Below are 230,686 nucleotides of genomic sequence, written 5' to 3' on the forward strand. Positions count from 1 at the left end.
ACGGAGCCTTGTTTGGCTACGGGGGCTGCCCAATGGCTCAGGACGAATTAGTTGGAAATATTTCTACCGAAAACCTGCTGGACTTTGTGCAGGAGAATCAGGAACTCATGGCGCTGGACTACGATACCCTGGGCGAGGCAAAACGCTTGTTCTCGTCGCTTATAATCTCTTAGCTATATTTTATGATCTATCCTGACTACTACTTGTGTAGATCTGTGATAGCCCCTTAGTATATATACCCAAGCTAGTAGCTTACAGGTGCTAACAGTAACTGATCTAATACTTACCCTACTACCTGATTATGCGCTTTTATACAAGAGAAGATATTCAGTCATTCAGCCAGATCGCTTTCAACTATATCAGGACCGCCCAGGATGGACACACTTTTCGGATTACGCTCAACCGTCCGGAGAAGCGGAACGCTTTCACGCCTACTATGGCTAATGAAATCACCTATGCCCTGGCTCATGCTCATTATAATGACGATGTGTGGTGCGTAGTAGTGGATGCCGAAGGGCCGGTATTCTGTGCGGGTGCTGATCTGAATGCCTTTCATGACCCTACCGTAGATCGGACAAATGATAACCTGCCTGCTCCCCGCGTACCTGTCACTTTAGGAGATGCGTTTGCTGATCTGTCTAAGCCTTGTATTGCGCAGGTAGAGGGAGCGGTGCTGGCGGGTGGCTTCCTGATTATTGCCGGCTGTAGCTTTGTGGTGAGTGTACCCGAGGCTACCTTTGGACTACCCGAAGTTAAGCGGGGTATTTGGCCGATGCAGGTGATGGCCTCATTGCTACGAATCATGCCTCCCCGTAAGGTACTTGAGGTGTGTATTACCGGTAAATCTTTCTCCGCTGATGAGGCCCTGACTTTAGGTCTGGTGACACAGGTAGCCGAAACTACACAAATCAGGAATGAGGTAGAGGGACTGGTCCGGCAGATCTGTCAGAATGCACCGCTGGCCATTAAAGTAGGTATGGAGACATTCAATCAGCTGTTCAGTATTCCGGAGGAAGAAAAGCATACCTTTCTTAAGGCACAACTGGATAAAGTTGTGCAGTCGGAGGACGCAAAAGAAGGTATTGCCGCCTTTAAGGAAAAGCGACAACCTCATTGGAAAGGAAAGTGAAACGAAGTAACAGGTACTAGCTGGTACCTGCCGCCTTAGCTGATCTGAGCCAGATCTATCTCTTCTCCGAACTTATTATGGAATTTGAAATCCACTACCCCCAGAGAGCTGTCCTGCATCAGCTTTACCCATGTCTTGTATTCAAAGAACCACTTCACCTGCTGTGAAATCAGGCCTTTGGTAAAGTACGAGTGCAGGAAGGGGTGCAGAGATATGCTGATCCCGCGTTCGTTCTGCTTGGTCAAGATGTAGTCCAGATTGTTCAGGATCACGTCCGATACCAGAATACTTGCCTGAATAGTACCCGTTCCACCGCAGGTAGGGCAGGTTTCGCGAGTAACAATATTGAGTTCGGGACGTACACGCTGACGCGTGATTTGCATCAAACCAAACTTCGACAGGGGCAGAATAGTGTACTTGGAGCGGTCGGTTTTCATTTCCTCCCGCATGACATCATGAAGCTTCTTCTTGTTTTCAGCTTTCTTCATGTCAATGAAGTCTACCACGATAATACCCCCCATATCGCGCAGACGGAGCTGGCGGGCTACTTCCTTGGCGGCTTCCAGGTTAACGCTGAGAGCGGTAGCTTCCTGGTCTTCTTCGGTATTGGACTTATTGCCACTGTTGACGTCAATAACATGCAGCGCTTCGGTATGCTCAATGATGAGATAACCGCCACCGGGCAGGCTTACTGAGCGGCCAAAGAGCGACTTGATCTGCTTCTCGAGTCCGAACTGTTCGAATATCTTGTTCTTACCGGCATGCAGTTTTACAATATGCTCTTTTTCAGGAGCAATCGACCGGATATAGTTCTTGATATCCTCGTATACATCTTTGGAATCTACGGTGATGCTGTCAAATGATTCATTCAGCATATCACGCAGGATGGACGAAGCACGGTTCATCTCGCCGATGATACGTTCGCGGGGCTTGGCATCACGCAGGGCTTTGATACCCTTGTCCCACTTTTCGAGGCAGTTCTGAAGATCTCTGTCAAGTTCCTCCACGTCGTGACCCTGGGCTACCGTACGAACGATTACTCCAAAGTTGGCGGGCTTGATAGAAGAAATAAGTCTTTGCAGACGCGTACGTTCCTGCTTATCGGTGATTTTCTTGGAGAGGTTAACCGAGTTGGAGAAAGGTACCAGTACTATATAGCGTCCGGCAATGGAGATGTCACACGAAAGACGGGGACCCTTGGTCGAGATAGGTTCTTTAACTACCTGCACCAGTATGGGCTGATTCTTGGAGAGTACTTTATCAATTTTGCCCAGCTTATCAATTTCGGGCTCCATTTTGAAGTTGTTAAACCTCCCCGTATTGACGCGTTTGGCAATGACGTCTTTAGTGAACTTATTAAGGGAATTGATATTAGGACCCAGGTCAAGGTAATGCAGGAAGGCATCCTTTTCGTATCCCACATCCACAAATGCGGCATTCAGCCCCGTTACCAGTTTTTTAACCGTACCAAGATAAATATCTCCTACGGTAAAACTCTGATCGGGTTCTTCGACGTGGTACTCTAATAGGCGTTTACTCTGCAAAAGGGCTATACGTTCCCCTTTTTGAGTTGAATTTATTATTAATTCGTTACTCAATGTACAACCAATTAACTGGCCTGAAATAGTTGTTAACTGTACACACGGTGTTGTAGTATGGGTGTGTAAACAGGAAGTGCTGTATAAAAGAAGGTAAAACCGGACCGTGGCTTAGCCTAACCAATCCGGTTTTACATATAATTACTTCTTCTTGTGTCTGTTCTTTCTTAGACGCTTCTTTCTCTTATGGGTAGCAATCTTGTGTCTTTTTCTTTTCTTTCCGCAAGGCATAGCTTTTGACGGTTATTAGGTTAAAAAATAAAAATAAATCAATCAGTGAGCACCGGCAGGCGGTACCTTATTACTTTAGTCGCTGTTCCAGTTCGCCGATAGCTTGCTGGATCACCGGATCAGTTTCATTCTTCTTTACATCGGCCAGAACCTTACGAGCTTCGTCGTTACGTCCCAGTTCCACAAGGCTTACACCCAGATAAAACTTCGCCTTCGTATTGGAAGGATTATTTAGGATAATCTGCTGAAAACGTTCTACCGCTTTGGAATACTGGTTGGAACGCATTGACAAAATTCCTAAGTTAAACAACGCTAACTCATTGGTAGGATCGGTATCTAGGATTTCCCTTAGCATCATGATACCCTGCATGGGGGAAGCAGAATTGACATACGTCATGGCCATATTAGCCTTCGCTGCCAGCAGGCCAGGGTTTTGATCCAGGGCTTTCTGATAGTATTCCCGGGTTTTTTCACCCATCCTCTTTGCTTTCGATTCATCTACGGCAAATCCAAACGCCTCGTAGTAACGATCACCTGCACGTAGCCAACTTTCAACGGTCGGGCTAAGCAGGGCGGCCTGTTCGGCATAGTATGCAGCACTGTCAAACTTCTGATACTGTGAAAAAGCGTCTGAAAGCTTGGCGGCAGCCGCTACCCGGTCACTCGCGGCAGCCTGATTGTAGCCCGTCCGGAGTGTCTCGATTTTTTGTTGCTGTTCAGAAGTTAAGGCCTTATTGGAATGGTCATCGTTAGCGGTTTCTGCCAGATGTCCTTCACTTGCCGGCTCCTGAGCGGCGGTTTGTTCGGTACTCACTTCCTGGCTTTTGCTGTTCACTACTACCTTGGGCAGGCTATACAAAGTACCTACCAACGCAACAGCTGAAACACAAACCAGAATGATTGACCTTTTCATAGTTAACTTATGGATTGACCTTACAAAGGTAAGGCAGATTACTTTTCAACGACAGCTTTCAGCCGATCGCTGGTCTTTACCTGCTCAACGAACACTTTAGCCGGTTTGAAGCTTGGTACGAAGTGCTCATCAATAATCATAGAAGTACCCTGCGAGATATTGCGGGCTACTTTGCGGGCACGCTTCTTGTTGATGAAGCTGCCGAATCCTCTCACATAAAGATTTTCGCCTTCAGCGAGTGAATCTTTAACAACGGTGAAGAATGTTTCGAGGGTTTGCTGAACGTCAGCCTTGTCCACACCGGTTTTCTCAGAAATTTGAGCGATTACGTCTGCCTTAGTCACTGTGTTTACTAACTTTAAAGTGTATTACTTTATTTAAAAAAATTACCTCTGGTTTTTTTGGGAGTACAAAGGTAGCGCAAATTTACTAAAACTTAAAAGGGTTACTTTTCCCTTTTTTTTATAAATCACTAAAAAACAGCAAGTAAAAGTTGAGAATGAGCAGCAAGGATGTCGCAGGATTCAGAGATTATAGTACTAAACTAATAAAGTGGTATCACCGTCACCATCGCGACCTGCCGTGGAGACGTACAAATGATCCCTACAAGATATGGCTCTCGGAGATCATCCTGCAGCAGACCCGGGTGGTGCAGGGGATGCCCTACTACCTGCGGTTTGTGGAACAGTACCCTACCCTGCAGGACCTGGCGGCAGCGGATGAAAAGGAAGTACTGCGACTGTGGCAGGGGCTTGGCTACTACTCGCGGGCCCGCAACATGCACCAGACCGCCCGGCTGATCGTGGAGGAGCAGGGGGGACAGTTTCCGACATCATACTCGGAGCTACTCAAGCTAAAAGGCATAGGTGCCTATACGGCCGCAGCCATTGCGAGCTTTGCCTATAATGAAGCCGTGGCGGCTGTGGATGGTAATGTATACCGGGTACTGGCGCGTATATTTGGCGTAGAAACCGACATTACCAGCAGCGCGGCTAAGAAGGAGTTTACAGCACTGGCGCAGCAGCTACTCCCACCTGATGATGCCGCTACCTTCAACCAGGCCATGATCGAGTTCGGGGCCATACAGTGTCAGCCCGTGGCGCCCGACTGCCTGCTGTGCCCGTTCAATGACGTATGCTATGCCTTTCAGCACGGAGCGCAGGCACGACTACCTGTCAAAGGCAAAAAGAACAAGGTACGCGACCGGTACCTCAACTACTTTGTAGTCGAGAAGGACGGGCAACTAGCCATGCGGGAGCGGACTACAAAGGACGTATGGCAGGGTATGTACGACTTTTATCTGGTCGAGTCACCTCAGGAGCCTGCTGACCTGGACGACCTGGTATCGGACCATGTACTGGCTCACTGGCTGGAAATGGGGGAGGTAGTACGTACCGCCGGGCCTTACGTACACCTGCTCTCCCACCAGCGTATTTATGCCCGCTTCTGGCACATACGGATGTCGCCGGAGCGGAGTATATTGCTGCCGGATGAGATGTCATTCTATGACGCGGATGAAATAGAACAATTACCCAAACCGGTATTAATAAATTCCTATTTGACCGAAAATTTCTTTAACTTTATGTAGTAGTTTGGTCAAGGAGCAGGACCTTACTTTGTACCTAACTACCTCCATCGCCTATCCAGGTATAGGGGCTGTATAAAAACATTAAATCATAAACTTATCTGAAACCAACAACATGGCAGGAAGTGTAAACAAGGTAATTCTGATCGGTAATCTAGGGAGCGATCCCGAGGTACGTTATCTGGAAGGAGGCTCATCGGTAGCCCGGTTCAACATAGCCACATCGGAGTCATACACCAACAAGAGTGGTGAGCGTGTAGAGCAGACCGAGTGGCACCGGATTGAACTATGGGACCGACTGGCTCAGATTGCCGAGAAGTACCTACGCAAAGGCAACTCGGTGTATATCGAAGGCCGGATTCGTACCGAAAACTGGACCGACAAAGACGGGCAGCAACGCTCCGGGGTTACCATCCGTGCTAATACGCTGACTCTGCTGGGCGGCGGCGGTAACAGCGGTGGAGGAGGCTCTGACTCAGGTAGCTCCGACGCCGGAAACAGCTCGTATGCGTCTCCTAGTCGTCCGGCCAGTGCTCCGGCGGCTCCCCGTCAGCAGGATCCGGTACCTCCCTCAATGGCATCCGGATCTGACGAAGACGATCTGCCTTTCTGACCTGATACAACTACCTTAGGACGAGGCCCCACCCCGGTGGGGCCTTTGATTTTTAGCCGGATTTCTTAATTTTATTTTCTTTTCCCAACTACTATTAAAGAAAGATTGTCATATTTCGAGCTGAAATGGACGTGTGGAATGATTTTTAAATAGTTTTCAGAAGCGGAAAGGCCACCCTTTTCATCAGATACTAACCCAGAAAGCACAGTACAGCCAGTGATAGACTTACCCGATAGTGACGATCCCTTGTCCCGAACGCACGTTGCCAACCCACTTTTTCGTCGTGACTTTATTTCATTTACGACTCTGACAACACCTGTGTGGTTTGAAGCATTCGCTCCTGAGGTAGCCCTGGTTTTTGCCCTGTTGCTTGTTTCTCTTTTTATCTCCGCTCTTAGGGCCGCTTATGCCGCTACTGCCCTGATTGATGCTCCCTGGGAGCGTAAGAACACAACTGATCTTATTCATCTGGATCGCTCGCAAAAGCTGACCCTGTCGGTAGTACAGCGAATGTCTACGTTGCTGGCTTTCCTGCTGGCGGCCCGGCTGTTATGGCTGATTTTCTGGGCCAATGAAGACACCAGCTTTCGCTGGATACCCATAGTCATTCTATGCTTCTGGCTGTGGTGTGATGCGCTGGTACGTTATTACGCAGGGCGTAATGCTCATAGTTTTACCCAGCGGATGACTCCTGTAGTTAGGCCTGTTTTAAAGTTGATGGCACCCCTGACCCGCACCATCCATTCAGCAGGTACCAGGTGGGGAATACTATTGCCCGAAGGGGTAGAGGCCACGGCCGAACGCCTGGAAGCGCAGTCCGATAGCGAGGAGGAGCGGGATCTGCTACGCGGACTGGCCAACTTTGCCCAGACGGCCGCTCGTCAGGCTATGCGTCCCCGGCTTAACATTACCGCCTTCGATATAGAGCTGGATTTTCACGAGCTGATGGATAAGATCAATAAGTCAGGGTACTCGCGGGTACCTGTTTATCGGGATACGCTGGATTCGGTAGAAGGAATTCTGTACGTCAAGGACCTGCTGCCCCACCTGCACCGCGACGAGCACTTTGTCTGGCAGAAGCTCCTGCGTCAGGCGTATTTTATACCGGAAAGCAAGCGGCTCGACGACCTCATGCAGGAGTTCCAGAACCGTCGTGTACACATGGCGATAGTGGTGGACGAGTATGGTGGTACCAGCGGACTTATCACATTGGAAGATATCATAGAAGAGATATTCGGCGATATCAATGATGAGTACGACGAGGAGGAGGAGGTCAATTTTACGCAGGTAGACGAAAAGACCTTTGTATTTGAAGGCAGGGCGGCTATCAGTGATTTTTGTCGTATTGCGAATTTGGATCAGGACTACTTTGAAGAGGTCAATGGCAATAGCGAATCCCTGGCCGGACTGCTGCTGGAGCTGTTTTCCCGCCTGCCCCGGACCGGCGATCAGGTGACATTTCGTGATGTAACTTTTAAGGTACAGTCGGCTGACAAAAAACGAATCAAAAAAGTGAGGGTACTGGTGGCTTAGCGAATTCTTAAAAAAATAATATTTGTAGTTCACTAAAAAACTTTGCCAAGTCCAAACTTCTATGTAATTTTGCCCGGCAAATAACGATAGATTATTTGCTATGAGCACATCCCCATCCAAAGTCCTCTACGAGGCACTCACCTACGACGACGTTCTTCTATTGCCTGCCTATTCGGAGGTTTTACCACGCGACACTCGTACCAATACCAAGCTTACCCGCAACATCCAATTGAACATACCGCTCATTTCGGCGGCTATGGATACTGTTACGGAATACGAACTGGCCATAGCCATGGCGCAGGAGGGGGGGATCGGCATTATACACAAGAATATGAGCCTGGAAGCACAAGCTGAGCAGGTACGTAAGGTCAAGCGTTCGGAAAGTGGAATGATTCTGGATCCGATTACCCTGACCAAAGGAGCTACTCTCAGCGATGCGCACCAGATCATGCGTGAACATAAAATTGGTGGTATACCGGTAGTTGATGGAGACAACAAACTTATTGGTATCCTGACCAACCGTGACCTGCGCTTTCAGCGTGACATGACTCGCCCCGTTACCGAGATCATGACCAGCGAGAACTTGATTACGGCTTCCGAAGGAATTACGATGGAAGAGGCCGAGACCATCCTGCAGGAATACAAAATTGAAAAGCTTCCGATTGTTAACGGCGAGAATCAACTCACCGGACTTATTACTTACAAGGATATCCTGAAGCGCAAGTCGCACCCCAATGCCTGTAAAGACCAGTATGGTCGCTTACGTGTAGGAGCCGCGGTAGGTGTTACGCCTGATCTGATCAAGCGGGTAGAAGCGCTCGTGAAAGCAGGAGTTGACGTAGTTAGTCTTGACACGGCCCACGGCCATTCGCGCGGAGTACTTGACGCCGTAAAACTAATTAAAGAACACTTCCCCAAACTTGAAGTCATTGCCGGAAACGTAGCTACCGGAGAAGGAGCCCGTGCTCTGGCCGACGCCGGTGCCGACGCTGTAAAGGTAGGGGTAGGTCCTGGTAGTATCTGTACTACCCGTATCATTGCGGGTATCGGGGTACCACAGCTGTCGGCCGTTATGTCAGCAGCCGAAGCTCTGAAAGACACCGATGTGCCGGTAATCGCCGACGGTGGTATTCGCTTCTCGGGTGATGTGACCAAGGCGCTGGCCGGTGGTGCCAGCACGGTCATGATCGGATCAATGCTGGCCGGTACCGACGAGGCTCCGGGCGAGATCGTCATCTACGAAGGACGTAAGTTCAAGATCTACCGCGGTATGGGTTCCATCGAAGCGATGGGAGAAGGGTCAAAAGACCGCTACTTCCAGGATGCCGAAGATGACCTGAAAAAGCTGGTACCTGAAGGTATCGTAGGACGTGTACCTTTCAAAGGCAGCGTATCGGAGATCGTGTACCAGATGGTAGGCGGTTTGAAAGCCGGTATGGGTTACTGCGGTGCCGGTGATATACCTTCCCTGCAGAAAGCTAATTTTGTGAAGATCACCTCAGCCGGTGTAAAAGAAAGTCACCCGCACGATGTAATGATCCAGAAAGAAGCGCCTAACTACTCATCACGGTAGTCGGACTTTTATATAAATCAAAGAAGCCCCGGAGGTACTACCTTCGGGGCTTCTTTGATTAATGTACTTGCCATAACTTATTCGTACAAATAACTATAAAAAACTTTGGGTAGCTGAAAACTGCCCTGGGTCCGGGTAATCGTGACGTTGCCCACCCGGTTTTTATTATCCATTTTATAGTCAAAGGTCAGGGTATGGGTTCCGTTAACGACGGCCTCCTTAAGAAGATGCTGGCTGTACCTGCCCAAAATGTCGCTCCGGAAAGCAAAGTGAGGAGCCTCCCACCGGTCAACTTCCTGCCGAATGGCGTTTGGAATGTCTGTATATTGGTACCTGGCATCGTGCTTAACCTGACCGTACTGGTCTACTACCTGTACCTGTAGCAAATCCCCTTCGTGGGAATAGACGCGGGTAGTCAGGGTACCGTCGGTGCCGTACGCGCTAACCCAGTACCCGTTTTTATAGATATATTGTATGTCTTTGAATTTTGCTTCGTAGGTCTCGGTTGCTTTTTCACCTCTTCCATCACTGTTCAGGGTATAGTTCCGAGTCAGGCCGCTGTAGCTGAGAGTAGCTTGTTTATCCACAAGATCCAGATTCCAAATAAGCTCCGAGTCCTTTAAAATACTAACCAATTGGTTTTTATCATTGTATTTCAAATCATACTTCATTACACCCGTCTGTTGTCCAGACAGGAATGTTATGATTGTCGATTTTATTCTGCTTTGGGGTACCTCTGTCGCTTTAATAGGTACCTGTTGGGCGGCAATCGCCTCTGCTTTTTCCTGCAAAGCTACCAAAGGGTCAATCGGCGCAGGAGTATCAGATTTGGGCTTACAGCCTACGAAGAAAATCACGCCCAAAAGAAAAGGAAGAAGCTTTTTCATAGGGATGGAAAGTTAGGTAGGAATAAGTGGGAAGTACGTAGGTACAACGCCAGAGCTCTTTTTTTAAATATAGAAAAGGGGACCAATTAAATAGAAGTTTTTTTCAATGCATTTATATCTACTCTAAATAGAGGTGGCTGAGAGAAGAGCCGTGACTGTAGGATGATACTAGACCGGCGAGAACGTGATTAATGCCGGTCAAAAAAAGGAGTAGCCAACATTTCAAATGGGCTTTAGTTGATAGAGCTACAGTAGTTATGAAGTACTTGATTTCTTCCCGCGTTCTGTTTTTTTGGTGCTGGGTACTTATGGTGCCGGTTATGGGGGCGTGTGAGCAGAAGGAAAACGCGCAGAAAAGAACCCAGGAGGAGGAGCAAACCATTGCAGTACTGGGAGCGCTGCCCCAATACGTTACTGATCCGCCGGATAATCCCAATACGCCGCCGAAGGTTGAACTGGGGAGACTCCTGTTTTATGATCCTATCCTTTCCGGCAACAAAGATGTAGCCTGTGCTACCTGCCACCAGCCGGAGTTCAACTATGCCGAGTTTCTGGAAACCTCTATTGGAGTCAATGGGGTGGGGAGCGGGAGCAAGAGGCACTTTCTATCGCCCAATGATATCCCCTTCGTCAAGCGTAATTCACAGAGTATCCTGAATACAGCATTTAACGGGATACGAAATGGTGAAGACTACGATCCCACTGTGGCTCCAATGTTCTGGGATAACCGGGCTAAAGGTCTGGAAGAGCAGGCGCTGCTACCCATTAAGACGTTTGAGGAAATGCGGGGGCATAGCTTTACGGAAGAAACTATCCTGGAAGAGGTAGTGAAGCGGCTACGTACCATCCCGGAGTACCGTACACGCTTTGCCGAGGCTTTTGCGGGTGAGCGCGATCCCGTTCATGCCCAAAACCTGGGAAAGGCCCTAGCCGCCTACGAAAGAACCCTCATCGCTGCCAATAGCAGATTTGATCAGTACATGCGGGGGGATCATGACGCGCTCTCCACCAGTGAGCAGGAGGGACTGCAACTATTTCTGAAAACAGGTTGCGCCCGGTGCCACTCAGGACCTATGTTCTCTGACTTTAAACTTCATACGCTGGGAATACCAGACAGCCCCAATCACAAAGAGTCGGACGATGGCATTAACCACGACTATGCCTTCCGTACCCCTACGCTGCGGAACCTACGTTATACGGCTCCGTACATGCACAGCGGCAGGATCGCTACCCTGGAGCGGGTACTTGAGTTTTACGAGGATGTTTCTGGCGGTGAAATCAGTAATCCGCACGTGAAGGCCAGCCAGATGGATCCGCTGGCGGTCAGGATGAACGTGAGCTTTCAGGATATATCCCGAATCGTAGAGTTTCTGAACACGCTCAATGATGACTCCTTTGATAAGACGGTCCCCGAGCGGGTACCTAGCGGGCTGCCGGTAAAAGGTAATGTGAATTAATAAGGTAAGTACCTATATTGCAGAATCATCGAAATCACCACCATACCTTATCCTTTATGAAAGCACTGCACCTAAAACCTCAATTGCAACTCCTGCTCATCAGCTTTGTAGTAGTATGTTTGGGCTGTCTGCTGTTTATATCTGATGTAAACCCCCTGGGGCAGGTACTATTAGTGGCAGGTAGTGTTATTAAGGTATATGCTGTGATCAGGATATTCCTGAAGGTATATAAAGCAGCCTAGATAAGTAGCCATAGAAATAGCAAAGCGGATGCAGTTAAACTGCATCCGCTTTTTGTATAAGTTTAAAATAGAAGTTACTTCTGCCTGACCTGCTCGGCCAGTATGGCGATACCTTCCTGAAAGCTGCGGGGTTCGTAACCCAGTACATCCCGTGACTTATCCAGTATAAAGCCGGTACGGGCGGGACGGCGGGCGGGTTGGGTAAAGGTAGTAGAGTCAGCCTCAGTAATGAGCGACTTGTCCAGTCCAAAGTAGTCAGCTGTCATAATCGCCATTTCGTAAGGCGTGAGCAGATCTTTGCCCGAGATATTAAAGATACCTTCGGCCTCCCCGTCGGCAATGAAGTAGCAGCCCATGGCCAGGTCCTCGGCCAGGGTAGGGGTACGCCACTGATCCGTTACTACTTTGATACTCTTACCCTCTTCCAATGATTTTTTTACCCATAGGATAATGTTGCTGCGGCTCATGTCATGTGCAATACCGTAGACGAGTACCGTACGGGCTATAGCCCAGCGTACCGGAGCGCCGGACCGTCCTGAATGAATGACTGCTTTCTCGGCGGCGTACTTGCTCCATCCGTAAAAGCTTAGTGGATTAGGATCGGCATCCACATCATAGGGGCCATCAGCTCCATCAAATATAAAGTCGGTAGATACGTGCAGCAGGAACGCGTTGGCTGCCTGGCAGGCATCTATCAGATATTCGACTGCTTTAACATTCTGCGCCCAGCAGGCCTCTTTCTCGGATTCACACTGGTCCACGTTGGTCATGGCGGCCGTATGGATCACTACCTCCGGACGCGTCTGAAGTACCACCTGCCGTACCTGTTCGGCGTCAGTGATATCCATGGGATAGTACTCGTAGCCCTCCGTAAAAGGCAGACGGTTATCACCGCGGGCGGTAGCAATCGGATGAATGTGTGGCTGCTGTATCAGCAGTTCGATGAGCTTCTGGCCCAACAGACCGTTGGAGCCGGTAATGAGGATACGTTTCTTTTCCAAATTAATCAGTTATAGCTATGTACCTGAATTATGATTCAAACTGATACCCGTACTTCTTCGTTATTTTTTTCTTTCGCATCAGATCCACCGATACCTTCATAGGAATATCCTTTTCGGGACGATTACGGGCATCGCCGACCTGGGCGGCAATGGTATCGATGACCGGAATACCGTCAATCACCTGACCAAATACTGTATAAGCACCATCCAGATGTGGCGCACCGCCCTCGGTCTTATATACCTGCTGCTGTTCGGGAGTAGGTTTGCGGGCGGCTCGGCCCATCTGACGATTCAGCTCCGCTTCTGTCCACGTACGACCATCTACAATATAAAACTGACAACCGCTGGATGCCTTCTGGGGGTTATTGTCACGCGCGGCAGCGAGTGCTCCCTTGCGGTGGAACAGTTCTGGTTTAAACTCCGCCGGTATGGTATAACCAACGTCGCCGTTACCCAGGGCTACGCCCGGTTCTGCCTTGCGCGAGTTAGGATCACCCCCCTGAATCATGAAGTCGTCAATGATCCGGTGAAAGAGGAGGCCGTCGTAGTAGCCCTGCTTAGCGAGCTTGATAAAATTAGCCTTGTGCTGGGGCGTCTGGTCGTGCAGGACCAGGCGCATGGTACCAAAGTCGGTAGTGATGGTGACGAGGTAATCTTTTCTCTTTTTTTTCTGAGCGAGGCAATCGGGTACTACCAGGACCAGGAGTCCTGCCAGCACTACACTTAAAATTTGTTTCATTTGTTAGAGGCAATCACTGTTTTATCGGAGGGTGCAAAAGTCATTTTGAGGCCATAGTCTTTACCGGTCGATACGTTATCGATCGTTACCTGCGCCGGTGTCTTTTTCCAGGTTATGCTTTTGGCGGCTTCCTGCTTGGGGGCTCCGTAGCGTTCGGTAAAGTTTCGTTTGGCGGCATTCCATAGCTGCTGCGTAGCAACGGGGCTATTCAGGTATACATCAACGGTAATCCGGTTGATGCGGTTGTTGGTATGGTAGTACTGGATATCAATCGTTTCGAGCTGTTCGGTGTCATGGGTGAAGCCGACGTGGTCAGTGGTATCTTCGAACATCTCAAACTTTTCGCCGGATCTGATCTTACTGACCGGATCGCCAAATGATACTCCTCGTATGATACCGGTATTGGTTTCGCCCATAATCGTCTCGAACAAGGCTGACTGATCGCTGTTCAGATCGGCCGGAGCGGGATTAGACATGTTTATAGAATCCACTACTACCTCATTCACATCATCCGTTTTGGTTTTGGTACTGCAGCCAGCTATAGCTACTCCTATCAGTAACGCTACTGCCAGGAAGCGTAAGGCCGTAAAAGAATTCATATGATTATAAAAGCTTTAGTTTAGGCAAAAGTAAAGATTCAGGAGGTAAATGCGCACAATTGCCGGAATTAGAATTGTCTTCCAAAGTTGAAAAAGAAGCGTTGCTCGCCATTACCGTTAACGGTAACATTGAAACGAGCCGTCATGTTATAAAAAGTTACCACATCCAGCCCCATACCGATCCCGTACAGCAGCTTGTTGCCCAAGTTGGTGTTGCTCCGCTCGGGGTAGAAGTTCCGTACGTAGCCGGCATCGGCGAAGGTGTTGAGGTAGGTAGCCAGCGGTATAGTGCTGAACTGCCGGATGGGTATCCAGGAGAAGTGCCTCTGAATATCAAATATTTTGAATTTTAGCTCATTCTGCCACAGGGCATAGTGCTGGCCATCCACCACGTACAGCTCGTAGCCACGTACCAGATCGGACCGGTACCCCAAGCCAAGTGTCTGTAGGTAAGGCTGGCGACGGGGCAGGGATAGTCGCCCGCGTACACCACTGTTGGCAAACCAGCGCTTGCTGATGGGGATGTAGTGCCGGTACCAGCCATACAGGTACGCCAGATTAACATTATCACTGGGAATAATACCTAGTTTGCTAACCTGAATCCCGCCGATGCGCCCACGCAGGGGGTACTGCACGTTGTCGCGCCGGTCGTAGCTGAATATGTACGAAAGCTGAAAGTACTGTTGCTGGTTACGCCCTCCCAGTAGGTAGTTGGGGTTGAGGGCGGCTATGGTATCCGAAAGCTCAATGTAATTCCAGCGGAGGTCTACGGAGTGGAAGGTATAGAACTTATTACGGCGGGTCAGGCTGATGAAGGTATAGAAGCGCTCCCGGTTCAGATTTTCACTGTTGAAGTAGTCGAGTTTGTCCCGCCAGGTACGGTAGGGCAGGCTCTTGTTGGTAATGTAGGAGATACCTGTTGTAATACCTAGTTTCTGAGCTTTATCAATGTACGGTACCGAATAGGTCATTTCGTACTTGGGAATAAACCCAAACTCAGCCAGAAAGCGGAGGCGGTCGGCCCGGCCCGTCAGGTTGTTGTAGCTCAGGTACAGCCCATAGGTTACGCGGCGCAGGTCCCGGTCCCGGTCGTACCACCACTCGTTAAAGTTACGATCGGCCAACTGGAATACGGGTATCGCCAGAAAGTACCATCGCTCCTTGACCACCACCCGTATGTCTACTGCCTCGAGCGAACCCTCTGTAGTGGTTTCCTCGGGAAAGGTCTGCATCTCAACGGTCACAAACAGATTGGTATTGACAATCTTTCGGCGGTCTATCTCCAAGCGATTAGGCAGATCAACCAGGCGTAACGTATCGCCCGGCTTAAGGGCCATTTCGCGCAGGATAATAGGGGTGCGGGTGCGGTAGTTCCCTTCTATACTTACATTACCAACTACTACCAGCGCGGTTGTATCAGCCGAATCAGCGGGTAAATTCTGAGATTGTACGGTACCCATCAACAAGCAAAGTACTCCAACTAAACAAATACCGTAGTATCGCAACATAAATGTGAACCCTTACTGGAAGACTATTGGAATGTAAAATGATTAAAATGTCTGAAAAAAGTAGTATCGACAAGAATAATACTATAATGACTACCAGCTATCATTTATTGTTTCCTGTACATACTAGCTACTTGTGTCAGATTGGTTCTTCTGGCAGTGGCTGTTCGCGGCGTTTGTAGGGTTGCTTACATCAGCTGTAAAGTGCCAAAGCTCTCGGGGCGGTGGAAACAGGGCGTAGTGCCGCTCAGGGTAGAGTTCCAGCAAAGGAACGAGCAGTTGTCAGGAGTACACTCCCAATCAGTAGCAGGTTGTTCCCTCAACACAATACGATAAAAATTAAGCCGGTAAGTAGTAGTACTCTGGTCGCCGATCAATTGTCGGGGTATTTCGATCCGGCCTTTCCAGTTTTCCTGTTCGGTCTGTACCTCGTGGATGATACCTGCCTGCTCGTAAGGTACCATGTCCAGTGTCATGGCATCACCCTCTTTGGTAGGGTTGTGTATACGGCCTACAAATAGCGCATTATTGGGGTTAATTTCGAGCTCTACGTAGCGGGTGGGGGTGTCGGCTCCCGCGGCTATGAATACTTCAAATACTTCCTGCCGCCATAGCTCGGTATTGTGTTCGGTGTAGGTATTAGACTGCCAGTAAGGATTATCCAGGCACTCAAACTCCACCCGCAGGTACTTATCTTCGTAGCTTAGCCGGACCAGGGTTCGGGTAGATGATTCACTCCCGTTGGTAGCTTCACAAAAGTGCTGCCGGGAAAGCGTAAGCCATTCGTTTTGGGGGAGAGTCAGGGTATAATCGGTGGCAGATACTTGCATGAAGGTTTAGGTAAGAATGACAAATAAGTAAATAATCCAGGGTGGTAATAATACGGATTAAGTCTAAAAGGATCAAAACTTACTTGTAAGTACCTGGTCAGTAAATAGCATCGTATATACCAGCGCTGATGCCGGTATGAGGACTTATCTCAAGGACTTCTATCAGATCGAAGATCGATACTATGCTTTCTCCTGATTGACTTCCGGCGAGAATTTACGATTCACTCCCATGCGGATAAAGTTGGCAGCCATCAGCAAAAGCCATAACTGTGCCATAGGCTCAGCGGAGGCAAGAGATGTGGGCATCAGGGCCATAAGTATGAAGGGCATGAATATAAAGCCACAGGCATCCAGCAGGGAAGAGCGGCGGATATAGTAAGCGGTGTAAAAAGCCGTCGCCGTGGCTACTACCTTGACCAGCAGATAGTACCATTCGGGGAGAGTCAACTGAGCCAGGGCTGTAAAGAACAACAGCCCGGCAGTACCAAACAGGAAGATGTTTTTCATAGGGAGTGGATTTTTAGGTTCAGGAATAAGCTAGGACGAGCTCTGCATCCTGTTCAGCTAATATGAAAATAGTTTTTTATTTAGGCAAAGTAAAGTCACTGGGAGGGACAAGATTTAACGGATGCACGGAAAGGCTGCTACAGTGAAGTATAGCGCGAAAGGTATTATATTTCTGACTTCTCGCCTTTTTATATAAAACGAAGTACCTCCATCTGTCACTATGCGTCTTTATGTACATCTGCTTGTTTGTCTGATGGTACTGCCGTTTATGGCTGGTGCACAAACAGCTACTTTGCGCGGCCAGGTTTTCGATGCGGTGAGTAACCAGCCTCTGCCTTTTACCAATGTATTCCTGACAAACACTACCCGAGGTGCTACAACCCAGGAAAACGGCAGCTTTGAACTCACAGGAGTACCAGTCGGTAAATTTGACCTGGTGGTATCGTATGTGGGTTACCAGCCTCTTCGCTTTACCGTCCAGACCGATGATAATAAGTTTTACCGCATAGGTCTGACCCCTGATGCTCAACAGCTGGCAGCCGTGACTGTGCGGGCGAAGAGCCGCCGGGACGCTGATTGGGATCGCAACGTAGAGCTATTTAAGAAGTACTTTATCGGGAATAGCGACAATGCTTCCCTGTGCCGTCTGCTCAACCCGGAGGTACTGTACTTTAAGAACACAGACGATAGCCTGATCGCCCATGCCGATGAGCCTCTCCTGATTGAGAACCGTGCTCTGGGTTACCATCTGAAATACTTTCTGCGTTCTTACCACTACGACCACCGGCAGCACCGCATCCAGTTTGAGGGAGAGGTAGTGTATGAGCCACTGGAAGGTACGGAGAAGCAGGTCAGCCGCTGGGCCGAAAACCGACGACGCGCTTATCGGGGATCAGCCATGCATTTCCTGCGCGCCCTCTACCTCAACCGGCTCACCGAAGAGGGCTTTGTGGTTCAGGAGATAAAGGAGCAACCCCGGCAGGATGGTGGCATTCGCCGTCTGGGGCTGCCCGGTGACACAACGGTAGTACTACCCGCCCTTAACGGCAAATACGACGTTACCTACCAGACCCTGTCCGCTACTAAATTATTAGATTCCCTACACTCGACCCCTGAGAAACCAGTAGTGGCTTTTGAGGGATTGCGTCAGGTTACCTACACCCGTGAGCCCGAATCGTACCGGTACATCAGGACACTCCCGATCAGCCAAAAAACATACCGGGCCCGGCCGCAACAGACGCTGATCCGGATGACGCAGCCCCGCGCTACGCTGGAGCGAAACGGATACGTATCCCCGTCGATGAGCTTTAACTACGAAGGCTACTGGACCTGGAAGCTTATGGCCGAGGAGCTCCCGCTGGATTACGAGCCCGAGTAACAAGTACCTCTTACCAGGTTTGAAAAGCAGAACTTCATGAAATAAAAAAATCCAGCGACACACTAAGTATCGCTGGATTTATAAGTACTATGGCTACTAACCTACCTGCTAAATTTTGGCTGGCGGGCGTCATTAGAATGAGAAATGCCTTGATTGGCTGCGTTTTGTCTGGATTGCCACAGGAAGTATATACCCAGAAGCACTGCCGGAATACTCAGGATCTGTCCCATGTTCAGAGCCAGGTTATCTTCGAATGAAACCTGATTCTCTTTCAGGAACTCATAGAAGAAGCGGAGTGTAAAGATCCAGATCAGGAAAATACCCAGCATACTTCCTGCGGGCGTCTGGCTTTTGTTACGATTCCAGTACCAAAGCAAAATGAAGAACAGCAACAGACAGGTAATTGACTCATATAACTGGGCCGGGTGGCGTGGTATCTGCACATACTCGGTATTGCGCATAAACACAAATCCCCAGGGTAGATCGGTAGGTCTTCCTACAATTTCATGGTTCATGAGGTTGCCAAACCGGATAAACGCGCCGGCCAGGGCTACCAGAATCACAATGCGGTCAGTTACCCACAGGAACGATTGGCCTGTTGCTTTCCGGGAGCGGGAGTAAAGCCAAAGTCCCGTCATGATACCAATGATTGCTCCGTGACTGGCCAGTCCGGCGTAAGGAGGTAGTATTACTTCAAGCGGACGGGTAAAGAATACTTCGGGTTCATAAAATAAAAAGTGCCCCAGCCGTGCGCCCATAACGGTAGAAATTACCATAACGAGAGTCAGTGTGTCAATATCCTCAAGAGGTTTGCCTTCTTTCTTGAAAATATGAATCATGATCTGCTGGCCAATCAGAAAAGCGGCCGCGAATAGCAGCCCGTACCAGCGGACAATGAAGGGACCAAAGCCCCCGATTTCGGGAATGGTGAACAGTTCAGGACTGGCGTTCCAAATGATGTAGGCGGTCATGGGTAATAGCTAAGGTGAAGAAGGGTTATCCTCATTAGTAAACTTAATACTCTTGTATCTGGCAAAGTTAAAAGGGTGTTTCTAATAAGATAGAAAAGGAGCCAGATATTTTATAGAACGCCTAAAATATCTGGCTCCTTTTCAGGAAGTTTGCATAAATAGACCTACTTCGGCAACTCCACCTGTGCCTGGGTGCGCATATAGGCTATCAATTCCGTTATTTCTTTGTCCGTGAGGGACTCCAGTAGTCCGGTGGGCATCATGGAGGCCTGATTGACCTCCCGCGTCTGAATATCCGACTTGTTCACTACCACAGCATCCTGCCCCACTAGCCGCAGTGTAAGCTGGCGTTCCGTTTCTTTGGCTACGTTGCCAACGTAGGTACGTCCGTCGCGGGTTGTCACTACCACCATTTTATAATCATCCTGTATTTCGCCACTGGGGTCGAGTATGTTGCCGAGCAGGTAGTCAAGATTAGCGCGGTTGGAGCCCGTCAACTCAGGACCCATGATACCTCCTTCGCCGTACATTTTGTGGCAGGGGGCGCAGGTACGTTGGAATATGAGCCGGCCGTGACCTGGATTAGCACCCGCTACGGCTTTGTCGGTGAGTAGTTGTCGGTACTTGTTGTAAGCTTTCTCGTCGAGGGCTACGTGGTCAATGGGGCCCCATACCTCCACAAAGCCACTGCCCACCACCCGGCGTAGCTGGCGAGCTACGTAGGTAGGTACCTCCTTTTTGGGAACGGTACCTTTGGCAATAGCCTGCGTCAAATGCCAACCGGATTTGGAGCGGGAGGCAAGCGTCTGGATGGCTTCGGTCTTCTCAGTGGGGGAGAAGGTAGAATAACGATCCAGTAGTAGCTTAGTCAGTAGCTCACTGTCGTAGCTGGCCATGGCTCGGATAGCATCTAAGCGCAGGTCTTTATCGTTGAGTAGTGTTGGAAGCTCTTTTACCAGTTCGGGCCACTGGCGAGAGGCTAGCGCCAGCAGCGCCTTGCGCCGCTGCTGGGCGGTAGCCTGTGCTTTTTTGAGCAGTGCCATGTTTTGCTGCGAAGCTTCAGCATCACCAAAATGCTGAGACAGTTCCTGCGCCAGTTGGGCCGTCTGTGCATCCGACTGCTTGAGCTTAGCAAACACAGGACTCCAGTTGGCGGGCGTTTTGATATCAGTGCGGCCTTCCAGCGCGTCACGCATACCTAGCAGCAGGTCTCCTTTTACGGTGGGCAAGGTACCGATGGTAGCTACCAGCGCCTCAGCCGCATCGGCATCCACCGTGCGGCGGGCAATGAATTGCGTTACCAGTGGTAGTTTGCTCTTTTGCACCATGGTGAGAGCCCGCGCCGGATTTTCCTTTACCAGCGGCTCTATACCGAACCAGATCATCTTGGGTAGGTTATGGTCGTTGGCGTCTTCGGCGTGAGTCAGTAATCCTTCGGCTATGGCCCAGCGGCTGGCTGGTTCCATCCGTTGCAGGGCTGAGGCCAGGTACAGACGCACCACGGGCGAAGCATCTTCCCGAGCTAGCTGGGCAAAGCGACTAAGCGCCGGTGCCGACGGCTTTTGATCTTCACTCAAAAAATGAATAGCCCAAGCTCGTACATGTGGATCTTTGTCATTCAGCGCTCCCAGCAGCTCTTTTTCCTCCAATCCATTGGTAACTTTTAGGGACCACATAGCCCGTAGACGCCAGTCAGCGCTGGGACTGCTGCGGTAGAGCTGTGTGAGCTTGTCCTGAGCGGCTTTGGCCAGGCTCTCTTTGGTAGCGCGGTGCTGCAGGATAAGGCGGGCGCGGCGGGCGTGCCACTCGCTGGGGCTCGTCTGCAGGTCGGCGAGTTGGAGGTCGGTTAGTTTAGTTAAATCAGCGTAGCGATCTTTCCACTGCTGGGCCTGCGACTGTCTAGGCATAATGCGGAAGATGCGCCCGGTCTCGGAGTTGAGTACATCGGAACCACAGATGTCGGCGTCGTGCCAGTCAAGTACATACAGCCCACCTTCGGGACCTATCTCCATGCTGAAGCCTACCCATTGGGCGTTGTTGGCCATCATGAAGTCGTCGCTGTGCTTACCCCGGAAGCCGGAGCCCGCCGGTACCAGCTCGTCAACCAGCACACCGTGCTCGTGGATATTAGCCATGAATATCTTGCCGCGTTCCGAGGCCGGGAAGGCATCCGACTGGTAGATGCGGGCGCCGCCGTGGGCCGAGCGGTGGCCGTGGTCGGCGATAGTCTTGATGTCCTGGTACACGTAGGGGTTGAAGTGCTGCCCACCCTGACGGTGGTAAATCCCCCCCGGAATGACGTGCCACAGGTGCGGTATCACGCAGGCCGTAATGAAGAGTTGTCCCTTGGCGTCATAGTCGATACCCCACGGATTGCTGAACCCGTGTGACACTACCTCAAACTGGTCTTTGGTCGGATGGTACCGCCATACACCGCCGTTTATGTCTACGCCCTCACCTTCCAGGATATCCTCAGGGAAGGGATCCTTGTGACGGTAGAGTTTACCTTTCCCCTTGGGCTTACCGACCTTGGAAGGGGTAGCAAAGCCCTGCAGGCCGTACAGCCAGCCGTCCGGTCCCCAGTGAAAGCTATTCAGGGTTTCGTGGCGGTCACGAATGCCCCAACCGGTCAGGCGTACTTCTATGTCGTCTACATCGGCTTTGTCGTCGTGGTTGCGGTCCGGTACGAACAGCAGGTTAGGCGGAGCGCCCACAAATACCCCGTCAAAGCCCACCGCCAGGGCGGCGGGAAAGGCCAGCCCTTCCATGAATACCTTACGGCTGTCGGCTACACCGTCACCGTTGGTATCTTCCAGTATCAGAATCCGACTATCGCCAGCATTGGAAAATCCTTTGCCTCTGGACTCATAGTCTTTGTTTTCAGCTATCCATAACCTTCCGCGGTCGTCCCAGCAGAAGGCCATCGGTTGAGTCATCATCGGCTCCGCCGCCCATACATTGACCTGATACCCATCCCGGACGGTCATAGCGGCTACGGCCTCCTGCGGCGTCAGAAATTTAGCCTCCCGGCCCTCACGCTGCGCAATGCCCCACAGGACAGACGTATTATATGTACCGGTGTTGCCACTAAACTCCCCGAAAGTTTTATTCATTTCTACATCATTCAGCTCACCCGTGTACACGACCAGTTGGTGCTTGATAGTCTCGGTTTCGCCCTTCTTGATGTGCCAGTCGGCAGTACGGGCACGGGCCGGACCGGCTCCTAACTGGCCGTCTACACGCCAGTACTGCGGGTACCCCTTGTTCTCGGGGTGGTCTAGGATGGCAATATGCGCCAGGTTGTCGCGTCCAGGTACCTGCATAGCTATGTCGACCCACATGGCGCGCTGGCCTTCGGCCTTCTCGTTGCGCTGCCGGGCCGCATTGATGACCTCGCCCTTGATGCCTTCCTTCCAGGGCATCCTGATAAATAATCCACCGTAGTCGTACTTGCCGATGGTTACGTCCGTCTGGGCTTCACCGTTCCATTCCAGGTCCAGCAGGTACTTGCCGTCCTTTAGGCGCATAGTCCAGGTCTGGGTTTCGGTCAGTACTGCTTTACCCGTTGAGTCCAGCAGGTCGTATACCGTCTGCCACTTTACCTCCGGCCCTTGGGCCTCGAGTACCTTGACTGACACCCGTCGCCAGTAGTCACCCTCAGGATGGTGGAAGTAGTCGCGGCCATTCACACGCGTGTAGCCCCAGTAGATACCCGTCTGGTGTTTGTGGTGACCGGGGCTGTACTCAGTAAGTACTCCTTTTCCGTCAGGAGCTACGAGAGGGTGCAGGTAGGGGCGGAACTTAGCCTTGGCATTCTGGGTCAGGATGGGCTCCGTTTCGTTGCCCCGGAAGATGCGTATAGTTTCCTGTGCCTCGTCCTGCACGGCCCGCAGTTCTACGGGGGCGGCAGGTGTCACGTTCGTGTGATCAGAAGCAGGATCCAGGTAAAAAAACAGGTTGAACAGCAGTAGGAATAGGAAGAGTGGTAGCGATTTGGCCATAGCGCTTCAAAGGATTAGCTGGACTATATCTTTGAAAAGGAACGGGATAGGGGCAGCTACTCACCAGAGCTGATTTGCAGGTTGGTCGGTAGAGACACTGGCGGTAGTAAGAGGAGCTACTGTGCTGAGCGGGAAGCAACTTTGGGTGTGGTAAAATTGTATTTTATTGATAGTTAACTGGTTATGGTTAATTATGGTGTAGGTAACAAAGATTTGGCTACTAGTAGTTAAAACCGTTTACTAACTGACAGTTACAAAAGTTTGCTACTGGTTTGTATTTCGTTACATTGAAATTTTAAACCTCGTATCAACGCAACAAAAACCTTTTACACATGAGACACTTTAAATCACTAGTGACGGCGGCTGCCGTTTCCTTTGTTATGGTTACTGGCTGTAAAGAAGATTTCAGAACCGACAGCGGAGTAGCTCCACACGATTTGCAAAGTAGTACTGTATCAAGTAAGTCGGCCCGAACTTCTGCCGAATTAGAAGCAAAGCTAGCCCGGCTACGTGCCTCACTACCAGCTGGTTTTGAGGAGGGCCTAAAACAAAATTCTGCTCTCTTATTTAAAACACATCCACAGTATCGCAGCATGATTCTGAAGGCACTTGCCATTGAGCCTACTGCTTGTGATGATGATACACAGATCAACCGATGGCTGGATCAGGAACTTAGTGACTGGGACAGAACGCTTATTGACCATGTCATTGGCACTGCAATGCTGGATGTGCCGACCTATGACGCGTTGGTATTTGAAAACAGTTCGGCGAATCAGTCTTTTGGTGTCAATGGAGAGTACACTCAAAAGCTAACCAAAGCATTCAAAGACTTACAGCGCTTCTGGAATATTGATTCGGAAAACATTGTACTGGCTGCCATGCATGGTAGCGTGCTTGGTGACCGAGACAAACTTATACGAACTTACAGAACTGTATACGGATTAAGTGATGCCAGTGCAGCCTACTATGCCGACTATGTACTTGCAGTACTCGAGGCATATCCTCAATTAGAAAATGGCAATCATCCGATATTTACCTTTAATGCTTTTGCTCTTCAGGGATTTTTCTTCCCGCCGGTAGGACAGATTCCCGATAAGATCATCATGGGTGATGGTATAATGGAAGGGTTTGCGGCTATTGGTTTTGCTGATGTAGCTCCACAGGCTATACTAGCTCACGAATTTGGTCATCAGATCCAGTTTCAGCTAGATTTATTCGAAGAAGTAGAAAGCCCCGAAGCTACCCGCCGAACGGAGCTTATGGCAGATGCCTATTCTGCTTACTACCTATCCCATGCCCGAGGTGCTTCTATGCAGTGGAAAAGAGTGCAGCAATTTTTACAGGTATTCTTTAATATAGGCGATTGCTCATTTACCAGTGATGGCCACCACGGCACACCGACCCAGCGAATGGCTGCGGCTGAGTGGGGCTATAATCTGGCAAATAGTGCCCAGAAGCAGGGGCACATACTGACAGCTGAGGAATTTGCAGAGCTTTTTGATGCACAACTACCCACACTAGTCTTACAGTAAGCTGTTTATATTATATAAAATAACACAAGAGGGTGAATCATTGATTCACCCTCTTGTGTTAAACTGCCATTTGACCATAGCGCTTCGAAGGATTAGCTTAACTATATTTATGTAAAGGATCGGACAGGAAGTACTTCCCTCATGGCTAATTACCGGGTGGATCACTAAGAGGTACCAACAATCCTATAATGATAAAAGGATTGAAGTTGTCAGGCACACTTAGATTTCGTATCTTCTCAAATCCTATCAATCTCATCACTCACAGTGCTTTAAATCCCGGTCCTATGGATATCATCATTGTAGTACTTGTTGGCTTGGTTGTATTGTTTCTGCTCTCCGGAATACGTATCGTGTATGAGTACAAAAGGGCCTTGAAGTTCAGGTTTGGAAGCTATATCAAAACCCTGCAGCCGGGCCTTCGCTGGATTATCCCCATCATTGAGACCATTCAGTTGGTAGATATCCGGGTCATTACCATCAATATTGTATCTCAGGAGGTGATGACCGAAGATAACGTACCCTGTAGCATTGATGGAGTAGTGTTTTTTAGGGTGGATAACCCCGAAAAAGCGGTTATCGAAGTAGAAAATTTTCAGTTTGCCATTAGTCAACTGGCCCAGGCGGCACTGCGTGATGTGTGCGGTAAAGTGGAGCTGGATACGATCCTGTCAAAGCGCGAAGAAATGGGTAAAGACATTAAAGCAATCGTGGCCGAAGAAACGCTGCATTGGGGCATTGTAATCATCGATGTAAAAATTAAAGACATACAGCTGCCGGAAAACATGCGGCGCATGATGGCCAATCAGGCCGAAGCAGAGCGGTCGCGCCGGGCCAGGATCATCCTTTCGCTGGCCGAGGAGCAGGCGGCCGAAAACCTGCTGGCCGCCGGACGAATCATCGATCAGTCACCCTCTGCAATCAAGCTTCGTCTGTACCAGACCCTGGCTAACATAGCCGCTGAAAAGAATTCAACCATTATTTTTCCATTCCCGGAGGAGATTTTACACCGGGATACAAAGAAAGATTGAGGTAAGTGAAAGAGGGTGCCAGGGCGATAGGAGATAAAGCAAGAACGGGAGGCGCTATATCTGTGTTAGGGATTAAAATAGTAGTACATGAAAACCATCCTCATAGCTTTTGTTCGTGTGTACCAGGCGGTACTGTCGCCATTCCTGCCCAATGCCTGCCGCTATACCCCAACCTGCTCGCAGTACATGATCGAAGCGGTGCAGAAGCACGGTGTACTGAAAGGCGGGCGACTGGGGCTGCGTCGGTTGTCGCGCTGCCACCCCTGGGGCGGCAGCGGCTACGATCCGGTACCCTGATTAGCCACCAATGGCTACCTTGCGCAGGATAGAATCAATGATAGTTGAAGTACGTACCCCGTCGGCCTCGGCTTCGTAGTTGAGCAGGATGCGGTGGTTCATTATGTCAGGAGCCAGTTCCTTAATATCCTCAGGTAGTACATAGTCACGACCTTCCAGATAGGCCAGGGCCTTAGCGGCCAGGTTGAGGTAGATTGTCGCCCGTGGCGATACTCCAAACTGAATGTAGCGGGCTTCGTCACGCAGGTTGTAGTCGAGCGGTCGACGGGTGGCGAATACCAGTTCAATGATATATCTCTCCAGCGTTTCCGATATATTGACCTTGTTTACCTCATTCCGGATCGCGAATATCTCTTCCTTGTTCAGCACAGGCTGTACCTGGTGGTTGAAGTTCAGGTCGGCCATCCGGCGCATTACCTCCAGTTCCTCGGGCTTATCCAGGTAGTCTACATATACCTTCATCATAAAGCGGTCAAGCTGGGCTTCGGGTAGGGGGTAGGTACCTTCCTGCTCTACGGGGTTTTGGGTAGCCAGTACCAGAAACGGGCGATCAAGCTTATAGGTATGGTCGCCAATCGTAACCTGCTTTTCCTGCATGGCCTCCAGCAGCGCTGACTGTACCTTGGCGGGAGAACGGTTTACCTCATCGGCCAGGATGATATTGGCAAAGATGGGTCCCCGCTTTACTTCATAGTCGCCCAATTTAGGCTTATAGATCATCGTCCCGACCAGGTCGGCGGGCAGCAGATCAGGTGTAAACTGAATCCGGTGAAAGTCAAGTTGAAGTACCTTGGCCATGGTATTGATGGTAAGCGTTTTGGCCAGGCCGGGTACTCCTTCCAACAGCACGTGTCCTCCCGTAAACAGGCTGATGAGCAGTCGGTTCAGGAGTTTTTCCTGACCTACTACCACCTTGCCCATCTCATCAAGGACTTCCTTTATCTTCGGTAAATACATGTTAGCTTTTAGGTATTAGCTGTTAGCTCGTAGCCTTTTCTTCACGGTGTCTACAAAGGCACTAGTTAGTTATTCAGGGCTGTGTATAAAAAAAATCAACTACTCCCGTATAGCCCGCACAAAACGGTCTTTTCCGTGAATGTCACGTAGCAACTCTACGCCTATATATCCTCTTTCTTCAAATACCTGCTTTGTTTCTGCTCCAAAATGCTCGTTGATCTCGACGTAGCAGCGTCCCTGTGGTTTGAGGTGGTGACTACCAAAATCAGCAATGGCCTTATAAAAGAGCAGCGGGTCTTTGTCCTCTACGAACAGGGCCTCATGCGGCTCAAAACGCAGTACGTTGGGGCGCATCTGGTCTGCTTCGGAGTAGGTGACGTAAGGAGGATTGCTGACAATACAGTCAAACTGCTCGGGGGCTTCGGGGAGAGGGAAGCTCACATTAAGCATATCCTGCAGGGCGAAGTGTACGTCGGCCATGAGCTGACGGGCATTTTCGCGCGCCACCGCCAGAGCCTCTTCGGATACATCCCAGGCGTGTACATTGGCGTGGGGTAAGAAACGCGCCAGTACAATGGCAATACAGCCACTACCGGTACCAATGTCCAGGATGGAAGGCTTCTCGTCCGGCTCTGCGTAGTCACGTGTAACGAGCTGTACGAGTTCCTCAGTTTCGGGACGGGGAATCAGTACCGATGACGATACCCGGAAGGAGAGTCCGCAGAATTCCGTAGAACCGATAATATGCTGAACGGGCTCATTCTGATTGAGACGCTGTACGATATTGTCCCAATCGGGCTGTACCTGCGAATCCGGAATAGGCCTGTCTACCAGAACATCTACATTGCGCAGGCGCAGGTAGTGCTCAAGAAGCATGAAGACAATTGCCTGGGTCTCTTTGGGCGGATATACAGTAATCCGGCTGGTTAATTGTTGATATAGCTGACGCGCCGAAGCCATTCGTAACTCTAGTTTCGTTTCTTAGGTGGGAAAGTTAAGAAAATTATAAGAACTGCGAGTAAGAATTAGTGGCTAAAAAGGGAATAGAGCCTTGTAGTATAGCTCGGTTGACTCTTATTCTAGCTTATAGTATATATTATGTGCTACTGCTGATTATCAGGCTGAAAGGCAGGTGTATGGGTGGAAAAGGGAGCTAAAAATGTGTTTTATAATGCATATTATTTACTTTCAAGGCTTCATCCTGAATGGTAGTAAATAGTATTTTTTGATTCCCCGGATCATGGACAACGATCAACTTTACATGCGCAGAGCCCTGCAACTGGCTGAGTACGGACGAGGTTATGTGAGCCCCAATCCGATGGTAGGGAGTGTAATCGTGCACAACGACCGGATCATTGGGGAGGGCTGGCACCGGCGCTATGGCGGACCACACGCCGAGGTTGAGGCGGTGCGCGATGCGGAGGTACGAGGTAATGAATCACTACTGGCGGAGGCTACTGTATACGTAACGCTAGAGCCCTGCTCGCACTACGGCAAAACGCCCCCCTGCGCCGACTTACTGGTTGAGAAACGGGTGAAGCGGGTGGTAGTATGTAACGATGATCCTAATCCGCTGGTGGCAGGGCGGGGCCTGCAGCGACTGCGTGATGCCGGCATAGAAGTAGAAAGTGGACTACTGGCGCAGGAGGGCCGGGAACTGAACCGGCGATTCTTTACCTACTTCGAACAGAAGCGCCCCTACGTCATCCTGAAATGGGCCGAAACAGCCGATGGCTTTATGGCCGGTATAGATCGAAAGCCGGTAGCAATCAGTGGCGAGTACTCTGGAGTGCGGGTACACCGCTGGCGCTCCGAAGAGGATGCCATACTGGTAGGGGCTACCACGGCCCAGTCAGATAACCCCCGGTTGAACGTACGCCACTGGGTGGGGCTGGATCCGGTTCGGATTGTACTGGATCGCCAACTGCGCCTGTCGGATGATTTATATTTGTTTGATCAAACTCAGCCTACAATCGTATACAATCACCTGCGCGCTACGCCCGTAGAGGGTTTTCCCATGCGGTACATGACCGAGGCGGCTGACAAAATAGCCTATTCGCAGTGCCTGCCCGACGGGGATGAGATGCACCAACTGCTGACTGACCTTTACAACCGCAAGATACAGTCCGTATTTGTCGAAGGGGGGGCGGCAGTGTTATCGGCCTTACTGGTGAGTGGACTATGGGATGAAATACGGCGTTGCCAGAGCCCGATACGTCTGGGTGATGGGGTAAAGCCCCCCGCACCGCAGGGCGTACTGGTAGCTTCGGAAAAAGTACAGGAAGATCTCTGGACCTACTATCGCAACGCCTGAGGCTTGCCTCATACCCACACATTACGGCCCCTTAGCAAAGCTACTGCACTACTCATCTTTCATCCTCCTGGTTCCATATTTCCCAGGCCTTTTCGGCCTGCAGATGCAGCATTTTCATTCCATTATGGGTAGCGGCGCCTTTTTCCATGCCTTTCTTCAGGAATAGTGTTTCTACGGGATTGTACACCAGGTCGTACAGCATGTGGCTGCGGTTCAGCAGGTCATACGGGATGGGAGGGGCAACATCTACTTTGGGGTACATTCCCAACGGAGTAGTGTTGATGATGAGCCGGTAGTCGCGCATCACCTCTTCGGTTAGGTCATCATAGGTGAGTGCTCCATCAGTGGCCTGACGCGATACCAATCGGTAGTCTGCTTTCAGATCATCAAGTGCCACCATTACGGCTTTGGCAGCTCCTCCATTTCCCAGAACTAAGGCTTTAATGTCTGCGCAGGATTCTCCGCGGTGATCTACCCACTCGGCCAGCGATTCTTTAAAGCCATAGTAGTCCGTATTGAAGCCCTTGGTAGAGCCGTCGGGATATACTTTGATGGTATTGACAGCCCCGATACGTCCGGCCGAAGCTTCATCCAGATCATTGAGTAGTGGTACGACCGCCTGCTTATGAGGGATGGTTACGTTAAGGCCACAGATATGGGGAGTATTGATGAGCAGACCAGGTAAGGCCCCAACCGACTCCATCTCGAACAAGTCATACTGGCAATCGCTGATGCCTTCTTTTTCAAATTTGGCACTGAAGTAGCTTTTAGAAAATGAGTGAGTCAGGGGATAGCCAATGAGACCGTATCGCTTCATGTTGAATAGTGTTTTATTCGGCGGAGGGGTGGTAAATAAGATTCAGGCTTGAAAATTATGCAAAAAAATAAACCCCACCTAAGGGTGGGGTTCTGATAGTATGATCTTTATAAACTAAGCAGTCTTGGGACTTACCATACGGCTCTTTAAGAACTGCCAGATAATAGGGAGCACTGAAACGAAGATGATACCTAAAACAACCTTTTCGAAGTTGTCCCGTACAAAAGGTATGCTACCCAGGAAGAATCCTGCCAGGGTTAATCCGATCACCCAAAGAAGTGCACCCACTACATTATAGGTAAGGAAGATCCGGTAGTTCATTTTGCCAACTCCACCCACAAAAGGTGCCAGCGTGCGGACAATAGGTACAAAGCGGGCAATTACGATGGTTACAGCGCCATATTTCTCATAAAAGCCCTGAGTTTTTTCGATGTGCTCAGCTTTAACAAACCGTTTACCAAATATCTCCACCTTCAGAGCCTGCATGCCAAAGTACTTACCAATTAAATAATTACAGGTATCACCCAGGATGGCAGCTATAATCAATAAGACAATAACAGCCCATACATTTAGAGAATCAGGATATTGGGCTGCCAGCATACCTGCCGCAAAAAGTAAAGAGTCACCCGGCAAAAAAGGCATGAATACAACGCCCGTTTCTATAAAGATGATCAGAAAAAGGATAATGTAGGTCATAGCCCCATACTCCGTAATAATTTGCCCCAGGTGTTTGTCCAGGTGCAGGAAGAAGTCCATGAATTGGGCGAGTAGCTCCATCTTGAATAATTTAAATTAAAGGTGTGACGCGTTGTTTGAATAATTTGGTTTTAGTGTATCGGCCAGAGACGAAACTCAAAGTTAATACTTGAATTGTAAACCGAGGTAGCCAAACACTAACTTGTTGATGAATATTTACTTATTGGCAGCAATCTTCCACTTCTGGCGGGTTTTTTGGTTCAGGAAGTGAGAGAACGTATCTCCTCGAAGGCCAAGGCGGATGGTTTCCAGTGGAATGATCTCATGTGGAGCTATATTACCCAGGTTAACATTAGCGCCCAGTAGTTTTACAAACCATACCTGTTGTTCTTTCTGGGGTGCTTCCCACAGTATTTTCTCAAAGGGAATCTGTGTCAGAATTTCTTCAACAAGTCCCTGGCGTACTTCACCGCTGGAACGGAATAGTCCTACGTTACCGGACTCCCGGGCTTCGCCGATCACCTTCCAGGCACCGGCTTCCAACTCGGCTCTCATAAGCTGAATCCACTTGTAGGGCGGGATAATTTTTTCTTCGTCTTTGGATCCTACCTCAGATAATACGGTCACCTGCTTAGCCAGGGTGCTGATGTACTCACATTTTACATCAGGAGCCATTTCCAGAGAGCCATCGGAAACTTCGGCATGCTGCAGGCCATACTTATCAAGGAGGCGACGGTAGTCATCAAACTGGTTCCGGACTATAAATGCTTCGAATAAAGTACCTCCAAAATAGACTGGTACATTGGCAGAGCGATATACAGCCAGTTTATCGGTAAGATTGGGCGTAACGAACGAAGTGGCCCAGCCTAGCTTTACGATATCAATATAGCCGCTGGAAACTGATAGCATATCTTCGACCTCGCGTATGCTGAGGCCCTTGTCCATAACCATAGTGATACCTTTCTCGCGGGGTTTAGAGGAGCGGTCGGGTACTTGGGATAGTGTAAAATTCATATATTGGGTCGACAAAAAAGAGTGTCAAAACTGCCCAAAGGTAATGATTACCTTGAATACGTAGCAATAAAATACAGGGAATACACTGGGTATGACTGCTAATTCTAGATTTATTCCTATTTTACTAAAAAGAATCTCATTAGTACATCCAAACCAAAATGACCTATGAGTGATGTCGCTGAAATAAACCCCCGCCTCGAATTTTTGCGTACTCAGATCGGTAATGATATGAGTAAAAGTATTTCACCCATAGGCCGCTGGCTTAGCGGTACCCTGCGCGAAGTCCGGTATGGTGCCATGAGTGTGGATTTTACCATTCGGGAAGATATGACCAATCCCATGGGAATCCTGCACGGGGGAGCGGCTTCGGCCATCATGGACGATGTGATAGGCACGATGGTATTTGCGCTGGGCCGTGAGTTTGCCTATACCTCCGTCAACCTCAATTGCGATTTCCTCAATCCGGCTCGCCTGGGCGAGACCATCACCGCTCATGCCAAGGTCATCCGGGCGGGCAAGAACATTGTACACTGCGAATGTGAGATAATCAATGCGGAAGGTCGCATTGTAGCAAAGTGTGCTTCTAATCTTATTCAGACGGGCCTGAGGCTGACGGTCTAGCTTTGTCAGTGACTAGTGATCAGTTACCAGTGATCAATTTTCCAGATGTAAACGTACGCTTTGGTCGCTGGCGTTTATATAATCTATTCAAATACAGGTCCATTGGTGGTGGGTGAATGACCACTCATCACAAAAATGGATGAATTTCTTGTTTGGTAAACACTGTTTAGTACATTTGTACTGTTCATTAATTGTAACTATGGGTATTGCAGAAAGAAAAGAGCGGGAGAAAGAGGAAATGCGGGAGCTGATCCTGCGGGCAGCCAGTAAGATATTCATGGAAGATGGGTTCGAAAAAACCAGTATCCGGAAGATAGCCGATGCCATTGAGTACAGTCCGGCTACCATATACCTTTACTACAGGGACAAAAATGAGTTATTGCACGGCCTGCACGTAGAAGCATTCCAGAAGATGATGCAGGAGTTTGCGCAGGTAGTTCCTATTAGCGATCCGTTTGCCCGATTAGTTGAAATGGGCCATCAGTACATCAAGTTCGGTACGCACAATCCAGAGCTGTACAACCTGATGTTCCTGATGGATGCTCCAATGGAAGCGATAGCCTGCCGAAACGAAATCTGGGATGATGGCCTGCGGGCTTTTGATGCTCTGCGGGTAGTGGTGGCCGATTGTATCAAAGCCGGGTACTTTAAGGAAACGGACGTGGAAACCATCTCAATGACTATCTGGAGCTATATACACGGGCTAGTGACCATCTACCTGAAAGGACGGATGAAGATGTTTGACGACGACCGCGAACTCGAGCGGATGCAGCAGTCTTTTTCCTTGTTTATCAAGATGCTTAAAGCCATATAATACTACCACTAAGTCTATTAGCTATGAATCAACTTTTGAAGCTCGAAGAAGCGGCCCAGTGGGTACTATCCATCTTCCTGTTTAGTCAGTTGCCCTTTGCCTGGTGGTGGTACCCGGCTCTGATTTTGCTCCCCGATCTTAGTATGATTGGTTATGCCTTTAATACCCGTGTTGGCGCTGCTATGTATAACTTATTTCATCATAAAGCACTGGGAGTAGCGCTGGGGGTACTTGGTTTGAGTATAGGTAGCTCTGCACTTATGCTGGCCGGGGTCATTCTTTTTGGTCACTCAGCTATGGATCGTATGCTTGGCTATGGCTTGAAGTACAATGATAGTTTTAAACACACGCATTTAGGTATGATTGGGAAGTAGTTTTTATTTGCCCTATAACTAAACACTGTATATTATGTATACTATGGTTATAAAGCCATAGCGTATTAGTTAAAATAGCTAGTAGTGGAAGCCCGCAGCCGGATCTGTTGTAATTTCATCGGCTAAAAAGTAAGCTTCTTGCCTTAAAAAAGCCGCTTGGAGAAAACTAAATGGTGATAGCTACAGCAGCAGTATAAATTTGAATCATTATCCGCATTAAAGGAGCCAGTAGTCCCTATGTAGCACCAATTCATATCAACAGCCATGAAAACACCACTATCTTTTTATTATCTCTCCCATACTTTGACTAGCCTCCCGGTTATTTCTAAACAAGCGACTTTTAGCCTTAAAAGAGGTTCAGCTTCTACTGCCTGATTACGTTACTTAAGCCATAAGAATTTACCTACGAAAGTACTTCAGCTACTTGTAGTCTTTTGATAAACAATGTTCATTTTATTATAACTGGTTATGTATCGATTATACCTCATCCTGCTCTGCCTACTTCCTGGAGGAATGGTCAGTGCCCAGCATTCACCGATTCTTGAAGCTTATATTCAGGAAGGTTTGCAGAATAACCTGTCGCTGCGGCAGGAATCACTTGAAATAGCCAAGGCTACGGAGAACATCCGGCAGGCAAAAGCGCTGTTCTACCCGCGTGTTACCTTTTCACCGACTTACTCCCTCGCGGCCGGGGGACGGAGGCTCCAGTTCCCGGTAGGGGACATGCTGAACCCGGTGTATGCTACGCTCAATGCGCTTACGGAAACTAACAAGTTTCCCCAGATCGAAAACGTAGACGAGCAACTGGCGCCTAACAACTTTCATGATACCAAGGTAGCGGTACAGTACTCTATCTACAATCCGGAGATACAGTACAACTACCTCATCCAGCAGAACCTGCTGACGGCACAGGAAGCAAAACGAAAGGTGGTGGAGAATGAACTGCGCTACGCCATTGAAGGCGCCTACTACCAGTACCTGCAAACGCTGGACGCCCTGCGCATTTTTGAGAATAGTCGTTTGGTACTGAATGAACTGGTACGGCTGAATCAAAAGCTGATCAGTAACAATGTACAGACCAAGGATGTCGTCTTTGCGGCGGAGTATGAGGTAAGCAAGCTGGAACAGCAACGAGCCGAAGTCCGCAGAAACCACGAGGTAGCCAGGGCATACTTCAACTTCCTGTTGAATAAAGACCTTAAGTCGGACATACAGGTAGATGAAACCCTGACCGGGCAGGAGCCGCTCGTGACCGAATCACTGGATCAGCTATCGGAGCAGGCGGTGACCCGTCGCCAGGAACTGACGCAGCTAGCCAGCTCAATCCAAGCCTCTCAGAATGCCGTACGACTTAACGAAAACGCTGCCCTGCGTCCATCGGTATTTGTGGGTGGTAACGCCGGGTTCCAGGGCTTCGGCTATGAGTTTAAGGGGCAAGGCTACGCGCTGGGGCAGGTAGGTTTGCAATGGGACCTCTTCAAAGGCTACGAGCGGAAGTCAAAGATACAGCAGGCCCGCATCCAGACTGACCTGCTCCGCACGAAGAAGCAGGAGGTGGAAAACCAGATCGAACTGCAGGTAACGCAGGCCTACTATGACCTCAATACCACCGGAGAAAGCCTGCGTGCCGCTACCAGCGCCCGCAACAGCGCCGAACAGTACTTCAGGATAATCGACAGCCGCTACCGTAACGGCAACGTCCTGCTCATTGAATACGTAAAAGCTCAGAACGATGTGCTGACGGCTCAGCTTCAGCAATCCCTGGCGAAGTACGACCTGCTCATCAAAAAGGCCCAACTGGGCAAAGTAACGGCTATGCCTTAGTCATACTCAACTCCGTGACCTGTGGGGACACAGGCCACTGAAAAGAAAATATTAATCCCCAAAGCTAATTGCTAACACCTAATAACTAACAGCTAAACATATGAAAACGACCATACAAATAGCCCTGCTGGCACTCGTGCTACTGAGTACCAGCTGCGGTAAAGAGGAAGCTCCCAAAGAATCTGCTCTGCCCGAAGAGGGTACTATCCCTGTGCAACTGGCGACTGTCGAAACAGCCGTACGTACTGAGCCTGTATATGTATCGGGAACAGTGGCTTCCGAAGAGGAAGCCCGACTCTCCTTTAAGATCGGAGGCATTGTGAGCCGTATCTACGTCAAAGAAGGCCAACCCGTACGCAAAGGCCAGCTGCTGGCGGTACTGGACCTGACCGAGATCAATGCGCAGGTAAGCCAGGCGCAGTACGCCACCGAAAAAGCCGAGCGCGATATGAAGCGAGTCCAGAACATGCTCCGCGATACGGCCGCTACCCTCGAGCAGATGCAGAACGCGACTACGGGCCATGATTTGGCGCAGCAAAATCTGAAGATAGCAAAGTTCAACCAGGCCTATGCCCAGATTACTTCGCCCATTGACGGTACCGTTACCCGCAAACTCATGAACGAAGGCGAACTGGCCTCGGCTGGCGCACCGGCTCTGCTGGTTTCATCGAACCGTAGCAAAGATTGGGTAGTACGGGTAGGGGTGTCGGATAAAGATTGGGCGCGCCTGAGGGTAGGAGATAGGGCAACTGTTCACCTGGATGCTTATCCCGATGATGCTTTTAAGGGTACCGTCACGAAACTCGCTCAGGCGGCTGATCCTATGAATAAGCTCTACGAAATAGAAGTACGTATAGACCCCGCCGGCAAGCGATTCGCCACCGGCCTCTTCGCCAAAGTAGAGCTCATCCCATCTCAAAGCCGCAGCTACACCGTAGTTCCCGTAGAAGCCCTGGTCGAAGGCAATGGCCGGGAAGGCTTTGTGTATGTCAATGAGAGCGGCAAAGCCAAGCGTGTACCCGTCACCATCGGCTACCTGGACGGCGATAAGGTACTTGTAACGAATGGACTGGATGGTGTGAAGGAGGTCGTCACCGCTGGCAGCGCTTTCCTGACTGCTAATAGCAGTATTGTAATTAAGAATTGATAATGTAGAATGTATAATTGAAAATCAAATAGATATATACCATGAATAACGAAACACCCAAGCCGAATGTCGTTCTGGATAAGTCATTTGCATTTTCAATTTGTATAGTTAAGGTTAATCAATACCTCTACAAAAACCACAAGGAGATTCTCCCGCTAGCTACCCAACTTCTAAAGAGTGGCACTTCCATCGGTGCTAATGTGGAAGAAGCTGTAAGTGGCTACTCTAAGAAAGACTTTTCTTCCAAGATGGGAATCTCTCTGAAAGAGGCTAAAGAAACACGTTACTGGATTCGCCTTCTGTACGAAACTGGATACCTGGATGAGCGCCAGCACCATAGCCTGCTACAAGATGTAGAGGAGCTTATCAAGTTGCTAACTTCTATTCTGAAAACTTCGAGAGCTGAATAATTCTACATTATTCATTCTCCATTATACATTAAGCACATGCACATATCAGAATTTTCCGTTAAAAACTGGCAGTTCATGCTGGTGATGTTTATAGGGGTAGTGGCCCTGGGGCTCAACTCCCTCTTCAATATGCCCAGGGGCGAAGACCCTGAGTTTTTTGCCCCCTCGTTTGCCGTAGTCTACGTATATCCGGGCACCGATGCCCTTGATATGGAAGAGCTGGTGGTGGACAAGGTAGAGGAGCGTTTCAGTGCGCTCGAAAATGTTAAAAGTATTAAGACCAGCATCGACGATGGTCTGGCGGTAGTCGTGGTTGAATACGAGTACAAAGAAGACCCCGACGAGAAGTACCAGGAGATGGTACGGGAGGTAGGGGCACTGCAAAAGGAGCTGCCACAGGATATATTCCGGACCGAGATCCGCCGCTTTTCACCTACAGATGTGAACATTGTACAGGTAGCTCTTATCTCCGAGACGGCTTCCGATAAGGAAATGGGTGACCAGGCCGACCGCCTCAAAAACGAGCTGACCAAGGTAAAGAGCCTGAAAAACGTGGAAGACTGGGGCTATCCGGCCAATCAGGTGCGGGTATCACTCAACATTGAGAAGATGGCGCAGGAAGGCATACCTGTCAATCGGGTACTGGGGGCTTTGCAGGCCGAAAATACCACTATACCCGGCGGAAGTATCCAAGCCGGTGCCCGTAAGTTCAACGTCAAAACTGCGAGCGACTATCGTTCCCTGGACGAGATCCGCAGCACCATCGTTGGTAGCAATGGCCAGAAGATTATCTACCTGCGCGATGTAGCCGAAGTAGAGTATAACTACGAAGAGCCTACCCATATCACCCGACTAAACAGCCACCGCTCAGTATTGGTCACGGCGGCCCAGAAAGAAGGGCAGAATATAGAGCAGGTAGGAGAGGCACTCAATCCGGTAATAGACCAGTTCGCTAAAACGCTACCTGCTAACATCAAGCTGGTCAAGAACTTTGACCAGTCGGTAAGCGTGAGTAAGCGTTTAGGGCGCTTTGCCAAAGACTTCGCTATTGCTATCTTCCTGGTGTCGCTCACGCTGTTGCCGCTTGGCTTTCGGGCGGCAGTAGTGGTGATGATTTCTATCCCGCTGTCGCTGGCTATAGGTCTGGCCGCTATTGACTACCTGGGCTTTAGTATTAACCAGCTCAGTATCGTGGGGCTCATTGTAGCGCTGGGTATACTGGTAGATGACTCCATTGTAGTAGTAGAGAATATAGAGCGTTGGATGCGCGACGGTACCCCCCGCCGTGAGGCCGCCGTGAAGGCTACCAAGCAGATCACACTCGCCGTAATTGGCTGTACCGTTACGCTGATCCTGGCGTTCCTGCCGCTCAACTTCCTGCCCGAGGCTTCCGGTGATTTTATCCGTAGCCTGCCCATGGCAGTAACGATGACTATCCTGGCTTCGATGCTGGTGTCGCTGACCATTGTTCCCTTCCTGAGCAGCCGCCTACTCAAAGCCGACCACAACCCAGAGGGCAACCTGTTCCTGCGCGCTCTGAAGAAAGTGATCAGTGGTTCGTACAGCCGCCTGCTGCACTGGTCGCTCCGGCACCCGGTACCAACGCTGCTGGTAGCGCTTGTCCTGTTCGTGGCTTCGCTGGGACTGACTAAAGTAATCGGCTTTGGCCTGTTCCCCAAGTCGGAGAAGCCGATGTTTATGATCACGGTAGAGACGCCGGATGGTACTGCTCTGACCGAGACTGACCGCGTAGCCCGCTCTATTGAGGCTGAACTCAAAAAAGTACCCGAAGTCAAATATTCCACTACCAATGTGGGTAAAGGCAATCCGCGCATCTACTACAACGTGATCCAGCGGTCCGAAGCCTCCAACTTTGCCGAGTTCTTTGTGCAGTTGCACGATGTTAGTCCGGCTGAGAAAGGTACCATTATAGATCAGCTGCGGGAGCGCTTTGCGGAGGTACCTAATGCGAAGGTAGAGGTCAAAGACTTTGAGCAGGGGCCCGATACCGAAGCCCCCGTGGCTATACGAATATTTGGCGAAGACCTTGAGAAAATGCGTACCGTAGCGGCCAACGTGGAAGCTACCCTGCGCAGTACACCCGGTACTATCTATGTCAAGAATCCGCTAGCTAATCGCAAGACCGACCTGCGCGTGACTGTTAACAAAGAAAAAGCTGGTATGCTGGGTATACCCAGTGCCGATATCAACCGGACTATTCGTCTGGCAGTAGCGGGGCTTAACGTAGGTACCTTTACCGATACCAACGGTGACGACTATGCGATCAATGTGACACTGCCTAAGGGCAAAGTAGCCGATCAGGATGCGCTGAACAAACTTTATGTCAATACCATGACCGGCGCCTCAGTACCCCTGCGCCAGATTGCTGATGTACAATTTGAAAGTGCTACCAACCAGATCCGCCACTTCGATAAGGACCGCTACGTAACGGTGACTGCCTTCGTCAAAAACGGCCACCTAGTCGACAATGTGTACGGTGAAGTACTCAAGAAGCTGGATGAGTATAAATTCCCCGAAGGATTCAGCTACGTAGCAGCGGGTGAGATCGAGGCCCGTTCCAAATCATTCGGTGGCTTGGGTACTATCATTCTGATTACGGCCTTTGGATTTCTGGGCGTACTGGTTTTGGAATTTGGTACCTTCAAGAGCTCCCTCATTGTACTCTCCGTCATTCCCCTGGGTATGATCGGGGCGCTGACCGCGCTGTACCTGGTAGGGTACCCGCTCTCGTTCGTAGCCATCATTGGTCTGATTGCCCTGATCGGGATTGAAGTCAAGAACTCCATCCTGCTGGTGGATTTTACGAATCAGCTTCGGGCGGAGGGAGTACCTCTCATCGAGGCCATTCAGCAGGCGGGTGAGATTCGCTTTGTACCCATAGTACTTACCTCACTGACCGCTATCGGTGGATTGATACCCCTGGCTATTGAAGGCAATCCGCTCTATTCGCCCCTGGCGTGGGTACTGATTGGCGGCTTGATCAGCTCCACGGTACTTTCCCGCATCGTGACGCCGGTACTTTACAAGCTACTCCCACCGCGGGTAGAAAGCAAAGCCGAAGAAGTACCTCCGGTAGAGGAAGTGCTGGAAATGGCGTAGGATATGTTAATAACAGACAGGCCCGGCTTAGATCCGGGCCTGCTTGTTTTCAAAAAGCTAATAACTAACGCCTGTCAGATAATCACTAATAGCTCCTATTCGTATATATCCTTTGTATCCGCCTGGGCTAGCTCTACCAGGAAGCCTCCAATCTTCTGCGTTACATCCTCAAAGTACTTCTTGCCTTTTTCAGCGGTCGCTTTGCTGGGGTCACCTACGCCGGTATCGGCCGTTACCTGTGACCATTTGCGTTCGGCCCAGGCCCAGCCTTCGCGCAGGGCTTTCACCTTGAATTTTTTGGCACTGCCGTCACCCGCTTCTTCCAGGGGTAGTACCAGGTCGGGGCGCAGGTGGAGCAGCAGGCTGGTTTCCATCTCGTCGGCGTGGTCACCGGATTCTTCAAAGTACTGCTTTTTGTCCAGCACCTGAAACCACGAACAGGTACAGATAAACATCTCCGGGTACCTTACGCCCAGCTCCCTGATCATGGTCTTAAAATCATTACCGCCATGGCTGTTCAGGAGGAGTAGTTTGTGGATGCCCTGCCGGTTCAGTACTTCTACGACATCTTTCAGGATGGCTAGCTGGGTACTGGGGTGCAGGTTCATGTCCAGCAGGATGTCGGTCTGGCCGGTGTTGACACCAAAGGGGATCGTAGGTAGTACCATTACTTTTGCTCCCTGTTCCCAGGCCACCCGCGCCGCCTCGGCGGCTATGTGATCGGCTTCGATCACATCCGTAGCGTAGGGCATGTGGTAGTTATGAGCTTCGGTCGCTCCCCAGGGTAGTATGGCTACTTCAACGGTGGTATTTTTAAGGTCTTTCCAGTTAGTTTCGGCGAGTATATAAGGGCGCATAATTGACTGTTTTTGTTAAAAAGCAGATTCGAACCATAATTTAATAATCTACGTTGGAGGTTATCTGGTAAAGCAGTAGGTAGTGTGCAAGTTTTATTTAACAAACAACTCCTATATTTAGGCCCGGAAGTAAAGCAATAAGGGCTTTGCGCGTACCCATTAAATAACATTTACTCTATCTATAATACATGAGGTTTTTTAGATTTCCTCTTAGAGTTCTGGCAGCTGTAGGAGTTGTGTTGCTGATTGCCATCCTTTGTATGGTTACGGTTGTCGACAGATCTCACTACGAAGAAAAGCCTTTCTATAAGGAGTGGAAGCAGATTATTGCACAGACAAAAATAGATACAACGGCTCCCGCAGGACCCCTGCAGGTCGGCTGGGCAAAGATCAATATTACCCCCAATCAGCCTACGCCCATGGCAGGGTACGGCAACCGGCGTGGCAAACCGTACGAGGTAGTCCATGACTCTGTATACGTGCGGGCTATGGTACTGGACAACGGCAGCACCCGGGCGGCTATGGTTGCGGCCGATCTGCTGATCGTACCGCCCACGGTGGTAGAGCGGCTGAAGGCTAAGCTGGCCGCTACCGATATTTCTTTTAACCAGGTATTTCTGGGAGCTACGCATAGTCACAATAGTATCGGAGGTTGGGGAGATACCATAACCGGTGAACTGTTTGCGGGAGAGTACAATCCTGACGTGGTGGAGCGTATCGCGCAGGCCATGTTTCAGGCTATTATCCGGGCTCGTGATACCATGAAGCCGGCTCAGATGACCTATTGGGAAACCATTGATTCTCTCAATGTAAGAAATAGGCTGGTCGGGGAGGAAGGAGAAGTGGACCCGGAGGTACGTACCATACAATTTACTACCAAAGAGGGGGAGAAAGCCATTTTGACTTCGTACGCCGCCCATTCAACCCTATTAGGCTCAAAAGTCATGCAGCTGTCCCGCGACTACCCCGGTCTACTGGTTGACTCGCTGGAGCGTAGTACGGCTAACTTTGCCATGTACATGGCTGGTGCAGTAGGCAGTATGGGCCCGGTAGAGAAAGGAAAGGATGACTTTGAGGAACTGGTTAATCAGGCGAATGGCGTAAAGCAGTCCATAAATTCTCCGGAAGCTATTAAAGAGACGCAATCCAGCGCGATCATTCAGGCTATAACGCTGCCCCTGCCTTTGCGTGACCCGTCTCCCCGCCTTACCAATATATTTGTCCTGCGGCCGTGGGTGTTTCGCTGGGCCTTTGGCGACTACCCGATCTATGTCAAAGCCCTGCGTATCGGTGATGTACTGATGATAGGGATGCCCGCTGACTTTTCGGGTGAATTGGTGGCGGAACTGGATGCTTATGCCACGCAGCGGGGATTGAACCTGATGATCACCAGCTTTAACGGGGGCTATATCGGGTACATTACGCATGACAAGTACTTCAACCGGGATACCTACGAAACGGTGACCATGAACTGGTACGGCCCCTACAACGGAGCTTACCTGCAGGAAGTGGTGCGGGACATCGTAGATAAGTTCAAGAAGTAGTAGTAAAGAGGGCGGAGGGTGCTTTTAGATAAAAAATCTTAAACTATGAGTACTTGTTCCAGCTTCTCTATAAGAAGATTGTTTCTTCTGTTACTATTACTTGGTACACTTATGTCGGACAGTATAGCCCAGCAAGCCGTAAGGGTGGCCGTTGCTGGCATTAGCCACGGTCACGTTGGCTGGATATTTAACCGAAAGGACAAAAAAGACATTGAAATCGTCGGTATCTACGAAACCGATAAGGTAGTGGTTGATAAGTACATCAAGCGCTATGGTCTGGATCGCAAGCTATTCTACGATGATCTAGATAAAATGCTTGTTACCACTAAGCCCGAAGCCGTCACTGCCTTTGGACCTATCAATGAGCACGTACAGGTAGTAAGAGCAGCGGCGCCCCGCAAAGTACACGTCATGGTAGAAAAGCCACTGGCTACTACGGTGGCGGATGCCCGCGAAATAGCTTCGCTGGCCCGGCAGCATGGGATCAAGGTACTTACCAACTACGAGACCTCCTGGTACTCCAGCAATCAGCACGTATATAAGCTGGCTCAGGATGGAAAGCTGGGGCAGATCCGTAAAGTGATGGTCAACGACGGGCACCAGGGACCCCGTGAGATCGGCGTAAGCGATGAGTTTTTCAACTGGTTGACCGATCCTGTTAAGAATGGCGGCGGGGCCCTGACCGACTTTGGTTGCTACGGGGCCAACCTCATGACCTGGCTCATGCAGGGCGAGCGTCCCCAGTCAGTAGTAGCCGTTACCCACCAGAATAAGCCGAATATTTATCCTAAGGTAGACGACGAGGCTACTATCATCCTGCAGTACCCAACGGCACAGTGTATCATACAAGGGTCATGGAACTGGACCTTCGGTCGCAAGGACATGGAAGTATACGGCACCCAGGGCTACGCTGTAGCTGTAGACCGGACCACCGTGCGGCAGCGCCTTCAGGAGAAAGCACCGGAGGAGAAACTCACCCTGTCACCACGTCCGGCTCCTTTTGAAGACCCATTCTCGGTACTAGCCGATGTAGTACGGGGGCGCTTGGTGATGGATCAAAATGACCTGTACGAACTTCCGATCAATGTCACGGTGGTAGAGATACTGGAAGCCGCCCGGGAGTCAGCCAAATCCGGCAAAGTAGTTTCACTCAAATAAGCTTCGTATATACTTTATACGGTACAGGATGTACCTAGATATACCCGATGACCCTCTGTCAGTAGATAAGGGCATCGGGTATTTTATGATCATCAGTTGTGGATTTGAGGAAACACTCTAAAATAGCTGGTACAATAGCTTAATAGAACCATCCGCGATATTTTTCACGCACAATGTAGAAATAGTTCTACGGTTGTTTGGGAGCCACTAGAGGGGGAATAGGTGGCATACTTTTCATAGGATATTCAAAAGTTGTTTACTCTTTAAATCTACAAATAATCCCTATGAAAAAATCTATTACCGTATGCCTTCTGGGAGCGACACTGATGCTCGGAGGCTGTGCCCGTCAGTACCCTGTTTTCAACCAAATGCCTACTAATGCGTATATTCCTCAGGCAGAGAAAGCTAAACCGGCAGAGGCTCCAATACAAGCTCAGGAAGTTGCTGTATTTAACGAGGCACCTTCTCAGGTTACTGTTCAGCAGACAGAAGCTCCCAGCGTAAGCGAAAATCTGCAGGTATCCGCTGTACTTGAGAAGAATACTCCTAAGCAGATCGACAAGCAGCTTGACAAGGCGTTAGCTTCGGCTGCCGGACAGAAGCTAATGGCTAACCCAGCCATGGCCGAGCGTATCCAGAAAGTACGTACTATGCTGGCCCAGCCCGAAGTGCAGAATATGCAACCAAACCAGGCTGAGATCAGCAAAGCACAGAAGCTGGCCGACAAAACAATCAAGAAGCACATGAGCCCCAGCGCTGCTAAGGCGCTCAACCGTAACCTGACCCTGGGTCTTATCCTGATTGGTGCCGCGGTTATTCTGGCGCTGATTCCTGGCCTTGGTCTGGTATCTACCATTGTGGGGGTAATCGGTCTGGTGTTCCTGATCCTGGGTCTGATCAATATGGCCTAGCAGGTAGCGTACCGCTTACAACTCAAAATTGTTAAAAACATTGACGCCGGTTTGGGCTTTTTGGTCCGGACCGGCGTATTTAGCTTAAGGTAAAGACTATTTATCCTCCCCTGGTGCTGCTTTATGAACTTACTAGTACTGTTTTTATTTCTGAACTATATTGGGCTGGCGCCTGCTCCTGTGTCTACACTAACTGTTGAAATCACCAATGTGAAGCGATCCGGTGGTAAACTGCGCCTGGCGGTATTCAGGCCAACTGATACGTTTAGCACTGGTAAGCCCTATATGTACAAGATTGTATCCATGGAAAAGCCGTCGACCCAGCGGATTGAATTTGAGCTGGATCCGGGGCAGTACGCCGTGGCGGTATATCATGATGTAAATGGGAATGATAAGTTGGACAAGAACCTGGTGGGATACCCCAGCGAGCCATTCGGATTTAGTAATAATTACCGCCCGATCGTATCAGCGCCTAAGTTTGAAGACTGCAGCTTTGAAGTAGGTGGTACTGACAAGCAGATATCTATCAAGCTGCTGGACTAGTCCCCTTCTGAATTTATAATTATTGTATTAATCAAAGTTTCCGAAGCTTAAAAGCATCTGTAGAGATCAAAGTTTTCACGTACCTTTGCGGCATGAAAACTTATTGGCGACTACTATCCTACGCTCGTCCTCTGCGGCAGTTTATCGTTCCATTTTTTGTGACCTCTCTGCTGGCGAGCGTATTTGGGATTTTGAATTTTACGCTGCTCATTCCCCTCTTGAATATACTGTTTAATCAGGTGAGTACTGCGGAAGCGGAGCAGATGACCCGGCTGCCCGAGCCTTCGGCCAGCCTGGACTACCTGATTGATGTATTCAACTACTATTTCGGGATGATCATGCAACAGTACGGGCGCATAGGGGCGCTGCAGTTTGTATGTGCCATTATTATCGCTTCCGTACTGTTGTCGAATATATTCAGGTACCTGTCGGCCCGGTTGCTCGAGAGCTTCAAGGTCAATATGGTGGCGCGGCTACGGCAGGCGGTCTTTGATAACGCGGTGGATCTGCATTTGGGCTTCTTTTCCAATGAGCGCAAGGGTAACCTCATCTCTCGTGTACTGACTGATGTACAGGAAGTAGAAAACTCCATTGCGAATACCTTCTCGGCAGCATTCAAAGAGTTTTTTACCCTGACGGTGTACCTGCTTGCCCTTTTCAGAATATCAACAAGCCTCACGCTGTTTGCTTTTCTGATCATACCTATTACAGGTACCTTTATTGCCTTTATCGTAAAACAGATGCGCAAGGAAGCCCGCGAAGGTCAGAACCGGCTGAGCGGCCTGATCAGCTTGATGGATGAGGCTTTTGGTGGAATGCGGGTTGTAAAGGGCTTTAACGCCGAAGCCTTTATCAAAGGCAAGTTTATGACGGAGAATAATGCCTACAAACGGGCTATCCGCTCCATGGCCAACAAGCGCGAGATGTCGGCTCCTTTCTCCGAATTTATGGGGGTGACGGTAGTAGCTATAATTCTTCTGTACGGAGGTACCCTGGTGCTTTCCAATACTTCGGATCTGACGGCTTCACAGTTTATCTTTTACATAGCTACCTTTTCGCAGGTCATGCGTCCGGCCAAGGAGATTTCCAACGCCTTCAGCAATACCCAGCGTGGTATAGCCTCGGGTGAGCGGGTACTTGAGCTGGTTGATACCCGCAACGCAATCGCTGACCGACCCAATGCCAAGCCTCTGGACCAATTCAGGGATAAGATAGAGGTGAGCAATGTATCATTTGAGTATGAGCCAGGCGTACCGGTGCTGAACCGTATCAGCTTCACCATGCACAAAGGCCGGACCATCGCACTGGTAGGTTCGTCGGGAGGAGGAAAATCAACCATAGCCGATCTGGTACCGCGCTTCTACGACCCCTCACAGGGACAAATCCTGATCGACGGGCACGATCTGCGTGATATCACTACCGCTTCATTGCGGGATAAAATGGGCATCGTGACGCAGGAGTCTATCTTATTCAACGATACTATCTTCAATAACATAGCCTTCGGCTCGGAAGCCAGTGAGGATCAGGTAATAGCAGCGGCTAAGATTGCCAATGCGCACCAGTTTATCACGGAGCAACCCGAAGGGTATCAGACGGTGATTGGTGACCGGGGTACTAAGCTATCCGGCGGCCAGCGCCAGCGGATCAGCATTGCGCGCGCTATTCTCAAAAATCCACCCATCCTGATTCTTGACGAAGCCACTTCGGCACTTGATACAGAGTCAGAGAAGCTGGTGCAGGAAGCGCTTACGCATCTGATGCAGAATCGTACGGTACTGGTCATCGCGCACCGTCTAAGTACCATTCAGCACGCCGACGAGATACTGGTGGTACATCAGGGGCGTATCATCGAGCGGGGTACCCACGACGAACTACTGGAATACAACGAAGGATTCTACCGCAAGCTGACCCTGATGCAGGGAATGTAAGCAGGTATCTCTAAAGTTGATAGCGCCAGGTAGTACCCTTCCTGAGGAACTACCGGGCGCTTGTACTTGCGGCTACTCTATCTGAAGTATTGCTCCAGTACTTTATCTTCCCCTCTCCACTGAGCTATTTTGGCCATACCTTTGATAAAGGGCTCCTGAATCATCGGAGGAACAACCGGAAAGTAACTCTCACTGTATCCCAGGAGTAGCGCCATGTGCCAGGGATTACTGGGAATACCATTGGCATCAATCTGGCCGCTATTGGAAAGTCCGTATCCGATCCGGATCGTTTTTTCGAGGCCACGGGCTGGTATTGTCTTTACTATCAATATTGTTTTGGTAGAAGAGGGGTTCTTGAAGAAATGCATTTTGGTTTTGGGAGCTGTAGCGGTCTGCCCTTTGGAGAGCAGCAGTTCCTTACCTTCCAGACCTATGGTTATTGTTCCCTCCGCCACCGTAAATTGCTCATCAAAGGTCTTATGGTAGTGCCAGCCGTTGCCTCCCTGAGGTTCCAACTCTACGCGGATCAGCTCGTAAGCACCGCCGGTTTCGCGTCCTGTTTTCAGGAAGGTAGTGGCATAGTTGCCTACTTTATTGATTACCGTTCGGTCTTTACGATCACCGATGCTCATATCCAGTTCGGGTAGGAAAAGGGCGAATACCACTATGCCCACATAAATAGAACCCAGCAGGAACAGGGGCAGACCCAGCAGAGTGTAGAGCAGTCGTGCCCAGAGGGGGTAACGCTTCGTCCAGATCCGGTACACGCCGGTGGGGTAGAAGAGCAGTGATACAGTGGCTGATAGAGTAGATTTTTGGGGTACGGAGGGATTAACCACCGCGGGTGCTTTTACGAAAGTTTCCATATATTTACTGGCTAATAGTGATATAATTACTCTGCAAAGGTGTGGCGGATGTGGTGGATTTTGTTTGGGCAAAACGGAGCATGATTTAGGGAAAATGGATAAAGTCATTACCGCCGAAGACTGGGCTTCGGCTTTTAGTCAGGTGGAGCACCTGCTTATACATCAAAGTGACCGTTACCAGGAGGTAGTTAGTACGCTGGCCGAACCTGGTTTGGCTACTGCCCGTTTTTCCCTGATTAGTACTCCCAGCCTCGATATCCGGCAGATCCAGATGCAGGTTGAAGAACGTCTTGTTCTGAGTGATTTTGACGCCAGAGAAGGAGTAGAGTCGATGTTCATCCTACAGGGCGACATGGAGTCACGGTTTGAGGTGCTTCCGGCACCCGTTAGTTTTGAATCGCTCCGGCATGGATTTCAGTATAACCCTATGATGCGGGCCCACCATATCTTTCACCCCGGCCCGCTCAATGTATTGCAGGTATCTTTCCATTTGGACTACTTCAAGAGTCTGGCGCAGTCGGCCGAAACAGCGCCGCTGGATACCCTGTGTCAGCGCATGGAGCGTAAAGAGGCTATTATGCTGGCGTCGGGCCAGCTCGTGCTGCAGCCCCGCATGACCGAGATCATTCAGGCTATCAGGCAGTGCAGCTTTCAGGGGGCTATGAAGTACCTGTTCATCGAAGCCAAGCTGCTGGAGCTGTTTACCCTGCAGCTGGACCACCTCGCTACCGTGGCCCAACCCGCGCCCAAAGAGCAATGGAGCCCGGCTGATCAGGCGAAGCTGCGGGCTGTGCGTGAATACATTGAACTCAACTACCTCGCGCCCCTCACCCTTACGCAACTTTGCCAGGACTTTGGCCTCAACGAATACAAGCTCAAGAAAGGCTACAAGCAGCTCTTCAACACGACCGTCTTTGGTCATATTCATCAGCTGCGTATGCAGAAGGCGCAGCAACTCCTGGCTGATAAGCAGATGAATGTCTCCGAAACGGCCTTCTACATCGGCTACAACAACATCGGCAGCTTCTCAGCCGAGTTCAAAAAGCGGTTTGGGTACTCACCCAGCCGGGTGTAGGGAGTGCTACTCCTAAGCGTACTGAGGCAATTTACAAAAATAAGCGAGAGGACATGAGCGGTGGCGCTGTTAAAAACAGTGACCGTTAATAGCTATAAGACTACATTTTACTCATTACTCGCTACTCAATTAGATCTTTTCCCGCTCTTGTTTATAAGAAAACTATAAAAACAGTTTGTAAACTACTTTTATAGTTTTAGCTTTAAGTATGGAACTGGAAAAGCTAACCAACAAGGAGGAAGAGGTAATGCAGGTACTGTGGCAGATGCAGCAGGCATTTGTTAAGGACATGATGCCCCACTTCACCGACCCGCCGCTGCACTACAACACTCTCTCAACTATAATCCGAAATCTGGAAGAGAAGGGATACGTGACGCATCGCCAGTATGGCAATACGTACGAGTACTATCCGGCAGTAAGCAAGGAGGAGTATCAGAATAAGTACGTACTTAATAAAGTAGTTAACAATTACTTCAATAGCTCCTATAAGGACCTGGTTGCGTACTTTGCCCGGCAGGAGAAAGTAAGCCCCGACGAGCTGCGGGAGATTATCCGGATGATTGAGAAAGGCGAGTAGTTGCTTGCTATATACTATTCACACCAAAATCTAAGACCCCATGCTGCTGCCCTACCTGCTCAAAGTAAGCCTGCTGCTGGCCGCCCTCACGCTGGCTTACCGCTGGCTGATCCAGTACGAGTCATTTTCCGGACTGAACCGGGTACTGTTGTGGCTGAATGTACTGGCCGCCTGGTCGCTGCCGCTCATGCCACTGCCCGACTGGGGGCCCGTAGCGGTGCAGCAGGAGTTTCACCGGGCCGTACCAGCAGTAATCAACCAGGTACCTGCCCTGGCCCGGGAGGTGGCACCGGAGGTAGTGGTCCCCATCGTCAGCGCTACGGCAGCAGAGCCGCAGGGTATACAGGTGACGGAGGCGCTGCTCCTGCTGTACCTGCTGGGGGTAGTGGCGCTGGCGGGGCGCCTGCTGTGGCAGGTAGGCCGGATGCTCCATACGCTCCGGCAGCTGCCGTCGGAGCGGCTGGAAGGCGGCATCCGGCTGGTACGCGACCCCCACACCGACTCTCCCTACTCCTTTTTTGGCTGGATCGTCTGCAACCCCGAAAAGCACGGCGTACTTGAACTGCAGCATATTCTGGCGCACGAGTCGGAGCACGTACGGCAGTGGCACAGCCTGGACCTGCTGCTGGCGGAGGTGCAGCGTGTGGTGCTCTGGTTTAATCCGTTCAGTTGGGTACACCAGCGCCTGGTGCAGAGCAACCTCGAGTACCTGGCCGACCGCGCCGTGCTGGACGGCGGCTACGACCGCAAGCAGTACCAGGTCAATCTGCTGAAAGCCGCCCTCCGGACCCACGACCTCCCCCTGACCAACTCCTTTGCCCAGTCTTTACTCAAAAAACGCATCCGGATGATGAACAAACAACCTTCGCGCCTGTGGGGCAAGTACATGGGCCTGCTGGCGGTGCTGTACCTGTCGTCGGCCTTTGTGGCCCCTTACCGCGCGCAGCTCGTGGCGCTGGTGCCCGCGTCCATTCAGCCGGTAGTAAGTGCTATGATACCTGAGAGTACTCCGGTGCAGGAGATAGCTCCGGAGCCTGCGCCCGCCGAAGTGCCGGAGGTGGAGCCAGCTCCCGAGCCGACCTTACAAGTACCAACCGAGATAAGAAACGACAGCCTCAGGCGGGGAAAGCACAGCAAATGGACGCTGGTAAGTGGTGATACGCTTTACTGGGTTATTTCACCGCTGGCAACCTTTGACGACATTAACAATATCAGAAATGACATCCTAGAATATGAGGCTGAAATGAAATTTAACAGCTTTCAGTACGATCCGTTAACTCTTTTTCTTACAAACATTATTGTAAGTATTAAACTACCAATAGCAAGTGGACAAGGTAAGAGTGAAGGAAGTACTTATACTCCAGCAAAAGGGTTTTCAGGTTATATTACTAGACAATTTGACCTTGGAATGGGTCACTTTCCCCCTGAACCTTTACTCAAAGCTATGAAGCAAGATTATGAAACAGCTTTGAAACTGAGAGAGGAACACTTTCCAGAATATGTAGAGGACAGTCTGAATAAAATCATAATCCAAAAGGAGGGAAGCTTTGGTACCAGAACATACCTTAAAAAATCACTGGAAGGGGAGTATGCACCAAAAGTCCGGGATAACATGGGCATTGGTAAATCTCCTTATGGTACCTTGCTAATAGCGGATAGGTACAAAAACGCCGAATTGTATTTAAACGGTCGCCCCTCCGGGTTAGCCGAGGTGAATGAGGTACCTTTTGAGAAACTGTATTCGGTTAGTATCAAGAGCGTGGCTAACGTAGATAAATACGTGCTGGTATTCACAAAATAGCTATCAATGTATGAAAATAAACTTTGCCCTGATCGGGCTTTTTCTCTGCCTGCACAGCCTGGTACTTCACGGGCAGGATACGTTGCATCTGGAATTTAAGGCCGAACCTTCCTTTGTGACTTCTGCATATCGTCCAGGAGCACTACTAAAAAATACAGAAAAGTTTACTGGCATACCTGATGCTGCGGAATGGGGGGTGTTTCTATTCAATCTGCAAAGGAAGCAGTCTTCTCATACCAGCTATAAGAAAGGATATTTATCAGAGGAAGAGTATCAAAGAATAACGTCATATAAGTATGATTCGCTAGGATTATATAAGGGGACTGATATTAACAATTCCTTACCTGTTTTATCAGCCTTACTACCCGGAAACCGAAAGCTGATAATACCTGACGTGAATTTTAATAATGACTTCAGTGACGATAAGGTCTATGAGCATGTCGTTACTGATTTTGATAAAAGAATACCTGTCGATTCTCTTGAAACTATTGAAATTGACTACGACTATTACCTGGTTAACAGGCTAATCAGAAAGAAACTTTTATTAAAGTTGTCACCAACCAGCAAAGGCTACGGAGTACCAGATAGTAAAGTAAAGCGACTTTTTATTTTGGCTTTAACCGACGAAGGTCGTGTAGCGCGTGTCAAGCTCAAAGAAGCGGAATACGAATTCAAGTTAAACCATCCGGATGACATAGCTGCCAACTATGCCCTTGCTGATGGATTATCGATCAGGAACGTTAGTACGGGTGAAACATTAGAGTTCAATCCAGAACTCAAACCTAATCAGTTCTTTCCCTTAGAAGGAAAGCTAGTAAAGATTAGCAATGTCAATTATTTTGGTGATTCTGCCTCATTGATTATTCAGCAAGCTGCTTCTGATTTGCTGGGTGTACGGCAGGGGGAGCTACTGCCCGATTCTACGCAGCAAGTACTTCACAAGGCACTAAACAAACAGGCCGACTACACCCTCATTGACTTCTGGGGGAGCTGGTGCGGGCCCTGCATCAAGGCGCTGCCTGACTTAAAGAAGGTATATATCAAGTATAAGGAGAACCCCAACTTTCAGTTGGTCAGCGTAGCTTACGAGCAGTCACGGGAGCTGAAAGCGCTCAACAACCTGGTGGAGAAGCACAACATCACCTGGCAGAACATCGTAGAGTACCAGCAGAAACAGGGGGAAGTATTTGATTACAACCGGCTGGTGAGCCACTTCTCCGTGAATATATTTCCGACCACGATTCTGCTGGACAAGCAGGGACGCATCGTCTACCGCGACTCCGGCTCGGATAGCTTTGAGCGGCTCAATGAGGTACTCAGGCGGGAGCTGGGGTACTAGTTGGAGCAGAAAAGGGAGTAGAGGGTCGATTTTGTTAGAATTTTTATGAATAATAGTGCCAGTGACAAAGCGCGGAGTAGTATTTTAGCCGACATCCTTCGCGCTACACAATGAAAAAACTACTACTGCTGTTTGTCCTCCTATCCGCTTCGGCCTTTGCCCAAAAACAAAAAGTATGGCTGGACGCCGATACGGGCAATGAAATGGACGACGTATACGCCATTGTCCGGCTGTTGTGGGCGGCCGACCGGCTGGATATTACGGGCCTGAGCTCGGCTCACTTCAACAACGCCGACCTGCTGGCCTTTGAGAAATGGAACCAGTACCCTACCGCCGGTATATCACCTGTCCGGATCAGCCAGGAGCTGAACGAGGAAATTCTGGCCACCATGGGCCTGCGGCACATTCCGCACCCGCTGGGTGCTGACCGGCAGATGGGGCGCGCCTGGGGTGGGTTTGAGCCGCGTCCCTCAGCAGCTACCGAGGGTATGCTGAAAGCCATAAAATCCTTAGGAGCGGGCGAGAAGCTGGACATTCTGACCCTGGGGGCGCTCACTAATATAGCCTCGTTGATAGGGCTGGATCCGACGGTGAAATCCCGCATCCGGGTATACTCGCTGGGGGGCGGCTACGACTTTGCCCGAAAAGCCTGGAACAAGAACGAATTCAACGTACGCTGCGATCTGAATGCCTACGATTTCATGTTGAACCAAGCCAACCTGGACTGGACCGTCATGCCAATCCATTCGGTGATGCATTACAAATTTGACCGGGAGATGGTGTATGAGAATTTCGCTGATAACAATCCTGTGGAGCAACTGATGGAAAAGCGCTGGCGCGAAACCAACCCGCAGGACAAAACGCGTACGCTCTGGGACCTGGGCCTGGTGCAGGCCTACCTGCTCCCCAGGCTGGCGCCCGTAGCTACGGTACCCGCCCCGCCCGAAAACACGCAGCCTACGGTTAAGATCTTTACCAAACTGGACGCCCAGGGCATGGACGCCGATTTCTGGCAGCAGGTAAAGAAGCACCGCTAACCCCGATTTGAAATCGGGAGTTGACTCTGATCGCGTTTAAAACGCTAATAGATGTCGCCCCGATTATAAATCGGGGCGAGCATAGTGATTAAGAAGCACCACTAGAAGAAACATGCTAACCTCGATTTGAAATCGGGACAAGCGTATGGTGAGTGGTGGCACTGTTGAAAAACGGTGCCACCACTCTAAATATTACTCTACGAGTATTTCTCAAATTTGTCAAAGTCCGGCTTGCGCTTTTCTAGGAAAGCATCGCGGCCTTCGCGGGCTTCTTCGGTCATGTATCCCAGGCGGGTCGCTTCGCCGGCAAAGATCTGTTGACCCACCAGTCCGTCGTCAATGAGGTTGAAGGCAAATTTGAGCATCCGGATGGCCATGGGACTCTTTTCCAGAATCTCCTGCGCCCACTGGTAAGCGGTAGCTTCCAGTTCGTCGTGCGGTACTACGGCATTGATCATACCCATCTCGTAGGCTTCCTGCGCCGAATAGCTACGTCCCAGGAAGAATATCTCACGCGCCCGCTTCTGACCCACTTGCCGCGCCAGATATGCTGAGCCGTAGCCCGCGTCGTAGCTAGCCACATTGGCATCAGTCTGCTTAAATATCGCATGCTCCTTACTGGCCAGGGTCAGGTCACATACCACGTGCAGGCTGTGTCCACCGCCAACAGCCCAGCCGGGTACTACGGCTATCACAGGCTTGGTCATAAACCGGATCTGGCGCTGAACCTCCAGGATGTTGAGCCGGGCTACGCCGTCTTCACCCTTGTAGCCACCGGAATCGCGGGCGTTCTGGTCGCCGCCGGAGCAGAAGGCATATATGCCATCCTTAGGCGAAGGTCCCTCTCCTGACAGCAGTATTACCCCGATAGAGCCATCATTACGGGCATCTTCAAAGGCATCGTACAGTTCGAATACCGTTTTGGGACGGAAGGCATTGCGTACCTCGGGGCGGTTGAAAGCAATCCGGGCTACACCATTCAGTTTCTTATAGGTAATATCTACGTATTCTTTGGCGGTTTTCCACTCTAGTGCTGACATCTTTCTATCGTTTGTTTCACAAGAGCAAACTGACCAAATTTTGGTGAGTATTCAAACTCTTTTCTAAGGAAATATACGTATTCCTTTCAGGGTAGTCTGTAATTATTTACGCCTATATCATCCGGTATCGGTGGGGCTGATCTTCATCAATATTCCTTATTACCTATTGGTACAATTTTAGTTTCTGTGAACGAAGGCCTAACTTAGGCGCTCAGTAATTCTAATGGATTAAAACCAACACCACTATGGCTACAAAGGCAGTAAAACCCATTGTAACGCTCACAATCAACCCGGCAGTAGACAAAAGTACTACCGTAGGACGTCTGGTACCGGATGAAAAGCTCCGCTGTGATCAACCTCGTTTTGAGGCTGGCGGCGGTGGCATTAATGTGGCGAAGGCCATCCATAGGTTAGGAGGAAAACCCCTGGCAGTATTGACTTCCGGTGGTCCTACCGGGCAGCGTCTGCAGTCGCTCGTAAAAGCAGAGGGGGTGGATATAGAGGTGATCGAGACAAAAGAGTGGACCCGCGAAAACCTGAACGTAGTAGAGTCTGCCACCGGGCTACAGTACCGCTTCAGCATGCCCGGATCCAAGCTTATGCCTACCGAGGTCGATGCTATTCTGGATACATTGCGGGAAGTAGATACTCCTTCTTTTATTGTAGCCAGTGGAAGTCTTTCACCGGGAGTACCCGTAGATTTTTACGGCAAAGTAGCCGAAATCGCCCGTGAGCGAGGTGCCAGATTTGTGGCTGATACGTCGGGAGAAGCCCTGCGGCTGGCCAGTGAATCGGGGGTATACCTCATGAAGCCCAACATCACGGAGCTATGTCAGCTGGTAGGTACCGAAAAGCTGGAAATGGATGAGGTGGATGATGCCGCCCGAGCACTCATCATCAGAGGCCATTGTGAAGTAGTAGTGGTATCCATGGGCCCTATGGGAGCTATGCTGGTTACGGAAGACCAGGTAGAGCATATACCGGCTCCACCCGTCAAAAAGAAAAGTACCGTGGGAGCAGGAGATAGCATGGTGGCGGGTATGGTGTATACCTTATCCCAGGGAAAATCCATCCGGGAGGCAGTACGTATGGGAGTAGCCTGCGGCTCGGCGGCTACCATGAATCCCGGTAGCGAGCTGTTTAAGATGCCCGACGTAAGCCGCCTGCTCGACTGGCTCAACCGCTACGGCAAGCGTTACGCTGTGCAGGTGAATTAGATAAATAGGCGTTAGATCGTAGCTGATAGCTTCTTTTACCAGAGAAGCTATCAGCTTTCTTTATGATTAGTCATTACTGATTTTGATAGTAATCCTGTTTGTCGAATACTAAAACTCTAACTACTAATTACCTCTCTATGCCTGATCCCCACGTAATAGGTATTGACTTCGGCACTGATTCGGTGCGCGCCCTGGTGGTAAATGCCCGAACGGGTGAGGAAGTAGGTACTCATGTTCATGAATATGCCCGTTGGAAGGCTGCTAAGTACTGCCTGCCGCAGGCGTCGATGTTCAGGCAGCACCCGCTCGACTACCTCGAAGGTCTGGAAGCCTCGGTGAAGGGTGCTCTGGATAAAGTGCCGGCTGAGGTCAGGGAAAGTGTAAGGGGGATCGCCATTGACACGACGGGCTCTACGCCCTGCGCCGTAGATGAGCAGGGTACACCGCTGGCTCTGCTTCCTGAGTTTGCCGAGAATCCCAACGGGATGTTTATCCTCTGGAAAGACCATACGGCCAATGCCGAAGCTGAGGAGATCAACGTCCTGGCGCGCCGGTGGGAGGTGGACTTCACCAAGTACGTAGGCGGCATTTACTCTTCGGAATGGTTCTGGGCCAAGATACTGCATACCCTCCGCATGGATGAGCAGGTGCGTGAGCGGGCTTACTCCTGGGTAGAGCACTGCGACTGGATGTCGGCTGTACTGACGGGTGACACCGATCCGCGTACCATGCGGCGCAGCCGCACTGCCGCCGGACACAAAGCCATGTGGAACGCGGAATTTGACGGTCTGCCTTCTGATGAATTCCTGACTACGCTTGATCCCCTGCTGGCAGGTCTGCGCGACCGTCTCTTCCAGGATACCTATACTTCCGATCAACCAATGGGCAAACTATCTGCTGAATGGGCCAGTAAGTTAGGGCTTTCGGAAGAGGTAGTGGTGGGCGTAGGTGCCTTTGACGCACACATGGGCGCCGTAGGGGCACATATCGAGCCTTATACCTTTGTACGGGTGATGGGTACCTCTACCTGTGATATGCTGACGGCCCCCAACGAAGATATGACCGGTAAATTAGTACCAGGTATTTGTGGGCAGGTGGATGGATCAGTACTACCCGGTATGCTGGGCATGGAAGCCGGACAGTCGGCCTTCGGTGATGTGTACGCCTGGTTCCGGAATCTGCTGGCCTATCCGATCCGTGAGCTGTTGGCGCAGGAGGTAGGGGAGGAGGTGGTAAATAAAGTCATAGACGGTATTATACCTTCTTTGTCCAAAGCAGCCGAAGCCCTTCCCGTTACCGAGCAGGATATCATAGCGCTGGACTGGCTCAATGGCCGCCGTACCCCTGACGCCAACCATGAGCTGAAAGGAGCTATATTCGGGCTGAATCTGGGGAGTGATGCGCCTCGCGTATTTAAGGCGCTGGTAGAGGCTACTGCTTTTGGTTCCAAGGCCATTGTTGATCGCTTTGTTGAGGAAGGAGTACCCATCCGGCAGGTAATCGCTATCGGAGGGGTAGCTAAGAAATCTCCTTTCGTGATGCAGACGCTGGCTAACGTCCTGAATGTACCTATCAAAGTAGTGGTATCCGAGCAGGCCTGTGCCTTGGGGGCCGCCATGTTCGCCTCGGTAGCGGCGGAAATTCACCCTACGGTAGAAGCCGCTCAGGAAGCCATGTCATCAGGGTTCGATGCCGAGTACCAACCCCGACCTGATCGAGTTGAAGTATATAAGACCTTATATCAGAAGTACTTGGAAGCAGGTAAACTGGTGGAGGAGGGACTTTAATTGTCCACTCATTCACTCAATATTATATTCACTCATAAACTCATAGACCCTTGATTCATATACTCAAAAAATACGAAGTCTGGTTTGTTACCGGGAGCCAGCATCTGTACGGAGAAGAAACCCTGAAACAGGTAGCGGAGCACTCACAAGCGATTGCATCGGGGTTGGACCAGAATGGTAAAGTACCGGTACGGGTGATATTCAAGCCCGTAGTCACTACCCCCGACGAAATATATAAGGTATGCCAGGAGGCTAATGTAGCCCCTGACTGTATAGGTATCATAGCCTGGATGCACACCTTCTCACCAGCCAAGATGTGGATTGGTGGATTAAAAGTACTTCAGAAGCCCCTGCTGCACCTGCACACGCAGTATAACCGTGATATTCCCTGGGCGACTATAGATATGGATTTCATGAACCTGAACCAGTCCGCCCACGGCGACCGGGAATTTGGATTCATGATGTCACGGATGCGCCTGAACCGCAAGGTAGTAGTAGGGCACTGGCAGCAGGAGGATGTAATCAATAGCCTCAGTATCTGGACACGAGCCGCTGCGGCACGTTATGACCTGCAGGGCGCACGTTTTGTTCGCTTTGGCGATAATATGCGTCAGGTAGCTGTCACCGAGGGCGATAAGGTAGCCGCCGAAATGCAGTTTGGCTATTCGGTTAATGGGTACGGGGTAGGCAGTCTGGTGCAGGTAATCAACCAGATCAGTGATACCGCCATTGATCAGCTATGCGCCGAGTACGCAGATACCTATACCCTGGCCGGTACTCTCCAGAAAGGAGCCGAACAGCACAACTCGCTGCGCGATGCGGCCCGGATAGAGTTAGGGATAAGAACGTTTCTGGAAGAGGGCGGATTCAAAGGTTACACCAATACCTTCGAAGACCTGCACGGCATGGTACAGCTACCGGGTATAGCCTCCCAGCGACTGATGGCCGCCGGCTATGGCTTTGGCGCCGAAGGCGACTGGAAAACCGCCGCGATGCTGCGGGCCATGAAAGTTATGGCAACCGGACTCCCCGGGGGCAACTCATTCATGGAAGACTACACCTACCATTTCGCCGATCCGGCCAATCCTGCTGATAGCAAGTTGGTACTGGGTGCGCATATGTTGGAGATATGTGAGTCTATCGCTGACGGCAAGCCTGGCTGTGAAGTACATCCGCTGGGCATTGGCGGCAAAGCCGATCCGGTACGCCTGGTATTTAATGTGGCCGGTGGTCCGGCTCTGAATGTATCGGTGATTGATATGGGTAATCGTTTCCGTATTCTGGCCAATGAAGTGGAAGCCGTAGCTCCTCAGCACGATCTCCCCAAACTACCCGTAGCCAGGGTACTCTGGAAGCCCCAACCCAATATGCAAACCGGCTGCGCCGCCTGGATACTGGCCGGGGGAGCGCATCATACCGTATACAGTCAGAACCTCTCCGTTGAGTACATTGAAGACTTTGCAGATATGGTAGGCGTGGAGCTGGTTACTATAGATCAGGACACCCGCTTGCGCCAGTTCAAGAATGAGCTACGCTGGAATGAGGTATACTACCAAATGAAAGGAGGATTCTAAGTATGTCAGCTTATAAGTACCTGAAAGAAGAAGTATACGAAGCGAACATGGAGCTGCCCCGCAAAGGGTTGGTCCTGTATACCTTCGGCAACGTGAGTGGGATCGACCGTCAGGCGGGCGTAGTAGCCATTAAGCCGAGTGGGGTACCTTACGAAGAGCTCCGGGTGGAGGATATCGTAGTGGTAGACCTGGACAATCAGCTGGTGGAAGGTGCTATGCGACCATCTTCTGATACCAAGACCCATACGCTGCTGTACCGCCACTTTAATACCGTTGGAGGCATTTGCCACACCCACTCAACCCACGCGGTAGCCTGGGCGCAGGCGATGCGGCCTATACCTAACCTGGGTACCACCCACGCCGACCACCTGGTAGCATCAGTACCGGTTACGGATGTTATGTCGGATGAAGCCATTAAAGGAGACTATGAGCACGAAACCGGGCTGCAAATCCTCGATAAGTTCAAAGAGCTCGATCTCTCACCCGAAGAGGTAGAGATGGTACTGGTAGCTTGTCACGGCCCCTTTACCTGGGGAAAGACTCCCGCCAAGGCGGTATATAATTCAGCCGTTCTGGAAGAGCTGGCACGCATGGCCTACCTCACCCTCACCATCAATCCCGCTACTCCTGCCATCAAGCAGTCATTGGTAGATAAGCACTACTTCCGTAAGCACGGCAAAGATGCCTACTACGGGCAGGGCTGCTAGTTTTTCATTTAAGATATCTGATAGCACGATTCCCTCATAAGTCGGTATTACCGGCTTGTGAGGGAATCGTGCTATGTCTGATTACAGGTTTTTGCAAAATATCTTACATTAATTTATTAATTTGTAAGGATATAGTTGCACTTTGCTCGTCTTCCTCTAAAGCGTCAATAAAGTCATCAAGAATTATTTCCCGGATCAGCATTCTACAATAGGAATTCTTTAGGAGTAACCGCTGGTCATTGTACTGGTTATAAAAGTAGAAACAAACAGGATTACGACTTATAGTATCAAATACCTAGCTATTACCACATTATGCGGTTAAGTTATATTATTGCCCTTTTAACAATTGTCATTTTGACACTGAGCGCCTGGCAGTGGTGGGGAGGGAATAGGGTTGACTTTAACACCCAGATCCGGCCCATCCTGAATACCAACTGCACCGGCTGTCACGGGGGAGTAAAGCAGCAGGGTAATATTAGCTTGCTGTATCGTGAAAAAGCATTAAGTAAGGGCAAATCAGGCAAACCCTGTATAGTACCCGGTCACCCAGAGGATAGTGAGCTTATAGCCCGTCTCAAATCTACCGATCCGGACGATCGGATGCCGCTCAAGGCTCCACCACTTTCTGATGAGCAGATCAGCCTGCTGGAGCGCTGGATTGAGGAGGGGGCCGAATGGGAAACGCACTGGTCCTACATAGCTCCCGAACCTCAGAGCCCCCCGCTGGTACTGTCTTTCTGGCCCGAGAATGACATTGATAAATTTGTATATAAGAAGCTAAAAGCCGAAGGACTTGATCCCGTCGAAGAGGCGGATAAAGCAATACTGCTCCGCCGCGTTACGCTGGACCTGACGGGCCTGGCCCCAACACCTCAGGAGTTTGATGATTTCCTAAACGATAACTCAGATAACGCCTACGAAAAAGTAGTAGATCGCCTGCTGGCTTCGCCGCATTATGGAGAGCGTTGGGCAGCCATGTGGCTGGATTTGGCCCGCTACGGCGATTCGCAGGGCTACCAGAAAGATCGTCACCGCGATATATGGCAGTACCGCGACTGGGTTATTGATGCTTTCAACAAAGATATGCCCTTTGATCAGTTTACGGTGGAGCAACTGGCGGGCGATCTCTTGCCTGATCCTACCGTAGACCAGCGCATAGCTACTGCCTTTCACCGCAATACCAATACTAATGATGAAGGTGGTACCGACGACGAAGAGTTTCGGGTCGTAGCTGTTATTGACCGGGTCAATACAACCATGGAGGTGTGGCAGGGTACTACCATGGCCTGTGTGCAGTGTCATAGCCATCCCTATGACCCATTTCCGCACAAGGACTACTACCAGTTGATGGCTTTCTTTAATACTTCGGCCGATGCCGACCACACCAGTGATGTACCGGTCCTTAAGGAACTATCAAGCATCCAGAAGCAGCAGATGGAGGAACTGGCAACATTCCTGAACGCTCATAATGATACTACGGACCATAGGTACCTCGCAGCCCGCCAGAAGCTGGAAAAGATAAAGCCTTCGCGTACGCCTATCATGGAAGAGCTACCGGCTGATAGTACTCGTAAGACTCATGTATTTGAGCGCGGAAACTGGATGGTGCACGGGGAAGAGGTACGTCCGCAAACGCCCAAGACACTTACTCAGCTTGCCAAAGACCATCCGGCCAACCGCATGGGACTGGCCAAGTGGCTGGTAAGTCCGCAAAACCCACTGACTGCCCGGGTAATGGTAAATCGTTACTGGGAGCAGCTTTTTGGTCGGGGACTGGTAGAGACTTTAGAAGATTTTGGAACGCAGGGAGCCAAACCGGTACATCCCGAGCTACTGGACTGGCTGGCGCTTCGCTTTATGAACGAAGACCAGTGGAGTGTCAAAAAGCTCCTGCGTGAGATAGTACTCTCAGCCACTTACCGCCAGAGTTCGGAGGTTGGTGAAGAAGCACTGGAGAAAGACCCTTATAATACATTACTATCGCGTGGTCCCCGGGTACGCCTTACCGCTGAGCAGGTACGTGACCAGGCGCTGACTGCGTCCGGTCTGCTTTCACCCAAGCTGTTTGGCCCCAGCGTGATGCCACCTCAGCCGGACGGCGTGTGGCAGGTAATCCGGAATGTGGTTAAATGGCGTACGGCTGAAGATGAGGATCGCTACCGCCGCGCTCTGTACACCTACTGGCGTAAGTCAAGTCCTTATCCCTCATTTGTAACATTTGATGCGCCGAGCCGGGAGTTGTGCCTGTCGCGTCGCGTACGTACCAACACCCCTTTGCAAGCGCTGGTGACACTTAACGATCCGGTGTATTTGGAAGCATCCCAGGGACTAGCCTGGCAGATGAAGCAGGCCACTGGCTATAACCCTGTCGAAAATATCAAGATGGGCTATAAGCGGCTGACTGGGCATATGCCATCCGAAGAGCGGCTGCGGCTACTGCTCAACTATTACCAACTATCTATTCAGCACTACCGGACTAGTTCGCATGACGTTCAGAAATTCCTGACGATGGACTACCCAAAGACGCCTCACCTGGCGGCTCTCGCTGCTACGGCCAATGTCATGCTGAACTTGGATGAGGTAATTACGAAGCAGTGATCTAATTAAAAATGTATAATGTATAATTGAGAGTGAAGGGTAACTGGCTTCGTAGCGAGGTATTTTAGAGAAAAGCAAAATGAGGTCCCTGGGGTCAAACCTTAGTAGCCCAGGCTCCTTAACTCAGTTTTAAAATTCGACAATCTGAAATCGACATTCGACAATAAAATAGATGGAAAAGCTACTGAAAGAACTGGAACAGACGGATAGGGAGGTAACGACCCGACGCTATTTTCTGCAGCAGAGTATAGGTCACCTGGGAGCGATGGCGCTGGGTGGCATGATGATGGGCTGCGATATGTTCAAAGGGAGCAATACGGCTCCTTCCAAAGATAGCTTTCGTCTAAGCCACTTTGCTCCAAAGGCCAAGCGGGTCATATTCCTCCACATGTCGGGAGCGCCTTCCCAGCTCGAGCTTTTTGAAAATAAGCCCCTCCTGCGTGACCTGGACGGCAAGGACTGTCCACCCTCGCTGCTGGAAGGAAAACGCTTTGCATTTATAGTAGGTACGCCCAAGATGCTGGGTCCTTATGCCGAATTTAACCAGTACGGACAGACCGGTAGTTGGGTGTCCCATCATATGCCTTATTTTCAGAAGGCGGTAGATGAGGTGACGTTCCTGCGGGCTATGCATACCGACGAGTTCAACCACGCTCCGGCGCAGCTATTCATGCATACGGGGGGGCCGCGTACCGGGCGCCCCAGCTTTGGCTCCTGGGTAACCTATGGACTGGGCTCCGAAAATGAGAACCTGCCCGGCTTCATCGTACTGGCCTCCGGCGATGCCATACCTAGTGCCGGTAAGAGTATCTGGGGGAGTGGTTTTCTGCCGTCGCAGTATCAAGGCGTGCAGTGCCGCTCTGAAGGTGATCCGGTACTATATATCTCTGATCCGGATGGTATGCCCCGCGACCTGCGTAAGGCAGCCATCAAAACCATTAGTGATATCAACCGCGTACAGCACGAGGAGATGGGGGACCCCGAGATCCTGGCCCGCATTGAGCAGTACGAGCTGGCCTTCCGCATGCAGACTACCGTGCCCGAAGCCATGGATATTACCCGCGAGCCGGAGTACATCCACCAGCTCTACGGTACCACCCCCGGTCAAAACTCCTACGCCAACAACTGTCTGCTGGCGCGACGCCTGGCGGAGCGGGGCGTACGGTTTATACAATTGTATCACGCCGACTGGGATACCCACGGTAGTAACTCTAATGAGGCTCTCGAGATTGGTTTTGTTAATCGTTGTAAGGAAACCGACCAGGCTACCACGGCTCTGCTTACTGACCTGAAACAACGCGGTATGCTGGACGATACACTGGTCGTGTGGGGTGGTGAGTTTGGTCGTACGCCCATGGCCGAAAACCGGGGTGGTAAAAAAGCGCCTTTTAAGGGCCGCGATCACCACAAAGAGGCCTTTACCATGTGGATGGCCGGTGCTGGCGTGAAGCAGGGATTCAGCTTTGGCGAAACTGACGAGATTGGTTACTATGGTACCAAGGATCGCGTCCACGTTCACGACCTGCAGGCTACGATCCTGCACCTGATGGGACTAGACCACGAAAAACTAACGTACCCGTTCCAGGGGCGAAATTTCCGCCTGACCGATGTACACGGAAAGGTTGTGCATCAGATTTTGGCATAGAAATAGCTTTAGAAGAAGAAACTGACGCAGTAGATAGTAAGAGGTAGTTGGCAACAATCTTTGTAGCTATATTAGTCAGTAAATCTTCGTCTTATGAGCCAAAGTAACTGCCCTAACTGCGGGACGCCCCTCCATCCTGAATACAAGTACTGTGCAGGCTGTGGCCAGTCAGCTCAGATACATCGTCTGGACCTGCACCATATTCTGCATGATATGATGCACGCGGTACTGCATGCCGATACGGGTATCTTTCACCTGACCAAAGCAATGCTGCTGGGACCGGGCACAGTAGCCAAAGAGTACATCAGCGGCATGCGCAAGAAGTACTTCAATCCCTTCAACTACCTGGTCATTACGGTAGCTATCTCGGCTTTTCTGACGGCATACTTTCACTTGATGGAGGCCGATGTCCAGGCGCAGAATCCAGTTTCGGCTATGGTGACCCGGCACATCAACCTGATATTCTTCATCGGAGTACCTATCTCGGCCTTCTTTACCTGGCTCCTCTTTCGCAGGAGTGGCTATAACTACGCCGAGAACCTGACCTTGCATGCCTTCCTGGGCGGCTTCCGGATCGTCTTTTTTATGCTGATCTATACGCCACTAATCGTCTTTTTCCGGGAGCACTACTACACTATGCTGATGATTTACATGGGTGCCTGGGCGGCTTTTACTACCTGGGCGTACTATCAGTTTTATGAAGGAAGGTTGTGGGTAGTTATCCTCAAAAGTATTCTGACGCTGTTTCTGACTCAATTGATCATATCTCTTCTTATCTTAGCTGTAATAAAACTTTTTATTTTCAGGTAAGGCGAGCCTTATTTTACTACCTAATGTTAATAGATTACTATAAATGAAACCTGCTAAAATAGCTCTCTATCTCGTTCAACTCCTCAGTCTGCTTACGCTTATCCCCTGGTACGATGCCGCTCAGACGTCATTTCTGGCGCTTGATACTGTAGACCCTGCCAAGAAGATGGGGGCGTACCTTTTCATTGGGATGATTCTATCTTTCCCGCTCATCGTTCTTATCTGTATCTGGTTGTCGTGGAAGTGGTGGCGTAAAGGAAACAAAAAGTCGCCCTTTGTACCCTCGGCCCTGCCTATTCTGATCGCCATTATGGCTTTTATATTCGTGAATATGGTTAAGTAGAGGCTGGTTCAGAAGATAGTACTAGTCTTTTGATTATAAATCTATCTCTGGTGTCTTTCCTATAAAAAAAGCCACCAGAGATCATGGAAAAACCTTCCCGTCGTCAATTTGCCAAAGCTGCTGCGCTTACCACAGCCGCCATAGCTTTCAAACCATTCTACATTCTACAGGCCCGCCCTAAGCTGGATGGCGAAGTGATCGGCCATGGAGGGCATCGCTATCGGTTGCAGCAGGGCTGGGGTAATCTGGATTCGTCAAAATTCCCGGTGAAGAACTGCCACGAAATGGTGCAGGACAAGCAGGGACGGCTCATTATGATCGGTGATGAGACTAAGAATAACATTCTCATCTACGACCGGTCGGGTAAGCTGCTCGATAGCTGGGGGCACGACTTCCCGGGCGGACACGGCCTTACGCTCTGGAACGCCAACGGTGAAGAGTTCTTATTCATCACTGATCCGGGCCTGAGCAAGGTGTTTAAGACCGATATGAAGGGCAACATCCTGATGACCATCGAGCACCCGTCCAAAGTAGGAGCCTATAAGGAAGATGCCGCTTTCCGTCCTACCGAAACGGCCATTGGCCCAGATGGTACTATCTACATAGCCGATGGTTACGGATCGCAGTGGGTACTACGCTATACGGCCAAGGGAGAATATATAGATAAATTTGGTGGACCCGGTGATGAGGAGCATCAGTTTGCTACCGCTCACGGTGTAGCCATTGATAATCGTGACAAGGCCAATCCGACGGTATTGGTTACTTCACGTATACACAATTCGTTCAAACGCTTTACGCTGGATGGTAAGTACCTGTCCAGCATATTCCTGCCCGGTGCTTATGTATGTCGCCCGGTTGTTAAGGACGATAACGTGTATGCCGGCGTGTGCTGGTCGCGGTTAAAGTACCTTAACCAAACTCCCAATTCTGGTTTTGTAACAATCCTGGATAAGAACAATAAAGTAATTTCCAATCCGGGTGGTACCAAGCCTGAGTACAAGAATGGGCAGCTACAACTAATGGTGCAGGAAAAACCGCTCTTTATGCACTGCCATGACGTATGTATCGATGAGGATGAGAATATCTATATCTGTCAGTGGAACGCCAAGCAAACCTACCCGGTGAAGCTGGTACGCGTGTAAGAAGTCTGCTGAGAGAATGAGTGAATGATGATTCGATATATTCTATGTATAGGCCCGGAAGTGTTCCGGGCTTTTTTGTGAAAAAGAAATAGGAGGAGCCCTCCTTGATAAACTACCGGATTACTGTAATTTAGCAAAGCACCAACCATTACTATTTTGAAAACCCTTAGTCTTCGCGAACCCGGACAATTTGAATTTATAGATACCCCCTTTGACGCTAGCCTGCAGGAAGGTGAAGCTCTGGTAAAAGTACTGCGGGTAGGTATATGCGGTACCGATCTGCACGCTTACCGTGGCAAGCAGCCTTTCTTCTCGTACCCACGGGTACTGGGCCACGAACTGGCCGTGGAGGTAGTTGAGATCAAAGGCGATTCGTACGGCCTTAAGATTGGCGATCGCTGTGCCGTAGAGCCCTACCTGGACTGCGGCGAGTGCCAGGCCTGTCGGCGTGGCATGACTAACTGCTGCGAAAACCTACGCGTAATGGGTGTACACATGGACGGGGGAATGACCGAATACCTCAAAATACCTACCGATAAGCTACACCCTTCTAACCGCCTGAAGGATGATCAGCTGGCTATCATAGAAACGTTGGCTATCGGCGGGCATGCCGTGGAGCGCGCTGACCTAGGCCCGGAGGACATCGTTATGGTGATTGGCGCAGGACCTATCGGATTGTCAGTTATAGAATTTGTGAAATTGGCTGGCGCTACCCTTGTGGTCACTGACCGGGAGGAGCACCGCCTCAGGTTCTGTGAGGAGAAGATGGGGGTAAAGCATACCCTGCTGTCTGATGAGTGGTTTCACGAGCGGCTCCTTACCCTTTTTGACGGACATCTGCCTACTGTGATATTTGATGCCACGGGTAACCCGGCTTCCATGATGAAAACCTTTGAGTACTGCGCTCATGGTGGTAAGATAGTCTTTGTGGGGCTGTTTCAGGGAGAGGTGACGTTTCATGATCCATCATTCCACCGCAAGGAGCTCACCCTGATGGCTAGTCGTAACGCTACGCACCACACGTTCCGGACCATTATCAACCACATTGAAAATGGCCGGATGGGGCCTACGCCCTGGATTACCCACCACCTTTCATTTAATGAGCTACCCGACCAGTTCCCTACGTTGCTTGATCCCGCCAGTGGAGCCATCAAAGCGGTAATAAGTATGCAGTAGTTACCGGATCAGGCGAAGCGTAAAGGCATTTAGGAGCATGGTACCTACCATCAGCAGGGCATAAGCCCACCCGATGGGCATGAGAGGCACCAGGTAGAATACCCCCACCAGAAAGGTAGTAAATCCGTAGCCGGCCAGCATTAGGCCGTACAGGATGCGGGAAGTGGCGTCGCTGCCTTGCTGGGAGTGGGTAAACACCGCCAGCGTGGAGGTCATGATCGGAAAGGGTGTCAGGATACCGCTCCATTCAGGCCCCAGTATTTCAGCAGCTTGTGTAAGGCCTACTACGAATAGTGTAGCTACCAGCATACGCAGGGGAATGTCGTACTTGGGCTGTTTAATGATAGCTGGGATGTTTTTGGGCTTCGGGAAGAAGTAGAGCGTCAGTGAAAGAACTACGACATTCAGGAGGGTAGCTACCACCAGCGTAGGAGTATGATCTAACGAAACAAAAGCGATGGCAAAGTAAACGGCGTAGCTGAGCAGTAACGTCGGTAGCCACGACAGTCGGTACGAGAGCCCTGCGTAGGTGAAGGCAAAGAGTATAGTACCCGCCGATCCCATAAGCGCCGAAGGGATAGTGGCCGCCACAAAATCAGTGCCCTGCTCTAAGGCCATAAAAAACGAGATAGGCCCTGCCACCCAGGGGAAGCCGCCAATCCAGCCGCCCAGGCCCGCCCCCCACCGACGCACCGCTAGTGTGACACCCGCAATCAGAACCGGAACAAGTACTATTTTGAGGAGAAGTATATAGCTCACTGCAACTCTTTTAACGTATGGTAAAATCAGCCGCAAAGGTACGGGCTTTTCTCATTGTGTCGTTTCGCCTCACAGGTTTTAAATCTATATTTGTAAAGTGCTGCCTGAGGTAGTACATTAACTATATTGCCCTTGTCTCCCGGACTGAACTACTTCCGTTTTGACCTATATACAGCCATCCTGCTGGTGGGAGTGGTGCAGGGCTTTTTTCTGACCCTGCTGTTTCTGGTCAGGCGGCCCCACCGGCAGCCCTACCACCACCTGCTGCTGGCCGGGTTTGTGTTCACCTTCGCCTGCATCGTATTGGAAATTTTTCTATGCTACTCGGGACTGATGTTTCAGGTGTTGCCGCTGGTGGACTTCTCCGAGCCTCTCAATTTTGCCGTTGGTCCACTCACATACCTGCTTTTCAGGAGCCTTGGCGGAAGAGACTGGACGCCCAGGCAGTGGCTGCATCTGGCACCGTTTGCGATTTACTTTCTGTACCACCTGCTGTTTATGGTACAGCCCGATGCCGTAAAGTACAATGCGTATCTGGGAGCCTACTTTCCGGATGCCGCGCGTATCCCTGCCCGTTTTCTGGTCAATCCGGACCCACTGTACCTGTCGGGTTATGATGGTTGGCTCACGCTGGTACACGTTACCTCTTACATCATTGCCTGCTACTGGCTGATAAAACAACGGCCCGGTACTCAGGTCTCCAACGCCTATTTTCATTCCTGGACCCGGGTCCTGCTCTACTTCTACGCTGCCATGTTGCTGCTATTTCTGTTGATAAAGTTTAACTTTCAGGAAGATCTGGGCGATCATTTTCTGGCAGTACTTCTGGTCGTGCAGCTTTTCTTCATCAGCTATAAGCTGCTTACCGGATCTGCTTTCTTTCAGCCGGTAGTACAGGTCAAGTACGAAAAGTCGGCCCTGAGCGAAATCGCCAAACAGGACCTGCTACAAAAGCTGAAATGGGCCGAGGAAAGCAAGTTCTTTATTCAGCCATCGGCTTCTCTTCCCGGTTTGGCCCGACAGCTTAGTACCTCGCCACACTACCTTTCGCAGAGCCTCAACGAGTGTTTGGGCAAGAGCTTCTTTGAGTACCTGGCCGAGTTGCGTATTCAGGAAGCCAAAGCCATACTTTCAGACCCTTCCCATCAGCACCTCAAGATCGAGGAAGTAGCCGAGCAAACGGGCTACCTGTCCAAGTCGGCGTTCAATGCGGCATTCAAAAAACAGACCGGTCAGACACCGGGACAGTACCGCAGCAAGGCCATCGCCGGAGTGCTTTGAGTACTTCCCTATAAGGTAGCACCTCACCCTTACCGGCAGATTCCGCTCTATTGAGCCTCCATAGCGACTTTTGACCAAAAAAAACGCTATGGAAAATCAAACCAAGATCAGACGTTACGAATTTGACTGGCTGCGCGTGCTGGCCTTCTCCCTCCTTATTTTTTACCATACCGGTATGTACTTCGTCGAATGGGAGTGGCATATCAAGAATCCCGAGATAAGCGACGCCATAGAGTGGCCTATACTATTCCTGAGCCAGTGGCGTATGTCGCTCATCTTTCTGGTATCGGGGGCGGGGGTATACTTCGCACTAGGCTACCGGAGCGGTGGTACCTTTGCCAAAGACCGGCTGAAGCGCATTCTGCTACCCCTGGTGGCGGGTATGTTGCTGGTGGTACCGCCACAGGTATATTTTGAGCGCGTAGCGCAGGGGTACAGTGGTGGCTATTTCAGCTTTTATCCTTCCATCTTTGAGCTGGAGCCGTATCCTAAGGGTAACTTCAGCTGGCACCACCTGTGGTACCTGGCCTATATCTTTACGTACAGCCTGGTGCTGCTGCCTCTGCTGCTTTTCCTTCGTCGGGCTACTATAGGGGAGAAAAGTATCCGTGCCTGGGTTATCCTGATACTGCCCGCCCTGTGGCTGAGTGGGGGAGGTGTATTGCTCAATGAGCGTTTCCCTGGTACCAACGCGCTGATTGATGACTGGGCCAATCACTTTCTGTACGTGACTATATTCCTGCTGGGCTTTGTACTGATGAAGCTTCCTGAGTTACAGGCTAAAGTCCGCCGGATACGCTGGTACAGCCTGGCCGCAGCCTTGCTGACTGTAACTCTCCTGTATGTGAAGTACTGGATGCCAGATGACGTAGAGTTGGCAGGAGCGGAGCTTGACCTGTACTTTATCATCAAGCAGAGCAACCGCTGGTTTTGGCTGATGACGATCCTCGGCTTTGCGATGCAGCACCTCAACATCCGGAGTAAGTATCTCGCCACAGCCAACGAGATGGTGTACCCTTTCTACATCCTGCACCAGACGGTGATCGTTACTTTGGGTTTTTACCTGCGTAATGCAGACTGGAGTATCGGCAGCAAGTTTACATTCATGTCCCTGGCTACGTTCCTGATCTGTTTTGTGCTGATCCGGTACGTGATCATGCCTGTTAGCTGGTTGCGCCCCCTCTTTGGTCTTAAATCGGAATCTAAGCCGGTAGCCTTGTCAGCGCCTTCAAACATTCCTGACGCAGTATCGTCTTAAGTAAGATTGTATCGCAACTGCCACTTCTTCCTATATATGGGTGAAAGTACCGGAATAGGTATAGTATTTTTTAGCTGACAACGTAGATCCTGGAAAAGTTGTGGCTATAATACTTGCAACGACGTTGCATAAAATATACTTTTGCAACGTTGTAGCATAAATGGAAGATGGCGATATACCGCAATAGATATAAATCAGTGATAGTACTCAAGGTAGTAACCTTCTGCCTGCTGCTCCTAGCACCTGTTCCGGTGGCATGGGCTCAGAAAGAGGCGTGTGACTGCTTTGTGAAGGGAGTAGTGCGGGATAAGCATACAGGGCAACCCATTCCGGGAGCTACAATAGCCGTATTAGGAGAGAATAAAGGTGTCTCAACGGATATAAATGGTCGTTATCAGATTGAGCGGCTGTGCCCCGGGCAGTATGAGCTGGAGTGCCGGATCATCGGCTATCAGCCCTATACAGAGACCATAGACCTTGTTGCTGGTCATGAGGAAAACTTTACGCTGGCTGAAGACGAGATCCACCTCAAAGACGTGGAGATTACTGCTCATCGTACCGATGCCCCCCTCTCACAGCCTATATCTACCCTTACCGGAAGCGACCTGGCTCAGACACGCGGACAGTCCCTGGCGGAAAGTCTGAAAGGTATCACGGGGGTAACTACCCTACAGACCGGATCAAACATTGCCAAGCCCGTCATTCATGGTCTACATAGCAATCGTGTGTTGATTATGAACAACGGGGTACGGCAGGAAGGACAGCAGTGGGGGTCGGAGCACGCTCCTGAAATAGACCCATTCGTAGCTACCCGGGTGACCGTGGTGAAAGGGGCCGCCGGAGTACGCTTTGGCTCGGATGCCATCGGGGGAGTGATCCTGGTGGAGCCCGAAGAGCTTCCCATCGGAAAGGCCCTAAGCGGAGAGCTCAACACGGTGGGTTACTCCAACGGTCGTCAGGGCGTGGTATCTGGTACCTTGCAGGGAGGTGTTAAGGGAGTCGAAGAGCTAGGCTGGCGGGCGCAGGGTACCTTCAAGCGGGGTGGTAATATACATACCCCTAACTACTTCCTGGACAATACCGGTAGCCGCGAGCGGAACTTCTCCGTTGCCGCCGGTTATCGTAAAAAAGGATTTGGCGCTGAGGTATTCTACAGTCATTTTGATACGCAGCTGGGTATATTCTCAGGAGCACACATTGGTAGTGTGACGGATCTGCTTCAGGTGATCAAAAACCGGGAGCCACTGGTCAAGTCAGGATTCAGCTATACCATCGCGCGTCCCTATCAGGATGTAGCCCATAACCTGGTAAAAGGGGAGGCGCATTACCACTTTGCCGATGGCCACCGTATCCAGTGGGTGTCGGCCTGGCAGCATAACGAGCGCTCCGAATACGACCTTCACCGTCCGCGTAACGACTCATTGGCCGGACTCAACCGTCCTGAGCTGACATTCCGTCTGACGACTTTTACAAACGATATAGTGTGGGATCATAAGCCCATTGCCAATAAGATGGCCGGTCAGGTGGGCATAAGTACCCTGTACCAGTACAACCTCATGAACGGTCGCCCGCTGATTCCCAACTTCGACCAGTTGAATGTAGGTGCCTTCCTGATCGAGCGGCTGGTGCAGAATGGCTGGGAGTGGGAGGCCGGTATCCGCTACGACTACCGCTACCTGACTACCTACCGCCTGGTCAACCGCGTTACGCAAAGGGATGAATTCCGCTTCAGTAGTGCCTCAGGTACCCTGGGCGTAACCCGCTCAATCAGTGAAAAACTCTCAACCCGCCTCAATGTAGGTACTGCCTGGCGTGCACCCAATGTGAGCGAACTATTCAGTGCCGGAGTGCACCACGGAGCCGCTTCCTACGAAGAGGGCGATCCGACGCTCCGTCCCGAGCAGGCCATCAATACCGTGGCGAGTGTGGTATATGACAATGACAAGTTTAACTGGGAGATCGGTGCCTATCACAACTACATTGCCCGCTACATCTATCTCAAGCCACAGCCGGAGCCCATTCTTACGGTGCGGGGCGCGTTTCCTTACTTTCGCTATACCCAGACCGACGCCACCTTTACGGGTATTGACGCTTCACTAGGCTGGAAGCTTACCGACCGCTGGTCGTTGAAGAGCAAGGGCTCGTACCTGCGGGTATATGATCAGAAAAACGACCAGTACCTGGTGATGATACCGCCCAACCGCTGGGATAATCAGCTGAGCTTCAATATTGGTGAAGTGGGTAGGTGGCAAAAGCTTTTTGTTTCGGCCGGCAATCTGTGGGTGGGTGAGCAGCGACGCGTGCCTGCTAACAGTGATTTTGCCCCGCCGCCGCCCGCATACTCATTATGGAATCTAACAGCAGGAGGTACTTTATTTATTACCCAAAAACAGCAGGTAGAAGTAGGGGTGACGGTGCATAACCTGCTGGATACGGCCTACCGCGACTACCTGAACCGCTTCCGCTACTATGCTGATGAAATGGGACGTAATATCTCGCTACGGCTAAAATGGAAGTTTGGCGCCTGAACAGAAAGCCTTTAATACATATACTACATCATCCTAATTCAATTCGTAATTATAATCAACACAACATGCTTATGAAAGTAGAATGCAGAATGCTCGGCTGGGGATTATTGATGAGTACAGCCCTGTTATTAACGGATTGCCGCAGAGCGGATGAAGTGGATCCACAGGATGAAAATGAACTCATTACTACGGTACGTCTGAACTTTACAGAGCAGGGTACTACTACGGTCAACACATTTGAATTCAGAGATCCTGATGGTGAAGGAGGAAATGCCCCAACCCGCTTTGACCAGATTAAGCTAAAACCTAATACTGCTTATAATCTGACGGTTGAGCTTCTGGATGAGAGCAAGACTCCGGTTGTTGATTTGACGGAGGAAATTGATGAAAAAGCCGATGAACACCTGATGGTCTACACAGCAACTCCTGCTTCGCTTCTAACGTATACCTACGGTGATAAGGACAGCCGCAACTTCCCAATCGGACTTACCGGAACCGCCCAGACGGGTACTGCCGGTATGGGTAAGCTGAAAGTGCAGCTACGTCATCAGCCACCGGTTAATGGTACAGCTGTGAAGAACGGTACGGCTGCTCCTGGTAGCGACGACGTGAACCTGGATTTTGAACTAATTGTGGAGTAAGCTTATTAATTAGTGAATGAGAGATTGTGTGAATTAGTGAGTTTTTTTGTCCATTCACTCATTCACCACTCACTCATTCATTATTAAGTACAAGCCGGGCAACGACCCTGAATGAGCAGATTTACCTCGCTGGCCTGATAGCCATCGGGGAGTTGTACTGACGGAATATGGACATTGGCCAGGCAGTTGGTCTGGCCACATTCCACACATTTGAAATGGATATGGTCGTGGTGGTGGTCCTGTTCGGAGCAGTTGTCTTTGCAGAGGGCATAGCGTATCCCTTCGTCATCCAGTACCTTGTGTATAAGTCCCTTTTCGAGGAAGGTTTTCAGAGTACGGTATATCGTTACACGGTCGAATCGTTCGCCCAGCGAGTCTTCGATATCACCATGCGAGAGGGCTACTTCCTTATTCAGAAAAGTACCCAGGATGTCCTCCCGGCAGGAAGTACTCCGCAGGTTGTAGTCTTTAAGGGTATTTCTGATTGCTTGTTCCATACTTCACAAACTTGATTTTGTACGCCATCCGGATGTCACACAGAAAGCCGGATAGCTTATTTATCAGGTAAATTTACACTCTTCCCTGTACTTATTTATACATGATCCGGAAAAAGGAGTTGAAGGTGTGCAACATTTTATAATGCAACGTTGTTGCAAGAGATATAGTTTCCGATTACCTTTGTAGCTGTTATGAAAACATCACCGATCCATACACACGGACGCGCCGACTACGTAGGGATAGCAGGATCGTTACTCTGTATCGTACACTGCCTGCTAACGCCTGTATTGGCCGTAGGTTCCTCGCTTACCGTTGAGCACCACGTGGTGGCAGGCTTTCTGCACCTTGACTACCTGTTTATACTGGTTAATGGACTGGCTGTATACTACGCCACGCGTGATCATAAGTTCCCGCTGGTAAAGGGGCTCCTCTGGCTGGCTTTCGGGCTGTTTGCCGTTTCGCTACTGCTGGAAGGTAAGGGGGATATGTTTGTGTGGCTGGGCTACGTAGGCTCGGGGTTGTTGGTGGCAGGGCACGCTATTAACCTGCTGCTGTGCCGCACCTGGATGATGGCGCACAAGTAGGTAGCTTACTTGTCGTACTCTACTTCGTAACGACTCAGGTCGGGTCGTCCCCGACGCTTCCGCTGTACTTCGTACTCAAAGATGGTCTTGCCCAGATCCGCCATGAACGGAAATCCTACGCTTTCGTACTCGTAGTGGTCGTCATTGAAAATCTGGTTTTCGTTGCAGTAGATAACCGCCGTCAGCATAAACTCAATACCCCGCTCAAAGTCTACGATGTAGGCGTTGTCGAGTAAGTACCCGTAGGCATCACCAACTTTGTTGAAGCTGCGGATGTGGCGCGGTGCGCGACGCTTGCTGGCCCCGAATAATAAGAACTTGCAATAGCTGTCGTAGTAGTCTTCGGCGTAGTGTTCCGGGTAACTGGTCTCGATGGGTAGCTGCGACATATACCGGTACATAAACTCGTAGTCATCCTCTTTCAGGTTAAAGCGTCGCCGCGGTTCCACGCTCTCCGGAAACATAATGGCCTTTAGCAGTTCGTGCTGATCTTCCAGCGCAAAGTAGTTCTTCTCCTTAAAGTCAAAAGGCTCATTCACCTGGGTTTCTCCCTGCACATATGCCTTTCCTCTCAGAATAGGCGCCGTAGCTGTATAGCTCTTGCTGCTCTGCATCATGGGTTGCTCATAGAGAACCTCCCCATCTTTCACAAACTTCACCGGATTGGTATAGCGGTTGTTCTCAGTACTCATCGGGAGCTGCAGACGGTGGGAGATGCGGGTGTGGGTATAGCCCTTGGCCTGCATGGAATCATTAAAAGCCTCCTGCCCCACAAATTCATACAGCCGGTTAAAGGCATCATTGTCACTTACGAGCAGGATTTTACGGGCGTAGTGGGCTACCGAAGGCAGACCGTTCTCGGCGGTAGTATCCTCCATAGCCGCCGTTTGCTCCGGACGGGCCGCTTCGGTGAGCATGGGCGTATATTTATCCAGTCCCGGTACATTCAACTTGTTTAGCTTTTCCAGCGCCAGCAGTACGGCCGGTAGCTTTACGGTGCTAGCCGGATAGAAATAACGATTCGGGTCAACCTGGTAGCGGTAGGTGGTAAAGCTAGGCTCATTTTTCCTATTACGATCTATCTTGGTATATAGGATCTGTACGTCATATTTGGCTGGATCAGCGAGTATTTTATCAAAGCGTTCGGGGTACTTCCGTAGTAGTTTTTCAAGAAACTGATCTGTTTGGGGTTGTGCCGCCGCCGGGGTAGAAAAAGCCATGTACAGTGAGAGACAAAAAAAAAGGGTCAAAAGAGGCAGCGCAGAGAAGGTCTGCCGTGAGTGGGGAGCCATCACTCGGCAAAAAGAGGATGATATCAGCTTCAAAGACATGTTACAAACGCTTTCGGGGATTCTACTACAAAGCAAAACTTTACGATGTACTACTCGGTAAAGCGGCCAGTACGTTGTCTTACTCAATAGATTACATAGTAGTTTAATCTTAAAGTAAGATAAATGTTTGGCTGATTCTCTTTTTTGAAAAATTAATAAGAATTTTAGAGCGCTAATTACATCCTGACTTATTTCAGGAATTTGTAAAAGGAATGCTTTAATCGGGTTAGAATCGGTTAAAACTACCCGGCCTTTGTCTTTCTAGTACATACTACAGTCTAAATCTTCAATAATCGAATACTAATGGATAAAAATGAACTACGTAGCCGTGGCTGGTTCGGCAAGACAGGAAAAGATGGCTTTATCTACCGTGCCTGGATGAAAAACCAGGGTTTTCCTGCTGATGAGTTTGAAGGTCGCCCGGTCATAGGTATTTGTAATACTTTTTCAGAACTAACTCCCTGTAATGGTCACTTTCGTGAACTGGCCGAATCCGTAAAGCGGGGTGTGTGGGAGGCTGGTGGCTTTCCGCTTGAGTTTCCGGTGATGTCATTGGGCGAAACCCTGATGAAGCCGACTGCCATGCTGTACCGCAACCTGGCCAGTATGGACGTGGAAGAATCCATTCGGGCCAATCCGGTGGATGGTGTCGTGCTGCTTTGTGGCTGTGACAAGACTACGCCTTCGTTGGTGATGGGTGCCTGTAGTGTAGATATACCTACCATCGTGGTATCGGGCGGACCTATGCTGACTGGTCGCTACCGGGGCAAGAGTATCGGTACCAGCGACGTATGGCGTTTCAGCGAAGCCTACCGCCAGGGACAGATCACGCAGGAGGAGTTTACGACCGCCGAGGCTTGTATGTGCCGGAGCCAGGGCCACTGCGCCGTAATGGGTACCGCCTCAACCATGGCCTGTATGGTGGAATCGCTGGGACTTACCCTGCCCGAAAACGCAGCCATACCTGCGGCGGACTCACGCCGTAAGGTAGCCGCTCACCTGTCGGGACGGCGGATCGTGGATATGGTCAAGGAAGACCTGCGCCTGTCGCAGATACTGACTCGTGAAGCGTTTGAGAATGCCATTCGGGTCAATGCCGCTATTGGTGGCTCTACCAACTTTGTGATTCACCTGCTGGCCATTGCCGGTCGTATAGGCGTAGACCTGAATCTGGATGACTTTGATGCCCTGTCGAGAGATATACCTCTGCTGGTGAACCTGCAGCCGTCCGGAGGCTACTTCATGGAAGATTTCTACTATGCAGGAGGTCTGCCGGTGGTAATTAAAGAAATGCTGGCTAAACTACACGGGGATATCATTACGGTCACCGGAAAAACTGTAGCTGAAAACTGTGCGAATGCGGAGTGCTTTGATCCGGAGGTAATAGCTACGCTGGAAAAGCCGGTAAAAGATCTGACCGGACTGGCCGTAGTAAAGGGCAACCTGGCCGAAAACGGAGCTGTACTGAAGCCGTCGGCCTCACTGAACCCTGACCTGATGAAGCACCGGGGCCGGGCTATCGTTTTTGAAGATATAGATCACTACAAGTCACGTCTCGATGATCCTACCCTGGACATCGATGAAAATACCGTACTGGTCCTGAAAAATGTAGGTCCCAAGGGTTACCCTGGTATGCCCGAAGTAGGAAACATGGGTATACCTAAGCGCCTGCTCGAAAAAGGCGTCATGGACATGGTACGTATCTCGGACGGACGTATGAGTGGTACGGGCTTTGGTACCGTAGTACTGCACGTATCGCCGGAGGCTGCCGTGGGTGGTATGCTGGCGTTGGTACAGGATGGCGACTACATCGAGCTGGACGTAGACGCGCGCCGCCTGCACCTGGACGTATCAGATGAGGAGCTGGAGCGCCGCCGGGCTAACTACAAACCACTGGAGCTGGGCTACGACCGTGGCTACGTCAACCTGTACATCAACCACGTAACTCAGGCGCACGAAGGGGCCGATCTGGACTTCCTGAAGGGTTGCTCGGGTGATAAGGTGACACGCGATTCTCATTAAGCTGTTTATAATAAGCTTGGATTACAGGCGGAATAGGTCGTTTTCATAGGTTCGGTAACGGATCTTTGAAAACGACTTTTTTCAAAAGATAGACATCCGGGGCTAACAATCTAGCCCATAGGCTGTATACATAGGAAGATTAGTTATAAATGAAACAGGCTGCTGGTACTAGCCCGCAGCTTCTACGTAATAAAGCTCTTTTATCTATGACTGATAAAGTTTTTAAAGACCAGGTAGCCATTGTTACCGGCGCTGGGCAGGGAATAGGTTTTGAAATAGCTCGTCAATTAGCCGCGCAGGGCGCCTCCATAGTATTGAATGATCTGGATGCTGGACTGGCCGAACAGGCTGCCGCTGAAATACGGGATGGGGGTGGTCAGTGCGTAGCCGTACCGGGTGATTCGGCGGATGAGGCTATTATTGATGATATGGTGCGGGTGGCGGTGGATACCTACGGGCAACTTACCATAGCCGTGGCTAACGCCGGTATTACCCTGTTTGGCGACTTTTTTGACTATAAGGCCGATGACCTGCGCCGGGTACTCGAAGTGAATATCATGGGTACCTTCCTGCTGACCCAGGCGGCAGCCCGTCAGATGCGCGAGCAGAAAAGCGGTGGGCGTATCCTGCTGATGTCGTCAGTAGTGGGGCATCAGGCGCATCAGTACCTGGCTGCCTACGCCATGACCAAAGCGGGTATCGAGATGCTCGCCAAAAACCTGGTGCTGGAGCTATCGCCTTACGGCATCACCATCAATACGGTCGCTCCCGGTGCTACGCTTACCGAACGTACCTTACATGAAGATCCTGAGTACCCCAAGGTGTGGTCGGCCATTACGCCTATGGGCCGTCCGGCCATTCGGGAAGATATCGCCCACGCGGCGCTATTTATGCTTTCGCCCTTATCGGGTCATATCACGGGGCAAAGCCTGGTAGTAGATGGAGGATGGACCGCTGTAAGTCCCCTGCCGGACCTGAGCAATATGAAAGTAGCTAAAGAGCAGTAGCCTGTTAAAAGTCAGTATCTTCCTCGCTGAAAAGCTGCGATTCCAGATCTTCCACGCTGCCTTCCTTAGCTACGTATAGTTCACGAGGCTTGGCGGAGCGTTTGGGTTTGACGGTCACGAACATCTGGTACTGTTCTTCAGAAATAATCTGAAGAGCCAGTGCCCGCCTGAGTACGATCGGAAAAGGTACTTTGAAGAAGTCGGCTATATCAGCCGCCAGAAATGGAGGTATTTTAGAGATTCCCTCACGGAAAAAGCTGCTGACGTCAGAAGCAGGAAGCAGCGCATCAAAAACCAGCTGCTCCGTACGGGCTGCCAGCATAGCCGGGTCAGTATAGGCCGTATAAAGCCCTAGAGAAGCCGTAAGCAGACAGGCTAGATAATGACGCTCATTCACATCAACGTGCGCGCTGACAAACACCCAACCCCTTTGGTGGTAAATAGCCGAGAAGCCAACAAAGTTGTCGTCAACCTGATGCAGATGGGCAATTTTGATTATTTCAGGATAGGGAAGCCGGTGCCCAAGCACATTAATAATCTCCTGCGCGGAGGAGATATCAGCTCCTTCACCCGCCGGTTCTACCCGCCATTCACCCCGTACCAATCCCTCAAAAAGCTGATCCGCTTTCTGCTGACTTTCTACCTGCCCCAAATGCAGTACGATCCGGTCTCCTCGCACTGAGAAGTCGAGTGGTAGCTGATTTTTGGGTTGCCTCTTAGCCATATGCCTGAAAAGTAGGTAAGTAATTGTAAGTCAAATATACACGCTTAGGCAGTTCATGCCAATAGCCACTCCGAAATTATTGCCACTGTAACGTATTGAGCATCCGCATCACGTCCTGCTGGATGTACTCAATAACGGGTGCCAGCGAATCATTTTTGGTAGCCGTAGGAAAATAAATAGCCCCCCGCAGAAAGTGCGTCGTGGTATCGGTAGTATAAAACTGGAAAGGTGTGGGTACATCACCCTCCAGACGAAACAGCGTAGCTGTACGGCCGCTACGGGTCTGGACGGTTTGTTCCTGAATAGACGACGCCCGGATCTGGTGCTTGCCCGCCAGCCTGTACGCATCATCAATAAAGCCCTTCAGCCGGTTGGGGTCATTCTTTACCTGCTTGTAGGTAAGTTGTACATTGGCCTTCAGCTTAGGGTAATGGATAAATATCCAGTGAGGCTCCGCATCCGCGAAGGTATCGGGCAGTATGGTAGCGGACTGGGAGTACATAAAGTTATACGGGTGCTTCTCGTCCAGTGGCTGGTAACTATGAGCAGGTAGATTGATTCGGTTATACCCCTTGGGCTTGGGTACATACGTCTGATCTTCGGATGAATTACAGGCTCCCAGTAGCAGCAGAAAAGAAAACGCAACTATCAGGGTAAGGGTACTAAGCAATGAACGCATGGATATATAGGCAAAATAGCGTGAGCCGGATGTACTATGGAATTTGAGCATCAGCAAAACTAACGAAATAGGGCAAATATTATTATTAAGCTACATTCTGAAACAAAAAGCGGTCAGGAATAACTCCCGACCACCTCTTAATGCTTCAATTAATTATTGTACCTGTTACTTATAGCTTATTTTTGATCTGTTCTACCATCTGCCCACTCGGGTGCTGACTCTGCCTTATGGTTTATTCTCTGCTACTATCAATCCTGCTGCTGGTCGGTACGGAGCTACACCAGCCTTCTACTCCCACATCTCAGACCAATTTTGAAAGTGTTGTTTTCAGGAATGGTGAAAATGGGTACCTCTGCTACCGTATACCCGCTATTGTGCGGGCTCCCAACAACGACCTGCTGGCTTTTGCGGAGGGGCGGCGTACCGACTGCGGCGATTTTGGAGACGTGGATATAGTACTCAGAGTAAGTCACGACAACGGTACTACCTGGGAGCCTATACAGGTAGTGGCTGACTATACATCGGCACAGGCAGGTAATCCGGCTCCGGTTTTTGATATGACAGATCCGGCCTATCCTGGAGGTAGGTTGTTTTTATTCTACAATACCGGAGTAGCCTCTGAGCAGGAGGTTCGGGAGGGGAAGGCCATTCGGGAAGTGTGGTACAAAACCAGTACCGATGGGGGCCGAAGCTGGTCAGAGCCGGTCAATATTACTACGCAGGTATCACGTCCTAATAAGCCTGAGGTCAATCCTGCCTATGCATTCAGAGAAGATTGGCGCTCCTATGCCAACACCCCCGGTCATACTCTGCAGATCAGCAAGGGTCGGTACCGAGGGCGGATATTTGTACCTGCTAATCATTCAGAAGGGGCACCACAGCCCGATTTTAAAGATTATCGGGCACATGCCTTTTATACCGACGATCATGGAAAGACCTTTAAGCTATCGCCTACGGTGGAAGTTCCGGGTGGCAACGAAAGTATCGCGGCCGAACTTCCTGAGGGAGGATTGCTGATGAATATTCGAAATCAGTCAGAAGAGCCGCGCTATCGGTTGCTAGCCTTTTCCCCTAACGCGGGTACAAGTTGGGACCATGTAGAGGTGGCACGTGCACTCCCCGATCCGGTGTGTCAGGGAAGTATGATCAGCTACCACGAGCGGGGTAGAAAGCCAGTACTGATCTTTTCAAATCCGAATAGCCAGACCAAACGTGAAAAATTAACCGTGCGCGTAAGCCGGGATAGCGGACAGACATGGTCAGCAGGTAAGGAGCTATACGCCGGAGCGGCCGCTTACTCCGACCTGGTAGAGCAGGGCGATGGACAAATAGGGGTACTCTATGAGAAGGATGACTACCAGCGTATAGTCTATACACGCTTCACCTACGACTGGCTGACAAAGTAGTAGGGGAGGTCCTCATAAAAACAGCGCTGCTGCCGAAACTCACGGCAGCAGCGCTGTTTTTATAAATCAATATGATCCTACTCCACGGTTACAGACTTGGCCAGGTTACGTGGCTGATCTACATTACGACCGCGTAGTACCGCTACGTAGTACGAAAGCAGCTGCAGGGGTATGACCGATAGCAGCGGAACCAGTACATCGTGTGTCCGGGGGATTTCGATGACGAAATCAACCATGCCCTGTATCAAGGTATCGCCTTCGGTTACGATAGCGATTACGCGTCCCTTACGGGCCTTTACTTCCTGAATGTTGGATACGATCTTTTCGTAGGAGCTGTCTTTCGTAGCCAGAAAGACTACCGGCATATCCTCATCGATCAGAGCAATGGGGCCGTGCTTCATCTCGGCTGCCGGGTACCCCTCGGCGTGGATGTAGGAGATCTCTTTCAGCTTCAGGGCTCCTTCCAAAGCAACGGGGAAGTTAAGCCCACGGCCCAGGTAGATAAAGTTGCGGGAGTAGGTAAAGATGGAGGATATTTCCTTAATCTTATCGGCACTCTCCAGTACCTTTTCTACTTTCTCCGGAATATTCTCCAGCTCAATGAGCAACTGGCGATACACCTCCTCGGATATGGTTCCTTTGCGTTTGGCAGCCGCAATGGCCATGAGCGTAAGTACTGTCACCTGCGCGGTAAAGGCCTTGGTGCTGGCTACGCCTATCTCAGGTCCGGCGTGGGTATAGGCACCAGCATGGGTAGCGCGGGCAATCGATGAGCCTACCACGTTACACACACCAAAGATGGTAGCTCCTTTGGACTTAGCCAGCTCAATGGCCGCCAGCGTATCGGCCGTTTCGCCCGACTGAGAGATGGCTATGACAATGTCATCTTCATTAATTACCGGGTTACGGTAGCGGAACTCCGAGGCGTACTCTACCTCTACGTTAATGCGCGCCAGCTCTTCAAACAGGTACTCGGCTACCAATCCGGCGTGCCAGGAGGTACCACAGCCCACGATCACGATCCGGCTGGCCGCGGCCAGCTTGTCAATGTGGTTACGGAGTCCTCCCAGCTGGAGGTGTCCGTCATCAGCCCGTACCCGGCCGCGCATACTATCGCAGATGGAGCGGGGCTGCTCAAAGATCTCCTTCAGCATGAAATGGTCGTAGCCACCTTTCTCAATAGCTTCCAGTTCCAGCTCCAGCTTATGGATATAAGGCGTCTTTTGGGTGTTGTCGAGGCTTAGAATATTCAGCTCATTATCACGTACCACGGCTATCTCGTAGTCATCCAGGTACACTACGTCCTTGGTATACTCAATGATAGGGGTAGCATCCGAAGCAAAGAAGAATTCACCCTCACCGATCCCAATCACCAGCGGACTGCCTTTACGGGCTGCAATGAGCTGGGTAGGGCTGTCTTCTTCCATTACCACGATGGCGTAGGCACCTACTACCTCCTGTAGGGCTAGTCGTACAGCCTCTTCCAGCGATTTGCCGGTTTCTTTGCGGATGTCTTCAATGAAATGGATCAGTACCTCCGAGTCGGTCTGGCTTTTGAAAACATGCCCTTTCTGCTGGAGCTTCTGCTTAATGGTGGAATAGTTCTCAATGATACCGTTGTGGATGATGGCTAGCTTGCCGTCGTCAGAGTAGTGGGGGTGTGCATTGATGTCATTGGGTTCGCCGTGGGTGGCCCAGCGGGTGTGGCCCATACCTATTTTGGCAGTAAGCTCTTTGTCAGCCAACTCGGCTTTTAGATCAGATACCTTACCTTTTTTCTTGTAAACGTTCAATCCATGGCCGTTTAGCAGAGCCACTCCGGCACTGTCATATCCTCTATATTCAAGGCGCTGTAAGCCCTTAATAACAAGGGGATAAGCTTCTCTATGTCCTACATACGCTACAATTCCACACATACAGTTTTTAAATTTATTTAAAAATGGAACTTGGTTAAGTGCAAATAAAGGAAATGAAAGTGGGTGTGACAAACCTATAAATAAAAAACCCGGCAATTGTTCAATTGCCGGGTTTTGGAAAGATCTGTTGCTAAACCTATTCTTTGGCAACAGTGTAGAAAACAATCAGTTTTACATCACCCGGCTTATTACCAACTACCAAACGGCTTACTCGGTTATTAAGCTGTGACTCAAATCGTGTACCTTGTTGCCCTAATGCATTGGTATAGATGGGGGTCATCAGGAAGCTATTGTTCTTTTTAGTGCCCGATAGTATAGCTTGCAGCTGAGTAGTCAGGAAAAAAGTATAGTCTTTGGTATTAATATTGTAGGTAGATACCTGCGGACTAACGGGGCTAGTACTCTGTCCGAATTCATCCGTATTAATAATTAGTTCATACCCTGAATTACGCTTGATCAGATTGGTAGAATCTGTTTCGAGCAGGACCATGTAGGGGGGAATCGTTATGCCCTGCCGGTTAAAACTCAGATCTGGTTTGATCGTGAGTTGAGCCCGGTTGATGGCAGTCGGTCCGTTAGCCCGGAGCTTGTTCAGATAGGGTATTTCAATTTTTGTCATAATACCCAAGGCATCCTGCACATACGTATAACCATTGGTAGTAGCGGCTGGTATAGGTTGCAGAGGCTTGATACCTTCCAGAGGAGTGCCGGTACGATCGGCTACTACACGGTTGAAACCAGCACGATAAGTGGCGCCGCTGGCCTGATTTATGTGGGCAGCCAGTGAGTAGGCTTTGGTTACCGTATCAGTAGGTGAGGAGCGGTAGTAAACTTGCAGCAGGACCCCGTTGGTACCCGGTACACCAATGATGGCCGTATTGTTCTCGCCAGGTACCAGCGCCAGCCCTTTTAGAAGACTGTGTATTTTATCATTTGTCTGATTGGCTGGGGTCGACAGCAGCGTGAACAGCTCACTACCCAGGTTATCCGACAGACGTACCCGAAGGGCACCTACACTGCCGGGGCGAGCCTGGAATGTCTTTTCGCCGAGTGGAGTAGCTTCGTAAGCGACTTTACTGGTGTTGTAGTAGGTAGTAGTTCGGGAAAGATCTTCGGTAATACGGTGTACCGCGAGCTTCTGATTAGGTAGTGTATCACCATAGGCATAGGCATAGCCCATCAGCAACACCAGCGAATCATAGCGGGCGGTACTGCCTAATTCCACGGCAGTAGTTGCAGGAGTATTTACCCAGAAATGGCTTGAGGCCGTGATTTCACCAAATAGTGGGTCCTTGTATTTACCTACCAGTAGTATGTCCGGATTACTGGTACGTACCGAGTCAGCAAGTACGGTAGAGGTGCGAACAGTAAGGGTATCCGTGTAGAAAGTGCCGACGGGGGCAAGAGGAGTGAGGCCAATGTCTTTGGGCGGATCACAGGCCACTAAAAGGGTGGTCAGTAAGACCACCCCTATGGCAAGATTTTTAGCTAACCAGGTCGTTGTACAAGTTGTAGTACGCTTCTGAGAAATTGTTGTCTTCTTCGACAAGGTCGACACGTTTGGGTGAATCATTAAAAATTTGGTTTAAACTACCGCTAATTGTTTCGTCGGCTTTCAAAACGGCATCAGCGTAGGCGCATCCGAGCTTTACAAAACCTTCAAAATCTGCTGAGTTAAGGTGAGCCAGGGCTTCATCACTTACGTCCATAGCTTTAGCCTTGTTCAGCAAATCCGCATCAAATTTATAATTGAAAGCGTTATTATGCACAGTAAATACGCTTTTTGTATCCTTAAACATGGGATCATTCCGGTAGGTAGTCTTCAGATACATAGGTATCAGGGAAGTCATCCAGTCGTTACAATGTACGATATCAGGGGCCCAGCCTAGCTTTTTGACGGTTTCCAGTACACCCTTGCAGAAGAAAATTGCCCGCTCGTCATTATCGTCAAAAAAGTTGTTCTCTTTGTCAAAGAAAACGGATTTCCGGTGAAAATAGTCTTCGTTATCTATGAAATATACCTGTAATTTGGCATTGGGAATAGAAGCTACCTTTATAATGAGAGGCTTTTCTTCATCGCCTACTGTAATATTGATACCTGAAAGACGAACTACCTCATGGAGCCGGTTCTTACGCTCGTTGATGAGGCCAAAGCGGGGGACTAGAATTCTGATTTCAGCACCTCGTTCTTGCATTGCCTGGGGAAGCCTTCTTACATAATCGGCAACATCGGTAGTTTTGAGGAAGGGGTTGATTTCACTGGCGACATACAAAATTCTTAGTTTGTCCATAGACTTTTAAGCTGTTTGTGAAGAAAAAGATTTGCAAAATTATACAAAAAAAAACCGACTTTCAATAAAATATGCCAACTAATTGTAATATTGCGCAGAGTTTGGCCTATACTGTGCTTTTATTTAAGCATATCCAGCAATCAAGAGGCTCTTTTGCTTCTCTCCCCTCTTAGTAAAATGCAACTGACAATCAGCCCGGCTCCCTTGCTGAGCGGCTACAAAATCCTTATTTAATGCAAGTTTTTTCTTCAATCACCGAACTGCGTGCCTATCTGGCTGCCCAGCGTAGCGAAAAGAAAACAATAGGTCTGGTGCCTACTATGGGTGCTCTGCATGAGGGACATATGTCACTTATTGAGGCCTCCCGTGAGGCTAATGATGTGACTGTGTGCAGCATATTTGTCAATCCAATACAGTTTAATAATCAGGATGACCTGGTCAGGTACCCCCGTACTCTAGAGCAGGACTGCGCCTTGCTGGAAGAGGCAGGCTGCGACTTTGTATTTGCTCCATCCGCTGACGAGATGTACAGTACGGCTCCTTCGCTGGTGCTGGACTTTGGAGCACTGGAAACAGTGATGGAGGGTGCCTTTCGTCCCGGACATTTCAATGGAGTAGGTATAGTAGTGGCCCGGCTGTTTAATATAGTACACCCGGACCGGGTGTACTTCGGGCAGAAAGACCTGCAGCAACTGGCTGTGATCCGACGCCTGGTAGAGGATCTGGCTTTTCAGCTGGAAGTAGTTTCACACCCAACGGTACGCGAGGAGGATGGCCTGGCCATGTCGTCCAGAAATCGCCGCCTGGGCCCCGAAGAGCGAGCCATAGCACCACACTTATACAAAGCCCTTACTGAGGCAAAAGAACGGCTTCTGAACGGAGAACGGGTGGACGATGTAAAACAGATTGTAGAGGATTATATAGCTACCATACCTGCTTTCAGCCTTGAGTACGTCGAGGTAGTAGATATGTATACCATGCAGCCGGTAGATGAACTGCAGTCGGAGGGGAATACCGCCATCTGTATAGCTGCCCATCTGGGTGCCGTGCGGCTGATCGATAATATAGTGTTCTGATGGTAATAAAGTGAAAGAGCGAATAAGTGGTATCTGAGTACAGGATTTAGGAGTATACAAAACAGAGAACCCCGGCTTTTGACCGGGGTTCTCTGTTGTTAAGGTACCTTATGCTTACACAAGCTTCCAGTTGCCGCGGTAGTCGCGCTTTACAAACTGGTTAGCCTCGTCGAAGTTGGTAATCTTCATGCTCTTACCATCCCATAGCATCTTCTTACGGCCAGGGTAGGTGAAGCCCTTACCATCGGCATTGGCTGTACGCAGGTTGTAGCTGCGGATCGCCAGGTTACCCATGAGTACAGTTTCGGTAAGCGGACCGGCGTAGTCAAACGACGAAGTCAGTGCTTTATGCTCCTTGCTGTTAAAACCGGCTTTGCAGGCATCCGTCCAGGCTACCTGGTGGCCAAACTCAGGCATTGATGTATACTTGGTCTTGAAGCTATCCTTAGGCATTTCCATCTTGGTACCATTCTTCAGGTAGATCTTCGGGTTAAGACCGTACGTAGCGCAGGTCATAACTCCTTTGTCTCCGATCAGCATAGCACCGTTGCTGCTGTCAGGCTCTCCCAGTGGCTCGTTGGCCGGGATCCACTCGGGGTGGAACGGACGCAGACCACCGTCGTGCCATACCATCGTTACTTCTGACTTGTTCTTAGCCGTAGCCGGGAACTTAAGCTGTACACGTGATGATGGCGGGCAACCTTCGGGAATATACTCAGGAGTCCAGTCCTTAAGGAATACCTGTCCTACGCTGGCCTCTACTTCGGTAGGGTAACCTAAGCCAAGAACCCGGAACGGAGGATCGATCAGGTGACACCCCATATCACCAAGGGCACCGGTACCGAAATTCCACCAGCCACGCCACTTGAAGGGGTGCCAGGCCGGGCTGTAATCCACCCAGTCGGCAGTACCTACCCACAGGTCCCAGTCGATGTCCTGAGGTACATCGGCCTTAGAGGTAGGCACGGGTATACCCTGAGGCCACACAGGACGGTTGGTCCATACCTGTACTTCTTTTACGTTACCGATCAGGCCTTTGTTAAACCAGTCTACCATCTGCTGCTGTCCGGGGTTAGAGGCTCCCTGGTTACCCATTTGTGATACTACCTTGTATTTACGGGCCGCCTCGGTCAGCATACGGGCTTCATAGATATCGTGCGTCAGGGGTTTCTGTACGTATACGTGCTTGCCCAGTTGCATGGCAGCCATGGCGATAACGGCATGCTGGTGGTCAGCGGTAGATACCGTAACGGCATCGATGCTTTTGCCCATTTCGTCAAACATAACCCGGAAGTCTTTGTACTTCTTGGCGTTCGGGTGCTTTTCAAAATTTCTCTTTCCCTGGATCCAGTCTACGTCGCAGAGGGCTACCATATTTTCGGCGCCGTTGTTCCAGGCGTTGTTGGTATCCGAAAATCCTTTGCCTCCTATACCAATACCGGCTATATTGAGCTTATCGCTGGGAGCGCGGTATCCTTTACCCAGCACATGGCGGGGTACTATAAAGAAGCTTCCTACCGCAGCAGCGGCGCCTTTCTGGAGGAAGTCGCGGCGTGTTACACCGCTGTTTTCAACTTTCTTACTCATTTTGATTGTATTAAGTACGTAAAGGGTCAAGAATATTACCAGTTGTAAAAGTACATCGGATTCTCAAAATACTTGAAACCTTTGGCTAATATTGTACAAAAGGAGTAGAAAGTAGGCCTTATCTACTTGATGTATTCTTCTGTATTTATGAGGCTACCGGAGGGGGCGTAAGTACTGAGTAGAAGTAAAAGTGCCTTGAATCTACTTCCTGCTTAATAAATAGGAATAAGTGGGCTGATACAGGATTGTGACTATTCACTACCCTGGAACCGGGAGGAGCAAAGCGGTGTTTTGATGGGTGAGTACAAATACCCTAACTTTGCACGCGTAAGGGAGCAATACCTGTCAGGTAGTCCCTCCTGAAAGCTCTTTAACTTATTTGATTGATGCAAATTACATTGATGAAATCGAAGATCCATCGGGTCAAGGTAACGCAGGCTGAACTTAACTATGTCGGTAGCATTACAATAGATGAGGATCTGATGGATGCGGCGGGTATATTTGAGCACGAGCAGGTCCATATTGTTAACAATAACAACGGTGAGCGGCTGGTAACCTACGTAATCAAAGGAGCCCGTGGTTCGGGGACCATTTGTCTGAATGGAGCCGCGGCCCGCAAAGCCCAGGTAGGTGATATTATTATTATCATTACCTACGCCAGCATGAGCCCTGAAGAAGCTAAAGACTTCAAACCCAAAGTAGTATTTCCCGACGATTCCAACCGACTGGTGTAATAATCAGTACAGATCTGAAATTTGTGCAGCAGACAGCGACAATTGTTAGGAAATTGTTCGATGTCTGCTTTTTTTTGCTTTGTATATTCACTATTAAACTGCTTCATGAAGAATCTTCTCCGATACGCCATCTCCCTTGGACTAGCAGGTGGCTTGCTCTGGTTTGTGTTTAAGGATATTGACCTGGGAGCGATGCTGGAACGTCTTCAGCAGGCCGACTGGCGCTGGATAGCCGTGTCATGTCTTATTCTGATGGCGGCGCATATCACCCGGGCGTGGCGCTGGCAGATGCTTATGGAGCCCCTGGGGTACAAGCCCAATTTGTTTGATGCTTCTATCGCGGTATTTACCGGCTATTTTGCCAACTATATAGTACCCCGTATGGGTGAGGTGACCCGCTGCGGTACCTTGTACCGGCTGGAGCGCGTGCCGGTCAACCTTAGCTTTGGTACGGTAGTCGCCGAACGTATTTTTGATGTGATTACACTAGTCATCCTGATCGGACTGAACTTTATACTGGAATTTGACCGGCTGAGTGGATTTTTCGGGGAGCTGTTTGGTAGTAAAGTTGGCGGAGAGGGGGAAGGTAGCGGGGCTACTAACTGGCTGCTGATACTGGTACTTACAGGAGTTGTAGCCGTAGTAGTATTGGGGTACCTGTTCTTTAAGAATAAAGCTCTACGGGAAAAAGTACTCGCCAATGCCCTCGTGCAAAAGATAGTAAGCTTTTCGAAGGGTATGCTGGAAGGTCTGCTCAGTATTCGTAAGCTCAGCAGCCCCGGCCTCTTTATAGCCAGTTCATTGCTCATCTGGGTATTTTACTACCTGAGCTCCTACGTGTTGTTTTACTGTATACCCGAGACATCCGACCTGGGTATGCTGGCCGGCCTGACGGTATTGGTCATAGGGGCTATCGGGATGGCTGCCCCTACGCAGGGAGGTATCGGAGCTTATCACCTGCTGGTAGGCAACGTGATGTTACTATATGGACTGAACCAGAAAGACGGTATTACACTGGCTACATTCATACACGGTACCCAGATGCTGTTAATGCTGGTAGTAGGCGCGCTGGCTTTTCTGGTAGTACTATTCAAGAATAAGGCGCGCAAGGAAGTGGTAGAGGAGGTGCAGCAGGTCTGAGGAGTTGCCCGATGGGCTCCATATTGTAGTGATTACCCTAACCCATACTACTATGATTTCTACCGAAAGCAAGATTATGCGCCTGGACGAAGCCGTTACGCAGGTGCAGGATTGGCAGCGTGCGGGGCAAAAGATCGTCTTTACCAACGGATGCTTTGATATTGTACACCTAGGGCATATCGACTATCTGGAGAAGGCCCGGGCGACCGGCGACCGGCTGGTACTGGGGCTTAATACTGACTCCTCGGTAAGCAGGCTCAAGGGGCCGCAGCGCCCGGTCGTGAACGAGCACGCGCGGGCCCGGCTGGTGGCGGCGCTATTATTTGTAGATACTGTCATTTTGTTCGATGATCCAACCCCAATCCGTTTAATTGAGGCTGTAAAACCTGACATTTTGGTCAAAGGTGACGATTATACCGTTGAAACAATCGTTGGCGCAGATTTTGTACTGTCTAATGGAGGCGAGGTCAAAACAATACCCCTTGTAAAAGGCTATTCGACGACTTCATTAATTGAAAAGATCAAGCAGAGCTACTAAATCAGCGATGCTATTTTTAGTAGAAAATTCGTTCTACTAGTAATGATTTTAACCCATAGCAGTTCACTTAAAACGATTATAATACAATGGCAGGTGCATATTTGATTGGTATCATCGTCATGATCGTCAGCTTGTACGTTCAGTGGCGACTCAAAAGTAAATTTAATGAATATTCGCAGGTAGGGCTGAGCATCGGTCTGAGCGGTAAAGAGATCGCTGAGAAGATGCTTCGCGACAACGGGATCTTTGATGTACGGGTAGTATCGGTGGAGGGTATGCTTACTGACCACTACAACCCACAGGATAAGACCGTCAACCTGAGTTCAGATGTATACTACGGCCGTAGTGTATCGGCGGCGGCGGTATCGGCCCACGAATGTGGTCACGCGGTGCAGCACGCCACGGCTTACTCCTGGCTGAAGTTTCGCTCACAGATGGTTCCCTTCCTGAGTGTGTCTTCGCGCTATATGCAGTGGATTATTCTGGGGGGTATCCTGCTGATCAACACGACTATTATTCCTCTGGCCATTGGAGTGGCTCTGTTTGGAGTAACTACGCTTTTCTCGTTCATTACATTGCCCGTAGAATACGACGCCAGCAACCGGGCCTTGGCCTGGATTCAGAGCAATCGCGTGGTGAATGAGCGCGAATATGGAATGGCTTCGGATGCGCTCAAATGGGCGGCCCGTACCTACCTCGTAGCGGCACTTGGTTCACTGGCTACCTTGCTCTACTACGTGAGCCTGCTGATGGGTAGAAGAGAATAGTATCAATTAGTGATTGAAAGAATTAGAGAATGAGTGAATAGATAACCAAATGAGCGATTGAGGTATTTTCCTTCAATCGCTCATTTTTTATTTCCAATTGAAGGTCAATCTCTTCCCGCTACGGTTGTCGACTAGGACCAAAAATTAACAATCTACATTTGACAATCGATCTCTGATTCACTATCCTTCATTCTCTCATTCCCTATTAATTAGTCACCCCTCCACAATATGTCCCACAAACTGGGCAGTATTATCTAGAATACGACCTCCCCGCCTGAATCCAAGCGCACAAGGCTCACCGGCGTAGAATACACCCGCCTGATACGAATTGCCCTGCGCATCCTGCGGAAACTCTACGTATTCCTGATAGATGCGTGGTTGTTTATCATACTCACCTTCAACTTTCTCAAGAGCTTCTCCTCCTTTTTCCAGAATGGCTACGTTAGCGCCTTCCCGACCGAATAAGACCTTACTTACCGAACGCTTGTGCGGCAGGGCGTACCGCTCGGTCTGGAGCAGGTGCGGATGGTAAGGGTACAGGTCCCAGAGTACCTTCAGGATGTACTTGGACTGAAACAGCAGTGTATAGGCCGGATTGAGTACTACTACCCTGCGATTACGGACCAGCGTAGTCAGGATGCTGGCCAGCTCAGGCTCTTCCCACCCGATGTACTCCCAGGGTACTAATTTGAACCAGAAGTCGAAGCGCACGAAGTGACCATGCTGTGACTCCTGCATGAATATGCCTTCCTCGGCCGAAAACTCTACTTCATCAATAAAGGCGAACTCTACCTCAAAACCCGCTTCACGGGCTGCCTCACCTAGCAGGGCTACGTTGGCGTCATCCTCGGGGTAATCACGCATGGCAGACAGGAGCAGGCTGGGCGTCAGGTCGCTATTGGCTTCAAGAATATACCGGAACTGCCCGACCAGAGTTTCATACAGCGTATTGAACTGAAGGGCGTCATCCATACCGTTGGCACGCAGGTGAGCCCACTGTACCACCGCTGTTTCCGGCAGGCAGGTGGCAGTATCCGCATTAAATTCAATGAGCTTTACCGGTTCACCCCCTATACCACCGGCCAGGTCGAAGCGGCCGTACAGGTGTACGTGCCGATCATCCTCCCAGGAGGCTTTTATCAGATCGATCAGGTTATCCGGAATTCCCATGTCGCGGAACAGGTTGTTATCTATCACATGCTGACCAGCCTCAACGAGCATATCGTAGAGAGAACCGGCCGCTTCGTAATAGGCATTAGCCTCTGTTTCATTCAATACGACGGTATCCTGTACCAGATAGGGGATAGTATCTTCCCCCAGCATCCAGTTCCAGCCCAGCGAGCGAAGCGCTTTCTCAGGGTGCTGAGACAATGGTCTTAACGTAATCATACTAAGCAGTAATAATAGCTAAATCAGTAGGTAAGTGTATAAACAGGGCTGCCTGCACTCACAAGTGGTATAGGCAGCCCTGATGTAATAGTCAGATCAGCTTAACCTCCAACGCGTCCCGACGAACGGTTGAAAAAGCCGGAACGACCGCCCGATGGACGAGAGGTCACTACCCGTGAGCGACTGACATTTGAATAGGCACTCTGTGATTGCTGGTAGGTAGCCGGATTGCTGTAGAAACGGCTGGGATTGTTGTACCGGTTACGGTAGGAGTTGATATAGCCCATGTTCATCATACTGCCCAGCATGTACCCCATACCGCCGTAAAGAAGTACACTTGATAGCCCGCTGCCTATTCCTGCTGACTGGTTGGTCTGGAGCTGATCGTCGATCAGGGCTTTGGCGGCCTGAGGGCTCAGGGTATCACTGTGGCCATCCTGGTACGAAACAATAGCCGCCGACTGGTTAAAGGGAACGGTTTCCTCATTGGTAATCTGAAACTCGCCCGGTGATACCTCTTTGATATGAGAGCGAATACCCTGGCTGTACGAAGTATCGGCTTCGTAGCTGTATTGATCTTCGTTGCTGTTGGTATTGCAGCCGGGCAGGGCTATTCCGCCGGCCATGATTGCCAGGGCCAGGGTACTGCTAATGGTTATATCTTTGGCTCGCCGGATGAAGGAGCCGGTGCGTAAAGGTGTCATGACTTTAGGTGTATTGGTAGAAGTATAAGAACAAATATAGCACCTAGATGTTTGGCCTTCGATAGGAACCGGGCCGAGTGGTAAGTCTATCTTAGCGAGCCGTATGCAGGAGGGATAAACGGTTCATATAATAATACCCATCCTGAGTACTTCCCCTGGTGAGTGTTTTCTTGATCAACAGGCGGGGATGTACTCAGGATGGGTAGGTACTTATTCTTAGGATTTTTACTTTTTAGGTAGTGTAGTCATGTGTACGATTTTCCAGTTGCCTCCCAGTTTTTCCAGATACCGGCTTTCCAGATTAGTGTATCGCTCGCCGTTGGGTTTCTGGAAGGTCTGCTCGAAGGTCACCCAGGCAGCGCTTCCGTTAGGTCTTACCTCATACCTGGTATTGCTGAATGTAATACCTGGTTCGTTAGGCTTCTGAGCCGACAAGCGCGCGATCTGGTCACTCATTTCGGGACCTGATACGACGTAAGCTTTGCCACTTTCGTCGGTAAGGGTGTGGGTGGCATAGGACAAGTCGGCCCAGCAGGACTGCATCTGTTTTCCATCATTGCGGAGCCAGGCAGAGGTCTCGTCTTCGATTACTTTCTTGATCAGGTACAGTTCAGGGTCCTGGTCAGATGAAAGTATCGTGTACCCAAGTTTGTCTTGTGCACTGACCCGGTTAAAGTACATGTAGGTATTTTTGAGTTTACCATCCACTACCTGAGCTGTCACCTGGAAAGGAATGCTCATTACGGGGCCGCCGTTGCGCTCCCGCCAGTTGTATACGCCCCGGCTCATTACCCATTCTCCCTGATCGGTGCCGGATTTAGATTGAAATGATAAGGTTGTACGGTTGCTGATGCTTTGCTCGGTGCGGTCATGTGCGGCTCGTTCCCAACTCTCTGTCAGCTGATTCAGATTCATGGATTCACTGGCGCCCGGTCCGTATTCGGTGTAGTCGGGGCGGAGCTTTGCTTTGGCTCTTTCAAAATTGCCGGAAACCAGGTCATCCAGATAACTATCTAGTAGTTGTACGTTTTTGTCGGCGTTCGGGGTCAGCGCGACAAGGTCATTGTGTCGGGGTGTTTTCTGGGCTGTCGCATCTATACATAGCAGCAGCAGCACTATTCCTAAACCCTGTACCCATACTGAAACACTATTTGCTGGTCTCATACTTGTGGAGGTTTAAAAGGTGAAATTTAATCCAACTAACCAACCATCAAGAAAACACTGTTACATATGGTACGAAGATAAGCAATATTTATTATTCTAAGAATACTATTTCGGTTACATTTTTACGTATGAAACTACTTTTTCTGATTCCAGTAGATCACTACGTTGCGGGTGGATCGGCCGGCAGCTACCAGGTCCAGGTCACCATCACCATCCAGATCAGCGGCTCTTAGGTCCTCACAGGCCATTTCCACCTTTTCGTCCAGCGCGTATTCCTGCCACTGGATACCCTCCTTATCGGTTCCTACGTACAGCCGCACCCCCACTTGCTTGCTATCATTAGGTTCCCGCCAGCCTACGGCAATCTGGTCCCGTCCCTGACCCAGAAAATCAGCGCAGACAATGGCATGCGCCTGTTTCATATTGTCAGTCACTACGGTACGTCTATCCTTGGTATATACTACCAGGCTGGTGCCGTGCATGGGCTCAATGGTAGCGGTCATGAGCTGACCGTTGCCCAGGGTACCCGTTCTTACTTCGCCTATGCCCTGATTGTTTACCATCCAGGTACCCGATGGAGCCCAGCCGTCGGCACCATTCAGAAACACCTGCACGCCTTCTTTGCCTCCGACAGCCAAGCCCAGAAAGCCACTCTTTGCTTCCAGCGGATGGAAGTTATGCGTCATGTGCATCTTGGTGTCCAGCAGTTGGTAGGGCCATAGGCCTCGGGTATTTTCGGGAACGTCGAAAGCGATCATCTGAACCGGAGTTCCTTCACCATTGCTGTTGCCCTCGCCATGCAGCGGAAGTACCACCAGTTGATACGCTCCGTCAGACTTCCGGACCCAGTGCATCCGGTGAATAGTAACCTCATGGTGCAGACGCACCGGCTCCCAGGGCTGGGTACGGTCATCGGGTGGTACCAGATAAAATACCGCCCCCGACTGCTTCAGATCCCTGGTTTCACCGGGATTCCACTGTGCCCCTACGGCTACCTCTACTTTACCGTCGCCATCAATATCACGGGCCGCTATGCATACATTATCGCGCTCAGTTAAGTTTTTAGCGAGTACGTGACGTACCCAGGAGCCCTTGGCTCCGGCGGGGTTACGGTACCAGACAATTTCTTTCTGATCGGCCATCAGGATATCCTCTTTGCCGTCGCCGTCTACATCTCCAATGGCCAGGCCGTAGCCGATATCAATCTTTGGGTCTATAACTTCTGCCTTGAAGGTAGCTTTCTGAGCCAGAACGGATGAGCCAGCCAGCAGAAGAGCCATCCATATAGTATATCGCTTCTTCATAAATGTATGTTCAGTAGGTGCCAATTTACTAAAAAAGGGCACCCTAAGGTGCCCTCTACTCATTAGTGGATAGGGGAGGCTCTTAACTCATCTGTTTTGCCTCTTCCTTGGTCATGATTACCTCTATGACTTCCTTTTTGCTCCACCAGCTGGCCAGTACCGATCCGGTGATGTTCATGATCGGGCCAAACAAGGCCGGCGCTAAGCCTACGGTGGCTACTTTGCCCATCTGTAAAGCTATACCTGAGGCCAGTCCGCCGTTCTGTAGGCCTACTTCCAGGGAAATAGTGCGGCAGTCCTGCTCGGGTAAGCCCAGCAGGCGGGCCGATAGGTATCCCAGGACATATCCCAATAAGTTATGAATCAGTGTACAGGCTACCAGTGCGACCCCAATGGTCAGCAAACTATCGCGCCCGGCGGCGGTAATAATGCTGATGATCAGGGCTATACCTACCATGGATACAAGGGGCATATAGCGGTTGAGCCAGACGGACTGCTTACGGAATATGTAGTTGACCAGCAGACCCAGCCCAATGGGAAGGATGATCATCTTAATGATGTCAACCATCATTTTCATAAAATCTACCTGTACAAAGGTACCCGCCAGCATTTTCATCAGCAGGGGCGTCAGCACGGGAGCCAGCAGCGTAGCTACGGCCGTGATAGTGAGCGAGAGCGCTACATTAGCTTTAGCAATGTACGACATGACATTAGAGGCCAGGCCACTGGGCGAGGACCCAACCAGAATAACTCCGGCCGCTATCTCGGGGGGGAAGGCAAAACTACTGGCTAATATATAGCCAATCAGAGGCATAATAGTAAACTGACATAACAGCCCGATACCTACGCTTCTGGGAGACTTGACAACTCCTTCGAAGTCTTTGAGTCCCATGGTAGTACCCATACCAAACATGATGATCTGCAGGAGGGGGACAATGAGGGTTTTAAGTTCAAAATCTCCAAGGCGGGTAAAAGGCTCCGGGAAGATCATGGCCAGGGTAGCCGCCGCAATGATGGATAGCGTGTAGAGGTAAGAGCGCACGGAACAGGTATTGGTTAGAGGTTCAGGAAAACTGGAATACGTCCTGCCCGGTGAGCAGGACGTATTGTATTACAATCAGCTTTAGTCTAAAATCTACTTATCCCACCATACCCTCGTATCCAGATCGTCTGCTCCCATTCGGGCGGTAGCTTCTTTTACATTGACGCTATTGACGGAGATCTCGGAGTTAGGGTAGGTCAGGCGGCGGATAAAGTCGCCCTTGATCCCTTTACCTGGAAACGGGTTTGGGGCCAGGACAGGGAAGCCGCTCCGGCGGAAGTTCGCGAAAGCCTCGGGGCCGTTCATGAACGACGAAATCCAGTACTGGGTGTTGATCTGCTCGAGGGCCTTACTGGCATCGAAAGGATTGGCCGCCAGATAGGCCTCAATGGCCGCCGCCGGTACCGCGCTACCCGGATCATACTCAGCCATTTGCTCCATGTGGGCGCGCACGCCACTAGTAAAGTAGCTTTGAGGGGAGCCCTGTATCCAGCCACGCTGGGCGGCTTCGGCTAGTAATAGCTGAGTCTGGGAGTACGTAACCAGGAACATCGGGCTCTGAAGCTTAGCCATGCGGGTACGGTCCAGCTGGCTGTAGTCATAAAAGCTCGCCAGTCCACTCGCCTGTGCCTGGGCACCAATGGTACTGTTGTCGTAGCCCAGCGGCATACCGATCTGAACGGACGGATCAGTATTGGCGCGTGAAGCTACCTGCTGTGGCCCGGAGGTGGCACCTACATAGCGTACAGCAATGGAGCGCAGGCGGGGGTCATTGGTACTCTTCAGGTAGTTGACAAAGGGCGCCGCCAGGTAGAAGTTATTAGCTTCGGTAGCATTGAGGGTATTGCCCAGGCCGTTGATGTAGTTGGCGTTGTGACGTACTACGGCATTATCCGCATTGGACTGCATCACCCCGCCCTGAAAAGCTTTTTGCACGGTTTGCTGAGCTATGTCAGGCTTTACTTTAATCAGGCGCATACCCGCCCGGAGCAGGAGTGAGTTGCCCAGGCGTTTCCATTTAGTGATATCACCCATATACAGGATGTCGGTGGTTTCGATAGGCTTAGAGGCATCCAGGGCCGCTGTGGCTTCTGTAAGCTCTTTGATGATATCCGTATAGATCGCCTCCTGCGCATCGTACTTAGGAAGTACCGCCTGCTCTATAAATCCCTTGCCCGCCTGAAAGTAGGGTACATCGCCGTACGTATCAGTAAGTACCATAAATCCGTAGGCCTGAAAGATACGGGCCATGTTCAGCAGGTTGGTGCGGTTCTGATTTCCGGTGGTGGCATGGATCACATCAGCCGTATTCCGGATCACTGATCGGTAGTAGCGCTGCCAGATCTCCAGGGTTACGTTGCGGTTGTCCTGGTTGAAATTAGCACCGGCAATAACCCCGGAGTTGGGAGTTGTGACCTGCTGTACAATGCCCATGTCATAGATAAGGGTACCTGCCGGAAAGGAGGCATTGACTACGGCGTTGTTCAACAGGAACACCGGGTTGAGGGTCGTAACCGCGGTCCGGTTCGTGTTCAGGTCGTCAAACCCATCATCACATGAGCTAATGGCTACAAACAGGAGCGCCAGCAGGGGGTATACTAGTATCTTTTTCATGATGATGGCAGAGTTAGAATTTGACATTTAGGTTGAATCCCATGCTTCGGGTAGTAGGCAGACCCGTAGCTTCCAGACCCACAATGTTATCGGAGCCAAAGCCAAATGACTCAGGGTCTATGTTGGGTACCCATTTCTTGAGAATAAACACGTTGTTAGCCACAAAGCTCAGACGCAGGTTTTTGAGCGGAGAGCTGGTTGGCAGGAAGCGGGAGAAGTCGTAGCCGGCCGTAATCTGGCGAAGCTTCCAGAAGCCCGCGTTGTATACGATAGGTTCGATCAGTGCCTGGGTACGTACTACTTCCCAGTAGGGTTGTACCTGGGCCCGTACGGTATTAGGCTCACCTTTTTCATTCACACCATCACCAAGCACACCACCTTCGCGACCTTCCAGCGTTATCTTGTGCAAACCGTGGCGTACCGCATTGAAGTTGGTTCCCGAAATCATCTTATGGCCCAGCTTGTAATCGATCAGGAACGACAGATTTACCCCTTTGTAGTTGAAGGCGTTGGTGAAACCGCCCACCCAGATCGGGATAGCGGAGCCAAAAGAGATCAGATCAGTAGTACGCAGGGGTAAACCATTAGCCCCAAATACCTGGCGGCCCTGATCGTCGCGGCGGTAGCCAAAGCCATATAGCTGGGCCATAGGCTGCCCTACGACCTGTCTTAGCTCTCCGTTGAATACGTGACGACCTACGGTAATACGCTCACCGGGTGTGTCAGTCAGCAGACTCAGTACCATGGTACGGTTGTAGGAGCCGTTAAAGGTGAGGTTCCACTCAAAGTTATTGGTCCGGATAGGTACCAGATTCAGGAGCAACTCGAGGCCACGGTTGCGGCTGCGTCCGCTGTTGATGAGCGTATTGGTGTAGCCCGAGGCATCCGAAATCTCAGCCGATACAATCTGATCAGATGTTATTTTTTCGTAGACCGCAAAGTCAATGCCTACACGGTTATCGAAGAGCTTCAGCTCTATACCTACTTCCTTCTCCGACGTGCGCATCGGTTTCAGGTTGGCATTTGGTACGGTATTCCCGTTTATAAATCCAACCGGCTGCAGAGCGCCCAGAGCATTAGGAAACAGGTTAGCATTGATACCGTAGAACAGTGCGTTAGAGTAGGGCGATACATCCGTATCACTACCTACCTCGGCATAGGCGGCGCGTATCTTACCAAAGTTGAGCCAGGTAGGCATCTGGTCAAAGGCCTGTGAAAACACGAAACTACCCGAAATAGAAGGATACAGAATGCTGCGGTTGGCGGGCGCCAGGGTCGAGAACCAGTCGTTGCGGGTGGTGACGTTCAGGTACAGGTAATCCCGGAATGACAATTCGGCTGCTCCGTAAATAGAGTTAACCGAGCGCTCCGAAAGTGCATACAGGGGGTCTTTAACCCGTCCGTTCATCACGGTATACAAGCCCCGTACAACAAAGTCAGTTACCTGTACACTGTTCAGGTCGGAGCGACGGTACATCCTATTGCCACCGGCCGTAATATCCAGCCCAAAGTCCCCGAACCGTTGGGTAGCCCCGATCAGAATGTCCGCATTGGTCTCCCGGAAGCGGCGTGTCTCCTGGGTATACATCCCATTCACAAAACCTTCGGGAGCCGGGGGGCGGGTAGCGTGGCCGGTCGGGAAGTTGTTGTAATCCTGATCACGCGACCAATAGTCCTGTCCGATGCGGCCCTGCGCGTACAGCCAGGGCAGGAAATTGTACCGTACGGCTACGTTACCAAAGATGCGGTCACGACGGATGTTCTGGAACTGCTCAGCCAGCGTAAAATAAGGGTTGGTACGGTTGCGGAAGCGGGAGTAAACATACTCATTACCATCGGCGTCATACTTCTTTTCATCCAGTAGATCCAGCGGCATGGAGTTAGCCAGATTATAGATACTGGTCGGAATAGAGTTGTCCTGATCGGCTATGACGGGTGGGTTTTTGTTGTACTCATTGGAGTAGTTGATATTACCCGTCGTACTCAGCTTCTTGGACAGATCGTAGCTGAAGCCCAGGTTGATGGTTTTGCGGTTGAAGGTATTATTGGACACAATACCCTTGTTATCCATATTGGCGAGGGAGAGGTTAAAACCTCCCTTGTCCGAAAGCGACGAGAGCGATATGGTGTTGTTGAAGTTGGTACCTTCGCGGAAGAAGGACCGGATGCGATTGTAAACCGGCACGTAGGGGACAGTAACTCCGTCAAAGAGTACCTGCGTCATACCGGGCTGGAAACGCTCTCCGAATGACCACTGGCCCGAGGTAGGATTGGGGGCCGTAGGGCGAACACCGTTTTCGCCTTGCCCGTACTCATACTGGTAGTCAGTGAAGTCCAGAGGGGTATCCACCGTGAAGTTGGAGTTGAATGATACGCCAATGCCCCGGCTGTCGCCGCGCGTTTTGGTCGTAATCATGATCACCCCGTCTTTGGCGCGTGAGCCGTAGAGAGCGGCGGCCGTGGCTCCTTTCAGAACTGTCATGCTTTCAATATCATCCGGGTTAATACTCGAAAGACCATCTCCACCATCCGAAGTATTACCACCACCACCCCGTACACCTATGGAATTGTCCGAACCGGCGTTGTTGGGGTTTGTACCAAAGTTGGTGTTATCAATAGGGACCCCGTTTACTACTATGAGAGGAGAGTTTTGACCGGAGAATGACGACTGGCCCCTGATCCGGATCTTGGATGAGCCGCCCGGGCCGGTACCGAGGCTGGTGATATTTACCCCCGCTATTTTGCCCTGTAAAGTATTAATAAAGTTGGGCGTGCGGTTCACCGTAATCTGTTCAGAAGATACCGTAGAGGTAGCGTATCCCAGTTTTTTTGCTTCCTTTCGGATACCAAGGGCCGTTACTACCACTTCATCCAGCGCCGTAGCGTTTTCTGACATGGATACATTGATCGTAGAGCGGTTGCTCACGGCTATTTCCTGCGTAGTATAGCCGATAAAGCTAAATACCAGGGTAGCGCCGGCGGGAGCGTTAATTTCATAGTTTCCATCGGAGTTGGAGGTAGTACCTACGTTACTACCTTTTACCAGAATAGAAACTCCAGGTAGAGGCTGACCATCTTTTTCATTCGTAACCTTTCCTGTTACTCGTGCTTGGGCCAACAATACAGTCGAACTTACTAAGACTGTAAGCATGGCAACTAAACATAATCGTAAAGTTCCCTTATTCATGCTGTATGGATTTAAGTTTCAGCTGCAATAAGCGAAATCTTTAAATTATCTAATTAAAAACTTACATATTTTTATTTCAATCTTTCTAGCTGTGTATCAATACTATACATGGTTATTTATTAATACATTTTAATAAGTAGGATTAGATTAAGATAAAAATTAATTTAAATAGTCATATTGAGTAGTAAGACAGGCACCTTTGCTTATTCTCAAAAAATAAGCACTATGAAAACACTACTTTTACTAACTCTTTGCCTGTATACGCTGCTCCAGATTCCTGCTCAGGGACAGCAAATTTCCAAAGCCGACTTGTTGTTTCTGACTCCCGAATGGAAGGGCGAGAGATTTCCGGACGGGCGTCCCAAAGTATCAGATGAACTCCTCAACCGACTTAAGCTGGTGACGCACGAGGAGGCATGGGCCGTAATGAAAGGCCAGAACTACAAGTACCAGTACGCTGAAGGCTGGAAGACCATTAACCCGGACAGTGTGCTGGTTGGGCGGGCGGTTACCGCCACTTTCATGCCCGGCCGCCCCGATGTGCATCGGGTCATTGATAAGAGAGGCCATGAAAAGGACGGGCGCGTGAAGTCGCAGAACTCCTGGCCAATAGATATGCTCGTCAAGCGCGATGTATACGTAGTAGATCAGTTTGGGATGCATGAGGATGGCCCTACTATTGGTGATAACCTGGGGAACTCCATCTTTGCCAAGACCGGCAACGGCATCGTATATGAGGGAGCGGTCAGAGATATAGCCGGTCTGAAAGAAATCGGCTCCTTTACCTCCTTCTTCCGGTCCTACCATCCTTCCCACCATCTCAACAACCCTGATGGTGAGCTTAATACTACGCTGGTCGCTATCAACCAGCCTACCCGAATTGGTAAGGTCATGGTCTTGCCCGGCGATGCGGTACTGGGCCGTGACGGAGCCGTGACCTTTATTCCCCCCCATCTGCTGGAGCAGGTTGTGACTACCTCAGAGATCGTACGGCTACGGGATATGTTTGGGCATCAGCGGCTGCGTGAGCAAAAGTACACACCGGGACAGATTGACAACCGCTGGTCGGCGGACATAGAAAAGGATTTCTCGCAGTGGCTCAACGCACATGCTAATGAACTGCCGGTACCTAAGGAAGCTATTCAGAAGTACCTGGAGAAGCGTACCTGGTAAGTAGCTACTAGCTTTTAGCAGTCAGCAATTTGTTATTAGCCATACCTTCTGGTGTAGGCTTTTGGGGCGCATCTTCTGATGCACCAGTCCTCTTACTCATAATCCAACCAATCAATCTTTACCTCTATATGAAATCAAATTTATCCCGCCGCTCTTTTTTTCAGAAGGGTGCCCTGGCGGCTGCCATGAGTACTACTGCAATCAATTCCTTTGGCAGCGGTCTGGTCGAAGCCGTTGAGCGTACTCCTCAATCCTCCAAACCCTCCGAGCTGCGTATTACGGATATCAAATGCGGCTATATACGCAACGGGCACAGCCTGTTTGTGAAGGTCTATACCAATCAGGATATATGGGGGTGTGGTGAAGGAGTAGACGCCACGCCCGGTACGTACCACCTGGTGAAGATGATGGGGCAGCGGATCAAGGGAAAGAGCCCGTTGAACGTGCACCGGCTGTTTGAAGATGTACGCCGATCTGGATTTTTTGAGGGGGCACAGTCGGGTATGTACATAGCCGTACTGACGGCCGTCGAAACGGCCCTCTGGGACCTGGTGGGAAAAGCCTACGGTATGCCCGTGTACCAGTTGCTGGGCGGGAAGTTTAGGGACAAGATCAGAGTGTACTGTGACACCGCCGCCTACCGGACAGAAGGTCCCAGGCCCGAAGACTTTGCCAAAGCGGCCAAAGATGCGGTTAATGCGGGCTATACGGCCGTGAAGTTTGATATTGATGAACGTAATGATCCGGCTAAGTACGACGCCTATAACTGGACGGCCAGTCCGGGCGAACTGGAGCGTATGTACAACCAGGTAGCGGCGGTGCGCAAAGCTGTAGGACCAAAGATTGACATTTGTATTGATATGCACGGGCGCTATGACCTACCAACTGGAAAGAAAGTAGCCAAACTGATGGAGCCCCTGAACCTGATGTTTCTGGAAGAGCCAATACCGGCCGAAAACGCTGAGGCATACAAATTGATCACCGACTCCACAAGTACACCGATCTGCGCGGGCGAAAATCACTACCTGGCCCATGGCTTCCGGCGGTTGTTCGAGCTGGGCGCCGTCGACATTGTGATGCCGGACCTGCAGAAGGCCGGGGGACTCGGTGAAGCACAACGGATTGCTAATCTAGCCAACCTGTACTACGTACCCTTCGCTCCGCACATGGTTGCTTCGTATCTAGGAGCTATGGCCTCCAGCCACGTGTGTGCCTCGGTACCTAACTTTCTGATTCTGGAGTGGCAGGTTTATTTTGACGAAGATCCCATGTTCAAAGAAATTGTCACTTTTAATGGGCCGATGATCGAAAAAGGATACATCCCGCTGTCCGAAAAGCCGGGGATAGGGGTGGAGATCAATGAGGAGGGAATGCGTAAGTATGCCACCCCTGGTATGCCTTTTTTTGAATAAAATGTCGATTTGACACAGTACAGCGCTATATACCAACAAAAATGCCGACCAAGCGGTCGGCATTTTTGCCATCTATTAGCCATGAAAAATTTTCATCTACTGCAATTATACAAACGAGTTTTGCAATTACCAAGTTCTGTTTTTTAAGAAATTATCTAATTGCTGTTTTGTCATCGGTACTTTATCCGGATTTTCATTGATCCATTTCAGGAAATCGGCCTTTATTGTATCATTCCAGGCCTGATCAATTTCGCCCGGCGTATATTTTTTTTCGCGCAGGCGCTGGTGTCCGAATGTATCTTTTAAAGCAATGAATTCAGAGTTCACAATGACCTTCTCGGCCAGGTGCGCCGGGATAAAAACAACTCCTCCTTTTTTAGCCAGTACGAGATCACCGGGTAGAACTGTTGCATTACCAATTCGGGTTGGGCAGTTGATACAGCCTACTACCATGTTCTGAATGTAAGAGGGATCGAAACCCCGTACCCAGGCGTTGAAACCGTCTATTTTGGATAGCCCCTCAAGGTCACGAACACTTCCGTCAAATATTACCCCATTCTTGGATTTGGTATAGATGGAGTTGCCCAGGTTGTCGCCGATCAGGGTACCCCAGGCTATTTTGCCAAATCCGTCGGCTACGTATACATCCCCCTCGTTCAGCATATCAATAGGCCAGGAGTTGTTGCCCCCTTTGCGGCCTTCTTTTTTTCCCTGCTCCTTGATTGGTCCTTCCATATCCGGGCGGGATGGTAGGTAGGTAACAGGTAACGCCCGACCGGCCATTACCTGGTCTGGATGAATGATCTGCCAGTTCCCCTCGTACTGTGTGTGGTAGCCTTCATTACGCAATACCCCCCATGCCTCTTCAATTGATATATTCTTTAAGCGCTTGATCAGATCTTCCGGAACTTTGGGTCTGCCGTCAGGATAGCGCTCTCCCTTCCATTCACCAGAGTAAGCCATAACCTGGTCTTTGGTAGCCTGCACAGACTGAGCGAGTAAGGTAGAGGTGGTAGTGTAAAAACTGCAAAAGGTAAAGAGTAGGAACAAGCGTTTCATAGGCTTTCTAGGTTTGTATAGTCATATTATAGCTTACTATTTTCATATAAAAGCAGCGTGTCCTTTTTTTTACCCTAGTCGCTTACTTTTTTATTCATACAGTTATCCACTTTTCAAAATCAGGTTATAATTATGAAAAAACGACTGCAAGAGCTATTTCAAAAGTTACCTCCACCTTCTCAAAAAGTAGAAACACCTGCCGAGGGTACAAATACCGACACTCGTCGGGACTTTTTCAAGAAAGCTACGCTGGGTGGATTATCACTCGGCATGATGCTGGATGGAAAGCCGGATGCCGAAATGGAGTATCTGACGCAGAAAGTGAAGCGTGCTTCCAAGCCTGCCGATCTTAAAATAACGGATCTTCGGGTAGCTACCATTGTGGGGGCACCCATGACCTGTCCGATCATACGTATTGATACCAACCAGGGGCTGGTAGGCTGGGGCGAGGTACGCGATGGAGCCAGCGCCAATTACGCGCTCATGCTCAAGAGTCGTTTGTTGGGTGAGAACCCCTGTAACGTAGAAAAGCTATTCAAGAAAATAAAGCAGTTTGGTAACCACAGCCGCGCTGCCGGTGGGGTGTGTGGCGTAGAAATGGCCCTGTGGGATCTGGCGGGTAAAGCGTATAATGTACCGGCTTATCAGCTACTGGGAGGTAAGTACCGCGACGAGGTAAGGATCTATGCGGATACACCGGAGGTGAAAACACCAGCGGAGTTTGCCAAGAAAATGAAGGAAGAGCGGCTCGATAAAGGATTTACATTCCTTAAAATGGACTTTGGTATTCAGCAGGTAGCCGATATACCGGGGGCACTCATTGGGGCGAAGGGATGGGATATAAAACGGCAATGGAGTACTGAATCAACCAAACTCGGTAGTTACGGGCAGACCCGTCACCCCTTCACCGGTATTCAGATCACTGATAAAGGCCTCGATGCTCTGGCTGAATACGCGCATCAGGTACGTGAGGCGATCGGGTATGAAGTACCTCTGGCCGCCGACCACTTCGGGCACTTTGATGTCAACGCGGCCATACGATTCGGCAATGCCATCGAAAAGTACCAGCTGGCATTTATGGAAGACCTGGTGCCCTGGTTCTATACAGATAAGTGGAAGCAGATTACGGATTCTATCAACACACCTACTCTGACGGGTGAAGATATTTATCTGAAAGAAGAATTTATAAAGCTGATTGATAAGCACGCGGTAGATATGATTCACCCTGACCTGGCTACATCCGGGGGACTATTGGAAACCAAAAAGATCGGTGACTACGCTGAAGAACACGGTATACCCATGGCCATGCACTTTGCCGGTACTCCTATTGCCTACCTGGCCAATGTACACTGTGCCGCGGCCACCGAGAACTTTATCGCACTGGAACACCACTCAGTAGATATACCCTGGTGGGAAAGCCTGGCCAAGACTAGCAAGCCCCTGGTGGTAAATGGCTTCGCACCGGTACCCGATGCACCGGGACTTGGACTCGAAATGGTGGAAGAGGTAATCAAAGCCCACCTGAAGCCGGGTACAAAGCTATTTGCCCCGACGGATGAGTGGAATACCCGCGATTCTGCCGACCGTACCTGGAGTTAATCAGGTAAGTAGATATAAAAAGCAGAGCGGAGGTGCTATCAGTACCTCCGCTCTGCTTTATTAGTAGCTAGTTAAGCTAAATCCCGTTCAGAGATCTTTCCGGTAGTTTTATTTTTCAGGATAAGCTTGTTGCGACCGTCATGAGTCATTTCCTGCTTGATGAGGTAGTGCTCTTCGTCGTATTCCACCAGGGTTGAAGGTTTGGTAAGTCCCTCCTGACCGCGCCACACGGGCAGTTGTACGGGCTCCCACTGCTTTGATTTGGCGGAGCGGTAGCAGGCATCAATGACTGCATTGACCACATAGCCGTCGTAAAACGTCTCGGCAGGCTCGCGTCCGGCCTCGACCGCTTTGAACATATCCGTAAACATGTGATTGTAGCCGAGGTCATTGACTTCATCCCCCACCGGGAACAGCCAACCTGTATTGCTCTCGGCTTTTTCGGCTACGTAGTCGGCTCCTTTGCCCGAAGTATACATTTCAAAACCCGTCCGTAGGAAGTTATTGATCCAGATGGTACCCTCAGTACCCATCACCTCATCGCGCAGGTCCATACCACCCCGGAACGTCCAGCTTACTTCCAACTGACCGATAGATCCGTTTTCGTACTTCACCAGGGCTATGGCGTGGTCCTCAGCTTCGATTGGCTTCACCTGTGTATCGGCCCAGCACATGACTTCGATAGGCTTAATGTCTTTCCCGATAAAGTTACGGGCGATCTCAATGCAGTGGCAACCCAGGTCCAGAATACAACCCCCGCCGGCCTGCTCAATATCCCAAAACCACTCACTATGCGGGCCGGGGTGTGTTTCGCGCGACTTAGCCCACAGGATGCGGCCTAGCGCTCCGCTTTTCACGCTCTCAATGGCTTTCAGAAACTTGGGTGTATAGCAGAGGTCTTCGAGGTAGCCGGCAAAAATACCCGCTTCTTCCACGGCCTGCATCATGCGCAGGGCTTCGTCAGCATTGCGACCCAGCGGCTTGGTACATACTACCGCTTTTTTGTGTTTGACGCACAGCATCACCGCCTCTTCGTGAACATTATTAGGAAGGGCTATGCAGACCATCGTTACGTCAGGATGAGCTATAACCTCTTCCATATTCGTAGACCAGAAATCACAGCTATAATCAGCCGCAAATTTTCTGGCGCTCTCTTCGCGGCGGGCATAGATGGCTGTAACACGATCACGGCTGCGCTGGCCGTGGAGGGAGTCGGCATAGAAGCGTCCGATGAATCCGGACCCTAGCATGGCAATCTTTTGCATATTAGGTTCTTTATAAGGGATTAGAAATAAATTTTAAATAGAAAGTTACTACTTGCTGATAATTAGATACTACTACTACATAACTTATTAGCGATAGGTATAAGCGCGGTAGTAGCAGAGCAGTTATCAGATAAAAGGGAAGAGACAGGCCTATCTAACCTAACGAACCGGGTAGTGAAGATACCGGGGCTTTTATCTGAACAGTACCTTATCCAGTGAGTATCGCCCGGGACCAGTTAGTAGTAGAGTCAGGTACGGGATCAGGAACAGGATCGGATGCTCCTGCTTATCAAAGGGATCATGGGCGTGTATGATCAGTGCCGCTACCAGCATGGTAGTAATAAGCGGAATAAGTGCCAGACGAGTAGCCAGGCCCAGGATAAGAAATATCGAACAGAAGAATTCAGCGAAAATAGTCAGTACAAGGGAAGCTTCTTCTCCGATGCCAATTGGATCAGCGAAGCCCCTTTCACCGGAAAGGTAGCTCTGTAGTTTTGAGTACCCGTACTGCATCATCAACAATGACATTCCAACCCGTAGTACTAGTACCCCCCAGTCAGCCGGAGCAGGTAAGATTAGAGGTTTTAGGTACTTTTTTAGCATGAGTAAATGAGGATAAAGATGAATGAGTAACTGCTGAATTAGTCAAAGTAAGTAAACATTCTGGGGTAAATGTATTGACAATTAAAATTATTTTTTAGGTTTGTCTAAAAATATATTTATAGTTGTTTCATTAGCTACTTATGAAAACACACCTACTTTGGACTATCATCTGTTTCCTGCTCGTGTCTCAGGCTCAGGCTCAGTATATACTATCGGGGAAAGTCCTGCATGAAGAGAATCAGGAACCTGTTATCGGAGCCGCGGTATTCATACCCGAACTACGTATGGGATCAACCACCGACGTAGAGGGCAAATACCGCATTGGCTCTATACCTAAGGGGAACTACACCATTCAGGTCAGCTACATGTCGCACCGGACGCTGATTGAAAAGATTACAATGGTGCACGACAGCGTGCGCAACTTCACTATGCAAAATGCGCCCAACGCCCTGGAAGAGGTGATCGTAACCGGAGCCGCTACCCGTACCCTCGTGCGGGAAAGCCCGGTACCTATAGCTACCCTGTCGCGGGTACAGTGGCTGCGGGGCTCGTCTATGAACCTGACCGATGCTATCAGTAAGTTACCGGGGGTATCGCAGGTCACTACCGGAGCGGGGCTGTCTAAGCCGGTAATCCGGGGGCTGGCTTTTAACCGGGTCATTACCATGCACGATGGCGTCAGGCAGGAAGACAATCAGTGGGGAGCTGAGCACGGGATCAACCTGGATGAGTTCAGCATTGAACGCTTCGAAGTAATCCGGGGGGCCGGTAGCCTTATGTACGGCTCGGACGGACTGGGAGGAGTGATGGCCGTATACTCGCCCCGACCGGTGGAAGAGGGCAAGCTGGAAGGGCGCCTACTGACCAACTACCAAACCAACAATGGCATGTACGCCGTTTCGGCGCAGGCAGGGGGGACGCGTAATGGTTTTACCTGGCTGGCGCAGGCCAGTCGGCGCAACGCAGGCAACTATCGTAACGCTGTTGATGGGCGCGTATATGGTAGCAACTACCGCGAAAGCCTGAATCTGAACGGCTTTGTGGGAGTGAACCGGGCGTGGGGCTATACCCGCTTTTACGCCCTGCGAAGTACTCAGGAATATAATATTACCAATGGTACTAGAGACTCGCTGGGCCGATTTACCAAAGAAGTATACCGGAATAATGATGTGCGGGAGGTGGCCGTTTCAGAAGCTGATCTGCTTAGTCGCAGCATGAACCCTTCTAACTCGCAGTACCTGCTCAACTACAAGCTGACTTCCAGTAGCTTCCTGCAATTTAACCAGCGCAGTAGCCTTACTGTTACAGCTTCCTACGCTCAGAACCGCCGCCTGGAGTACGGTACAGTTGAAGCGCCCTGGGTACCTGATCTGTCGCTTTTCCTAGAGACCGGCTATTATGATGTGCGATATAACGTGGCTGCCAGTGAAAAGTGGGAGCTCAATATGGGTACCAACGGCATGTACCAGTCGATGGAAAACCGCGGTACCGAAAGCCTCTACCCTAACTACTCCATGTTCGACAATGGGCTCTTTGTATTTTCAAAATATAGCCTGGATCGCCTCAAACTCAGCGGTGGGCTCCGCTACGATATGCGTAAACTGGATATAGCCAAGCTCTACGTAGACGCCGAAGGCCGTTTCCAAACCTCGCCGGAAGGGGCCGTGAGCGTTCGTTTTCCAGGCTTCGACCAGTTGTACAAAAACCTTTCGGGGAGTATGGGGGCTGTGTACACTATTCACAAAAAGCTATTGGTGCGGATGAATGCCTCCCGTGGCTTCCGCGCTCCGATCGTCCCGGAACTTTCATCCAATGGCGAGCACGCAGGTACCTTCCGCTACGAGATCGGAAAGCTGGACGCGGTACCCGAAGTGGCCTGGCAGGGTGACCTGGGCTTTACCTACGAAAGCAACAGCTGGTACGCGGATGTAAGCCTATTCCAGAACAACATTCAAAACTTTACGTATAGTGAAAGAGTACTTTCACAAAGCGGCGCTGACTCTATTATAGCAGGAGTACCTGTATTCAGGTACGTACAGGGCGACGCCCGCCTGCGGGGCATTGAGGGAACCCTTACTTACAATCCTGAGCAGGCCCGCTGGGTGAGCCTGACACTGAGCCACTCAACCGTCATTGGTCGTAACCTATCGGCCCGGGAGGCAGATGCGGAGTACCTGCCACTTATGCCCGCTCCCCGCTGGTTTGTACAACTCAGGCTCAGCAAGGACCGGCTTGGTAACCGCTTCCGGAACCTGTATGTAAGTATGGACTGGGAACGGTTCCTTACGCAGCGAAAGGCCCTGCTGGCTTATAATACTGAAACCATTACTCCCGGCTACGGATTGGTACACCTTGGATTTGGGGGGGATGTAATAGGCAAAAGCCAACGGACGATCTTCTCGGTGTACGTAGTGACGACCAATTTATTTGACCGGGTGTACCAGAGTCACCAGAGCCGATTTAAGTACCTGGACCTAAATCCGCTGACGGGAAGGAGGGGTGTTTTTGATATGGGACGCAACCTGAGTTTGAAGCTGGTGGTGCCATTTAGTACCAACTGGAAATAAAACAATTTCAGCGTATAGCAGTTGTCATAGATAATTACAATAAATAAAATTAGTATAAAAATCTGCTTATTTATTTATTGTTTATAAATATTACAAGATTGTGTCAATTTACAACATTGATTATCATTGAATTGTAAAACACTTGATTGTATATTTGTTGCGTCACTCAAACACCACTTTACCTATGGCATTGTCAAAACAGTATCTCAAAAGCAAACCTATTTGCAAAGTAACGTTCTCTTTGCCGGCAGACGCTGTCTCCGATGCGAAACAAGTAGCTCTGTTGGGCGACTTCAATAACTGGAATTCGGAGGAAGCTACTACCTTGAAAAAACAAAAAGACGGTTCATACAAAGCTACTCTTGAGTTGGAGCCTGGGAAAGAGTACCAGTTCCGGTATTGTATAGACGGCGATACATGGATGAATGATTCAGAAGCTGATAAATACGTACCCGCCGGTGTAGCCAGTGAAGAGAACTCGGTTGTAACTTTGTAATCTACACCTGAAGAGACTAAAAAAGCGGTCTGGATCAATCCAGACCGCTTTCACTATTTATACTGGTTAGCTATGAGCTGTAGACTACTGCCCGTGTCTCAGTGGGAGCTTATACCGTAAAGCTGTCGCTTTCGATGTAGGCTTTTATCAAAGCATCTTCGCCGTCTTTACCGGGGCGGTAGTTACCGTGCTCCATACCCATGATAAAGCTTTTGTTTTCGGCTTTGCTGCGGTTATAGATGTGCTTGAAGATATTCTTATAGTTGATCTCTCCCGTAGTAGGCTCCTTGCGACCCGGGTTATCACCAATCTGGAAGTAGGCGATTTCGTCCCAGGTGTAATCAATGTTCGGGATGATGTGTCCTTCGTTCTTCTGCATGTGGTAGATATCAAACAGCAGCTTACACGATGGGCTGTTTACACCTTTACAAATCATATAGGTCTGGTCGGAGTTGCGCAGGAACAGGTTGGGCGAATCACTAAGAGGCTCCAGTACCATTACGATTCCGTGTGGTTCCAGAATTTCGGCTCCGCGACGCAGTGCTTCTATGACGTGACCGGTTTGCACACCTATAGGTAAGCGGCGCTCGAAGTCGCCGGGTACTACAGTTACCCATTTGGCATTGACGCGCTTGGCTACATCTACGGCTCTGCGGCATCCATTCAGGAATATATCGATATACTCTTTCTTACCGGCGGCCAAAGTATTTTGGGAGTTGCCTCCTTTATCAACTACAAATACCCCCATCTCCATACCCAGGCGACTCAGTTCTTTACCGATCTTTTCCTGCATCTCTACGGGGCGGCCCATCATACCATTATCTTCCAGCGCCTTGAAACCCATGTCGGCCATGAATTTTAGCTGGTCAATGGGATCTTTACCCGCACTGTTCTCAAACATACCAAAATGCGGAGCGTATTTTAGCTTAAAGTTATTCTTGGCTAGTGGAGCAGAGGCAAGGGCATCTCCGGCCGCAACGGCCGCTCCCGCCAATCCGAGGGTTGACTTTACAAAATTTCTACGAAGCATGGTTTCCTGTATGAATGTTTTTAGGTAAAAGAGTATAGAACGGAAAATTTACCTTAGGCGTACCCGGTAAAGTACCGTTCTATACTAGGAAGAGCAGCAGAGGGCTCTTTTAACCATTTATCGCACGATGCTTTTCTTATTCGAAGGCTTTTTTATCCACCGAGGCTTCCGTGAACTCTATGTACTTGTCAGCAGCGTCTCTGATCTCCTTTCGGAAAGCATTACTGATGCCATCTATGGCGGCTGCTTTGATGTCGCCATGCAGGCGGCCGCTATTGAGCAGGTTGACGACGGTATCTTCACCCTCCCAACTACCTCCCATGAAGCGGGCGGCAGAACGACGTACTTTACCCGGATAAGATGGATCAACGGCTATTTTGGCCAGGATAGTGAGTGATTCACGACTACCTACACCTTTGATAGAAGCCAGAAGGGCCGTTTTGGTATCATCATCACTGTTATAGAACTTATCCCAGAAGTAGCTTTCATCGGCCTGTTTCAGGAGCTGGCGTCCTGCATCGCGGCCAATGTCGGCATTAGGACGGGTAGTAGCCAACCGGAACAAACGGTCATTCTCATAGTCGGGCTCGTAACGTGACACTAGCTCTATGTAATCTGAGGTACCGTAGGTTTTGTTCAGGAGCCTTTGCAAAGCCTGTCGCCCCTGGTACGAATCCCTTACAAACTCCCGCCCCATGTGCCAGAGAGCCAACTTACTGATCTCAGTTTGTTCAGGAGCATTGCCTTCGGTCATTTTCAGGAGAGCGAGGGACTTTTCGTAGCCACGCGGCAGGAAGTCAAACGCCCGGAAGTACCGTAGCCGTTCTTTCAGGCTGGAGGAGGTATCAGTAGCCAGGGCCGATAAGTAAGGGATAGCCTGGTTGGTACGTGCCCGCCATACGATGTCACGCCCGGCGGGAGTAGCAAGCGGATCACCTTTCTGCGTCCGGAGCCAGGCTTCAAACAGGCGGTCCCACTGACCTTCGGCCCCGACGCCCAGGGCTTCAAGGTACCAGCGGTCATTGCCCTTGTACTGTCGGGCCAGTTGTACCCACACATGTTCGGCTTCGTAGGTATGGTTATGATTAATAGCCAACGCGCATTCGCGACGTACCTGCGGATCGCGGTGGCCGGTTAACAATTTAATGTATTCAGTAGGATCGCTGTTGCGCTGACGGACCGCCCGCAGGGCTGTAATGCTCAGGTTGGGGTTGATCTCACGAAAAGCTACTTCGAGGTGGCGTCGGTGTACTCCTTCGATTTTATTAAGTACCCACAGTGCCCGTGCCCGCAAACGTGGATTGGTAGTAGGAGAGCGGAAAAGATTTTCCAGAGCAGGCTCGGCTGCACGGCGGTGGTCCAGTAAGGCATACCAGGCTTTATAGCGCACTGACATGTTGGGGTTTTGTAGAGCGGCTACGGCTCCCTCGGGGCTATTGTAGTCATAGCTGGGTACTTTGTAAGGAGTCTTGGGAGGAGCTATGCGATATATGCGACCACGGTTCAGGTCGGTGTTGCTGGCTTCTTCACCCGTACCCGGATCGTACAGATCCGCTACAATGAGTGAACCATCCGGCGCTACGCATACATCCGATGGACGAAACCACTTGTCGCGCTTGCCTTCTACTATGGGTAGCATATTGGCCTTATAACCCGCTCCGTCGCTTTGAACCGGGTAGGATCGTACTACATTGGCTCCGGCATCGCAGTGAATAAGCTGATCCCAGAATGGACGGGGAAGGGTAACACCTTCGTAGACTACTATACCGGTAGGCTGCCCTGAGCCGGTATTGAGTAGGTTAGGTACCACACCGGGGTCATTCTGGTGCCAGTGCCGACGGGATATTTCATCTTCAAGGTTGGTCCTGACTACCCGCCAGGTAGTACCTTTCATTTCGTCTACGTAGCCAAAGTTACCACTCTCCATGACGTAGTTGATCCGGACGCTCTCGGTACCTGCTTCGTCATGGTCTGACTGCCACACGGTACCGTAGCTATCTACTGCCAGCTCCACTGGGTTACGGAAGTTCTGACCCAATACCTCAATGGTTCTGAAATCTTCGTCACAACGGAATACTAGTCCCTGCTTGTATTGGCGGAAGTTGAAGGGACGCTCCCATCGGTCGAGAAGTCTGCCACCACGTCCGCTTTGTAGCTGTCGGCCCTCATTCCCGAAGTTGAAGTAAAACTTCCCATCCGGTCCGAATACAAACGCATGTACACCATGATCGTTTTGCACTCCACGGATTCCTCTGAATATAATTTCTTTTTTATCGGCCTTGTCGTCGCCATCGGTATCGGTGAAGAGCCATACATTGGGACTCTGCGAGACGAGGGCTTTATTACCCATGACCAGTATACCCAACGGAGCATTCAGCTCCGGCCCCTGATAGAATATCTTAGTCTTATCGGCCTTCCCGTCCCCGTTTGTATCTTCCAGGATCAGGATACGGTCACCGGCCAGCTTGTCTTTGTTGGCTTTGCGGTTGCCGGTACCGGGGCGGTAGCCATAGGCATCGCATACCCATACACGTCCCCGATCGTCAATATCAATACTGGTAGGGTTGGACAGGGTAGGTTCGGAGGCGAATAAAGTAGCCTCCAGCCCATTGGCTACGGTAAGTCCCGCAACGGCATGTTCAGGAAAACGTTTTTCCCGTTCGGAAAGGGAATCATACACAACGACAGTATCCGCAGGCACGATAGTCGTATCCACGGGAGTCGTTACCACGGTGGCTATGGTGGACTGCCAGCCTGCGAAGTGGGGTGCACTGCGGTAGGCACCGGTTAATAAACTTATTGATAGAATACTTCCAGCTACTGCTAACGAAGATGTAATGCGCCTCATGGATCTCAACACGTACTTTTATGACTTCTCTGATGTGATATATCTTTGAAAGGGGAAAATTACGAGTTCTTTGGCACTATCACGAAGTATTTATGAGATTCTAAGATAATTCTAAATACAAAGCCACTCCTTGCGGCTATGCAGGGATGTCTGTGAAGTAGAGCAGGGGCGCATTACACCTCCCTACTTATGTCAGTATGCGGTTGTGCTGCTCCGTTTAGCAATGATCCACACGGCATGTATGATACCCGGCAGGAAACCCAGTAGGGTCAGGACAATATTGATCCAGAAATGTTTGCCTAATCCAACGGTCAGAAAAACCCCCAGGGGTGGTAGTATGATGGCAAATAAAATTCGTATGATGCTCATGGCTGTTCTTAGTTATAAATGTTGCTTAATAAATGATTATCTGTTTTAATCCTTAAAATTATTGTACCAACGAGCCTGCGGCTTACCAATAAAAATGCCCCTGCCGAAAAAACATCGGCAGGGGCATTTTTATATGAATTGTAAAACCTGGACTTATTTCCGTTTCAGACTAGCCAGGTACTCTACCAGTCCGGTCAGCTCTTCGGTACTCATGGCTTCGTGGAGGCCCGGAGGCATCATCGACTCATCCAGTTGCTTGATGGACTTCACGTTCGACATCTTGTACTCCTGGGTAGTACCACCCGGGAACTTCATGATCAGGTCGGTTTCGGTTTTGCTGGAAATGATACCCGCTACGGTTGAGCCGTCTTTGAACTTCACCTCGTAGCCTTCGTAGCCAAAGCTGATACCTGCACTGGGGTAGTACACGGCCATGTACTGTCCTTCCTTGGGCAATTTGCTACCAATTTCGGACAGCTTAGGACCAAAGTCGGCTCCTTCACCATTGACCTGGTGGCAGGTCGAGCAGTACATCTGGAATACCTGCTTGCCTTTAGCAGCGTCACCTTTCACCGCGATCAGTTGATTGACCGGCGGGTGTTTCTGACCGGCAGTAGTAGTACCATTCAAATAACTAGCCGCTTCGGTTCGGATGGCCTTGCGCCAGGCACCGCTTACTCCCTGTACCGCTGCGGCTTTCAGTTCACCGTCAAACTTACCTTCTTTAAGATAAGCCAGTACCTGATCCTCACCGTTCATACTGCCACCCAGTGAGCGGGTTGCTTCACGACGAACACTCATCGGATACTTGTTATCAAGAGCTACGCTACTCAGTATGTCCAGGGACTCCTTACTGCCCACACCACGGATGGAGGCGAGTGCAGCGGCTGCTTTATCAGATTCCTTGCCTTTCACTGTGGTCCATATGAGCGGGGTACCGCCCTGCTTCAGGAGCAGACGACCGGCTTCGCGACCAACACCATCATAAGGCTTGGCCACAGCCAGTTGCAACAGGCGGTTATTTTCAGATGGTAGTTCATAGCGCGCTACCAGCTCCATATACTCAGGGGTGCCATACGAAGCATCCAGTAGTTTCTTGAGAGCTGCCATTGCTTCCGGCGACTGCTTCACAAAAGCCGGATCAAGGTGGCGTAGTACCAGCTGGTTGATCTCGTTCTGATTGGCGGCACTACCTTTCATAATAGTTAGCAGCGCCATGGATTTCTCTTTACCACCGGGGTTGAAGTCAAAGGCCCGGAAGTACCGCAGACGCTGTTTCAAATCTACCTTAGGATCACCGGCCAACGAAGCCAGCAGAGGTACAGACTCTTTGGTACGAGCCCGCCACACGATATCCTTACCGGCATCGGTAGCGATCGGGTTGGCTCCGGCTTTGGCCAGCCAGGTTTTAAAGAAGCGGTCCCACTGGCCTTCGGCGCCAAGTCCTAAGGCTTCGAGGTACCAGCGGTCTTTGCCGTCGTACTGCTGAGCCAGGGTAGCCCATAGTTCGGGCGCCTGAGCGGAGGTATTACCACGTAGCGCCAGCGCCGCCTCACGACGTACCTGCGGATCTTCATCCTTAGCCAGCATAACAATGGTACCCGTAGGGTCTACATTCTGCTGACGAACCGCCCGCAGGGCCGTAATACGAATATCAGGATTAGCGTCTTTGAGAGCAGTGCTGAAGTACTTCTGACCTACACCTTCCAGTTTGCTAAGGGCCCACAGGGCACGGGCACGCATACGTGGATTAGCCGAAGTATTGTTGAATAGCTTGGCAAGTTCAGCTTCCGCCTGCGCTCCCTGCTTCATCAGCGCATTCCAGGCCTGGTAGCGGACAGACAGGTTGGGATTTTGCAGGGCCTCTACGGCACCGGTGGCGGTGGATAGGTCTACCTTCGGTATACGATAAGGAGTATTGGGAGGTGCTACACGGTACACGCGGCCGCGGTTGAGGTCACCGGCCTGGTGCCCACCTACACCCGGATCGTACCAGTCGGATACGAATAGGGAGCCATCGGGGGCTACGCATACATCCGACGGACGGAACCACTGATCACGGGTACCTTCCAGTACATTGACGATGGTAGCGGTAAAGCCGGCACCGGCTTTCTTCACCGGATAAGAGCGTACCACATTCGGGCCCGCATCAGTATGTATCATCTGGTTGTGGTATACCTCGGGCAGCAGGCGTCCTTCGTATACAATCATACCCGTGGGTGAGCCCGCGCCGGTCTGCAGCAGGTTAGGTACTACACCCGGGTCGTTGAGGTGCCAGTGGCGCAGGGGTATTTCCTCCTCCATGTTGGTACGGTTGGCACGCCAGCCGGCTCCGGTCATTTCGTCGGTGTAGCCGTAGTTACCGCCTTCCATCACGTAGTTAATACGTACACCTTTGTTACCGTCGTCGTCGTTGTCTGACTGCCACATGGTACCGTAGCTGTCCACGGCTACTTCATAGTTGTTACGGAAGTTGTGGCCGAGCAACTCTATGTTGCGGAAGTCAGCATCACTCCGGAATACCATCCCCTGCTTGTACTTTTTGAAGTCAATAGGCTTGCCCGTTTTGTCCATTACCGGTTTGCCTTGGCCATCCAGAAGTTGACCGCCTTCGTTTCCAAAGTTGAAGTAAAACTTCCCGTCGGGTCCGATCGTGAAGGCATGCATACCGTGGTCGTGCTGCTCACCCTTTATCCCCTGGAATATAACTTCTTTCTTATCAGCCTTGTCGTCACCATCGGTATCCGTAAAGAGCCACACGTAGGGGCTCTGTGATACTATGGCGCGGTTGCCCATCACCCAGATCCCCAGCGGGGCATTCAGCTCCGGCCCCTGGTAGAATACCTTGGACTTATCAGATTTGCCATCTCCGTCCGTATCTTCCAGGATCAGGATGCGGTCTCCCTCCTGGTGGGTGCCATTGCCCGTAATGGCCGGACGGTAGTTATAGGCTTCGCATACCCACACGCGGCCCCGGTGGTCCACATCTATGTTGGTGGGGTTAGTCAGCGTAGGTTCTGAAGCAAACAAGGTAGCTTCCAGGCCTTTGGCTACGGTAAGACCCGCAATCGCGTACTTAGGCGAACGTTTCTGTTCCTCAGTCAGATTAGCATACAGCGTATCCAATTGAGATCCCGATACAGTACTCGGATTGGTATTCTGGTAGGCTGCAATGAACAGACCTACGGATAGAATGCCTCCGGCGGTAAGTAGAGTGGATTTTTTGGGATTCATGGTTTATTGTAAATACTTTGTAAAAGTTCTTGCACTAATATCAGATTAAAAGCATGAGAATAGAGGTTTTCTTACCCTTTATACTAAAATAAATTTCAAGCTTATCCCCAGATTGTACCACTTATCGTGGTACCTAGACTCATACCACTAACCTACAACCAATGCTAAACTGGAATCTGAAAGGTAAAAAAGCCCTCGTAACCGGAGGAACAAAAGGAATTGGAGAAGCCTGTGCCCGTATGCTGGCCGAAGCGGGAGCCGAAGTGATGGTCATTGCCCGCAATACCGAAGATATTGAAAAACTAAGCCGGGAGGCTGCTGCGAAAGATCAATCCATCATTGGGAAAGCTTTTGATATGCTCAAGCCTGAAAGTATTCCCGCTATCATAGAACACGTCAAAGAGACCTGGGGTACGCTGGATATCCTGATCAATAACGCTGGCATGAATATCCGTAAGCCTACTATCGAGTACTCGCAGGAAGAGTATGAGATGATCATGCAGGTGAATATGACGTCTGTATTTAAGCTGAGTCAGGCGGCCTATCCGTTGCTGAAAGCCAGTCAGGGCAATATTGTCAATATATCATCCGTATCGGGCCTTACCCACATCAGTAGCGGCTCTATCTACGGTATGACCAAAGGGGCCGTAACGCAGCTAACCCGTAACCTGGCGGTAGAGTGGGCTACCGATGGCATCCGGGTTAATGCGGTAGCTCCCTGGTACATCGAAACGCCGCTGGCTGCTCCGGTGCTTAATGATCCGGCGCGTATGGAGAAAATCCTGGCCCGCACTCCCATGAAGCGCATTGGGCAACCCGAAGAGGTAGCGGCCGCGGTGGTGTTCTTCTGTCTGCCCGCTGCCAGCTACATCACCGGTCAGTGCATGACCATTGACGGAGGCTTCTTTGTGTACGGATTCTAAGAGAATTCTGATTGAGTGAATTTTGAATGAGTGACTACCATAGTGGGGGATATCATTTGCTATGTTAATGTAGGATGTATACTCAATGTATGGTTGAATTTATATCGGAGTGATACCTGGCATCTGTACTAGTTAAAAGGAGGTACCTATTGCTTTGGAAGTCTTACTGCCTTACCTTTAAAATATCTGTTTTCCTAAACCACAAATAGAACTGATATGAAAACTACGTTATCACTCAGCCTGTTGCTGCTGACGGGCCTTGCTGCGAAGGCTCAGCTTTCTGCTCCTACGGCGGACATTCAGATCAAAACGGCCGTACTGGCGGCTCCCAGCGAAAAGCGTGACGGGGCCATGGTATATGGCTATGGTCAGGATGGGAAGTTTACGGTACTTCGTAAAGGGTCTAATGATATGGTATGCCTGGCCGATGATCCGAAACAGAAGGGCATCAACGTGTCGTGCTACCATAAGGACCTGGAACCCTTTATGGCGCGGGGCCGGGAGCTGAAAGAGGCCGGAAAATCATCCAAAGAATCGTTTGATACGCGGGAGGCGGAGGCTAAGTCAGGTAAGCTGAAGATGCCCAAGCAGCCCACCTCACTATATGTCTATTCCGGAACGGATGAAAACTACGATGCTACTACAGGCGATGTAAAGGATGGCTTCCTGCGTTACGTGGTATACATACCTTACGCTACGGCCGAAAGCACCGGATTGCCTCTCAAACCCGACGCCCCCGGTATGCCCTGGATCATGGACCCGGGTACGCACCGGGCACATATCATGATTACCCCGCCTAAGCCGCAATAGCTTTTTCAGAGGCCACGATCCAATCGTGGCCTTTTTTATTCTACCTTCTCCACCGAAACTACCGAAAACGCCTGCGGCTTATCGGCGAAGAGGGCTTTGGTCCGGCTCCACGTATCCTTGAATAGGTCTGAGTCGCGGTAGCTGTTCAGGGCTTCCTCCGATTCCCAGTGGCTGTGCGTGACAAATACGTAGGGCTGATGCAGGTCCTGCCATAGTTCAAGGTACTGGCAACCGGGGCGGGCGCGAATCTTGTGCTTGGAGTTTTCAAAAATGAGTCGGAACTCTTCTGTCTTATCAGGCTGGAACGTCATGCGTACTATTCTTATCAGCATATTGTAGCTACTTTACAAGTTAACTGCGGGTAAAACTAAGCAGCAGACGTCTTATTTTTATAAAATAATATCTGTCAATGAAAACAACCTTACGTACGCTGCTGACGGCTGGACTGTCGGTACTGGCACTTACTGCTATGGCACAACAAGAAGTAGTCTCTCTCTGGCCTGAGGGGAAAGTCCCTAATGCAATTCCAAATTCAATAGAGGAGAAAACCGCCACCAGTGGGGGGATTATGCGGATCAGTGGCGTGACGGTACCTACTATGACTGCCTATATTCCGGCCAAAGAAAAAGCGACCAGCGCGGCTGTTATGATTTGTCCGGGCGGCGGGTATTCTATTCTGGCGGCGGAGCACGAGGGCAGTGACCTGGCCGAGTGGTTCAAGGAGCGGGGGATCGCGGCTTTTGTGCTGAAGTATCGCCTGCCTAACGCTAAAGCCATGACTAACCAGCACGAAGTACCCCTTATAGATGCCATGCAGGGCATGAAGCTGATCCGTCAGAACGCGGGAAAGTGGAACATTGATGTCAATAAAGTAGGCGTTATGGGCTTTTCGGCGGGAGGTCACCTGGCGGCTACGCTTTCTACGCACTTTAATAAAGGAGCGGGTGCTTCCGAAGCGGCCAAGCCTAATTTTTCTATACTTCTGTATCCGGTAATTTCGTTCCAGCCTTCTATTTCACACGGCGGCTCGCGCGATAACCTGCTGGGAGCAGCCAAGTCCGATGAATTGATCCGGTATTATTCTAATGAGTTGCAGGTCGATGCCAGTACCCCTCAGGCCTTTCTGGTACATGCCGAGGATGATAAAGGAGTACCCGTGGAGAATAGTATTGAGTACTACCTGGCTCTGAAAAAAAATAATATCCCCGTAGAGATGCACCTGTACCCAACCGGAGGTCATGGCTTTTCGATGCGGACCGAGGGCAAGGGCTCGGTAGCTAACTGGCCCCAGGCCATGGAAGGCTGGCTGCAGGCAATGGGCTGGATGAAATAGTCAGAGGAAGAAGGGCGGCCGCCGCGCGGTAATAAAGGAGGAAGGGAGGAAAGCAGTACAGATATAACTCCTTAGACTAGTGTGTGCTTAGCAAAAAGGTGGCGGGTACCTGAAAGTCAGGTACCCGCCACTTTGGCTTTATTTTAGTGCTAGTTTACAGCTACCAGTGTACGGGCCGGCATTTCGTAAAGAGCCAAGGTAGCCAGACGAATATCTTTTACGATTTCGTTAGTACCATTCGTTACTACCACGGTATAGTTTCCATCCTTAATTTCAGAAAAGTCGAGTTTGCGGCCATACTTCTGTTGTCTTTTACTAAGTACATCTTCAAACAATACCTTCCCCTTCTGATCCAGTAGTCTTACGATTACCCGCTCTCCTAGTTTCTTTTCGACCATTACGTTCATTTTAAGTGAATTGATCACCCGGTACATTCCTACCTGAAAGGAGGCTTTCTTAGCAGCGTCCTGTGGTGTATCTACTTCTGTTTGTGTCAGTGGTGCTGTACCGTTGGCTGATACCGCTCCGCTCATCAGCACGCCACACAAGGCGATCATCAGGGATTTTGTTACAATTCTCATGGCACTTGAAGGTTTTGGGATGGGAAATATGTTTTGGAATACATCTCAAAGAAGCCTCCTGCACCTGCTGCGTGACATGGATTAAGGTGAACGGTAAAAAAAAAGGATGAACGGATTCAGGGCTCCGATTATCCCCTTTTACTTAGTGTCGCTTACTTTCTATTGTGACCACTCGGTAGGAGTACGGTCCCAACGGTGATTTTTTAGCTCATTAGCCAGGGCATCCGACAGACGCTTACCGTCGCTGGTAGCAATGTTGGCTTCTACGTGGTTCAGCTTGCGCATACCGGGTATGGTGGTATGTACATCCGGGTTGTTCAGGATAAAGCGCAACGCCATTTCGGGCATGGTCATACCCTCAGGAATAATAGGTTTCAACGCTTCGGCATGGTCTACGCTGCTGTTGAGGTTTTCGGGTACAAAGTAGGTAGAGCGCCAGTCGTCGGCCGGGAAGGTAGTTTCTTTGGTGAGCGTACCGGTGAGGGTACCTTCATCAAAGGGTACCCGGGCAATAACGCCAATATCCATCTGGCGGCAGAGCGGGAACAGGTTGTCTTCCGGAGCCTGGTCAAATATATTATAGATTACTTGTACAGCATCGATCAAGCCGGTCTTGATGGTGTTGAGCGAGTTGTCCGGTTCCCAGCGGTTCACGCTGATGCCCCAGCGCTGTACCTTGCCTTCCTGCGTGAGCTTTTGTACCATCTCCTTCCATTCATCACGATCAGCCCAGTGGTCTTCCCACACGTGGAACTGTAGCAGGCCAATGCTATCGGTTCCCAGGTTCCTTAGGCTTATCTCGGTATATTCCCGGATATAGTCGGCCGGAAAAACTTCGTCCAGTGAGAATTCAGATTGCGAAGGCCAGGTGCGGTTCTTGGGAGGGATCTTGGTGGCGGCGTAGATACGCTTGTCCGGGTAGCGACGGATCAGATCGCCCAGTATCCGCTCGGATAAGCCTTCACCGTAGCCCCAGGCGGTATCAAAAAAGTTACAGCCCAGTTCTACTGCTTTATTCAGGGAGTTCTCTACTTCTTCAAGGTCAGAGCCTGTCCAACCGGCCAGTCCCCACATGCCGTAGCCTATTTCGCTGACTTGCCAGCCACTACGACCAAATCGACGGTATTCCATAGTTAGTAAGGTTGTATGATATAAGAATTTAGATTGCGAAGATGATTTTTTTTATAATCAATATAAAACATCCATCGTATAAAAGGTTGTTAGAAATTTTAAATCGATTCATCAGTTCTGCTAAGTATAAAGTGGATAATTTAGTGGCAAAAGTTGAATGAACAGACACAATGTGTACGAGTAAGATGAGGAGTCGAATGGTGAGAGGTAGTAAGATGTGGGAGAAGTTGATTAAGCAGGTAGCAGGAATAGTAGTACTAAGTACTCAGGTGTGGCAGTCGGCATCGGCTCAGAGTACTGCGCCATCAGAGAAATTACTTATGCACTGTCAGCAGTTCCAGCAGGTGTATGACGGGATCAGCCAGCAGGTGATTACTCCCGATTCGGCCACTCGAGCCTTCCAGCAAGCGATGCTGGGCCTGCGCGAAACAGTAGGCAAGGACTCGTGCCAAACTGGTACTGCCGGTACCTATGTGTATCCGCTGCGGGGGCAACTGCCCCGGTACTCTATCGGATCAAGAGGACGCGGCTACCGGGCTACTGGCTTTGACCTGTTTGACTCAGATGTACGTGGAAGTCACCCGGCGCAGGACCTGTTTATCCGGGATGGTGATCAGGATGAGCTTGATGACAGACTGGGGCAACCTATAGATGTATTAGCTTTTACGAGTGGTGTGGTGGTAGCCATGGAAACAGGCTGGGGGCCTAACAGCAAAATGCGGGGCGGAAACTATATATGGATCTATGATCCGTGTCTGGATGGGCTGTTTTATTACGCCCATAATAAATGTGTGACCGTAGTACCCGGCCAATGGGTAAGGGCCGGTGAGAAAATAGGCGAAGTAGGTCGTACGGGCTATAACGCCTTCAAAGAGCGCTCACCTACACACCTGCACCTGATGTTCCTGCGTATCACGCCCGAAGGATTGCCCAAACCCGAAAATACATATACCTGGCTGTCGGGGGCAGAAGTAGTACATTAACAAACTGAGCTACTTATCATGAAGAAATGGTTGCTGTTCTCTCTTTTTCTGATAGGTACTCTGGGGCCTTCTGTGGGGCAGGATGAGGCGGATACCACTTCAATAGCGCCCGTTGAAAATATTAGCACCCTTACTCTCTGGGGCCACTACGGCTCTATATTCGCTCATTCAGTAGAGGTACATAATACGGCTGGCTCCCATCCTGCCGGTGTACATCTGGACTGGGGAAAGCAGTGGTACGGAGCCGGTAGCTGGATGCGGTACGGATGTCTGCCCCGCACGGGCGTGACGCTGGCCTACTACGATTATGATAATGCCGTGCTGGGACGTAGCCTTACCGCCGCCTACTATCTGGAACCTACTTTTCCGCTTTCCTCCCGGGTACTACTGGGAGTGCGGGGGGCAGCTGGGCTTTCGTGGCTCTCCAATCCCTACCATCCCGAGCGCAATCCTACTAATATGTCATATAGTACCGCGCTCAGCGCTTACTTATCACTGGGAGTAAGTACCTATTATCGAATTAATCAGCAGTGGGCCCTAGCACTCACGGGCGACTATCAGCACGTATCCAACGGTGGTTTTAGACAGCCAAATAAGGGGATCAACTGGCCTACGGTTGGCCTGGGGGTAGATTACGCAATCAGACCTGTTGTGCTAAAACGACCTGCCAATTTGAATAGGCAGCAGAATTGGAGAGCAAGCGAATCCCTTAATGACTTGTATGTATTCGGAGGTGTTCAAAATGTAGCAGCAGGTGAATCACAGCAATATCCTCTGATAGGGGGAGGTATTACCATTCGCAAGCAAATCGGAAGAACCAACACCATTACAGCGGGAGTAGAAGCTTACAAGGATTATGCGCTTAAAGAAAAGCTGGCGCGGGACACGCTGACACATCTGAGTTCCCTACGGGCAGGAGGGCTACTGGGCCACGAGTTTCTGTTGGGGAAGGTAACATTCAGTCAGCAACTGGGAATATATCTGTTCAGGCAGGCGCCTTACTATCCGTTGCTGTACCATCGCTGGGGGTTGCTTTACCAGCTCAATCGCTCGTACTCGGCAGGAGTCAATCTGAAAGTACATGGCCACGTGGCTAACTTCTGGGACCTGCGGCTGGTAAGGCATTGGTGAAGCCAGCCCGTGAGCCAGCTTCACCAATACATCTATTTTATACTACGTCTACTTTTACTTTCAGCAGGAACTCGTCCATTTCTATCTCTACCGCTTCACCGTTCAGGTCGTTGGTCAGGTCCAGTCCGGTGGCCTGTACTTCCTGACAGATGTACTGCTTATTGGTAGTGATGGCGTCGGCCAGTAGCTCGTCGTTATTCAGCAAGAGGATCTGTATCTTATCCGTTACCTCAAATCCTTTGTCCTTACGCAGGTTCTGGATCCGGTTCACGAAGTCACGGGCGATACCTTCACGGCGCAGCTCGTCGGTAATGGTCACGTCCAGCGCTACGGTCAGTCCGCCTTCGCTGGCTACCAGCCAGCCCGGTACGTCCTCCGCAATGATCTCCACGTCTGAGAGTTGAATAGTGACCGCTTCTTCCTTTACGGTAAGAGCTATAGTACCCGCTTTTTCAATTTGCTTGATGTCGGCTTCGCCCATGGCCTGGATAGCCGCGGCTACATCCTTCATCTTAGGACCAAAGTGAGGACCCAGCGCCTTGAAGTTAGGCTTGATCTTCTTCTTGAGAATGCCGCTGTCGTCATCAATGAACTCAACGGTCTTGATATTCACCTCCGACAGAATGATCGGCGCTACGGCTTCGATCTGGCGGCGCGTCTTCTCGCTTAGTACCGGTATAAGTACCTTCGAAAGCGGCTGACGTACCTTGATGGACTTGCCTCCGGCAGTAGTGTTGCCCTTGCGAAGCGCGTGTACCAGCGAGCTGATATTCTGCGCGAGCTGCATCGACTCTTCCAGATCCGGATCGATCAGCGCTTCCTGAACCTCAAACCATTTGGTCAGGTGTATAGAGGCCTGGTCGTAAGCGCTACCGTTTGCGGCACCTTCGCGTAGCGAATCCGTAAGATTCTTGTACAGCCATTCTCCAAAGAAAGGCGCAATGGGCGACATCAGCTGCGCTACCGTTAGCAGACATTGCTGCAGGGTTTCATAAGCGGCACGTTTGTCTTCCGAGAGTTCTCCTTTCCAGAAACGCCGACGGTTCAGACGTACGTACCAGTTAGAGAGCTGGTCACTAACGAAGTCCTGTACCAGACGGCCCGCCTTCGTAGGGTTATAGTCGTCAAGCTGCTCAGCTACTTCCTTAATGAGTGTATTCAGCTTGGACAGGATCCAGCGGTCCAGCTCGGGAAGCTTCTCGTGAGGTACCCGGTTAGCTGGGTCAAACTGGTAACCGTCCAGGTTGGCGTACAGCGCAAAGAAGTTATAGGTATTGAAGAGCGTACCAAAGAACTTACGCTGGGCTTCTACGACGCCGTCGAGGTTGAAGCGCAGGTTGTCCCAGGGCTCCGCGTTGGTGATCATGTACCAGCGGGTAGCGTCCGGACCGTACTTAGCCAGCGTCTCGAACGGATCTACCGCGTTACCCAGGCGCTTAGACATCTTGTTACCATTCTTATCCAGTACCAGTCCGGTCGATACTACGTTCTTGAACGCTACGGAGTCAAACAACATACCGGCTATGGCATGGAGCGTAAAGAACCAGCCACGGGTCTGATCTACCCCTTCGGATATGAAGTCGGCTGGGTAGCTACCATTGAATGTATTCTCGTTTTCGAACGGGTAGTGCCACTGCGCGTAAGGCATCGCACCCGAGTCAAACCACACGTCGATCAGGTCCGGCTCGCGGAACATGACATTACCCTGTGACGATACAAAATAGATACGGTCGACGTAGGGACGGTGCAGGTCAAAGTCTCCTGCATCCAGCTTGGTCAGGTACTCTTCGTTGGCTGCGGTCTGCTCATCCGTTAGCTTACCGGAGGCATTCGCCTTACTGATCAGACCTTTCAATTCTTCTACAGAGCCCACACATACCTCTTCACCATCCTCACTGCGCCAGATTGGGAGTGGCGTACCCCAGTAGCGGCTACGGCTCAAGTTCCAGTCTACCAGGTTTTCGAGCCAGTTGCCAAAGCGACCGGTACCGGTCGACTCAGGTTTCCAGTTGATGGTCTTGTTCAGCTCTACCAACCGGTCCTTTACAGCCGTAGTACGGATAAACCAGCTATCGAGGGGATAGTACAGTACAGGTTTATCTGTACGCCAGGAGTGTGGATACGTATGCTCGTATTTCTCAACCCTGAAAGCTTTGTTTTCTTCTTTCAGGATGATGGAGATAATGACATCCGTAGTTTTATAATCCGGATGACTTTCATCTTCATTGGTATAGTTCTTCACATAAAAGTCATCGGGGCCCAACGGTTTATGTGTTTTGATCGTATACTTCTCAACACCTTCCAGCAACTTCACCCCAATTTCGTGGATAAATTTACCTCTCCTATCAACCGTTGGAACCTCACCGACCAATTCATCTTTAATAGTCAAAGCAGGAATACCATGTTGTTTAGCCACTCTGAAGTCATCTGCCCCAAACGTAGGAGACAAATGCACAATACCCGTTCCGTCTTCGGTAGTCACGAAGTCTCCTGCAATTACCTGAAAAGCTTTATCTACATCATAGTAGGGTTGCAGGTAGGGCATCAATTGCTCATACCGGACGCCCAATAGTTGGCTGCCCGCGAATTCCTGAACAACTTCATACGGAATTGCTTTGTCACCCGGTTTATAATCAGCTAGCTGGAGGTCTCTGTTTTTTTCTGAGAAATACTTTCCTACCAGCTGTTTTGCCATAACCACACTTAAAGGCTTGTGGGTATAGGGATTGAACGTATTTATCTGCACATAGCTCAGCTTTTCCCCAACGGCCAGCGCTGTGTTAGAGGGCAACGTCCAGGGAGTGGTAGTCCAGGCCAGAATAAAAACATCACCTGTTGGATGGGAGAAAAGGAATTCTGATCCTGAATCTTTGATTACTTTGAACTGCGCTACTATGGATGTATCCTTTACTTCTTTATAACAGCCGGGCTGGTTCAATTCATGAGAGCTCAGTCCTGTACCATCTGAAGGAGAATACGGCTGAATCGTATAGCCCTTGTAGAGCAAGCCTTTATCGTACAGCTTTTTTAGCAGGTTCCAGAGGCTTTCTATGTAGCCGTTCTCGTAGGTGATGTACGGGTCGTCCAGGTCTACCCAGTACCCCATTTTTTCGGTAAGGCTATTCCACTGGTCTGTAAATTTCATAACGGTTTCGCGGCAGCGGGCGTTGTAGTCCTCTACCGAGATGGTTTTGCCAATATCATCTTTGGTAATACCCAGTTCTTTCTCTACCTGTAGCTCTACCGGCAGACCATGAGTGTCCCATCCCCCCTTACGCTTTACCTGAAAGCCTTGGAGAGTCTTATAACGACAGAAAATATCCTTGATCGAGCGGGCCATTACGTGGTGAATACCCGGCGTACCGTTGGCCGACGGCGGGCCTTCATAGAAGGTAAAGGAAGGTGCTCCCTCACGTACTTTTATGGAAGCCTCAAAAATCTGGTTCTTCTTCCAGAAGTCCAGTACCTCATCAGCGAGCTGCGCGTAATTGAGGTTTTTATACTCTTTGTATTTCACGGTAGTATAGATAAACGGCTTGCGGTAGCAATGCCAATAGTATAGTTCATCCGTTCCATCACTAGATGGTCCTTCTATAACACTAGCAGTCCTAGATTAATTTTAAGACCGCAAATTTAGGGATTTTTTGAGGAATAGGCGTGCCTGGCCCGCATGATTATGGGGCTGATGTGCAGTGAGGTGTGCAAAAAGCGGGAGTTATTTTTTCTGGTATACTCGTACGTAGTCTACCTCATAGCGCGACGGAAATTGGGTCGCTGACGGATCGCCGCCGTTCATACCCCCGATCGCCAGGTTGAGGAGGAGGTAGTGGGGCTGCCGGAACGGATTCTTTCGTTCCTGGTCCCCGTTATAGGTTTCTTCCAGATCTACCTCGTTCAGCAGCTGATCATCTACGTACAGCTTGATGCTCTTTTCGTCCCAGTCCATGCGCCACACGTGGAATTTCTTCGACCACTCCGGATCATTAAACTCTGTCAGAGGCTTTTTCAGATCATCCCACTTCGCCTTATAGCGCTGGTCGGTACCCCAGGCAAAATTGGCCAGGAGCATACCGCGGTAGTACTCCATGATGTCGATCTCGCCGTTGCTGGGCCACTCGCCCTGTACCCCCAGCGTCCAGAAGGCTGGCCACAGACCAGGACGAGCGTCTATACGACCCCGCATCTCGAAGCGGCCGTACTGCCACTCGTGCAGACCGCGTGTCTGCAGGCTGGCGGCGGTGTAGTCAATAGTAGGGCGGCTTTCCTTCCAGTTGGTGCTGTTGGGCTTGTAGTTCGGGTTAGGCTTTTGTTCTCGCTTGCCCTCAATGATCAGCATGCCGTTGCGGCAGTAGGCGTTTTCGGGCTGGTACCATTGCAGTTCCTGATTCCGGACAAAGCCCTGTTCAAACTTCCAGTTCTTTGGATCAGGACGGCCGTCGGTATTAAATTCATCCGCCCATACCAGCGTCCACTGAGCCCGGACCGAGTGGGAGAAAAGCAGTAGCAGGAACAGGTTAAGCGTAATGTTCTTCATAGGTACTTTGTTTATTTTTTTGTAGAGGGTACTAATACCAGGGATTTCAACTCGGCGACCTGCTGCGACGCTACGCGGGGAGCCATCAGTGCGATTCGGCTTTTTCCCTGCGGCAGGGATAGACGCCCTAGTCTGAGAAGTCCCCACTCCTTTTCATATACTTCTTTCCGCACGAGGCGGTCCGGACTAGGGGTCAGGGGCGGATCAATGGCCTGGGTGATTTTTTGCTGAATAACATGCTCGCCAGTATGTACCTGTACCAGTGACCCGGTTTGTTCAACGGGAACTGAATAGCGCAGATACACCTCGTAAGTAGTTGGGGCCTTGCTTTCCAGCGTCCACCAGATGGTGTCAGCGGGGGAGGTCCAATTGATGAGCCAGTCGTGAGCCCAGCCGTGCCCTTCCTTGTACTTCAAATTCCCAGTAAAGTCAGCCTCGTGAGCAGCGAGTTCAACCTTTTTCTGCGCATAGCCGACCGGTACCGGCCGGGCTGCCAGCGTGAGGGATTGGGTTGCCTCTGTGAACCAACGCTGGTAGGCTTCTGACAGTTGGGTAGTCAAGGCAGGATTTTCGGCAGCGATGTTATACTTTTGGGCAGGATCGGCCACCATATCGTAGAGTTCCGGTGCCGTACCTTTCCAGATCCAGCGGTACCGACTCGTACGTACGGCTCCCGGTTGCGGGCGCAGTGTTTTATCCAGATGTGCCACGTGGGTGAACAGAGGGCGGTCAGTTAAAATAGCCTCCTGAACAGCAAGTAGCTGTTTAGCCAGGCTTCTGCCGTCGAGGCGTAGTTGCTCAATATGCTGCAGCGAACACAATTCTGCTAATGTGGGGAGCAAATCTATATGCGCCGCCAGTGACTGGATGGTTTTTGGGATTATTTTTCCAGGCCACTTTATAAAAAAAGGTACTCTTACTCCACCTTCGTCCACGTGGCCTTTTATTCCTTTCATGTTGCCATTGTACCGGACGCCGTTTGGACCATTGTCCGTCGCGAAAATAACAATCGTATTCTCTTCCAGTCCTTCCTGTTTCAGCTTATCCAACAGCCTGCGCACATTATCGTCCACGTTTTCTACCATGCCATAGACAGCAGCCACTTCGTCACCCAGGCTCCGCTTTTTGTATTTATTAAAATAAGCATCGGGTACCTGGTGTGGACTATGTGGGGCATTGTAGGGTACGTAGCAGAAGAAGGGACGGTCTTTATTCTTGTCAATAAATTGCAGGGCCGCGTCGGTCAGTACATCGGTAATGTACCCTTTGGTCCGGACCATTCTGCCATTATGTTCCAGTTCAGTATCAAAGTAGTTGGTCCAGTGGCCGGCGCAGAAGCCAAAGAAATCGTCGAATCCCTGGCCATTGGGATGGTTAGGGTAATGCTCGCCGTTGTGCCACTTGCCGTAGCAGCCGGTGGTGTACCCGTTTTGCCTGAAAAGTTCGGCCAGGGTAGTCTCTTCGGCATTCATCACTTCCAGCCCCCTCGATACGGATACTGTACCCGTCCGGAGGTGGTAGCGGCCGGTCAGGAGGCTGGCCCGCGTGGGGGCGCAGAGCGGACTCACGTAAAACCGGTCAAACTGAGCTCCCTGCCGGGCCAGGCTATCGAGGGCGGGGGTTTCCAGATGAGGGTTCCCGTGCAGGCTCAGATCACCCCAACCCTGGTCGTCGGTTAGGATGAAGAGTACATTGGGCCGCGAATTTTCCTGAAGGACTGGAGGTACCTGCATGAACCCGATGAAGAGAAGACCACCCAACAAAAGGATCAGTATAGGAAATAGTTTCATTATAATAGTTAAATAGCCGTTTTTTGTAGCAGTCAAAAAAATGAAATAAAGCAGAGCTATACTCTGATTAACAAAAAGGGTGAAAGATACAGATTCTAACAGGTGGCAACGCATACGAAATACCGCCAGGCGATTCGGACTGGATGATTTTCTGCTGGCTCTGATCGGAGTAGTCATTCTGGCGTACCTCTGGCCGTACCCGGGTACGGACGAAAGCCCGGTGCCGCTGGCCGAAATTGCCAACTATGGTGTATCAGTGATTTTCTTCTTCTATGGCCTTCGCCTGAGTCCGCAGAAGCTGCGGGCGGGACTTACCAACTGGCGTCTGCACATCGTAGTACACGTAGCTACTTTTATACTTTTTCCCCTGCTGGCGCTGGGTATACGTCCCTTTTTTGCGGGGGAAGAGTACCACATGCTCTGGCTGGCTATTTTCTTTCTGGCGGCCTTGCCCTCAACGGTGTCCTCTTCGGTGGTCATGGTTTCCATGGCGGGAGGTAACATACCGGGGGCTATATTTAATGCGAGTATTTCCAGCTTGCTGGGAGTATTCATCACACCACTCTGGATGGGGCTCGTGCTGGAAACCGGACCGGGTGAATTTGAACTGACAGAGGTCGTGATCAAGCTGGTCCTGCAGGTACTCCTGCCGGTGGTACTGGGGGTACTGTTGTATGGTCGTTGGGGCGCTTTTGCCGAACGAAATAAGACTACTTTGAAGTACATAGATCAGTTTATTATCCTGCTCATCGTCTATACCTCCTTCTGCGAATCCTTTGCCAATAATCTTTTCAGTCAGTTTAGTGGTGTGGCTATGATTTGTCTAACTCTAGGGATGATGGGGTTATTCTTCCTGATTTACTACCTTCTGATGGTACTGTGCCGGTTGCTGGGCTTTAACCGGGAGGATCAGATCACGGCCGTATTTTGTGGTTCGAAGAAGTCGCTTGTGCAGGGAGCGGTGATGTCCAAAGTACTATTCGCGGGAGCGGCCAGTGCAGGTATTATCCTGTTACCGATCATGATCTACCATGCGTTTCAGCTGTTGGTGGTGAGTATCATTGCCCAGCGGCTGGCCCGGCAGAATGAGGTCCGGGTATAGTTTTAGGGGATTATGTTCGTTATAGTAAGTACACATACACTCTGTCTATATGCGGTTCATTCAGTCACTTTTCAGGTTTGTCATATTTATCCTCATCATAGCCGGTTCCATAGCTCTGTGGAGTAAGTTTGGTAGCACAGATCTATGGCCGAATTGGATGGGCGGGGAAGACCGTACCGAAACCATGCATATGGTGGTACTGCAGGAGATAACGTCGATGGGGAAGCTGGAGCTGGTCAAGTATAATTTTAAAGATATTGTAGAGCAGGAGAAGAAAAATACGTTTCTTCCCAATGCCAAGGCGGTACTGATCGTACAGGGGGAGGCTATTGGCTGCGTAGATCTGACTAAACTGAGGCTGGCCGATGTAATCAATGAGGAGGATACGCTGGTGGTAACCTTACCCGAGCCGGAGCTGTGTGTATTTAAGATTGACCATGAGCGCTCACGGGTATATAATACGGAGTACGCTTTTACGGAAGAGGCTCAACTGGTCCAGGATGGCTACAAACAGGCCGAGCAACAGATCAGACAGTCGGCGCTGGAAATGGGGATTCTGGAGCAAACGGAAGAGAATGCCCGCAAAATGTTAACCCCTATTCTCGAGAAGATATCCGGCCGGAAAGTGTTTGTCAAGTTTCCGATGCGGGGCCGGCGGGAGCGACTGCGGTAGCCCTTGCTACTCTGTCAGGAGCGGATCATCGTTCATTTCATCTTTCAGACCCACGCCACTGAGCCGGTGCTGTTTCATCTCTGTTAGCAGGTAGTACAGTTTCTGGGCGGCAGCCTTGTAGTTCAAGCCTTCCGGTCGAATATTGGACACGCAGTTCCGGCTTTCATCGGTCAGGCCGGGGCGGGGGGCGTAGGTCAGGTAAGCTCCCAGGCTATCGGGAGAGGAGAGGCCGGGTCGCTCACCAATCAACATAAGTACCATCTCCGCTTGTAGCAAGTACCCTATCTCATCGGCAATGGCCACGCGCCCCTGCTCCACTAAGCACACCGGCGCCAGTGTCCAATTTTCTTCTTTTGTAACAGCTACCAGTTGCTTCACTACTTCCACCGCATGTGTATTAACAGCCGTGGCCGATAAGCCATCCGCTATTACAATGGCCAGTGTACAGGGCGAAGCCTGATAATCCTCAAGTACCTTCTTCGACTCTTCACTCAGTTGCCGTCCCAGATCGGGGCGAAGCAGGTACTCGTGTCGGTCTGTTACCCGGCTGGTTAGGAGGAGTGTCGGCAGGTTCAAGTCTTCTAGTTGCTGAGCCAACCCTTCCTTATTGAAATGAGCATAAATGGCGTCACGGGCCCGGGCATGGTCGAGGTTAAACTCCAGTAAAGCACGGGTGGGTAGGCTATGGCCGGAGCGGCCCAGCGCCAGCCGGGCGGGTGTATACTGTCGCAGAAACTGCCAGTCGTCGGGATGGATCAGGTCATTCATGGATAGTCAGGGTAAGAAATTACAACATCTACAAAAGCTCCAGCAGTCGTCGGTTCGCTGAGGGTATGGGTTTCAATCCTTCGTCAAATAAGCCCATCTTCAGCAGCCAGGCCTCAAACTCCGGTGCGGGCCGCAGGCCCAGCAGGTCCCGGAGGTACAGCGCATCGTGGAAGGAGGTACTCTGGTAGTGCAGCATCACATCGTCGGCTCCCGGCACGCCCATGATATAGTTAGTTCCCGCGGCTCCCATCAAGGTCAGTAGGATATCCATATCATCCTGATCAGCTTCGGCGTGATTGGTATAGCAGATATCAATCCCCATGGGCAGCCCTAGCAGCTTACCGCAGAAATGGTCTTCCAGTCCCGCCCGGATGATTTGTTTGCCGTCGTAAAGGTACTCTGGACCTATAAAGCCTACTACCGTATTAACCAGTAGAGGAGCGTAAGCACGTGCTACGGCATAGGCCCGGGCCTCGCAGGTTTGCTGATCCAGTCCGTGGTGCGCGTTGGCCGACAGGGCTGATCCTTGTCCAGTCTCGAAGTACATGACATTGGTACCTACGGTACCTCTGTTGAGCAAAAGAGCCGCTTCCTGCGCCTCCCGGAGCAGAGCCAGATTTACCCCAAAAGAAGTGTTGACCGCCTCGGTACCCCCAATCGACTGGAAAACCAGATCTACCGGCGCTCCCTGTCGGATTACCTGCAGAGCAGTAGTGACGTGGCAGAGGACACAACTCTGGGTAGGTATGTCAAAGCGTTGCCGGATGGTGTCCAGCATGTCGAGCAGGCGGGCGACAGTCGCGACATTGTCCGTCGCAGGATTGATACCTATCACCGCATCTCCATTTCCATAGAATAGTCCATCAATGACCGTAGCCGCTATACCCTTATAGTGGTCAGAGGGGTGGTTGGGTTGGAGGCGGGTAGATAGGCGGCCTTTCAGGCCGATAGTATTCCGAAACCGGGTCACTACCTCACACTTGGCCGCTACCGTGATGAGGTCCTGTACACGCATGATTTTGCTGACGGCGGCTACCATCTCAGGAGTTAGGCCCGCCGCCAGGTGCTGCAGGGTGGAGGTAGTAGTATGTTCCGAAAGCAGGAATTCCCGTAGTTCTCCCACGGTTAGGTGGCGTATGGGCTCAAAAGCGGCCTGATCGTGGGAGTCGACAATTAGTCGGGTCACCTCGTCCTGTTCGTAAGGAATGAGGTGCTCGGTCAGGAAGGTCTGGAGGGGCAGGTCGGCCAGTACCATCTGGGCCGCTACCCGTTCCTGGTAGCTTTGGGCGGCTACGCCGGCCAACTGGTCACCCGATCGTAGGGGCGTGGCCTTGGCCATCACCGACTTTAGATCTTTGAAGTCATACGTAAATCCGCGAACGGTATGCCGGTAAGCCATGGGTAGATCAGCTAGGATGTTTGGGAGCCGGTATGTATATTTAATAAAGGCTCTTTGCTAAAATAGCCAATGAATCGTTATAAAAGCTATAAATTTGTCCAAAAGTCGCAGTAGATTGCAAATGAAAGTTTAGACCTATGCCTGTATCAACCCCTACCTCCCGTCATCAGATTCTTACCTCCGAACAGACCCGGCAGAAAATCCGTCGTATTGCCTACGAAGTGTACGAACAGAACTTCGAAGAGCAGGGTATCATTGTAGCAGGAGTGACGGGCGAAGGCTACCAATTTGCCCGGCGGCTGGTGGAGGAATTACAGGCTATTTCTCCCCTAAATGTACAGTTGGTAGGGCTAAACTTTGATAAAGAGGTACCGCATCAGAGTTCGGTGGAGTTTAATGGCGATGCCATTACACTGGAAAATCAGGTCATTATTGTAGCCGACGATGTACTTAATACCGGTCGTACACTGGCTTTTGCGTTGCAGCCTTTTCTGAAGGTACGCATCAAGAAGCTACAGGTGGCTGTTATCATAGACCGTAGCCACCACCGTTTTCCTGTTTCGGCGGACTACGTGGGGTACTCGCTCAGTACTACCATCAACGAACACGTTGAAGTCATACTGAGCGATACAGATAATGAAGGTGTTTATCTGAAATAAGTTACTGCTCCTTTAATCCAGCAGAGCCATTACATCTTCACGGGTGAGGGATTTGATAAATCCATCCTCATTAGAGATTAATTCATCCGCCAGCTGGCGCTTGGATCTTTGCAGCGCCAGTATTTTTTCTTCTACCGAATTCTTGGTAATAAACTTATAGGTAAATACCGTACGGTCCTGCCCGATGCGGTGGGCACGGTCAACAGCCTGTGCCTCAATGGCCGGATTCCACCACGGATCCAGAATGAAAACGTAGTCGGCGGCGGTGAGGTTAAGACCAAGACCACCGGCTTTAAGTGATATCAGGAATACCTTGATAGACTCATCGTTCTGGAATTCCTCCACCTGCGTCTGTCTGTCTTTGGTAGACCCATCTAGGTAGGCGTATGATATATGCTTGCGGTCGAGGTACTTCCTGAACAGATCCAGGTGCTTAACAAACTGGCTGAATACCAGGATCTTGTGATTTTCTCCGATGGCTGTTTCCAGCTTATGTAGTACATCCTCAAACTTGCCCGAATTGCTTTCGTACGTCTCGTCCACCATTTGTGGGTGGTTAGCCAACTGGCGTAGCTTGGTCAGGCCCTGCAGTACCATCATCTGAGAGCGGGCCATACCGTCCTTATCAATACTTTGCAGGATGAGGTTACGGTAATACGACTTAGCTTCTTCGTACTTTTTCTCCTGTTCCTCAGTCATCTCACAGTAGTGCGTACTTTCCACCTTTTCGGGTAGGTCCGTAGCTACCTGTGATTTGTGCCGGCGCAGGATAAATGGCTTGATCAGGTTATAGAGCCGCTGGGTCTTCTCTTCATCGTTCCGCTTTTCGATAGGTACCTGGTATTCATTCCGGAAGAAGGTCTGACTGCCCAGCAGGCCGGGATTGGCAAAGGTCATTTGCGACCACAGGTCCATGGTACTGTTCTCGAGCGGAGTACCCGTCAGGATGAGACGGTAGGCCGAGTTGAGCTGCATGACCGCCTTGGTAATGTGTGACGAAGGATTCTTGATCGCCTGCGATTCGTCGAGGATCACGTAGTTAAACCGGAATTGTTTCAGCAGATCCACGTCCAGCCGTACAATCCCGTACGAAGTCAGGATCAAGTCGTAATCCTTGAACTGCTCGGTATTTTTATCCCGGTAGGTACCTGTGTACATAAATATCCGGAGGTCAGGTGTAAAGCGCTGCGCTTCCAAGGCCCAGTTGTAGAGCAGTGAAGTAGGCATCACCAGCAGGGTAGGCTCCTGTATACCAGCTTCCTTCTGCGATTGTAATAGCGCCAGCGTCTGAACGGTCTTACCCAGACCCATGTCATCGGCCAGGCAGCCCCCAAAGCGGTACTGGTTGAGGAAACGGAGCCAGTCGTACCCTGCTTTCTGGTAGGGGCGTAGCGTACCCTTAAATTCGGTAGGTTGCTCGTACTGCTCTATCTCTTCAAAGTTGCGCAGACTTTCGAGACGGCGGCTGATAATAGTAGCGGCCAGGCTCTCTTTCTGTAGCTCCTGCACCAGCATCAGGTGGTGCTTGCGCAGCATCAGTCCCTCTGACTCGGTGTTGTTCTCTACAAACGAAAATAACTCGGAGTACTTGGTAAACCACCACTCCGGTATAACGGCTATTTCCCCATTGGGCAGTGCAAACTCCCGCTTCCGGTTCAGGATGTACTGACGGAGTTTGATAAACGGAATCTCAAAATCACCAAAGCGCACGCGGGCATAGATATCAAACCAGTCGCGCCCCTCGGTAATGGAAACATCCAGTGAAGAGTAGCCCAGGAAATAGCGCTTGGTGTCGGTAGTACTCTGCCGGATGGTAATGCCCTGCTCGGCCAGCATGATAGCATGGCTTTGCAGCCAGCCAAACGCCTGGGACTTAGGCATGACGTGCCGGCCATTGCGCAGGTCCAGTCCCAGCTCTTTCAGTTGGTTAATGCGCTGCCGCTCCGTGATCAGATCGCGACGTACTTTATGAAATATGTAGTCTTCGCCTTTCTTTTCAAGCTCTACGTTGGAGGCATTGGCAAAGCTGTCAAACCGGAAGGAAAACGAGCCGTACTGAAAAGAAAGATCAAAAACTACCTCTCCCTCTTCGTCGGTACTTTCATCCGGGCCGGAGTCATCGTTCCCAAAAAGAGCCGGTACGGGGGTACTCGCTTTGCTGGAGTACATTTCTGACAGGGTAAGCAGGGGTAGGGGGGACAGGGTTTCGTTCCTGATTTCAAATTTATGTTCTCCCTCGGCTACTACGTCGTATGAGGCAATGAGCGCCGTCACAAATTTGCGGAAGTACTGATCTTCCACTTTGCGGGGCACAAATATGGACTTCTTGGTCATGAACGGCTTCAGCTTTTTGCCATCAACATTCTCGGCAAAATGATACAACCCCTCATCCACTACCAGCCAGGCCGGCTCGTCGCAGATGATCATTCCACCCTTGTTCTGAAACTCTATCCTTTTTCCATCGTACTTAATAGTGGGGTAGTATAGAGTATTAAATTCGGTCCGTTCAAAATGGAAACGTACACTGGCTTCTCTGGGCATCCATTCAATCCGTTTCCAGGTGGGGTTCCCGTCACTACCCATGATGAATATCTCCTTACCGGCCAGTTTGGAAAGAATTTGGGCTTTCATGGTCTCCAGGTAGCCAGCAATAGTCTCCTGTATCAGTTTATCCCCTTTCTGAGCATCATATACTTTCAGAAAGAAATCAACGGGTGATAACTTGCGGCTATTGAACTTCTTCAGAATGACATCCTGCTGAATATCATCAATTAGTCGTACGAGTTCAAAATCCTTCTTATCAAGGCCCGAAGCAAATTCATTGACGTTTTTAGAAGATATATTCTGGATTTGCAGGGTCAGATCTCCCCGCGCATCGAGCTGGACAACAAAAGACTCGAAGAGGTAACCCAGAAACTCATGCTCCAGGAGCGAATAAATGATACGAAAGGGGGCGGCGGTGGAAACCTTCATACAGGAAACAAGATATTAGGAAGCAGCCGCTTTTCAAGACGTTGCTACTGAGTTAAAAACAAATTGGATAACGTAGCCGAAAGAGCTGTTCCTGAGGGTTTTGCTTTGATTTTACAAAAAGCGGAATCAAATATACGAGGATGCCATTCAAAAACAAATAAAAAGACCTTCCGGAAGAAGGCCTTTTAGTGAGTGGCTATTTCATAAAAAGTGGGAGAAGGCTTTCGAATTGCCCGGCCGATTCAAAGTTCCTACAGGGACACATAAGTGGGCTTCGCTTCACCATAAAGAAGTGCTCTCTTCAACCCCTGCTTGCGCTCTTGGTAGTAGTCAGGGCTAACCTTCTTCAGCTCCATCAGCATTTCAAGTTTCCCCATTTCCTTGTAGAACTCTTCCTCCCTTGGCCCTTCAGTAGGCTGCTTCGACGTATGCTCCCGGTTCCATTCCAGCATTTGCTTTTGAAACTCCAATACGTCTTTTCTCATAGAAGCAAAGACAACTGCTAACCCTATCAAAGGCGAAAAAAGGAGGGATACTATAAAGGCAGTACTAAACCCGCAGGTTCTGTCATCTCCAAGGGTGCCCACTAATGCAGATAGAGCTATCCATATGAAAGAGAGTAGCAGCATAATTCAATAAGGTTGGTGTGGTATATACTTACACAAGTATACAACTTTCTATGAGCGAAAACTAGCAATATTTATCGAACGGTTACAAGTTGTCTACCAGTAACATAGCGCTTGAATATCTATGGTTTAGGAGACAACTATACCATCATTATTCTAATAGAAAATAATGTCTTTAGCACAGTAAAGGAGCTAGGTGTCCGGCTGGGATACCGTACGATAAATACTTTTACCATTAGATAATAGCAGATAGCCACAGTTGTTAAACTATAGAATACCTTACTCTTTGAAAGTAGTAAACCCACGTTCTCAATTTAACTCCACACTATCAATGAAGGCAACCGCAACTAAAGGAGCCTTGGCTCTGATTCCTATCTTTTTATTTTTTATATACCTGTATTGCAATGCAGTCAACGTACCATACATTGATGATTTGGATCTGGTATCTACCATAAATCAAATACAGGCCAGCCCTTACGATCTTTTTGGAATACTGGTTCGCCAGCAGAATGATCACCGGATACTGTTCCCTCGTTTAGGTGTACTGGCTGTTTACTTTTTTACTGATCAAATTAATTTTAGGTACACCATTCTCTTAGGATTCTTTAATCTTGTTTTGTTAGCTTATGCGTTCTATCTGGTATATACGTCCTTCCGAAAGGGTATTGGTCTTTTTATACCGGTAGTTATTCTACTCTTTTCTCCTAATGTATATGCCAATCATATTTGTAGTATTTCTTCTTACCAACATACCCTATCAGTCGCTTTTTCTATAATTAGTTTATACTTTCTTCGCGAAGAGAAAAAGGCTCACTGGTACTGGTCTTTGCCTTTTGCAATGGCCTCTACCCTGACCATACTGGATGGGTTAAGTATACTACCGGTAGGTCTGTTATGGCTGTTTGTTCAGCGTCGCTACCGGGAAGTGCTACTTTTTGCGATCTTTTCTATAGTATGGCTGGGTATCTATTTTATAAGTTTTCAGTTCTCCGGGGCCTCTGCAAAAAGTTTTTCCGTAGCCTCCATATCTACCATACTTAGTAGCTTTGTAGCTTTTGTTGGATCTTCTGCCAAGGTACTATCCGATACCAATGCGGTAACTTTATCTATTATTCTGGGAGGATTTATCCTGGTTGGCTACGCAATTTTGCTTTTATACCGGACCATTGACGATGGCTTCAAACTACACGTAACTTCCTGGCTGCCTCTTCGTATTGAATTTATTGACATCTGCTTTCTGAGGTTACTCGCGACTAGTGCCATGGTTGCTATTGGAAGGTCCTACAACGGGGTGGAAGAGATGATGGCGGTTCGGTTCCAAATCTTTTCGATCAGTATCCTGATCCTGTTTTACCTGCTGCTGATTCGTACAGTTCGGGTCAATGGTACTTTGGCTGTGTTCTTTGTTGTGGGTAGTATCTTTATAAATATTTACTCTTACTTAAAGTACAAAAAAGCAATAGTTATCTGGAAACAGGAATTGAAAGCTGATGCTTACAACTACAAGTACAACCAGACTTTGTTACACCAGAACTTACCTGATCCGCCCAAAACTTTCTTTAAAAATTATGACTTTCCTGACTATTTCCACCAGGGAGTTATCCATGCCTGGAAAAGTGGTTTGACACATTCTTCTGCCATCAAAATTACTGCGAAAGAAGTATCAGAGAATAAGCTGTACGGTGACTATGTACATCCCATTTTAGATCTGGAAATTCACAATGCACCTAATACTATACCACCTGACGAAGCATTCTTATTATTTCAAAGCCATCAGGATACATCAAAGTGTTACTTAGTTGGCCTGCATGATAAAGATAGCTGGTTAAAGGACATTTTTAACGACTCTACGCGTACCTTTTCAGGTTACCTCCCATTAAAAATTCCCAGAGATTCATACAAAGTAAGCCTATGCTGGATAGATAATAACCGCCCACAAAGTATACTTATTTCAACTAAATATACGCTTTGAATAGCTACTGGTATAGAGTAATAGAGTACATCAATGGTATGTTATAGCTTTTCATTCAAAAGAAAGGTCTCTACCGGAGACCTTTCTTTTGAAATAAGTGAATAGTAAGTTTCAAAGAATTAAGCATATCGGATGGAAGGCCTTTGCTAGTTTGGCGGGAGTAGACAAAGTACCCAAAGTACTTTATTATTGTATTTTGTATTCATTACATGAATAGCAGCTACTCTAACACCCTCACAGCTTGAAGGTAATGGTGGATACTTTCTAGTTTCAAAAAAGCTTTATGCAAGTATTTGTAAGCGTAATAATTAAGTTGAGTATATGCCTGGCGGTGCTTATCTGCCTGATTAGCTGGACCAGAGAGAACGGTACCAAGCAGGCGCCGAAACAGCCTAATGTGGTGGTGATTCTGACGGATGACCAGCGCTGGGACGCGCTTAGTGTGGCAGGCAACCCTTACCTCAAAACACCTAACATTGACAGGCTGGCCGCAGAAGGTACTTTCTTCAAAAACTACTTTTGTACTACCTCGCTTTGCTCCCCCAGCCGCGCCTCTATCCTAAGTGGCAAGTACGCTCATGCCCACGGGGTGGTTAACAACTTCACAGAGTACCCTACCAACCTGCCCAGCTTTCCGGCGGTATTGCAGAAGGTGGGCTACGAAACTGCCTATATAGGTAAGTGGCACATGGGGGAGGAGAATGATAATCCGCGTCCCGGCTTCGACTACTTTGTCACCCATAAAGGCCAGGGGAAGTACTGGGATACCGAGTTTAATATCAATGGGCAGGGGAGTAAAGAGATCAAGGGATACTATACCAATGTAGTTACCCAGATGGCCAATAGTTGGCTGTCTAAGCAACGCTCGAAGCCTTTCATGCTGATACTGGGCCACAAGGCGCCGCATAGTTTCTATATTCCTGAACCTAAATATGCGAATGCTTTTGACGCAGTACATATTCCCTATCCTCAGAGCGCCTTTGAACTGCAGGATAAGCCGAAGTGGATTCAGCAGCGGTTGAATACCTGGCATGGTATATACGGTCCGCTCTTCGACTGGCGGAAGAAGTTTCCCGACTCATCCCCCGTGGCTGTAAAGGATTTTGAGAATATGATACATGCCTATTGGGGTACTATACTGTCGGTGGATGATAGTGTAGGGGAAATCTACCGTACCCTGCAGGAGATGGGCGAGTTGGACAATACCATCTTTGTATTTACATCGGATAACGGTCTGCTCAATGGGGAGCACGGTATGGTGGACAAGCGCACCATGCACGATCCCAGTATCCACATTCCGCTGGTCGTTCGGTATCCGGGACTGACTCCGGTTACTAAGCCGGTGGTGGTAGATAAGCAGGTACTTACGCTGGATATCGCTCCTACCATACTGGACCTGTGCGGAGCACCTGCCCTGAAGGATATTCATGGGCAAAGCTTTAAGCGTCTGGTACAGGGCGATGACAAGGGGTGGCGCAAGGCCTGGTTCTACGAGTATAACTATGAGAAGCAGTTTCCCTATACCCCCAACGTACGCGGTCTCCGTACTGATAAGTGGAAGTACATTCATTACCCAACCGGCGACAGCCGCCCCGACCAGCACATGTCGGAGCTGTACCACATTGCGGTTGATCCGGGTGAAGACCATAACCTGATCAACGATCCGAAGTACGCCGTCAAGCTCAAAGAACTAAAAGCAGAACTAGCCCGACAGCTCAATAAGACGGGTGCGAATCCGGACAGGATGCCGTTGGATGAAGGGATTAAATCAGAGCTACCGGAGCAGTCGGTTCGATAGCATGCGTTTATGACAATAAAATTTAAAGTAGTAGTAAAGAGTAAAGGATACAAAAAAGGAGAGCAGGAAGCCTGCTCTCCTTTTATATGTTTATTCCATCAGAAAAATTTCAGTTCTAGTAGCTGTCTGCCTGCTACCGCTTAGCTTCAAATAGCTCTTAGTATTAATTGCTTGATTTGCTCTTCAAGCCAAAACCGGTTACTCAATGCGTTATTAAAACACAATGATAGATAAAATTCTTAATATTGTAGCTACTGGAGTCACTGTATATTTTACATATTCATTCAAAAGATAGTAAATGACGTAGTGGCACTGCACTATTGCTGATACCATACCCATAAGTAATAGCAAAGTAAGTTTTGAGAAAGGCAATAAGTAGGAATTTATTTCATTATTGCTTTGTCATTAAACAAGCTTTTAATCCCTCTGAATCAATAATTTATTCTTGATATGTTCATTGCTCCTTTTTTCAAATCCTCAAACTCTCTCCTCCTGCTGCTACTAATCAGTACGGGCATAGGCTGTACTACTGAAAAAGCAACTCAGGAGTCGGCTGGTGAAACGGGCCAAAGTCTGGTAAGGGCGGTAAAGGGTGATACCACGGATATGGTATGGATTGGTGGTGGTAGCTATATGATGGGTAGTGATGAGTTTACTGATTCCCGGCCCGTACACTCAATTGAAGTGGATGGTTTTTGGATGGATGCCCATGAGGTAACCAATGCTGAGTTTGCCCGATTTGTGGAAGCGACGGGGTATAAGACGGTAGCCGAACGTCCTCTCAATCCCGCGGATTTTCCGGGAGTACCGACTGACAAACTGGTACCTGGTTCGGCGGTATTTACGCCTACGGCTCAGAAAGTCAATCTGGCTAATCCGCTTCAGTGGTGGACCTACGTACCGGGTGCTAACTGGCGTCATCCCGACGGGCCGCAGAGTAGTATCCAAGGTAAAGAGAACCTACCCGTCGTACACGTAAGTCATGAGGATGCCGCTGCCTATGCGGAGTGGGCCGGAAAGCGTCTGCCTACCGAAGCTGAATGGGAGTACGCCGCCCGGAGTGGTAATGGCAACCAGACGTACTACTGGGGAGAAGAGCTGAAGCCTAAGGGGCAATGGGTAGCCAACATCTACCAGGGCAGCTTTCCTGATAAAAACACGGCCGAAGATGGATTTGCGGGCATAGCTCCGGTAAAGACTTTTCCTCCCAATACCTACGGCCTCTATGATATGGATGGTAACGTATGGGAGTGGTGCAGCGATCTGTATCGTCCCGATTACTACATGAACTCCGCTAAAAAGAATCCTACCGGACCTACTGATAGCTATGATCCTGATGAGCCGGGGGCAGTTAAGTACGTGCAGCGGGGAGGATCATTCCTGTGCAGCGATGAGTACTGCATCCGCTATAAAGCCGGGAGCCGGGGCAAAGGTGAAGTAACCAGCGGTAGCAACAACCTGGGCTTTCGGTGTGTCAGGGACAAGGGAGAATAGGTTAAGTATGTACAGGCTTAGAACCTAACTAAAAGAAGCTCGGGATACTTATCTCGAGCTTCTTTTAGTTAGGGGTATATCTACTTAGAGCAAAAGAATTACTTGCCTGAGGTAACGGCTAGTATAAATACCAGGTTAGCACCAAAACCAACGGCCCAGTTAGTCCACGATTTGCGAGATTTTATCTTTTTCGCCTTTTGGGTGTAGCCAAGGTAGTACTCTTCCTGAGCCAGTAATTCCGGTTTAGGAGCTCCCAAGTTAACTTCTTTGGGAGTAGTAGACGAACAGGCAATGGCTGGTATAAGACCAACCAAAGGAGAAAACAAGCTGGCTATTAATGTACCAGTACCCGCTCCTTTGTACTTTTTGTAGTGCATTTCTGCATCTCGCTGACCTGCTACATACATACTTTTAGTAATTACCGGGGCGGCACTTGTACTATCTGCGTTGGCGACAGCCTGAGAAAATGAAGGGAGTGCAGACGCAACGAAAAAAAGGAAAAGTACAGTTTTAACAATTCGCATACAGTTAGATAGAGGTGAAATTGAAACAATGCATTTAACTAGGTGTATGTATTGCAAATTAGGTGCCGTATTCGACGTATTGTCTATCTAAATCCTGGAAATTTTATCGTACGGGAACATCAGAATGGTATCCCGAAAGGATTAACTTTCTTGCTATGTTCAAGCTCCACCATTTTGTAGGCAGGGTAAAATCCAGCAAAATCCTACATGGACTTACAGTAAGCTCATTATAGTTTGACTCTGGAAAGGCAGGTACTTCGTGGGCTAATTAAAGAATAGGGAGACAAAGGAGTCTATTGGGAATCTTAGTTAGAGGAGGCGAAAAAACAAAAAGACTCCTATATAGCCATGCGTGCTATATAGGAGTCTTTACTGTACCGGGGACGGGGGTCGAACCCGTACGAGCGTTTCGGCTCACAGGATTTTAAGTCCTGCGTGTCTACCAATTCCACCACCCCGGCCTCACAAACGGACAAAAGTCCGATGCTATCTTAAAAGAAAAGCACCGTTTCCGGTGCTTGCCTTTTCTGAGCAGAAGACGAGGTTCGAACTCGCGACCTCAACCTTGGCAAGGTTGCGCTCTACCAGCTGAGCTACTTCTGCGTGACCTTGTTCCTTTATTGTGATGCAAAGGTATGGGCTCTATCTATTCTACGCAAGTGTTGTCTGCAAAATTTTTTCTTAAAATTTAGTTTAAAAAATTAACAGGCTGTAAATCAGAAATGATACAGGCAGAGCGCTCCGAAAAAAATATTCAGGCCTATGCCCGCGAACAGATTCATACGCATGGTATGTCTGAAATTTGCCTCTTCCTGGTTCTTCAGGACAGCCCTCCACCAGTATCCAAAGTAGGCCAAAACCGGCCCCATGCACAGTACAAGTACAATCAGACTATCGGCGGAGCCGTACGTGGGGAAGTAAAACAGGAAACCTACAAAGGATAGAAGGAAAAAAAACGCTGCGTTGAGAAAGGTACCCCTGATGCCTACCAGACGACTGAAGGTAAGATCGCCGCGGCGGGCATCTTCCTCGTGCTGGTACACCTGCGTAAGGGGATATACCGCCCACAGATTAGAGGTACAGATGAGAGCAGGAATCAGGTACTTAGCCTGCATAAGCTCCGCTACCGGCAGCCTGCCCAAGACCTGCACCGTAGCCAGGTACGTAAATGCCCCCTGAAACAAACCAACGATGAGCCAACTCAGCAGGGGGTACTTCTTCAGGCGTATGGCCGGATAACTGTACGCTTTGGAGATAGAACCATAAATAATCAGATACAGTACAAACGGCAGCCCCAGTCCAGCCCACAGGGCAACAAATACCGCAATGATATCAAGGAGCCAGGCCGTGTAAAGCAGCTCCTTACTGACGGGAGGAGGGACCTCCAGCAGGCCTATGCTGCCTTCATCCTTGTCGTAGTAGCTGTTGTAGGCGTTGCTGGCCGGATACAGGAGCAGGTGGATGATCACGAGTGACCACAGGGCTATGAGCAGATCGGGAGCGGGAGTCTGGCTCAGGGCAAACAGGAAAACGGGAAGCAGAAACACCGAAAAGGGGATTCGCAGGTGTAGAAAGACATTCCGGATCATAGGCGGGCAATTCTTTAAAGGTGGGACTAAGAAAAGCAGAAAAGCACTCTGAACCAGTTGAAAACATACTGTTTCCACCAAAGGTTATGGTGGCACGTGTTTTTTATGAAGTTACAACATTTTATAAACAAAATCAATATAAAGTGACCATTAGTACTCAGCAACTTGCCTATATAACCTCCATAGGAACGGCTACGCCTCCTAACCGATTTGATCAGATGAGCATTGCTGAGTTTATGGCTAATGCCTTACACCTCGACGCTACGGGGCAGCGCCGTCTGCGGGCTTTGTATCGTAGTACTCGTATTCATCACCGATATTCGGTGTTGGCGGATTACGGAAAGGAGGTTGGAGATTTTACTTTTTACCCTAATACACCCGATCTGGAGCCCTTCCCTACGGTAAGCCAGCGTATGGATCTGTACCGCGAGCATGCCGTTCCCCTGGCCGAGAAAGCCATACGGGACTGTCTTATTCAGCGAGCAGTACCTATAGCCTCCATTACGCATCTTATTACGGTAAGTTGTACGGGTATGTATGCTCCCGGGCCTGACATAGAGCTGATTGAGCGGCTTGGTCTGCGTACCTCTACGCATCGGATGGCCATCAACTTCATGGGATGCTACGGAGCATTTAACGGTATGAAGGCCGCCGTAGCCATAGTCAAAGCCGATCCGGCGGCGAAGGTACTGATGGTGTGTACAGAGTTATGTACCATTCATTTTCAGAAAAAAAACGAAGAAGACCATCTGTTAGCCAACGCGCTGTTTGCGGATGGTTCGGCGGCTATACTGGTGGAGGGTGAGCCTGAAGAAGGTGTCCCAGCTCTTGAAGTAGCACAGTTTGCCTGTGAAGTACTCCCCGAAGGGAATCAGGATATGGCCTGGCACATCAGTGATTTTGGGTTTGAAATGAAACTTACCTCGCGGGTACCGGACGTACTGAAAAAAGGTATCCATAGCGTACTGGACAGAGTTATCGCGGCACAGGGTATTCAGCGCTCAGAGGTAGCTCTGTATGCCATTCATCCGGGAGGACGTCGTATTCTGGAAGTAATAGAACAGGTACTTGGTATTTGTGCCTGTGATAATGCACCTGCCTACGATGTACTGCGTGACTACGGCAACATGTCGTCGGTAACAGTCTTATTTGTTCTTAAGAATCTGTGGGAGCGCCACTCGGAAGCTGATGGGCGTTGGATTTTTACGAGTGCGTTTGGTCCGGGACTAACCGCCGAAACAGCTTTACTCCGGATAAAAGGGGTATAAAAGCGGGCTTTAATTTTCAGTATAAAGGATTGTATTACATGTACATACACAGACTCAGGTAGTACTACTAAAAAAGAGGTAGAAGCCCACTTATCAAAATTTATTTTTTCGGTAGAGCTAAAATAAGAACTTTGTATTTGCCTGTAAGTTTAGCAGGGAACACAACACAACTTTTCAATTTTTTTCGACCGACGTAACTTTAAAAAATGTTATCTAACGAAGTTCTCTTTTTTGTAGGCTTTATAGTCGTTATCGGCTTTATGCTACTGCTCGACCTGGGTGTTTTTAATAAAAAAGACCATGTGGTTAAGTTCGGTGAAGCAGCTGCCTGGACCGTAGCCTGGATAGCCCTGGCCCTGGGTTTTTATGTCATTATTAATACCCATGGTGATCTTATTCATGGTATTGAAAATTATGCTGATCTGGAACGGGTTAAAGAGCAATATGCTCCGCATCTGACGCTAATACCGGGCAACTTTGAGGAAAGTCTTGATATCTACCGGCGCAATATGTCGCTCGAGTTTATCACAGGTTATCTGCTTGAGTACGCGCTTTCCATTGACAACATCTTTGTAATCATCCTGATCTTTGCTTCTTTTGGTGTACGTGAGAAGTACTTCAAGAAGGTACTTTTTTGGGGAGTACTGGGCGCCATCATCATGCGCTTTATCTTCATATTTGTAGGCTCGGCCCTGATTCAGCGTTTCGAGTGGATTATCTACATATTTGGTATCATCCTGGTATACCAGGGAGCAAAAATATTCTTCCAGGGGAATGAAGATGAAAAGATCGAGCCCAATAAGCATCCGGTAGTTCGTTTTACATCCAAGTACCTGCCTGTGTACCCGCGCTACGTGAGGGAGCACTTTGTCGTTAAGAAAAATGATAAGTGGCTCTTTACACCGCTGTTCGTGGTAGTACTTATCATTGAGTTTACGGACCTTATATTTGCTGTGGATTCGGTACCGGCTATATTCTCTATTACCAAAGACCCCTATGTGGTATTCTTTTCGAATATATTTGCCATTATGGGTCTGCGTTCCATGTTCTTCTTCCTGAGCAACATCATGGGCTTATTCCGCTTCCTTAAGTATGGCCTTGGGGTACTGCTTATGTTTATTGGTGGAAAAATGCTGGCGCATCACTACCTTGAAGGAATTGGTTTCAAGACTGCCTACTCATTGTACATCATACTTGGTATACTGGCCGTTAGTATATTGGCATCAGTTGTTTTCCCCAAAAAGAATGAGGAAACAGCCAATCTGATCAATGATAATGAAGAACCACAGGAACAGATTAAAAAATAAAAATGAATAAAATCCTCAAAGCGTACCTCAAGCGATTAACTAATCTTAGTAGTAGGAATAAATCACTGCTGTTGACACGTTTGCCGGGGGAACAATTTGTGGATCTGCACGAGGGAGACTTCCTGCTGGGGAAGTACTCCTTTGAGCTGGTTCGGCAGCTTATTCAGCGAAAGGCACGCATCCCACTTTGCGATGTGCAGGACCCCCGCTACGACCGGGTGAATGAGCTAAGCCGTAAGCTACGGAAGATAACCCGAACAGAACGATTTATTGAAGAAGAACGAGGAGCCCGCGACCTGTACGTGGGCTATCCTTTTATCCGGGGTAAGCTATCGGATGGTTCTGTTATACATGCGCCGCTGCTTTTCTTTCCGGTAACGCTCCGGATGGACAGAGAGCAGTGGTGCCTCTTTGGGCGCGACGATGCCGAAGTTACGCTCAACCGCAGCTTTGCCCTGGCCTACGCCTACTTTAACGAAACTACCATACCCGATGAAGTAGTAGAGAAATCCTTTGATGATTTTCCGACGGATGCGCTGGAGTTCCGTACCCAGCTGTACGAGTGGCTGAAAACTACTCCATTTCGTATCAACTTCAATCAGCAACTCTTCGAAGATAAGATTCAGCCGTTCGAGGTACTGAAGAGCAGTGATCTGCAGACGCTGGAAAAAACCGGAGAGCTAAAACTATACGCGGAGGCGGTGCTGGGGATATTTCCGCAGGCTGGCTCTTACCTGGTACCTGATTATGATGTCCTGCTGGAGGTAGGGGAGGATGATCCTGGTTTTAATCTGCTTTCGCCTTATGCTGATGAATCTATTCAAAAAGAACCACCAGCTACGATCCTGCGCGAAGAGCAGGTACTGACGCCTTTCCAGACGGATGTTTCGCAGGAGAAGGTAATCCGGGCGGTCAAAAAAGGAGAATCGGTCGTGGTGCAGGGGCCTCCGGGTACTGGTAAGTCACAGCTGATCTGTAACCTGATGGCCGATTTTGCGGCTCAGGGCAAAAGGGTACTGCTGATATGTCAGAAGCGGGCCGCTCTGGACGTGGTGTACCAGCGCCTGCAATCGGTAGGACTGGCGCCTTTTGCCGCCCTTATCCATGACTTCCGCAACGACCGCCCTGAGCTATACCGTCAGCTGGCTAATCAGATAGAGCAGGTAGATGCATATCGTAACCAAAATTATAGCCTGGATGCCGTGGTACTAGAGCGGCAGTTTACGCAGGAAAGCCGGCAAATAGATCGGGTCGTAGAGGAGCTGGAAAGCTTTCGCAGCGCCCTATTCGATGAATTAGAGTGTGGAGTATCCATCAAGGAGCTATACCTTTCCAGCAATCCGGCTGCTCCCCACATTAGTCTGACGGATGTAGAAGGTAAGCAACTTTACCGGTTGTTCCGGCTGGATAGTGTTGAGGATTTCCGCCGTCGGCTCAGGCTTTATGCGGCTTATGCACAACGCATAGGTCCGGAGCATGGGTGGTACCAGCGCAGGAGTTTTGCCGACTACAGCATAAGTGAGTTGCGTCGTATGGAGCAGCTACTACACGACTGGCCCCTCTTTATGCAGCGCCAAAGGGAGCAGTTTGAAGCTGTAACAGGTGCTCCTTTCGCCGCTGAGTTCATAGAAGATCGGGATGAGGTACTTGAGCGTCTGTCGGATGTTCGTGAGCTCCTGCAGGACGATACTATATTCAAGCTATTTCAGGGATACCTCCGGGATACAGATCAATCCATCAGACGATTGGCACTGGTCCGGCAGATTGTCGCTACGCTGGAAGGGTGGGAGGGGATGGAAGCCACCTTACCCGCCACGGATCTCACACCATTCAGAGGGCAATTGATGAAGGCGGTTTCGGCTCGTCAATCGTGGACCAGCAGTCAGTGGTGGGAGTGGTTTGGCAGTGATAAGGATGTAATCCGGCGTGTAGCCGCCAGTAATGGATTAAGTACCCGGCTGGAAGATCTGGAAAGGTTGAGTCTGCTGCTTCGTAACCGCCTTCAAATGGAAGAGTGGTTACAGAATCCACTGGTACATTTTGAGGTAGATTACTTAGATAGAGTGCTCCCTAATGAAGAACAGTATACGCTATTTTTTCAAAAGAGTGAAAAAGCGTCAGATGCGGTAGTCAGGCTCCGCATTAAGCAGTGGAGTCAGGTACTGCATACATTGGCATTGAACGCATCTTCCAGAAGTACCTTTATAGAAGCCATTGATGCGTTGATCCAGTGGGTAGAGGCGTGGGAAGGTTCAGTTCATGCGTTGAGCCCATTTCTACTGCCGGAACAGATAAAAAGACTGATAGAAACACCGCAGTGGGCAAGCCAACTGCGTGACCAGTTACAGGCAGATTTTGACTCACTGGTAGAAATGGATCGGCTGTGGCAGCAAATGGCTCTTCATGAACAAGCCGTTACCACACAGGTGCTTAAGAAAAGCCAGGAAACAGCCAGTACTCAGCCCGAGGCGGTGGTGGCTCTGTTTGATAATAGCCTGCGCCTGGCCTGGATCGAATATATTGAGACCCGATTCCCGGACCTGAGGGCGGTATCGTCGCTCCGGATGCAGCAGTGGGAAGAACAACTCCAGGGTAGCATCCGTAGTAAGCAGAGCCTGAGCCGGGACATAGTACTTATAAAGCTGCGGGAGGAGACTTACCAGGACGTAGAGAATAATCGCCTGGGGAATCGGGTAACGTACCGGGAGCTGTACCATCAGGTCACCAAGAAGCGGAAGATATGGCCCATCCGGAAACTACTGGAAGAGCATTCCGAGGAGGTGTTTAGGCTAGTACCTTGCTGGATGGCTTCACCCGAGTCGGTGTCGGCTATGTTTCCGATGCAGAAAGACTTATTTGATCTGGTGATATTTGATGAGGCTTCGCAGTGTTATGCCGAGTATGGATTACCCGCCGCCTACCGGGGCCGTCAGATCGTGGTGACCGGTGATAGCAAACAGCTCCCGCCAAGTGACCTGTACCGGGTACGTTTTGAAGAAGGAGCCGAGGAGGAAGATGTACCCGTTGCACTGGAAGTGGATTCTCTGCTGGATCTGGCGGCGCAGACATTGTTAAAGTACCAGTTGGCTGGCCACTACCGGAGCCGCTCGCTGGACCTGATTGACTTCTCGAACCAGCACTTTTATAAAAATACACTACGCTTATTGCCTGACTTCCGGCACGTCAACGATGCGGAGCCGGGTATTAAGTACCTGAAGGTAGAAGGAGTATGGGAAAAGAATACTAATATAGCCGAAGCGGACCGGGTAGTACAGCTCTTGAAAAACCTGAGTACTACCGGGCAAAGCGTTGGAGTAGTTACTTTCAATTTTCACCAGCAGCAACTGATCCAGGAGCTGATAGAGCAGGAGAATGTCGCACTACCGGAGCTGTTTGTCAAGAATATTGAGAATGTACAGGGGGATGAGCGGGATGTGATCATCTTCTCGGTTGGATACGCTCCCGATATGCGCGGCCGGCTGGTGATGCAGTTTGGCTCGCTCAATACGCAGGGAGGCGAAAATCGCCTGAATGTGGCAATAACCCGAGCCCGCGAGCGGGTGTACATAGTTACCAGCCTGTGGCCATCACAGCTACAGGTAGAGCAAACGGCCAACGAAGGACCAAAGCTCCTGAAGGCTTATCTTCAGTATGCACTGGATGTGTCGGAGGGGAACTACCGTCCGCAGCCACTTCCAACGAAGACCTACCGTACCGACTGGCTACTGAAAGATAAACTGGCTCATAAGGAGCAGGGGCTGGTCAAAGAGCTTCCTTTTGCAGACCTCACCATTCGATCAGGAGGTACCTACCAGGGGCTTATTCTGACGGATGATGATCTGTACCACCAGAGCGCTTCGTCCAAAGAGCCCCACGCGTACTTGCCTATGATACTACAGCAAAAGAACTGGCCTTATAGCCGGGTATATAGCCGGGAGTACTGGCGAAGTGAAAGAGGAGTTGAGGTAAAATAAAAAGGCTGCCGCCGCGCGGCGACAGCCCTTCCTTCTTTTCTTATTTACAAACTACACATCACAAATCTGCACGCCCTGCTTGAGGGAAGTAAGCGGATCGCGCTTCGGGATAAACTCCTGACCTACGTAACCTTTGTAGCCTGTATCTACAATGGCCTTCATGATGGTCGGATAGTATAGCTCCTGGGTCTCGTCAATCTCGTTACGTCCCGGTACTCCTCCCGTATGGATGTGAGCAATGTACTGGATATTATCTTTGATCGTCCGGATGATATCTCCCTCCATGATCTGCATGTGGTAGATGTCATAGAGAAGCTTGAAGTTCTCCGAGCCGAGGCGCTTGCAAAGTTCTACTCCCCAGGCGGTATGGTCGCACATATAATCCTTATGGTCCACTTTGCTGTTGAGTAGCTCCATGACTAGCGTTACCTTATGCTTTTCGGCCGTTTTGATCAGACGCTGCAGGCCTTTCACACTATTCTCAAGACCCTGCTCATCACTCATGCCCCGGCGGTTGCCCGAGAAGCAGATCAGGTTTTTATAACCAGCAGCAGCTACCTTAGGTATATGTGCTTCGTAACTGGCTACCAACTCATCATGAAATTTAGGATCATTGAAGCCATCGGACAGGTTTTTATTAGCACCCCAGGGCATAGCGCAGTCCAGACCGTATTTCTTCTGAATAGGCCACTCTTCCGGACCCGTCAGTTCGATGGACTTAATACCCATCTCCTTGGCTGCTTTGCAAAGCTCCTCGAATGGGATCTTGCCGTAGCACCAGCGGCAAACGGAGTGATTTATACGTCCTTTCAGTTCAGCACCAAGTACTCGGTTAGTAGCTTCCATATGTTCACGTAGTGATTCGGCCACAGGCATTCCTACGGCCAGTCCGGCCATCTTTTTGACAGCGTCTCTGCGATTTGACTTCATTAGCAGCGTATTGAGTCGGGTTATGAATATATATCTTCTTAGTATACCAAAAGAAGTAACCGGCACTCACCAGCTACTTCTTTTGAAAATACAATTACTCTTATTCTTTGCAGATTAGAGCTCGCGGATACGAATATTGCGGTACCACACTTTATCACCGTGGTCCTGCAGGGCAATGTGGCCTTTATCAAAAGCGCCGAAACCGTTCCAGGTTTTAAACTTACTGTTGGCTACCAGAGCATTCCACTCAGGACCTGTGGTCGAGTATTCTACCACTTTCTTACCATTGAGGTAGTGCTGAGCTTTACCGTCATTGACTACGATCCGCATCTTGTTCCACTCTCCGGCAGGTTTTACTACCTTCAGGTCATTGGGAGGAATCATATCATACAGAGAGCCCGACTTGTGATTACCGTCTTTACCGGCAAATGAATCAGGATGCTTAACATCGTCCAGTACCTGTACTTCGGGGCCGGTAGCGTAAGGACAGCAGTACTTCTCGCCTTCCTGTACGTGGTACATGACACCACTATTACCACCTTCGCTGATCTTCCATTCCAGTTCTAGTTCAAAATCGCCGTATTGATTTACGGTTAACAGGTCGCCACCACCTTTTTCAGTAAGAACCATGGCACCGTCCTCGATCGCCCACTTATTAATTTCACCACCCTTCCATCTCTTCCAGTTATCAAATGACTTTCCGTCAAAGAGGGTTACCCATTTGCCTTTTTTCTGAGCGAATGATTCCGTCGGTTGAAAGGCAACAAGAGCTACCAGCATAGCTCCCAATACAAACATTTTCTTCATAGTAATACGTATAATACTGTTTTTGTTGTAAAACGTCGAAACCTATCTTATTTACCCCTAAAAAGCTAATTTTTGTTTTACTTTGTGCAGTTCGGATAAGAAATAGGCAGGGAATCAGGGGTAAGACCGGCTATGTCCCCGCTGCCCTATTGATAGCATATTTAACAAGGATATATCTACCCGGACCTATATACTTTAACCTTTAACATACACATGGCTTCCCTATTTTCTAAAATAGTAGCAGGTGAAATTCCCTGCCATAAAGTTGCGGAAACAGACGATTATCTGGCTTTACTCGATGTGTTTCCGGTAGCTCCCGGCCATACTCTGGTTATTCCTAAGAAAGAAGTGGACTACCTTTTTGACCTGGACAATGACCAATATCTGGGGCTGATGCAATTTGCGAAGCAGATCGCTCCGGCCCTGGAAAGAGCAGTTCCCTGTCGCCGCATTGGAGTGAGTGTAATTGGGCTGGAAGTACCTCACGTCCACATCCACCTTATCCCCATCAACAGCATGGATGACATGAACTTCAACAAGAAGATAAAGATGTCGCAGGAGGATCTAGCCGAAACAGCGGCCAAAATCAGGAGCTTTTTGTAAGTCTATAAGTTGATAGATAAAAGAACTTTCGGCTCATTGGAGGCGGGAGGGGCGCATTATCCATTCCCTACTTATATACTCTAAACTTAGAAAAGTCCTTCTTTACGAATACTAAGCATAAAACCGGTAGAGTTGCGGTATAACTCTCCTACGTCCGTTGCGATGGAGCCTTGAAGAAAAGTATTACCTCCTAGCCAACCCACTTTTCGCTTTATGGTCAGTAAGCCCGAAAACTGAGTGGGCTCGGCCTTGAAAGGTAGGTCATAGGTGCCGGCATTGCTGGAGTAGGAGAGTTTGGTGCTCCATACGTATTTCTGAAAAAAGGTACCTTTCAGGCCCAGATGCAGCACCCACACGCGGTTATTGCTGGTGTAACTGTATGCTGGCCAGAGTGGAGAGGTATCAGTTGTGGGAGGAATAAAAGGAGTACCTATAGTACGATCATAATAGGACCATCCATCACGTACCTGAGCATGGTTGAAGTAGTTATCACGGCCAAAGACACCTTGGTTAAATATGAATTCAGTACCGGCCTGGTTCTTTGTATACAAAATCTCAAAAAGTCCTTCGGCCAACTCAAAGTTGGCCCCGTAAAAATTCTTGCGGCGTATCCTAATTCCGTTCAAACCGTCTTTAATATTCTTAAGTCTGAACAACGATCCATCTTCATATATATTCTGACGGTATAGGAACCAGGTCACGCCGTACCCTTCCAGTTCAAGACCCAGGTCTACCGTTCCCAGATGATTGCCTACTCTCGCGTTATCAAAGCTGTGGTATGAGCTATCTGCTGGTGGGGAGAATGGGTCTCCTATAACTACTCGTAAGAAATCAGAGAACCGATTAGGCATTTGGCTTTCAGTAGTCTCATAGGGAGTTTTTCCACCCCACTGAGCCTGGTGATTCATCCCTCCGTAAAGCTTTAGGTTGCCATTGGGGTTGGCTAAACGGAAGTAAAGCGCTTTTTGATGAAATTTTAAATCTTTTGTAATAGGACGGTTGTTTTCAAACCAACCATGCGCTACAAATCCCTGTACAGCCAGCCACCCATGAGTATATGGTACGGTGGTAAATTGTGTCAGACCCAGCTGCACTTTAGGAATAGGTAATGCATTACCTGACCAGGCGTATGATCCAGTTCCCAGCGTACTATCAGCCAGACCTATATATTGTTTCTTGCGACCTGCATATAGCTCCCAGTTGCCATGGCGCACAGTACCGTACGCCTGGGGTAGCAAAATACCAGACTTAGTAGATATACCTGGCTTGTTGTATAAAAAAGTGTTTCCAACGGCCTCCATGCCAAAACCAGCCTTCCACCTGTTGGTAGCTAAGCTTTTGGTAGATAATGTCCATAGCTTGTCCACTCCCGCGCGTAGGCTTATGACGGAGCCTTCACGAGGGACTATACCAAACTGATTGGCCTGATGCCAGAAGGGAGTACGATCAATGGAGGATTGTAATGCTGCTAGTTCTATATAATTGTGGGAGGTATCTGATAAGCTACTACGCCAGGCGAATAGAGGTAATGAAGACAGCAGGAAGAAGATAGAAGCACACAGGCGTACCAAGCTCATGAATAAGAATATCCTTTTAGGATGGGTTATCTACAAAAGTAACAATAGGAGGCATATTCCAGAAAAGTAGCAGGTATAATGAATGGCAAAAAATTGTATTAAACCAATATATCAGTTACCGCCCCATGCGGTTGATAATAACAAAAGTGGTCAGAAAGATAATTTTAATCTCAAGCGCCAGACTCCAGTTTTTGATATAGTACAAGTCATACATGAGCTTGTGACGTGCATCATATACACCTGCTCCATAGCTATACATCACCTGAGCATAGCCTGTAAGTCCAGGCTTTACGTTGTGGCGGAGATTGTAGTACGGGATTAGTTCTTCAAACGTTTGGGTAAATACCGGACGCTCAGGCCGAGGCCCCACCAGTGACAACTGTCCTCTGAATATATTCAGGAGCTGAGGTAGCTCATCAATACGGGTTGTTCTCATGAAAGCACCATATTCAAATACACGGGTATCACGTTTTCTGGAAAAAGCAGCGCCATTTGCTTCGGCATCCAGCCCCATAGAGCGAAATTTAATACAGCCGAAAGGCTGTTCTTTGAGGCCTACCCGCTCCTGATGATAAAAAACGGGTCCGGGTGACTCTCTCTTTATTTTAACTATGCTGAGCAGCCATACAGGGAAGCTAAAAAGAATAAGTAGAGCCGAAAAGATAAAGTCAATACATTGTTTAGCTATACGTACCTGGTAATTAAACTGAGGCTTTACCGGCATAGTTGGGTTTTCCTCCAGTACAGAATGAGGGATGTAGATTTTATGAAGGTACTTCTCACAGAAATCAAATACAGTAGTAATGCGGATTGTTTTATTGTTATGGGCGATTAAATCATACACAATGTGGTACTTTTCGTCATAGATAGGGTTTACAATGAGATGAATTTTACTATAATCTACAAGTAGAGGTCGTACCGTCTGATTTAATAGATAATCATCATCTACAGTGCGGGGAACTAGTATGATCTCACTATACCGCTTCAGAAGATAAACAAGCCCTTTTTTATCCAGAAAATAGTCATAACTGGTGATAATCAGAACTTCCTTCGACATAGCAATTTTGCTTTTCAACCGATGGGTGTAGGTTCTGGATGTATGAGTCTGGGTAGAAGTTCTGTTCATACGCGAAGGCATGTGGATTGTGCCCGAAATTATACTTAAATATAAGTAAATAAAATTAAGTTTAATTTTTATTTATCGAACGGTATAGTTAGGTAAAGTACTGATTTAGTTTTAGTAAGTATCTCCTTACCCAAAATTTTAAAGGAATGGGTTGCTTATGCTTCAACCAAATTTGTACAATCTCAGTATTGCCTGTTAAAATATTCCTAAAAGATTTGTTTGTGGCTCCACCAAGTCGCATATGTACAAGTACTTCGGGTAAATAAATAGATTTGAAGTTGTATAGCTTTAACATTCGGAAAATTAGTTCGTAATCAGCGGCAAGTTTGAAGTTAAGGTCGAATGTGCCAGCTTTCTTAAATACGTGACTTCGGGCAAAGAAGGAAGGATGAGGAGGGACATAGCCGTCTTCAAAGAAATCATTATAATAATTTTGACACTTCCAGTAACGTACTTTACTAGTAGTAGACTCTGATTCCACATATATGAGATCTCCGTATACTATATCTACTTCTGGATTGGTATCAAAAATATTCATAACTTTTATTAGTACATTTTTATTAGCATATAGATCATCAGAGTTTAAAAATCCAATAACTTCTCCAGTAGCTAGACGTAATCCCTTATTCATAGCATCGTAAATGCCGTTATCAGGCTCGCTAATCCACCGGCTAATCTTATCATTGAAGTGCTTTAGAATATCGATACTTCCATCGGTGGAGCCTCCATCTATAACGATGTATTCAAGAGAATCTACCTGTTGAGAAAGTACTGAATTTATAGTCTCTTTGATAGTACTTGAACTATTATATGCAACTGTAATAATAGATACAGGTAGTGACATCAATTATCATTGAAAATAGATTAATTAAAATTTAAAGCATTAAAAGGTGTCAAAGTCACCTTACAATTGTTAAAAGCAAGCCTCTCAGCATATTAAGTCTAAAATGGATTTTAGTTAATAGACTATTCTTGCTTTTTTGTGTTGCTGTATAGGGGGTTGCATTAGATTCATGCCTTCGGTATAGCATCGTAACATCCTGTATAAATTCAACTTTATAGTAAATGGCACAAATCATACCAATCCATATATCGTGCATAGGGATATAGGCAGGAAAAGGAAGAATCTTTCTTAGAACAATTCTTTTGAAAGCCAAACAACAACCTAGATAAGGATTGCTTAGAAAACTATGAATAAACCTTTCCTTCCCAGATATTTTATAATAGTCAAAGTAAGAAAGATGGGTAATGCTAAGATCTTTATCAACAATTGAACAATTTGAGACTAGAAGGTCTGCATTTGTCCTCTCAAAGAATTCAAGGAAAGTGCTTACTTTGTTCGGGAGCCAGATATCATCCTGATCACAAAGAAAAATCAAATTGCCAGAGGCACGAGTGATTGCATGTTCAAAGTTAAATATAGGACTCCTAAACTTATTATTCTTGAAAATTTTAATTCGTTTATCTTTTAGACTATCAGCTAAAAATACGGTATTATCTATTGAAGAATCATCAGAGATTATAATCTCGTCATCAACGTCCAGTTGAGGTAGTATAGAACTCAATTGGTCCAAAATGTAATTTCCACCGTTATATGTTGCTATGCAGACGGAAATGGTACTGCGCTCCATACTGTCAAATAAGTGAAATATATAAATCTTTATATCTACTGGTAGCTGTCTCCAGACTATATGTGGAATCTAATAAAGCTTTTACCTTATGTGGTGGAAGCTTTTCCTTACATTTTAACTTATCCGTATTAGTCTTTACAAAATCAATGATAGTTGCAGATTCAAGATTTTCAAGTATAAGGCCAAAGTCATTAATAGTAACATGCTCAGAGGCATCTCCTATATTATCTGTGATAATAACTTTAAGACGAGATGCTATATATTCAGCAAATTTGATAGGTGCAGCAACGAGGTTAACTAAATTGTTTTCTCTTAGAAGGATACCATAATCGCATAATGAAAGTATGTTTTTTACCTCACTGCTTTTAACCTTAGTAATATGATATGAACCCGCTGGTAAAGTCCCTAATACAAGCATTGCCGCCTTTTCGACCTGAGGAGTAAGAACTAAAAGGCGGGAGTGAGGATTGAACTTATATATATACGAAAATAATTCTAATACTTTAGGAAATTGCTGCCAGACATCAATGGAGCCAGAATATACAAAGGTATTATGCGAACTATCGAAAAAATGATAGCCTTGATTATGAGACGATGTATCGCGTATGGGCTCGATGAAAGTAGGAATCACATGAATAGGAGATCGCCGAAAGTTCCACCTTTGCACATAATTGTAGAAAGGGTGGGATACTACAACTATGGCGTCACATATATTGATAAATAGCTTTTCCGCTACTAGGAAGACGAGAAAGCTAATATAGTACTGAAGCTTCTTTGAAAAAGAAGTACTTGACTTAGATCTTAGTAAAAATTCATGTGCCATTACGCCACGCATATCAAAGATTATGGGAATATCTATAAATAGGCGAAAAATAGCGACAGCAAACATAGGTAGGTAACTTCTTATATGCAGGAGATGATATCTCTTTCTGTGTTTGAAGAGCCAAGCTGTTAATGTAAAAACTGATAATAAATAGCTCCTTCTTTTAAAGAATATAAAACCAGTAGAAGCCGGGTACTGTTTTATAAATTGGCTGGAGTCAAACGTAATAATATCAATTAAATACTCATTATTTAGCTGCTTTACTAAACTTACAACCTGGGAATGAAGTATAGAGTCATTCTCTAAACTCTCAAATGTTATGTAGAGGACCTTCTTCATACCGAAATATGGAATTTTATAATTTAGTAGCAATAAGAATTGTTTCAAATCTAAAAATTGGTTTTTGCATAAATTTTATTTTTTTAACAATCGAAAGTAGAAGTCTATTGTTTTCTATATAGCACATCCACTTAGCAGGAAACCTAATGAAAAAGAGAAGAAATTTAATTTTACGAATAGGTAAAGGAGTTGAGAAGTTTGAAAATCCACGGCTAGAAAGCTCGTTTATTAATTCAGAATAAGTGGTTTCATTTAAGTGTGTGCCCATTGGAGTTGTTTTGCCTGAATAAGTAAAGTCGCATATTCTTGTTACGTCCCAAGGACCAAATAACTTATTGGGAACAAGAAAAATAACCTTACCATTTCTTTTAACAGCATTAGATATTGAGTCCAGAAGAAAATCCTTGTCACGTTTAGAAATATGTTCATATACATTATCTAAAACTACTACATCAAATTTATACTTAATATCAAATTTTATAATGTCTTCATTAATAAATTTGATGTTGTCTGAAATATCAGTTGGAGTGATTGTAGATATATCGATACCCATAAGAAGTTTGTGAGAGTAGCTGTTATGTATTGCATATAGGAGTGCTCCATCTCCACATCCAACATCCAGAATAGATTTATCTTTGAATTCTTTCTTAAATAGAAAAGAAACTTTTTTCTTTTCTAAGATTCTTGATTTATAATCAAGGATTCTATCCTTGCCATACAAGGAATGAACATTGGAATATACTAACTTGTAAAGTTCTTTTCTTTTTTCAAATGAGGTTTCAGACTGGATATCAATGTTGAATTTTTTTTCAATTTCAAAAGCTTCAACTAAGTTTTTTTTATCAATTTTAATATATTTACTAAATTGGTCTAGATATGGATAACTCATTGCTATTAAGAATTAAAGGCTATGGAAAGATTTTGAAGATAAAAATCAATTAGAATTTATTGCCATCGTACCTAAATAAAAAAAAATGAATTCATTTAAAATAATATCCCCAGAAAACATCGAGTTAATAATAAAAAAGTATAAAAGATATTTGTTATTATTATTGCCGAAGTTTTTAATAATATAAATAACAAAAATAAATAATATCGTTGTGAATAAAATTCCTAATTCTACAATTAGCTCAAGAAGAATATTGTGTGGGTAGTAACGTGAATTAGAAATCATTCCAGTATATAATAAAGAAAAGTCACCGATTCCTAATCCTAGAAGGAAAAGCCTATCTAAGTTGCTTATGATTAAACCCAAAGTTCTAGGCCATACTACAACTCTACTTGTTTCATAATCTTCTCCAATAGCATAGTCTGGAACAAACCTGAAAAATCTTTGTGTAATGAATTGGTTTGATTGTAAATTATTTAATAAAATTAATAAAGCTGGAATGGTAATTAGAGTCAAAACAATGAAATACTTTTTATTAAAGTTATTGGTAGCTGTAATAGTTGAGAAATTTGAATAAAAATAAATTATATAAACAATTAAAAGAGAAAGTAAAGGTCCTTTTGATCCAGCAAAATATATAATTGGAGTGGAAAGTAACAGTATAATAAATGTAATTGTTCTATTTTTTAGAATTACTCCTGCTACAAGGATTAGTTCGCAAGTAATTCTTGAAATCCATATTGGATTTAAATTCCCAATATATATTCTATTATTGGCAGCAAATATATTTGGCTTCGTATATACAAAAAATAATATTAAAATAAGAAAAAAGAAGCCACAAAAAACATATCCTTTTAAAAAAAAATCTATTTTACATCCAATTATTAGTCCTAAAAATAAAATTGGAAGTATTTTTATTAAAATCATTTCAAATTTATAGATAGAATACTCACTTTTAGAGGATATTAAAAACGAAATAAGAACGAAAAACAAAATGAATAGAAAAAAAAACAGTACTAATCTTGGTATAAGTAATTTTTTCTTTATAAAGAATAATATTGTCAAGATAATTAATGGAATTAACGATAATCCCTTAAAGTTGGGAAATAAGCCTAAACAAATATTGGGCAATCCAAACAAAAAACCTAGAAATATATAAAGTTTATGTTGTTTATCCATTTGTTTGCAAATATTTTTAAAAGTAAAATAAAGTATCGTGTATACGTTACTGTAAGGCCTAACAATATACCTCTTGTTCTGCAATGTGTCATATAAAAATCATAATTAAGCTTTAAATTGTATATAGATCGTTTACTATATAATAATTGAATACCTAGTTTTAAATTATCATACTTGTTATTAATGCCCGAATGAGTTGGGTCATTGTAAATAACTAAATTTGGGGAATACATTAATTTGAATCCATGTTCTTTTGCTCTTAAACAGAAATCAGCATCACCTTTATACTGAGGAAACTTATTATTATTGAATGGTCCAATTTTCTCATACAGGTCCCTAGTTATAAGCATACCCATGCCTCCTGACCAGTCAACATATTCATAGTGATTGTACAAGTCAGAATCTAATGCTTTATTTCCAATGATTGTTGTTAAACCTGTATGAGTATTAAATCTGCAACCACAGGAAAAGATTATATCATTATCATTTTTATCTTTATATAATATCTTAGAGCATAGAAATTCCAATTTATTTAATCTTTTGATTTCATGCGGTAAGTTATTAAAATACTCTTTCTCAGCTATTATATCATTGTTCCAACATAAAGCGTAATCACAGGATAATACATTAAATGAATACTTTAAACCTTTATTCATAGCACCGCTCCACCATAAACTTCCATTGCCTTTTAATATATGGATATTTGGAAAATGTTCCTTAATCCATTTTTCACTTTCATCAACGGAGCCATCATCTATAATAATTATTTCATAAGAAATAAAATTTTCAACCTTGTTTAATAAATTTGATAAATTTATTAAACATAATTTTGTATAATCTAAACTATTGTGGATTGCTAGTACAATTGCTATTTTCATTTTATTGATCCTTTATTTACCTCTAAAAAAAAGGCCGTCTATTTGGTAAAGCTCTGTTGTAGTGGGATTGTAAAATCCTGGTTCAAAGCTTTTTAATTCATAACCTAGTCTATGAAGTTTGTTTATCATTGGTACTATTAAGGTTTCACCTTGATAAAGTTCAACTAATGACATTTCAATTTGTATTCCTTTAATAGAGTTCATGCTCTTTTTTGCACCTTCTATAATTTTGTCCTCATAGCCTTGTGCATCTATCTTTAATAATATATTTTCATTCTCTGGATCGAAGTAGTCTGAGAATATTGTATCTAATTTTTTAACTTTTATTTGTTCTTTTTTAATATAATTTGCATTGCTATACGAGTTAGTTATATACGTATTATTCATCTGCAATATCGAACTGCTAACTTGTAGCTGGGATACATTAATGAATGCATCTTCATCTTTGTCCCCTAATGCTGATTTTATCGTTTCCCAATTTTTTATTTTACTTGCCTTTTCTTCTAATTTTTGATAGGCATCCTCTAATGGCTCAAATGATACAATTCTGCCCTCAAATCCTATTCTATAACATTCTGTTGCATATTGTCCGATATTTGCACCTACATCTATTATTGTATTTATTTTATTGTCTTGCAATAAAAAAAGTCTCCTTTTTAGATTAATGCTTGGATATCTATTTATATCGTAACCTACCCTATTTATTATATTTTTTAAAATACTTTTCATGTATTTGTTGGATATTTAGAATCTTTGGAAATAATAAAAAGCTTATTGATGATATAAATATGGAAAAGGATATGAGAGTATTTATTAAAGAAGTATTGAAAGAAAAGATTATTAGCGCATATATTAAAAAGAGTAGAGCTGCTTTAAGTAATAAGCCCAACCATTGCGTTTCTTCTGTATATAATAACGACATGCCATCCAATAATAGTTTAAGTATGAAGACATATACAAAGTTGCCTAATACAGCTCCATAGAGTCCATAATTTGTGCATAAAATATATATTGAAATTAATGAAAGGATACCGCATAATAATGTTAATTTCATTACTTTTCTACTTTTTCCTTTTCCCAGTAATATATAATGGCCTGTTACTGCCAATGTATAAATCCCATATATAATATTCATAATATAAAATGGGTAAAGGTAATCTATATTATAATAATCTTTTAAGAAATATTTTAATATATATTCTGCAAATGTCATTAAAGTTGCTGACCCAATTATTGAAAGGAAAATGTTTATGGAATATAGTTTATATATTGATTGCTTTAATGAATTTAAATTTGAAATAGTTGTTGTTAGTGTCGAACTTACCAATGGGAATATGGGATGTATTGCTTGTGCTATCAATTGATTTAATTGAATATTTATATTTGTGAAAATTACATAAACTCCTAAAGTATTAGGTCCAAGTACTTCTGCGATTAATAATTTATCACCATGTGCGAAAAAAGCTGAACCTAAACTACTACCTACTATACTTTTGTTATAGTTTAAGAATTCTTTAATTGTTTCTTTTTTCAAATGCCATTTAAAATACTTAAATTCATCCCAAGTGTATACGAATAATATAATTATAGAAACTATATTTACAGCTATGCTGGTGTATGTATAGTATGGCAAATATAGGATTCCGTTCTTTCCTAATATTAACCAAATGAGATTCTGTATAATTAATTGTCCTGTTATAATAATATTGTAAAACTTATATTGTTGCTTTGATTGAAGTACCGCCCATAAAAAACTTTGTATAATTCTTTGTATTACTACTAAAATCCCTAATTTATATATATATTCTATTTCTATCCATTGGCTTAAAGTTATACCTTTGATTGATGATTTTAAAAATGGAGCTGATAGTAATATAATCGTTGTTACTAATACTGCTGAAATACATATTAATAATATTGTTGAGGTTATTATACAATTTTTTTCTTCTTTTGAATCACTTTTAGATAAAAAGTATAATACTCCTGTACTTAAGCCTCCCTCAGCCAATTGAACTATTGCAACCATACTTGTTGACCAATTCCACAATCCGTAAATTTCTATACCCAAAAACTTTATTAATAATGGCGTTGCTAATAAAGTAGTCAGCATCCTAGCTGAATGTCCTGAAAAATTTAATATAATTTTGCTTAACATTTTTACAAATGAAATTCATCTGGAAGGCAAAAAAAATCCCCAATAAATGGTTTTTTTGCTATTTTTAAGTTTAAATCAAATATTTTATATTTCTCTTTTAAAAAATAATTTAATATTGGTTCGCTTATATCTTTCTTTTTATGATCGAAATCATTTATTTCAATCATAACTATTGGTCTGTATAATTGGATTGTTTTTATAGCACCTAATAACACGTTGTATTCTTCACCTTCAACATCAATTTTTATCAATCCTGGCCTTAATGCATGTAAAGTTATTAGATTGTCCAAAGTTTCACCAAAGACATCAATTTTATTTATTTCTTTATTTAGGACTCCAGGATGACTTATTTCTTTAGTGCTAGAAAACTCTGAAAGTCCTTTTATATGGTTTAATATATATTTGCCTTCTTTATTTGTCACTATGCCTTTATAAATATAATTATTTGTTAAATGAGTATCTTTATTATACTTTAAGTTTATTTCTAAATATTTATAAGCCTCTGGATTTGGTTCTATTGATAAAACTTTCCTATTGCCTTTGCTTGCAAGTTTTGAAAAAAGGACTGAGTATAATCCTATGTTGGCTCCTACATCTACAAAATCATACCTATTATATTTTTCAATAAATTCTACATTTTCTGGTTCAAAACTTTTATAATTTATTATACGTTTAAAGATATGTGATCTTGCATCCATTTTAAATAATCCTTTATATGCTGAAATATAAAGTAAAACCTCCCCGCCTTTTATTATTTCATAAACATCTTGTAAATGTTTACGTAATAACTTTGACTTTATCTTTGTTATAATCTTATCTATTATTGACATATTATAATTATATTAAATAAAACTTAATGAAAAAGTCCCTGTATATGACAGGGACTTTTTCATTAATATTGATAAATATTATTTTAACGATTTTCTATTTTTTTAATCTTTTGCTCTAATTCTTGATTTTGCTTTTTTAAATCAATTAGATATAATGTAAGTTCTTCAATTTTTTGTAATAATAGTGCATCAGTTTTATGTAAATCATTTCCTGTTTTAAGCATTTCTTCTGCACTAGGTACTCCTGGTAAATGTTTTTTCTTTTTTATAAAATATTCGACTTCTTCTAAATTTAATAAATTATAATTTTTTTCAAATACATAGTCTGACCATTCATTTGTATTTTTTAATGCAACTTTCACCTTCTCTGTTAATATACCTTCTGATACGTATAATTTATAGCCATCTGGAATGTTTTTTATTCCAGTACCTATTAATACACCTCCTATATTATTGTTTATTAGGTTTTCATCTCTTGAAATTGTCCAATTAATGTCACTTAATACAGATTCACGCGCGCCTGATGAGGTTGATTTCATTACATTTCCGTTTGCATCTACATATAAATTGAATACAGTACCTGTGCTATTTGGTAAATTTTCAAATCTCACTCCTGTTTCAACTGTCCCACCCGCTGTAACATGCAATTTTGTTGCAGGCTTTGTATTACCTATCCCTACATTTATTTGGGGTATCTCTGTTCCTCCTAATACAATGGAATTGCTTGTTTCAACTGTTGCGTTTGTACCAATTGCTACTGCGTTTGATATTGTTGTAAGGTTTGGTCCAGAAGGTTTTGCATTTAGCCCTATAAATATATTACTATTGCCCGATATTATTCCATCGCCTGCATTTCCTCCTATAAATATATTGTCATTTCCTATTTGATTTGAAAATCCTGAATTATAACCTAATAATAAATTTCTTACACCTGTTGTATTGTTATAACCTGCGTTCACACCAGCAAAAAAGTTAAGGCTCGCTGTTGTATTAGCTCTTCCAGCATTGGCACCAATAAAAGTATTTAATGAACCAGTTGTGTTTGCAGCTCCTGCACCTGTTCCTATAAAACTATTTGATTGTCCTGTTGTATTAGCTTTACCTGCATTAACCCCCGCAAAGTAGTTATTTGAACCTGTCGTTGTGTTTTGCCCTGCATATGGTCCGAGAAAAACATTATAATTTCCTGTTGTATTTTGCTGTCCTGTAAATGAACCTAGAAATACATTATAGCCACCTGATGTTAAACTTCCACCAGCTCCCATACCAAATAGAACATTTGCAGTTCCAGGAGCGCTTAAAAAAGGTAAATTATTAATTCTAATAGCACTACCAGATGGGATATTTATATCCCCATTGACATGTAATCTTTGCAATGGGTTTGTTGTACCTATACCAACATTACCCCCATTAAAATGTACATTACTTCCAGATGTACTCCATTGGCTCCCTCCCTGATCAGGCGCCAAAAAGAGTAAACCACTACCATCTACGGTAAGTACCTTTCCATTGGACTGGCCGGTGCTAGTGCTCGCATTCATATTGGAGAGCCTTACACCATTATTACCAATAACAAGAGGCTGTCCTGAAGGCGTGGTGATTTGATTCTGGGCCATAGTGCTTGCAGCGATGCAGAGGCCCAATACAGTTAGGGTAGAGGTTAATTTCATTAGAGTAGAGGTTAATTTCATCCGTTTAGATTTATACAGGATTAGTTGTATGAGTGATGTATTGTTATGAGTGCCTGACTTTTTGTATAAATATATATTTTATAAGATAAAATATCAATTTATTTTATCCAACGGTACTCAGATCTAGCTCGTTGATTACAACTGCTGCGCTATTCTTCGGTGTAGCTTCTCCTTAATGAACAGGGCATATAGTAAGTAGATAAACCCTCCTGATATCGCAAAAAGAATGCCAATCAAGGGTCTATTTGGAGAGCTTTTAATTAAGGGTACTCGGGCTGGCTCCAATACTTTAAAAACAGGTTGCTCTTCCTTTACTTTTATCTTGGCTTGTTCCCACTGGCGTACCAGATCATTATACAAGGATTGTGCGAAGGTATATTCCGCCTGAAGGCGCTGCTCTTCGATACGAGCCACGTTGAGATATGCGTTATGGTTGTGATCGCGGTAGCTTTGCAGAGCGAATTCAGCCCGATTTTGTCGTTGTTTAGCGGCAGTGGCTTGCTCCGAAAGAAACTGAGCCTGTTGCCTGCTTTTCTGTGTTCGATACTCAGTTACATAATTGGTGAGATAGTTAGAAGCAGCTAGTACGGTCAGTGCAGCTACTACTGGATCAGGCATTTGAGATTGAATAGTAATAATTCCGGTTTTAATATCAATAGAAGCATTGAAACGCTTATAAATCTCTTTAATTAGCTCTTCTTCGTCCAGCGTGATTGAAACCACCTCCTGAGGAAGTCCTGTGGGTTTAGGGGCGGCAGTTGCTTCTCTAGAGAGAAGGCCCGCCAGGAATCCAGCAGTCGTATCAGGCTCAAGAAAGGCACGCAGAGTTTTGTACTTTTTGTTATTCTTATCTACGACGGGCTGGTTTAGTAAATACAATGCGCAGGGGATACTTCTAAGTACATCCGGATAAAGATCTGGTCGTATAGCGTCAGCCCCTTCCACTCCTCCCAGATTAATACCTGCAAGACCAGCTAGGGAGCCGAGCCGACCCAACTTTGGGCTAACGCCCGCCTCAGGGAGTAGGAGTGTCCGTGCACTATATTCTTTCGCTATCAAAAAGCTAATGGCAATGCCTAGAACGCCTGAGACAATTGAGATTAGGAGCAGCGGTCGAAAGTGACGCTTTATAAAAGCCGAAATGTCACTCAAGCTTATTTCGATGACATCATTGCCGGGGGGTATGGATTGATTTTGCATAGCAGATACAAAGAGTTTACCACCTGGACTACAGAAGTCGGGAGAGTGTAAGGATCAAGGTGCCAAGTACTGATATAATGGCAGCCTTCTCGGCAGTGCTGGTTTCGCGACCCGGCTTCTCTTCTTTAGCAGGAACCGTTATGACACTACCCGGTACGATCTGAGGCCGTGAGGTGAAGAATAAATAGGTGCGGCTACGATCAACTCGGCCATTGGGATAGGATACATAAGCTTTCTTCTTTTTTGCTTTTTCTGTATAGCCACCTGCCTGAGCTACATAATCTCTGAATGTGGAACTAGTCTCAAAATTTACTACCGAGGGCGTAAGTACTTCTCCGGTAATGCGCACGGTTTCGGTGATCTTGGGAATGGAAAGTGAATCGCCCGATTCCAGCAGTAGATTTGAGTTCTGGTTAGGGTTTTCAAAGATGGATTTAAGGTCTACGCCAACCAGCTGTTTGCTGCGGGTAAATCTGGCGCCAGAGAGGTACGCCTCCGGCTTTAGGCCACCTGCCCGACGGATCAGGTCCGAAATACGCTCATTATTATTTACAATGGCGTATATACCAGGGTACATGACTTCTCCTTGTACAAATACGGTTTTCTGCGCTTCGTAACGGGGGGAACGGCGAACAAATACGACGTCGTAGGGCTGCATCTGCATAGTCTGACTCTCGGACTGGATCTGCAGGTCGGGATCTACATCAAAGGTAAAGATACGGATGTTCCGGGTGTGATCGAGACCGGCTGTATCATTCTTTACACGCCGGGCCAGTTCAATACGATAAGGTACTGCTCCCTCTGAAAACCCTCCCGCCAGAAAAATAAGATCAGAGACATTCATATTGCTGGCGTAGGCAAAGGTACCTCCCTTATTGACAGCTCCTGAGATCGTCACTTTGTAATCTTCCCGAAGATCAGTGATTGATTTTATGAAAACGCTATCTTCTTTTCTGAGCGAAATATCAGGTATTTTTCCCTGCATAAGATCTCCCAGAGCAAAGGAGATTAGTTGCGGTTCGTAGTTTTCCTGTCTGCGCTGGATAAGAGCCCGGTGCAGAAACGCATCTTCACGTAATCCTTCTGCTTTTTTGATTAATTCCCTGATGGTAGTGGTACCTTCTTCAAGGGCATATTCGCCCGGACGCATTACAGCTCCACTAATGATGACACGATTTTCGTACCTATCCAGGATCTTTCCGATGGTGTACCTGTCACTGTTTCTGGGCTCGAATGTGGAAAACTCATTTTCGCTCAGGGCATTGACCCGATACTCCTTTCCGGTACTTCGACGGAGCTGCACAGAGGCAGAATAAGCATCGGTTGTAAACCCGCCAGCATAGCGCAGAAGCTCCTGAAAACTTTCACCTGACCGGACCTCAAAAAGTCCCGGACGCTTTACTTCACCAGTTAGTTCTACCCGGGCTTCGTAGGGGTGTACCAGTATAATATCCTGGTCGCGCAGACTGACATTATCCCTCAGATCAGCCCGTACCAGGAAGTTGTAGAGGTCTATTTTTCTGATGACATTATTGTTCCGAATGACCTCTATATGGCGATAGGAGCCGCTTTCAGTAGGTCCTCCGGTCAGATACAAGGCATTAAAAGCAGTGGCCAGTGAGGAGACGGTGTAGGTTCCCGGACGCTCTACTTCGCCGGTTACCATAACCTTGATACTACGTACATTGCCCAGTGTAATAGTAGCATAAGTGCCTGAGCGATTGAGGCCGGAGTAGGCGGTCCGCAACCGGTTGATGATACGCTCAGTTGCCTGCTCTATTGTGAGCCCATTGACATGAACCGGAGGGAGATTGAGCATCTTGACAGTACCCTCCGGACTTACCTTCAATCTAAAGTTATCCACAGCGTTACCATAGATATCCACAATGAGTTCATCGTCTGGTCCAAGGATATAATTGCTGGGAGTAGCCAGCCGTAAGTCGGGCTCAAAGGACATGGAAGAGTTGGCAAAGAAGGAAGCTCCGAATATCCGGGCTTTGCTAGGAGCAGCCGAGTCGTAACGTACCGGGATAGTAGGAGATGGCGAAAATTGACTTCGGTTGGTAGTCGGAGAATTGTTCAACGTTCTTCTGCCTACCCCTACGGTATCGCGCCGAAGGCCACCTTGTGAGGAGGATGCCTGGGCTTGCTGTAAAGCCTGTCGCATTTTAGTAATATCATCCAGTGTATAACCTCTGGCGAGAGCCGCCTGCTCAATCTCCATATCGGTCAATCCACTGGCTTTAGCCTGTTGGTAGTACTGGAGCAACTGTGGCCCGGATACCTGACCAGGATTGATTTTTTGAGCAAACGAAACACTACTGATCCAAAGAACCGGGAGGAGGATTCGTAAAAGAAGACTCCGACAAGGTAACACAACCATGCAGCTCAAAATGTAATTATCTAGATAAAGGAGGAAAATATAAGGCGGGCAGACTTGTTAAAGGCCTACCCGCCTTGGGGGCAAAAATACTAAAAGTTACTTTATATCAAAGCTCACAATACTCTATAAATAATTACTGCACAGCAGTCTTAATACTGAGTTCTTTCAATTGGACTTCAGAGATGGGAGAGGGAGAGTCAATCATGACATCGCGACCTGAGTTGTTTTTCGGGAAAGCGATAAAGTCACGGATAGAATCGGCTCCGCCGAACAGGGAGCAGAGTCGGTCAAAACCAAAGGCAATACCGGCATGAGGAGGCGCTCCGAACTCGAAGGCATTCATGAGGAAGCCAAACTGGGCCTGTGCCTCTTCGGAAGTGAAGCCAAGTATCTCAAACATTTGCTGCTGGAGGTCACGCTGGAATATACGCACTGAGCCACCACCTACTTCGACACCGTTGATGACCATGTCATAGGCATTGGCACGTACCTTTCCCAGATCAGTCTTCAGCAGTGGTACATCCTCTGGCTTGGGACTGGTGAATGGATGGTGCATAGCGAACCAGCGCTGCTCTTCTTCTCCAAACTCGAGGAGCGGGAAGTCTACTACCCACAGAACCTTGTACACATCCGGATTGCGTAGCCCGAGTCGGCTACCCATCTCAAGACGTAGCTCGTTGAGCTGCTTGCGCGTCTTATCGGCCGGGCCGGGCAGGATCAGTATCAGGTCGCCGGGCTTTGCACCGAAGGCCTCAGCCCATTTTTTCAGATCTTCTTCACCATAGAATTTATCTACGGATGATTTCAGGGTACCGTCACTGTTATAACGCAGGTAGATCAGGCCTTTGGCACCGATCTGAGGACGCTTTACCCATTCGGTTAGTTCGTCCATCTGCTTGCGGGTATATTCGGCACAGCCGGAGGCGTTGATACCTACAACCAGTTCAGCGCTGTCAAACACGCCAAAGTCTTTGCCGCTGGTAAGATCACGATCTTCACCTTTGAGTTCAACGAACTCCATGCCAAAGCGTACATCGGGCTTGTCCGAACCGTAGCGCTTCATGGCGTCGGCGTAGGTCATACGGGGTACTTCGGGCAGATCTATGCCTTTTACTGCTTTAAAGAGGTGCTTAATTAGCCCTTCAAAGGTATTAAGTACATCTTCCTGCGTTACGAAGGACATCTCGCAGTCGATCTGGGTGAACTCAGGCTGACGGTCAGCCCGGAGGTCTTCGTCACGGAAGCACTTCACGATCTGGTAGTAGCGGTCAAAGCCGGATACCATCAGGAGTTGCTTGAATGTCTGGGGAGACTGGGGCAGAGCGTAGAACTCACCCGGATTCATACGGCTGGGCACCACAAAATCACGGGCACCTTCGGGGGTCGACTTGATGAGTACGGGAGTCTCTACTTCAATAAAGTTCAGATTATCCAGATAACCGCGGGTATGGCGGGCCACCTGGTGGCGTAGCTCCAGGTTACGACGTACTACCGAACGACGCAGGTCCAGGTAGCGGTACTTCATCCTGAGGTCGTCGCCGCCGTCAGTTTCGTCTTCGATCAGGAAGGGGGGAAGCTTAGCCGGGTTAAGTACCAGTAGATTGGATACTCGTATTTCGATAGCTCCGGTAGGGATCTTGTCATTCTTGGAAAGACGCTCAATGACTTGTCCCTTGGCTGCTACCACAAACTCACGCCCCAAGGTGCGGGCTGTTTCCAGAGTTTCGGGAGATGATTTACCTTCTTCAAAAAGTAGCTGGGTAATACCGTAGCGATCACGCAGATCGATCCAGATCATACCTCCTTTATCGCGGACGCGCTGCACCCAGCCGCAAAGGGTAACCTCCTGATTAACATGCTCTATGCGCAGTTCGCCGCAGGTGTGAGTTCGTAACATAAAATCAATTTATACTGTAAAATAGTTTTGGCTTCACAAGTAACGGCCCAAAAGTACGTATTTTTACCAAATCAACATTTAGTACCTGCCATGAAATCCAACACTCCATACCATATGCACAAGACTCTTTGTTTGCTGTCACTGCCTGTACTATTACTAACCGGTTGCTGGGAAAAACCTAATGATCCAGATCCGCATACAGGACGTTCTGATGTATTTGAGACTGTACCGCAGCGCATACCCATCGAACCCGGACAAATAGATGAAGCCTCCGGCCTGGCCGATAGCCGTACGCTGGATGGATATATCTGGTCTCATAATGACGACGGCAATCTCATTGGACTTATCAGTAAAGACGGGGGACAGATTCGCCGGTACACCATGGGGGATTTAATGACCCGTGACTGGGAAGATATAGCCGTAGGGGCCGGTCCGCGCGAGGGAGTCAGCTACTTGTATCTGGCTGATATTGGGAACAACAACTCCGATGCGGCATTTGATATTAGTTACATTTACCGGGTACCCGAGCTCACAAATCTGAATGGCTCGTTTCAGAATAATGACATTGAGCGTATTATGTATCGCTATCCGGATGGTCCCCGTGATGCCGAAACACTCCTCTTTGATCCTGTCAGCAAAGATTTATTTGTGGTATCTAAAGAGCTGGGAAGAGCTGATATTTACCGTCTGCCTTATCCGCAACCAACCGAAAGCGTCATAGTTGCCGAGCTGGTTGGCAGTATTCCTTCGGTAATTATGGCGACGGGAGGGGACATCTCTTACGACGGGCTGGAGATATTAGTCCGCACGTACACGAGTGTCTACTACTGGAAGCGCAAAGCCGGGGAGACCGTAGCGCAAACCCTTACGCAGGCCCCCCATAAAACGCTGCCCTACCAGCTGGAGCCTCAGGGAGAGGCAGTGTGCTTCGATAAAGACGCTGGTGGGTACTACACAATCAGTGAAAGAGGTACGGCGCCAAGCGTAACACTCAATTACTATAAAAGGAAGTAGAGGACAGTAGCATAGTGAAAGATATAAGTACTTATTAATCTATTGTTTATATTTAGTACGCAAATACTAACCATACATACCACTATGAAACACAAATCGCTGCTACGTACACTCATGCTCCTGATGCTGGTTGCTGTTGGTACCTCTTCTTTTGCACAGACAGTAAGCCAGATGGTAGATGACTGGAAGCGTGCCAAGGAGTACACACAGGAGTACCTGGATGCCATGCCTGCTGATGGTCTTAGCTACAAACCTACGCCAGAGGTACGTTCCTTTGCCGAGCAGATGCTGCACCTGGCCAACGGCAATTACAACTTTGCGGCCGCCGCATCGGGCAAAACCAATCCTCATCAGGGCAAAAACCTGGAGAAGATGGATGAGCTGAAAACCAAAGAGGCGCTTTCCAAAGCCGTGGCTGAGAGCTATGACTTCGTGATCCAGAGTCTTAATGGCATGAAGGATGGCGATATGGGAGCTTCCATCAAGCTGTTCGGCCGTGACCTCTCTCGTGGAGCTGCCTACGCCAAAGCTTTTGAGCACCAGACTCACCACCGCGGTCAGACTACTACCTACATTCGTATGAAAGGTGTAAAGCCACCAAACGAGAAGCTATTCTAAAAGAAGTTCTAGTCCCTTCGCCAGTGTGAAGGGACTTTTTTAATATTTGTTTAAACACTTCCGAAACAATCTATGCTTAAAAAATTACTTACGCTCGGATGGATAGTAACGTCGGTACTGGTATATGCTCAACCAGCCTCGGACGAAGCGTATATCCGTGAGAATTACACCAAGGCGGAGTACTCTATTCCTATGCGTGATGGAATCAAGCTATTCACCATAGTGTATACACCCAAAGAGGGCTCCACCGATACCAAGTACCCCTTCCTGATGCAGCGTACCTGCTACAGCGTAGCTCCCTATGGACCCGATAAGTACCCGGTCCGGCTGGGACCTAGCCCCCACCTGATGCGGGAGAAGTACATATTTGTATATCAGGATGTGCGCGGACGTTACATGAGTGAAGGCGTGTGGACGAATATGACTCCGCATATTCCCAATAAGAAAGGTAAGAATGAGGTAGACGAAGCCTCCGACACCTACGATACCATCGAGTGGCTCCTCAAGAATGTCCCTAATAACAATGGTCGTGTAGGGCAGTGGGGCATATCTTATCCCGGCTTTTATACAACGGCCAGCTCGCTGAGTGAGCATCCGGCGCTGAAGGCTTCCTCGCCGCAGGCGCCTATCGCTGATTTCTTCTATGACGACTTTCACCACAATGGTGCCTTTACGCAGGGCTACTACCTGACTTTTCCGGTGTTTGGGATCCAGCATCCGCAGCCTACCCCGCAGGATTGGTTTAATGATGAGTTTATTCAGCCTAAGCCAGATGGCTATACATTCAATCTGAATATAGGTCCGCTGAAAAACTTTAACAAATACTATAAGGACAACTTCTTTTGGCAGGAAATTATCAACCATCCCAACTATGATGAGTTCTGGCAAAAGCGTAATATCCTGCCGCATCTGAAAGGCGTTAAGCACGCCTACATGACGGTAGGTGGCTGGTTTGATGCTGAGGACCTGTACGGACCACTGAATACCTACAAAACACTTGAGAAGAACAATCCGAACATCTATAATACCCTGGTGATGGGACCGTTCGGGCACGGGCGCTGGAGCCGAGAAACCGGCCATACCCTGCACAACGATATTTACTTTGGGGATAGCGTTGCTACTTTTTATCAGCGGAATATCGAACAGGTATTCTTTAACCACTTTCTGAAAGGAGCCGGTGATGGTAAGACGGGATTGCCCGAAGCCTACCTCTTCGATACAGGTACCAAGCAGTGGAAAGAGTTTGAGAAGTGGCCGGTAGCTCAGGCCAAGAAGCAGCGCCTGTACTTCCAGCCGGGAGGCAAACTAGGATTTAGTACTCCAGCTTCACGTAACTCGTTCAGTTCGTACATCAGTGATCCTCTGAAACCGGTACCTTATACAGAAGATTTCCAGCAGATGACCGGCTTCACGCCCTTCAACTACATGTCCGAAGACCAGCGCTTTGCTTCTACCCGTACTGATGTACTCGTATTTCAGACGGATGTACTGACGGAGGATGTAACGCTGGGGGGAGAGATCATGGCGCAGTTAAAGATCAGTACTACCGGCTCCGATGCTGATTTTTTTGTAAAGCTTATTGATGTGTACCCTGATAACACGGAAAATCACCCGCATCTGGCGGATAAGGAGATCGTACTGGCCGGGTACCAGCAGATGGTACGCAGCGAGATTATGCGGGCGCGCTTTCGCAATAGTTTCACCAAGCCAGAGCCTCTCAAGCCTGAGCAGATCATTGATATCAACTTCCGTCTGCAGGACGTGCTACATACCTTCAAAAAGGGACACCGGATCATGGTGCAGGTGCAGAGCACAGCATTCCCGCTCTTTGACCGCAACCCACAGAAGTACGTAGAGAATATCTACAAGGCTGATGCCTCTGACTTTATTAAGGCCACCCACCGCGTCTACCACCAGTCCGACGCCGCCAGCAGCCTGGTGGTAGAGGTACTTGAGTAGTAGCACGATGCATCACAATGGAGAGCCGGTTAATCTATGCAGTCGGCTCTCTTTTTTTATAAAGATTATTTAATACGAGTGGGAAAAACAATCAGCTAAAAAACAGCTACATTCAACACTGGAATTCATACGACAAGGCCATTCTTATACCTGCTGACCAGTGAAAAAATCCTCCTCTGCTTTAGTCACTCTACTGGGAGCCGTAGCGGCCTTTTGTACCTATACCAGTATGTACGGGTTCCGCAAGGGAATTACGGCCGTGCGATTTGAGGGTGTAGAATTTCTAGAAATAGATTATAAAATATGGCTCATCACCGCTCAGGTATTGGGGTATGCAGTATCCAAGGGGATAGGGGTGAAGGTCGTATCCGAGATGAAGCCCCACCAGCGCCCGCTTTTTGTACTTGGGCTCGTGCTTTTTTCTGAGCTGGCTCTTCTTGGCTTTGCGGTAGTACCTCCGCCTTATAATATTTTCTTCCTGTTTCTGAATGGTCTCCCCCTGGGTATGGTGTACGGTACTGTACTAGGCTTCCTGGAAGGGCGCCGGCAAACAGAGGTACTGGTAGCCGCCCTGACGGCCTCTTTTATCTTTGCCTCGGGATTGGTGAAAACCGTAGCGTTGCTTCTGATGCAGGAGGGGGTATCGGAGTACTGGGCTCCTTTCATGACGGGACTCCTGTTCGTGCTGCCCCTGCTGCTGTCGGTATGGGGGCTGGCCAAACTACCTCCTCCCTCAGTAGAAGATGAGGAAGCCCGCACGGAGCGCAAGCCCATGAACCGGGTAGAAAGACAGGCTTTCGTAGGTACCTTTCCGGTGGCGCTTACACTACTGATCTCTTCCTATGTATTGCTCTCGGCCTTTCGTGATTTCCGGGACAATTTCGCGCCTGAGATACTGAGTGCCTCGGCCGTGGGTAATCCGGCTATCTTTGCCCAAACCGAAACCCTTATTGCCCTTATAATCCTGGTACTGATGGCCGGGCTACGCTGGGTAGAAAATAACTTCCGGGCTTTTACCCTCATCAATGGCATCATGCTGGCGGGAGGAGTATTGGTAGGCTTAAGTACCTGGTTGTATCAGCTAGGAGGGCTATCGGCTGGTGTATGGTTCATGCTCACGGGGCTGGGTATGTACATGGCCTATGTACCCTGCAACGGTCTTTACTTTGAGCGGCTGGTGGCTTCGTTCCGCTACGTGAGTACTGTAGGCTTTCTGGTCACGCTGGCTGACTGGTATGGGTACCTGGGTAGCGTAGCTGTACTACTCTACAAAAACTTCGGACAGCCAGATATTAGCTTTCAGAAGTTCTTCATGTACGGTTGTTATGGGATGTCCGGAGCCTATATAGTACTGACTTGCCTGTCCTACTTCACGTTCTGGCGTAAGTTCAGAACCACTCCTTTACCTTCTCTTCAGCATACCCAAGGCTCGAGGTCATCCCTTTCCCCCCAATCCCGGTGATGATGTGTAGGCCGGGAGCTACTTCTCGTTCCAGTATTTCGTCGGGGTGTTGGGCGTAGTAGCCAGCCCAGGCGCGGGCTATCTTTATTACCGGAAACTCTACAATCCGTTCGGCCTCCCTCAGGATCAGTTCATTGATATGCTCTTTCACATCGAAGCCCAATTCATCGGTACGGTCAGCCGTTGCGTACTCGTGCGAGTCACCGATGATGATGGAGCCATCCATAGCTTGTTTGAACAGGAGGTGAATACCCCATTTTTTTAGCTCTTCGTACTGATGAGGGGTAGTAATCCGAGCAAAAGAAGGACATTCTTCAAACGACTCGTAGCGACGAATAGTCAGGCCGGTGAGGATATTACCTGCCAGTGTAACATTGGGTAGTGGAGAGGTCTGTAACATTTGTAGCTTGCTTACCACCAGTCCGCTGGATGCAAACAAGTCGGGGAATAGTAGCCGGAACTCGCTGCCATTACATACCACTACGTGCTGCCCGTAGTACTTCTCCCGACGTGCCGTAACTACCTCCACTCCCTCAGCAGTAGGTTGACAATCCAGAACCGCTGTATTGGGGAGGTAGGTAACCCCATACTTCTGCTGAATGTACTGGATCAGCCGGTGTACCAGCCGGTCCGGTTCCACACTTACATCATCAGGAAAAAATAGGCTACCCTTTACGTAGGAGGGCTTCAGGTAGGGATGCCTGGCCAGCGTTTCCTCCGCAGAAAGTAATTGAGTCGGGTAGGCTTTATCTCTGAATAGCTCTTCGGCCTCGTGGGCCAGCTGCCACTCCTGCTCGTCAGAGGCTACGTAGACGGAGCCATTAGCCCGTACGCTGATATCAAATTCAGCCTGTATTTCTTTGTATAGCTGTACGCTTCGCTGCCCGTACCGGTGCCAGCGGCCCGATAGTCCTGAGGGTACTACCTGGCCGAAGTTACGAACGGTAGCGCTGGTAGGGAAGTTGTCCTTTTCCAGGACCAGTACTTTCTTGCCCAACCGGGCAGCCTGCAGGGCATGGGAAGTACCTAGTATGCCGGCACCTACTACTATAAGATCAAAGTGGGTCATGAGGAAGGCTGTATGCGGATGGAGCAATGGCTCAGTGATTCAGTTCGTCTACTATTCCGATCAGCTCCCGGAGCGAGCCAATCAACCTGTCGGGCTGGTGGGGCTCCAGTTGCTCCCGCGTATGCGTACCATTGGTAACGGCTATACTCAGGCGACAGCCAGCGGCAAAGCCCGACTGAATATCCGACGGTGTATCACCCACATTAAGTACCTGACTGGGCTCCTCAACGCCTAGTAGCCGCATGGCCTTCTGGATCATAAAGGGGTGGGGCCTACCTTTTTCTACTTCGTCGCTGGTAACGGATGCCTGAATAAGGGTAGTGGAGGTACCTACCCGCTGCTCATCGAGCCCTTCCAGCCAGCCCAGCTTTTTCAGGATAATATCCGTTACTTTTCGATAAAAACCGGTAGTAAGAGCAATACTGATTCCCTGCTGATGAAGATAGTCGAAGAGTTCCAGGCAGCTTTCGGTTGGGGTTACCTCATGGGTAAGGTAGTGGTGCTCGAGTACCTCGGTGAACACTTTATACGATTTGTCTACCCGCATCTGCCACTCGGGGTGCATGCGGGTGCCAAAGTGCTCCTCCCACAGAGTCTGGAACACAAAGTACTTATGCAGGCCCTGCATGGCCAGTATTCGCTCATTGCTTACACGAAGACCGGTTTTAAGAGCAGCCTCGGCAAAGCAGGCTTCTACTTCATGGTGGTCGGTAACGGTGGTGCCAGCCATGTCAAGGGTAACCAATCGGATCATCGGGTACGGTGGTAGTTAGAGTAACAAAAAGCAAAACGGATGGGAGATGCCTGAGTATGTTAAGCACCAAAGATAGAAAGCCCTGTGTAATCCCAGGACTATCTTTTTATGAAATTAATGTTAACTCTGCTGCTAGGGCTCCAGGGTATAGGTAGCAACCAGTGGATAATGATCTGAGTAGGGGACCTTGCGCTGTGTACTGAACTCCTGCAGGTCCAGCTTATCATTACTATAAAACTGGTGGTCGATACGGATGAAGTAGGGAAGTTTATTATAGCTGAATCCAAATCCATTGCCCTGATTTTCAAAGGCATTGGATAGGTGTCGGCGCATTCGACCATAGACGTAACCATAGGGAGTCTCGTTAAAGTCGCCACACACGATTAACGGATACGCAGAGTCTTTAATCCACGACTCCAGGATATCTATTTCTTCATTACGCTCTTCGAATCCTTTTTTCATGCGGAGAAAGGTACCCTGCGTTTCCCGCTTTACTCCATCGTACTCCTTCTGATTAGCTAGTTTATTCAGTTTCAAAGTCATAGAGTACAGGTGTACATTAATGATCCGCACTTGTTTTCCCCGCCACAGGATATCCGTTTGCAGCACACCATTCATGCCTGAGAAAAAAGAATCCTGCTTGCTCAGGATCGGGTGCTTGGAAAAAGTGACTACACCTGTGATAAAGGAAGAGGACTCTTCGTCCGTTATTTTCATGATGGCATGGTACGGGTAACCCGCCTTAGTTAGCTGGTCTATTACCGATTGACGTCCCTCTTGCTTTCGGTTCGCAAACTCCTGAAAGCATATCACATCGGCATCTGTACCTTTAAGCCATTCCAGAACTTTTTCAGCGACAAGTTCATTCTCATAGTAGGAGAAAAAGCTTGCAACGTTGTAGTTTACGACTTTGATGGACGGTGTATCGGACCTGGAGGAGCCTTCTTCACCTGCCTTGAACTTGTAGGTACGGGGCCAGAAGGGAAAGCTCACCAGCAGCAGTAAGGCTGGTACTACGGCCCAGCGTGGTTTCAGAACCAGCCAAAAACCCAGGAAGAACAACTGAGTGACCAGGACGACGGGGAACGAAAGCATCAGGAAGCCAGCCAGCCAATGAGTGGTAGGTAGCCAATAACAGAGTGCATAGACCACCACCGTGTATAAAGCAAACAGCAGGTACAAAAACAAGATACTTCTCCTTAAAAATCGCATATTAGGTACTCTTTGTGCCTCAAAATTAGAATAACCATTGGAATAATGCAGAGTTATACGTACTGTTTGTGCAAATTGTAAAATAGTGTTATCTTTGCGGCATATTTCAGTTCAATTTAAAGATCGAGGGGGATAGCGAATCCCCTTTTTTGTTGCAGTTTAATCATTCATGGCGCTGAGAGAACAAATCGAACATTTCCTGGAACCTTACTTGCGTGAAGGTGATTATTTTATAGTGGATATTCTGTTGAAGCCTTCACGGGGAAGTCAGAAGATATCAATCCTGCTGGATAGCGATGAGGGTATTACTATTCAGGAATGCGCGAAAATAAGCCGGAAATTAGGTGCGGAGCTGGAAGAAAAGAATATAATAGAAGAAGCTTACACACTGGAAGTCTCTTCGCCTGGTCTGGACCAACCACTAAAGCTGGTGCGCCAGTACCGCAAAAACATTGAACGTGATCTGAAAGTGACCCTGCAGTCGGGCGAAATCCTGACTGGCAATCTGGTAGAGGTAAAAGAGGATAGTATTGTACTTCAGTTGCCAGCCCCCAAGAAGAAATCAAAGATACCGGTTGACGAAGCCAGCCTTCGGCCGGAAATCAAGCTAAGTGATATAGCCAAAGCCATCGTTCAGGTTTCATTCAAATAGAATGAAAATCAAGTAGTATTTACAACTGTTTGTTTCAAACAGGGATATAATTAGTAACTTAGTATCAGCAAATATCCTTAAAAACCAATGGATAGCGTAGTATTGATCGAGTCATTTGCAGAGTTTGCTCGCTCGAAAAGCATAGATCGTCCTACGATGATCAGCGTCTTAGAGGAAGTATTTCGTACAATGATCCGTAAGAAGTACGGCACCGACGACAATTTTGATGTGATCATCAACCCTGAAAGTGGTGACCTTGAGATGTGGCGTACCCGCGAGATCGTGGATGATGACTCTGAAGATATATGGGACTATGACAAGATACCCTTGGCAGAAGCCCGCAAGATACAGTCTGACTTTGAAGTAGGTGAAGAAGTAGCCGAAGAAGTTAAGCTGATTGACTTTGGTCGTCGTCTGGTACAAACGGCCCGTCAGACCCTGATTCAGAAGATCAAGGATCTGGAAAAAGAAATGATGTACGAAAAGTACAAGGATCAGGTAGGGGAGCTTATTACTGGTGAAGTATACCAGACCCTCCGTAATGAGGTTATTGTACTGGATAGCGAAGGAAATGAACTGAGTCTGCCACGTACTGAGCAGATTTCAAAAGATCGTTTCCGTAAAGGAGATGCCGTAAAAGCGGTAATTCATAAGGTGGAAATGATCAACGGTACTCCTAAGATCTCTTTGTCACGTACTTCACCGGTGTTCCTGGAGCGTCTGTTTGAGACCGAAATTCCGGAAATCTACGATGGTTTGATTTCTATCCGTCGTATTGTACGTGAACCCGGTGATCGTGCCAAGGTAGCCGTAGAATCCTACGACGACCGTATCGACCCGGTAGGAGCTTGCGTAGGTATGAAAGGATCACGTATCCATACTATAGTACGTGAGCTGGGCAACGAGAACATCGACGTCATTAACTATACGGATAACTTTGAGCTGCTGATCAGCCGCGCCCTAAGCCCGGCTAAGGTAAGCTCGATGCAGATCGACCGTGAAGCCAAGCGGGTGTCTGTATTCTTACGCCCCGACCAGGTATCGCTGGCCATCGGTAAGGGAGGACAGAATATCAAGCTGGCCGGTCGTCTGGTCAATATGGAGATCGACGTGTTCCGTGATATCGAAGAGCAGAACGAAGAAGACGTGGATCTGTCTGAATTCGTAGATGAAATTGACGAGTGGATGATCCAGGAGCTGCGTAAGATTGGTTTGGATACAGCGAAGAGTGTACTGGCTCTAAGCAGAGAAGAACTGGTCCGCCGTACCGATCTGGAAGAAAATACCGTGGAGGAGATCATGGATATTCTCCGTAAAGAATTTGAGTAGCAGGTTTCGATCATAAGAGTGGCATTTTTTGCGGACCAGGTCCCTTGAATGCAGCAGGCGGTGTTACGGAACTAAATTGCATAGTATTGATTACCCATAAAAGAAAACACTTTTTTACTTGCTAGTATGGCAGAAGATAAAATGATGCGCCTAAGCCAAGTGGCACGAATCCTGAACGTAGGTATTTCTACGATTGTGGATCATCTGTCTGCCAAGGGGTTTAAGGTGGAAACCAATCCTAATACCAAAATCAACTCCGAGCAGATTGAATTCCTGGCTAAGGATTTCAAATCGAATGAGCTGCAGTCGGCGGTAATTCCGCGGAAGTCAGCCCCGGTCGAGCCTGTTGCGGAGAAGAAGGAGGAAAAACTCAGAAGTGATTTTGAGGATATACTGTATTTCCGTACAGCGCCGCCTGCAGCCAAAGCGGCCGATAAAGAAAATGATACACAGGTTGAGAAGGAAGTGGAATCACCTCGTCCGGCAGCCGAAAACAGATTACCTGGCATCAAGGTAGTCGGAAAGATAGATCTGGGTACAGGAAAGGCAGTAACTCCTCCTCAACCAGAGAAAGTGGTAGCACAGGAGCCGGCTAAGAAAGAAGAGCCGGTAGCACCTGTTGCACCTCCTAAAGTGGAAGAGCCCGTTAAGAAGGAACCCGAAGTAGTTGCGCCCCGTGCAGAAGCCGTAGTGCCCCCTGTAAAAGAGGAACCAGCTAAAGTAGAAGCTCCTCGTGAAGAGCCAAAACCAGAAGTCAAAGCGGCTCCTGAAGTTACTAATACAGCTACAGCAGATACAGCTATTACAGCTAAGAAAGAAGAAGCACCTGCTCCGGTTAATGCGGAAAAGGTAGCACCCGTGAAGGAAGAGCGTCCCGCTCCCCGTCCGGAAGCAGAAAGACCTCAGCCAGCCAAGCCACAGGAAGAGCCTAAGAAGCCTGCTGTACAGCCTGAGCCTGAGGCCGCTCCCGAGCTCATTGAAGCCAAGGGTGAGCAGCTACGCGGTCTACGTGTGGTAGGTAAGATAGAACTTCCTACTGATCGGAACCGTAAAAAAGAAACTCCTGCCGCTGGTGGTGACGCCAACGCAGATAAAAAGCGTCGACGGAAGCGGAAGCGCATTCGTGAAGGGGCGGCTGGTCCTGTTGCGGGTGATGCCGCTACTACCAATGCAACTCCGGGTGCAGCGGCCGGTAAGGCAAAAGACGGAGCACCTGCTGCTAAAACAGGTACAACTCCTGGTACAGCAGCCCCTGGTGCCGGTGCAAAAGGAGGAAAAGATGCCAAAGCAGGTAGCGGTAGCGGTCGTCGTCGTGACCGTCGCGAAGAGGTATCTCAGAAAGAGGTATCCGATAATATCAAAGCCACTATGGCCCGTATGGGTGGTGGTAACGTCCGTGGTGGAGGTGCTAAAGGAAGAGGCCGTCGTCGTGATCGCTCAGAGCAGGATGATTTCAACTCGGATCAGGATGAGGCAAAAGTACTGCGCGTAACGGAGTTTATTTCGGCTAACGATCTGGCTTCCTTTATGGACGTAACCGTGCAGGAAGTAATATCGGTATGTATGAGCATGGGTATGTTCGTTTCAATCAACCAGCGTCTCGATGCCGAAGCCATTACATTTATTGCCGATGAATTTGGCTACGCAGTAGAGTTCATCTCAGCCGAAGAGGAAGTACAGAACGATGTTTCCGTAGAAGTAGATAGTCCGGATGATCTGGTCGAGCGTGCGCCAATCGTTACCATCATGGGACACGTTGACCACGGTAAAACTTCCTTGCTTGATTATATACGCCAGGCCAATGTGGCGGGCGGTGAAGCCGGAGGTATTACACAGCACATTGGTGCTTACAGTGTTAAAACCAAAACGGGCAAGCAAGTTACCTTCCTTGATACACCTGGTCACGAAGCCTTTACAGCCATGCGTGCCCGTGGAGCCCAGGTAACGGACGTGGTTATCATTGTTATCGCGGCTGACGACAGTGTCATGCCTCAGACGCGTGAAGCCATCAACCACGCTCAGGTAGCCGGTGTGCCTATCGTATTTGCTTTCAGTAAAGTAGATAAGAATGGTGCTAATACCGAAAAGATTCGTGAAGAGCTGGCTAATATGAACCTCCTTGTTGAAGACTGGGGTGGTAAGTACCAGGCTCAGGAAATATCATCCAAATCCGGAATGGGTATAGATGACCTGCTGGAAAAAGTATTGCTGGAGGCTGAACTTCTAGAGCTGAAAGCCAATCCTAACCGTCGGGCCGTAGGTACAGTTATCGAAGCCTCGCTTGATAAAGGTCGTGGTTATGTGACTACTGTATTGGTAGAGACAGGTACCCTTAAAGTAGGAGACGTACTACTGGCCGGAGCTAACTTTGGTCGTGTGAAGGCCATGACCGACTACCGTGGGAAGAAGCTGAAAGAAGCCGGACCTTCAACTCCGGTTCAGGTACTGGGTCTGAGTGGAGCGCCACAGGCAGGTGATAAGTTCAACGTGATGGAGAACGAGCGTGACGCCCGTGATATAGCCAATAAGCGTGAGCAGATCCTGCGTGAGCAGAACATGCGTACCCGCAAGCACATTACCCTGGAAGAAATCGGCCGTCGTAAGGCGATCGGTAGTTTCAAAGAACTTAACCTGATTGTGAAGGGTGACGTGGATGGTTCAGTTGAGGCCTTGTCAGACTCGTTGCTGCAGCTGTCTACACCTGAAATCCAGGTGAGCATTATCCACAAAGCGGTAGGTCAGATATCCGAGTCGGATGTGAACCTGGCTATCGCTTCTGATGCAATCATTGTAGGTTTCCAGGTCCGTCCTTCGCCTAACGCCAAGAAGATGGCCGAGCAGGAGCAGATCGAGATCCGCCACTATTCTGTAATCTACCGTGCGATCGAAGAGATTAAGGATGCGATGACCGGTATGCTTGCACCAACGGTGGAAGAGTTTGTGACTGGTAATATTGAGATTCGTGAGACCTTCAAGATCAGCCGTATCGGAACCATTGCCGGATGTTATGTAACGGATGGCTTTGTGAAGCGTAACAATAAGATCCGGATCATCCGTGAGGGTATTGTTATCCATACTGGTGAGATCGACTCCCTCAAGCGTTACAAGGATGATGTGAATGAAGTTCGCTCCGGATACGAGTGTGGTTTGAATATCAAGAACTTTAATGATATCGAAGAAGGCGACATTATCGAGAGCTTCGAGCTACGCGAAGTGAAGCGTACTTTGTAATATAAAATTTCATTAATGTGAGAAAGCGGCCTCCTGGTATCAGGAGGCCGCTTTTTTTATTTGCCAGTTAGCTTTTCTACTCTTCTGGGGAATAACTTCCTCTTGCTCTGCAACACAGGATAGCCTTAGTCCTGCTCTGGATGATTTTTAGCCTACGGAACAGTTATTTTATTCTTAGCGCTATACACCTGTTTCTAAACAGTAATAGTTATGAAAGACTCGAAAAATCGTGATAACGAAGATAACTCAATGGCTCACTATGTGAGTGAGGATAATGTTAAGGATCAGAAACCTATGACATATGATCCGGATGACAATATGCCCAAGACTACAACCGGAGTAGGACAGGACTACCGGGATGTACCTCTGGAAGAATCGGATCCTGATAAGGGATACAGTGCTAACGGAGGGCAGGCCAAGTGGGAAGCTACACTTCCACTGGCTGATGAGGATATGGACCGGAGACAATCGGATGAGAAAAAGAATGAAGACCTCCAGGATAGCTATGAAATGATGAAGAAGAATAGTAAGGAAGAAGGAGGCGAATAATAGTTCTAGTGTATCAAAACCTATAAATGCAGAGGAATCATGAAGAATCGTAATATATCACCTGAGGACAATGAGAATTTGGACCAGGATCGCATAAGACAGGAACGAACTAACCTGACCATGGTAGACCGTAGGCCCGGTGAGAGTACGTTCCCCAACGGAACCAAGAATCACTCAACCCGCTATGACCATGCCCAGAACGACATCCCTCTGGAACTGATTGGGGATGTAACCTTAGAGAATAGCCTGCATATAGTAGATGATTTGTCTGAGGCTGAGCGACGGGCTTTCGTTGAGGATGAGTTCAAAGATGATGATCTGGATGATCTGACTATGGAAGATCTCGAACGTGATAATGAAGATGATGAGGACTTCCGATAAGTAATATACATACTGGAGATACTACGCAGAGACCGCCTTAGGGCGGTCTTTTTTTGTATCAATTCACTGGTTTATCTATGTAAGAAAAATGTGTGTTTAGAGTAAAAAATAATTAGCTTGTGTGATATATATATTATAGATATGTTTTATATTTGTAATACAAAGGTGAGCTATTCAGGTTAATTATGGCTGTTTTGTCACACTTTTGTTTTACTGTATTACTTATTTCTATTGTACACTCAGACATGAAAGCAAACAACGAGTTAAGCACTCAAAATGGAGAAGAGCAGAATCTGCGTTCCTATCAGTTGATGCGGGTGGATGAAGAGTCAGGTGAAACCCTAATCATGGACAAGTACCTGTACTTTGAAGGTCGTCCGCGTGAGTATCGCTTCAACGGACAGAGCGGCCAGTTCAACCTGTACGGTGATCGTATCCTGACTGATGAAAAAGGACGGATGCTGACAAGCTTCTCGTTTCAGCCTGTGGCTTACCGGATTTTTGAAGATACGCTCTTTGGACGTACCGTCCGTGAACTGTGGGCCGAGATATTCTTTGTGGATGATGAGGATTGTGTTTCATCCATTATGTTCAATAATACTTCTGTCAACGAGCTATATCGTATGATGGAGCCGATTCTGTACGAGCGGCAGACACTATGTGATGTAACAGTTACAGTACGCCCGGAGAAAGTAGTTAGCAAGGCCGATCCGACTAAGTCATGGTTCATTGCCCGCTTCTCCTATGAGACAGCTCCTGCCAGCCGCGTACGCGAGCTGCGTGAATATACCCGTGATCACCGTGTGTATCGTAGCGAGACCCTGACCAGTGGTGCTCAGCACAAGCTGATCTCACGGTCATACTACAACGCACTGGAGTCGCTGGATGACTACTCACTGAACAGTTCGGCAGAGGCAGCTTAAAATAAAGAAGAGTCGGTATGTCAATGATAGCATTAAGAGGCGATAAGGTACTATATCTGGTAAATCCTGATACGGTCGAGCTGGTTGAGGTTGAGCCACATCAAACACGACTGGTTACCACCCACCAGACGATAGTAGTGGATACCGATGAGAACCTGGAAGCCCTGATGCATTTATGTGGGCCGGAAGATCTGCATGAACTGTTGACACTGACCTTGCCGCCGTTAACCCGCGTAAACGACCTGCCCTTTTAGAGGGCGGTCAGGTTGCCCGGCTCCCGGTGAATTACCTCGCGCAGAATCATAATCTGCTGCTTGAGTAGCTGGATAGTATCATCACGATCGCTAAGTTGTCGCTCAAGCATGTTGTTCCGCTCACGAAGTACGACTAGCTCACTGGAAGTGGCTGATGAGTCGGTTTGTGAAGTAGGGCTTTCGGTTGATTTACCTGCCGTGCGTAACTGAGTGCTTTTGAAGGGTTCTCCGGCTCCCCTCAGTAACCAGTCACCGTTGATATCCTCAAAACGGTTGACAATACTGATCAGGGTTTCGTAGCTGGGCTTAGTCTTGCGGCGCAGTATAGTGTAAAGTTTGGCGGGTTTATCGAAGCCAAGTTCTTTACTGAGTGCATAAGCCGTCAGTCCTTTGGAGGCCATTATGTACTCAAGACAGCCGTAAATATCGCTTTGTTTTTCCTCTGTTTCGGGGGTGTTGCGGGCCATGGTGTATTCTATTTTAATTGCATTTATTTCAAAATTAGATAAAAGTTATTTATCTAAACAACTTAAAGCGTAAAAATAATTTGACCATGAGTGGGCAAGACTATAAAAATAATTTAGGAGAAGAGGCTGCTATCGATACCAAACGGTGGCGACCTGAAGACCTGCTCCTGAAATGGTTGAAGGCTATGAGCTGGCAGGAAATAGCCGCTGATAGTGATGATCGTGCTGTAGAGGCATACCGGGCAGTGGAGTTGAGTGTACGACTTCAGGATGCTTTTGAGGCTCCCAAGCTTCGTGATATTACACCCCGACTTGGCGAAGAAACTGTCCTGAAACTACTGGCCTTTGCGTGGGTGCAAAATGAGAGCCGCCGCAGAAACACCGTAGAGTCGGTGGAGCAGCTGCGTTTCTATGCACAGTTTATGCTGACTACTTATCCACTGGAAAGCGTCAAGGATATTATCTATGCTTTCAGGAGAGCTGGCACAGCCCACAATTTTCCTCAGGACATCATGACTGAGTACCTTGAGTGGAAGAGCCAGAAGCTGGAAGAATGGCACCGAAGCCTGACGAATTCTTCTGAGCCCTTACCCGAATGGATTTTGAAACAATGTCCCCCCCACTGGTTAACAAACAAGAACAGAAATGAAGCAACAGAAAATAGCAATAATGCCAACAGCGCCGACAAAGCCGCTTAAGAAAGAAGTAGATAAAAAAGAAGTAGATAAAGCTGATAAAACCGAAGCTAGAAAAGAAGTTGCCTGGCAGAAGTGGATCAAGCAGAATGTCGTGTACGTAAGTCCGGATGTTTGGGGTACAGACTTTTCGGAGCGATACCATGCGGATAAAACCATTGCTGACCTACGGAAGCTTCCTACCCGGGTGCTGGTGGATACACCTACACTTGACTACCTGGTTCGAGACCCTTCGCGCCTTTCACATAATGCCCTGCTGATCCTGAATGACGCCGATACAGAATGTATAGTAAGTATGGCTACCTGGTGGGAGTGGGCCGAAAGGGTAAGAGACGGACAATATATGCTACGCGCTGACTTTGGTGCCTTTGTGACCCGCATGACTAAGAGCTTCGGCCTGGCTGTTGCCGAGCTGAATCCACAGGCTATGAATGAGTTTACTCGCCTTCAGGCTGTAAACCAAACAGTAGAAGTAGCGGGTGGTTCAAAGTCAGGGCCAGCTAACCAGTTGCTCAGTAATGAGAATATATTTAATCGCTGGTTAGTAGCCCATGCTGTATCCCTGGAGATACCGCTACTGACTCCTGATCTGAACTTTGGTGCCTATAAGAAAGCGGGTCTGAAGGTAATCTGGTAAATATTTACCTGCCACTGGCGGGCTGCTCTTCCGGGAGCCAGCCCGTCGCGCCATCTTCTGTCCGTACTAATTGATACTTTTCGTAGTACCCCAGTACCTCTACCGTCTCACTCCCAGTAAGAGATCGGACCGTACCAGCTCCACCAACGGGCTGTGCGACTAGCGGTAGTGGGGTATTTAGCTTTCTTCGGGTAATCTGCCCCTCGATGGGTTGTAGTGTAGTACTACCTATATACCCATTCGTGCCATCCGGTAGCAGTACCCGGTATCCCTTTGCCGTTTGGCCGGTAATCCATACCACTGAGTGCCGCTCCAGGCTGGCTAGTCTTTCCTTCAAATCTGACGTACGAAATACAGTGGCTTTCTGAGCCAGTCGGGCGGTATCGCCCAACCATTTGGTAGTGGCTAGCTTTGGAAGCCTTTCGGGGCGGTCGTCAACATAGGGTAGGGGATTACGGGCTCCTGACCAACCACCATAGATTCCGAAGTGCAGGTGCGGAGCAGTGGTGATAGCATTTCCGGTATTACCTACAGTACCCAATGTATCGCCTTTTTTAACGCGCATCCCTACCGAAACAAGCTGCGAATCCAGGTGAGCATAATAAAGGGATACGCTTAATCCTGTTACTGACACCGACACTACCTTACCTCCCAGATTATTAGTACCTACATTAGATACAAAGCCGTCAGCGGCAGCTACGACCGGAGTACCTCGGGGTGCCTTAATATCAATGCCTTCGTGGCTACGTCTTCCCGCATCACGGTCGGCTCCCCAGAAGCTGATAATATCAGACCGTCCCCGACCTGCTACCGGAAATCCTAGTACAGGCTCTGTTTTTAGATCAACTGTAATCGTAGCTTCATCACGTAAGCCGGTCTGAAGCCGTAGTAACAGCGATTCATCTTTACCACTTCCGTAAGTGATTACTGAATCGTCCTTAGCCATATAAGTTACGCGCTCAGTATTCCCCGTCTCAGATATTTTGAATAAGTCAGCGAAGAGTCGCAGGGTACTGTCATTACCACTGGAGGAAGTTGATACTATCAATCGCCTGCCGGCGGGAAGGGTAAAGCAGTAGGAATGGGCTGAAATAGAATCGCCGAAATAATCCTTCTCCCGGTAGGGTACCGTTACCAGTAACGAATCTGATAGTACAGATTCACCCTGTCGCAACCAGGCTCTGCCGGCGGGTGTGCGGTCTAGTTTTTGTCGCCGCAGATCACGTTCGTAGAACTCCCGGGGTGTAGTCGGGAACCACTGGGTTATAGGTGGTATCCGAAGATTACAGGAGGCCATGCTCCCGACAATGACTAATAGTATACATCTATTTATGAAACTCTTCATATAAGCCAATATCAATTGTTACTACACAGATAAGTACAAATCTGTGCCAGTGGGTAATAATTGATATAATTATATCATATATGAAGAAGTACTGACCCCTGAGTATGCTACACTCAGGCGGCGCGGCGGCGGTTATTAGCCATAGCTCGCTCATCGTAGAGTGAGAGCCCTGCTCTTACAGCCGTTTCAAATTCTGACCGATTCATTTTGCAGTCTTCCTTGATCCTGATGCAGTTAGAGGTGATGTAGCCCAGGGTAGCTACCTCCTGCTTTATGATTAGTTGTGCGGCTTGTTTTCCCCTCATGATATCGCTGTTTTATATCGTAAATATAGCGCAAATATTTATCATATTATACCAGTTGTATGATAAAAGTTAATTATAAATTTAGTATATTTGACTATAGATAAACAACCTGTTATAGTCATATGAGCAGTAGTGTAGTAAGGCAAAAAAAGCCTCTGTCGAACGGTGAAGTAGAACTGGAAAGGGCATTGCGGCCGCTTTCATTCGATGACTTTACCGGTCAGGAAAAAGTCGTAGAGAACCTCAAGGTATTTGTGCAGGCGGCCCGTCAGCGTGAGGAACCCCTGGATCATGTCTTGCTGTACGGACCTCCGGGATTGGGTAAGACTACGCTTTCCCACATTCTGGCTAACGAAATGGGGGCAGGTATCAAGACGACTACCGGACCCGTACTGGACAAGCCCAGTGAGCTGGCCGGTATCCTGACGAACCTGCAGCCGGGGGATGTACTCTTTATAGATGAGATACACCGGCTCAACCCGGTTGTAGAAGAATACCTCTACTCCGCTATGGAGGATTTCAAGATTGATATAGTATTGGATACAGGGCCTAATGCCCGTACAGTTCAGATTGGGCTGAGTCCTTTTACATTGATAGGCGCGACTACGCGGGCTGGTTTGCTTACTGCTCCATTGCGTGCCCGGTTTGGGATCAACTCCCGGCTTGAGTATTATTCGGCGGAGCTATTAGCCTCTATCATCAGTCGTTCGGCTACAATGTTGGGAAGTCCTATCGAAGATGCCGGAGCGAAGGAACTGGCTACCCGGAGCCGGGGTACTCCACGTATTGCCAACAACCTGTTACGTCGTACGCGTGACTTTGCTCAGGTACTGGGTGATGGTACTATTACGCTGGATATTGTGAAGCGGACGCTGGTGGCTCTGGAAGTAGATCAGGGGGGACTCGACGATATGGACAACCGTATCCTGATGGCTATTATTGAGAAATTCAAAGGTGGCCCGGTCGGGTTAAGTACTATCGCCACCGCTATTGGTGATGAAGCCGAAACCATTGAGGAAGTATACGAGCCTTATCTGATTCAGGAGGGATTCATAAAGCGTACACCCCGTGGACGTGAGGTGACCGAAAAAGCCTACCTGCATTTGGGGCTGAATCTGCCCGACCGCTTCATGCTAGACCAGGCGGCCTAGTAGCAGACCGCTGGTTATTATAGACTGTAACTAATTAGGAAGCCGGAGGTGCTAAACTCTTGTAAGGCAAAAGGTTACTTATAAGTTACAGTCTATAATATGGAATTTTTATACGTACAATATCGTTATATTATTACTAAGATATAGTTGCAATGGAAGAAGCAAATGAGAAAGTAAAATGGGAGGAGCAAGAGCAGTGGCGGAGGTCAATTCCGGCGCAGGTCTTCCTTAACCATTTTTTCGGAATTCAGAGGCATATCCTGCACCTGCGTGACAACTATTCGCTCGCAGACCGGCCCTTGTTTCAGTCATTCGCTCCTGCGTTAACAGAAGAGCGTATTGGGCATGCTGAAAAGATGCTTATCCAATGCTGGAACACTGAGTATGCCTTGCGCGCTACGGCTGCCAATGGTGACGAATCTTATCTCCGTAATGCTCTGCACTGGACGTTTCCACAGGCCTATTACTGTCTGTTGTTCGGAGCTAAAGCATTTCTGGCGGTACAAGGTGGCGTAGCGACAAGTGAAAATATAGTGCGGTTGCGCCTGGGACGTCTGGTGACGGAAGGGTGGTATACTTATCCGGTTAGTTTTGCTGCCTTCGGCGCACCGGGTCATTTTAGTATGCGGGCTTTGCCAGAAGGCTTCCGTACTCCTAATCTGCAGCTTGTCGATACTCCTAAGGAGTCACAGGCACAGGTTGGGCAGTTTTTACGAACTACCCGTACTATGCAGGCACAGGCGCTACGGCGACGCCAGCAGGCTGATCCTGAAAAGGCGCAACGCAATACAAGTACCGGAGAGATCCTGAAGAAGTTCAGTAAGAAGCATTGGGAAGCTGTTACTTATAAACTAGGTCCGACTACATTTTTTGATTTGTTCTCGCGCCTGAAGATATCAGCTACTCACCGTGAGATAGAACGATTCGTGGAGGCCGACATTGATTTCAGGTTGTTTCATCACTGCCTGCTCGAAAGTGTTCAGTATATCAATACCATCCACGAAGCCTATGTGGCTAAGGCACTGGGTAAGCAGAAGTACGAGCAGTTTGTAGAGCAGCTACCGGGCTATCTAAAGAAGGGATTTGTGCAGAAGCGATATGAGGAAGTTATCAAGCCCTTACTGATAGAAGTCAAGCCGATGGAACTACCATACCGGATGGCTAGTTAATTTGATGATAAGGTAATAGGTGTGCTGACTACCAGTGTATTAGGGTTGCGGGCACAGATATTTATAGTGGTATAATAAGGTTTAGTTTATTAAAGTTGAAATAGAGATACACAAGATGAAAGAGAATAAAGATTTTTTCCGCAGCCAGGGTGGAGGACAATACTTTAAGCGGGAAGGGGATCATGTAAAGATCGTCTGCCTGTACGAGTTCAATCCGTCTATTGAGCGGACCAAATTCAATGTTGCTTTGATTGAGGCTTTGCATTGTGAGCCTTGCGAGGCTGTCGATTTCGAAAAAGCTGAGTTAGAAGTAGCACGATTACTCGATTTGCCTATTGTGCCTTTGCATCAGCGTGCATAACCTACGTGCCCTCCTCTTATGTCATATAAGCCTGACCGTTCAAGTCAGGCTTTTTTTATACCCTGTACAGTAAGGAAGAAGGTACTATATACCAGGAAGAAGTCAGGAATTGTTTTAGCATATATGGAGAAGAAACAAAAGTCTGATGGGATAGTTTAGTTGCTACATTATATCATATGCCTACTAAAACACATGAATGTAATCCTGTCAGGTAATGTTTGAAGCCTTGCTACGAGATATTATTCCTTTGAATGACGCGGAAAGACTGGAAGCTTTATACAAGTATCAAATCTTATATACACCGGCAGAAGAGGCATTCGATAACATTACCCAGATGATGGCTCAGGTGTTCAAAGCACCCATGGCCTTTATATCCCTGGTAGATAAAGACTATGTATATTACAAAGCCCAGGTTGGTCCTTTTGGTAGAGATCGGGTCGATCGGAAGGATAGTCTCTGCTCCCTGACTATACTGGGTACTGAGCCCCTGATTATTGAAGATGCCTCCGGCGAAGCCTGTTTTCATGATAATCCCTATGTGGCTGTGGAGGGAGGCATCCGGTTCTATGCGGGAGCTCCGCTTATAACAGCGAGTGGGCATACTATAGGTACAGCTTGTATTGTAGACATTCACCCCAGAAGCTTTTCAGAGGCAGATAAGCAGTTGCTGGTACGATTTGCCAGTCTGGTTATGCATGACATTGAGCAAAGGCTTAATGCACTGAATCAAGATAGTATTCAGAAAGAGCTATCTTTTGTAGCTAATGCCATTCCACAACTAATCTGGGGGAGAGATGCGAACGGAAAGCCTTCTTTCTTCAATAAAGGTATGCTGGAATACACCGGGTTAACGCATGAACAACTAAATGACGATTGGATATATGCGATTCATCCGGATGATGTGGACAAAGTACTCGACGCCTGGCAGATTGCGAGAGATACAAGCAGTGCCTACGAAGTAGAATACCGGCTCAAAAGGTACGATGGAGTATTTCGATGGTTTTTGGCCAGAGGTACCCCCATGAAAGACAGTAACGGTATGATCGTTAAGTGGTACGGTACCTCTACCGATATTCAAGACCAGAAGAGGGTAGAGGAGGTGCTGGAACGGCAGGTACAGGAGCGCGTAGCAGAGCTACATGAAGCCGAGCAAAAAATTAAAAGCAGCGACCGGATCGTAAAGTCGATAGTTGATAATTCGCCGATCGGGATAGTAGTATATACAGCTGTTCGGGAGGGGAGCGGTACTATCACTGACTTCCGGATTCTGCACTATAATTTGCGTAGTAATCAGCTCACCGGCTACACGGATGAGGAGCGCCGGCACAATAGCTTCACCGAGATACTGGAAGGAGTTAACTCACTCGATCAATTTCAACGGTATGCTGATGTAGTGGAAACAGGAGTTGCGATGGAGCGGGAGCAGTACGTAGAGCGCACCGGTAAGTGGCTTACCCTCTCTATTGTTAAATTGGATGATGGTTTTTTGGGAATGTTGACCGATATAACTGATCTCAAAAATTCTCAGCAGGCATTACAGCAGGAGAGTCTTTTCTCGAACAGTATTCTAGATGCTTCTATCAATGCCGTATTCGCTCTGGATGCCATACTTGATAGCCAGGGGGAGATGGTAGACCTGCGGATCATGAAGATCAACAAGGCATTCATAGATATTATCGGGCTGGACGAATCTATTATTGGAAAGCGTTACCTGACTTACTTTCCTAACTCCCTGCATAACGGCATTTTTGACCTTTATAAAAGAGTATATACTACCGGACAGTCGGAGCGGAAAGACTTCTATTCGATCAATCAAAATCTTAATTCCTGGTTTGATATCTCAGCCGTAAAGCGGGATGACGCGGGTATTGTAGTCACTTTCGCCAACATTACTCTTCAGCGTCAGGCGGCAATTCAGATCGAATTGCAGAAGAATCTTATGGACAATATTCTGAAGCATTCTCCGAGTGGTATTACAGTTACTGAGGTGATCCGGAATGAAAAAGGCGAAGTTATTGATGGCCGAACCATTGTCGCAAATGCTACCTCCGAAGTGCATACGGGCATTCCGGTTGAGCTATCTTTGAAAAATACCGTTTCCGAAAACGCTCCTGGTATACTTGAAAGTCCCCTTTTTCAGCAGGCTCTGCATACGCTTCAGACCGGGGAGCCTTTTATTACTCAGTATTATCTGGAAACAACTGGCCGGTGGCTTGAGCTGTCGGTGGCGAAAATGGACGAGGACAGGCTGATTAATGTTTTTACGGATGTTACTCCCATCAAAGAAGCACAACTACGCCTGGAGCAGTCGGTTGAAGACCTCAGGCGCTCCAATGATGAGCTGGAGCAGTTTGCATACGTTGCTTCGCATGATCTGCAGGAGCCCTTACGAAAGATCCGTATCTTCAATGACATGGCTGCGGGAAAAGTAGACTTACAAAGCGACATTCGCCCATACCTTGATAAGGTGGATGAGTCGGCGAAGCGAATGGCAGGCCTTATCAGTAGCCTCCTCGACTACTCCCGTCTTTCCAGGAGCCGCTCCCGCTTTGAAACAGTAGACTTAAATACCATTATTAATAATGTACTGGTTGATTACGAGTTGTTAATCAATCAAAAGCATGCTGTTGTTACTTTAAAAGATCTGCCAAAGGTAGAGGCGATTGCTCTTCAGATGAATCAGTTGTTCTACAATCTGATCGGGAATGCTCTGAAGTTTACAAGAAAAGAGGTAGCACCGGTGATTACCATCAGAGCACAGAAGCTGGATGCAACCCGGAAGGAACAGTTTCCTCAACTGCAGCAGCATAAAGACTATGTAGAGATTGAAGTTCAGGATAATGGGATTGGCTTCAATCAGGAGTATGCCAGTAAGATCTTTACGATTTTCCAGCGGCTCAATGAGCGTGGCTCGTATGGAGGATACGGAATAGGCCTGGCACTTTGTAAAAAAGTAGTCGATACCCATAATGGGGTTCTCTATGCCGAAGGGAAGCCACGAAGTGGTGCGAGGTTTACGATACTGTTGCCCTGTCGGCAAACTTAGCCTAAGCATTTACGAAAACTAAAATACGATCGATCTGATTCCGCAAGATGAATAGGTGGAGAAAAATTGTCGCTAGCCAAGATTAATCCGAGGTAAACCTATCTAATATGCAAGAGCAACCGGATTAGTTATGATTTATAGTAGGTATTTCTTTCTGCATGCCTAAAATAAGGTACTATAAAGGGTTGTGTTTAGACATCGAATAAGCTTTTGGCACTATTATTATTAACCCGAATGACAGCTTTTTACAAATACTTTACCATCATTAAGTTGTGGAGGAAAAATTGTACAAAAATTATAAGTCTAAATTTATACTTCCTCTAAAAAGTAGCCTCAGCGGCCCTAGAGGTGTTTCTGTATAGGATAATAAACTGTATAAACATAACATATTGTATATCAGCTATATTCAATTTTTTTTGTGTATTCCACACTTATAAGTGGGGAATTGTGGAAACTGTGTGGCGGTGGTGGAGCATTGTCTACACATTCTACAATTTAGGTAATACAGGCATAAAAGTTTTTTGAATTAATTTTTATGTACTTATGCTCATTTTGAAAGCTTTAGTAGGTGAAAGGCCTTGAGAAGCCCCAGCTGGAGTTAAAACGTGGTATAATTATTTTAAGATTCAGAGGAGTATATATCTACTTCCGTTTTTAACCTTCAACAGTTTGTGAGTGAGCATCATGGATAAAGCGCACCTAAAAGAGTTCGTTCAGTGTACAGCAATGCTTTGGAACGAGCATAAGAAGAGAGAGGCCCTATACGTAGAGGCTATGAAGAAGGACGACTTGGGTTCGCTACGCCGCGTATGCAATCAAGGCCACATTAGTGCTTTACTATTTCAAAAAGAAATCCAGTGGGTTTACGATTACTTCAAGTGCATGTTGAACGACTGTGATCTGCGCGAGAATACTATCAAGTCCAACACTGTATCGCTGGATAGAATAGAAGATCGCACCCTTTTGGCACGACTGCTGAAAGACGCTGAGTACTCGACAATTCACTGTTACCAGAAGGTACTTAAGTTTCTGGATAAAGACAGCGAAGAGGCTAGTATGATGCATGAGCATATAGCCCGGTTATCTGACCTATACGAAGTACTTGCCAAAGAGGTAGGCACTCGTCAGTCGTGGGGAAGTGCTGCTCCGGTAGGAGCTTTCAAAAGAGCCGCAGCTATGTAATTGGATACTATTGATTATTCCCAAATAAACCACCCTTAACTTTTAAGTGAAACGAGAGGAGGCCCCAAGGCTTCCTCTCGTTTTTTTGCTGTTGTACTGCCTATCATGCTGATACGAATAGAAAGCCCTACTTCTGATTGGCTAGTAGGGCTTTTAGACGTTGCTCTGTCTCAGAAAGAAGTGAGTTGTCGTCGGTGGTACGAGTAAGGTAGCGTTTCAGCCGGTCCTGCTCATAAGCCAGGGTTACGGCCGGATGTACATAGTATTTACGGCATACAGCCCGTGTATTGCCTAAGTGTGCTGCCACCGCATCCAGGCAGGCGTTGACTTTACTGTTAAAGTCGCGCTGGCTGGTACAGGGTGGTTGTGTGCTCAGGAATTCAAAGGCAGTCACTGTACCCATCCAGGTACGAAAGTCTTTGGCTGAGAAGTTGCCTCCGGTATGGGTGCGAATATATTCATTTACGTGTTCAGCCTTCAACGTACTACGCTTACCGTTATCGTTAATGTACTGAAATAGTCGCCGGCCAGGCATCTCTTTATAGTGCTTGACCAATCGTGCCAACTGGGAGTCACGCAAGGTTATGTCATGCTTGATCCCTTTCTTGCCCTTAAACGTAAATCGAATGGTACTGCCTTTGATAGTAGTCTGCCTCGCATCCAGCGTAGTGATACCCGATGATCCATTCTTGACCTTGTACCGCATATTACCTACCCGTATACAGGTTTTTTCCATCAGCTTTATGACCAGTGCTGTGACCTTGTACAGGTCATCATTGCGATGGCGCAGGTCTTCTTCTATCTGCTCGCGTAGTTTGGGTAGTACATCGGAGAAGTTGAGCAGTCGGTAGTACTTCGTGTGGTTCCGGATCTGGTTCCAGAAAGGGTGATACCGGTACTGCTTACGGCCTGCTTCGTCGACACCCGTGGCCTGCAGATGCGTATTGGTATCTTGACTGATCCATACGTCTTGCCAGGCAGGAGGTATAGCCAGTGATTTAATACGATGAAGGGCTTCGGGATCTTTACATCGTACTCCCTGCTCATCTACATAATAAAAGCCTTTACCGGCGCGCTTGCGGCGGTACCCGGGGGCTTCATCACTGCGGACATAGGTGAGGCCGACAGCCTCTGCTGTACGTGCGGGGTCTTTGCGTATTTTCTTTATTTCTTTGGGAGTAAGGGCCGGAAACTCAACGGGGGCTACTCCTTGTGTAGTTGCTACTGACATACTCTATTCTTAATTAGAAAAGACAGTATGCAAAATCGGTACCCGCTAAAAGTAGGGCAGGCTGGTCCGGAAGTTGCGGAATGATGTACTCATGTCAGTTAGCAACTTCTTTGGGATGAGGATTTTCAGCCTCCTCCTATCTGACTACCGGAAAGGCTACAATCCTGACTTTAGTACATCCGTAAGGGATCAGCGTGATGGTCTCGGTGGCATCACTCACCTTGCCCTTATACAAGCCATTGCGGTCAGTGACCGGTTGCCGGGCCAGACCATCTACCAGTTGCCAGCCGGGTATTTTTCGGGCAGTAGTTTTCAACTCAATAGGGGCATTATGGATGTTCCACACGAATGAATCGGTTATAGGTCTGGTAGTGACCTGTACATTTTTTAGGGGCTCTTTGATTACCTGTTCTACCAAGCCGTAGTTCCAGTCGCCTTTGGGATAGATGCTGTAGTACTGGCCTTCGGCCTCATTATGCCCCTCTTCCCACTGTTCTTCCAGTCGTAGTGCATATACCAGCGGTCCTCGCTCAATGGTTCTGGAGTTTTTGGCCCAGTTGGAGGTCGTTACCTCCATGGGCAGGTGTAGCGTCAGTTTATCTCCGTTTTTCCAAGTCTGGTGGTGTGTATATAGCTGTCCGCCTTTGACAGTACTTATTTTTTTTCCATTCACCGTGACGGTAGCCTCCTTGCACCAGGCTGGGATTCGGAGCTGGAACGGGAAAGCCACCGCCTTCGGAGTATTTATTTCGAAGTGGATTACATCGTCGAAGGGGTAGTTTGTGACTTCATTGATGGTGATCTCTGTGTTGTCGCTGCCTACTTTAGCTTTGAGTTGGTTGGGGGCATAGGCCAGCGCAGCTAGTCCTTTACCCGGAGTAGTGTACCAGAGGTGCTGGGCGAACTTGGTCCAACCCTGGTGCATATTGGCCAGGCAGCAGGTGTATCCGCTCCGCATGCCAAATACGTTGTTCATCTCACGATCAAAGGGGAGAGAAAAATCAAAAACACCCCTCGACACCTGTACCTGATTGGCAATCTGGAAGTACTGCTTGGCGTTGAAGTCATCAGTAGTTTGGGTCGGGAGGGCGTTGAAGGTCATCCGTTCCAGAGCATCCATATAGTGTATATCACCAGTGATAGAGATGATCTTCTCCAGAGAGAACATCGACTCTACAATGGCGCACAGCTCTACCCCCTGCGTGGGATCATTGCCGTGAAGATCTTCATCACCCGAGAAGATACCCATCGGTAAGCCATGGAGCGTCATCAGGTCGTTAAATCCTGTTTTAAGCGCTTTGAGATAAGCTTCATCATTAGTCCGCTGGTAGTTGATGGCGGGAGCTTTCAGAGCCATACCTACGTTTACGGCGTGCCGGTGCATCCAGTTCTGGCTGTTTTGGTTAGTAGCCGCTCCAATGGCCCAGTCGCGGTTGCCCAGCCAGGTACTCCAGGGGAATGACTGCGCCTCTATCAAGGAAGCCAGCTCCAGCAGGGACCGGTCCTTTGTGATGCTATACAGCCACTGGGCCATCATGGCATTGTCGGTACCGCGAGAGGTAGCCCATTCGGTCCATTTACCCACAGGGCACTTCTTGAGGCTTTGCAGCTGGTAGTGGAAGTACTTCGTCATGAACGGGATGACGCGCGGGTCCTGCGTTGCCGTGTAGTACTGCTGCAGTACTTTCAGCATAATCATCTTGGGCCACCAGTCTTCACCCTGTTCACAGTTATCAGCAGTAATCTGTACTCCCTGCTCCCGCTCTGCCTTCGTGATAGGGCCAAAGTAGCCCGAAGGCCGCTGATGGTCGAGCGTCCAGTTGATGTACTTCAATACTTTTTCCTGAAGAGGCTTGCTGTCTAGCAGGTAAGCCAGCGGTACCGCGCCATCCAGCCAGTAGGGTGTTTCTTCCCAGCCGTCACCTTTACCCCCAAGCCAGCCATTATCTTTACTGATCTTGGCGTGTACTTCATCCAGGTGCCCGGTCGTACCTTTCTGCATAATCATGAGCTGATTCCGAAGCCAGCCTGTAGGCTTGACAGCCCCCAGAGGAAGTTCTATAAAGACAGGCTTAGTATAGGCTTCATCACCAGCCTGTTTGCCAGCGGTACCCGGTTTCTGTGGGCCAGAGGTAAAGGAGGTTAACAGTAGCAAAGTAGCGGCCAGAGATAGCGATTTCATGAGTGAGATGCTGGTTATTGGATAAGGAGCCATTTTCTACACAAGCAGAAAAGAGGTTGCATCTAATCATGCAGGGACATAAAACAGGAAGGTCTGTACGCTTGTCGGTACAGACCTTCCTGTTTTATAAAGTAACAAGTAGATAAGCTACTAGCTGGCTGGTTGATTCTGAAACGCAGCAAAGATATTTCGTGTAATTTTTTCAGCCGAGATGTTATGTTCCTCACCCGGATACAGAATATACGAACTGGGAACACGCAGGGCTTTGAGCTTTTTATAAAGAAGTACCCCGTGCTGGTTAGAAACAAGGTTGTCATCGGCACCATAAAGCAGAATAGTACGGGGAGAGCGGAAGCTGGCCAGATAAAAAGGGCTAGCCTGAATAAAAGCATCGAGAGGACCTTCATACTTAGCGCCTATTAGGTACTGCACATTCGGCTGTAGACTTTTATCAACCAGTTCCTTCATACATAGCTCAGTAGGGGCAGCAACTGCTACAACAGTCTGAATAATTTGATTTTTATTATCCCCATAGGCATGAGTAAGGGCAATATGTCCGCCAGCGCTAACTCCGGCTATCATGTAGCCCTTGTCTTTAATATTATACTTGCCGGCATTTTCAACCAGATAATCAACCGCGGCGCTGATATCCTCACGCTGGAGTGAAATCAGATTGCCGCTATCCGTAGCGATACGGTAATTTACGTTAACAATAGCCAGGTTTTTCTTAGCCTTTTTCAGTAATCCTACTGTCGAGGCCAGGTAAAATTTATCACCCGTAGTCCAGCCACCTCCGTGTACAAGAATCACAACCTCAGCTGGATTCTTTTCCAATGAAAGTGGCAGCGTTATATCAAATTTCTGCAGCGGACCTTTCCCATACGGCACGTCATTAATCTCTACATAATCAATAATAGGGTCATTAAGAGTAGTGGTAGTGGGATCGACAAACCCTAAATCCTGACATCCGGTAAATATCAAAGAAATTACGCCTAGGGCAAGGCACAGAGCCATACGTATTCCTTTGCGAGAAATATAAAAAGTACCCATAGTCATATAAGTTTATGTCTGTTTTGCCTATAAAATATGCGTAGAAGCAGAGGATATAGATGTACATATAAGCATAAAACCCATGCCATTGTTATATTATCCGCTTTACCATTTAGTAATCGGCAGAAAATGCACAAAATCGGGTACTTTTTCTTTAAATCTTTATAAATAGCTTTTTCTTGTACATCCAGTATAGTACAAGCCATTGCACCAGTAAAATCACTCCTCCGCTTATTAGTGTGCGGTACGTAGAGCCGAATAAAAGATCATACTGCTGGCTTATATGTATTCGAAATGACTGATCAATGAAGCCTACTACTGTATGTGCCAGTACGTAGGCCGCGATAGAATTCATACCAACTACGATGAGCGGTAAGAACCACCTGCGGGTCTGAAGGATATCTACAACATAATAAAATCCTGCCAGTAAGATAAAGCACCATCCTCCACTGAATAAGGTCCAGGTAGGGGTCCAGATTCTTTTGATGTTGGGAGCGATACCCGACCAGTTAAGGATAACAGCTACTGCAAGTAGCAGTACCCCCGTAATCAACAATCGCTTCAATAGCGAACCGGCCGAAGTTCTGCCCTTGATCCACTGTCCGGCCAGCAGGCCCAGGATCATGGTACCCAGGGTCGGGATAAAGCTAAGTGTAGCATAGCCTCCTCCGTTGTAGAGGAAGGGCTTCTCGCGCGGGAACAGGTTCAGGAACCATCGGTCAAAAGCCCAGGCGGCATTAGTATTCTTGTTCCAGTGAGCGGCAAAGCCCTGTAAGTGGTGGGGCCAGTCGGCTGCTACCCCGGCCTGTGCCCAGTCAAAATCCGGCCCGGGTAGGGGATACAGAGCAAAGAGCAGCCAGTAGCCTACCAGTACTGCTGCCAGGGCGGCCCACTGGATTCGGGGAGTAGTGAATCCCAAAGCAAACAGAAAAGGGTAGCCAAGACCTATCTGCGTTAGCGTATCTTCAAAAGTAAAATTAGTCTGCTGGCTGTACATAGACCGCAGAAAGATACCCAGCAGGATCAGGATCAGTGACCGGCGTAGCATGTGTAGCCACAGGTAGGTAGTACTGTGTCCCCTGCTGGACCGGCTGGCTATAGAGTAAGGCAGCGCTACCCCTACCAGAAAAGTGAACGAGGGCTGTATAAGGTCGTGCAATGAACATCCTACCCAGGGCACGTGGTCCTGGTGGTGATGAAGAAACGACCAGAACGAACTACCAGGGGCCGCTTCGGCTACGTGAGCAAACTCGAGTACTTCAGCCATCATTAGCAGCATGACAAATCCACGGTACGCATCTACGGAAGATAGCCGCTGAGGAGGAGTAAGAGTAACGGTTTCCTGCCGGGGCAGGGAAGGATTCAGGAGTGTGTCCATCGTTAAGGTTGGAGTAGTTTTTTAGTTGATATGATTCTGCCGTCTGCTTCCAGTACTACCAGCTGGATCGGTTGGGCGTTAGTACTTTCAAGCTGTAATTGAGAATGATGAAGGCCGGGAGCCAGCCTGCCCAAATCCTTCTGGAGCGTTGCTCTGCCCCACAGGTCAATGGTTAATAATCGGACAGCAGAGACGGTAGGTAAGTTAAACTGTATCTGTACCTGCTTATGGAGGGCAGGATTAGGTGATAGCAGCAGGAGTGCTTCATTATTGCTGGCAGAAAGGCTACCCGTGACATCAGACCTAAAAGGAAGCAGCGCTTGGTCCATCCACTTCAGGCGCAGGCTGATCCAGTCCTTGAGGTATTTGACTTCATCCTGATAGGTATTGCCTACGTAGTAGTTGGGCCATAACTTCTGGCCTATAACCGGCCATCGCTGAAAGTTTCGTATCGGAGCTTCGTCCAGGCTGGTGATCGTGGAATCAATATACTGGTGGACTCGGTCGGTTTTTAGTACATCTTCCCTCAGCGACTGGTACCTCAGCCGTACCTTACGCGCAAAGTTGAAATCCATCAGCAGCCGGTTCCACCAGAATGGCATCTGGTTGGGCTCATTCTGGCATACATTATTAAAGTCAAAAGCCCAGCCCATGTACGATTCACCCTGGCAGAAGTCAACGTTGCCGTACGCAAGGTTGAAGTCCCAGATCGGCCCCATTACCAGCTTTCCGCCTTTGCTTTCACGGTCCTTATAAAAGAAAGTACTTATACGATAGGCATCCACATTACGGCATACTTCGTTAATGATCAGATAGTCTACCCAGGAGTCCACATTTATGTACTTGGGATAGCCGGTGGCTTCATCCCGATAGCCCTCACTTTTCAATGCCGTTTCGAAGCTGGTCAGGTACTCCTTAATGTAGTTGAACTGAGCCTCTGTGATGTCTTCAATTTTGGGAAATTCGATTTGAATCGGGATAGACTTGTTGGATGAGGACTTAAAGGGCGACTCCCACGTACGCGAAGCTGAGCCTTCAGTTTTGTCCAGTTTCAGGATATAGCCTCCCGTCAGCGCGTCGCCGGATGTATCGCTACTCTTTAGATTTGAGATATTAATCCGGTTCTTGTCACGCTTTATTTTTTCCATCAGGATATAAAGACCCTGATACTGGTCGTTCAGGATTACTTCGCAGTAGCGGGTTGGAGTAGCGTAGTGAGAGCTGAATTGCCGGTACAGCCCGTAGGTGAGTACTTCCCGAACCAGGGTCTTGTCGTTATAGGTCGCATTAAGTACCCAGTCCTCCTCGGCAGGCATACCCAGCAGCGGTGCACTGACACCTTCTTCTCCTTTGGCGTCACGCAATTCAAAGCCGTAGGGCTTCTTTGGAAAAAGTATCCGGGAGGAAGACCCCCGCTGTTCAATTCCTATCGTACTTTCGAAAGAAGGCTTGTCAGTAGGAAAGTTGGTCTTGCCGGGGCCATTGTCAATAATCTTCAAAGAGGCTACGATCTTGGGCTCATTAGGAATTGCCTGGCCCCTGGTGTCGATGATCAGAATGGGTAAGGTGGACGAATCCAATAGCTGAGCCACTGCCTGCTCACCTATAAATACGACACCGAATACGATCCAGAGTAAAAGTAACTTTCTCATAGGCAGAGTGGCTGAAAGATGAGGTGAGACGGGACTTATAAAAAAAGCCTCTTCCCAGTAATAGGAAAGAGGCTTTTCTAAGAAAGCTAATGTATTTCTAGCTAATGTTCTGCTTTTTCAGCTCCTTAACGGCATGGTCAGCGGCGCGGGCGGTCATGGCCATGTAGGTGAGTGAAGGGTTTACGCAGGAGGCCGAAGTCATAAAGGCTCCGTCTGTTACGTATACGTTCTCAGCACCCCACACCTGGTTGTTACCATTCAGTACCGAAGTCTTGGGGTCACGTCCCATACGGGCAGTACCCATTTCATGGATACCAATACCCAGGTTCTTGGTAGTATCGTTGTACGGATTTACATTCTTGAATCCGGCAGCTTCGAGCATTTCGGCGGCATCATTCATCATGTCTACGCGCATTTTACGCTCGTTTTCACCGTATGCCGCATCAAATACAACCAGGGGTAGTCCCCATTTGTCTTTTTGGCTGGCGTGCAGGTACATACGGTTGCTCTCCTGAGGAAGTACCTCACCAAAACCACCCAGGTTCATACGCCAGGCACCGGGCTTAGAGATTTCCTCTTTGAAGGCGGCACCAAAACCATCCATGCTGCTACCACGGCCCCAGCTATCACGGCTGGCAGCACCCTGGTATCCAAATCCGCGCAGATAGTCACGCTTGTCGTTGCCCCAGTTGCGGTAACGGGTCACGTAGATACCATTGGCACGGCGACCAAAGTAGTACTTGTCCTGATGACCGTCAAACTCACCGCCTGCGCCTACGCCCAGGTGGTGGTCCATGATGTTGCGGCCCAGCTGATCACTTTCGTTGCCCAGTCCGTTGGGGAAGCGGCTCGACTTGGAGTTGAGCATGATAGAAGCCGAGGCAATGGCCGAAGCATTGAGGAAGATAATCTTGGCGAAGTACTCACGGGCTTCCATCGTATTCTGATCGATTACCCGTACGCCAGTCGCTTTTCCAGCCTTATCGTCATAGATTACTTCGGTAACGATAGCGTCAGTAACCAGAGTAAGGTTGCCGGTTTTCTGGGCAGCCGGTAGTGTACCCGCCTGGGTGCTGAAATAGCCACCGTAAGGACATCCGCGCATACACATGTTACGGAACTGACAAGCCGCACGACCAAGAGCAGTCTGGTGCTCCTGAGGAGCAGTCAGGTGAGCAGTACGGCCGATGATCATATGACGTCCGGGGAATTTAGACTCAACAACGTTTTTTACCTGCGTTTCAACGCAGTTCATCTGCATAGGAGGTTGGAACTGTCCATCAGGCAGTACATCTAGGCCATCCCGTGAACCACTCACCCCGATAAACCGCTCCACGTAGTCATACCAGGGAGCAATATCTTTGTAGCGGATCGGCCAGTCGATAGCTATGCCTTCTTTGGCGTTGGCCTCAAAGTCAGCTTCGTTCCAGCGGTAGCTCTGGCGACCCCACATAATCGAACGGCCTCCCAGGTGGTATCCTCTGATCCAGTCAAACGGACGATCCTCCAGGTAGGGGTTCTCCTTATCGTTTTCAAAATGGTGGCGGTGCTCTTCGTTAGCGGTATAGCCCGTACGATAGTTAGCCCAGTATTCTTCGCGAGCCAGGGTACTTACCCGGCCGCGGTGTTCAAATTCCCAGGGAGCGAGGGTGGCGGTTTTGTAGTCAACTACGTGCTTAATATCACGTCCGCGCTCCAGCATCAGTACCTTCAGGCCTTTTTCAGTAAGTTCTTTAGCTGCCCAGCCTCCACTGATACCCGATCCCACTACAATGGCGTCGTAGGTAGCTTGTTGTTTAGCTTTTATGTTAAGATTCATGAGTAGTAGTAATATAAAAGGAGTTAACAGAAAGCGAATAGGAGGGAGGGTTAAATCCCGTTATTCACCTATGATTATAAATTACATAGCCCAGGCTTTCTGACCGGGTTTGAGGTCGATGCATCCTTCGTACTTGGTAGGTACCGCTACGTATTCCAGAGCTTGAGTAGCTCCCTGCTCTGATGTGAAGTAACCTAGTAGTGTAAGTTCTTTCATCAGGCGGAAGAAAGGTACCCCCGGCTCTTCGAAGACTTTACCCGCTTCTTTGGCTTTGGTCCGTTCTTCTCCTATTTTTTTCAATTCTTCATTGGATTCCTTCTCGAGTGCAGTCAGGATCTGAGTTCTTTTCTCAGGTGTGGCATCCATGAAATCCTCATCATTGAGTTTTTCCAGACCTGCGGCGAATTTCTCCTGATCCTTGGTGTAGTAGCAGTCTTTGAGCATTGTCTGAATGAACTCTCCGACCTTGGCATCTTTGGCACCAGGGGTGTCTGTTTTTGGGATAATAGTTTCAGCAACTTCTGAAACAAGGGTCAGCTGATCGTTAGAGAACGCAAAGCTGGTAGCTTTGGTCGTTTCGTCAGCGGTCTTGCAGCCTTCCAGAAAGGCGACTAGTGTGGGGGCTGAGAGCGTTCCCCCCATTAGTAGCGCCACGCGGGCAAGAGCATCACGTCTATTCATTAGGTTGTATTTTTATAAAAAGGGTTAACAATGCAGAATGTAAAAATACATTTGGTTTGTACAAAATATGAAATAATAACGTCTTTATTTTTGAATTATTTGTATCTAAAATAGATAATATATCAATACCAGGCATATTGTTTTTGAAATTTTCTAAAACTTGATCTGAAGAATCTGGTTTGAATTAAATCCATGTGAGAGCTGTTGTCGAATGAACAGTTCATCAGTAATCATCAAAAAGAAAAGCATATGTTTAAGCCAATAACTCCAGCTATAACTATAGATATTGTTTCGGATGTAGTATGTCCCTGGTGCTACGTGGGCAAAAAGCGTCTGGAAACGGCACTGACGGAGCTGCCGGAGGGGTCAGAAGTAAATATTACCTGGCACCCTTTCCAGCTTGACCCTACCATACCTGATCAGGGTATGGAGCGGGAGGAATACTTCCTGAGAAAGTTTGGTAATGAAGGTAAAGTAGAGCAGATGCATGCTCACCTGACCAACATAGGTCACGAAGTAGGTATTGACTTCCGGTTTGATACGATCACTTACGTGCTGAATACGATCTCCCTGCACAAGCTTTTGCACGTAGCCGGGCAGGAGGGCTTTAAGGACAAGGCCGAAGAGATTCTGTTCAAAGCGTACTTCACCGATGGTAAAGATCTCAGGGAGGCGTCGGTACTGGCCAAACTGTTTGAGCCTTTCGGTTGGAATCAGGAAAAGGTTGAGTCTATCCTGGCCGATGATGCCATTGGCTACGAAGTAAAGCAGGAGATTGCGCACTACCAGAGCATGGGCGTCAGCGGGGTACCTTTCTTTATCGTGAATAATAAGTATGGTATATCGGGAGCCCAGCCTTCTGAAGTGTTTGTTCAGGCGCTTACCACTGTTCGTGATGAAATGCTGGAAGCCATGAGCGGGCAAGCCTGCGGACCGGAAGGTTGTTAATACAAATAATATCAAAACATAGAGCCTACCTGCTAGTATATATCAGGTGGGCTCTGTTTTTATGAAGGCAGGTTAATCAACTCTAGTTGCTCTCATATAAGCCTCTATTGCACTGTATGGAAGTTTTTAGCTGGAAAGGTGTTCGCCTGGGAGCTGTAAAACAGACAGGTCAGTGATAGTTAGTACAAAGTATAGGAGGAGATACTTTGTGTAGGTCATCAGTAAAAATTACTTTTATCATTGCAATTAGAAGTGACTTTCCCTTAATTTTCGCAAATATTATAAATCTTCCCACCCATTACCATGGTTAAAATAATCATCATTGATGATGAAAAGAACATTCGGGATGCCCTCCGGGACATTTTGGAATATGAAGGATATGATGTTGATGAGGCTAAAGATGGTGACGAAGGTCTCGAAAAAATCAAGAGTGATGACTATCACGTAGCGTTGTGCGATATCAGTATGCCCAAGATGGATGGTCTGGAGCTATTGCTGAAAGCGGGGGAGATGGGCCGGAGTACACAGTTTATAATGGTGTCGGCCTACGGCAACGTGGAGAATGCTGTAGAAGCCACCAAGCGTGGAGCCTTTGATTTTATCACCAAGCCACCGGATCTGAACCGGCTGCTAATCAGTGTCCGTAACGCTATCGAGAAGTATAAACTGGTAGCCGAAGCCAACCAACTAAAAAAGCGGATCTACAAGATCAATGAAATAGTAGGTAACTCCGATCCGATCCGACGGGTGAAGGAATCCATCGAGCGGGTAGCTCCTACGGAGGCACGGGTACTTATAACCGGCCCCAACGGCTCGGGAAAAGAACTGGTGGCAAAGCAGATCCATGAACGAAGCTCGCGGGCTCATATGCCACTGATAGAGGTAAACTGTGCCGCAATACCCAGCGAGCTTATTGAGAGTGAACTGTTCGGACACGAAAAGGGAGCTTTTACATCTGCCATCAAGCAACGTATAGGTAAGTTTGAGCAGGCCAGCGGAGGTACGATATTCCTTGACGAGATAGGTGATATGAGCCTGTCGGCTCAGGCCAAGGTACTGCGTGCCCTACAGGAAAATAAAATAACGCGCGTAGGGGGCGAAAAGGAAATAAAAGTCAACGTACGGGTTATAGCGGCTACCAACAAAGACCTGCGCCGGGAGATTCAGGAAGGGAACTTCCGCGAAGACCTTTTCCACCGTCTGAGTGTGATCCTGATCTATGTACCACCTCTGGCTGAGCGTGCCGTGGACATACCACTCCTGGCCGAAAAATTCCTGTATGATATAGCCGAGGAGTACGGTAGTGCGCCCAAGCGAATCCTGCCGGAGGCTATGCAGCACCTGCAGACACTGTCGTGGACTGGTAACGTACGTGAACTCCGAAACGTGATCGAGCGACTAATTATCCTATGTGGTGATATTATTACGCTGGATGATGTGAAGCTGTACGCCAGTATCGGTAACTAATAGCAGCAGTTATAAAAGGAGAGCCCTGATCATGTGATCAGGGCTCTCCTTTTATAGTGCCATCAGATTACATCCTCGTATGTCCGAGTTGTCAAACCTGCCCATCACGTAGAAGGTCCCCGGCTCATCACCCAGGCGGCCCAGGTCTTGTGTTTCGATGAAGCTGCACGAATCCAGATTAGCCAGGTCCACGACGTTGACGCCTCCCGTGCGCAGGTAAATACCCGGTGCCTTTACGTCCAGCGGGTCATTGGTATCCCTAATCAGAATACGCATGGTGTAGCCCGGCCTGAATAGCCCCTGTCCCTCTGAGTATCCCTGCGACAGCAGCTCGGTCATACCGTATTCGGAGTGGATGGTGCTGATACCTAGCCGGTTTGTCAGCTCCTCATGGACTTCTTCGCGGAGCATTTCGCGGCGTCGGCCTTTCATACCCCCTGTTTCCATCACGATCAGGTCAGGAAGATCTTTAAGAAAGGACGCATACCCAATACTTTCGGCCCAGTCGAGCAGCGCAAACGTAACTCCCAGTATCAGTACCTTACGGCCATCCCGGAGCCGGGCCAGCGTGCGGAGCTGCTGGGTGAGCGCTTCGGTATCGTACAGATAAAATCCAGAGTAGGATGAAGCCGTCCTTTCAATAAAATACTGCGCCATATACACCAGTGACGAATTGTTTCGTTCAAGGTATGAAGGTAATAGTGCCAGTACGTGGTAGTTGCTCAGAGGCCCGTAGTGCTGTTCAAAGATACGCTCGCTGACCTGGTGGTAGAGAGCCGCATCGTAGAGCGTGTGCCGGCTGGTAATGGTACCGGTCGTGCCGCTGCTCTCGAAAGTGGTTTCGGCCTCGGGAGGCTGCCCGGTATATATGGAGTGGCTCTTGAAGAACTGAATAGGTAAATAGGGTATCTCGTTCAGGCGCTGCGGCTGGTTGGGCTGGATACGCAGGTGGGACAGAAAAGCGCTGTACACCGGATTGTACTGGGCCTGGTACCTGAATATCCGCAGGGCTGTTTCCTCAAAGCCATCCGGGTGGAGGTCAAGGACCTGCTGGCGGAGCGCCTGACGAAGTACTGCGGGTGAGCTATTGCGTGGTAGTTCCAATCCTGTTACTTTCGTGGGTAGTGTTTATTATAATTGTTATAGATACAAAGATATTTCAAAAGCGGATTCTTAAACCTATGAAGGATTGAATCTGTTTGTATTAGAAGCCAAACCTCAGATACTTCACCTGCACTATGCGCAATACTCTTTACATAGTACTATTTGCCGCTCTGGCACTGGCAAGCTGCGTCGAAACTCCCAATTTTGATAATACCCCGCGTATAGAGTTCAACAGTATAGACAAGTATACTGTTCCTGATCCGTTCTCGGGCCCTAATGCTCAAAAAGACTCGGTCGTGATTACCATTGATTTTGAAGATGGAGATGGCGACCTGGGAGTAACCCCGGAAGAGCGCAGCGATACCACGCTGCTCAATACCAAGTACAGCGGCTGGGGCAACTACGAACTGACAGTCCTACGTCTGGAAGATGATCAATTCGTGGAGGTACCTTCCGCCGTGAGTAGTAAGCTTTTCTTTCCGGTACTCAAGCGTGATGGTAAGCCAGGCCCTATCAAAGGCAAACTTGACTTCTCCCAGATCTTTTTCTACTCACGCTTTGCCAGACCAACTACTCTGAAGTTCCAGGTCAAAGTACGTGACCGCGCCCTGCGCGTAAGTAACGTGATTGAAACCGATACCATATCCGTTCCGCTTGACTAGTGGGAGGGACCATCCTGATAATATTGTAGCTACTTACAGCTAGCCTTTGTAGATAAGTGTTATACAAGAAGTACCTGATCGAGCTGGTCAGGTACTTCTTGTATTTAAGAGGTATAGTAAAAACTCAAAGGCTGATATTAAGTAAAATCAGAACTGGAAATAAATAAACGATCCGGTGCTCTTTTGGGTAAGTACCAGTACCAGCAGCATGGCGGCCCAACCCAGTCCCAGTAGCCACCAGGGGGTACGCTCGGCCACCGCTACTACCGATTTGTCACGCATGAGCCAGTGGCAGCCCAGTAAGCCTACCGTTACTACGAAGACCTTGTACATATCAATAGTAGCCAGGAGCTTGATCTGAACCGGTATTACCCCAAACATGGAGAGCAACAGCCTCATGGCAGTGCCAAAGTCGGGCGCCCGGAAAAAGACCCAGGTAAGTGTCACCAGCAGGAATGTCAACAAAGCCAGTCCAAACCGTGAAACAGAGCGACTCATTGGAATAGCCGGAAGCAGAGAAGCCTGCGTAATGACCGTATCTGTAGCAAGAGGCATTTCAGGCAGTCGGGCGGGACGGTCTCTGAATAGTCTTTCTACTCCCAGAAATACCCCGTGCAGTGCTCCCCAAACTACAAAGTTCCAGCTGGCGCCGTGCCACAAGCCCCCTAATAGCATCGTAATCATCAGATTGATGTACGTTCGGGTTGTGCCTAAGCGGTTGCCGCCCAGCGGAATGTACAGGTAGTCGCGCAGCCAGGTAGAAAGCGTAATGTGCCAGCGGCGCCAGAAGTCAGAAAAGCCTATAGCGGCGTAGGGGTAGCGGAAGTTGTCGGGAAGCACAAAGCCCAGGCACAGAGCTACCCCGATCGCGCAGGTAGAATAACCGGCAAAGTCGCAGAAGATTTGACCTGAAAAAGCCAGTACCCCCGCCCAGGCATCCAGCGGATGCAGCGGAAAGGGAACGCCAAATACTGAGTCAGACGTTTCCGATAGCATACCATCGGCAATGCCTACTTTCATAAACAGCCCCAGCGTAAGCAGGAACAAGCCCCAGACAAACTGGGTTTGGGTGGCCCGGTGGGGTACTTTGAACTGTGGGATCAACTCGCCGGGGCGCACAATAGGCCCGGCCACCAGTTGTGGAAAGAATGTGACGAACAGCGAAAAGTCAAGTAGTGATTTTTCTGGTGCGAACTTCCGGCGGTATACGTCCAGCGTGTAGGAGAGTGTCTGGAACGTATAGAACGAGATACCTACCGGCAGTATAATATCTGCCCCAGGGGGCTGGTACGTAATACCCGCCAGCGAAAGCAGCGCCACGAAGTTATCCATCAGAAATCCACCGTACTTAAAGTATCCCAGCATACCCAGGTTTACGATCAGACTTAGCACCAAGAGCCCCTTGCGCTTATATTGATTTTCCTCCCGCCCCAGCGCCAGGGCCACAAGGTAGTCTACAATAGTCGAAAGCCACAGGAGCAGTACAAAAGGCGGGTTCCAGACGGCGTAAAAAAGGTAGCTGGCCACCAGCAGATTCAGCTTTTTTACTTTCCAGGGCAGGGGAGCGTTGTGCAGCAGCAGAACCACCCCAATGAAGGCGATGAAGGTATAGGAATTGAAAACCATGATTATCTGACGGCTAGGGTGGAAGTGTGGGCAGGAGTCGCAGCAACGGACGGACGCGCAATACGCCAGCCAGTTTTTTGCTCGGCTATCCGGATTAAATCTTTCGTGAAAGTCCGGGCATCAGCCGGACCCAGGTGTGACCATTCCGGACATTCATACTTAGATAGTTCAGGATAATCCTGAAAATGAATACCCGGTGCGCCGGTTTTGGCAATCAGGCGGTCCCAGTACTTCTCCCGTGGGAACACCTGCTTTTCCAGCTCCCATACTTTACCGGATGTAGGCATACGTACAAAAAGCACCTGACCACCACGTTTTTGAATTCTGGCTACATCTGATTTTACTTCATTAAAGATACTGGTGAGCAAGCTGTCTGACATGGGAGCCTTAGGGGCCTTTGTAAATACGTACATCCAGATGGCCCTTTGCTCATTCTGCAGGCTGGTATCAGCCATAAAGTCTTTTGTAATAGTAGTTTGCCGGTTAAATCCATCCGTTACAAACTTCATCGGAAAAGCGGGCAGGGCAAATACACCCGGCCGGTTAGCAACACCAGCACGATTCAGTAAAGAGCGCAGATTAAACCGCTCCACATCCAGAAAGAGAAACTGCGACTCCAGGTGCCGGTTCAGAAAAAAGCTGGTTCGCTGGGCAATGGACCATTTGGGATAGTAAGCGGTGCATTTATTAGCCTGCTGTTCGGGGTAACTCCCACTGGGGGCGAAGAATAAACCCTCGGTGATACCTACCAGCACGGTACCTTTGAAGTCTTTATCCCGGGCCAGATCAGCCAGTAACGGTCGGGGCGAAGTACCTACCAGCGAAAGCTGGGTGGGCGCCAACCCGGAAGTGGCCTCCCAGGTAGCCAGGTCCAGACCAAATTTCATGCGTGAGGAGCCAATAAGAACGGGGTTGGCAGCAGAGGCCTCATAGACCTGTTGGTGGTGGTAGGCCCATAGGTCTTCATCGTCGTTGTAGGAAAGCTCAAATCCCTGACTACGCAGGTAGAGCTCCCAGCCTGCAAGACTACCAATAAGTACGGCCAGGGCGAGTAACCCAGCTTTTACGTAAGGAGAATAATGCATTGGTGAAAAGGGTAAAAGAATAGTGATTGAGCAGTTTGTGCGTGTGTGGATAGTACTATCCAGCCTTAGCAGGATGATTTCCTGCCTTAAGAAGCCTCGTTTAGCCGATTGAACTCAGTGCAGTAGCTATGGGGGAAGTACTACCAGTACTGATTTTCTAATCAATTCCAGATATTAGAAGATGTACATCTTGAGCACTTTCGTACCCCAAAGAAGGTCTACCCGAATCGGTTGTATCCGTTAATTAATAATAGTAGACAAAAATAAAGTTAATATTCTTATTACCAGTAGATTGTAGCAAAATATTATTGAGTGGTCAAAGTAGCTGCTAAGGCTGAATGTTGATCAACAACCCTAATACAGATTTAAGCCGTTTACAGAAACTAAATAAGCAGTTGACTACTCATCACGTAGTACAATACGGAAGGTAGTACCCTTGCCTGGTTCAGAGCTCTTGACAAACAGCTTGCCGTTGTGGTAGTTCTCGATGATGCGTTTGGCTAGGGTCAGGCCTAGTCCCCAGCCGCGCTTCTTGGTACTGAAGCCCGGACTGAATATCTTCTGCAGGTTGCTCTTGCTGATGCCCTTACCGTTATCCTGAATATCGATGATGACTTCTTTTTGGGGCTTTTGAGGGGCTAGTGTAATCCTGATTTCACCAATTCCGGCCATGGCATCCACGGCATTTTTACAGATATTCTCCACCACCCACTCAAACAGGTTACGATTAATTAGTACTGTCTGCCCCTCAGTGAGCTGGTTATCTATGTAGAAAGCTACTTTGGATGAAACGCGCTTCTGAAGATACGTTATAAACTCTGTGATTACCAGCGCCACATTTTCTTCCTTCAGGGTAGGTACTGAGCCAATATTGGAGAAACGGTTTGTGATCATCTCAAGGCGCTGGACATCTTTTTCCAGTTCGTCGGCAATAGTCGGATCAAAGTCCGGATCAGATCGGAAGTACTCAATCCAGGCCATCAGTGACGACAGGGGAGTACCCAGCTGATGGGCCGTCTCCTTAGCCAGACCCACCCATACCCGGTTTTGCTCAGCCCGCCGGGTGGAACTGAACGCCAGATAAGCCAGAAAGCCAATGAGGAATAAGCCAGAAAGTTGGATATACGGGTAGTACTTGAGCTGGGTCAGAAGGAAGGAGTTGCTGTAGTATACGTAGCCGGTGCGTCCGTCCCCAAGCTCAACGGGTATAGGAGCATGCTCCTCCTTCATTTGATTAAGGCGTTCTTCCAGCATTCGCTCCATAGCCTCTGGACTGGTATTATCAGGGAAGGAGATATTGTTATGAGCGGCGGGCATATTATTCTCATCCAGGTAGATAGCCGGAATTTCATAGAATGAATTAGCCTCAATAATATTCTGCATTACGACGTTAAAGTCTTCGTCGAAGTCACTGTTGATGGCGTAGCGAAGGCCTTCCGCATACAGCTTTACCTGACGCAGTTCCCGTTCTTCCAGCTTTGTCACCAGGTCGCTGGTATAGAACAGCGACCCTACGCTGATCAGAAACAGGTTAAGACCAATCAGGAATTTGTAGCTGCTTTTTTGTCCGTAGGTATCAAGCAAGGTTCGGCGCAGACGCAGACTATTGAGTAAGGCTACCGGGTGCAGAAAGAAGCGGGGGCGTTTTTCGTCGTTTACCGTACTCATGTAATAGTGGGTAGATCGGCCAGCAGTTTTTTGGACTTTATTTTGGTAGTATAACGTAAATATAAACGAATTTCCTCCATTTAGTGTATTTAATATAGCGGTGTTAAATCAACTAAAAAACTGACCTAGGTCATGATTTGGATTGACTATAACTGCGAACTTTGTTCAGTTGTTCAGGTGGTTATTTATACTATTTCTAAATAAAGTAATCCTGTTCAATAGACATTTCCTATTGTGGAGATTGTACCCTATTTTTGTGATCAGAATTCAGGCGTAAGTAATGTATAATCAGTTCAAATCCGTCAGTTTATCGTATAAAGTTGCTCCTCTGTCAATAAGGGAGCAAATTGCACTTAACGAAGAGGGAGCCAAGGCTTTAATGCTTCGTATAAGGGAATTCTTTGATGTATCAGACGTATTGGTTGTATCAACCTGCAACCGCACTGAGATTTATTATTCTGCATCTGAGAATCTAAACGAGGAATTCATTAAGCTGCTCCTGATTCAGAAAGGTATTACTGACGTAAGCTACTATCAGCAGTACTTCGAGCAGTTTGCTAATGGTGATGAGGCCGTACGCCACCTGTTTGAGGTAGCAACCGGTTTGCTTTCGCAGGTAGTAGGTGACATGCAGATCCCTAACCAGATCAAGCAGTCGTACCAGTGGTCAGCGGATATGAATATGGCTGGCCCCTTCCTGCACCGGCTGATGCATACCATCTTCTTTGCCAACAAGCGTGTAGCGCAGGAGACTTCTTTCCGTGATGGCGCCGCTTCGGTTTCTTACTCGGCTGTTGAGCTTGTAGATACCCTTACCGTTAATCCTAAGATACTGGTAGTAGGTTTGGGTGAAATTGGTACTGACGTATGCCGTAACCTGGCTAACAAAGAAGGCGCTGATATCACACTAGTTAACCGTACCCGCTCTAAAGCGGATGCCTTATCCACCGAGCTGGGATTCCGCGTAGCTGATTTCGAAGACATTGATATCGAGATCATGCGGGCAGATGTCATTGTATCTTCTATTGTATGTGACGAGCCTTACTTCACCAAAGAGTTGATGACTAAGCTGGGAGGTCTTACCTTCAAGTACTTTATTGACCTGTCGGTACCACGTAGTGTGGAGCCCGAAGTAGAGGAGGTGCCTGGCGTAGTACTATATAATATTGATACTATTCGTAGCCGTGCCGATGAGGCCCTGGTACGTCGTATGCAGGCGGTACCTAAGGTAAAAGCGATTATAGAAGAATCCGTAGCTGAGTTTAACGACTGGTCGAAGGAGATGATCGTATCTCCAACTATTCAGAAGCTGAAAAATGCTCTTGAGCAGATTCGTCAGGAGGAAATGGCCCGCTATATGAAAGGCATGACTGATGCGGAAGCGGCTAAACTGGAGCGGATTACATCCAGCATGATGCAGAAGATCATTAAGCTACCCGTACTCCAGCTAAAAGCAGCCTGTAAGCGTGGTGAAGCCGAGACGCTGATCGACGTGCTGAATGACCTGTTCAACCTGGAAAAACAACCGGAAGAGAAACACTAATACCAGATAGGTACTAGTATATATAGATACAACAAGAGAGGCCGATCTGATCCAGATCGGCCTCTCTTGTTGTATGTCCACTGCAACCTGTTACAGGTTAATCCCCAACTCCTGGTAGGAAATCAGAATAATAGCAATGACCGCTAGTACCAGCCCCAGCCGGTTGAGTTCGTTGAGGCGTTCGCGAAAGATCAGCCAGGCCGTAGCCGAAGATACCAGCATGGTCAGGATATTATAGATTGGAAATACAAAAGCAGCACTGTTCCCAAAGGCGGCCAGTGCTTTTAGCAGAAAGTACAGCGACAGAAAGTTGGGTACACCCAGCAGCAGACCACCCGCTATACTACGTGGCAGTAGGCGCTCACCTTGCTGTACCAGACGAAAGACCAGGATGGTAGTTCCCGCTATGATGGCCCCTATACAGGCGATGATCATAAACAGGGTAGTCTGTTCAGGACGGTAGTAGCTCATGCTAAGGTAGTTGATGAGAGTATTATTGGTACCGCTACCCAGGAATACCAGTATAGGAAGCAGCAACAAAAAGGATGCTGAATTTGCAGTACTGGTAGTGGTTGCCTCTTTTTTCTGTATAGCTCCTAATGCCAGCGCCACCAGTGCTGTAATGAGCCCAAAGTAGTTCCAGAGCGTATAGTCTTTATTGGCATTCCTGAATATAAACAATCCAAACACTACTGGTATCACCAGCGACATGTTACCTGCCAGCGACGCGGCCGTCACACTGACCTTCTGAGCAGTAAGCCCAATCAGTACGAATACTGTTACGAACAATAGCCCGAGCGACAGCGTGAGAAGAGTGGGGGATGTGCTCCACCTTACTTCCCTAAACTGAGACCAGTCGTCCATCAGGATCAGGCCGGTAGCTACGCAGGCGTAGTAGTTAAAAACAATAGCGTGAAAAGAGTGAACTCCAAAGCGCGGATAAGCCCTCATAATAATATAAAGAGCTACCGTGAATATAACAGCCAGTAAAAAGTAGAGCATAGGTGAGCAGGTTTGGTCGGTTGGAGCCAGTTGCAAGTAAGATGAATGGGGCAAAGTTACATACTAAACTATAATCCTGTTGAGCCCGCTCCGATTACTCAATTGACCTCCAAAAATTTGTTAGAGAAATGCAAAAGGCTTATGTTTAGAAGCCTTTTGAGGTAGTAGATAGTACTTTGAGTGACTTCCCCGAATTGTAAAAAAGCATCTGGACGAGTGAATAGGGAAATTGCAACAGTATGCGTGTGAAATCGGATTCCTCCGGTAGGAAAAAGGTTTACGTAACTAGTATTGAACGCCCTGATTATTAGTAGCTCTCTGTCTTCAACCGTCCGGATATGATTAAATTTTTTTACTCCCTTGCTATACTTTTTGTACTACTGGGTGCTTCTGCTCAGACTGTTCAGGCACAAAGCTGTGGTTGTACCACTACTATTACGACCAGCGGTATTTACGACGGCCAGCAGATGAATGTGCAGCCGGGAGATGTAGTATGTATCCAAGCCGGAAACTATTCCCGACTTCGGTTTCTGAATTTCGTGGGAACCGCTCAGCAACCTATTATTATTAAAAACTGCGGTGGAGCAGTTAATATAGCACACTCAACCTACTATGGCGCCCTGGATGTATGGGGCTCCAAGCACGTAAAACTAAGTGGTGCCGGCCATAGCACTACTCCCTATGGTATAGTAATCAGCGGTACCGGTAGTGGGGCCAGCGGCTTGGTCTTTGCTGCCAAAACTACGGATATCGAAGTGGACCATCTGGAAATCAGCGGTACCGGCTTCGCAGGTATGCTCATCAAGACCGACCCTGCCTGTGACACGACTACCTGGCGGCAGAATTTCTCCATGAACAATGTCGTAGTTCATGATAACTACGTACACCATACAGGTGCCGAGGGGATCTATATTGGGCACACCAGCTATCAGGGCGTTAACCTCACCTGCAATGGGACGACTGTCACGGCTCTGCCCCACCTGATTTACGGACTCAAAATCTATAATAATATAGTAAAAGATACCAAAGCCGATGGTATTCAGTACGCCTGTGCCCCCGATGCGGAGGTATATAATAACCAGGTAGAAACCTATGGTACGGAGCCCTTTGCCGCCTCTCAGAACATGGGTATCCAGATCGGCGCCGGAGCCGGGGGACTATGCTACAGCAATAAGGTAATCAATGGTACGGGCAATGCTATACTGGCAACGGACTTTGTAGGAGGTCTAAAGATCTACAATAACCTCATCGTATCGCCGGAAGGCTACGGTATCTTCACCGATGACCGTACTGTACCTGCTCAGGCATCGGCTCTTACAATCGTCAACAACACCATCGTATCCCCTGTTAAAGAAACCGTCAGAATGTACGGGAGCCGTACTACCAAGTTGCTGTATAACAACCTGCTGGTAGCTCCTCAGAACGGCCTGTATGTGGTATATGGTAGCGGGGCTTCCGGCACCGAAAGTACCAATAGTAAGGTAGCTCAGGTAAGTGAGGCCAATTTTGCAAATAGCGCTGCTGGTAACTACAACCTGCTGGTAAACTCACCGGCTGTCAACACAGGTACCGATGTGAGTGCCTGGGGCATTACGAGTGACCTGCAAGGTCGGGTACGGCCACTAGGAGGTACTTTTGATGTAGGGGCTTACGAGTCTGAGCAGAATCCGCCGGTGCTCACTAGCGTTGGAGATATCTCATTGGTAAAAACAGAGACAGTACAGGTAGCGCTTACTGCCACTGATGCGGATGGAGATCCATTGTCATTCAGTGCGAGTGGCTTACCCGCTTTTGTAACCTTGTCCCAGCAGGGCAATGGTACTGCCAATCTATCCATTAACCCACAGGGGCAGACGGGTACCTTCCAGTTTACAATTACAGTCAGCGATGGTACGGGCGGAACTGCCAGCCAGGTGGTTAATCTGTATGTACTTGATACGCCTGCTTCTCCTCAGCTCTTATTTAGAGTCAATGCCGGAGGAGCTGAGTTGAGTAACTCGGAGCTGAACTGGTCAATGGATACCCAAACGAGTCCCAGCCCCTATACTAACGTAGCGGCCGCTGCCAGTACACCCGGTACTATGGCAGTTATAACCAATACGACAGGCGCACCGACTGAGCTATTTCAGACTACACGTCGCGACAGCCGGGGGGGAGGAAACATGGTATGGGAATTTCCTGTGGCGGCGGCACCCGCTTGGTACCGGGTTAACCTGTATTTTGTAGAATCAGTAAGCAGTGTAGCGCGGATATTCAATATCTTACTGGAAGGTAGCACAGTAGCCTCTAACTTCCAGATCCGGGAAGAAGCAGGCCTCAAGAATGCCCTCAAGAAGACTTTTGATGTACAGGTTACGGACAGTAAGCTAACTATCCTGTTTGAGCGCATCGCCGAAGATCCCGTAATAAGTGGCATTGAGATACTTGCCCTGGGTACAACGCCATCCGGCGCCCGATTAGGTACTGCTGAATCCGATCTAGGTACGCTAGAAGGTATGTCAGGTAGAACTGAGGCCGCCGAGCTGACGCTTTATCCTAATCCGGCTATCAGCGAGGTATTTGTAGACCTGGTGGAGACGGACGAAGAAGGAGTTCAGCGGAACAGCACAGGCCGGGGTACCTACTATCTGTTGGATAACGCCGGTAAAGTAGTCCGTCAGCTAGCCGGTTCTGAGACCACCCGCTCCATCAATCTGGATAATCTGGCAAGTGGTACCTATATTCTTAAAGTAGTTACGCCCGAAAAGGTATATATTCGCAAAGTTGTAAAACAGTAACTACCGAATGGTTACTGCTGAATGAAGATTGCGATACATTACATAATGCAGAAGACTAGTAACGTACTTACAGAGGAGGTAATAGAGTTAGCCGAGCTGATCTGGGACTACCACCGTCTGAATCATACCATTGAAAAGGCCGATTGCATATTTGTGCTGGGAAGTCACGACCCACGGGTAGCCGAAAGAGGCGCCCAGCTCTGGCTGGATGGCTACGCTCCCCTGCTTATATTCTCCGGTGGGTTGGGTAACTTCACCAAAGAGATCTGGACCGAGCCGGAAGCTGACCAGTTCGCACGCATTGCCCGTGATATGGGAGTACCGGAAGAGGCCATACTGGTGGAAAACAAATCGACCAATACAGGTGAAAACCTCCAGTTTACCCATCAACTGCTTGCTGAGCGTGGCTTTACTCCTGCGTCGTATATAGTGGTACAAAAGCCGAATATGGAGCGACGTGCCTATGCTACCTGCCGGATGTACCTGCCCCATCAGAAGTTAATGGTCACTTCTCCACAGTTGTCTTTCCGGGAGTACCCTACCGAAGATATTCCGATGGAGCGGGTTATTCATATCATGGTAGGTGACCTGCAGCGTATTCGGGAGTACCCGGCTATGGGTTTTCAGATTCACCAGGATATTCCTGAGCAGGTATGGAACGCCTGGGAGCGCCTGGTCGAGTTAGGCTTCGACGGACACCTGATGCGGTAGCTGTAACTCTACAGACATAAAAAAAGGAGCCGAAGCTCCTGTATAATTACTGGTAAAGCAAGTAAAAGATACATGATGTAGCTAGTACTATAAGCCACGCTCAACAGCCTGACGCTTTAGATTTTCATCCGCTTTGGGCTCTGTTGTACCAAATACATGATCCCATAGGGGTGATGACACACCCAGCATAGTATCTCCATCTTTATAATGGTGAATCGCGTGGTTGATCCAAAGATGCTTAAAAACATTCTTAGGTGGATTGTACGCGTGTACCAGAAAGTGGATCGTCAGATAACCGGCGTAGCCTACCATAAAGCCCGGGAAAAATGCATAGGACGCTTCCCCCATTAGTACAAAGAATATCCCGAAAAGCATAGCGGCGATCACTATTGCCAGAATAGGAGGCAGAGCCAGCCGGGTTTTATCTTTAGGGTACTCGTGATGCACACCGTGCATCGTATACTGAAACTTGGCCCGCCCGGGAGTAGTAGGCTCTATGTGATATACACTCCGGTGAACCCAGTACTCTACAAATGTAAACGTCAATAACCCCAGGAAGAACAGAGAGAGGATCCAGCCGTTGCTCATATCCGTATACGTAAAGGCATACCAGCCAAATGCAACTGCTATAATCAGGTACATCGAAACCGGAACGGAAATGTGTGTACGTGACAGCCTTTCAAGGATTGGATTTTCAAAGAGCTGTTTTGAACCTTTATGTTTAGGCTTGGGTGAGGAAATGTAGTCTTTTGCCATGGCGTTGATGAATTTTATCGGTTGACGAATAAAACTTCTAAGTCAAAAAGCACTTAGACAGGCTGTTTTGAATGATTTATCTACAATTGAGCTTTTTATTTGGTTCCTGTTTTACCTGATTTTGTCGTAGTCGAATACCGCTTTCGTGGTGATTATAAGGTAATAACAAGAGTATAAAGCTTATCCGTCTAGATGTACCCGTTCAGGTAATCAATTGGGGCATCGGGCTCTACAAATATGTGGCTGTTTTTCCTCGTAAAAGTAAAGTTACTGATCCACTGTAAATTATCATAAGTATATTTGGCTGTTTTATGTAAGGTAGCAGATTGTTGAGATAGAAGTTAAGTGGTCTTACATTCCTTCATTCAATGCTCATTTACTACCCCTTTCTGAATACATGTACTAAACCAGTATTGTATTGATATTGTTGGAATATACCTGCTCAAGGTTTGATACTACTCCTAATTTGCTGAGATATATTATGATTTAAAGGACAGGCCCTGGAAGGAGTGGGCCTGGTCATAGCTTTAAATTCTTTCTCAATGCTTCTACTGGTCCGTTTCTTGCAAGGAATGTAAGTATAAATAGTAACTATTGCCTATTTAACTATATTTTCCAAAGAATCTTGAAATAGATTCTTTCAAGATTTTATTAATTTGTGTATATTAGAAAAGTGCAACCTTATACTTTAACTTGGTAGTACTAGTATACATTAGTGACAAGTAGCATTATGAATGCGGTTTCCTACATACTACTTATTCTGTCTATACTGAATGTCTCTCTTAAGAGTTCAGAATGTATAGCGATGGATAGAAGTATTGCCGTAAAGAATAGCACAAAAGAAACGCTGTTCCTTGGTAGTAAGTATGGAGTTAAGTCACATAGCCTCAAAGCTAAGCTACCTACACGCTGTCGGTTTTTGTTTAAGGGATTTGCCTACTATATTTTTGAGTGTGAAGGCGATACAAGGCCCGCAGAGCCTATCGCTGGACTTAATCCGCACGATTCTGCTGATCAGGAGATAAAGCTAGCCATTGATGATAAATATGGCCCCAGCTCATTTCTGCATTTCTGGAGCCCTGCTCCCAAGCGATCTTCATTAACCGGTTTACGCAAGTGGGATCATCCGCTTATACCTCTGCCGGTACCTCCTCCTCAGGTATAGGAGCAGCTCATTTACTAAAGAATACTATTATTCGCCTCCTTCGTACGTAGCGCTGATCGTAGCGATATGGCCTGTCAGGTACGTTGTACCGTGCTGGTGTCGGTATGGCCTATCTACATAGTATATAATCAGTTTTCGGAGGTGGCTATTCTGGTAGACAATCCCACTAGTCAACTTTTCAACCCATTCTAAAATTAAAAAATCATGAGTACCTATCTAAAATTTCCACTACTCCTGTTAGCTATCGGAATAGCCGGTTGTTCAGCGAGCAGCAAGGAAAATGAGAATGCAAAAAGTGTCGAAAGCACTGTTAAAGTAGTTCCGGTCACCCGACTTGAAGAGAAGAGTACCGATCTGCACCGTGAATACGTAGGAGATATCCATGCCGTAAAGAATGTGGATATATACGCCCGCGTCAAAGGGTACCTCGAGCAGGTATATGTGGACGAAGGTAAATATGTACGGAAAGGACAGACGCTTTTTAGAATTAATAACGAAGAATATGAAGCGGAAGTAGCCTCGGCCAAGGCCAACCTGCAGAGTGCGATAGCCGAAGCCAAAGCAGCACAACTGGAAGTGAACCGGGTAAAGATACTGGTCGACAAAAAGGTAGTAGCCAAAACAGAGCTTGAAGTAGCCCAGGCCCGATATATGGCCGTGGAAGCCCGTATCATGGAGGCCCGTTCTGCTCTCGCCAATGCCAATATTCGTCTGGCCAATACTTCCATCAAAGCTCCTTTTAGTGGTATCATCAACCGGCTTCCCTACAAGGCAGGTAGTCTGATTGATGAAGGTACTTTGCTTACATCCCTTTCAGATATCAACACGGTGTACGTGTACTTCGATGTGTCGGAGAAAGAGTACCTTGAGTACGTCAAGGCTAAGCGCCTTAACAACGGAAGTCAGAATAAAGAGGTAGATCTTGTGCTTGCCGATGGGTCGCGCTTCGCCAATAAAGGTAAGATTGAAACCATGGAAGGTGAGTTTGATGAAGGTACCGGTTCTATTGCTTTTCGGGCCATCTTCGCTAATCCGGGCCGCTTGCTGAAGCATGGTTCATCTGGTAAAATACGCCTTACCAATACTATTGATAATGCCCTGTTGGTACCACAGAAGGCCGTATTCGAAATACAGGATAAAAACTACGTGTACCTGGTAGATAAGAATAAGCAGGTAAAGATGAAAAGCTTCCAGCCTAAAACCCGTATAGCGGATTACTATGTCGTTGAGTCTGGCCTTGAGCCGGGTGACGAAATTGTGTATGAAGGTATTCAGAACATTAAGGATGGAGTGAAGATACAGCCGAAGTATGTATCTGTCGATAGTGTGGAAGTATCAGCCGAGCCGGTGCGTCTGACAGCAAAGTAGTGGAATGA

General features: G+C 48.5%; 190 protein-coding genes and 2 tRNA genes (1 of these 192 only partly in view). 99 read left to right on the top strand and 93 right to left on the bottom strand.

Annotated features, from left to right (window positions below):
• Positions 1 to 173: the final stretch of a hydroxymethylglutaryl-CoA lyase gene (locus tag JUB14_RS05510; protein ID WP_207504848.1), read on the top strand. Its footprint begins 676 nt before the window's first position; only the last 173 of its 849 coding nucleotides appear in the window; the start codon falls outside the window, past its left edge; it ends in the stop codon at positions 171 to 173.
• Positions 174 to 301: 128 nt separating this feature from the next.
• Positions 302 to 1,129 carry an enoyl-CoA hydratase/isomerase family protein gene (locus JUB14_RS05515; RefSeq protein ID WP_207504850.1) on the top strand — a complete coding sequence of 276 codons (828 nt, stop codon included), beginning with the start codon at positions 302 to 304 and terminating at the stop codon, positions 1,127 to 1,129.
• A 35-nt stretch (positions 1,130 to 1,164) separates the two neighbouring features.
• Here JUB14_RS05515 and JUB14_RS05520 read toward each other — a convergent pair whose 3' ends face one another.
• The 3 genes from JUB14_RS05520 to JUB14_RS05530 all read right to left on the bottom strand — a co-directional run bounded on the left by JUB14_RS05520 (position 1,165) and on the right by JUB14_RS05530 (position 4,215).
• Positions 1,165 to 2,727, bottom strand: coding sequence for an Rne/Rng family ribonuclease (locus JUB14_RS05520; RefSeq protein WP_207504852.1), 1,563 nt, complete (start codon positions 2,725 to 2,727; stop codon positions 1,165 to 1,167).
• A 301-nt stretch (positions 2,728 to 3,028) separates the two neighbouring features.
• Positions 3,029 to 3,871 carry a tetratricopeptide repeat protein gene (locus JUB14_RS05525; protein WP_207504854.1) on the bottom strand — a complete coding sequence of 281 codons (843 nt, stop codon included), beginning with the start codon at positions 3,869 to 3,871 and terminating at the stop codon, positions 3,029 to 3,031.
• A gap of 38 nt (positions 3,872 to 3,909) precedes the next feature.
• Entirely contained in the window at positions 3,910 to 4,215 is a 306-nt protein-coding gene (locus tag JUB14_RS05530; protein ID WP_207504856.1) for an HU family DNA-binding protein, read from the bottom strand.
• A gap of 155 nt (positions 4,216 to 4,370) precedes the next feature.
• Here JUB14_RS05530 and mutY point away from each other — a divergent pair, with 155 nt between their 5' ends.
• The 4 genes from mutY (at position 4,371) to guaB (ending at position 9,175) form a co-directional block, all read left to right on the top strand.
• The gene (gene mutY, locus JUB14_RS05535; RefSeq protein WP_207504858.1) at positions 4,371 to 5,459 is read left to right on the top strand and encodes an A/G-specific adenine glycosylase; all 1,089 of its coding nucleotides are present in this window, start codon (positions 4,371 to 4,373) and stop codon (positions 5,457 to 5,459) included.
• Between the two features lie 112 nt (positions 5,460 to 5,571).
• Positions 5,572 to 6,069, top strand: coding sequence for a single-stranded DNA-binding protein (locus JUB14_RS05540; protein WP_207504860.1), 498 nt, complete (start codon positions 5,572 to 5,574; stop codon positions 6,067 to 6,069).
• 216 nt (positions 6,070 to 6,285) lie between these two features.
• Entirely contained in the window at positions 6,286 to 7,602 is a 1,317-nt protein-coding gene (locus JUB14_RS05545) for a transporter associated domain-containing protein (protein ID WP_310586104.1), read from the top strand.
• Between the two features lie 100 nt (positions 7,603 to 7,702).
• Positions 7,703 to 9,175 (top strand): IMP dehydrogenase, encoded by a 1,473-nt coding sequence (gene guaB / locus JUB14_RS05550; RefSeq protein ID WP_207504868.1) that lies wholly within the window; start codon positions 7,703 to 7,705, stop codon positions 9,173 to 9,175.
• A gap of 77 nt (positions 9,176 to 9,252) precedes the next feature.
• Here guaB and JUB14_RS05555 read toward each other — a convergent pair whose 3' ends face one another.
• The gene (locus JUB14_RS05555; RefSeq protein WP_207504870.1) at positions 9,253 to 10,062 is read right to left on the bottom strand and encodes a hypothetical protein; all 810 of its coding nucleotides are present in this window, start codon (positions 10,060 to 10,062) and stop codon (positions 9,253 to 9,255) included.
• A gap of 257 nt (positions 10,063 to 10,319) precedes the next feature.
• Here JUB14_RS05555 and JUB14_RS05560 point away from each other — a divergent pair, with 257 nt between their 5' ends.
• Positions 10,320 to 11,519: a cytochrome-c peroxidase gene (locus JUB14_RS05560; RefSeq protein WP_229367538.1), complete on the top strand. Its 1,200-nt coding sequence runs from the start codon at positions 10,320 to 10,322 to the stop codon at positions 11,517 to 11,519.
• A 56-nt stretch (positions 11,520 to 11,575) separates the two neighbouring features.
• Complete coding sequence (locus JUB14_RS05565; RefSeq protein WP_207504872.1) at positions 11,576 to 11,761, top strand: hypothetical protein; 186 nt, start codon at positions 11,576 to 11,578, stop codon at positions 11,759 to 11,761.
• Positions 11,762 to 11,835: 74 nt separating this feature from the next.
• Here JUB14_RS05565 and JUB14_RS05570 read toward each other — a convergent pair whose 3' ends face one another.
• The 6 genes from JUB14_RS05570 to JUB14_RS05595 form a co-directional block, all read right to left on the bottom strand.
• Positions 11,836 to 12,762, bottom strand: coding sequence for an SDR family oxidoreductase (locus JUB14_RS05570; protein WP_207504874.1), 927 nt, complete (start codon positions 12,760 to 12,762; stop codon positions 11,836 to 11,838).
• A gap of 28 nt (positions 12,763 to 12,790) precedes the next feature.
• Entirely contained in the window at positions 12,791 to 13,501 is a 711-nt protein-coding gene (locus JUB14_RS05575) for a peptidylprolyl isomerase (protein WP_207504876.1), read from the bottom strand.
• Positions 13,498 to 14,100, bottom strand: coding sequence for a hypothetical protein (locus tag JUB14_RS05580; RefSeq protein ID WP_207504878.1), 603 nt, complete (start codon positions 14,098 to 14,100; stop codon positions 13,498 to 13,500). Before JUB14_RS05580 ends, JUB14_RS05575 begins: the two co-directional genes overlap by 4 nt.
• A gap of 68 nt (positions 14,101 to 14,168) precedes the next feature.
• The gene (locus tag JUB14_RS05585) at positions 14,169 to 15,560 is read right to left on the bottom strand and encodes a BamA/TamA family outer membrane protein (RefSeq protein WP_207504885.1); all 1,392 of its coding nucleotides are present in this window, start codon (positions 15,558 to 15,560) and stop codon (positions 14,169 to 14,171) included.
• Between the two features lie 233 nt (positions 15,561 to 15,793).
• Positions 15,794 to 16,435 (bottom strand): carbohydrate-binding family 9-like protein, encoded by a 642-nt coding sequence (locus tag JUB14_RS05590; RefSeq protein WP_207504887.1) that lies wholly within the window; start codon positions 16,433 to 16,435, stop codon positions 15,794 to 15,796.
• Positions 16,436 to 16,615: 180 nt separating this feature from the next.
• Positions 16,616 to 16,942, bottom strand: a complete 327-nt coding sequence (locus JUB14_RS05595; protein WP_207504889.1) for a hypothetical protein — start codon at positions 16,940 to 16,942, stop codon at positions 16,616 to 16,618.
• A 220-nt stretch (positions 16,943 to 17,162) separates the two neighbouring features.
• Between JUB14_RS05595 and JUB14_RS05600 the strand changes: the two genes are divergently transcribed.
• Complete coding sequence (locus JUB14_RS05600) at positions 17,163 to 18,320, top strand: carboxypeptidase-like regulatory domain-containing protein (RefSeq protein WP_207504891.1); 1,158 nt, start codon at positions 17,163 to 17,165, stop codon at positions 18,318 to 18,320.
• A gap of 101 nt (positions 18,321 to 18,421) precedes the next feature.
• On the opposite strand, the gene lgt is transcribed toward JUB14_RS05600, so the two are convergent.
• Together lgt and JUB14_RS05610 are read right to left on the bottom strand one after the other, a co-directional pair.
• Positions 18,422 to 19,291 (bottom strand): prolipoprotein diacylglyceryl transferase, encoded by an 870-nt coding sequence (gene lgt, locus JUB14_RS05605; protein WP_207504893.1) that lies wholly within the window; start codon positions 19,289 to 19,291, stop codon positions 18,422 to 18,424.
• A 164-nt stretch (positions 19,292 to 19,455) separates the two neighbouring features.
• Positions 19,456 to 23,292, bottom strand: coding sequence for a PVC-type heme-binding CxxCH protein (locus JUB14_RS05610; RefSeq protein WP_207504895.1), 3,837 nt, complete (start codon positions 23,290 to 23,292; stop codon positions 19,456 to 19,458).
• Positions 23,293 to 23,624: 332 nt separating this feature from the next.
• Between JUB14_RS05610 and JUB14_RS05615 the strand changes: the two genes are divergently transcribed.
• The 3 genes from JUB14_RS05615 to yidD all read left to right on the top strand — a co-directional run bounded on the left by JUB14_RS05615 (position 23,625) and on the right by yidD (position 26,149).
• Positions 23,625 to 24,824: a neutral zinc metallopeptidase gene (locus JUB14_RS05615; protein ID WP_207504896.1), complete on the top strand. Its 1,200-nt coding sequence runs from the start codon at positions 23,625 to 23,627 to the stop codon at positions 24,822 to 24,824.
• 284 nt (positions 24,825 to 25,108) lie between these two features.
• Positions 25,109 to 25,852: a slipin family protein gene (locus JUB14_RS05620; protein ID WP_207504897.1), complete on the top strand. Its 744-nt coding sequence runs from the start codon at positions 25,109 to 25,111 to the stop codon at positions 25,850 to 25,852.
• Positions 25,853 to 25,939: 87 nt separating this feature from the next.
• Positions 25,940 to 26,149, top strand: coding sequence for a membrane protein insertion efficiency factor YidD (gene yidD / locus JUB14_RS05625; protein ID WP_207504898.1), 210 nt, complete (start codon positions 25,940 to 25,942; stop codon positions 26,147 to 26,149).
• Here yidD and JUB14_RS05630 read toward each other — a convergent pair whose 3' ends face one another.
• Both JUB14_RS05630 and prmC read right to left on the bottom strand, forming a co-directional pair.
• Positions 26,150 to 27,106 carry an AAA family ATPase gene (locus JUB14_RS05630; protein ID WP_207504899.1) on the bottom strand — a complete coding sequence of 319 codons (957 nt, stop codon included), beginning with the start codon at positions 27,104 to 27,106 and terminating at the stop codon, positions 26,150 to 26,152.
• A 99-nt stretch (positions 27,107 to 27,205) separates the two neighbouring features.
• Positions 27,206 to 28,066, bottom strand: coding sequence for a peptide chain release factor N(5)-glutamine methyltransferase (gene prmC / locus JUB14_RS05635; protein WP_207504900.1), 861 nt, complete (start codon positions 28,064 to 28,066; stop codon positions 27,206 to 27,208).
• A gap of 280 nt (positions 28,067 to 28,346) precedes the next feature.
• On the opposite strand from prmC, the gene ribD reads away from it, so the two are divergent.
• Entirely contained in the window at positions 28,347 to 29,420 is a 1,074-nt protein-coding gene (ribD, locus tag JUB14_RS05640; protein ID WP_207504901.1) for a bifunctional diaminohydroxyphosphoribosylaminopyrimidine deaminase/5-amino-6-(5-phosphoribosylamino)uracil reductase RibD, read from the top strand.
• A 52-nt stretch (positions 29,421 to 29,472) separates the two neighbouring features.
• On the opposite strand, the gene JUB14_RS05645 is transcribed toward ribD, so the two are convergent.
• The 3 genes from JUB14_RS05645 to JUB14_RS05655 form a co-directional block, all read right to left on the bottom strand.
• Entirely contained in the window at positions 29,473 to 30,237 is a 765-nt protein-coding gene (locus tag JUB14_RS05645; RefSeq protein WP_207504902.1) for a shikimate dehydrogenase family protein, read from the bottom strand.
• A 114-nt stretch (positions 30,238 to 30,351) separates the two neighbouring features.
• Positions 30,352 to 31,014 carry a DedA family protein gene (locus JUB14_RS05650; RefSeq protein WP_207504903.1) on the bottom strand — a complete coding sequence of 221 codons (663 nt, stop codon included), beginning with the start codon at positions 31,012 to 31,014 and terminating at the stop codon, positions 30,352 to 30,354.
• Positions 31,015 to 31,149: 135 nt separating this feature from the next.
• Complete coding sequence (locus JUB14_RS05655) at positions 31,150 to 31,947, bottom strand: phosphosulfolactate synthase (RefSeq protein ID WP_207504904.1); 798 nt, start codon at positions 31,945 to 31,947, stop codon at positions 31,150 to 31,152.
• A 165-nt stretch (positions 31,948 to 32,112) separates the two neighbouring features.
• On the opposite strand from JUB14_RS05655, the gene JUB14_RS05660 reads away from it, so the two are divergent.
• From JUB14_RS05660 to JUB14_RS05690, 7 genes are all read left to right on the top strand, one after another.
• Entirely contained in the window at positions 32,113 to 32,568 is a 456-nt protein-coding gene (locus JUB14_RS05660) for a PaaI family thioesterase (protein ID WP_229367540.1), read from the top strand.
• A 199-nt stretch (positions 32,569 to 32,767) separates the two neighbouring features.
• Complete coding sequence (locus JUB14_RS05665) at positions 32,768 to 33,382, top strand: TetR/AcrR family transcriptional regulator (protein WP_207504905.1); 615 nt, start codon at positions 32,768 to 32,770, stop codon at positions 33,380 to 33,382.
• Between the two features lie 23 nt (positions 33,383 to 33,405).
• On the top strand, positions 33,406 to 33,756 hold the full coding sequence (locus JUB14_RS05670) for a DUF4260 domain-containing protein (RefSeq protein WP_207504906.1): 351 nt from the start codon (positions 33,406 to 33,408) through the stop codon (positions 33,754 to 33,756).
• 468 nt (positions 33,757 to 34,224) lie between these two features.
• Positions 34,225 to 35,580 (top strand): TolC family protein, encoded by a 1,356-nt coding sequence (locus JUB14_RS05675; RefSeq protein ID WP_207504907.1) that lies wholly within the window; start codon positions 34,225 to 34,227, stop codon positions 35,578 to 35,580.
• A gap of 100 nt (positions 35,581 to 35,680) precedes the next feature.
• Complete coding sequence (locus JUB14_RS05680) at positions 35,681 to 36,727, top strand: efflux RND transporter periplasmic adaptor subunit (protein ID WP_207504908.1); 1,047 nt, start codon at positions 35,681 to 35,683, stop codon at positions 36,725 to 36,727.
• 41 nt (positions 36,728 to 36,768) lie between these two features.
• The gene (locus tag JUB14_RS05685; RefSeq protein ID WP_207504909.1) at positions 36,769 to 37,137 is read left to right on the top strand and encodes a four helix bundle protein; all 369 of its coding nucleotides are present in this window, start codon (positions 36,769 to 36,771) and stop codon (positions 37,135 to 37,137) included.
• 36 nt (positions 37,138 to 37,173) lie between these two features.
• Entirely contained in the window at positions 37,174 to 40,257 is a 3,084-nt protein-coding gene (locus JUB14_RS05690; protein WP_207504910.1) for an efflux RND transporter permease subunit, read from the top strand.
• Positions 40,258 to 40,352: 95 nt separating this feature from the next.
• Here JUB14_RS05690 and JUB14_RS05695 read toward each other — a convergent pair whose 3' ends face one another.
• Positions 40,353 to 41,114, bottom strand: a complete 762-nt coding sequence (locus JUB14_RS05695; protein WP_207504911.1) for a creatininase family protein — start codon at positions 41,112 to 41,114, stop codon at positions 40,353 to 40,355.
• Between the two features lie 260 nt (positions 41,115 to 41,374).
• Here JUB14_RS05695 and JUB14_RS05700 point away from each other — a divergent pair, with 260 nt between their 5' ends.
• The 5 genes from JUB14_RS05700 (at position 41,375) to JUB14_RS05720 (ending at position 47,198) form a co-directional block, all read left to right on the top strand.
• On the top strand, positions 41,375 to 42,658 hold the full coding sequence (locus tag JUB14_RS05700) for a neutral/alkaline non-lysosomal ceramidase N-terminal domain-containing protein (RefSeq protein WP_229367542.1): 1,284 nt from the start codon (positions 41,375 to 41,377) through the stop codon (positions 42,656 to 42,658).
• A 111-nt stretch (positions 42,659 to 42,769) separates the two neighbouring features.
• The gene (locus JUB14_RS05705) at positions 42,770 to 43,816 is read left to right on the top strand and encodes a Gfo/Idh/MocA family protein (protein WP_207504913.1); all 1,047 of its coding nucleotides are present in this window, start codon (positions 42,770 to 42,772) and stop codon (positions 43,814 to 43,816) included.
• 284 nt (positions 43,817 to 44,100) lie between these two features.
• The gene (locus JUB14_RS05710; protein ID WP_207504914.1) at positions 44,101 to 44,727 is read left to right on the top strand and encodes a DUF308 domain-containing protein; all 627 of its coding nucleotides are present in this window, start codon (positions 44,101 to 44,103) and stop codon (positions 44,725 to 44,727) included.
• A gap of 123 nt (positions 44,728 to 44,850) precedes the next feature.
• Positions 44,851 to 45,270: a DUF2141 domain-containing protein gene (locus JUB14_RS05715; RefSeq protein ID WP_207504915.1), complete on the top strand. Its 420-nt coding sequence runs from the start codon at positions 44,851 to 44,853 to the stop codon at positions 45,268 to 45,270.
• A 92-nt stretch (positions 45,271 to 45,362) separates the two neighbouring features.
• On the top strand, positions 45,363 to 47,198 hold the full coding sequence (locus JUB14_RS05720; RefSeq protein ID WP_207504916.1) for an ABC transporter ATP-binding protein: 1,836 nt from the start codon (positions 45,363 to 45,365) through the stop codon (positions 47,196 to 47,198).
• A gap of 77 nt (positions 47,199 to 47,275) precedes the next feature.
• Here JUB14_RS05720 and JUB14_RS05725 read toward each other — a convergent pair whose 3' ends face one another.
• Positions 47,276 to 48,064 carry a cupin domain-containing protein gene (locus JUB14_RS05725; RefSeq protein ID WP_207504917.1) on the bottom strand — a complete coding sequence of 263 codons (789 nt, stop codon included), beginning with the start codon at positions 48,062 to 48,064 and terminating at the stop codon, positions 47,276 to 47,278.
• 94 nt (positions 48,065 to 48,158) lie between these two features.
• On the opposite strand from JUB14_RS05725, the gene JUB14_RS05730 reads away from it, so the two are divergent.
• The 5 genes from JUB14_RS05730 to JUB14_RS05750 all read left to right on the top strand — a co-directional run bounded on the left by JUB14_RS05730 (position 48,159) and on the right by JUB14_RS05750 (position 53,893).
• On the top strand, positions 48,159 to 49,139 hold the full coding sequence (locus JUB14_RS05730) for a helix-turn-helix transcriptional regulator (RefSeq protein ID WP_207504918.1): 981 nt from the start codon (positions 48,159 to 48,161) through the stop codon (positions 49,137 to 49,139).
• A gap of 214 nt (positions 49,140 to 49,353) precedes the next feature.
• Positions 49,354 to 49,716, top strand: a complete 363-nt coding sequence (locus JUB14_RS05735; protein WP_207505946.1) for a BlaI/MecI/CopY family transcriptional regulator — start codon at positions 49,354 to 49,356, stop codon at positions 49,714 to 49,716.
• A gap of 40 nt (positions 49,717 to 49,756) precedes the next feature.
• Complete coding sequence (locus tag JUB14_RS05740; protein WP_207504919.1) at positions 49,757 to 51,517, top strand: M56 family metallopeptidase; 1,761 nt, start codon at positions 49,757 to 49,759, stop codon at positions 51,515 to 51,517.
• Positions 51,518 to 51,527: 10 nt separating this feature from the next.
• The gene (locus tag JUB14_RS05745) at positions 51,528 to 52,856 is read left to right on the top strand and encodes a TlpA family protein disulfide reductase (protein ID WP_207504920.1); all 1,329 of its coding nucleotides are present in this window, start codon (positions 51,528 to 51,530) and stop codon (positions 52,854 to 52,856) included.
• Between the two features lie 110 nt (positions 52,857 to 52,966).
• Positions 52,967 to 53,893, top strand: coding sequence for a nucleoside hydrolase (locus JUB14_RS05750; RefSeq protein WP_207504921.1), 927 nt, complete (start codon positions 52,967 to 52,969; stop codon positions 53,891 to 53,893).
• Between the two features lie 197 nt (positions 53,894 to 54,090).
• Here the strand turns inward: JUB14_RS05750 and JUB14_RS05755 are convergent, their stop codons facing one another.
• Positions 54,091 to 54,933 (bottom strand): 1,4-dihydroxy-2-naphthoyl-CoA synthase, encoded by an 843-nt coding sequence (locus JUB14_RS05755; RefSeq protein ID WP_207504922.1) that lies wholly within the window; start codon positions 54,931 to 54,933, stop codon positions 54,091 to 54,093.
• Between the two features lie 245 nt (positions 54,934 to 55,178).
• On the opposite strand from JUB14_RS05755, the gene JUB14_RS05760 reads away from it, so the two are divergent.
• The 10 genes from JUB14_RS05760 (at position 55,179) to JUB14_RS05805 (ending at position 67,932) form a co-directional block, all read left to right on the top strand.
• Positions 55,179 to 56,150, top strand: coding sequence for a 1-phosphofructokinase family hexose kinase (locus JUB14_RS05760; RefSeq protein WP_207504923.1), 972 nt, complete (start codon positions 55,179 to 55,181; stop codon positions 56,148 to 56,150).
• A gap of 137 nt (positions 56,151 to 56,287) precedes the next feature.
• The gene (locus tag JUB14_RS05765) at positions 56,288 to 57,937 is read left to right on the top strand and encodes a ribulokinase (RefSeq protein ID WP_207504924.1); all 1,650 of its coding nucleotides are present in this window, start codon (positions 56,288 to 56,290) and stop codon (positions 57,935 to 57,937) included.
• 50 nt (positions 57,938 to 57,987) lie between these two features.
• Positions 57,988 to 59,511, top strand: a complete 1,524-nt coding sequence (araA, locus tag JUB14_RS05770) for an L-arabinose isomerase (RefSeq protein ID WP_229367544.1) — start codon at positions 57,988 to 57,990, stop codon at positions 59,509 to 59,511.
• Positions 59,512 to 59,513: 2 nt separating this feature from the next.
• A complete protein-coding gene (locus tag JUB14_RS05775) occupies positions 59,514 to 60,218 on the top strand; it encodes an L-ribulose-5-phosphate 4-epimerase (protein ID WP_207504925.1) in 705 nt (234 codons plus the stop codon).
• A gap of 312 nt (positions 60,219 to 60,530) precedes the next feature.
• Entirely contained in the window at positions 60,531 to 62,816 is a 2,286-nt protein-coding gene (locus tag JUB14_RS05780; protein WP_207504926.1) for a PSD1 and planctomycete cytochrome C domain-containing protein, read from the top strand.
• A 172-nt stretch (positions 62,817 to 62,988) separates the two neighbouring features.
• Complete coding sequence (locus tag JUB14_RS05785) at positions 62,989 to 64,461, top strand: DUF1501 domain-containing protein (protein WP_207504927.1); 1,473 nt, start codon at positions 62,989 to 62,991, stop codon at positions 64,459 to 64,461.
• 93 nt (positions 64,462 to 64,554) lie between these two features.
• The gene (locus JUB14_RS05790) at positions 64,555 to 65,271 is read left to right on the top strand and encodes a DUF3667 domain-containing protein (RefSeq protein ID WP_207504928.1); all 717 of its coding nucleotides are present in this window, start codon (positions 64,555 to 64,557) and stop codon (positions 65,269 to 65,271) included.
• 43 nt (positions 65,272 to 65,314) lie between these two features.
• Positions 65,315 to 65,614, top strand: a complete 300-nt coding sequence (locus JUB14_RS05795; RefSeq protein ID WP_207504929.1) for a hypothetical protein — start codon at positions 65,315 to 65,317, stop codon at positions 65,612 to 65,614.
• An 83-nt stretch (positions 65,615 to 65,697) separates the two neighbouring features.
• Entirely contained in the window at positions 65,698 to 66,756 is a 1,059-nt protein-coding gene (locus JUB14_RS05800) for an NHL repeat-containing protein (RefSeq protein ID WP_229367545.1), read from the top strand.
• Positions 66,757 to 66,912: 156 nt separating this feature from the next.
• Positions 66,913 to 67,932: a zinc-binding alcohol dehydrogenase family protein gene (locus JUB14_RS05805; RefSeq protein WP_207504930.1), complete on the top strand. Its 1,020-nt coding sequence runs from the start codon at positions 66,913 to 66,915 to the stop codon at positions 67,930 to 67,932.
• Here JUB14_RS05805 and JUB14_RS05810 read toward each other — a convergent pair whose 3' ends face one another.
• Positions 67,933 to 68,691 (bottom strand): hypothetical protein, encoded by a 759-nt coding sequence (locus tag JUB14_RS05810; protein WP_207504931.1) that lies wholly within the window; start codon positions 68,689 to 68,691, stop codon positions 67,933 to 67,935.
• A gap of 132 nt (positions 68,692 to 68,823) precedes the next feature.
• Between JUB14_RS05810 and JUB14_RS05815 the strand changes: the two genes are divergently transcribed.
• The 4 genes from JUB14_RS05815 to JUB14_RS05830 all read left to right on the top strand — a co-directional run bounded on the left by JUB14_RS05815 (position 68,824) and on the right by JUB14_RS05830 (position 74,399).
• Positions 68,824 to 69,972, top strand: coding sequence for a helix-turn-helix transcriptional regulator (locus JUB14_RS05815; protein WP_207504932.1), 1,149 nt, complete (start codon positions 68,824 to 68,826; stop codon positions 69,970 to 69,972).
• A gap of 88 nt (positions 69,973 to 70,060) precedes the next feature.
• The gene (locus JUB14_RS05820) at positions 70,061 to 71,230 is read left to right on the top strand and encodes an acyltransferase family protein (protein ID WP_207504933.1); all 1,170 of its coding nucleotides are present in this window, start codon (positions 70,061 to 70,063) and stop codon (positions 71,228 to 71,230) included.
• Positions 71,231 to 71,427: 197 nt separating this feature from the next.
• Positions 71,428 to 73,758 carry a TonB-dependent receptor gene (locus JUB14_RS05825; protein WP_310586109.1) on the top strand — a complete coding sequence of 777 codons (2,331 nt, stop codon included), beginning with the start codon at positions 71,428 to 71,430 and terminating at the stop codon, positions 73,756 to 73,758.
• 71 nt (positions 73,759 to 73,829) lie between these two features.
• The gene (locus JUB14_RS05830) at positions 73,830 to 74,399 is read left to right on the top strand and encodes a hypothetical protein (protein ID WP_207504935.1); all 570 of its coding nucleotides are present in this window, start codon (positions 73,830 to 73,832) and stop codon (positions 74,397 to 74,399) included.
• 83 nt (positions 74,400 to 74,482) lie between these two features.
• Here the strand turns inward: JUB14_RS05830 and JUB14_RS05835 are convergent, their stop codons facing one another.
• The gene (locus JUB14_RS05835) at positions 74,483 to 74,896 is read right to left on the bottom strand and encodes a Fur family transcriptional regulator (RefSeq protein ID WP_207504936.1); all 414 of its coding nucleotides are present in this window, start codon (positions 74,894 to 74,896) and stop codon (positions 74,483 to 74,485) included.
• A gap of 192 nt (positions 74,897 to 75,088) precedes the next feature.
• On the opposite strand from JUB14_RS05835, the gene JUB14_RS05840 reads away from it, so the two are divergent.
• Positions 75,089 to 75,481: a MerC domain-containing protein gene (locus JUB14_RS05840; RefSeq protein ID WP_207504937.1), complete on the top strand. Its 393-nt coding sequence runs from the start codon at positions 75,089 to 75,091 to the stop codon at positions 75,479 to 75,481.
• 5 nt (positions 75,482 to 75,486) lie between these two features.
• On the opposite strand, the gene JUB14_RS05845 is transcribed toward JUB14_RS05840, so the two are convergent.
• Positions 75,487 to 76,701: a serine hydrolase gene (locus JUB14_RS05845; protein ID WP_229367546.1), complete on the bottom strand. Its 1,215-nt coding sequence runs from the start codon at positions 76,699 to 76,701 to the stop codon at positions 75,487 to 75,489.
• 414 nt (positions 76,702 to 77,115) lie between these two features.
• On the opposite strand from JUB14_RS05845, the gene JUB14_RS05850 reads away from it, so the two are divergent.
• Both JUB14_RS05850 and JUB14_RS05855 read left to right on the top strand, forming a co-directional pair.
• The gene (locus JUB14_RS05850; protein WP_207504938.1) at positions 77,116 to 78,834 is read left to right on the top strand and encodes an IlvD/Edd family dehydratase; all 1,719 of its coding nucleotides are present in this window, start codon (positions 77,116 to 77,118) and stop codon (positions 78,832 to 78,834) included.
• 206 nt (positions 78,835 to 79,040) lie between these two features.
• Positions 79,041 to 79,841, top strand: a complete 801-nt coding sequence (locus tag JUB14_RS05855; RefSeq protein ID WP_207504939.1) for an SDR family NAD(P)-dependent oxidoreductase — start codon at positions 79,041 to 79,043, stop codon at positions 79,839 to 79,841.
• 4 nt (positions 79,842 to 79,845) lie between these two features.
• On the opposite strand, the gene JUB14_RS05860 is transcribed toward JUB14_RS05855, so the two are convergent.
• Entirely contained in the window at positions 79,846 to 80,565 is a 720-nt protein-coding gene (locus JUB14_RS05860; RefSeq protein ID WP_207504940.1) for a hypothetical protein, read from the bottom strand.
• A gap of 76 nt (positions 80,566 to 80,641) precedes the next feature.
• Complete coding sequence (gene gldD, locus JUB14_RS05865; protein ID WP_207505950.1) at positions 80,642 to 81,244, bottom strand: gliding motility lipoprotein GldD; 603 nt, start codon at positions 81,242 to 81,244, stop codon at positions 80,642 to 80,644.
• Positions 81,245 to 81,471: 227 nt separating this feature from the next.
• Here gldD and JUB14_RS05870 point away from each other — a divergent pair, with 227 nt between their 5' ends.
• A complete protein-coding gene (locus JUB14_RS05870; RefSeq protein WP_207504941.1) occupies positions 81,472 to 82,650 on the top strand; it encodes a sialidase family protein in 1,179 nt (392 codons plus the stop codon).
• A 77-nt stretch (positions 82,651 to 82,727) separates the two neighbouring features.
• Here JUB14_RS05870 and glmS read toward each other — a convergent pair whose 3' ends face one another.
• The 3 genes from glmS to JUB14_RS05885 form a co-directional block, all read right to left on the bottom strand.
• Positions 82,728 to 84,566, bottom strand: coding sequence for a glutamine--fructose-6-phosphate transaminase (isomerizing) (gene glmS, locus JUB14_RS05875; protein ID WP_207504942.1), 1,839 nt, complete (start codon positions 84,564 to 84,566; stop codon positions 82,728 to 82,730).
• Between the two features lie 136 nt (positions 84,567 to 84,702).
• Positions 84,703 to 86,139, bottom strand: a complete 1,437-nt coding sequence (locus tag JUB14_RS05880) for a DUF4270 family protein (protein ID WP_207504943.1) — start codon at positions 86,137 to 86,139, stop codon at positions 84,703 to 84,705.
• Positions 86,051 to 86,857: a glycogen/starch synthase gene (locus JUB14_RS05885; protein ID WP_207504944.1), complete on the bottom strand. Its 807-nt coding sequence runs from the start codon at positions 86,855 to 86,857 to the stop codon at positions 86,051 to 86,053. The genes JUB14_RS05880 and JUB14_RS05885 overlap by 89 nt, the downstream gene beginning before the upstream one ends.
• A 233-nt stretch (positions 86,858 to 87,090) precedes the next feature.
• Between JUB14_RS05885 and panC the strand changes: the two genes are divergently transcribed.
• On the top strand, positions 87,091 to 87,933 hold the full coding sequence (gene panC, locus JUB14_RS05890; RefSeq protein ID WP_207504945.1) for a pantoate--beta-alanine ligase: 843 nt from the start codon (positions 87,091 to 87,093) through the stop codon (positions 87,931 to 87,933).
• 114 nt (positions 87,934 to 88,047) lie between these two features.
• On the opposite strand, the gene JUB14_RS05895 is transcribed toward panC, so the two are convergent.
• The gene (locus JUB14_RS05895) at positions 88,048 to 89,520 is read right to left on the bottom strand and encodes a Gfo/Idh/MocA family protein (protein ID WP_207504946.1); all 1,473 of its coding nucleotides are present in this window, start codon (positions 89,518 to 89,520) and stop codon (positions 88,048 to 88,050) included.
• Between the two features lie 386 nt (positions 89,521 to 89,906).
• On the opposite strand from JUB14_RS05895, the gene panD reads away from it, so the two are divergent.
• The 4 genes from panD to JUB14_RS05915 all read left to right on the top strand — a co-directional run bounded on the left by panD (position 89,907) and on the right by JUB14_RS05915 (position 92,699).
• Positions 89,907 to 90,254, top strand: a complete 348-nt coding sequence (gene panD / locus JUB14_RS05900; protein ID WP_207504947.1) for an aspartate 1-decarboxylase — start codon at positions 89,907 to 89,909, stop codon at positions 90,252 to 90,254.
• Between the two features lie 105 nt (positions 90,255 to 90,359).
• A complete protein-coding gene (locus tag JUB14_RS05905; RefSeq protein ID WP_207504948.1) occupies positions 90,360 to 91,394 on the top strand; it encodes a lysylphosphatidylglycerol synthase transmembrane domain-containing protein in 1,035 nt (344 codons plus the stop codon).
• Between the two features lie 52 nt (positions 91,395 to 91,446).
• On the top strand, positions 91,447 to 91,932 hold the full coding sequence (rfaE2, locus tag JUB14_RS05910; RefSeq protein ID WP_207505951.1) for a D-glycero-beta-D-manno-heptose 1-phosphate adenylyltransferase: 486 nt from the start codon (positions 91,447 to 91,449) through the stop codon (positions 91,930 to 91,932).
• An 86-nt stretch (positions 91,933 to 92,018) separates the two neighbouring features.
• Positions 92,019 to 92,699, top strand: coding sequence for a zinc metallopeptidase (locus JUB14_RS05915; RefSeq protein ID WP_207504949.1), 681 nt, complete (start codon positions 92,019 to 92,021; stop codon positions 92,697 to 92,699).
• Positions 92,700 to 92,912: 213 nt separating this feature from the next.
• Here the strand turns inward: JUB14_RS05915 and JUB14_RS05920 are convergent, their stop codons facing one another.
• The 7 genes from JUB14_RS05920 to JUB14_RS05950 all read right to left on the bottom strand — a co-directional run bounded on the left by JUB14_RS05920 (position 92,913) and on the right by JUB14_RS05950 (position 103,067).
• The gene (locus JUB14_RS05920; protein ID WP_207504950.1) at positions 92,913 to 94,088 is read right to left on the bottom strand and encodes a glutathionylspermidine synthase family protein; all 1,176 of its coding nucleotides are present in this window, start codon (positions 94,086 to 94,088) and stop codon (positions 92,913 to 92,915) included.
• A gap of 101 nt (positions 94,089 to 94,189) precedes the next feature.
• Complete coding sequence (locus JUB14_RS05925) at positions 94,190 to 94,792, bottom strand: Cj0371 family chemotaxis-regulating polar lipoprotein (RefSeq protein WP_207504951.1); 603 nt, start codon at positions 94,790 to 94,792, stop codon at positions 94,190 to 94,192.
• Between the two features lie 225 nt (positions 94,793 to 95,017).
• A complete protein-coding gene (locus JUB14_RS05930) occupies positions 95,018 to 95,956 on the bottom strand; it encodes a nuclear transport factor 2 family protein (protein ID WP_207504952.1) in 939 nt (312 codons plus the stop codon).
• Between the two features lie 134 nt (positions 95,957 to 96,090).
• Positions 96,091 to 97,260, bottom strand: coding sequence for an FG-GAP repeat domain-containing protein (locus JUB14_RS05935; protein WP_229367548.1), 1,170 nt, complete (start codon positions 97,258 to 97,260; stop codon positions 96,091 to 96,093).
• Positions 97,261 to 97,342: 82 nt separating this feature from the next.
• Positions 97,343 to 98,302, bottom strand: coding sequence for a bile acid:sodium symporter family protein (locus JUB14_RS05940; protein WP_207504953.1), 960 nt, complete (start codon positions 98,300 to 98,302; stop codon positions 97,343 to 97,345).
• 93 nt (positions 98,303 to 98,395) lie between these two features.
• Positions 98,396 to 99,916, bottom strand: a complete 1,521-nt coding sequence (locus JUB14_RS05945; RefSeq protein WP_207504954.1) for a SusD/RagB family nutrient-binding outer membrane lipoprotein — start codon at positions 99,914 to 99,916, stop codon at positions 98,396 to 98,398.
• A gap of 13 nt (positions 99,917 to 99,929) precedes the next feature.
• Positions 99,930 to 103,067 carry a SusC/RagA family TonB-linked outer membrane protein gene (locus tag JUB14_RS05950; protein WP_229367549.1) on the bottom strand — a complete coding sequence of 1,046 codons (3,138 nt, stop codon included), beginning with the start codon at positions 103,065 to 103,067 and terminating at the stop codon, positions 99,930 to 99,932.
• A gap of 261 nt (positions 103,068 to 103,328) precedes the next feature.
• Here JUB14_RS05950 and JUB14_RS05955 point away from each other — a divergent pair, with 261 nt between their 5' ends.
• On the top strand, positions 103,329 to 104,276 hold the full coding sequence (locus tag JUB14_RS05955) for an RraA family protein (RefSeq protein ID WP_207504956.1): 948 nt from the start codon (positions 103,329 to 103,331) through the stop codon (positions 104,274 to 104,276).
• 128 nt (positions 104,277 to 104,404) lie between these two features.
• A complete protein-coding gene (locus JUB14_RS05960) occupies positions 104,405 to 105,688 on the top strand; it encodes a mandelate racemase/muconate lactonizing enzyme family protein (protein WP_207504957.1) in 1,284 nt (427 codons plus the stop codon).
• A gap of 126 nt (positions 105,689 to 105,814) precedes the next feature.
• Here the strand turns inward: JUB14_RS05960 and JUB14_RS05965 are convergent, their stop codons facing one another.
• A complete protein-coding gene (locus JUB14_RS05965) occupies positions 105,815 to 106,747 on the bottom strand; it encodes an RraA family protein (RefSeq protein WP_207504958.1) in 933 nt (310 codons plus the stop codon).
• 132 nt (positions 106,748 to 106,879) lie between these two features.
• Here JUB14_RS05965 and JUB14_RS05970 point away from each other — a divergent pair, with 132 nt between their 5' ends.
• Positions 106,880 to 108,346 (top strand): mandelate racemase/muconate lactonizing enzyme family protein, encoded by a 1,467-nt coding sequence (locus JUB14_RS05970; protein ID WP_207504959.1) that lies wholly within the window; start codon positions 106,880 to 106,882, stop codon positions 108,344 to 108,346.
• 71 nt (positions 108,347 to 108,417) lie between these two features.
• Here JUB14_RS05970 and JUB14_RS05975 read toward each other — a convergent pair whose 3' ends face one another.
• Together JUB14_RS05975 and JUB14_RS05980 are read right to left on the bottom strand one after the other, a co-directional pair.
• Positions 108,418 to 109,611: a Gfo/Idh/MocA family protein gene (locus JUB14_RS05975; protein WP_207504960.1), complete on the bottom strand. Its 1,194-nt coding sequence runs from the start codon at positions 109,609 to 109,611 to the stop codon at positions 108,418 to 108,420.
• A 192-nt stretch (positions 109,612 to 109,803) separates the two neighbouring features.
• Positions 109,804 to 110,214: a DoxX family protein gene (locus tag JUB14_RS05980; RefSeq protein WP_207504961.1), complete on the bottom strand. Its 411-nt coding sequence runs from the start codon at positions 110,212 to 110,214 to the stop codon at positions 109,804 to 109,806.
• 140 nt (positions 110,215 to 110,354) lie between these two features.
• Here JUB14_RS05980 and JUB14_RS05985 point away from each other — a divergent pair, with 140 nt between their 5' ends.
• Together JUB14_RS05985 and JUB14_RS05990 are read left to right on the top strand one after the other, a co-directional pair.
• Positions 110,355 to 112,781, top strand: a complete 2,427-nt coding sequence (locus tag JUB14_RS05985) for a TonB-dependent receptor (protein WP_207504962.1) — start codon at positions 110,355 to 110,357, stop codon at positions 112,779 to 112,781.
• Between the two features lie 184 nt (positions 112,782 to 112,965).
• Positions 112,966 to 113,277 (top strand): isoamylase early set domain-containing protein, encoded by a 312-nt coding sequence (locus JUB14_RS05990; protein WP_207504963.1) that lies wholly within the window; start codon positions 112,966 to 112,968, stop codon positions 113,275 to 113,277.
• A 109-nt stretch (positions 113,278 to 113,386) separates the two neighbouring features.
• Here the strand turns inward: JUB14_RS05990 and JUB14_RS05995 are convergent, their stop codons facing one another.
• From JUB14_RS05995 to JUB14_RS06010, 4 genes are all read right to left on the bottom strand, one after another.
• The gene (locus tag JUB14_RS05995) at positions 113,387 to 114,307 is read right to left on the bottom strand and encodes a hydroxypyruvate isomerase family protein (RefSeq protein WP_207504964.1); all 921 of its coding nucleotides are present in this window, start codon (positions 114,305 to 114,307) and stop codon (positions 113,387 to 113,389) included.
• A gap of 136 nt (positions 114,308 to 114,443) precedes the next feature.
• Positions 114,444 to 117,155 (bottom strand): PVC-type heme-binding CxxCH protein, encoded by a 2,712-nt coding sequence (locus tag JUB14_RS06000; RefSeq protein ID WP_207504965.1) that lies wholly within the window; start codon positions 117,153 to 117,155, stop codon positions 114,444 to 114,446.
• A 192-nt stretch (positions 117,156 to 117,347) separates the two neighbouring features.
• Positions 117,348 to 117,524 carry a YqaE/Pmp3 family membrane protein gene (locus JUB14_RS06005; RefSeq protein ID WP_207504966.1) on the bottom strand — a complete coding sequence of 59 codons (177 nt, stop codon included), beginning with the start codon at positions 117,522 to 117,524 and terminating at the stop codon, positions 117,348 to 117,350.
• A gap of 153 nt (positions 117,525 to 117,677) precedes the next feature.
• Positions 117,678 to 120,758 carry a PVC-type heme-binding CxxCH protein gene (locus JUB14_RS06010; RefSeq protein WP_207504967.1) on the bottom strand — a complete coding sequence of 1,027 codons (3,081 nt, stop codon included), beginning with the start codon at positions 120,756 to 120,758 and terminating at the stop codon, positions 117,678 to 117,680.
• 161 nt (positions 120,759 to 120,919) lie between these two features.
• Here JUB14_RS06010 and JUB14_RS06015 point away from each other — a divergent pair, with 161 nt between their 5' ends.
• Both JUB14_RS06015 and JUB14_RS06020 read left to right on the top strand, forming a co-directional pair.
• Positions 120,920 to 121,681 carry an SDR family oxidoreductase gene (locus JUB14_RS06015; protein ID WP_207504968.1) on the top strand — a complete coding sequence of 254 codons (762 nt, stop codon included), beginning with the start codon at positions 120,920 to 120,922 and terminating at the stop codon, positions 121,679 to 121,681.
• A gap of 216 nt (positions 121,682 to 121,897) precedes the next feature.
• Positions 121,898 to 122,491, top strand: a complete 594-nt coding sequence (locus tag JUB14_RS06020; RefSeq protein WP_207504969.1) for a hypothetical protein — start codon at positions 121,898 to 121,900, stop codon at positions 122,489 to 122,491.
• 35 nt (positions 122,492 to 122,526) lie between these two features.
• On the opposite strand, the gene JUB14_RS06025 is transcribed toward JUB14_RS06020, so the two are convergent.
• Entirely contained in the window at positions 122,527 to 122,823 is a 297-nt protein-coding gene (locus JUB14_RS06025) for a putative quinol monooxygenase (RefSeq protein WP_207504970.1), read from the bottom strand.
• A 77-nt stretch (positions 122,824 to 122,900) separates the two neighbouring features.
• On the opposite strand from JUB14_RS06025, the gene JUB14_RS06030 reads away from it, so the two are divergent.
• The gene (locus JUB14_RS06030) at positions 122,901 to 123,824 is read left to right on the top strand and encodes an alpha/beta hydrolase (protein ID WP_207504971.1); all 924 of its coding nucleotides are present in this window, start codon (positions 122,901 to 122,903) and stop codon (positions 123,822 to 123,824) included.
• 149 nt (positions 123,825 to 123,973) lie between these two features.
• Here the strand turns inward: JUB14_RS06030 and JUB14_RS06035 are convergent, their stop codons facing one another.
• The gene (locus JUB14_RS06035) at positions 123,974 to 124,405 is read right to left on the bottom strand and encodes a T9SS type A sorting domain-containing protein (RefSeq protein ID WP_207504972.1); all 432 of its coding nucleotides are present in this window, start codon (positions 124,403 to 124,405) and stop codon (positions 123,974 to 123,976) included.
• 159 nt (positions 124,406 to 124,564) lie between these two features.
• A complete protein-coding gene (locus JUB14_RS06040; protein WP_207504973.1) occupies positions 124,565 to 125,536 on the bottom strand; it encodes an aldo/keto reductase in 972 nt (323 codons plus the stop codon).
• 197 nt (positions 125,537 to 125,733) lie between these two features.
• Between JUB14_RS06040 and JUB14_RS06045 the strand changes: the two genes are divergently transcribed.
• Positions 125,734 to 126,519 carry a M23 family metallopeptidase gene (locus JUB14_RS06045; RefSeq protein WP_229367551.1) on the top strand — a complete coding sequence of 262 codons (786 nt, stop codon included), beginning with the start codon at positions 125,734 to 125,736 and terminating at the stop codon, positions 126,517 to 126,519.
• A gap of 18 nt (positions 126,520 to 126,537) precedes the next feature.
• On the top strand, positions 126,538 to 127,650 hold the full coding sequence (locus tag JUB14_RS06050) for an acyloxyacyl hydrolase (RefSeq protein WP_207504974.1): 1,113 nt from the start codon (positions 126,538 to 126,540) through the stop codon (positions 127,648 to 127,650).
• Positions 127,651 to 127,687: 37 nt separating this feature from the next.
• Here JUB14_RS06050 and ileS read toward each other — a convergent pair whose 3' ends face one another.
• The 3 genes from ileS to JUB14_RS06065 form a co-directional block, all read right to left on the bottom strand.
• Entirely contained in the window at positions 127,688 to 131,167 is a 3,480-nt protein-coding gene (gene ileS / locus JUB14_RS06055; protein WP_207504975.1) for an isoleucine--tRNA ligase, read from the bottom strand.
• Between the two features lie 198 nt (positions 131,168 to 131,365).
• The gene (locus tag JUB14_RS06060) at positions 131,366 to 132,184 is read right to left on the bottom strand and encodes a glycoside hydrolase family 16 protein (protein WP_207504976.1); all 819 of its coding nucleotides are present in this window, start codon (positions 132,182 to 132,184) and stop codon (positions 131,366 to 131,368) included.
• 11 nt (positions 132,185 to 132,195) lie between these two features.
• The gene (locus JUB14_RS06065) at positions 132,196 to 133,974 is read right to left on the bottom strand and encodes an arylsulfatase (RefSeq protein WP_229367553.1); all 1,779 of its coding nucleotides are present in this window, start codon (positions 133,972 to 133,974) and stop codon (positions 132,196 to 132,198) included.
• 79 nt (positions 133,975 to 134,053) lie between these two features.
• On the opposite strand from JUB14_RS06065, the gene JUB14_RS06070 reads away from it, so the two are divergent.
• Positions 134,054 to 135,076, top strand: a complete 1,023-nt coding sequence (locus tag JUB14_RS06070; RefSeq protein ID WP_310586110.1) for a bile acid:sodium symporter family protein — start codon at positions 134,054 to 134,056, stop codon at positions 135,074 to 135,076.
• Between the two features lie 49 nt (positions 135,077 to 135,125).
• Positions 135,126 to 135,749, top strand: a complete 624-nt coding sequence (locus JUB14_RS06075; RefSeq protein ID WP_207504977.1) for a DUF4230 domain-containing protein — start codon at positions 135,126 to 135,128, stop codon at positions 135,747 to 135,749.
• A 6-nt stretch (positions 135,750 to 135,755) separates the two neighbouring features.
• Here the strand turns inward: JUB14_RS06075 and eutC are convergent, their stop codons facing one another.
• Positions 135,756 to 136,517, bottom strand: coding sequence for an ethanolamine ammonia-lyase subunit EutC (gene eutC, locus JUB14_RS06080; RefSeq protein WP_207504978.1), 762 nt, complete (start codon positions 136,515 to 136,517; stop codon positions 135,756 to 135,758).
• A 28-nt stretch (positions 136,518 to 136,545) separates the two neighbouring features.
• A complete protein-coding gene (locus JUB14_RS06085; protein ID WP_207504979.1) occupies positions 136,546 to 137,916 on the bottom strand; it encodes an ethanolamine ammonia-lyase subunit EutB in 1,371 nt (456 codons plus the stop codon).
• Between the two features lie 137 nt (positions 137,917 to 138,053).
• Between JUB14_RS06085 and JUB14_RS06090 the strand changes: the two genes are divergently transcribed.
• On the top strand, positions 138,054 to 138,575 hold the full coding sequence (locus tag JUB14_RS06090) for a phosphoribosyltransferase family protein (protein WP_207504980.1): 522 nt from the start codon (positions 138,054 to 138,056) through the stop codon (positions 138,573 to 138,575).
• Positions 138,576 to 138,587: 12 nt separating this feature from the next.
• On the opposite strand, the gene JUB14_RS06095 is transcribed toward JUB14_RS06090, so the two are convergent.
• Both JUB14_RS06095 and JUB14_RS06100 read right to left on the bottom strand, forming a co-directional pair.
• A complete protein-coding gene (locus JUB14_RS06095) occupies positions 138,588 to 141,548 on the bottom strand; it encodes a DEAD/DEAH box helicase (protein ID WP_207504981.1) in 2,961 nt (986 codons plus the stop codon).
• A gap of 251 nt (positions 141,549 to 141,799) precedes the next feature.
• Positions 141,800 to 142,033 carry a hypothetical protein gene (locus JUB14_RS06100; RefSeq protein ID WP_207504982.1) on the bottom strand — a complete coding sequence of 78 codons (234 nt, stop codon included), beginning with the start codon at positions 142,031 to 142,033 and terminating at the stop codon, positions 141,800 to 141,802.
• Positions 142,034 to 143,012: 979 nt separating this feature from the next.
• Here JUB14_RS06100 and JUB14_RS06105 point away from each other — a divergent pair.
• The 3 genes from JUB14_RS06105 (at position 143,013) to JUB14_RS06115 (ending at position 147,438) form a co-directional block, all read left to right on the top strand.
• On the top strand, positions 143,013 to 144,146 hold the full coding sequence (locus JUB14_RS06105; protein WP_207504983.1) for a hypothetical protein: 1,134 nt from the start codon (positions 143,013 to 143,015) through the stop codon (positions 144,144 to 144,146).
• A 283-nt stretch (positions 144,147 to 144,429) separates the two neighbouring features.
• Complete coding sequence (locus JUB14_RS06110; protein ID WP_207504984.1) at positions 144,430 to 145,944, top strand: sulfatase family protein; 1,515 nt, start codon at positions 144,430 to 144,432, stop codon at positions 145,942 to 145,944.
• A gap of 450 nt (positions 145,945 to 146,394) precedes the next feature.
• Positions 146,395 to 147,438, top strand: coding sequence for a formylglycine-generating enzyme family protein (locus tag JUB14_RS06115; RefSeq protein ID WP_207504985.1), 1,044 nt, complete (start codon positions 146,395 to 146,397; stop codon positions 147,436 to 147,438).
• Between the two features lie 98 nt (positions 147,439 to 147,536).
• Here JUB14_RS06115 and JUB14_RS06120 read toward each other — a convergent pair whose 3' ends face one another.
• The 4 genes from JUB14_RS06120 to JUB14_RS06135 all read right to left on the bottom strand — a co-directional run bounded on the left by JUB14_RS06120 (position 147,537) and on the right by JUB14_RS06135 (position 149,551).
• Positions 147,537 to 147,845 carry a hypothetical protein gene (locus tag JUB14_RS06120; RefSeq protein ID WP_207504986.1) on the bottom strand — a complete coding sequence of 103 codons (309 nt, stop codon included), beginning with the start codon at positions 147,843 to 147,845 and terminating at the stop codon, positions 147,537 to 147,539.
• Positions 147,846 to 148,337: 492 nt separating this feature from the next.
• A tRNA-Leu gene (locus JUB14_RS06125) sits at positions 148,338 to 148,423 on the bottom strand.
• Positions 148,424 to 148,492: 69 nt separating this feature from the next.
• Positions 148,493 to 148,565: transfer RNA gene (locus tag JUB14_RS06130), tRNA-Gly, on the bottom strand.
• 113 nt (positions 148,566 to 148,678) lie between these two features.
• Positions 148,679 to 149,551: a UbiA family prenyltransferase gene (locus JUB14_RS06135; protein ID WP_207504987.1), complete on the bottom strand. Its 873-nt coding sequence runs from the start codon at positions 149,549 to 149,551 to the stop codon at positions 148,679 to 148,681.
• 143 nt (positions 149,552 to 149,694) lie between these two features.
• Between JUB14_RS06135 and JUB14_RS06140 the strand changes: the two genes are divergently transcribed.
• The 3 genes from JUB14_RS06140 to JUB14_RS06150 all read left to right on the top strand — a co-directional run bounded on the left by JUB14_RS06140 (position 149,695) and on the right by JUB14_RS06150 (position 156,100).
• A complete protein-coding gene (locus JUB14_RS06140; protein ID WP_310586111.1) occupies positions 149,695 to 150,819 on the top strand; it encodes a type III polyketide synthase in 1,125 nt (374 codons plus the stop codon).
• A 206-nt stretch (positions 150,820 to 151,025) separates the two neighbouring features.
• Entirely contained in the window at positions 151,026 to 152,126 is a 1,101-nt protein-coding gene (locus JUB14_RS06145) for a TerC family protein (protein ID WP_207504989.1), read from the top strand.
• Positions 152,127 to 152,128: 2 nt separating this feature from the next.
• Positions 152,129 to 156,100, top strand: coding sequence for an AAA domain-containing protein (locus tag JUB14_RS06150; RefSeq protein WP_207504990.1), 3,972 nt, complete (start codon positions 152,129 to 152,131; stop codon positions 156,098 to 156,100).
• Between the two features lie 51 nt (positions 156,101 to 156,151).
• On the opposite strand, the gene JUB14_RS06155 is transcribed toward JUB14_RS06150, so the two are convergent.
• Positions 156,152 to 157,030 carry a hydroxypyruvate isomerase family protein gene (locus JUB14_RS06155; RefSeq protein WP_207504991.1) on the bottom strand — a complete coding sequence of 293 codons (879 nt, stop codon included), beginning with the start codon at positions 157,028 to 157,030 and terminating at the stop codon, positions 156,152 to 156,154.
• Between the two features lie 114 nt (positions 157,031 to 157,144).
• Complete coding sequence (locus JUB14_RS06160) at positions 157,145 to 157,828, bottom strand: 3-keto-disaccharide hydrolase (RefSeq protein ID WP_374757806.1); 684 nt, start codon at positions 157,826 to 157,828, stop codon at positions 157,145 to 157,147.
• Between the two features lie 222 nt (positions 157,829 to 158,050).
• Between JUB14_RS06160 and JUB14_RS06165 the strand changes: the two genes are divergently transcribed.
• Positions 158,051 to 158,440 (top strand): HIT family protein, encoded by a 390-nt coding sequence (locus JUB14_RS06165; protein WP_207504993.1) that lies wholly within the window; start codon positions 158,051 to 158,053, stop codon positions 158,438 to 158,440.
• 86 nt (positions 158,441 to 158,526) lie between these two features.
• Here JUB14_RS06165 and JUB14_RS06170 read toward each other — a convergent pair whose 3' ends face one another.
• The 15 genes from JUB14_RS06170 to aspS all read right to left on the bottom strand — a co-directional run bounded on the left by JUB14_RS06170 (position 158,527) and on the right by aspS (position 177,038).
• Positions 158,527 to 160,017, bottom strand: a complete 1,491-nt coding sequence (locus JUB14_RS06170) for a capsule assembly Wzi family protein (protein WP_207504994.1) — start codon at positions 160,015 to 160,017, stop codon at positions 158,527 to 158,529.
• A 115-nt stretch (positions 160,018 to 160,132) separates the two neighbouring features.
• Positions 160,133 to 161,143 carry a sugar transferase gene (locus JUB14_RS06175; protein ID WP_207504995.1) on the bottom strand — a complete coding sequence of 337 codons (1,011 nt, stop codon included), beginning with the start codon at positions 161,141 to 161,143 and terminating at the stop codon, positions 160,133 to 160,135.
• 88 nt (positions 161,144 to 161,231) lie between these two features.
• Entirely contained in the window at positions 161,232 to 161,987 is a 756-nt protein-coding gene (locus tag JUB14_RS06180) for a glycosyltransferase family 2 protein (protein ID WP_207504996.1), read from the bottom strand.
• 55 nt (positions 161,988 to 162,042) lie between these two features.
• Positions 162,043 to 162,774 (bottom strand): glycosyltransferase, encoded by a 732-nt coding sequence (locus tag JUB14_RS06185; RefSeq protein ID WP_207504997.1) that lies wholly within the window; start codon positions 162,772 to 162,774, stop codon positions 162,043 to 162,045.
• Between the two features lie 4 nt (positions 162,775 to 162,778).
• A complete protein-coding gene (locus JUB14_RS06190; protein WP_207504998.1) occupies positions 162,779 to 163,984 on the bottom strand; it encodes a glycosyltransferase in 1,206 nt (401 codons plus the stop codon).
• Complete coding sequence (locus tag JUB14_RS06195; protein WP_207504999.1) at positions 163,953 to 164,825, bottom strand: class I SAM-dependent methyltransferase; 873 nt, start codon at positions 164,823 to 164,825, stop codon at positions 163,953 to 163,955. The genes JUB14_RS06190 and JUB14_RS06195 overlap by 32 nt, the downstream gene beginning before the upstream one ends.
• 45 nt (positions 164,826 to 164,870) lie before the next feature.
• Entirely contained in the window at positions 164,871 to 166,004 is a 1,134-nt protein-coding gene (locus tag JUB14_RS06200) for an O-antigen ligase family protein (RefSeq protein WP_207505000.1), read from the bottom strand.
• Entirely contained in the window at positions 165,971 to 166,882 is a 912-nt protein-coding gene (locus tag JUB14_RS06205; RefSeq protein WP_207505001.1) for a glycosyltransferase family 2 protein, read from the bottom strand. The genes JUB14_RS06200 and JUB14_RS06205 overlap by 34 nt, the downstream gene beginning before the upstream one ends.
• 12 nt (positions 166,883 to 166,894) lie before the next feature.
• Positions 166,895 to 167,611 (bottom strand): FkbM family methyltransferase, encoded by a 717-nt coding sequence (locus JUB14_RS06210; protein ID WP_207505002.1) that lies wholly within the window; start codon positions 167,609 to 167,611, stop codon positions 166,895 to 166,897.
• Complete coding sequence (locus tag JUB14_RS06215; RefSeq protein ID WP_207505003.1) at positions 167,580 to 169,037, bottom strand: oligosaccharide flippase family protein; 1,458 nt, start codon at positions 169,035 to 169,037, stop codon at positions 167,580 to 167,582. Before JUB14_RS06215 ends, JUB14_RS06210 begins: the two co-directional genes overlap by 32 nt.
• Positions 169,038 to 169,039: 2 nt before the next feature.
• A complete protein-coding gene (locus tag JUB14_RS06220; RefSeq protein WP_207505004.1) occupies positions 169,040 to 169,867 on the bottom strand; it encodes an FkbM family methyltransferase in 828 nt (275 codons plus the stop codon).
• 83 nt (positions 169,868 to 169,950) lie between these two features.
• Positions 169,951 to 171,537 (bottom strand): autotransporter outer membrane beta-barrel domain-containing protein, encoded by a 1,587-nt coding sequence (locus JUB14_RS06225; RefSeq protein WP_207505005.1) that lies wholly within the window; start codon positions 171,535 to 171,537, stop codon positions 169,951 to 169,953.
• Between the two features lie 156 nt (positions 171,538 to 171,693).
• Positions 171,694 to 172,758, bottom strand: a complete 1,065-nt coding sequence (locus JUB14_RS06230; RefSeq protein ID WP_207505006.1) for a GumC domain-containing protein — start codon at positions 172,756 to 172,758, stop codon at positions 171,694 to 171,696.
• Positions 172,759 to 172,786: 28 nt separating this feature from the next.
• The gene (locus JUB14_RS06235; protein WP_229367555.1) at positions 172,787 to 175,027 is read right to left on the bottom strand and encodes an SLBB domain-containing protein; all 2,241 of its coding nucleotides are present in this window, start codon (positions 175,025 to 175,027) and stop codon (positions 172,787 to 172,789) included.
• Between the two features lie 247 nt (positions 175,028 to 175,274).
• Positions 175,275 to 177,038 (bottom strand): aspartate--tRNA ligase, encoded by a 1,764-nt coding sequence (gene aspS, locus JUB14_RS06240; protein WP_207505008.1) that lies wholly within the window; start codon positions 177,036 to 177,038, stop codon positions 175,275 to 175,277.
• Between the two features lie 90 nt (positions 177,039 to 177,128).
• Between aspS and JUB14_RS06245 the strand changes: the two genes are divergently transcribed.
• From JUB14_RS06245 to JUB14_RS06260, 4 genes are all read left to right on the top strand, one after another.
• A complete protein-coding gene (locus JUB14_RS06245) occupies positions 177,129 to 178,052 on the top strand; it encodes a YjiK family protein (protein WP_207505009.1) in 924 nt (307 codons plus the stop codon).
• An 84-nt stretch (positions 178,053 to 178,136) separates the two neighbouring features.
• Positions 178,137 to 178,670 (top strand): DinB family protein, encoded by a 534-nt coding sequence (locus JUB14_RS06250; RefSeq protein WP_207505010.1) that lies wholly within the window; start codon positions 178,137 to 178,139, stop codon positions 178,668 to 178,670.
• Positions 178,671 to 178,742: 72 nt separating this feature from the next.
• Positions 178,743 to 180,629, top strand: coding sequence for a CocE/NonD family hydrolase (locus JUB14_RS06255; protein WP_207505011.1), 1,887 nt, complete (start codon positions 178,743 to 178,745; stop codon positions 180,627 to 180,629).
• Positions 180,630 to 180,789: 160 nt separating this feature from the next.
• Positions 180,790 to 182,091, top strand: coding sequence for a DUF5690 family protein (locus JUB14_RS06260; protein WP_310586112.1), 1,302 nt, complete (start codon positions 180,790 to 180,792; stop codon positions 182,089 to 182,091).
• Here the strand turns inward: JUB14_RS06260 and JUB14_RS06265 are convergent.
• The 3 genes from JUB14_RS06265 to JUB14_RS06275 all read right to left on the bottom strand — a co-directional run bounded on the left by JUB14_RS06265 (position 182,018) and on the right by JUB14_RS06275 (position 185,126).
• Positions 182,018 to 183,160 carry a TIGR03364 family FAD-dependent oxidoreductase gene (locus tag JUB14_RS06265; RefSeq protein ID WP_207505012.1) on the bottom strand — a complete coding sequence of 381 codons (1,143 nt, stop codon included), beginning with the start codon at positions 183,158 to 183,160 and terminating at the stop codon, positions 182,018 to 182,020. The genes JUB14_RS06260 and JUB14_RS06265 overlap by 74 nt on opposite strands.
• 31 nt (positions 183,161 to 183,191) lie before the next feature.
• Positions 183,192 to 183,914: an HAD family hydrolase gene (locus JUB14_RS06270; protein ID WP_207505013.1), complete on the bottom strand. Its 723-nt coding sequence runs from the start codon at positions 183,912 to 183,914 to the stop codon at positions 183,192 to 183,194.
• Positions 183,915 to 184,046: 132 nt separating this feature from the next.
• Positions 184,047 to 185,126: an endonuclease/exonuclease/phosphatase family protein gene (locus JUB14_RS06275; RefSeq protein ID WP_207505014.1), complete on the bottom strand. Its 1,080-nt coding sequence runs from the start codon at positions 185,124 to 185,126 to the stop codon at positions 184,047 to 184,049.
• Positions 185,127 to 185,295: 169 nt separating this feature from the next.
• Between JUB14_RS06275 and rimP the strand changes: the two genes are divergently transcribed.
• The 7 genes from rimP (at position 185,296) to JUB14_RS06310 (ending at position 192,445) form a co-directional block, all read left to right on the top strand.
• Positions 185,296 to 185,778, top strand: a complete 483-nt coding sequence (gene rimP, locus JUB14_RS06280) for a ribosome maturation factor RimP (RefSeq protein ID WP_207505015.1) — start codon at positions 185,296 to 185,298, stop codon at positions 185,776 to 185,778.
• An 87-nt stretch (positions 185,779 to 185,865) separates the two neighbouring features.
• The gene (gene nusA / locus JUB14_RS06285) at positions 185,866 to 187,107 is read left to right on the top strand and encodes a transcription termination factor NusA (RefSeq protein ID WP_207505016.1); all 1,242 of its coding nucleotides are present in this window, start codon (positions 185,866 to 185,868) and stop codon (positions 187,105 to 187,107) included.
• Between the two features lie 126 nt (positions 187,108 to 187,233).
• On the top strand, positions 187,234 to 190,338 hold the full coding sequence (gene infB, locus JUB14_RS06290; protein ID WP_207505017.1) for a translation initiation factor IF-2: 3,105 nt from the start codon (positions 187,234 to 187,236) through the stop codon (positions 190,336 to 190,338).
• Between the two features lie 210 nt (positions 190,339 to 190,548).
• Positions 190,549 to 190,887: a hypothetical protein gene (locus tag JUB14_RS06295; protein ID WP_207505018.1), complete on the top strand. Its 339-nt coding sequence runs from the start codon at positions 190,549 to 190,551 to the stop codon at positions 190,885 to 190,887.
• A gap of 39 nt (positions 190,888 to 190,926) precedes the next feature.
• Positions 190,927 to 191,268, top strand: a complete 342-nt coding sequence (locus tag JUB14_RS06300) for a hypothetical protein (protein ID WP_207505019.1) — start codon at positions 190,927 to 190,929, stop codon at positions 191,266 to 191,268.
• 245 nt (positions 191,269 to 191,513) lie between these two features.
• Positions 191,514 to 192,191, top strand: a complete 678-nt coding sequence (locus JUB14_RS06305; protein WP_207505020.1) for a hypothetical protein — start codon at positions 191,514 to 191,516, stop codon at positions 192,189 to 192,191.
• Between the two features lie 23 nt (positions 192,192 to 192,214).
• The gene (locus JUB14_RS06310) at positions 192,215 to 192,445 is read left to right on the top strand and encodes a hypothetical protein (protein ID WP_207505021.1); all 231 of its coding nucleotides are present in this window, start codon (positions 192,215 to 192,217) and stop codon (positions 192,443 to 192,445) included.
• Here JUB14_RS06310 and JUB14_RS06315 read toward each other — a convergent pair.
• Entirely contained in the window at positions 192,442 to 192,912 is a 471-nt protein-coding gene (locus tag JUB14_RS06315; RefSeq protein WP_207505022.1) for a hypothetical protein, read from the bottom strand. The two genes, JUB14_RS06310 and JUB14_RS06315, sit on opposite strands and share 4 nt — an antisense overlap.
• A gap of 86 nt (positions 192,913 to 192,998) precedes the next feature.
• Between JUB14_RS06315 and JUB14_RS06320 the strand changes: the two genes are divergently transcribed.
• Positions 192,999 to 193,610 (top strand): hypothetical protein, encoded by a 612-nt coding sequence (locus JUB14_RS06320; RefSeq protein ID WP_207505023.1) that lies wholly within the window; start codon positions 192,999 to 193,001, stop codon positions 193,608 to 193,610.
• Complete coding sequence (locus JUB14_RS06325) at positions 193,582 to 194,244, top strand: type II toxin-antitoxin system VapC family toxin (RefSeq protein WP_207505024.1); 663 nt, start codon at positions 193,582 to 193,584, stop codon at positions 194,242 to 194,244. Before JUB14_RS06320 ends, JUB14_RS06325 begins: the two co-directional genes overlap by 29 nt.
• A gap of 4 nt (positions 194,245 to 194,248) precedes the next feature.
• Here JUB14_RS06325 and JUB14_RS06330 read toward each other — a convergent pair whose 3' ends face one another.
• Positions 194,249 to 195,541 (bottom strand): M23 family metallopeptidase, encoded by a 1,293-nt coding sequence (locus JUB14_RS06330; protein ID WP_229367557.1) that lies wholly within the window; start codon positions 195,539 to 195,541, stop codon positions 194,249 to 194,251.
• Between the two features lie 161 nt (positions 195,542 to 195,702).
• On the bottom strand, positions 195,703 to 195,894 hold the full coding sequence (locus JUB14_RS06335) for a hypothetical protein (protein WP_207505026.1): 192 nt from the start codon (positions 195,892 to 195,894) through the stop codon (positions 195,703 to 195,705).
• Positions 195,895 to 196,016: 122 nt separating this feature from the next.
• On the opposite strand from JUB14_RS06335, the gene ruvB reads away from it, so the two are divergent.
• The 5 genes from ruvB to JUB14_RS06360 all read left to right on the top strand — a co-directional run bounded on the left by ruvB (position 196,017) and on the right by JUB14_RS06360 (position 202,803).
• Positions 196,017 to 197,045 carry a Holliday junction branch migration DNA helicase RuvB gene (gene ruvB / locus JUB14_RS06340; protein WP_207505027.1) on the top strand — a complete coding sequence of 343 codons (1,029 nt, stop codon included), beginning with the start codon at positions 196,017 to 196,019 and terminating at the stop codon, positions 197,043 to 197,045.
• Positions 197,046 to 197,197: 152 nt separating this feature from the next.
• The gene (locus JUB14_RS06345) at positions 197,198 to 198,214 is read left to right on the top strand and encodes a hypothetical protein (protein WP_207505028.1); all 1,017 of its coding nucleotides are present in this window, start codon (positions 197,198 to 197,200) and stop codon (positions 198,212 to 198,214) included.
• A 115-nt stretch (positions 198,215 to 198,329) separates the two neighbouring features.
• Positions 198,330 to 198,575, top strand: a complete 246-nt coding sequence (locus JUB14_RS06350; protein ID WP_207505029.1) for a hypothetical protein — start codon at positions 198,330 to 198,332, stop codon at positions 198,573 to 198,575.
• A 214-nt stretch (positions 198,576 to 198,789) separates the two neighbouring features.
• On the top strand, positions 198,790 to 201,621 hold the full coding sequence (locus JUB14_RS06355) for an ATP-binding protein (protein ID WP_207505030.1): 2,832 nt from the start codon (positions 198,790 to 198,792) through the stop codon (positions 201,619 to 201,621).
• A gap of 684 nt (positions 201,622 to 202,305) precedes the next feature.
• A complete protein-coding gene (locus JUB14_RS06360; RefSeq protein WP_207505031.1) occupies positions 202,306 to 202,803 on the top strand; it encodes a hypothetical protein in 498 nt (165 codons plus the stop codon).
• Between the two features lie 127 nt (positions 202,804 to 202,930).
• Here the strand turns inward: JUB14_RS06360 and JUB14_RS06365 are convergent, their stop codons facing one another.
• The 7 genes from JUB14_RS06365 to JUB14_RS06395 all read right to left on the bottom strand — a co-directional run bounded on the left by JUB14_RS06365 (position 202,931) and on the right by JUB14_RS06395 (position 212,796).
• Entirely contained in the window at positions 202,931 to 204,034 is a 1,104-nt protein-coding gene (locus tag JUB14_RS06365) for a DNA topoisomerase IB (RefSeq protein WP_207505032.1), read from the bottom strand.
• A gap of 136 nt (positions 204,035 to 204,170) precedes the next feature.
• The gene (locus JUB14_RS06370) at positions 204,171 to 206,216 is read right to left on the bottom strand and encodes a beta-L-arabinofuranosidase domain-containing protein (protein ID WP_207505033.1); all 2,046 of its coding nucleotides are present in this window, start codon (positions 206,214 to 206,216) and stop codon (positions 204,171 to 204,173) included.
• A gap of 150 nt (positions 206,217 to 206,366) precedes the next feature.
• Positions 206,367 to 207,230, bottom strand: coding sequence for an alpha/beta hydrolase (locus JUB14_RS06375; RefSeq protein ID WP_207505034.1), 864 nt, complete (start codon positions 207,228 to 207,230; stop codon positions 206,367 to 206,369).
• A 190-nt stretch (positions 207,231 to 207,420) separates the two neighbouring features.
• Entirely contained in the window at positions 207,421 to 208,644 is a 1,224-nt protein-coding gene (locus tag JUB14_RS06380) for an acyltransferase family protein (protein WP_207505035.1), read from the bottom strand.
• Between the two features lie 2 nt (positions 208,645 to 208,646).
• Positions 208,647 to 210,296 (bottom strand): CotH kinase family protein, encoded by a 1,650-nt coding sequence (locus tag JUB14_RS06385; protein WP_207505036.1) that lies wholly within the window; start codon positions 210,294 to 210,296, stop codon positions 208,647 to 208,649.
• Positions 210,297 to 210,393: 97 nt separating this feature from the next.
• The gene (locus tag JUB14_RS06390; RefSeq protein ID WP_207505037.1) at positions 210,394 to 212,115 is read right to left on the bottom strand and encodes a GMC oxidoreductase; all 1,722 of its coding nucleotides are present in this window, start codon (positions 212,113 to 212,115) and stop codon (positions 210,394 to 210,396) included.
• An 81-nt stretch (positions 212,116 to 212,196) separates the two neighbouring features.
• On the bottom strand, positions 212,197 to 212,796 hold the full coding sequence (locus JUB14_RS06395) for a gluconate 2-dehydrogenase subunit 3 family protein (RefSeq protein ID WP_207505038.1): 600 nt from the start codon (positions 212,794 to 212,796) through the stop codon (positions 212,197 to 212,199).
• Positions 212,797 to 213,045: 249 nt separating this feature from the next.
• Between JUB14_RS06395 and JUB14_RS06400 the strand changes: the two genes are divergently transcribed.
• Together JUB14_RS06400 and JUB14_RS06405 are read left to right on the top strand one after the other, a co-directional pair.
• Positions 213,046 to 213,744 (top strand): DsbA family oxidoreductase, encoded by a 699-nt coding sequence (locus JUB14_RS06400; RefSeq protein WP_207505039.1) that lies wholly within the window; start codon positions 213,046 to 213,048, stop codon positions 213,742 to 213,744.
• Between the two features lie 303 nt (positions 213,745 to 214,047).
• Positions 214,048 to 215,211 carry a sigma-54-dependent transcriptional regulator gene (locus JUB14_RS06405; RefSeq protein WP_207505040.1) on the top strand — a complete coding sequence of 388 codons (1,164 nt, stop codon included), beginning with the start codon at positions 214,048 to 214,050 and terminating at the stop codon, positions 215,209 to 215,211.
• A 51-nt stretch (positions 215,212 to 215,262) separates the two neighbouring features.
• Here JUB14_RS06405 and JUB14_RS06410 read toward each other — a convergent pair whose 3' ends face one another.
• The gene (locus tag JUB14_RS06410; RefSeq protein WP_207505041.1) at positions 215,263 to 216,315 is read right to left on the bottom strand and encodes an acyl-CoA synthetase family protein; all 1,053 of its coding nucleotides are present in this window, start codon (positions 216,313 to 216,315) and stop codon (positions 215,263 to 215,265) included.
• A gap of 134 nt (positions 216,316 to 216,449) precedes the next feature.
• Between JUB14_RS06410 and JUB14_RS06415 the strand changes: the two genes are divergently transcribed.
• Entirely contained in the window at positions 216,450 to 216,977 is a 528-nt protein-coding gene (locus tag JUB14_RS06415; RefSeq protein WP_207505042.1) for a hypothetical protein, read from the top strand.
• Positions 216,978 to 217,124: 147 nt separating this feature from the next.
• Here JUB14_RS06415 and JUB14_RS06420 read toward each other — a convergent pair whose 3' ends face one another.
• The 3 genes from JUB14_RS06420 to JUB14_RS06430 all read right to left on the bottom strand — a co-directional run bounded on the left by JUB14_RS06420 (position 217,125) and on the right by JUB14_RS06430 (position 221,356).
• Positions 217,125 to 218,603 carry an MBOAT family O-acyltransferase gene (locus JUB14_RS06420; RefSeq protein ID WP_207505043.1) on the bottom strand — a complete coding sequence of 493 codons (1,479 nt, stop codon included), beginning with the start codon at positions 218,601 to 218,603 and terminating at the stop codon, positions 217,125 to 217,127.
• 2 nt (positions 218,604 to 218,605) lie between these two features.
• On the bottom strand, positions 218,606 to 219,688 hold the full coding sequence (locus JUB14_RS06425; protein WP_207505044.1) for a hypothetical protein: 1,083 nt from the start codon (positions 219,686 to 219,688) through the stop codon (positions 218,606 to 218,608).
• Between the two features lie 399 nt (positions 219,689 to 220,087).
• Positions 220,088 to 221,356, bottom strand: coding sequence for a sensor histidine kinase (locus JUB14_RS06430; protein ID WP_207505045.1), 1,269 nt, complete (start codon positions 221,354 to 221,356; stop codon positions 220,088 to 220,090).
• A 280-nt stretch (positions 221,357 to 221,636) separates the two neighbouring features.
• Here JUB14_RS06430 and hemA point away from each other — a divergent pair, with 280 nt between their 5' ends.
• Complete coding sequence (gene hemA / locus JUB14_RS06435; RefSeq protein ID WP_207505046.1) at positions 221,637 to 222,899, top strand: glutamyl-tRNA reductase; 1,263 nt, start codon at positions 221,637 to 221,639, stop codon at positions 222,897 to 222,899.
• Between the two features lie 90 nt (positions 222,900 to 222,989).
• Here hemA and JUB14_RS06440 read toward each other — a convergent pair whose 3' ends face one another.
• Positions 222,990 to 223,901 carry a hypothetical protein gene (locus JUB14_RS06440; RefSeq protein ID WP_207505047.1) on the bottom strand — a complete coding sequence of 304 codons (912 nt, stop codon included), beginning with the start codon at positions 223,899 to 223,901 and terminating at the stop codon, positions 222,990 to 222,992.
• 338 nt (positions 223,902 to 224,239) lie between these two features.
• Here JUB14_RS06440 and JUB14_RS06445 point away from each other — a divergent pair, with 338 nt between their 5' ends.
• Positions 224,240 to 226,678 carry a malectin domain-containing carbohydrate-binding protein gene (locus JUB14_RS06445; protein ID WP_207505048.1) on the top strand — a complete coding sequence of 813 codons (2,439 nt, stop codon included), beginning with the start codon at positions 224,240 to 224,242 and terminating at the stop codon, positions 226,676 to 226,678.
• 45 nt (positions 226,679 to 226,723) lie between these two features.
• Entirely contained in the window at positions 226,724 to 227,389 is a 666-nt protein-coding gene (locus tag JUB14_RS06450; protein WP_207505049.1) for a YdcF family protein, read from the top strand.
• 87 nt (positions 227,390 to 227,476) lie between these two features.
• Here the strand turns inward: JUB14_RS06450 and JUB14_RS06455 are convergent, their stop codons facing one another.
• Positions 227,477 to 228,145, bottom strand: a complete 669-nt coding sequence (locus tag JUB14_RS06455; RefSeq protein ID WP_207505050.1) for a sterol desaturase family protein — start codon at positions 228,143 to 228,145, stop codon at positions 227,477 to 227,479.
• Between the two features lie 805 nt (positions 228,146 to 228,950).
• Between JUB14_RS06455 and JUB14_RS06460 the strand changes: the two genes are divergently transcribed.
• Positions 228,951 to 229,310, top strand: coding sequence for a hypothetical protein (locus JUB14_RS06460; protein ID WP_207505051.1), 360 nt, complete (start codon positions 228,951 to 228,953; stop codon positions 229,308 to 229,310).
• Positions 229,311 to 229,514: 204 nt separating this feature from the next.
• The gene (locus JUB14_RS06465; RefSeq protein ID WP_207505052.1) at positions 229,515 to 230,678 is read left to right on the top strand and encodes an efflux RND transporter periplasmic adaptor subunit; all 1,164 of its coding nucleotides are present in this window, start codon (positions 229,515 to 229,517) and stop codon (positions 230,676 to 230,678) included.
• Positions 230,679 to 230,686 lie beyond the last annotated feature (8 nt).

The sequence above is a fragment of the Telluribacter humicola genome (genome assembly GCF_017355935.1).
GTDB classification, from domain to species: domain Bacteria; phylum Bacteroidota; class Bacteroidia; order Cytophagales; family Spirosomataceae; genus Telluribacter; species Telluribacter humicola.

Bases quoted from the DNA above. Each gene is read 5' to 3' on its own strand.
- JUB14_RS05515 (WP_207504850.1), top strand. From the start codon at position 302: ATGCGCTTTTATACAAGAGAAGATATTCAGTCATTCAGCCAGATCGCT.
- JUB14_RS05525 (WP_207504854.1), bottom strand. From the start codon at position 3,871: ATGAAAAGGTCAATCATTCTGGTTTGTGTTTCAGCTGTTGCGTTGGTA.
- mutY (WP_207504858.1), top strand. From the start codon at position 4,371: ATGAGCAGCAAGGATGTCGCAGGATTCAGAGATTATAGTACTAAACTA.
- JUB14_RS05540 (WP_207504860.1), top strand. From the start codon at position 5,572: ATGGCAGGAAGTGTAAACAAGGTAATTCTGATCGGTAATCTAGGGAGC.
- guaB (WP_207504868.1), top strand. From the start codon at position 7,703: ATGAGCACATCCCCATCCAAAGTCCTCTACGAGGCACTCACCTACGAC.
- JUB14_RS05555 (WP_207504870.1), bottom strand. From the start codon at position 10,062: ATGAAAAAGCTTCTTCCTTTTCTTTTGGGCGTGATTTTCTTCGTAGGC.
- JUB14_RS05560 (WP_229367538.1), top strand. From the start codon at position 10,320: ATGAAGTACTTGATTTCTTCCCGCGTTCTGTTTTTTTGGTGCTGGGTA.
- JUB14_RS05565 (WP_207504872.1), top strand. From the start codon at position 11,576: ATGAAAGCACTGCACCTAAAACCTCAATTGCAACTCCTGCTCATCAGC.
- JUB14_RS05575 (WP_207504876.1), bottom strand. From the start codon at position 13,501: ATGAAACAAATTTTAAGTGTAGTGCTGGCAGGACTCCTGGTCCTGGTA.
- JUB14_RS05580 (WP_207504878.1), bottom strand. From the start codon at position 14,100: ATGAATTCTTTTACGGCCTTACGCTTCCTGGCAGTAGCGTTACTGATA.
- JUB14_RS05585 (WP_207504885.1), bottom strand. From the start codon at position 15,560: ATGGGTACCGTACAATCTCAGAATTTACCCGCTGATTCGGCTGATACA.
- JUB14_RS05590 (WP_207504887.1), bottom strand. From the start codon at position 16,435: ATGCAAGTATCTGCCACCGATTATACCCTGACTCTCCCCCAAAACGAA.
- JUB14_RS05595 (WP_207504889.1), bottom strand. From the start codon at position 16,942: ATGAAAAACATCTTCCTGTTTGGTACTGCCGGGCTGTTGTTCTTTACA.
- JUB14_RS05600 (WP_207504891.1), top strand. From the start codon at position 17,163: ATGCGTCTTTATGTACATCTGCTTGTTTGTCTGATGGTACTGCCGTTT.
- lgt (WP_207504893.1), bottom strand. From the start codon at position 19,291: ATGACCGCCTACATCATTTGGAACGCCAGTCCTGAACTGTTCACCATT.
- JUB14_RS05610 (WP_207504895.1), bottom strand. From the start codon at position 23,292: ATGGCCAAATCGCTACCACTCTTCCTATTCCTACTGCTGTTCAACCTG.
- JUB14_RS05615 (WP_207504896.1), top strand. From the start codon at position 23,625: ATGAGACACTTTAAATCACTAGTGACGGCGGCTGCCGTTTCCTTTGTT.
- JUB14_RS05620 (WP_207504897.1), top strand. From the start codon at position 25,109: ATGGATATCATCATTGTAGTACTTGTTGGCTTGGTTGTATTGTTTCTG.
- yidD (WP_207504898.1), top strand. From the start codon at position 25,940: ATGAAAACCATCCTCATAGCTTTTGTTCGTGTGTACCAGGCGGTACTG.
- JUB14_RS05630 (WP_207504899.1), bottom strand. From the start codon at position 27,106: ATGTATTTACCGAAGATAAAGGAAGTCCTTGATGAGATGGGCAAGGTG.
- prmC (WP_207504900.1), bottom strand. From the start codon at position 28,066: ATGGCTTCGGCGCGTCAGCTATATCAACAATTAACCAGCCGGATTACT.
- ribD (WP_207504901.1), top strand. From the start codon at position 28,347: ATGGACAACGATCAACTTTACATGCGCAGAGCCCTGCAACTGGCTGAG.
- JUB14_RS05645 (WP_207504902.1), bottom strand. From the start codon at position 30,237: ATGAAGCGATACGGTCTCATTGGCTATCCCCTGACTCACTCATTTTCT.
- JUB14_RS05650 (WP_207504903.1), bottom strand. From the start codon at position 31,014: ATGGAGCTACTCGCCCAATTCATGGACTTCTTCCTGCACCTGGACAAA.
- JUB14_RS05655 (WP_207504904.1), bottom strand. From the start codon at position 31,947: ATGAATTTTACACTATCCCAAGTACCCGACCGCTCCTCTAAACCCCGC.
- JUB14_RS05660 (WP_229367540.1), top strand. From the start codon at position 32,113: ATGAGTGATGTCGCTGAAATAAACCCCCGCCTCGAATTTTTGCGTACT.
- JUB14_RS05665 (WP_207504905.1), top strand. From the start codon at position 32,768: ATGGGTATTGCAGAAAGAAAAGAGCGGGAGAAAGAGGAAATGCGGGAG.
- JUB14_RS05670 (WP_207504906.1), top strand. From the start codon at position 33,406: ATGAATCAACTTTTGAAGCTCGAAGAAGCGGCCCAGTGGGTACTATCC.
- JUB14_RS05675 (WP_207504907.1), top strand. From the start codon at position 34,225: ATGTATCGATTATACCTCATCCTGCTCTGCCTACTTCCTGGAGGAATG.
- JUB14_RS05680 (WP_207504908.1), top strand. From the start codon at position 35,681: ATGAAAACGACCATACAAATAGCCCTGCTGGCACTCGTGCTACTGAGT.
- JUB14_RS05685 (WP_207504909.1), top strand. From the start codon at position 36,769: ATGAATAACGAAACACCCAAGCCGAATGTCGTTCTGGATAAGTCATTT.
- JUB14_RS05690 (WP_207504910.1), top strand. From the start codon at position 37,174: ATGCACATATCAGAATTTTCCGTTAAAAACTGGCAGTTCATGCTGGTG.
- JUB14_RS05695 (WP_207504911.1), bottom strand. From the start codon at position 41,114: ATGCGCCCTTATATACTCGCCGAAACTAACTGGAAAGACCTTAAAAAT.
- JUB14_RS05700 (WP_229367542.1), top strand. From the start codon at position 41,375: ATGGTTACGGTTGTCGACAGATCTCACTACGAAGAAAAGCCTTTCTAT.
- JUB14_RS05705 (WP_207504913.1), top strand. From the start codon at position 42,770: ATGTCGGACAGTATAGCCCAGCAAGCCGTAAGGGTGGCCGTTGCTGGC.
- JUB14_RS05710 (WP_207504914.1), top strand. From the start codon at position 44,101: ATGAAAAAATCTATTACCGTATGCCTTCTGGGAGCGACACTGATGCTC.
- JUB14_RS05715 (WP_207504915.1), top strand. From the start codon at position 44,851: ATGAACTTACTAGTACTGTTTTTATTTCTGAACTATATTGGGCTGGCG.
- JUB14_RS05720 (WP_207504916.1), top strand. From the start codon at position 45,363: ATGAAAACTTATTGGCGACTACTATCCTACGCTCGTCCTCTGCGGCAG.
- JUB14_RS05725 (WP_207504917.1), bottom strand. From the start codon at position 48,064: ATGGAAACTTTCGTAAAAGCACCCGCGGTGGTTAATCCCTCCGTACCC.
- JUB14_RS05730 (WP_207504918.1), top strand. From the start codon at position 48,159: ATGGATAAAGTCATTACCGCCGAAGACTGGGCTTCGGCTTTTAGTCAG.
- JUB14_RS05740 (WP_207504919.1), top strand. From the start codon at position 49,757: ATGCTGCTGCCCTACCTGCTCAAAGTAAGCCTGCTGCTGGCCGCCCTC.
- JUB14_RS05745 (WP_207504920.1), top strand. From the start codon at position 51,528: ATGAAAATAAACTTTGCCCTGATCGGGCTTTTTCTCTGCCTGCACAGC.
- JUB14_RS05750 (WP_207504921.1), top strand. From the start codon at position 52,967: ATGAAAAAACTACTACTGCTGTTTGTCCTCCTATCCGCTTCGGCCTTT.
- JUB14_RS05755 (WP_207504922.1), bottom strand. From the start codon at position 54,933: ATGTCAGCACTAGAGTGGAAAACCGCCAAAGAATACGTAGATATTACC.
- JUB14_RS05760 (WP_207504923.1), top strand. From the start codon at position 55,179: ATGGCTACAAAGGCAGTAAAACCCATTGTAACGCTCACAATCAACCCG.
- JUB14_RS05765 (WP_207504924.1), top strand. From the start codon at position 56,288: ATGCCTGATCCCCACGTAATAGGTATTGACTTCGGCACTGATTCGGTG.
- JUB14_RS05775 (WP_207504925.1), top strand. From the start codon at position 59,514: ATGTCAGCTTATAAGTACCTGAAAGAAGAAGTATACGAAGCGAACATG.
- JUB14_RS05780 (WP_207504926.1), top strand. From the start codon at position 60,531: ATGCGGTTAAGTTATATTATTGCCCTTTTAACAATTGTCATTTTGACA.
- JUB14_RS05785 (WP_207504927.1), top strand. From the start codon at position 62,989: ATGGAAAAGCTACTGAAAGAACTGGAACAGACGGATAGGGAGGTAACG.
- JUB14_RS05790 (WP_207504928.1), top strand. From the start codon at position 64,555: ATGAGCCAAAGTAACTGCCCTAACTGCGGGACGCCCCTCCATCCTGAA.
- JUB14_RS05795 (WP_207504929.1), top strand. From the start codon at position 65,315: ATGAAACCTGCTAAAATAGCTCTCTATCTCGTTCAACTCCTCAGTCTG.
- JUB14_RS05800 (WP_229367545.1), top strand. From the start codon at position 65,698: ATGGAAAAACCTTCCCGTCGTCAATTTGCCAAAGCTGCTGCGCTTACC.
- JUB14_RS05820 (WP_207504933.1), top strand. From the start codon at position 70,061: ATGGAAAATCAAACCAAGATCAGACGTTACGAATTTGACTGGCTGCGC.
- JUB14_RS05830 (WP_207504935.1), top strand. From the start codon at position 73,830: ATGAAAGTAGAATGCAGAATGCTCGGCTGGGGATTATTGATGAGTACA.
- JUB14_RS05835 (WP_207504936.1), bottom strand. From the start codon at position 74,896: ATGGAACAAGCAATCAGAAATACCCTTAAAGACTACAACCTGCGGAGT.
- JUB14_RS05840 (WP_207504937.1), top strand. From the start codon at position 75,089: ATGAAAACATCACCGATCCATACACACGGACGCGCCGACTACGTAGGG.
- JUB14_RS05845 (WP_229367546.1), bottom strand. From the start codon at position 76,701: ATGGCTTTTTCTACCCCGGCGGCGGCACAACCCCAAACAGATCAGTTT.
- JUB14_RS05850 (WP_207504938.1), top strand. From the start codon at position 77,116: ATGGATAAAAATGAACTACGTAGCCGTGGCTGGTTCGGCAAGACAGGA.
- JUB14_RS05855 (WP_207504939.1), top strand. From the start codon at position 79,041: ATGACTGATAAAGTTTTTAAAGACCAGGTAGCCATTGTTACCGGCGCT.
- JUB14_RS05860 (WP_207504940.1), bottom strand. From the start codon at position 80,565: ATGGCTAAGAGGCAACCCAAAAATCAGCTACCACTCGACTTCTCAGTG.
- gldD (WP_207505950.1), bottom strand. From the start codon at position 81,244: ATGCGTTCATTGCTTAGTACCCTTACCCTGATAGTTGCGTTTTCTTTT.
- JUB14_RS05870 (WP_207504941.1), top strand. From the start codon at position 81,472: ATGGTTTATTCTCTGCTACTATCAATCCTGCTGCTGGTCGGTACGGAG.
- glmS (WP_207504942.1), bottom strand. From the start codon at position 84,566: ATGTGTGGAATTGTAGCGTATGTAGGACATAGAGAAGCTTATCCCCTT.
- JUB14_RS05880 (WP_207504943.1), bottom strand. From the start codon at position 86,139: ATGATTCACCCAAACGTGTCGACCTTGTCGAAGAAGACAACAATTTCT.
- JUB14_RS05885 (WP_207504944.1), bottom strand. From the start codon at position 86,857: ATGGACAAACTAAGAATTTTGTATGTCGCCAGTGAAATCAACCCCTTC.
- panC (WP_207504945.1), top strand. From the start codon at position 87,091: ATGCAAGTTTTTTCTTCAATCACCGAACTGCGTGCCTATCTGGCTGCC.
- JUB14_RS05895 (WP_207504946.1), bottom strand. From the start codon at position 89,520: ATGAGTAAGAAAGTTGAAAACAGCGGTGTAACACGCCGCGACTTCCTC.
- panD (WP_207504947.1), top strand. From the start codon at position 89,907: ATGCAAATTACATTGATGAAATCGAAGATCCATCGGGTCAAGGTAACG.
- JUB14_RS05905 (WP_207504948.1), top strand. From the start codon at position 90,360: ATGAAGAATCTTCTCCGATACGCCATCTCCCTTGGACTAGCAGGTGGC.
- rfaE2 (WP_207505951.1), top strand. From the start codon at position 91,447: ATGATTTCTACCGAAAGCAAGATTATGCGCCTGGACGAAGCCGTTACG.
- JUB14_RS05915 (WP_207504949.1), top strand. From the start codon at position 92,019: ATGGCAGGTGCATATTTGATTGGTATCATCGTCATGATCGTCAGCTTG.
- JUB14_RS05920 (WP_207504950.1), bottom strand. From the start codon at position 94,088: ATGATTACGTTAAGACCATTGTCTCAGCACCCTGAGAAAGCGCTTCGC.
- JUB14_RS05925 (WP_207504951.1), bottom strand. From the start codon at position 94,792: ATGACACCTTTACGCACCGGCTCCTTCATCCGGCGAGCCAAAGATATA.
- JUB14_RS05930 (WP_207504952.1), bottom strand. From the start codon at position 95,956: ATGAGACCAGCAAATAGTGTTTCAGTATGGGTACAGGGTTTAGGAATA.
- JUB14_RS05935 (WP_229367548.1), bottom strand. From the start codon at position 97,260: ATGAAGAAGCGATATACTATATGGATGGCTCTTCTGCTGGCTGGCTCA.
- JUB14_RS05945 (WP_207504954.1), bottom strand. From the start codon at position 99,916: ATGAAAAAGATACTAGTATACCCCCTGCTGGCGCTCCTGTTTGTAGCC.
- JUB14_RS05950 (WP_229367549.1), bottom strand. From the start codon at position 103,067: ATGCTTACAGTCTTAGTAAGTTCGACTGTATTGTTGGCCCAAGCACGA.
- JUB14_RS05955 (WP_207504956.1), top strand. From the start codon at position 103,329: ATGAAAACACTACTTTTACTAACTCTTTGCCTGTATACGCTGCTCCAG.
- JUB14_RS05960 (WP_207504957.1), top strand. From the start codon at position 104,405: ATGAAATCAAATTTATCCCGCCGCTCTTTTTTTCAGAAGGGTGCCCTG.
- JUB14_RS05965 (WP_207504958.1), bottom strand. From the start codon at position 106,747: ATGAAACGCTTGTTCCTACTCTTTACCTTTTGCAGTTTTTACACTACC.
- JUB14_RS05970 (WP_207504959.1), top strand. From the start codon at position 106,880: ATGAAAAAACGACTGCAAGAGCTATTTCAAAAGTTACCTCCACCTTCT.
- JUB14_RS05975 (WP_207504960.1), bottom strand. From the start codon at position 109,611: ATGCAAAAGATTGCCATGCTAGGGTCCGGATTCATCGGACGCTTCTAT.
- JUB14_RS05980 (WP_207504961.1), bottom strand. From the start codon at position 110,214: ATGCTAAAAAAGTACCTAAAACCTCTAATCTTACCTGCTCCGGCTGAC.
- JUB14_RS05985 (WP_207504962.1), top strand. From the start codon at position 110,355: ATGAAAACACACCTACTTTGGACTATCATCTGTTTCCTGCTCGTGTCT.
- JUB14_RS05990 (WP_207504963.1), top strand. From the start codon at position 112,966: ATGGCATTGTCAAAACAGTATCTCAAAAGCAAACCTATTTGCAAAGTA.
- JUB14_RS05995 (WP_207504964.1), bottom strand. From the start codon at position 114,307: ATGCTTCGTAGAAATTTTGTAAAGTCAACCCTCGGATTGGCGGGAGCG.
- JUB14_RS06000 (WP_207504965.1), bottom strand. From the start codon at position 117,155: ATGAGGCGCATTACATCTTCGTTAGCAGTAGCTGGAAGTATTCTATCA.
- JUB14_RS06005 (WP_207504966.1), bottom strand. From the start codon at position 117,524: ATGAGCATCATACGAATTTTATTTGCCATCATACTACCACCCCTGGGG.
- JUB14_RS06010 (WP_207504967.1), bottom strand. From the start codon at position 120,758: ATGAATCCCAAAAAATCCACTCTACTTACCGCCGGAGGCATTCTATCC.
- JUB14_RS06015 (WP_207504968.1), top strand. From the start codon at position 120,920: ATGCTAAACTGGAATCTGAAAGGTAAAAAAGCCCTCGTAACCGGAGGA.
- JUB14_RS06020 (WP_207504969.1), top strand. From the start codon at position 121,898: ATGAAAACTACGTTATCACTCAGCCTGTTGCTGCTGACGGGCCTTGCT.
- JUB14_RS06025 (WP_207504970.1), bottom strand. From the start codon at position 122,823: ATGCTGATAAGAATAGTACGCATGACGTTCCAGCCTGATAAGACAGAA.
- JUB14_RS06030 (WP_207504971.1), top strand. From the start codon at position 122,901: ATGAAAACAACCTTACGTACGCTGCTGACGGCTGGACTGTCGGTACTG.
- JUB14_RS06035 (WP_207504972.1), bottom strand. From the start codon at position 124,405: ATGAGAATTGTAACAAAATCCCTGATGATCGCCTTGTGTGGCGTGCTG.
- JUB14_RS06040 (WP_207504973.1), bottom strand. From the start codon at position 125,536: ATGGAATACCGTCGATTTGGTCGTAGTGGCTGGCAAGTCAGCGAAATA.
- JUB14_RS06045 (WP_229367551.1), top strand. From the start codon at position 125,734: ATGGTGAGAGGTAGTAAGATGTGGGAGAAGTTGATTAAGCAGGTAGCA.
- JUB14_RS06050 (WP_207504974.1), top strand. From the start codon at position 126,538: ATGAAGAAATGGTTGCTGTTCTCTCTTTTTCTGATAGGTACTCTGGGG.
- JUB14_RS06060 (WP_207504976.1), bottom strand. From the start codon at position 132,184: ATGAAGAACATTACGCTTAACCTGTTCCTGCTACTGCTTTTCTCCCAC.
- JUB14_RS06065 (WP_229367553.1), bottom strand. From the start codon at position 133,974: ATGAAACTATTTCCTATACTGATCCTTTTGTTGGGTGGTCTTCTCTTC.
- JUB14_RS06075 (WP_207504977.1), top strand. From the start codon at position 135,126: ATGCGGTTCATTCAGTCACTTTTCAGGTTTGTCATATTTATCCTCATC.
- eutC (WP_207504978.1), bottom strand. From the start codon at position 136,517: ATGAATGACCTGATCCATCCCGACGACTGGCAGTTTCTGCGACAGTAT.
- JUB14_RS06085 (WP_207504979.1), bottom strand. From the start codon at position 137,916: ATGGCTTACCGGCATACCGTTCGCGGATTTACGTATGACTTCAAAGAT.
- JUB14_RS06090 (WP_207504980.1), top strand. From the start codon at position 138,054: ATGCCTGTATCAACCCCTACCTCCCGTCATCAGATTCTTACCTCCGAA.
- JUB14_RS06095 (WP_207504981.1), bottom strand. From the start codon at position 141,548: ATGAAGGTTTCCACCGCCGCCCCCTTTCGTATCATTTATTCGCTCCTG.
- JUB14_RS06100 (WP_207504982.1), bottom strand. From the start codon at position 142,033: ATGAGAAAAGACGTATTGGAGTTTCAAAAGCAAATGCTGGAATGGAAC.
- JUB14_RS06105 (WP_207504983.1), top strand. From the start codon at position 143,013: ATGGCCTCTACCCTGACCATACTGGATGGGTTAAGTATACTACCGGTA.
- JUB14_RS06110 (WP_207504984.1), top strand. From the start codon at position 144,430: ATGCAAGTATTTGTAAGCGTAATAATTAAGTTGAGTATATGCCTGGCG.
- JUB14_RS06115 (WP_207504985.1), top strand. From the start codon at position 146,395: ATGTTCATTGCTCCTTTTTTCAAATCCTCAAACTCTCTCCTCCTGCTG.
- JUB14_RS06120 (WP_207504986.1), bottom strand. From the start codon at position 147,845: ATGTATGTAGCAGGTCAGCGAGATGCAGAAATGCACTACAAAAAGTAC.
- JUB14_RS06135 (WP_207504987.1), bottom strand. From the start codon at position 149,551: ATGATCCGGAATGTCTTTCTACACCTGCGAATCCCCTTTTCGGTGTTT.
- JUB14_RS06145 (WP_207504989.1), top strand. From the start codon at position 151,026: ATGTTATCTAACGAAGTTCTCTTTTTTGTAGGCTTTATAGTCGTTATC.
- JUB14_RS06150 (WP_207504990.1), top strand. From the start codon at position 152,129: ATGAATAAAATCCTCAAAGCGTACCTCAAGCGATTAACTAATCTTAGT.
- JUB14_RS06155 (WP_207504991.1), bottom strand. From the start codon at position 157,030: ATGAAGTCAAATCGCAGAGACGCTGTCAAAAAGATGGCCGGACTGGCC.
- JUB14_RS06160 (WP_374757806.1), bottom strand. From the start codon at position 157,828: ATGTTTGTATTGGGAGCTATGCTGGTAGCTCTTGTTGCCTTTCAACCG.
- JUB14_RS06165 (WP_207504993.1), top strand. From the start codon at position 158,051: ATGGCTTCCCTATTTTCTAAAATAGTAGCAGGTGAAATTCCCTGCCAT.
- JUB14_RS06170 (WP_207504994.1), bottom strand. From the start codon at position 160,017: ATGAGCTTGGTACGCCTGTGTGCTTCTATCTTCTTCCTGCTGTCTTCA.
- JUB14_RS06175 (WP_207504995.1), bottom strand. From the start codon at position 161,143: ATGAACAGAACTTCTACCCAGACTCATACATCCAGAACCTACACCCAT.
- JUB14_RS06180 (WP_207504996.1), bottom strand. From the start codon at position 161,987: ATGTCACTACCTGTATCTATTATTACAGTTGCATATAATAGTTCAAGT.
- JUB14_RS06185 (WP_207504997.1), bottom strand. From the start codon at position 162,774: ATGGAGCGCAGTACCATTTCCGTCTGCATAGCAACATATAACGGTGGA.
- JUB14_RS06195 (WP_207504999.1), bottom strand. From the start codon at position 164,825: ATGAGTTATCCATATCTAGACCAATTTAGTAAATATATTAAAATTGAT.
- JUB14_RS06200 (WP_207505000.1), bottom strand. From the start codon at position 166,004: ATGGATAAACAACATAAACTTTATATATTTCTAGGTTTTTTGTTTGGA.
- JUB14_RS06205 (WP_207505001.1), bottom strand. From the start codon at position 166,882: ATGAAAATAGCAATTGTACTAGCAATCCACAATAGTTTAGATTATACA.
- JUB14_RS06210 (WP_207505002.1), bottom strand. From the start codon at position 167,611: ATGAAAAGTATTTTAAAAAATATAATAAATAGGGTAGGTTACGATATA.
- JUB14_RS06215 (WP_207505003.1), bottom strand. From the start codon at position 169,037: ATGTTAAGCAAAATTATATTAAATTTTTCAGGACATTCAGCTAGGATG.
- JUB14_RS06220 (WP_207505004.1), bottom strand. From the start codon at position 169,867: ATGTCAATAATAGATAAGATTATAACAAAGATAAAGTCAAAGTTATTA.
- JUB14_RS06225 (WP_207505005.1), bottom strand. From the start codon at position 171,537: ATGAAATTAACCTCTACCCTAACTGTATTGGGCCTCTGCATCGCTGCA.
- JUB14_RS06230 (WP_207505006.1), bottom strand. From the start codon at position 172,758: ATGCAAAATCAATCCATACCCCCCGGCAATGATGTCATCGAAATAAGC.
- aspS (WP_207505008.1), bottom strand. From the start codon at position 177,038: ATGTTACGAACTCACACCTGCGGCGAACTGCGCATAGAGCATGTTAAT.
- JUB14_RS06245 (WP_207505009.1), top strand. From the start codon at position 177,129: ATGAAATCCAACACTCCATACCATATGCACAAGACTCTTTGTTTGCTG.
- JUB14_RS06250 (WP_207505010.1), top strand. From the start codon at position 178,137: ATGAAACACAAATCGCTGCTACGTACACTCATGCTCCTGATGCTGGTT.
- JUB14_RS06255 (WP_207505011.1), top strand. From the start codon at position 178,743: ATGCTTAAAAAATTACTTACGCTCGGATGGATAGTAACGTCGGTACTG.
- JUB14_RS06265 (WP_207505012.1), bottom strand. From the start codon at position 183,160: ATGACCCACTTTGATCTTATAGTAGTAGGTGCCGGCATACTAGGTACT.
- JUB14_RS06270 (WP_207505013.1), bottom strand. From the start codon at position 183,914: ATGATCCGATTGGTTACCCTTGACATGGCTGGCACCACCGTTACCGAC.
- JUB14_RS06275 (WP_207505014.1), bottom strand. From the start codon at position 185,126: ATGCGATTTTTAAGGAGAAGTATCTTGTTTTTGTACCTGCTGTTTGCT.
- rimP (WP_207505015.1), top strand. From the start codon at position 185,296: ATGGCGCTGAGAGAACAAATCGAACATTTCCTGGAACCTTACTTGCGT.
- nusA (WP_207505016.1), top strand. From the start codon at position 185,866: ATGGATAGCGTAGTATTGATCGAGTCATTTGCAGAGTTTGCTCGCTCG.
- infB (WP_207505017.1), top strand. From the start codon at position 187,234: ATGGCAGAAGATAAAATGATGCGCCTAAGCCAAGTGGCACGAATCCTG.
- JUB14_RS06295 (WP_207505018.1), top strand. From the start codon at position 190,549: ATGAAAGACTCGAAAAATCGTGATAACGAAGATAACTCAATGGCTCAC.
- JUB14_RS06300 (WP_207505019.1), top strand. From the start codon at position 190,927: ATGAAGAATCGTAATATATCACCTGAGGACAATGAGAATTTGGACCAG.
- JUB14_RS06305 (WP_207505020.1), top strand. From the start codon at position 191,514: ATGAAAGCAAACAACGAGTTAAGCACTCAAAATGGAGAAGAGCAGAAT.
- JUB14_RS06310 (WP_207505021.1), top strand. From the start codon at position 192,215: ATGATAGCATTAAGAGGCGATAAGGTACTATATCTGGTAAATCCTGAT.
- JUB14_RS06315 (WP_207505022.1), bottom strand. From the start codon at position 192,912: ATGGCCCGCAACACCCCCGAAACAGAGGAAAAACAAAGCGATATTTAC.
- JUB14_RS06320 (WP_207505023.1), top strand. From the start codon at position 192,999: ATGAGTGGGCAAGACTATAAAAATAATTTAGGAGAAGAGGCTGCTATC.
- JUB14_RS06325 (WP_207505024.1), top strand. From the start codon at position 193,582: ATGCCAACAGCGCCGACAAAGCCGCTTAAGAAAGAAGTAGATAAAAAA.
- JUB14_RS06330 (WP_229367557.1), bottom strand. From the start codon at position 195,541: ATGGCCTCCTGTAATCTTCGGATACCACCTATAACCCAGTGGTTCCCG.
- JUB14_RS06335 (WP_207505026.1), bottom strand. From the start codon at position 195,894: ATGAGGGGAAAACAAGCCGCACAACTAATCATAAAGCAGGAGGTAGCT.
- ruvB (WP_207505027.1), top strand. From the start codon at position 196,017: ATGAGCAGTAGTGTAGTAAGGCAAAAAAAGCCTCTGTCGAACGGTGAA.
- JUB14_RS06345 (WP_207505028.1), top strand. From the start codon at position 197,198: ATGGAAGAAGCAAATGAGAAAGTAAAATGGGAGGAGCAAGAGCAGTGG.
- JUB14_RS06350 (WP_207505029.1), top strand. From the start codon at position 198,330: ATGAAAGAGAATAAAGATTTTTTCCGCAGCCAGGGTGGAGGACAATAC.
- JUB14_RS06355 (WP_207505030.1), top strand. From the start codon at position 198,790: ATGTTTGAAGCCTTGCTACGAGATATTATTCCTTTGAATGACGCGGAA.
- JUB14_RS06360 (WP_207505031.1), top strand. From the start codon at position 202,306: ATGGATAAAGCGCACCTAAAAGAGTTCGTTCAGTGTACAGCAATGCTT.
- JUB14_RS06365 (WP_207505032.1), bottom strand. From the start codon at position 204,034: ATGTCAGTAGCAACTACACAAGGAGTAGCCCCCGTTGAGTTTCCGGCC.
- JUB14_RS06370 (WP_207505033.1), bottom strand. From the start codon at position 206,216: ATGAAATCGCTATCTCTGGCCGCTACTTTGCTACTGTTAACCTCCTTT.
- JUB14_RS06375 (WP_207505034.1), bottom strand. From the start codon at position 207,230: ATGGCTCTGTGCCTTGCCCTAGGCGTAATTTCTTTGATATTTACCGGA.
- JUB14_RS06380 (WP_207505035.1), bottom strand. From the start codon at position 208,644: ATGGACACACTCCTGAATCCTTCCCTGCCCCGGCAGGAAACCGTTACT.
- JUB14_RS06385 (WP_207505036.1), bottom strand. From the start codon at position 210,296: ATGAGAAAGTTACTTTTACTCTGGATCGTATTCGGTGTCGTATTTATA.
- JUB14_RS06390 (WP_207505037.1), bottom strand. From the start codon at position 212,115: ATGAATCTTAACATAAAAGCTAAACAACAAGCTACCTACGACGCCATT.
- JUB14_RS06395 (WP_207505038.1), bottom strand. From the start codon at position 212,796: ATGAATAGACGTGATGCTCTTGCCCGCGTGGCGCTACTAATGGGGGGA.
- JUB14_RS06400 (WP_207505039.1), top strand. From the start codon at position 213,046: ATGTTTAAGCCAATAACTCCAGCTATAACTATAGATATTGTTTCGGAT.
- JUB14_RS06405 (WP_207505040.1), top strand. From the start codon at position 214,048: ATGGTTAAAATAATCATCATTGATGATGAAAAGAACATTCGGGATGCC.
- JUB14_RS06415 (WP_207505042.1), top strand. From the start codon at position 216,450: ATGCGCAATACTCTTTACATAGTACTATTTGCCGCTCTGGCACTGGCA.
- JUB14_RS06420 (WP_207505043.1), bottom strand. From the start codon at position 218,603: ATGGTTTTCAATTCCTATACCTTCATCGCCTTCATTGGGGTGGTTCTG.
- JUB14_RS06425 (WP_207505044.1), bottom strand. From the start codon at position 219,688: ATGCATTATTCTCCTTACGTAAAAGCTGGGTTACTCGCCCTGGCCGTA.
- JUB14_RS06430 (WP_207505045.1), bottom strand. From the start codon at position 221,356: ATGAGTACGGTAAACGACGAAAAACGCCCCCGCTTCTTTCTGCACCCG.
- hemA (WP_207505046.1), top strand. From the start codon at position 221,637: ATGTATAATCAGTTCAAATCCGTCAGTTTATCGTATAAAGTTGCTCCT.
- JUB14_RS06440 (WP_207505047.1), bottom strand. From the start codon at position 223,901: ATGCTCTACTTTTTACTGGCTGTTATATTCACGGTAGCTCTTTATATT.
- JUB14_RS06445 (WP_207505048.1), top strand. From the start codon at position 224,240: ATGATTAAATTTTTTTACTCCCTTGCTATACTTTTTGTACTACTGGGT.
- JUB14_RS06450 (WP_207505049.1), top strand. From the start codon at position 226,724: ATGCAGAAGACTAGTAACGTACTTACAGAGGAGGTAATAGAGTTAGCC.
- JUB14_RS06455 (WP_207505050.1), bottom strand. From the start codon at position 228,145: ATGGCAAAAGACTACATTTCCTCACCCAAGCCTAAACATAAAGGTTCA.
- JUB14_RS06460 (WP_207505051.1), top strand. From the start codon at position 228,951: ATGGATAGAAGTATTGCCGTAAAGAATAGCACAAAAGAAACGCTGTTC.
- JUB14_RS06465 (WP_207505052.1), top strand. From the start codon at position 229,515: ATGAGTACCTATCTAAAATTTCCACTACTCCTGTTAGCTATCGGAATA.